184 protein-coding genes, 1 tRNA gene, 1 pseudogene and 1 riboswitch are annotated in these 188,171 nt (G+C 70.6%); of the genes and pseudogenes, 72 read left to right on the top strand and 114 right to left on the bottom strand.

Translation table 11 applies throughout. From position 1 onward, the window contains the following. From FG385_RS15500 to FG385_RS15490, 3 genes are all read left to right on the top strand, one after another. Positions 1-400: LuxR C-terminal-related transcriptional regulator (locus FG385_RS15500; RefSeq protein ID WP_139097421.1), on the top strand; the 400-nt coding region annotated here is incomplete at its 5' end. Between the two features lie 87 nt (positions 401-487). After that, positions 488-766, top strand: a complete 279-nt coding sequence (locus FG385_RS15495) for a dsRBD fold-containing protein (RefSeq protein WP_139097420.1) — start codon at positions 488-490, stop codon at positions 764-766. 15 nt (positions 767-781) lie between these two features. Further along, a complete protein-coding gene (locus FG385_RS15490) occupies positions 782-1,201 on the top strand; it encodes a PPOX class F420-dependent oxidoreductase (RefSeq protein ID WP_139097419.1) in 420 nt (139 codons plus the stop codon). 3 nt (positions 1,202-1,204) lie between these two features. On the opposite strand, the gene FG385_RS15485 is transcribed toward FG385_RS15490, so the two are convergent. Beyond that, on the bottom strand, positions 1,205-3,598 hold the full coding sequence (locus FG385_RS15485; RefSeq protein WP_139097418.1) for a tetratricopeptide repeat protein: 2,394 nt from the start codon (positions 3,596-3,598) through the stop codon (positions 1,205-1,207). Between the two features lie 93 nt (positions 3,599-3,691). On the opposite strand from FG385_RS15485, the gene FG385_RS15480 reads away from it, so the two are divergent. Together FG385_RS15480 and FG385_RS15475 are read left to right on the top strand one after the other, a co-directional pair. Then, a complete protein-coding gene (locus FG385_RS15480) occupies positions 3,692-4,369 on the top strand; it encodes a helix-turn-helix transcriptional regulator (protein ID WP_139097417.1) in 678 nt (225 codons plus the stop codon). A gap of 148 nt (positions 4,370-4,517) precedes the next feature. Then, on the top strand, positions 4,518-5,213 hold the full coding sequence (locus FG385_RS15475; RefSeq protein WP_139097416.1) for a haloacid dehalogenase type II: 696 nt from the start codon (positions 4,518-4,520) through the stop codon (positions 5,211-5,213). Positions 5,214-5,217: 4 nt separating this feature from the next. Here the strand turns inward: FG385_RS15475 and FG385_RS15470 are convergent, their stop codons facing one another. The 3 genes from FG385_RS15470 to FG385_RS15460 are packed head-to-tail and all read right to left on the bottom strand — an operon-like array spanning position 5,218 to position 10,210. Further along, positions 5,218-6,396, bottom strand: a complete 1,179-nt coding sequence (locus tag FG385_RS15470) for a metal-dependent hydrolase family protein (RefSeq protein WP_139097415.1) — start codon at positions 6,394-6,396, stop codon at positions 5,218-5,220. Beyond that, entirely contained in the window at positions 6,393-8,105 is a 1,713-nt protein-coding gene (locus FG385_RS15465; RefSeq protein ID WP_139097414.1) for a hydantoinase B/oxoprolinase family protein, read from the bottom strand. Before FG385_RS15465 ends, FG385_RS15470 begins: the two co-directional genes overlap by 4 nt. Further along, positions 8,102-10,210, bottom strand: coding sequence for a hydantoinase/oxoprolinase family protein (locus FG385_RS15460; RefSeq protein WP_200834473.1), 2,109 nt, complete (start codon positions 10,208-10,210; stop codon positions 8,102-8,104). Before FG385_RS15460 ends, FG385_RS15465 begins: the two co-directional genes overlap by 4 nt. 41 nt (positions 10,211-10,251) lie before the next feature. Between FG385_RS15460 and FG385_RS15455 the strand changes: the two genes are divergently transcribed. The 10 genes from FG385_RS15455 to FG385_RS15410 all read left to right on the top strand — a co-directional run bounded on the left by FG385_RS15455 (position 10,252) and on the right by FG385_RS15410 (position 21,698). After that, positions 10,252-11,265, top strand: a complete 1,014-nt coding sequence (locus tag FG385_RS15455) for a sugar ABC transporter substrate-binding protein (RefSeq protein ID WP_139097413.1) — start codon at positions 10,252-10,254, stop codon at positions 11,263-11,265. Continuing rightward, positions 11,265-12,764, top strand: coding sequence for a sugar ABC transporter ATP-binding protein (locus FG385_RS15450; RefSeq protein ID WP_139097412.1), 1,500 nt, complete (start codon positions 11,265-11,267; stop codon positions 12,762-12,764). The genes FG385_RS15455 and FG385_RS15450 overlap by 1 nt, the downstream gene beginning before the upstream one ends. After that, positions 12,761-13,756 (top strand): ABC transporter permease, encoded by a 996-nt coding sequence (locus FG385_RS15445; protein ID WP_139097411.1) that lies wholly within the window; start codon positions 12,761-12,763, stop codon positions 13,754-13,756. Before FG385_RS15450 ends, FG385_RS15445 begins: the two co-directional genes overlap by 4 nt. Before the next feature lie 63 nt (positions 13,757-13,819). Then, complete coding sequence (locus tag FG385_RS15440; RefSeq protein WP_139097410.1) at positions 13,820-15,019, top strand: hydantoinase/oxoprolinase N-terminal domain-containing protein; 1,200 nt, start codon at positions 13,820-13,822, stop codon at positions 15,017-15,019. Next, complete coding sequence (locus FG385_RS15435) at positions 15,016-16,116, top strand: S-methyl thiohydantoin desulfurase domain-containing protein (RefSeq protein WP_139097409.1); 1,101 nt, start codon at positions 15,016-15,018, stop codon at positions 16,114-16,116. Before FG385_RS15440 ends, FG385_RS15435 begins: the two co-directional genes overlap by 4 nt. Next, positions 16,113-17,633 carry a PucR family transcriptional regulator gene (locus FG385_RS15430; RefSeq protein ID WP_139097408.1) on the top strand — a complete coding sequence of 507 codons (1,521 nt, stop codon included), beginning with the start codon at positions 16,113-16,115 and terminating at the stop codon, positions 17,631-17,633. The genes FG385_RS15435 and FG385_RS15430 overlap by 4 nt, the downstream gene beginning before the upstream one ends. Positions 17,634-17,884: 251 nt before the next feature. Then, positions 17,885-20,248 (top strand): sensor histidine kinase, encoded by a 2,364-nt coding sequence (locus tag FG385_RS15425; protein WP_139097407.1) that lies wholly within the window; start codon positions 17,885-17,887, stop codon positions 20,246-20,248. Next, the gene (locus FG385_RS15420; RefSeq protein WP_139097406.1) at positions 20,245-20,658 is read left to right on the top strand and encodes a roadblock/LC7 domain-containing protein; all 414 of its coding nucleotides are present in this window, start codon (positions 20,245-20,247) and stop codon (positions 20,656-20,658) included. The genes FG385_RS15425 and FG385_RS15420 overlap by 4 nt, the downstream gene beginning before the upstream one ends. Positions 20,659-20,677: 19 nt before the next feature. Then, a complete protein-coding gene (locus FG385_RS15415) occupies positions 20,678-21,049 on the top strand; it encodes a DUF742 domain-containing protein (RefSeq protein ID WP_139097405.1) in 372 nt (123 codons plus the stop codon). Positions 21,050-21,140: 91 nt separating this feature from the next. After that, positions 21,141-21,698, top strand: coding sequence for a GTP-binding protein (locus FG385_RS15410; protein WP_200834472.1), 558 nt, complete (start codon positions 21,141-21,143; stop codon positions 21,696-21,698). A gap of 106 nt (positions 21,699-21,804) precedes the next feature. On the opposite strand, the gene FG385_RS15405 is transcribed toward FG385_RS15410, so the two are convergent. The 10 genes from FG385_RS15405 to FG385_RS15360 all read right to left on the bottom strand — a co-directional run bounded on the left by FG385_RS15405 (position 21,805) and on the right by FG385_RS15360 (position 32,443). After that, on the bottom strand, positions 21,805-23,475 hold the full coding sequence (locus FG385_RS15405; RefSeq protein ID WP_139097404.1) for a hydantoinase B/oxoprolinase family protein: 1,671 nt from the start codon (positions 23,473-23,475) through the stop codon (positions 21,805-21,807). Beyond that, entirely contained in the window at positions 23,472-25,511 is a 2,040-nt protein-coding gene (locus FG385_RS15400) for a hydantoinase/oxoprolinase family protein (RefSeq protein WP_200834471.1), read from the bottom strand. The genes FG385_RS15405 and FG385_RS15400 overlap by 4 nt, the downstream gene beginning before the upstream one ends. Before the next feature lie 111 nt (positions 25,512-25,622). After that, the gene (locus FG385_RS15395) at positions 25,623-26,291 is read right to left on the bottom strand and encodes a GntR family transcriptional regulator (protein WP_139097403.1); all 669 of its coding nucleotides are present in this window, start codon (positions 26,289-26,291) and stop codon (positions 25,623-25,625) included. After that, positions 26,288-27,151 carry an ornithine cyclodeaminase family protein gene (locus FG385_RS15390; protein ID WP_139097402.1) on the bottom strand — a complete coding sequence of 288 codons (864 nt, stop codon included), beginning with the start codon at positions 27,149-27,151 and terminating at the stop codon, positions 26,288-26,290. Before FG385_RS15390 ends, FG385_RS15395 begins: the two co-directional genes overlap by 4 nt. A gap of 5 nt (positions 27,152-27,156) precedes the next feature. Beyond that, on the bottom strand, positions 27,157-28,158 hold the full coding sequence (locus FG385_RS15385; protein ID WP_139097401.1) for a proline racemase family protein: 1,002 nt from the start codon (positions 28,156-28,158) through the stop codon (positions 27,157-27,159). After that, a complete protein-coding gene (locus tag FG385_RS15380; protein WP_139097400.1) occupies positions 28,158-29,042 on the bottom strand; it encodes a dihydrodipicolinate synthase family protein in 885 nt (294 codons plus the stop codon). The genes FG385_RS15385 and FG385_RS15380 overlap by 1 nt, the downstream gene beginning before the upstream one ends. A gap of 11 nt (positions 29,043-29,053) precedes the next feature. After that, positions 29,054-30,415, bottom strand: coding sequence for an NAD(P)/FAD-dependent oxidoreductase (locus FG385_RS15375; protein ID WP_139097399.1), 1,362 nt, complete (start codon positions 30,413-30,415; stop codon positions 29,054-29,056). Next, entirely contained in the window at positions 30,396-30,662 is a 267-nt protein-coding gene (locus FG385_RS15370; RefSeq protein WP_139097398.1) for a (2Fe-2S)-binding protein, read from the bottom strand. Before FG385_RS15370 ends, FG385_RS15375 begins: the two co-directional genes overlap by 20 nt. Then, a complete protein-coding gene (locus FG385_RS15365) occupies positions 30,659-31,789 on the bottom strand; it encodes an FAD-dependent oxidoreductase (RefSeq protein ID WP_235022590.1) in 1,131 nt (376 codons plus the stop codon). Before FG385_RS15365 ends, FG385_RS15370 begins: the two co-directional genes overlap by 4 nt. 21 nt (positions 31,790-31,810) lie before the next feature. Continuing rightward, positions 31,811-32,443: a class I SAM-dependent methyltransferase gene (locus FG385_RS15360; RefSeq protein ID WP_139097397.1), complete on the bottom strand. Its 633-nt coding sequence runs from the start codon at positions 32,441-32,443 to the stop codon at positions 31,811-31,813. Positions 32,444-32,471: 28 nt separating this feature from the next. On the opposite strand from FG385_RS15360, the gene FG385_RS15355 reads away from it, so the two are divergent. After that, entirely contained in the window at positions 32,472-33,410 is a 939-nt protein-coding gene (locus FG385_RS15355) for a 5'-3' exonuclease (RefSeq protein ID WP_139097440.1), read from the top strand. Here the strand turns inward: FG385_RS15355 and FG385_RS15350 are convergent. The 3 genes from FG385_RS15350 to FG385_RS15340 are packed head-to-tail and all read right to left on the bottom strand — an operon-like array spanning position 33,399 to position 35,141. Further along, positions 33,399-34,037, bottom strand: a complete 639-nt coding sequence (locus tag FG385_RS15350) for a GOLPH3/VPS74 family protein (RefSeq protein WP_139097396.1) — start codon at positions 34,035-34,037, stop codon at positions 33,399-33,401. The genes FG385_RS15355 and FG385_RS15350 overlap by 12 nt on opposite strands. Next, entirely contained in the window at positions 34,024-34,248 is a 225-nt protein-coding gene (locus tag FG385_RS15345; protein WP_139097395.1) for a hypothetical protein, read from the bottom strand. Before FG385_RS15345 ends, FG385_RS15350 begins: the two co-directional genes overlap by 14 nt. 2 nt (positions 34,249-34,250) lie before the next feature. Continuing rightward, positions 34,251-35,141 carry an SPFH domain-containing protein gene (locus FG385_RS15340; RefSeq protein WP_139097394.1) on the bottom strand — a complete coding sequence of 297 codons (891 nt, stop codon included), beginning with the start codon at positions 35,139-35,141 and terminating at the stop codon, positions 34,251-34,253. An 82-nt stretch (positions 35,142-35,223) separates the two neighbouring features. On the opposite strand from FG385_RS15340, the gene FG385_RS15335 reads away from it, so the two are divergent. After that, the gene (locus tag FG385_RS15335) at positions 35,224-36,216 is read left to right on the top strand and encodes an ABC transporter ATP-binding protein (RefSeq protein ID WP_139097393.1); all 993 of its coding nucleotides are present in this window, start codon (positions 35,224-35,226) and stop codon (positions 36,214-36,216) included. Further along, complete coding sequence (locus FG385_RS15330) at positions 36,213-37,394, top strand: ABC transporter permease (RefSeq protein WP_139097392.1); 1,182 nt, start codon at positions 36,213-36,215, stop codon at positions 37,392-37,394. The genes FG385_RS15335 and FG385_RS15330 overlap by 4 nt, the downstream gene beginning before the upstream one ends. Before the next feature lie 16 nt (positions 37,395-37,410). Here the strand turns inward: FG385_RS15330 and FG385_RS15325 are convergent, their stop codons facing one another. The 12 genes from FG385_RS15325 to FG385_RS15270 form a co-directional block, all read right to left on the bottom strand. Then, entirely contained in the window at positions 37,411-38,616 is a 1,206-nt protein-coding gene (locus FG385_RS15325) for a GNAT family N-acetyltransferase (RefSeq protein WP_139097391.1), read from the bottom strand. 43 nt (positions 38,617-38,659) lie between these two features. Next, a complete protein-coding gene (locus tag FG385_RS15320) occupies positions 38,660-39,040 on the bottom strand; it encodes a DUF4333 domain-containing protein (RefSeq protein WP_160148809.1) in 381 nt (126 codons plus the stop codon). A 31-nt stretch (positions 39,041-39,071) separates the two neighbouring features. Continuing rightward, positions 39,072-40,271: a GNAT family N-acetyltransferase gene (locus FG385_RS15315; protein WP_139097389.1), complete on the bottom strand. Its 1,200-nt coding sequence runs from the start codon at positions 40,269-40,271 to the stop codon at positions 39,072-39,074. A gap of 41 nt (positions 40,272-40,312) precedes the next feature. Further along, positions 40,313-40,867 (bottom strand): DUF4333 domain-containing protein, encoded by a 555-nt coding sequence (locus tag FG385_RS15310; RefSeq protein WP_139097388.1) that lies wholly within the window; start codon positions 40,865-40,867, stop codon positions 40,313-40,315. 68 nt (positions 40,868-40,935) lie between these two features. Next, complete coding sequence (locus FG385_RS15305) at positions 40,936-43,686, bottom strand: DEAD/DEAH box helicase (RefSeq protein WP_139097387.1); 2,751 nt, start codon at positions 43,684-43,686, stop codon at positions 40,936-40,938. A gap of 43 nt (positions 43,687-43,729) precedes the next feature. Next, positions 43,730-44,572 (bottom strand): diacylglycerol/lipid kinase family protein, encoded by an 843-nt coding sequence (locus FG385_RS15300; protein WP_139097386.1) that lies wholly within the window; start codon positions 44,570-44,572, stop codon positions 43,730-43,732. Positions 44,573-44,575: 3 nt separating this feature from the next. Further along, positions 44,576-45,541, bottom strand: a complete 966-nt coding sequence (gene tatC / locus FG385_RS15295) for a twin-arginine translocase subunit TatC (protein ID WP_139097385.1) — start codon at positions 45,539-45,541, stop codon at positions 44,576-44,578. Positions 45,542-45,563: 22 nt separating this feature from the next. Continuing rightward, positions 45,564-45,857 (bottom strand): Sec-independent protein translocase subunit TatA, encoded by a 294-nt coding sequence (tatA, locus tag FG385_RS15290; protein WP_139097384.1) that lies wholly within the window; start codon positions 45,855-45,857, stop codon positions 45,564-45,566. A 34-nt stretch (positions 45,858-45,891) separates the two neighbouring features. Next, positions 45,892-46,104, bottom strand: coding sequence for a bacteriophage holin (locus FG385_RS15285; protein WP_139097383.1), 213 nt, complete (start codon positions 46,102-46,104; stop codon positions 45,892-45,894). Between the two features lie 9 nt (positions 46,105-46,113). Then, positions 46,114-47,094, bottom strand: a complete 981-nt coding sequence (locus FG385_RS15280) for a helix-turn-helix transcriptional regulator (protein WP_139097382.1) — start codon at positions 47,092-47,094, stop codon at positions 46,114-46,116. Beyond that, positions 47,091-48,068, bottom strand: coding sequence for a helix-turn-helix transcriptional regulator (locus FG385_RS15275; protein ID WP_139097381.1), 978 nt, complete (start codon positions 48,066-48,068; stop codon positions 47,091-47,093). The genes FG385_RS15280 and FG385_RS15275 overlap by 4 nt, the downstream gene beginning before the upstream one ends. Positions 48,069-48,159: 91 nt before the next feature. Further along, on the bottom strand, positions 48,160-48,825 hold the full coding sequence (locus FG385_RS15270) for a TetR/AcrR family transcriptional regulator (protein WP_139097380.1): 666 nt from the start codon (positions 48,823-48,825) through the stop codon (positions 48,160-48,162). An 81-nt stretch (positions 48,826-48,906) separates the two neighbouring features. On the opposite strand from FG385_RS15270, the gene FG385_RS15265 reads away from it, so the two are divergent. Next, entirely contained in the window at positions 48,907-51,078 is a 2,172-nt protein-coding gene (locus FG385_RS15265) for an MMPL family transporter (RefSeq protein ID WP_139097379.1), read from the top strand. A 69-nt stretch (positions 51,079-51,147) separates the two neighbouring features. Here FG385_RS15265 and pafA read toward each other — a convergent pair whose 3' ends face one another. The 5 genes from pafA to dop form a co-directional block, all read right to left on the bottom strand. Next, positions 51,148-52,506: a Pup--protein ligase gene (gene pafA / locus FG385_RS15260; protein WP_139097378.1), complete on the bottom strand. Its 1,359-nt coding sequence runs from the start codon at positions 52,504-52,506 to the stop codon at positions 51,148-51,150. A 154-nt stretch (positions 52,507-52,660) separates the two neighbouring features. Then, complete coding sequence (gene prcA, locus FG385_RS15255; RefSeq protein ID WP_139097377.1) at positions 52,661-53,428, bottom strand: proteasome subunit alpha; 768 nt, start codon at positions 53,426-53,428, stop codon at positions 52,661-52,663. Positions 53,429-53,470: 42 nt separating this feature from the next. Next, complete coding sequence (gene prcB / locus FG385_RS15250) at positions 53,471-54,331, bottom strand: proteasome subunit beta (RefSeq protein ID WP_139097376.1); 861 nt, start codon at positions 54,329-54,331, stop codon at positions 53,471-53,473. A 71-nt stretch (positions 54,332-54,402) separates the two neighbouring features. After that, positions 54,403-54,597 carry a ubiquitin-like protein Pup gene (locus FG385_RS15245; RefSeq protein WP_139097375.1) on the bottom strand — a complete coding sequence of 65 codons (195 nt, stop codon included), beginning with the start codon at positions 54,595-54,597 and terminating at the stop codon, positions 54,403-54,405. 83 nt (positions 54,598-54,680) lie between these two features. Beyond that, on the bottom strand, positions 54,681-56,183 hold the full coding sequence (gene dop / locus FG385_RS15240; RefSeq protein ID WP_139097374.1) for a depupylase/deamidase Dop: 1,503 nt from the start codon (positions 56,181-56,183) through the stop codon (positions 54,681-54,683). 77 nt (positions 56,184-56,260) lie between these two features. Between dop and FG385_RS15235 the strand changes: the two genes are divergently transcribed. After that, positions 56,261-56,764, top strand: coding sequence for an NUDIX domain-containing protein (locus tag FG385_RS15235; RefSeq protein WP_139097373.1), 504 nt, complete (start codon positions 56,261-56,263; stop codon positions 56,762-56,764). Positions 56,765-56,779: 15 nt separating this feature from the next. Here the strand turns inward: FG385_RS15235 and FG385_RS15230 are convergent, their stop codons facing one another. The 4 genes from FG385_RS15230 to arc all read right to left on the bottom strand — a co-directional run bounded on the left by FG385_RS15230 (position 56,780) and on the right by arc (position 60,719). Then, complete coding sequence (locus FG385_RS15230) at positions 56,780-57,379, bottom strand: hypothetical protein (protein ID WP_235022586.1); 600 nt, start codon at positions 57,377-57,379, stop codon at positions 56,780-56,782. Positions 57,380-57,450: 71 nt separating this feature from the next. Then, positions 57,451-58,281: an aldo/keto reductase gene (locus tag FG385_RS15225; RefSeq protein WP_235022589.1), complete on the bottom strand. Its 831-nt coding sequence runs from the start codon at positions 58,279-58,281 to the stop codon at positions 57,451-57,453. Between the two features lie 192 nt (positions 58,282-58,473). Then, entirely contained in the window at positions 58,474-58,812 is a 339-nt protein-coding gene (locus tag FG385_RS15220) for a hypothetical protein (RefSeq protein WP_139097370.1), read from the bottom strand. A gap of 95 nt (positions 58,813-58,907) precedes the next feature. Next, complete coding sequence (arc, locus tag FG385_RS15215; RefSeq protein WP_139097369.1) at positions 58,908-60,719, bottom strand: proteasome ATPase; 1,812 nt, start codon at positions 60,717-60,719, stop codon at positions 58,908-58,910. Between the two features lie 560 nt (positions 60,720-61,279). On the opposite strand from arc, the gene FG385_RS15210 reads away from it, so the two are divergent. Together FG385_RS15210 and FG385_RS15205 are read left to right on the top strand one after the other, a co-directional pair. Next, entirely contained in the window at positions 61,280-61,885 is a 606-nt protein-coding gene (locus FG385_RS15210; protein ID WP_139097368.1) for an Rv0361 family membrane protein, read from the top strand. 52 nt (positions 61,886-61,937) lie between these two features. Beyond that, positions 61,938-62,735 carry a hypothetical protein gene (locus tag FG385_RS15205; RefSeq protein ID WP_139097367.1) on the top strand — a complete coding sequence of 266 codons (798 nt, stop codon included), beginning with the start codon at positions 61,938-61,940 and terminating at the stop codon, positions 62,733-62,735. A 42-nt stretch (positions 62,736-62,777) separates the two neighbouring features. Here the strand turns inward: FG385_RS15205 and FG385_RS15200 are convergent, their stop codons facing one another. Together FG385_RS15200 and FG385_RS15195 are read right to left on the bottom strand one after the other, a co-directional pair. Then, positions 62,778-63,599 carry a tRNA (adenine-N1)-methyltransferase gene (locus FG385_RS15200; RefSeq protein WP_139097366.1) on the bottom strand — a complete coding sequence of 274 codons (822 nt, stop codon included), beginning with the start codon at positions 63,597-63,599 and terminating at the stop codon, positions 62,778-62,780. 53 nt (positions 63,600-63,652) lie between these two features. After that, positions 63,653-64,807, bottom strand: coding sequence for a M50 family metallopeptidase (locus tag FG385_RS15195; RefSeq protein WP_139097365.1), 1,155 nt, complete (start codon positions 64,805-64,807; stop codon positions 63,653-63,655). Between the two features lie 111 nt (positions 64,808-64,918). Here FG385_RS15195 and FG385_RS15190 point away from each other — a divergent pair, with 111 nt between their 5' ends. The 5 genes from FG385_RS15190 (at position 64,919) to FG385_RS15170 (ending at position 69,356) form a co-directional block, all read left to right on the top strand. Continuing rightward, positions 64,919-65,800: a RecB family exonuclease gene (locus tag FG385_RS15190; protein ID WP_139097364.1), complete on the top strand. Its 882-nt coding sequence runs from the start codon at positions 64,919-64,921 to the stop codon at positions 65,798-65,800. 2 nt (positions 65,801-65,802) lie between these two features. After that, a complete protein-coding gene (locus tag FG385_RS15185) occupies positions 65,803-66,600 on the top strand; it encodes a thioesterase family protein (protein WP_139097363.1) in 798 nt (265 codons plus the stop codon). Positions 66,601-66,685: 85 nt separating this feature from the next. Continuing rightward, positions 66,686-67,615: a ParA family protein gene (locus tag FG385_RS15180; protein WP_139097362.1), complete on the top strand. Its 930-nt coding sequence runs from the start codon at positions 66,686-66,688 to the stop codon at positions 67,613-67,615. 62 nt (positions 67,616-67,677) lie between these two features. Beyond that, positions 67,678-68,535 (top strand): helix-turn-helix domain-containing protein, encoded by an 858-nt coding sequence (locus tag FG385_RS15175; protein WP_139097361.1) that lies wholly within the window; start codon positions 67,678-67,680, stop codon positions 68,533-68,535. Then, complete coding sequence (locus tag FG385_RS15170) at positions 68,532-69,356, top strand: SDR family oxidoreductase (protein WP_139097360.1); 825 nt, start codon at positions 68,532-68,534, stop codon at positions 69,354-69,356. Before FG385_RS15175 ends, FG385_RS15170 begins: the two co-directional genes overlap by 4 nt. Positions 69,357-69,413: 57 nt before the next feature. On the opposite strand, the gene hisG is transcribed toward FG385_RS15170, so the two are convergent. From hisG to metH, 4 genes are read right to left on the bottom strand one after another with little or no spacing between them, the layout of a single operon-like run. After that, positions 69,414-70,256: an ATP phosphoribosyltransferase gene (gene hisG, locus FG385_RS15165; protein ID WP_139097359.1), complete on the bottom strand. Its 843-nt coding sequence runs from the start codon at positions 70,254-70,256 to the stop codon at positions 69,414-69,416. Positions 70,257-70,268: 12 nt separating this feature from the next. Continuing rightward, on the bottom strand, positions 70,269-70,532 hold the full coding sequence (locus FG385_RS15160; RefSeq protein ID WP_139097358.1) for a phosphoribosyl-ATP diphosphatase: 264 nt from the start codon (positions 70,530-70,532) through the stop codon (positions 70,269-70,271). Positions 70,533-70,568: 36 nt separating this feature from the next. Next, positions 70,569-71,240: an HAD family hydrolase gene (locus FG385_RS15155; protein ID WP_139097357.1), complete on the bottom strand. Its 672-nt coding sequence runs from the start codon at positions 71,238-71,240 to the stop codon at positions 70,569-70,571. Continuing rightward, positions 71,237-74,737: a methionine synthase gene (gene metH, locus FG385_RS15150; protein ID WP_139097356.1), complete on the bottom strand. Its 3,501-nt coding sequence runs from the start codon at positions 74,735-74,737 to the stop codon at positions 71,237-71,239. Before metH ends, FG385_RS15155 begins: the two co-directional genes overlap by 4 nt. A 51-nt stretch (positions 74,738-74,788) precedes the next feature. On the opposite strand from metH, the gene FG385_RS15145 reads away from it, so the two are divergent. Both FG385_RS15145 and FG385_RS15140 read left to right on the top strand, forming a co-directional pair. Continuing rightward, on the top strand, positions 74,789-75,703 hold the full coding sequence (locus tag FG385_RS15145) for a PAC2 family protein (RefSeq protein ID WP_407645497.1): 915 nt from the start codon (positions 74,789-74,791) through the stop codon (positions 75,701-75,703). Beyond that, on the top strand, positions 75,700-76,842 hold the full coding sequence (locus FG385_RS15140; protein ID WP_139097355.1) for an MFS transporter: 1,143 nt from the start codon (positions 75,700-75,702) through the stop codon (positions 76,840-76,842). Before FG385_RS15145 ends, FG385_RS15140 begins: the two co-directional genes overlap by 4 nt. On the opposite strand, the gene FG385_RS15135 is transcribed toward FG385_RS15140, so the two are convergent. Genes FG385_RS15135 through FG385_RS15125 form a run of 3 tightly spaced genes read right to left on the bottom strand, consistent with a single transcriptional unit; the run spans position 76,782 to position 79,353 of the window. Continuing rightward, positions 76,782-77,606 (bottom strand): metallophosphoesterase family protein, encoded by an 825-nt coding sequence (locus FG385_RS15135; protein WP_139097354.1) that lies wholly within the window; start codon positions 77,604-77,606, stop codon positions 76,782-76,784. The genes FG385_RS15140 and FG385_RS15135 overlap by 61 nt on opposite strands. Further along, on the bottom strand, positions 77,570-78,781 hold the full coding sequence (locus FG385_RS15130; RefSeq protein WP_139097353.1) for an MFS transporter: 1,212 nt from the start codon (positions 78,779-78,781) through the stop codon (positions 77,570-77,572). The genes FG385_RS15135 and FG385_RS15130 overlap by 37 nt, the downstream gene beginning before the upstream one ends. Further along, a complete protein-coding gene (locus FG385_RS15125; protein WP_139097352.1) occupies positions 78,778-79,353 on the bottom strand; it encodes an ArsR/SmtB family transcription factor in 576 nt (191 codons plus the stop codon). Before FG385_RS15125 ends, FG385_RS15130 begins: the two co-directional genes overlap by 4 nt. A gap of 193 nt (positions 79,354-79,546) precedes the next feature. Between FG385_RS15125 and FG385_RS15120 the strand changes: the two genes are divergently transcribed. Beyond that, complete coding sequence (locus FG385_RS15120; RefSeq protein WP_139097351.1) at positions 79,547-81,121, top strand: ABC-F family ATP-binding cassette domain-containing protein; 1,575 nt, start codon at positions 79,547-79,549, stop codon at positions 81,119-81,121. 17 nt (positions 81,122-81,138) lie between these two features. Here FG385_RS15120 and mshC read toward each other — a convergent pair whose 3' ends face one another. From mshC to FG385_RS15105, 3 genes are read right to left on the bottom strand one after another with little or no spacing between them, the layout of a single operon-like run. Next, complete coding sequence (gene mshC, locus FG385_RS15115) at positions 81,139-82,377, bottom strand: cysteine--1-D-myo-inosityl 2-amino-2-deoxy-alpha-D-glucopyranoside ligase (RefSeq protein ID WP_139097350.1); 1,239 nt, start codon at positions 82,375-82,377, stop codon at positions 81,139-81,141. Positions 82,378-82,435: 58 nt separating this feature from the next. Beyond that, positions 82,436-83,152 carry a GH25 family lysozyme gene (locus FG385_RS15110; protein ID WP_235022585.1) on the bottom strand — a complete coding sequence of 239 codons (717 nt, stop codon included), beginning with the start codon at positions 83,150-83,152 and terminating at the stop codon, positions 82,436-82,438. A 49-nt stretch (positions 83,153-83,201) separates the two neighbouring features. After that, the gene (locus tag FG385_RS15105; protein ID WP_139097349.1) at positions 83,202-83,798 is read right to left on the bottom strand and encodes a TetR/AcrR family transcriptional regulator; all 597 of its coding nucleotides are present in this window, start codon (positions 83,796-83,798) and stop codon (positions 83,202-83,204) included. Positions 83,799-83,875: 77 nt separating this feature from the next. Here FG385_RS15105 and FG385_RS15100 point away from each other — a divergent pair, with 77 nt between their 5' ends. Continuing rightward, entirely contained in the window at positions 83,876-85,195 is a 1,320-nt protein-coding gene (locus FG385_RS15100; RefSeq protein ID WP_139097348.1) for a cytochrome P450, read from the top strand. Between the two features lie 101 nt (positions 85,196-85,296). On the opposite strand, the gene FG385_RS15095 is transcribed toward FG385_RS15100, so the two are convergent. Continuing rightward, a complete protein-coding gene (locus FG385_RS15095) occupies positions 85,297-87,255 on the bottom strand; it encodes a vWA domain-containing protein (RefSeq protein ID WP_139097347.1) in 1,959 nt (652 codons plus the stop codon). Beyond that, positions 87,252-88,649 carry a sigma 54-interacting transcriptional regulator gene (locus FG385_RS15090; RefSeq protein ID WP_139097346.1) on the bottom strand — a complete coding sequence of 466 codons (1,398 nt, stop codon included), beginning with the start codon at positions 88,647-88,649 and terminating at the stop codon, positions 87,252-87,254. The genes FG385_RS15095 and FG385_RS15090 overlap by 4 nt, the downstream gene beginning before the upstream one ends. A gap of 79 nt (positions 88,650-88,728) precedes the next feature. On the opposite strand from FG385_RS15090, the gene FG385_RS15085 reads away from it, so the two are divergent. Next, the gene (locus tag FG385_RS15085; protein WP_200834469.1) at positions 88,729-89,526 is read left to right on the top strand and encodes a hypothetical protein; all 798 of its coding nucleotides are present in this window, start codon (positions 88,729-88,731) and stop codon (positions 89,524-89,526) included. On the opposite strand, the gene FG385_RS15080 is transcribed toward FG385_RS15085, so the two are convergent. The 3 genes from FG385_RS15080 to fabG form a co-directional block, all read right to left on the bottom strand. Further along, positions 89,498-90,520, bottom strand: a complete 1,023-nt coding sequence (locus tag FG385_RS15080) for a ferrochelatase (protein ID WP_139097345.1) — start codon at positions 90,518-90,520, stop codon at positions 89,498-89,500. The two genes, FG385_RS15085 and FG385_RS15080, sit on opposite strands and share 29 nt — an antisense overlap. A gap of 86 nt (positions 90,521-90,606) precedes the next feature. After that, entirely contained in the window at positions 90,607-91,374 is a 768-nt protein-coding gene (gene fabI / locus FG385_RS15075) for an enoyl-ACP reductase FabI (RefSeq protein WP_139097344.1), read from the bottom strand. A 26-nt stretch (positions 91,375-91,400) separates the two neighbouring features. After that, positions 91,401-92,105: a beta-ketoacyl-ACP reductase gene (fabG, locus tag FG385_RS15070; RefSeq protein ID WP_139097343.1), complete on the bottom strand. Its 705-nt coding sequence runs from the start codon at positions 92,103-92,105 to the stop codon at positions 91,401-91,403. Between the two features lie 94 nt (positions 92,106-92,199). On the opposite strand from fabG, the gene FG385_RS15065 reads away from it, so the two are divergent. Continuing rightward, complete coding sequence (locus FG385_RS15065; protein ID WP_200834468.1) at positions 92,200-92,619, top strand: acyl-CoA thioesterase; 420 nt, start codon at positions 92,200-92,202, stop codon at positions 92,617-92,619. Positions 92,620-92,754: 135 nt separating this feature from the next. Continuing rightward, the gene (locus FG385_RS15060; RefSeq protein WP_139097342.1) at positions 92,755-93,213 is read left to right on the top strand and encodes a tRNA (cytidine(34)-2'-O)-methyltransferase; all 459 of its coding nucleotides are present in this window, start codon (positions 92,755-92,757) and stop codon (positions 93,211-93,213) included. Between the two features lie 251 nt (positions 93,214-93,464). Here the strand turns inward: FG385_RS15060 and FG385_RS15055 are convergent, their stop codons facing one another. The 5 genes from FG385_RS15055 to FG385_RS15035 form a co-directional block, all read right to left on the bottom strand. Continuing rightward, positions 93,465-94,445, bottom strand: coding sequence for a VWA domain-containing protein (locus tag FG385_RS15055; RefSeq protein WP_139097341.1), 981 nt, complete (start codon positions 94,443-94,445; stop codon positions 93,465-93,467). Beyond that, a complete protein-coding gene (locus tag FG385_RS15050; protein WP_139097340.1) occupies positions 94,442-95,380 on the bottom strand; it encodes a DUF58 domain-containing protein in 939 nt (312 codons plus the stop codon). Before FG385_RS15050 ends, FG385_RS15055 begins: the two co-directional genes overlap by 4 nt. Then, positions 95,380-96,435, bottom strand: coding sequence for an AAA family ATPase (locus FG385_RS15045; RefSeq protein WP_139097339.1), 1,056 nt, complete (start codon positions 96,433-96,435; stop codon positions 95,380-95,382). Before FG385_RS15045 ends, FG385_RS15050 begins: the two co-directional genes overlap by 1 nt. Before the next feature lie 50 nt (positions 96,436-96,485). Next, positions 96,486-96,998, bottom strand: a complete 513-nt coding sequence (gene mobA / locus FG385_RS15040; protein WP_327436851.1) for a molybdenum cofactor guanylyltransferase — start codon at positions 96,996-96,998, stop codon at positions 96,486-96,488. Positions 96,999-97,076: 78 nt separating this feature from the next. Beyond that, positions 97,077-98,399: a C40 family peptidase gene (locus FG385_RS15035; RefSeq protein ID WP_200834467.1), complete on the bottom strand. Its 1,323-nt coding sequence runs from the start codon at positions 98,397-98,399 to the stop codon at positions 97,077-97,079. Positions 98,400-98,785: 386 nt separating this feature from the next. On the opposite strand from FG385_RS15035, the gene acnA reads away from it, so the two are divergent. Further along, positions 98,786-101,596 (top strand): aconitate hydratase AcnA, encoded by a 2,811-nt coding sequence (gene acnA, locus FG385_RS15030; protein ID WP_139097337.1) that lies wholly within the window; start codon positions 98,786-98,788, stop codon positions 101,594-101,596. A 7-nt stretch (positions 101,597-101,603) separates the two neighbouring features. Here the strand turns inward: acnA and FG385_RS15025 are convergent, their stop codons facing one another. Beyond that, positions 101,604-102,443 (bottom strand): helix-turn-helix transcriptional regulator, encoded by an 840-nt coding sequence (locus tag FG385_RS15025; RefSeq protein WP_139097336.1) that lies wholly within the window; start codon positions 102,441-102,443, stop codon positions 101,604-101,606. A 103-nt stretch (positions 102,444-102,546) separates the two neighbouring features. On the opposite strand from FG385_RS15025, the gene FG385_RS15020 reads away from it, so the two are divergent. Genes FG385_RS15020 through FG385_RS15010 form a run of 3 tightly spaced genes read left to right on the top strand, consistent with a single transcriptional unit; the run spans position 102,547 to position 103,994 of the window. Further along, the gene (locus tag FG385_RS15020) at positions 102,547-103,311 is read left to right on the top strand and encodes an SDR family oxidoreductase (RefSeq protein ID WP_139097335.1); all 765 of its coding nucleotides are present in this window, start codon (positions 102,547-102,549) and stop codon (positions 103,309-103,311) included. 36 nt (positions 103,312-103,347) lie between these two features. After that, entirely contained in the window at positions 103,348-103,611 is a 264-nt protein-coding gene (locus tag FG385_RS15015) for a type II toxin-antitoxin system Phd/YefM family antitoxin (RefSeq protein ID WP_139097334.1), read from the top strand. Then, complete coding sequence (locus tag FG385_RS15010) at positions 103,596-103,994, top strand: type II toxin-antitoxin system VapC family toxin (RefSeq protein WP_139097333.1); 399 nt, start codon at positions 103,596-103,598, stop codon at positions 103,992-103,994. The genes FG385_RS15015 and FG385_RS15010 overlap by 16 nt, the downstream gene beginning before the upstream one ends. 68 nt (positions 103,995-104,062) lie before the next feature. Here the strand turns inward: FG385_RS15010 and FG385_RS15005 are convergent, their stop codons facing one another. The 4 genes from FG385_RS15005 to FG385_RS33930 form a co-directional block, all read right to left on the bottom strand. After that, complete coding sequence (locus FG385_RS15005; protein WP_139097332.1) at positions 104,063-105,703, bottom strand: phospholipase C; 1,641 nt, start codon at positions 105,701-105,703, stop codon at positions 104,063-104,065. A gap of 39 nt (positions 105,704-105,742) precedes the next feature. Further along, on the bottom strand, positions 105,743-106,927 hold the full coding sequence (locus FG385_RS15000; RefSeq protein ID WP_139097331.1) for a Dyp-type peroxidase: 1,185 nt from the start codon (positions 106,925-106,927) through the stop codon (positions 105,743-105,745). Then, complete coding sequence (locus FG385_RS14995) at positions 106,924-108,090, bottom strand: EfeM/EfeO family lipoprotein (RefSeq protein ID WP_235022584.1); 1,167 nt, start codon at positions 108,088-108,090, stop codon at positions 106,924-106,926. The genes FG385_RS15000 and FG385_RS14995 overlap by 4 nt, the downstream gene beginning before the upstream one ends. Before the next feature lie 132 nt (positions 108,091-108,222). Continuing rightward, on the bottom strand, positions 108,223-108,363 hold the full coding sequence (locus tag FG385_RS33930) for a hypothetical protein (RefSeq protein ID WP_160148808.1): 141 nt from the start codon (positions 108,361-108,363) through the stop codon (positions 108,223-108,225). 121 nt (positions 108,364-108,484) lie between these two features. Here FG385_RS33930 and FG385_RS14990 point away from each other — a divergent pair, with 121 nt between their 5' ends. Further along, positions 108,485-108,700, top strand: coding sequence for a hypothetical protein (locus FG385_RS14990; protein ID WP_139097330.1), 216 nt, complete (start codon positions 108,485-108,487; stop codon positions 108,698-108,700). A 4-nt stretch (positions 108,701-108,704) separates the two neighbouring features. Here FG385_RS14990 and FG385_RS14985 read toward each other — a convergent pair whose 3' ends face one another. From FG385_RS14985 to FG385_RS14965, 5 genes are read right to left on the bottom strand one after another with little or no spacing between them, the layout of a single operon-like run. After that, on the bottom strand, positions 108,705-109,121 hold the full coding sequence (locus FG385_RS14985; protein WP_139097433.1) for a nitroreductase/quinone reductase family protein: 417 nt from the start codon (positions 109,119-109,121) through the stop codon (positions 108,705-108,707). Between the two features lie 55 nt (positions 109,122-109,176). Further along, complete coding sequence (egtD, locus tag FG385_RS14980; protein WP_139097329.1) at positions 109,177-110,166, bottom strand: L-histidine N(alpha)-methyltransferase; 990 nt, start codon at positions 110,164-110,166, stop codon at positions 109,177-109,179. Beyond that, a complete protein-coding gene (egtC, locus tag FG385_RS14975; protein WP_139097328.1) occupies positions 110,163-110,921 on the bottom strand; it encodes an ergothioneine biosynthesis protein EgtC in 759 nt (252 codons plus the stop codon). Before egtC ends, egtD begins: the two co-directional genes overlap by 4 nt. Then, positions 110,914-112,260 carry an ergothioneine biosynthesis protein EgtB gene (gene egtB / locus FG385_RS14970; protein WP_139097327.1) on the bottom strand — a complete coding sequence of 449 codons (1,347 nt, stop codon included), beginning with the start codon at positions 112,258-112,260 and terminating at the stop codon, positions 110,914-110,916. Before egtB ends, egtC begins: the two co-directional genes overlap by 8 nt. Then, the gene (locus tag FG385_RS14965) at positions 112,257-113,519 is read right to left on the bottom strand and encodes a glutamate-cysteine ligase family protein (RefSeq protein WP_139097326.1); all 1,263 of its coding nucleotides are present in this window, start codon (positions 113,517-113,519) and stop codon (positions 112,257-112,259) included. The genes egtB and FG385_RS14965 overlap by 4 nt, the downstream gene beginning before the upstream one ends. A 136-nt stretch (positions 113,520-113,655) precedes the next feature. Between FG385_RS14965 and FG385_RS14960 the strand changes: the two genes are divergently transcribed. The 6 genes from FG385_RS14960 to FG385_RS34855 all read left to right on the top strand — a co-directional run bounded on the left by FG385_RS14960 (position 113,656) and on the right by FG385_RS34855 (position 119,775). Beyond that, a complete protein-coding gene (locus FG385_RS14960) occupies positions 113,656-114,246 on the top strand; it encodes a TetR/AcrR family transcriptional regulator (RefSeq protein WP_139097325.1) in 591 nt (196 codons plus the stop codon). Between the two features lie 9 nt (positions 114,247-114,255). Further along, positions 114,256-114,825, top strand: coding sequence for a TIGR03086 family metal-binding protein (locus FG385_RS14955; RefSeq protein ID WP_139097324.1), 570 nt, complete (start codon positions 114,256-114,258; stop codon positions 114,823-114,825). A 177-nt stretch (positions 114,826-115,002) separates the two neighbouring features. After that, positions 115,003-116,325, top strand: coding sequence for a hemolysin family protein (locus FG385_RS14950; protein WP_200834466.1), 1,323 nt, complete (start codon positions 115,003-115,005; stop codon positions 116,323-116,325). Next, on the top strand, positions 116,322-117,365 hold the full coding sequence (locus FG385_RS14945) for a hemolysin family protein (protein ID WP_139097322.1): 1,044 nt from the start codon (positions 116,322-116,324) through the stop codon (positions 117,363-117,365). The genes FG385_RS14950 and FG385_RS14945 overlap by 4 nt, the downstream gene beginning before the upstream one ends. An 8-nt stretch (positions 117,366-117,373) precedes the next feature. Next, positions 117,374-118,240 carry a 3-methyladenine DNA glycosylase gene (locus FG385_RS14940; protein WP_407645496.1) on the top strand — a complete coding sequence of 289 codons (867 nt, stop codon included), beginning with the start codon at positions 117,374-117,376 and terminating at the stop codon, positions 118,238-118,240. Between the two features lie 188 nt (positions 118,241-118,428). Further along, entirely contained in the window at positions 118,429-119,775 is a 1,347-nt protein-coding gene (locus FG385_RS34855) for a hypothetical protein (RefSeq protein ID WP_235022583.1), read from the top strand. On the opposite strand, the gene FG385_RS14930 is transcribed toward FG385_RS34855, so the two are convergent. Both FG385_RS14930 and FG385_RS14925 read right to left on the bottom strand, forming a co-directional pair. Beyond that, the gene (locus FG385_RS14930) at positions 119,772-120,611 is read right to left on the bottom strand and encodes an aldo/keto reductase (protein WP_235022582.1); all 840 of its coding nucleotides are present in this window, start codon (positions 120,609-120,611) and stop codon (positions 119,772-119,774) included. The genes FG385_RS34855 and FG385_RS14930 overlap by 4 nt on opposite strands. Then, positions 120,608-121,405: an MmyB family transcriptional regulator gene (locus tag FG385_RS14925; RefSeq protein ID WP_456061877.1), complete on the bottom strand. Its 798-nt coding sequence runs from the start codon at positions 121,403-121,405 to the stop codon at positions 120,608-120,610. The genes FG385_RS14930 and FG385_RS14925 overlap by 4 nt, the downstream gene beginning before the upstream one ends. Before the next feature lie 129 nt (positions 121,406-121,534). Here FG385_RS14925 and FG385_RS14920 point away from each other — a divergent pair, with 129 nt between their 5' ends. Next, positions 121,535-121,894 carry a nuclear transport factor 2 family protein gene (locus FG385_RS14920; RefSeq protein ID WP_139097320.1) on the top strand — a complete coding sequence of 120 codons (360 nt, stop codon included), beginning with the start codon at positions 121,535-121,537 and terminating at the stop codon, positions 121,892-121,894. 150 nt (positions 121,895-122,044) lie between these two features. Then, a riboswitch (glycine riboswitch) is annotated at positions 122,045-122,142 on the bottom strand. Positions 122,143-122,346: 204 nt separating this feature from the next. Here the strand turns inward: FG385_RS14920 and FG385_RS14915 are convergent. The 7 genes from FG385_RS14915 to FG385_RS14885 all read right to left on the bottom strand — a co-directional run bounded on the left by FG385_RS14915 (position 122,347) and on the right by FG385_RS14885 (position 126,596). Beyond that, positions 122,347-122,913, bottom strand: a complete 567-nt coding sequence (locus tag FG385_RS14915; RefSeq protein ID WP_139097319.1) for a MerR family transcriptional regulator — start codon at positions 122,911-122,913, stop codon at positions 122,347-122,349. A gap of 358 nt (positions 122,914-123,271) precedes the next feature. After that, complete coding sequence (locus FG385_RS14910; protein WP_139097318.1) at positions 123,272-123,745, bottom strand: bifunctional nuclease family protein; 474 nt, start codon at positions 123,743-123,745, stop codon at positions 123,272-123,274. Between the two features lie 228 nt (positions 123,746-123,973). Continuing rightward, positions 123,974-124,729, bottom strand: a complete 756-nt coding sequence (ftsR, locus tag FG385_RS14905) for a transcriptional regulator FtsR (RefSeq protein ID WP_200834464.1) — start codon at positions 124,727-124,729, stop codon at positions 123,974-123,976. Next, positions 124,726-125,190 (bottom strand): glycogen accumulation regulator GarA, encoded by a 465-nt coding sequence (gene garA, locus FG385_RS14900; protein WP_139097316.1) that lies wholly within the window; start codon positions 125,188-125,190, stop codon positions 124,726-124,728. The genes ftsR and garA overlap by 4 nt, the downstream gene beginning before the upstream one ends. A gap of 108 nt (positions 125,191-125,298) precedes the next feature. Further along, on the bottom strand, positions 125,299-125,682 hold the full coding sequence (gene gcvH, locus FG385_RS14895; protein WP_139097315.1) for a glycine cleavage system protein GcvH: 384 nt from the start codon (positions 125,680-125,682) through the stop codon (positions 125,299-125,301). Positions 125,683-125,739: 57 nt separating this feature from the next. Continuing rightward, complete coding sequence (locus FG385_RS14890; protein ID WP_139097314.1) at positions 125,740-126,378, bottom strand: CDP-alcohol phosphatidyltransferase family protein; 639 nt, start codon at positions 126,376-126,378, stop codon at positions 125,740-125,742. Positions 126,379-126,407: 29 nt separating this feature from the next. After that, complete coding sequence (locus FG385_RS14885) at positions 126,408-126,596, bottom strand: hypothetical protein (RefSeq protein WP_139097313.1); 189 nt, start codon at positions 126,594-126,596, stop codon at positions 126,408-126,410. Between the two features lie 221 nt (positions 126,597-126,817). Between FG385_RS14885 and FG385_RS34850 the strand changes: the two genes are divergently transcribed. Continuing rightward, a complete protein-coding gene (locus FG385_RS34850; protein ID WP_235022581.1) occupies positions 126,818-127,303 on the top strand; it encodes a hypothetical protein in 486 nt (161 codons plus the stop codon). A 34-nt stretch (positions 127,304-127,337) separates the two neighbouring features. Then, positions 127,338-127,742, top strand: coding sequence for a hypothetical protein (locus tag FG385_RS14875; protein WP_235022580.1), 405 nt, complete (start codon positions 127,338-127,340; stop codon positions 127,740-127,742). A 7-nt stretch (positions 127,743-127,749) separates the two neighbouring features. Here FG385_RS14875 and FG385_RS14870 read toward each other — a convergent pair whose 3' ends face one another. Both FG385_RS14870 and FG385_RS14865 read right to left on the bottom strand, forming a co-directional pair. Next, positions 127,750-129,441 carry an AMP-binding protein gene (locus tag FG385_RS14870; RefSeq protein ID WP_139097312.1) on the bottom strand — a complete coding sequence of 564 codons (1,692 nt, stop codon included), beginning with the start codon at positions 129,439-129,441 and terminating at the stop codon, positions 127,750-127,752. 1 nt (position 129,442) lies between these two features. Further along, a complete protein-coding gene (locus tag FG385_RS14865; RefSeq protein ID WP_139097311.1) occupies positions 129,443-130,264 on the bottom strand; it encodes a crotonase/enoyl-CoA hydratase family protein in 822 nt (273 codons plus the stop codon). Between the two features lie 122 nt (positions 130,265-130,386). Here FG385_RS14865 and FG385_RS14860 point away from each other — a divergent pair, with 122 nt between their 5' ends. Further along, positions 130,387-131,208, top strand: coding sequence for an alpha/beta fold hydrolase (locus FG385_RS14860; RefSeq protein ID WP_139097310.1), 822 nt, complete (start codon positions 130,387-130,389; stop codon positions 131,206-131,208). Here the strand turns inward: FG385_RS14860 and cobA are convergent. The 5 genes from cobA to FG385_RS14835 form a co-directional block, all read right to left on the bottom strand. Next, on the bottom strand, positions 131,193-132,422 hold the full coding sequence (gene cobA / locus FG385_RS14855; RefSeq protein WP_139097309.1) for a uroporphyrinogen-III C-methyltransferase: 1,230 nt from the start codon (positions 132,420-132,422) through the stop codon (positions 131,193-131,195). The two genes, FG385_RS14860 and cobA, sit on opposite strands and share 16 nt — an antisense overlap. A 151-nt stretch (positions 132,423-132,573) precedes the next feature. Further along, positions 132,574-133,974, bottom strand: coding sequence for a pyridoxal phosphate-dependent decarboxylase family protein (locus FG385_RS14850; RefSeq protein WP_139097308.1), 1,401 nt, complete (start codon positions 133,972-133,974; stop codon positions 132,574-132,576). Next, a complete protein-coding gene (locus FG385_RS14845) occupies positions 133,971-135,275 on the bottom strand; it encodes an MFS transporter (protein WP_139097307.1) in 1,305 nt (434 codons plus the stop codon). The genes FG385_RS14850 and FG385_RS14845 overlap by 4 nt, the downstream gene beginning before the upstream one ends. A gap of 74 nt (positions 135,276-135,349) precedes the next feature. Next, on the bottom strand, positions 135,350-137,353 hold the full coding sequence (locus FG385_RS14840) for a neutral/alkaline ceramidase (RefSeq protein WP_139097306.1): 2,004 nt from the start codon (positions 137,351-137,353) through the stop codon (positions 135,350-135,352). A gap of 61 nt (positions 137,354-137,414) precedes the next feature. After that, positions 137,415-138,440 (bottom strand): LLM class F420-dependent oxidoreductase, encoded by a 1,026-nt coding sequence (locus tag FG385_RS14835; RefSeq protein ID WP_139097305.1) that lies wholly within the window; start codon positions 138,438-138,440, stop codon positions 137,415-137,417. 74 nt (positions 138,441-138,514) lie between these two features. Here FG385_RS14835 and FG385_RS14830 point away from each other — a divergent pair, with 74 nt between their 5' ends. Then, positions 138,515-139,099, top strand: coding sequence for a TetR/AcrR family transcriptional regulator (locus FG385_RS14830; protein ID WP_139097304.1), 585 nt, complete (start codon positions 138,515-138,517; stop codon positions 139,097-139,099). A 35-nt stretch (positions 139,100-139,134) separates the two neighbouring features. Here FG385_RS14830 and dmpG read toward each other — a convergent pair whose 3' ends face one another. Then, entirely contained in the window at positions 139,135-140,175 is a 1,041-nt protein-coding gene (gene dmpG / locus FG385_RS14825; RefSeq protein WP_139097303.1) for a 4-hydroxy-2-oxovalerate aldolase, read from the bottom strand. After that, on the bottom strand, positions 140,172-141,071 hold the full coding sequence (locus tag FG385_RS14820; RefSeq protein WP_139097302.1) for an acetaldehyde dehydrogenase (acetylating): 900 nt from the start codon (positions 141,069-141,071) through the stop codon (positions 140,172-140,174). The genes dmpG and FG385_RS14820 overlap by 4 nt, the downstream gene beginning before the upstream one ends. 39 nt (positions 141,072-141,110) lie before the next feature. On the opposite strand from FG385_RS14820, the gene FG385_RS14815 reads away from it, so the two are divergent. Together FG385_RS14815 and FG385_RS14810 are read left to right on the top strand one after the other, a co-directional pair. Then, positions 141,111-141,860: an IclR family transcriptional regulator gene (locus FG385_RS14815; RefSeq protein ID WP_139097301.1), complete on the top strand. Its 750-nt coding sequence runs from the start codon at positions 141,111-141,113 to the stop codon at positions 141,858-141,860. 83 nt (positions 141,861-141,943) lie between these two features. Then, complete coding sequence (locus FG385_RS14810; protein WP_139097300.1) at positions 141,944-142,450, top strand: hypothetical protein; 507 nt, start codon at positions 141,944-141,946, stop codon at positions 142,448-142,450. A 21-nt stretch (positions 142,451-142,471) separates the two neighbouring features. Here the strand turns inward: FG385_RS14810 and folP are convergent, their stop codons facing one another. Beyond that, positions 142,472-143,284, bottom strand: a complete 813-nt coding sequence (gene folP, locus FG385_RS14805) for a dihydropteroate synthase (protein WP_139097427.1) — start codon at positions 143,282-143,284, stop codon at positions 142,472-142,474. Positions 143,285-143,433: 149 nt separating this feature from the next. Between folP and FG385_RS14800 the strand changes: the two genes are divergently transcribed. Further along, positions 143,434-144,072 carry a TetR/AcrR family transcriptional regulator gene (locus FG385_RS14800; RefSeq protein WP_139097299.1) on the top strand — a complete coding sequence of 213 codons (639 nt, stop codon included), beginning with the start codon at positions 143,434-143,436 and terminating at the stop codon, positions 144,070-144,072. A gap of 129 nt (positions 144,073-144,201) precedes the next feature. Here FG385_RS14800 and rpsA read toward each other — a convergent pair whose 3' ends face one another. Beyond that, positions 144,202-145,701, bottom strand: coding sequence for a 30S ribosomal protein S1 (rpsA, locus tag FG385_RS14795; RefSeq protein ID WP_139097298.1), 1,500 nt, complete (start codon positions 145,699-145,701; stop codon positions 144,202-144,204). Positions 145,702-145,972: 271 nt separating this feature from the next. Between rpsA and FG385_RS14790 the strand changes: the two genes are divergently transcribed. The 4 genes and pseudogenes from FG385_RS14790 (at position 145,973) to FG385_RS14775 (ending at position 149,563) form a co-directional block, all read left to right on the top strand. Further along, positions 145,973-146,815, top strand: coding sequence for a class I SAM-dependent methyltransferase (locus FG385_RS14790; RefSeq protein ID WP_407645495.1), 843 nt, complete (start codon positions 145,973-145,975; stop codon positions 146,813-146,815). Continuing rightward, a complete protein-coding gene (locus FG385_RS14785; RefSeq protein ID WP_235022579.1) occupies positions 146,812-147,732 on the top strand; it encodes a GNAT family N-acetyltransferase in 921 nt (306 codons plus the stop codon). The genes FG385_RS14790 and FG385_RS14785 overlap by 4 nt, the downstream gene beginning before the upstream one ends. A gap of 452 nt (positions 147,733-148,184) precedes the next feature. Further along, positions 148,185-148,988: pseudogene (locus FG385_RS14780) on the top strand (YhgE/Pip family protein); the annotation flags it as partial. Next, the gene (locus tag FG385_RS14775) at positions 148,985-149,563 is read left to right on the top strand and encodes a TetR/AcrR family transcriptional regulator (protein WP_139097296.1); all 579 of its coding nucleotides are present in this window, start codon (positions 148,985-148,987) and stop codon (positions 149,561-149,563) included. The pseudogene FG385_RS14780 and the gene FG385_RS14775, both read left to right, overlap by 4 nt. Before the next feature lie 62 nt (positions 149,564-149,625). Here FG385_RS14775 and FG385_RS14770 read toward each other — a convergent pair whose 3' ends face one another. From FG385_RS14770 to polA, 4 genes are all read right to left on the bottom strand, one after another. After that, on the bottom strand, positions 149,626-150,231 hold the full coding sequence (locus tag FG385_RS14770) for a Rossmann-fold NAD(P)-binding domain-containing protein (protein WP_235022578.1): 606 nt from the start codon (positions 150,229-150,231) through the stop codon (positions 149,626-149,628). 97 nt (positions 150,232-150,328) lie between these two features. Then, positions 150,329-150,763 carry a VOC family protein gene (locus FG385_RS14765; protein WP_139097295.1) on the bottom strand — a complete coding sequence of 145 codons (435 nt, stop codon included), beginning with the start codon at positions 150,761-150,763 and terminating at the stop codon, positions 150,329-150,331. Positions 150,764-150,797: 34 nt separating this feature from the next. After that, complete coding sequence (locus FG385_RS14760; protein WP_200834474.1) at positions 150,798-151,142, bottom strand: helix-turn-helix domain-containing protein; 345 nt, start codon at positions 151,140-151,142, stop codon at positions 150,798-150,800. A gap of 146 nt (positions 151,143-151,288) precedes the next feature. After that, entirely contained in the window at positions 151,289-154,024 is a 2,736-nt protein-coding gene (gene polA / locus FG385_RS14755; protein WP_139097293.1) for a DNA polymerase I, read from the bottom strand. Positions 154,025-154,074: 50 nt separating this feature from the next. Here polA and FG385_RS14750 point away from each other — a divergent pair, with 50 nt between their 5' ends. Then, positions 154,075-154,512, top strand: coding sequence for a hotdog fold thioesterase (locus FG385_RS14750; protein ID WP_139097292.1), 438 nt, complete (start codon positions 154,075-154,077; stop codon positions 154,510-154,512). A 41-nt stretch (positions 154,513-154,553) separates the two neighbouring features. Here FG385_RS14750 and FG385_RS14745 read toward each other — a convergent pair whose 3' ends face one another. The 6 genes from FG385_RS14745 to FG385_RS14720 form a co-directional block, all read right to left on the bottom strand. Beyond that, a complete protein-coding gene (locus FG385_RS14745; RefSeq protein WP_139097291.1) occupies positions 154,554-155,267 on the bottom strand; it encodes an ABC transporter ATP-binding protein in 714 nt (237 codons plus the stop codon). After that, positions 155,254-156,171, bottom strand: coding sequence for an ABC transporter ATP-binding protein (locus tag FG385_RS14740; RefSeq protein ID WP_139097290.1), 918 nt, complete (start codon positions 156,169-156,171; stop codon positions 155,254-155,256). The genes FG385_RS14745 and FG385_RS14740 overlap by 14 nt, the downstream gene beginning before the upstream one ends. Then, complete coding sequence (locus FG385_RS14735; RefSeq protein ID WP_139097289.1) at positions 156,168-157,244, bottom strand: branched-chain amino acid ABC transporter permease; 1,077 nt, start codon at positions 157,242-157,244, stop codon at positions 156,168-156,170. The genes FG385_RS14740 and FG385_RS14735 overlap by 4 nt, the downstream gene beginning before the upstream one ends. Further along, complete coding sequence (locus FG385_RS14730) at positions 157,241-158,248, bottom strand: branched-chain amino acid ABC transporter permease (RefSeq protein ID WP_235022577.1); 1,008 nt, start codon at positions 158,246-158,248, stop codon at positions 157,241-157,243. The genes FG385_RS14735 and FG385_RS14730 overlap by 4 nt, the downstream gene beginning before the upstream one ends. 81 nt (positions 158,249-158,329) lie before the next feature. Further along, positions 158,330-159,502 (bottom strand): branched-chain amino acid ABC transporter substrate-binding protein, encoded by a 1,173-nt coding sequence (locus FG385_RS14725; protein WP_139097423.1) that lies wholly within the window; start codon positions 159,500-159,502, stop codon positions 158,330-158,332. Between the two features lie 274 nt (positions 159,503-159,776). Continuing rightward, a complete protein-coding gene (locus FG385_RS14720) occupies positions 159,777-160,394 on the bottom strand; it encodes an ANTAR domain-containing response regulator (protein WP_139097288.1) in 618 nt (205 codons plus the stop codon). 194 nt (positions 160,395-160,588) lie between these two features. Between FG385_RS14720 and FG385_RS14715 the strand changes: the two genes are divergently transcribed. Beyond that, a tRNA-Leu gene (locus tag FG385_RS14715) sits at positions 160,589-160,662 on the top strand. Between the two features lie 64 nt (positions 160,663-160,726). Here the strand turns inward: FG385_RS14715 and FG385_RS14710 are convergent. From FG385_RS14710 to FG385_RS14695, 4 genes are all read right to left on the bottom strand, one after another. Then, positions 160,727-160,951: a hypothetical protein gene (locus FG385_RS14710; protein WP_407645494.1), complete on the bottom strand. Its 225-nt coding sequence runs from the start codon at positions 160,949-160,951 to the stop codon at positions 160,727-160,729. A 92-nt stretch (positions 160,952-161,043) separates the two neighbouring features. Then, a complete protein-coding gene (locus tag FG385_RS14705) occupies positions 161,044-161,307 on the bottom strand; it encodes a type II toxin-antitoxin system RelE family toxin (RefSeq protein WP_139097287.1) in 264 nt (87 codons plus the stop codon). Next, positions 161,304-161,597 carry a type II toxin-antitoxin system Phd/YefM family antitoxin gene (locus tag FG385_RS14700; protein WP_139097286.1) on the bottom strand — a complete coding sequence of 98 codons (294 nt, stop codon included), beginning with the start codon at positions 161,595-161,597 and terminating at the stop codon, positions 161,304-161,306. The genes FG385_RS14705 and FG385_RS14700 overlap by 4 nt, the downstream gene beginning before the upstream one ends. Positions 161,598-162,156: 559 nt before the next feature. Next, positions 162,157-162,717, bottom strand: a complete 561-nt coding sequence (locus FG385_RS14695; protein ID WP_160148807.1) for a TetR/AcrR family transcriptional regulator — start codon at positions 162,715-162,717, stop codon at positions 162,157-162,159. Between the two features lie 293 nt (positions 162,718-163,010). Between FG385_RS14695 and FG385_RS14690 the strand changes: the two genes are divergently transcribed. Genes FG385_RS14690 through FG385_RS14650 form a run of 10 tightly spaced genes read left to right on the top strand, consistent with a single transcriptional unit; the run spans position 163,011 to position 170,691 of the window. After that, positions 163,011-163,967, top strand: coding sequence for a 1,2-phenylacetyl-CoA epoxidase subunit PaaC (locus FG385_RS14690; protein ID WP_139097284.1), 957 nt, complete (start codon positions 163,011-163,013; stop codon positions 163,965-163,967). Positions 163,968-163,994: 27 nt separating this feature from the next. Beyond that, a complete protein-coding gene (locus FG385_RS14685; RefSeq protein WP_139097283.1) occupies positions 163,995-164,312 on the top strand; it encodes a metal-sulfur cluster assembly factor in 318 nt (105 codons plus the stop codon). A 13-nt stretch (positions 164,313-164,325) separates the two neighbouring features. Then, positions 164,326-164,598, top strand: coding sequence for a hypothetical protein (locus FG385_RS14680; protein WP_200834463.1), 273 nt, complete (start codon positions 164,326-164,328; stop codon positions 164,596-164,598). 26 nt (positions 164,599-164,624) lie between these two features. Next, entirely contained in the window at positions 164,625-165,398 is a 774-nt protein-coding gene (locus tag FG385_RS14675) for a Phenylacetic acid catabolic protein (RefSeq protein ID WP_160148806.1), read from the top strand. Positions 165,399-165,440: 42 nt separating this feature from the next. Next, on the top strand, positions 165,441-165,665 hold the full coding sequence (locus FG385_RS35800; RefSeq protein WP_456061875.1) for a PaaD-like zinc ribbon domain-containing protein: 225 nt from the start codon (positions 165,441-165,443) through the stop codon (positions 165,663-165,665). Beyond that, the gene (locus FG385_RS14670; protein ID WP_200834462.1) at positions 165,662-166,456 is read left to right on the top strand and encodes an enoyl-CoA hydratase/isomerase family protein; all 795 of its coding nucleotides are present in this window, start codon (positions 165,662-165,664) and stop codon (positions 166,454-166,456) included. Before FG385_RS35800 ends, FG385_RS14670 begins: the two co-directional genes overlap by 4 nt. Before the next feature lie 17 nt (positions 166,457-166,473). Next, entirely contained in the window at positions 166,474-168,048 is a 1,575-nt protein-coding gene (locus FG385_RS14665; RefSeq protein WP_160148805.1) for a class I adenylate-forming enzyme family protein, read from the top strand. Continuing rightward, positions 168,041-169,585, top strand: a complete 1,545-nt coding sequence (locus tag FG385_RS14660) for a UbiD family decarboxylase (RefSeq protein WP_139097279.1) — start codon at positions 168,041-168,043, stop codon at positions 169,583-169,585. Before FG385_RS14665 ends, FG385_RS14660 begins: the two co-directional genes overlap by 8 nt. Next, a complete protein-coding gene (locus FG385_RS14655; protein WP_139097278.1) occupies positions 169,582-170,220 on the top strand; it encodes a UbiX family flavin prenyltransferase in 639 nt (212 codons plus the stop codon). Before FG385_RS14660 ends, FG385_RS14655 begins: the two co-directional genes overlap by 4 nt. A gap of 15 nt (positions 170,221-170,235) precedes the next feature. Continuing rightward, positions 170,236-170,691, top strand: coding sequence for a MaoC family dehydratase (locus FG385_RS14650; RefSeq protein ID WP_160148804.1), 456 nt, complete (start codon positions 170,236-170,238; stop codon positions 170,689-170,691). On the opposite strand, the gene FG385_RS14645 is transcribed toward FG385_RS14650, so the two are convergent. The 5 genes from FG385_RS14645 to FG385_RS14625 form a co-directional block, all read right to left on the bottom strand. Continuing rightward, positions 170,684-172,441 carry an adenine deaminase C-terminal domain-containing protein gene (locus tag FG385_RS14645; RefSeq protein WP_139097276.1) on the bottom strand — a complete coding sequence of 586 codons (1,758 nt, stop codon included), beginning with the start codon at positions 172,439-172,441 and terminating at the stop codon, positions 170,684-170,686. The two genes, FG385_RS14650 and FG385_RS14645, sit on opposite strands and share 8 nt — an antisense overlap. After that, on the bottom strand, positions 172,423-173,247 hold the full coding sequence (locus tag FG385_RS14640; RefSeq protein ID WP_139097275.1) for an alpha/beta fold hydrolase: 825 nt from the start codon (positions 173,245-173,247) through the stop codon (positions 172,423-172,425). Before FG385_RS14640 ends, FG385_RS14645 begins: the two co-directional genes overlap by 19 nt. Before the next feature lie 25 nt (positions 173,248-173,272). Next, a complete protein-coding gene (locus tag FG385_RS14635) occupies positions 173,273-174,877 on the bottom strand; it encodes a UbiD family decarboxylase (protein WP_139097274.1) in 1,605 nt (534 codons plus the stop codon). A gap of 37 nt (positions 174,878-174,914) precedes the next feature. Beyond that, positions 174,915-176,348 carry an SLC13 family permease gene (locus FG385_RS14630; RefSeq protein ID WP_160148803.1) on the bottom strand — a complete coding sequence of 478 codons (1,434 nt, stop codon included), beginning with the start codon at positions 176,346-176,348 and terminating at the stop codon, positions 174,915-174,917. 157 nt (positions 176,349-176,505) lie between these two features. After that, positions 176,506-177,954 (bottom strand): UbiD family decarboxylase, encoded by a 1,449-nt coding sequence (locus FG385_RS14625; protein ID WP_139097272.1) that lies wholly within the window; start codon positions 177,952-177,954, stop codon positions 176,506-176,508. A gap of 583 nt (positions 177,955-178,537) precedes the next feature. On the opposite strand from FG385_RS14625, the gene FG385_RS14620 reads away from it, so the two are divergent. Beyond that, on the top strand, positions 178,538-179,752 hold the full coding sequence (locus FG385_RS14620) for a PucR family transcriptional regulator (protein ID WP_160148802.1): 1,215 nt from the start codon (positions 178,538-178,540) through the stop codon (positions 179,750-179,752). On the opposite strand, the gene FG385_RS14615 is transcribed toward FG385_RS14620, so the two are convergent. The 5 genes from FG385_RS14615 to FG385_RS33925 all read right to left on the bottom strand — a co-directional run bounded on the left by FG385_RS14615 (position 179,739) and on the right by FG385_RS33925 (position 186,893). Continuing rightward, a complete protein-coding gene (locus tag FG385_RS14615; protein WP_139097270.1) occupies positions 179,739-182,558 on the bottom strand; it encodes an aminotransferase class III-fold pyridoxal phosphate-dependent enzyme in 2,820 nt (939 codons plus the stop codon). The two genes, FG385_RS14620 and FG385_RS14615, sit on opposite strands and share 14 nt — an antisense overlap. A gap of 79 nt (positions 182,559-182,637) precedes the next feature. Continuing rightward, positions 182,638-183,405 carry a LamB/YcsF family protein gene (locus FG385_RS14610; protein WP_139097269.1) on the bottom strand — a complete coding sequence of 256 codons (768 nt, stop codon included), beginning with the start codon at positions 183,403-183,405 and terminating at the stop codon, positions 182,638-182,640. Then, positions 183,402-184,427 carry a 5-oxoprolinase subunit C family protein gene (locus FG385_RS14605; RefSeq protein ID WP_139097268.1) on the bottom strand — a complete coding sequence of 342 codons (1,026 nt, stop codon included), beginning with the start codon at positions 184,425-184,427 and terminating at the stop codon, positions 183,402-183,404. The genes FG385_RS14610 and FG385_RS14605 overlap by 4 nt, the downstream gene beginning before the upstream one ends. Continuing rightward, positions 184,420-185,220, bottom strand: coding sequence for a 5-oxoprolinase subunit B family protein (locus FG385_RS14600; protein WP_160148801.1), 801 nt, complete (start codon positions 185,218-185,220; stop codon positions 184,420-184,422). The genes FG385_RS14605 and FG385_RS14600 overlap by 8 nt, the downstream gene beginning before the upstream one ends. Beyond that, positions 185,217-186,893, bottom strand: a complete 1,677-nt coding sequence (locus FG385_RS33925; protein WP_160148800.1) for a purine-cytosine permease family protein — start codon at positions 186,891-186,893, stop codon at positions 185,217-185,219. Before FG385_RS33925 ends, FG385_RS14600 begins: the two co-directional genes overlap by 4 nt. 241 nt (positions 186,894-187,134) lie before the next feature. Between FG385_RS33925 and FG385_RS14595 the strand changes: the two genes are divergently transcribed. Both FG385_RS14595 and FG385_RS14590 read left to right on the top strand, forming a co-directional pair. Next, positions 187,135-187,728, top strand: coding sequence for a helix-turn-helix domain-containing protein (locus FG385_RS14595; protein ID WP_139097266.1), 594 nt, complete (start codon positions 187,135-187,137; stop codon positions 187,726-187,728). Positions 187,729-187,797: 69 nt separating this feature from the next. Next, entirely contained in the window at positions 187,798-188,091 is a 294-nt protein-coding gene (locus FG385_RS14590) for a hypothetical protein (protein ID WP_139097265.1), read from the top strand. Positions 188,092-188,171: the final 80 nt, after the last annotated feature.

Genomic DNA, 188,171 nt, shown 5'->3' with positions numbered 1-188,171 from the left:
CTACACCGACGAGGAGGCCATGCTCAACGCCATCCTCGCCGGCGCCGGCGGCTACGTCATCAAGGACATCCAGGGCCTCCAGCTCGTTTCCGCTGTCCGCGAGGTGGGCTCCGGGCGCTCCCTGCTCGACAATCGGGCCGCCGCCACGCTGATGGCGAAACTCCGGGCCGACGCGACCGACGCGGGCCCGCTGGCCGGGCTGAGCGAACGCGAGCAGACCCTGCTGGACCTGATCGGCGAGGGCCTGACGAACCGGCAGATCGCCCAGCGGATGTTCCTCGCCGAGAAGACCGTCAAGAACTACGTCTCCCGCCTGCTGACCAAACTCGGCCTCGAACGCCGCACCCAGGCGGCCGTCCTCGCCGCGAAGCTCCACGAGAAGAAGCAGGACAGCGGCTGATCCGCTCTGGACTACCCAACTAGGGCCCTTCGACTCTACGCCGGGCAACGGCGGGTGTTCAGGCTGGGAGTGACGGATAGGAGTGTTATGTCACGACCGGCGAAATGGACCATGGAAGTCGCGCTCGACGAGCACACCGGCACCACCCGAGCCCAGGTCCGGCTGGTGGCGGGCAACGGCGCGGTCTTCCACGGCATCGGGCTTGTCCGGGGCGGGGCCCGCGGGGTGCACCTGCCCGATATCGCGGCGGAGCTGGCGATCGCCCGCGCGTGCAGCGATCTGACCGAGGAACTGCTGGAAGCGGTCGCCTCCGATATCGAATCGGCCGCGCCGGGGGCGGTGATCACGCTGCCGGTCCGCGCGTGACGTTAGCGTGACGGCATGTCCTTCACCGAGGAGGAGATCGCCTATCTCCGATCGCAGCCCCTGGCGCGTGTCGCGACCGTCGGCCCCGACGGGCAGCCGGACGTGGTCCCGCTCGCGTTCGAGTTCGACGGCACGTTCATCTGGGTCGGCGGCACGGGTGCGGCCGTGCTGGGCACCCGGAAGTTCCGCAACGTCGCCGCGGGCAACCACAGGGTCTCCCTGACCGTCGACGACCTCGTGTCGCTCGACCCGTTCATCTCCCGCAGCATCCGGGTCTACGGCGTGGCGGACGGCCCCGTCGAACGGACCGGGCTCGTCGGACCCGGCTTCTACCTCCGGATCACCCCGACGATCTCGTGGACCTGGAACCTCGAGGGCAAGCCCGCCGGCACCACGTGGTACGAGGCGCGGCGGACCGTACACGACGTGGCCTGACCGTCAACCGTCCACTGTGGACCGGTCGCGGGCGAGCCCGGCGGCCAGTGCCCTCGCCTCCCCGGTGCCCAGCTCGTCGCACAGCGCGAGCGCCTGCCGCCGGTAGTCGCCGGCGGCCTCGAGGTCACCAGTGGCCAGCCGCAGTGTGCTCAGCTCCGCGAGGGTGCGGGCCCGGGGCCAACGCAGCGGCACCCCGGTGAACGCCGTGAGCGCGAGCTGGAGGCACACCCCGGCGAACGCGTGCTGGCCGACTTCGCGCCGGGCACGGCCCTCGTTGAGGGCGGCGTGCGCCTCCTCGAGCCGGAACCCGCCCTGCCGGAACAGCGCACGCGCCTCGCGGAAGGTGTTCGCCGCGCGCGGCCAGCGATCGGCGTCGTTGAGGTCCAGCCCGATGTCGAGCAGCGTCGATGCCCGGAACAACCGGCGCGCCTCGGGATTCGCCTCGCCGTAGCGGGCCTCGACGTCGGAGAGCACGGCCCAGTGCACCGCGAGCGCCTCGTCGACGCGCCCGAGCGTCCGCAGGATCGCGCCCAGCGTGTTGCGGATGGTGCCCTGGCCGAGCCAGAACTCCAGCTCTCGCGCGAGTTCCACCGCGCCGCGCGCGTGGCCGAGCGCGTCGTCGAGCCGGCCGAGCCGCATCAGCACCGAGGCGAGATACGCCTGCGCCCAGGCCTGTTCGCGCCGGTCCCCCGTCTCCGTCGCGATCCGCAACGCCTCGGAGTGCGCGGCGAGCCCCCCTTCGTTGTCGGCAAGGCAGAAGTAGCGCGCCCAGCCGGCGAAGTCGAGCATCGCGGCCTCGTCCCGCCGGCTGCCCAGTGCCCGCGCGGCGGTGACGCCGAGGCTGAAGATCTCGAACCACGGCCGGTGCTGCGTGCGCCCGCCGGAGTACCAGTGCATCGCCCGCGCCAGTTCGAGCACCTCGCGGTGGTGGCCGGCCGCCGCGGCGGCCCGGTGCGCGGCCAGCCAGTTCGTCGCCTCGGCGTCGAGCCAGGCCGCGGCGTCGCGGCGGGAGGCGAACGGCCGGGGATCGCGCACGTCCGGGGCGAACGCGCGCGCGGCGGCCGAGGCGGTACCGAGCAGGTGCCGCCGGGTCGCGTCCGCCAGCCTGCCCGAATCCCGCGGCTGCTCCTCCGCGTCCAGCCGCTCCGCCGCGAAGATCCGGATCAGGTCGTGGAACCGGTACCGGCCGGGTGAGGTCGCGACCTGCACGAGGTTCGCGTCGGCGAGCTCCTCCAGGTAAGGCTGGACTTCCGCCTCGCTCACCGCGGTGGCGACGGCGGCGAGCCCGGCGGCGAAATCGGCACCGGGAATCGCGGCGAGGCGGCGGAACACGCGGCGCGCGGACGGGGAGAGCCGGCGGTAGGACAGCTCGAACGCCGAGCGCACCTGCAGGTCGCCCGCGGCCAGCGAGCCCAGGCGTGTGCTGACGTCGCGCAGCTGACTCACCAGGTACGCGATGGACCAGCCCGGGCGCGTGGCGAGACGGTTACCGGCGATGCGGACCGCCAGCGGCAGGTACCCGCACAGCGCCACCAGTTCGGCCGCGGCCTCGGGCTCGGCCCCGACCCGGCCGGCGCCGGCGATCGTGGCCAGCAGCCCGGTCGCGCCCGCGGAATCGAGCGGTTCCAGCCACACCCACTGGCCGGTTTCCAGTCCCGCGAGCGCGCGACGGCACGTGATGAGCGTGAGGCAGCCGGGGCTCGCCGCGAGCAGCGGCCGGACCTGGGCCTCGTCGGCCGCGTTGTCCAGCAGCAGGAGCACCCGCCGCCCGACGAGCAGCGAGCGGAACAGGTGCTGCTGTTCGACGCCCGCGGGCGGGATCTGCTGCGCCGGAACCCCGAGTGCGCGCAGGAGCTGTTCGAGTGCGGCGCGCGAGCCGACCGGCTGCTCGTCCATCCCGCGCAGGTCGAGGGCGAAACACCCGTCGGGGTACCGATCGGCGAGCGCGTGCGCCGCCGCGACGGCGAGCGCCGTCTTGCCGACCCCGGGATGGCCGATGATCGACAGCACCACCCCGCTCGGCGATTCGGCGGCCGCGGCCTTGCACAGCCGTTCCAGTTCCGTGTCGCGGCCCAGCAGGTCCGGCACCGCCGGGGGCAGCCGGCACGACAGGTCGTCGTCGGCCTTCGGCACGCGGCGGCGGCCGTCGCGGGCCGCGGCGAGGAACTCCGCCCGGTCTTCCCGGGCCAGGCCCATCGCGTCGGCGAGCGCGGCGGCGGACCGCTGCTGCGCGGCCTGCGCACGTCCGCGCTCGAGGTCGCGCACGGCGCGCACGCTCACCCCGGAGGCCGCCGCCAGCTGCGCCTGGGTCAGCCGCGCGGCCCGCCGGTGCCGCAGCAGCAGGCGGCCGAACGCCGAGGCTTCCTGATCCGTTTGATCACCATTCGCTCGATTCACCGCCCCCCATTCAACCGGCAGGATTGACCGGCCGGTAAAGCTGCCGGTGGTTCCGCCTACTCAGCGCGCGGGACATCGGGTTTGCTGGGCCCTATGTCATCGCGTATCGCGTGGGCCGGGGAAGGCGGCAGGCCCCAGCTGCACGCCGTCTCGGCACCGCGGCCCGCCGTCAAGGTCGCGGTGCTCGCGACCGACCGGTTCGTCCGCACGGGCATCCTGGCCGAGCTGCGGGACAAGCCCGGGGTGCAGGTGATCGACCCGCGCGGGGAGGTCCGGCCCGAGGTCGTGGTCGCCGTCGCGGACCCGGCACGGGACCTGCGGGAGCAGCTGTCGATCGCCGCGGGCGCGAAGCTCGTGCTGGTGGCCGACCAGGCGGGCACCGCCGAGCTGTGGAGCGCCGTCGAGCACGGGCTGGCCGTCCTCGTGCCCCGCGCCGAGGCGACCACCGCGCGGCTGCTGCAGGCGATCGCCGACGCGCACGCCGGCCGCGGTGACCTGCCCCCCGAACAGCTCGGGCCGTTGCTGCGCGGGCTGTCGCGGCTGCACCAGGACGTGCTGGCCCCGCGGGAGCTGACGTTGAGCGGGCTTTCCCGGCGCGAGGCGGAGGTGCTGCGGCTGCTCGCCGACGGGATGGACACCGCCGAGATCGCCGCGGAGATGACCTACTCCGAGCGCACGGTGAAAAACATCCTGCACAACCTGCTCTCCCGGCTGGGCCTGCGCAACCGCACCCACGCCGTCGCCTACGCCCTGCGCGAAGGCATGATCTAGAAATGGTCCAGATAACCTACGATGGTCGGTTGTCTGGACCACAGCGGAGGCGATCATCCCCGGCCAGGACTTCAGCGGCTCGGTGTTCGCGGGCGATCCGGAAGTCCTGACGGTGACGGTCAACGCGATGTGATCCACACTGGCACGCATGAGCCAGCTACGCGTACTGACTTTCGACATCTTCGGCACCACCGTCGACTGGTACACCGGGGTCGCCCGGCAGGTCGCCGAGATCCTCGGCGACCTGCTCGACGCGGGCACCTTCGCGAACGAATGGCGCGACCGGTACCTGCCTTCCATGGCGCGGGTCACCGGCGGCGAGCGGGACTGGGTGTACCTCGACACGCTGCACCGCGAATCGCTCGACGATCTGCTGCGACAGCACGGGATCGACGCCAACGAGGCGACCCGGCAGCGGCTCGTCCAGGCGTGGCATCGGTTGCCCGCCTGGGAAGACACCGTCGAAGGCCTTCGCCGCCTGCGCGAGCGCCACACCGTCGCCGCCCTGTCGAACGGCGGGTTCGCGCTGATGACCAACCTGGTCAAGGCCGCGAACCTGCCGTTCGATTGCATCCTGTCGGCGGAACTGGCCCGCACGTACAAACCCGACGCGCGCGTCTACCGCACGGCGGCGAGCCTGCTCGATGTCGAGCCGGACGAGGTGCTGATGGTCGCCGCGCACGGCTGGGACCTCGCCGGCGCCGCCGCCGCGGGCCTGCGGACGGCGTTCGTGGCACGCCCGAGGGAGAAGGGCCCGGACCGCGCCGGAGACCGGGCCGCCGACGTCGATGCCGAGTTCTACGCCACCGATTTCCTCGACCTCGCCGAACAACTCGCCGTATAGGTCGTTATACAACCTGCCCGGCTCGCACGACCGTGCGCTCGCCGGACCACAGCACCGCCGGATCCGCGAACGGATCGCCGTCGACGAGCAGCAGGTCCCCGGCACAGCCGGCGGCGACCCGGCCGAGGTCCGGGCGCCGCAGCAGCTCGGCGTTGACCGAGGTGGCCGCTCGCAGGACCCGCAGCGGCCCCTCCACCTCGACCTGCAGGCGCAGGCCGGTCAACTGCTCGTCCTCCAGCACGCCCATCAGATCGGTGCCGAACCCGATCCGCACCCCGGCCGCGCGCGCCACCTCGACGGCCTTCTGCCCGGACGCCAGCACCTCGCGGTTCTTCTCCTGCGACACCGCCGCCATGCCCAGCTCCGCGCCGCGCCGGTCCATCGCGTCGTAGGCGGCCAGCGTCGGCACGAGGAAGGCGTCGTGCTCGGCCATCAGCTTCGCCGTCTCGGCGTCGAGCAGGTTGCCGTGTTCCACCGAGCGCACGCCGTTCTCGACCGCATGCCGGATCGCCTCCGGCGAGTAAGCGTGCGCCGCCACGTAGCTGCCGCGCCGCTTCGCTTCTTCCGTCACCGCACGGACTTCTTCGGGTGAGTACTGCGGGACGCGGATCGGGTCGGTCAGCGAGACGACCCCACCCGAAGCCATGATCTTGATAGCGTGCGCGCCGCGGCGGAACCGGTCACGCACCGCCTGCCGCAGCGCGTCGGCACCGTCGACGACCTCGTTCAGGAACTCGTGGCAGCCGCAGAAATCGCTGTCGGTGCCCCGCGGGTCGCCGTGCCCGCCGGTCTGGCTGAGCGCGGGCCCGGTGTAGAGGTAGCGGGGCCCGGCGATGAGCCCCTCGGCGAGCGCGCGCGTGATACCGGGGTCGCCGCCGGCCACGTCCCGCACGGTGGTGAAACCCCGCTCCAGAGCCCTTTTCAGCCGGCGCGCGCCCGAGTAGGCGAGGTAGCTCGGCGACCGTGACTCGATCTCCACCAGGTCGAGGGCGATGCCGTAGGCGTGGAAATGCGCGTCGATGAGTCCGGGCAGGACGGTCTTGCCGCGCGCGTCGAGCACCCGGTCCGCCTCGAAGGGGCCGCCGATCCGCGCGATCCGGCCGTCCTCGATGTGCACGGATTCCTCGATCAGCTCCTCGGACACGCCGTCGAACACGGTGCCGTTGATGATCGAAAGGCTCACGCCACGCTCCTCAGCCTCGCCGTTTCCTCGATATCCACCTCGAAGGTAGCCGGGTCGACGAGCACGCCGTACTCGCGGGCGGCCGCCTCGGGCGAGACGAACCCGTTACGCACGTCGCGGGCGACCCGCGCGGGTTCCCGCTCGAAGGGATCGCCGTACCCGCCACCTCCCCCGGTGTCGTTGACCAGCACCTCACCGGCTTCGAGGCGGTTGTAGCTGCCGCCCTGCACGATCTCGCGCGCGGTACCCGGGTTGAGCACGATGCGGTTGTTCTCCCCCGGGCGCCCGCCGCCGATCGGCCACGGCTTCGTTTTCGTCTTGTACACCAGGCAGATCCCGGTCGAGGGCGCGGTGAACCGGTACACCCGGCTGACCCCGACGCCGCCGCGGTGCCGCCCCGCGCCCCCGGTGTCGAGCCGGTAGCCGTAGGACTCGATGAACATCGGCGACTTGGTCTCCAGCACCTCGACCGGATTGTTGCGGCAGCCCGGTTCCGACAGGTGCATGATCCCGTCCGCGCCGTCGCCGCCCGCGTGCCCGCCGAAGCCGACGGCCTCGTTCGTCGCCTCGAGCCAGGCCTCGCCCGTGCGCGGGTTGACGCCCAGGCCCATCATCGAGCAGACGTCCCCGCCCGAACACGCCGGTACCCGGTCGGGCATGCCCTGCGAAAGCGCTTTCAGCACCACCTCGCCAGCGAGCAGCCCGGTCCACAGCGTGAACGTCGGCATCGGCGGCACCGCGTGCATCACCGAACCCGGTTCGGTCACCACCCGCAGCGGCCGGAAGTTCCCAGCCACCACCGAGGTGCCTGGGGTGGTGAGCGCCTTGAACACCAGGCTGCACAACGCTTCGGTCTGACCGAGCGGCAGGTTGACCGGGCCGCGGACACCGTGCTCGCTGCCGGTCCAGTCGATCAGCAGCTCGTCCTGGGTGACGGTGACGGTGGCGCGCAGCTTGATCATCCGGTCCAGGTCCACCCCGTCGGAGTCGACGAAGTCTTCGGCGGTCCAGGTGCCGTTGGGCAGCTTCGCGAGCGCGAGCCGGGCCAGCCGCTCGCCGTGGTCGTTGATCGCGTCCATCGCTGCGACGAGCGTGCCCGCGCCGTACTTCGCGGCGATCTCCCGCGTACGCCGGACGCCCGTGACGCAGGCCGAGACCTGGGCCTGCAGATCACCGATCGTGCGTTCGGGCAGGCGGCTGTTGAAACGGATGATGTTGAAGATGTCGTCGTTCTGCACGCCTTCGCGATACAGCCGGGTCGCCGGGAAGAACAGGCCCTCCTGGTACATGTCGGTGGAATCGAGGACGTAACCCGGATCCTTCTGCTTGAGGTCGAGCACGTGGATGCGGCATGAGGCGAACCCGATGAGCCCGCCGCCGTCGTGGACCGGCGCGAACACGAGCGGGTCGAGGGTGTGCGCGGACGACCAGTACGGGTAGTTCAGCACGAACACGTCCCCGGGCCGCATCGCGTCCGCGCCGAGGAACTTCACCGCCTCCTTGATGCCGGCGTCGTTGCCACGCGTGAAGATCGCGATCCCCGGCGCGTCGGCGACCACGTCCCCGCGCGCGTCGTGGATGCCGATGCCGTAGTCGTGGATCTCGTAGACGACCGTGTTGTAAGCGGTGCGGCACAGGTTCCGCGCCATCTCTTCGGCGGCGGCGAGCAGCCCGTGCCGGATGATTTCGGTGGTGATGGAGTCGTTCATGACACTCCGATGACGAGTTCGCCGTACGGGCCCACCCGCAGGTGGTGGCCGGCGTGGATGACGGTGGTGGCGGTGTGCTCAGCGATAACGGCGGGTCCGTCGATCTCGTCCCCGGCGAGCAGGTTTTCCCTGGTGTGGAGCGAATACGGGCGCCCGGCACCGAACACCTCGCGGGTGCCGTCCGGTTCCGGCGCGCCCGAAGCCCGCGCGTCCAGCAGCGGCAGCCGGGGCTTGTCCACCGCGCCGGTGGCGCGCAGCCGGAGGGTGGTGACCTCGACGGGGTCGCTCATGGTGTGCCCGTACTGCCGCTCGTGCAAGCGTGCGAACTGCTCCCGCACGCCGGCCAGATCCGCGAACGGGACGGTCACCGAATGCTCCTGCCCGGCGTACCGGACGTCCAGGCTGCGGCTCATCGTCGCCGCGAAGCCTTCCGCGGCAAGGGTTTTCGCCGCCTCCCGCGCCATCTCCCGGTAGGCAGCCTCGACCTCAGCCGCGTCGAGGTCCGCCAGCGGCGAGACGAGCGTGCGGGAGTAGTCGTGCTGCACGTCGGCCATGAGCATGCCGAACGCGGAGAACGCGCCCTGTCCGGGCGGCACGATCACGGTCGGGATACCCAGCTCGGCGGCCACGTCCACGGCCACCAGCCCGCCCCCGCCGCCGAAGGACAGCAGCGCGAAGTCCTTCGGGTCACGGCCGACCTCGACCGTGATCGCCCGGACCGCGCCCATGATCTTCGTGCTGGAGATGCGCACGATGCCGCGGGCGAGCGCGGGCACGCTCATCCCGAGCCGCCGCGCGATCGGTGAAAGCGCTTTCTCCGCGAGCACGCGATCCAGTACCAGCTTCCCGCCGAGCGGCGTGTCGGTGCCGAGATAGCCGATCGCGAGCGCGGCGTCGGTGAACGTGGGCGCGGTGCCGCCGCGGCCGTAGGACGCCGGGCCCGGGGCGGCGCCCGCGCTCTGCGGCCCGACCTGCAGCGCACCGGCCTCGTCGAGATACGCGACGGACCCTCCGCCCGCGCCGATCGTGTGGATGTAGAGCGAGGGCGTGTTGATCGGCAGCCCCTCGAACTCGGCACCCTGGTACAGCACCGGTTCGCCGTCGAGGATCAGCGAGGCGTCGAGGCTCGTGCCGCCCATGTCGATCGTGATCAGATTCGGCTCGCCGACCATCTCCGCGAACGCCGCCGCGCCGATCACCCCGCCCGCCGGTCCCGACAGGATGAGGCTCACCGGCTGCTCCCGCGCGGTGCCGACGGTCATCGCGCCGCCGCCCGAGCGGGTCATCAGGAACCGCCCGCCGAACCCGCGAGCGATCAGCTCGCCGTCGAGATCCTCCAGGTAGCGGCGCACGATCGGCTTCACGTACGCGTCGAGCACCGCCGTGCTGGTGCGCTCGTACTCGCGATACTCGCGGGACAGCTCGTGCGAGCACGTCACCGCCACCCCGGGCGCGACCTGGCCGAGTACCTCGCGCATCGCCCGCTCGTGCGCCGGGTTGGCATAGGCGTGCAGGAACGCGACCGCGACCGACTCGTAGCCCCGCGAAGCGACGACGCGAGCCACCCGCCGCGCGTCCTCGACGTCGAACGGCGTGTGCACGCTGCCGTCGAACAGGCTGCGCTCGGTCACCTCGAAGGTGTCGTAGCGTTCGAGCAGCGGCTCCGGCGGGCGGTAGGTGATGTCGTAGTTCGTGCGGCGGTCGGTGCGGCCGAGCAGGTACACGTCGCGGAACCCGCGGGTGCCGATCACCGCGGTGCGGGCGCCGGTGCGGGTCAGCAGCGCGTTGAGACCCAGCGTCGTGCCGTGCGTGAACATCGCGATCTCGCCGAATCCGGTACCGGTCACGGCGAACGCGTCGAGCACCCCGGCGGTGGGCGAATCGGGCGTCGTCGCGACCTTGTCGAAGCGCAGCTCGCCGGTGGCGGGCCGCAGCTGGACGACGTCGGTGAACGTCCCGCCGACGTCGATCGCCAGCCTGCTGGTCTGTGTCATGCGGCGCAGTATCAGGGTTTCGCCGAGGACACGGCCGTGTGACGGTGCACAGCCGCCGGCGCCCGCGCTGTGCTGCGAGCACATCCGCGCGATCTGCCGCACAGTCAGCATTCCCCCACCTCGACCACTGGAGAAAGGCGGAGGAGGGCTCGATGAAAACCTCGCTTCGACTCGCGGCACTCGCGGGCGCGGCGGCACTGACGGTGTCGCTGGCCGCGTGCAGCCGCCCCAGCACCCAGGCCGCGGCACCCACTTCGGCGGCGCCCGCGGACAAGACCCTGTCGATCGGCTTCCTCGGCTTCGCGAAGGCCAACTCCTTCGCGCAGGCGACGTGGGCCGGGATCCAGGAGTACGCGAAGGCGCACAACGCGACCGCGACCTTCCTGGATTCGAACTTCGACGGCCCCACCCAGGTCAACCAGCTGCAGGACGCCGTCACGTCCAAGCGCTACGACGTGGTGATCGTGCAGGCCAATGACGGGACCGCGATCGTGAACGCGGTCAAGCAGGCCGTCGCGGCCGGGATCACCGTGGTCATCGAGTTCACCCCGGTCGGCGGTGACTACTCGACGACCGGCCCGCAGGTGCCCGGCACGGTCAGCATCGTGGACGCGCCCACGCTCAACGGCCAGGGCCTGGCCACCCTGGGCCTCGGCGCGTGCAAGGAGGCCGCGGCGACCCCGTGCAAGGTGGCCTACCTGCAGGGCTTCGCGAACTACCCGCTCGACACCGCCCGCACCAACGCCACCGTGGACGCGCTCAAGGCCGGTGGCGCCGACGTCGTGGCGAGCGTGGTCGGCGGCTACACGCCGGACTCCGGGCGGGCGGCGTTCCAGAACGTGCTGCAGGCCCACCCCGACGTCAACGTCGTGATCGGCTCGTCGCAGGCGATCGAGGGCGCGGCGCCGCTGGCGGCGGGCAAGAACATCAAGTTCGTCGGCAACGGCGGTTCGACCCAGGCCTTCGACGGCGTCAAGACCGGTTCCTGGTACGGCGTGTACGTCATCCCCGAGAAGACGGAGGGCGCGAAGGCGGCCGAACTGGGGCTGGCCAAGGCGCGCGGCCAGCAGGTGCCGGTCGCGACCGACGCGCGCACGCTGACCCCGTACAAGGCGCTCGGCACGAAGGAGACCCTCGCCGGGCAGACCGCGGACTACTCCGACTGATGCGGGCGCCCGCGATCTCCGTGCGCGGAGCCGGAAAGAGCTACAGCGGGGTTTCGGTCCTCCGCGACATCGACCTGGACATCGCCCCCGGTGAGATCCACAGCCTCGTCGGGGAAAACGGCGCCGGCAAGAGCACGCTGCTGAAGATCCTCGGCGGCGCCGTCCGGGCCGACGCGGGCACGGTCAGCTTCGACGGCGTCCCGGCCACGATCCACAACCCGCGGGACGCGATCCGGCACGGCATCAGCCTCATCTCGCAGGAGGGCGCGCTGGTGCCGGCCAGGACCGTGCTGGAGAACGTGTTCCTCGGCCGGTGGTCGAACCGGGCGGGGTTCGCGCGCCGCCGCGGCGACCGCCGGGCGTTCGGCGGACTCCTTGCCACCACGGGGTTCGTGGTCGATCCGCAGGCCCGCGTGGCCGAACTGCCGATCGGGGTCCAGCAGCAGGTCGAGATCCTTCGCTCACTGGCGCGCGGCGCGCGGGTGCTGGCCATGGACGAGCCGACGGCGGTGCTGACCGAGCGCGAGAAGGAGAACCTGCTGGAGCTGATCCGGCGGCTCGCGGCCGGTGGCACCACCGTCATCCTCGTTTCGCACTTCCTCGACGAGGTGCTCGGCGTCGCCGACCGGGTCACCGTGCTGCGCGACGGGGACCTGGTGATCAGCGAGGAAGCGGCGAAGCACACCCCCGGCACGCTCGTCCGGCACATGGTCGGGCGGCAGCTCGACGTACCGCACCCCGATCCCCCGCCGCTGCCCGCCGGCGCGCCCGTGCGCCTGGCCGCGAAGGGCCTGGGCCGCGGCATGGTCGAGGGCATCGACCTGACCGTGCGGGCCGGGGAGATCCTCGGCATCGCCGGGCTCGTCGGCAGCGGCCGCACCGAAACCCTGCGGCTGCTGTTCGGCGCCGACCGGGCCACCGCGGGCGTCGTCGAGGTCGACGGGAAGGCGCTGACGAGACCGACCCCGCGGCGCGCGATGGGTGCGGGGATCGCGATGGTGCCAGAGTCCCGCAAGGACCAGGGCCTGGTCATGGCCCGCTCGGTGCGCGAGAACGTGGCGCTCGCTTCCCTGGGCGTTCGGCGGTTCGGGCCGTTCGTCCGGCGCCGCGGCGAGCGCTCGGCGGTCGGGCGGGTTTCGGCGTCGGTGGACATCCGCGCCGCGAAGCCCGACGCCGCGATCGAAACCCTCTCCGGCGGCAACCAGCAGAAAGCGTTGTTCGCCAAGTGGTTGCTGCGCGGACCGCGCGTGCTGCTGATCGATGAACCCACGCGCGGCGTCGACGTCGCCGCCAAGACCCAGATCCACCAGCTGATCGTCGAACTGGCCGCACAGGGCATCGCGGTGGTCGTGGTGTCCTCGGAGATCGAAGAGGTGCTCGGGCTCGCCCACCGGGTGCTGGTACTGCGGCACGGCCGGATCGCCGGCCAGTTCACCCGGGGCGCACCACGCGAGGACGTCATCGCGGTGGCCTTCGGGCAGGAAGGGGAATCGGCATGACCGTCGACACCGCAACCGACACGGCGAGCACCACCGCCGCGACCAAGGCCGCGCGCCGGGGCGGGCGGGTGCGCGACTACGGGATCGTGGTCGCGCTGCTCGCGATCGTGCTGGCGCTTTCGCTGTCCACCAGCACGTTCCTGAGCACCTCGAACATGATCAACCTGCTCGACCAGTGCTCGGTCGTGGGGCTGCTGGCCGCGGGCGCGACCATCTGCATCATGAGCGGGGTCTTCGACCTGACCGCGAGCGCTTCGCTGGCCGTGTCGGCGATCATCGGGGTGCAGGCCGGGCGCCAGTTCGGGGTGCTCGCCGGGTTCGCCGCGGCGGTCGTCGCGGGCGCGCTGCTCGGGCTGGTCACCGGCACGGTCGTGGTCCGCAGCGGGGTGCATTCGTTCATCGCGACGCTCGCCACCAGCATCGTCTACCGCGGGCTCGCCGTGATCGTCACCGCCGGATCCATCGTCTACCCGCTGGCCGGTAGCCAAGAGGATTTCGCCATGCTCACCTGGCCTTCCATCGGCGGGCTGACCTCGGCGACGATCGTGTTCCTCGTCGTGGTCGGCGCGATCTGGGTACTCGTCTCGGCCACCACGTTCGGCCGCCGCGTCTACGCCGTGGGCGGCAACGCCGAAGCGGCGCGGCTGTCCGGCATCCGCGTCGGCCAGGTCCGGATCGCGGCCTACGTGGTGAGCGGGATCTGCTCCGCGCTCGCCGGGCTGATCCTCGCCTCGCGCGCGGGTTCGGCGCAGTCGAGCATGGCTACCGGGATGGAGCTGTCCGCGATCGCGGCCGCGGTCATCGGGGGCACCAGCATCCTCGGCGGCGAGGGCGCGATCTGGCGCGGGGTGGTCGGCGCGCTGCTGCTCACCCTCATCGGCAACGGCTTCAACCTGCTCGGCTGGGACACCACCTACCAGCAGGTCGTGCAGGGCTGCCTGATCCTGCTCGCCGTCACCGTCGACCGGTACCTGCGGAAAAAGTCCAGGTAGCGCCAGCCCCTCGCCCGACCACCACCCCCCCATGGAGACGCTTCGCGACGCTAGATTGTGCAGATGCGGGTGGGCGTCAGCCTCGGTCCGGGACGGTCGTGCGCGGTGGCCGTCTCCGGCCGCGCCGTGCGCGCCACGGTGACCGGGACCGATCCGGCGAAGCTCATCACCGAGATCGTGCGCGCCTGCCCGGAACCCCCGAGCGGCATCGTGGTCGATCTGAGCGAACTGCTGGCCGATCACGTGCTGCGTCACCACGAACGGCTCTCGCCCGTGGTGATGATCCGCGTCGTGCCGCGCGCCGCCACCGACCCGGCGCTGGCGCGGCATCCGGACGAGGTCGTCGAACGGCTCATCGCGCACCGCCACACCGTGCCGGGCGGGCATGACCTGTTCGGCCGCGAACTGCGCCCGATCGACCGCGGCGCACTGCGCGCGGTCTGCCGGGAGATCCAGCAGGGCCCGGCCCGCGACATCGCCGTCGTCGCTTCGGGTTCGCCCGCCCAGCCGCGGCACGAACGCGAGGTCGCGGACAGCCTGCAGGCGGCGATGCCGGACGCGCGGATCTCCGCCGCCTACGAGTTCGGCGGGCACGGGCTCGCCGCGCGCGAGGCGACCGTCGTGCTCAACGCGGCGCTCACCGGTGCCGCCGGCCGGATCCTCGACGCGTGCCGGCGCGGCGCGCGGGGCATCCCGTTCCGCCTCGCGCGCGGCGACGGCGGCTGGGTCAGCCCCGAGCGGCTCCGCGCGCTGCCGGTGCTCGGGATCGGCGCGGCCGAGGCACTCCGGCTGCAGGGCGCGGCCCATCTCGCTGGCACGCCCGACTGCCGCGTGCTGCTGGACGGCCCGCGGCCGGTGGTCGGCGACGTTCGCCGCGGCCTCGCCGCCGTCCGGCCGCAGATGGTGAGCGAGCTCGGCAGCGCGCTGGTCACCCCGACCGCCGTGCTGACCCGCGCCGACGCCTCCCGCGCGAGCGACATCGCGTTCGTGAAGGCCGACCAGGACGCGGGTGAGCTGACCTGCGTCGGCGCCGCTGTGAGCCGCCCGACCGCGTGGCTCGACGAGATCGCGTTCATCGAATCGACCGACGAGCTCGACCGGATCCGCCGCGACGCGCAAGCGCGGGCGACCGCGATCGCGACGGCCAACGGCGCCACCCCGGGCCGGGCCGACGCCGTCGAGGTGTCGACCGTGGCGGTGCCGTACAGCCCGTCCGGCACCGTGCGGGTGCGGGTGCGCGTGGCGGGAGCGCCAGAGCCATGAGCACCCGGTACGTCGGCGCCGCCACCACGATCAGCGCGGAGGACGTGCCCGCGCTGTACGAGGGCGCCAAGTTCTACTCACCCGCCGTCGCGCCGGACAAGACCACGCTGCTGTCGTGGACCGCGAGCCTCCTCGACCGCAACGGCCCGGTCACCCTCGTGCGCCCGGACTCGGTCGCGCCGGAGACCCGCTGCGCCGCGATCTGCGTGATCGGTTCCGGGGCCGCGCTGGCCGATCTGCCGCCCTCGGGCGACGAGTTCGCGCTAGCCGTGCGCGAGCTGGAACGCCTGACCCGGCGCCGGTTCGACGCCGTGTACCCGATCGCCGCGGCGACGGTCAGCGCGCTCGCGCCGCTGGCCGCCGCCGCGCAGCTCGACGTGCCACTGCTGGACGCCGACGGGATGGGCCGGACGTTCGCGCTCATCCACCACACCGCGATGCATCTGGGCGGCGTCTCGCCCACCCCGCTGGTGATCCGCGGCGTCACCGGGGAGAACGTCGCGATCACCGCGCCGAGGCCCGCCCGCGCGGACGCGCTGCTACGGTCCAATGTGGACGTCGTCGGCGGGTGGGCCGCGCTGGCCGCCTACCCGGCGACCGCGGGGCAGCTGCGCCGCGCCGCGCTCACCGGCACCGTGTCCCGGCTGATCAACGTCGGCCGCCTCCTGCTGGCCTGCAGCGACCCCGACGTACTGGTGGCCCGGCTCGCCGCGGTGACCGGCTGCCGCCGGATCGGCCGCGGCCGCATCGTCGAACTGGAGCATCTGAGCCGCCCCGCCGACGTCACGATCCCGGCGCACCCCTCCAGTGTGGTGATCGACGAGCTCGGCGGGCAGGGCCGGCTGCTGCGGCTCGAGCTGCGCAGCGAGATCGTCGCGGCGTTCGCCGACGGCGCGCTCGCCGCGGCGGCGCCCGATCTGATCTGCCTCGTGGACGTCCTGCGCGGCGAACTGTCCACACTGGACAGCCTGGAGCCGGGCGACCTGGTGGACGTCCTGGTCATGCCCGCGGACGCGGTCTGGTACTCGGCCGAAGGGCTGGCTATGGTCGGCCCCGCCTCCCACGGCATCCCGCTGGACCACCCGAGGCGCCGATGACCAGAGCGCCACTGGCCCCGCTGGATCTCGCCGAACTGCTGCGCGTCGAACCGCTGTCCCGCGCGGAAGCCGTGCACCTGCCCGATCCGGCGCGGCACGTGCATCAGGTCGTGCTCGCCGAAACCTTCGACCGGCTGCACCGGGCCGCCCCGCATTCCCTGGTGGTCCTGCACGACGAGGCCGCGACCGGCGGCTGGGCGCTCGCCGCGGCACTGCACGCCGGGTGGGAACGCAACGTGTCGGCCGTCGCGGTGCCCGCCCACGCGATGAACCCGTCGAGTGCCGTGCTCGCCGAACGGCTGGGGATCGCTCTGCTGGTCATCGAAGACGAACCGGTCGACGTCGCGCTCACCCTCGCCGGGCAGGTCAGCGCGCCGCAAGCGGCCCGCGCGCTGCGGGTCGCGCTGTGCGCGGAGCGGCTCGCCGAGCAGTCGAGCATCCGCGGCGTGCTGGGTGTGCTGAACAGCGAACTCTCCCCGATCCCGGTCGCGCTCACGACCGGCGGCGCCGTCACGGCCGGGCGCGCGGCCGGCGCCGCGGGCAAACCGGTCGGCACCACCGTGCGCGTCGACATCACCGCCGCCGGGCGCCCGTGGGCCGAACTGGTCGCCGCGATCCCCGCGAAGAGCGCCGCCGCGGCCGGGCATGTCGAATCGGTGCTGCGGCTTGCGCGCCTGCCGTTGCTGGCGGTGTGGGCGCAGACCCGGATGAACAGCTCCGCACAGGCGGCACAGGAACAAGCGGCCTTCGGATTGCTGCGCCGCCTCGTCACCGAGCCCGCCGACACCCGGCAGGCGACCGAAATCGAGGTCCCGGCGTGGACGGGTGAACTGGGCTGGCGGGTGGAGGGCCGCAACCGCGCGGTGTGGATCTCGCCGCTGCGGGGCGCGCCGGCCGAGGAGCTCACGCAATTGATCCGCGCCGCCTGGCAGCAGCACCGGCCGGACTGGCCGCTGGTCGCCGACTCCGACGGCTGGATCTCGTGGCAGAACCTCGCGGACGGCGAGGACAGCGCCGACGACACCGCGTCCGGGATGCGCCGGGCGATCGGCTCGGTCGCCGGCGCGGCCGAAAGCCACGCGCTCGTCCTCGGCGTCGGCGGCTTGCACGATGGTGTCCCCGGTCTCATGCGCTCGGTCACCGAAGCCCGGCTGGCCGCGCACGTGGCCCGCGACGGCGGCCCCGGTTCGGTGCAGTGGTTCGACCAGGTCGGGGCCCGCGCGGTGCTGGCCTGGCTGCCGCGCGCGCAGATCGCCGAGGTCGCCGACCTGTGCCTGGCCGATCTGATGGAGGCACGTGACCGCACGGCCCTGGTCGATACCGTGCTCGCGGTCCTCGACTGTGGTGGATCCCTCAGCCAGGCGTCCGCGCGGCTCGGCGTGCACCGCAACACCGTGCTCTCGCGAGTCGCGCGGGCGAAGGAACTGGGCCTGGTGCTCGACGACCCGGCGCGGCGGCTCGCGCTGCACGTTCTGTGCTATTCGCTGGCCTCGCTCTGGGTGCGCGGACGGTCGTGAGCCGATTCCCCTTGGGGCAGCAGAAATTCTCTACCGTGAGTGGTTGGAAAATGTTCGCCATCGCGTGTCAAGACCCACCTTGGAGTTAACAAAAACATGAAGTTGACTCACAGTTGCCAGCACGATTAACCTGCGCCATGTACCTGGGCGCGGGGGCCCTGGCCAGCTACTGACGAGTGTGGGAAGGCCCTGCAGGAGCCTTGAAGAAGAATCCCGGGACACATAACCGACGTGCGTCGATCCGGACGAGGGTGCTCTCGATCGCCTTCGTGCCCAGTATCGCGCTGCTGCTGGCGGGTGTGGCGCTGGCAGGCTATCTGCTGTACACGGCGATCGCGGCGCGCGAGTTCATCACGAAGGTGCACGACTCCGCCCCCATCGCCGTGCAGTTCTTCGCCTCGGTGCAGCAGGAGCGCCAGCTCACGCTCACCGATCTGGCGACACACGGATCCGTAACGGCGCAACTCGACCAGACACGCGCGAAGACCGACGCCACCGGCGCGGGCCAGGCCCAGAACCTGGCGGGACTCTACAGCCAGGCGCCGGCCCGCGTGCAGGCGAGTATCGACCGCACCGCCGCGAACTTCGCGCAGCTGCCGGACTTCCGCGCCAAGGTCGATGCCGGCCAGGTCTCGTTGCTGGACGCATACACGTTCTACAACCGCATCCTCGACGAGTACACCGAAGGCCTGCTGGGCGTCGCCGAAGGAACGCCGGACGCGCAGACCGCGTACCTGCGCGTGACCGCGATGCCGCTGTTCGTCGCGGCGGACCAGATGGCGCGCAGCGTCGCCCTCGCCTCGGGCGGGTTCAGCCAGGGCGGGCTGAACGACGACGAGTACTCCGCGTTCACCGGCGTGGTCGGCGCCTATCACGCCGGGTTCGACAACGCGGTGCCCGAGATGATCCCCGCCGTCGCGCAGCAGTACAACGCGCTCAAGGCGAGCCCGGCCTGGACGACCGTCACGAGCGTGGAACGGTCGGTGCTGAACGGGAACCACCGCGCGCTCCCGCCGGGCGTCACCCCGCAGCAGTGGCAGGCGAGCGCGACGCAGGTCGCCGGCGCGCTGATGAACCTCTACATCCAGCAGAGCACCAACGCGACCAATATCGAGATCGACACCGGCAACCGGAACCTGATGACCGCGATCGCGGCCGGGGCGGCGGCGATCGTGCTGGCCGTCCTCGTGACGGTCTTCGCGTGGCGTATGTCGAGCAGGCTCGTGCGCCGGCTCGGCCGCCTGCGCGAGGAGACCCTGGAGATGGCCGACAAGCGGTTGCCCGATCTGGTCGGCCGGGTGCGCAGCGGCCAGGACGTCGACCTCGACCGCGAGATGTCCTTGCTGGACCACGGAAGCGACGAGATCGGGCAGGTCGCCGACGCGTTCAACAAGGCGCAGCAGACCGCCGTCGCGGCCGCGGTGGACGAGGCGAAGACCCGCGAGGGCACGTCCAAGGTGTTCCTCAACATCGCCCACCGCAGCCAGGTCCTGGTGCACCGCCAGCTCCAGGCGCTCGACGAGGCCGAGCGCAAACAGGAGGACCCCGACCAGCTCGACCTGCTGTTCAAACTCGACCACCTGTCCACCCGGGCCCGCCGCAACGCGGAGAACCTGATCATCCTCGGCGGCGAGCGGCCCGGTCGGCAGTGGCGCAACCCGGTGGCGCTGGCCGATCTCATCCGCGGCGCGACCGCCGAGACCGAGGACTACACGCGGGTCAACGTCGGCCGGATGCCGGGGCTCGCGGTGAACGGCCCCGTGGTCGCCGACCTGATCCACCTGCTCGCCGAACTGATCGACAACGCGACGTCGTTCTCGCCGCCGCAGTCACGGGTCGAGGTCTGGGGCGACGTGGTCGGCCGCGGCGTCGTGCTGGAGATCGAGGACCAGGGCGTCGGGATGGAGCCGGAGCAGGTCGAAGAGCTCAACGCGATGCTCGCCGACCCGCCGGACTTCAGCGTGATGGCGCTCTCCCACGAGCCGCGACTGGGCCTGTTCGTGGTCGCGCGGCTGGCTTCACGGCACGGTATCTCGGTCACCCTGCGGCATTCGGCCTACGGCGGCACGCGCGCGATCGTGCTCGTCCGCTCGGATCTGCTGACCCCGGTGCCGGTGGCCGAGGAGCCGGCGCCCGCCGCCCAGCCGGTCGGAGTTCCGGCGCAGCAGGCCGCGGCGAACCACCCGAGCCTCCCGGCCCGGCAACCGCAGCCGGTGCCGCCGCCGGAGGACATCCCGGGGCACAACGGCACGCTCGCCCCCGCCGAGGCCGGCACGCGCGTCGACCTGTTCCGCCCCGCGCGCGAGCAGCCACCGGCACCGGCCCCGAGCCGCCCGCAGCAGCCACCACGCCAGAACCGCCCGCCGGCCGACACCCGGTCCCCGCAGCCGCAGGGCCCGCTGTCGCCCGACCGGCCCCAGCTGCCACGGCGGCGGCGCCAGCAGAACCTGGCGCCCCAGCTGCGGACGGACGAAACACCTTTCCCCGAAACGACGATGGAGCCCAGGGACGACCCGGACCAAGCCCGTACCCGCCTCGCCGCGTTCCAGCAGGGAACCCGGCGTGCCCGCAGCCAGGATCCCGCCGCCACCGACTTCTTTGGAGAGCACCGATGACCAATCCGGGGATGAACGAGCTGGACTGGTTGCTCGACGATCTGCTGCAGCAGGTGGCCGGCGCGGACCGCGCGGTCGTGCTGTCGGCCGACGGGCTGCTCATCGGCCGGTCCACCAACCTGACCGAGGAGGACGGCGAACACCTCTCGGCCGTCGCCTCGGCGTTCCAGAGCCTGGCGAAGGGCACCGGCCGCCATTTCGGCGGCGGGCAGGTGCGCCAGACGGTGGTGGAGATGGACCACGCGTTCCTCTTCGTCACCGCCGCCGGGTACGGTGCCTGCCTCGCGCTGCTCACCAGCGACGATGCCGACATGGGGCTGGTCGCGTACGCGATGAACATGATGATCAAGCGGGTCGGCACGATGCTCAGCACGGCGCCGCGCGTCGAGCACGCCGGCGGCTACGCATGATGGCCGGGTGCGCGGTGCCATGACGGCCGAGGAAGAGGCCTGGTTCGACGACGACGCCGGCCCGCTGGCCCGGCCCTACACCGTCACCGGCGGGCGCACCCGCACGGGCACGGTCGGCCTCGATCTGCTCACCCTCGTGGTCGCGGTGACCACGATCATGGAGGCGGCCATGCTGCCGCAGGAGTACGCCCGCGTCGTGCGCCTGCTGCAGCAGCCGCTGTCGGTGGCCGAGGTCGCCGCGTACCTCGAGCTGCCGCTGCCGGTGGTGAAGGTGCTACTGGCCGACCTGATCGAGCAGAACCACGTCATCTTCCGCAGCGCGAACCCGATGACCGCGGCCCCCGACGAACGCATCCTCCAGGCGGTGCTCGATGGCATCCGCAGACTCTGATAGGGCGGCAACGAAAGTGGACTCCCCCGTTCGAGGACAGCTCTCGAACCCTGGCGGCGGCGTGCCGCGGTACCGGCGCAACCTCAACGCGATGACGCTGAAGCTGCTCATCGCGGGCGGGTTCGGGGTCGGGAAGACGACGATGGTCGGCTCGGTCAGCGAGGTTCCCCCGCTGCACACCGAGGAAGCGCTCACCGCCGTGTCCGCGGGCGTGGACGACCTGACCGGCGTGGAGCGCAAGACCACCACGACCGTCGCGCTCGACTTCGGGCGCATCACGGTCAACCCCGAGCTGATCCTGTACCTGTTCGGCACGCCGGGGCAGGACCGGTTCTGGTTCATGTGGGACGAACTCGCGCTCGGCGCGCTCGGCGCGGTGGTCCTCGCCGACACGCGACGGCTGGAAAGCTGCTTCCCCGCCATCGACTTCTTCGAGCGGCGCGGCCTGCCGTTCGTGGTCGGCGTGAACTGCTTCGACCGCGCCTACCGCTACGGCACGGAAGAGATCCGGGACGCGCTGGAACTCGACCCGGCGATCCCGGTCCTGCTGTGCGACGCGCGCGAGAAGGAGTCGACCAAGCAGGTCCTGGTCACCCTCATCGAACACGTCATGGCCACCAAACGCGGTCTCCCCGCCCCCCTCCCTTAGCCCCGCGAGTCCGGCTTTCCCCGCGCGCGAGTCGGAATCCACCGCACCCGAGTCCGGCCTTCCCCGCACCCGAGTCGGGCCACCACCGCGCGAGTCCGGCTTTCGGCTACGAGTCGCCGATGCCGTACCGGCTCAGCGCGCGCTCCGCGGTGATGTTGCGGTCCGCGACGTCGGCCCGCACGTCCTCGGCGTCGCGCTCGACCGGATCGCCGTAGCCGCCGCCACCGCCGGTCGCGCAGCGGATCACGTCACCCCGGCGGATCGCGGTCCCGTTGACCTTGAGCATCCGCCGCTCGTCGGACCGCCCGGGGTTGATCACGACCTCGGGGCCGACCGCGTCCTCGCCGCCGAACAGGCCCCACGCCGGCTGCCGGGACCGTTCGAACCACAGCGACAGCGAGCAGTCGGTCTGCGCCTCGTACTCGCGGATCACGCCGTTGCCGCCACGCCACCTCCCCGCGCCACCCGAATCGGGACGGATGCGGTATTCGGTGATCCGGAAGGGATAGCGGGTCTCCAGCACTTCGATCGGGATGTCCTTCAGCGATCCGTTCACGTTGTTGATGAGAGCGCTTTCCCCGTCCGAACCCGACCACGCGCCCCAGCCGCCGACGGTGGCCTCGAGGCTGACGAACTCGCGGCCGAACCGCGGATCCAGCCCGGAGGTCAGCACGATCATCGAGTCCCCGTGGCTCGCGCCCGCGACCCGGTCCGGCATCGCGGGGGCGAGCGCGCGGGCGACCATGTCGATCAGCAGGCCCAGATGCGAGAAGTACCACTGGCACGCCGCCGGTGCCGTCGCGCCGAGCACCGAGCCCTCGCGGACCTGCGTGGTCATCGTGCGGAACGAGCCGCCGTTACCGGCCAGATCCGGGCTCACCAGCAGCTTGTAGCCCACGCGCAGCGCGGAAACCGCTTGTGCCACACCGCAGTTGACCGGTCCCGCGGTCTGGCCGGCGGACTCGGTGACGTCGAAGTCGATCGTCTCCCCGTCGACGGTGATCTTGAGCCGGATGGGGACCGGGGCGTCGAGCGCGACCCCGTCGTTGTCCAGCACGCCTTCCGCGGCGTACACCCCGTCCGGGATCGCGGCGATCGTTTCGCGCTCGAGCAGTTCGGTCTGGCGGAAGATCTCGTCGCGCGCCAGCTCCAGGGTTTCCAGGCCGAACCGGTCCACGATCTCGCGCAGCCGCTTCTCCCCCATCGTGATGCAGGCGATCATCGCATGCATGTCACCCGTTGTGGGATAAGGGAAACGTACGTTGCGGGCGATCGTGTCCATCAGCGCGGCCTCGTTCTCGCCACCGGAGACGAGCTTCTGCGGGCCGAGCCGCAGGCCCTCCTGGAAGATCGACACCGAGTCCATCGAACCGCCGGGGTCCTTGGAGCCGACGTCGATCCAGTGCGCGCGCGACGCGGTGAACCCGATCAGCGTGTCCCCGGCGAAGACCGGGCCGAAGATCGTCACGTCGTTGAGGTGCGTGCCGCCGAGGTAGCTGTCGTTGAGGATCCACACATCGCCCGGCTGCCACACTTCGCGGCCGAACTGCTCCTCGGTCGCCTTCGTGCACGTCTCGAGGTTCCCCAGGAAGATCGGCAGGCCCGCGGACTGGCCGAGCACCTGGTGCTCGGCATCCAGCAGCGCGACCACGCAGTCGCCGCATTCGTAGATGATGGGGGTGTAGGCCGAACGGATCAGCGTCGCGTTCATGTCGTCCGCCGCCGAGTTGAGCGCGTTGCGGATGATCTCGACGGTCACCGGGTCGACGGTGGTCATGGCAGCTCCTTGATGATCAGCGAACCGATCTCATCGACGGTCACCGAGTAACCGGGGGGAACGACGGTGGTGGCGGTGTCCTCGAGGATCACTGCCGGCCCTTCGAGGGCGTGTCCGGCGAGCAGGTCGTCGCGGCGCGCGAAGATCGAATCCTGTGGTACGCCGCCGAAAACGACCTGACTGGTCTCGTGCGGGAACGCCGGCCCCTGAGCCTGCGGCCATTTCTGCGGCTCCGGCCGGCCCAGATCGCCGAAAGCGGCACTGCGCACCGTGACGAACTCGATGGGCGCGCCGCGGTTCGCATGCCCGTAGCGGCTGTGGTGCATCTCGGCGAACCGTTCGGCGATCGTCTTGAGGAAGTCCGGTGTGGACGGTTCGGCGGCGTCATCCAGAGGAACGGTCAAAGTGTATTCCTGTGCGGCGTAACGGATATCGACCGAGTGCTGCACGGAACGGTGCTCCTCCGCTACGCCTTCTTCACCCAAAGTGGACAGTCCGTGCTCCTCGAGCCGGGTCAGCACGGTGGTCAGACCGGCGCCGTCAAGGTCCTCGTCGAGGCAGAAGTACGGTTCGGTGAAGTCCTTGCGAATCTTCGTCTGCAGCATGCCCCACGCCGAGAACGCGCCGGGGAAACGCGGCACGATGGTTTCGGTGATGCCCAGCTCGCGGGCGAGGAACACCGCGTGCATCGGGCCCGCGCCGCCGAACGCGACGAGGCTCGAATCGCGCGGTTCGATCCCCCGGGACACGGTGATCGTCCGGATCGCCTGTGCCATCTTGGAATTCGCCACGTCGCAGATACCCTCGGCCATCGCGATCGCGTCCAGGCCGAAAGCCTCGCCGAGCTCGCGGACCGCGCCGGAAGCGCTTTCCGTGTCGAGCGTCAGCTGGCCGCCCGCGAAGCCGTTGGGGTCGATCCGCCCGAGCACGAGGTTCGCGTCGGTCACGGTCGGCTCGGTGCCGCCGCGCCCGTAGCACGCCGGCCCGGGCCTGGCACCGGCCGAACGCGGGCCGACCCGCAGGCCGCCGGCCTCCACCCAGGCCACCGAGCCACCGCCCGCGCCGACGGTGTGGATGTTGACCACGCTCATCAGCATCGGCAGCCCTTCGAGGTGGGCCTCCGCCGACACGTCGGGTTCGCCGCCGACGATGAGCGAGACGTCGAACGAGGTCCCGCCCATGTCGATGCCGATCAGGTTGTCCCGGCCGCTGACCCGGGACAGCTCGGCGCACGCGATCGCCCCGCCCACCGGACCGGACAGCAGGGTTTGCAGCGGGCGGGCGCGGGCGGAGTCGGCGGTGAGGATACCGCCGGAGGATTGCATGACGTGCAACGGAACGCCGAGGCCGCGGTCGCGCAGCCGGACTTCGAGATGGCTGAGGTAGCGGCGGACGATCGGGCCGGTATAGCTCTCGATGACCGCCGAGGACGTGCGCTCGTACTCGCGCCACTCCTTCGCGGCCTCATGGGAAAGCGAGACGGTGAAATCCTCCCCCAGCTCTTCGAGGACGATCTCACGAGCGCGAAGCTCGTGGGCGGGGTTGGCGTAGCTGAACAGGAAGGCGATCGCGATCGCGCCGTGGCCACGTTCTTCGGCGGTGTTCGCGGCCGCTCGTACGGCTTGTTCGTCCAGCGGCGTCAGCTCGCTCCCGTCGGGCGCGATCCGGCCGCCGATGCCGAGCACGTCGCGTCGCGGCACGAGTGGCTCGGGCTTGCGGTAGTGCAGATCGTAGAGGCGGGTCCGGGGGCCGCGGGCGATGTGGTAGCTGTCCTCTGCGCCCGCCGTGCCGAGCAGAAGCACCGGCACACCGCGGCGTTCGAGGAAGGCGTTGAGGCCCTGGGTGGTGCCGTGCACGAGGAAGCCGATGTCGCCGGGCGAGCCGACGACCGAGCCGAGCCCGGCCATGACACCCTCGCTCAGGTCGTCGGGCGTAGTCGAGGCCTTACTCGCCGCGAACGCCCCGGCCTCGTCGTCGTAGGTGACCACATCGGTGAACGTGCCCCCGATGTCCATCGACACGCGGTACCGCGCCATGACGAACTCCAATCCAGCAGACGTGCCTGGAAACTAGAAGTTCGCCGTGGCCGCCCGATGTGCTCGCCGCACCCACTCGCGCCCGTCCACTATGCGCCGCGCACTCCAGAGTTAGTGGGCCCAGATGCCGCGGACGTGGCGGATGTGGCGGTCCATCAGGGCCTCCGCGCCGGAGGCGTCGCCCGCGGCGACGAGATCGAGGAGTTCGGCGTGCTCGTGGGAGGAGGGCACGAGCTCACCGCGGTCGGCGAGGGAACGCAGGCCGTAGATCCGCGACCGAGCGCGCAGCGAGCGCACCGTCTCCACCAGGTGCGGGTTGCCGGACTCGGCGAGCAGCCCCAGATGGAACTCCATGTCCACCTTCACGTGGGTGATCAGGTCACCGGCCGCCGCGGCGTCCTCGATCGCCACCGCCAGGGGCCGCAGCCGCTCGATGACCGCCGGGTCCACCCCGGCCTCGGTGATCCGCCGTACCGTCGGCACCTCGATCAGCGCGCGCAGCTCGGACAGCTCGTCCAGGTCCTTTTCGGACAGCTCGGTGACGCGGAAACCCTTGTTCCGCACCGTATCGATAAGCCCTTCCTTGGCCAGGTCGAGCATCGCCTCGCGGACCGGCGTCGCCGACACGCCGAACTGCGCGGCCAGACTCGGCGCGGAATACACCACCCCGGGCCGCAGCTCACCGGAGATCACCGCCGCGCGCAGGGTCTGGATGATCTCGTCGCGGAGATTCGCTCGCGTGCCGAACGAGGGCAGCGCCGGCTGGTCGGATACGGTCACGCGCTCTCCCTGGCCTCATAGCTCCTCGCGGCGATCACCAGATCCTCCCACGCCATCCCCACGCTCTTGAAAAGCCGCGGCGCGTCCGGCGCGGCTTTCACCTCACCGCGCACGGCGGCGGCCAGACCGACCAGGTCCCCGGGCGAACATGCCCCCGCCCGAACGGCCTGGATCACATCGCCCGACTCACGCAGCGCCGTCGCGCGCGACTCGACCGCGACCGTCGAGCGGCGGACCGTCTCGTCGTCGACCTCGCGGGCCTCCGGCTCGTGCGAGCCCACCGCCACGACCGTCGCGTGCGGCGCCAGCAGCGCACCGTCGAACAGCGGCTCGCAGGCGGTCGTGCAGCACGCGACGAGATCCGCGCCCGCTACGTCCGAAGGCGAGCCCACGCGGCCACCTACTGCAGCCGCGAAGGCGCGCGCCCGCCCGGGATCCCGCCCAACCACGACGATCTCCGACACCGGCCGCACCAGGCGCAGGGCCTCGACATGGCTGCGCGCCTGCGGCCCCGCGCCGAACACGACGAGCCGCGCCGCATCCGGTTCGGCCAGAGCGTCCACGGCGACCGCCGAAACCGCCGCCGTCCGCACAGCCGTCAGGGCCACCGCGTCCAGCACCTCCAGCGGGGTCAGGGTTTCGCCGTCCAGCAGCAGGTACTGGCCTTGAATCCGGGACAGCCCGCGTGACGGGTTCCCCGGCGCGACGGTCGCGATCTTGACCCCGGCGTAGCGGCCCCATTCGGCGGGCATGAGCAGGAGCTGCCCGTGCCGCACCGGCACGACCGACCGCGGCGGATCGGCCTCGGGGTCGAGCCCGGCGCGCAGGGCGGCGGCCAGCGCGTCGATGGCCGCGCGCATCCCGATCACAGCTCGAACCCCGCCGGGAACGGGTCGTCGGGATCCAGGAAGTACTGCGCGGTACCGGTCAGCCAGGCCCGGCCGGTGATCGTCGGAACGACCGCCGGGAGGCCGCCGACCTCCGTCTCCTCGACGAGCCGCCCGATGAACTCGGTGCCGATGAACGACTCGTTCCGGAAGTCGGTGTGCAGCGGCAACTGCCCGCGCGCGTGCAGCTGGGCCATCCGCGCGCTCGTCCCGGTGCCGCACGGCGAACGGTCGAACCAGCCGGGGTGGATGGCCATCGCGTGCCGCGAGTGCCGCGCGTCGGAACCTGGCGCGGCGAGGTACACGTGATGGCAGCCGGTGATCTCCGGATTCGCCGGGTGGGCGGGCCGGTCGTGGGCGTTGATCGCGGCCATGATCGCGAGCCCGGCGTCCAGGAGCTTCTGCTTCTCGGCGCGGTCGAACGGCAGGCCCAGCTCGGCAAGCTCGACGATCGCGTAGAAGTTTCCGCCGAACGCGAGGTCGTAACGAACCTGACCGAGGCCGGGCACCGTGACCTTGCGGTCCGGCCCGACCGCGAAGGACGGCACGTTCCGGATGGTGACCGCGCGGGCCACCCCGTCGGACACGGCCACCTCCGCCACGACGAGCCCGGCGGGCGTGTCGAGCCGGACCGTGGTGACCGGCTCGGTCACCTCCACCATCCCGGTCTCGACCAGCACCGTCGCGACGCCGATCGTGCCGTGCCCGCACATCGGCAGGCAGCCGGAGACCTCGATGAACAGCACGCCCCAGTCGGCATCGGGGCGGGCCGGCGGCTGCAGGATCGCGCCGCTCATCGCCGAATGCCCGCGCGGCTCGTTCATCAGCAGCTGCCGCACGTGGTCGAGATGCTCGATGAAGTACCGCCGCCGGTCGAACATCGTCTCGCCCGGAACGAGGCCGACGCCGCCGGTGATGACCCGCGTCGGCATGCCCTCGGTATGCGAGTCCACCGCGTGGAAAACCCGCTTGGCACGCATCAGCGCAGCCCCTCCGCGAGCGCTTTCCCGGTCGCCTCGCGCACCTGCTTCTCCTGCTCGTCGGTCAGCGGCACGCGCGGCTGCCGGCACGCGCCGCCGTACCGGCCGGCCAGATCCATGCTCAGCTTGATCGCCTGGACGAACTCCGTGCGCGAATCCCAGCGCAGCAGCGGATGCAGCTGCCGGTAGAGCGGAAGCGCTTTCTCCAGGTCTCCCGCGCTCGCGGCGCGCCACAGCTCGACGCACGCCCTCGGCAGGGCGTTGGGATACCCGGCCACCCAGCCCGGCGAGCCCGAGATCGCCAGCTCGAGCGACACGTCGTCCGCTCCACAAAGGACATCCAGGCCGGGGGCCAGTTCGGCGATCCGGTACGGGCGGCGCACATCACCGGAGAACTCCTTGACCCCGACGATCAGCCCCTCCGCGTGCAGCTCCGCGAGCAGTTCCGGCACGAGATCGACCTTGGTGTCGAACGGGTTGTTGTAGGCCACGATCGGCAGGCCCGCCTTCGCGACCTCGCGGTAGTGCGCGAGCACCGCGCGGTCGTCGGCCCGGTAGGCGTTGGGGGGCAACAACATCACCGCCGGGCAACCCAGTTCGGCGGCGTGCTCGGCCCAGCGCCGCGACTCCGCGGCACCGTAGGCGGCGACTCCCGGCATGACGGTGAAGCCCTCGGGCGCGGCCTCGACCGCGGTGGCGACGACTCGCGCGCGCTCCTCCGGCGTGAGCGTCTGGTACTCCCCCAGCGAGCCGTTCGGGGTCACCCCGTCGCAGCCTTCCGCGGCGAGCCAGGCGACGTGCTCGCCGTACTTCTCGAAGTCGACGGTGAGGGTCTCGGTGAGCGGCAACGCGGTCGCCACCAGGACTCCGTGCCATGCGGTCATGAGCATTCCTTTCAGTCGTGGGCCAGTGCGCCCAGCGTGATGGGCTGCGCGATGGGCCGTGTGGCGACGGCGAGCAGATCCTGTTCCGCCGGCTGCCTGCCGCACGCGTCGGCGACGAAGCACGAGGTCGCGTACCCGCACACCCGTCCCTGACACAGCCCCATTCCCGGCCTCGCCATGAGTTTCACCGAACGGGCATCCGTCGCGCCGAGCTCTACAATGGACTCGCGGACGCGGTCCACGGTCACCTCTTCGCACCGGCACAGCTGCGTCCGGCCGTCGAGCCAGTCCAGCCAGCCACGCCGTACCGGATGCACCTCGTGCAGCGCGGCCGCGAACGCCCGGTTCGCTCGGCGCCGCCGCAGCAACCGGCCGACACGTGCACCGTCCGGCTCCGCCCCGATGGTCGTCAAGGCCGCGTGTAGCCCCGCCAGCTCACCCTCCACAAGGGACAGTGGCGCGCCGCCGACCCCGCACACCTCCCCCGCCAGGTATACGCCGGGCACGCTCGCCCGCTGCTGTTCGTCCGCGCACGCGACAAGGCTGCCGTCGCGGTCGGCACGCGTCGAGCACCCCAGTTGCAGCGGGATTTCCAGCTGCGGCGTGAACCCGTAGCCGACCGCGATCGCGTCACAGTCCACCTCGCGTTCACGCACCACTCGCCAGCCCTCGTCGAGGACGGCGACGGTCGCCGAGGAAACGCTTTCCGTGCCGTGCGCGGCGGTCACCGTCGTCCGGGTCCGGTACGGGATCCGGTGGCGCGCCAGGGTTCGCAGGTACCCGGCGCCCTCCGCGAGCTTCCCCGGATTGGCCGCCAGCGCGCCGGGATGCCGGGCGAAACCGGTGGGAGCGCCCGCCTCGAACACGCCGACGACGCGCGCGCCCGCCTCGGCGAGCCCGGCGGCGACCGGCAGCAGGAACGGACCCGTCCCGGCGACCACGATCCGCCGCCCGGCGGTCACCCCGTGCCCCTTGAGCAGGGCCTGCGCCCCGCCCGCCGTGAAGACCCCCGGCAACGTCCAGCCGGGGAACGGGAGCTGCCGGTCGTAGGCCCCCGTGGCGATGATCAGCGTCCGGCACGCGATCTCACCGCCACAGGTGTGCACGGTGAACCCGTCACCGGTGCGTTCGACATGCCAGACCTGGTGTCCACCAAGGAATTCCGGCGCGCCCGCGCGGAGTCGCGTGAGGACGGACCAGTGGTGATGCCCGCGCCCGGTGTCGCCTTCGCGATGCCGCCAGTACTGCCCGCCCACCCGGGCGTTGCCGTCGATCAGCGCGACCTTCGCACCGGCGCGGGAGGCGGCGACCGCGGCGGCGAGCCCGGCCGGGCCCGCGCCGATCACCGCGATGTCAGCAGGCGAACTCGCCATGCCCGGCTCCTTCCTGCGGCTCGATCCGGTCCCCCGCCCGCGCGTCGGTCAGGCAGGCCCGCTGATTCGGCCTCCCGTTGACCACGACGAGGCAGTCGAAACACACGCCGATCCCGCAGAACACCCCGCGCAGCGCGCCTTCGTGCCGGGTGGTGCGCCAGGACCGGTACCCGGCGGCGATCAGCGCGGCCCCGATGCTCTGCCCCGGTTCGGCCTCGATCTCCTTGCCGTCGAAGGAAAACGTCACGCGACCTCCTCGAACCGGTCCGGCCGGAACGGGCTCAGGTCGAGATCCGGCCGCGCGCCCGACACGACCTGCGCGACGAGGCGCCCGGTCCCGGCGGACAGCCCGATCCCCGCGCCCTCGTGCCCGCACGCGTGCACGAGCCCGGGCACGCGCGGGTCCTCCCCGAGCACCGGCAGATGGTCGGCGCAGTAGGGGCGGAATCCGAGGTAGGCGCGCAGCAGCGCGACTTCGGCCAGGAACGGGAAGAGGCCGATCGCCTGCGCGGCGAGCTTCCGGACCACCGGCAGCGAGAAGGTCCGGTCGAACCCGACGCGCTCGCGGCTCGCGCCGACCAGCACGGTGCCCGCCCGCGTGCCCTCGACGACCACCGAGGTCTCGAGCCCTTCGTCACCGCTGGCCACGTTCGCCACGTAGTCCGCCGTGTATACCTTGTGCCGCACGACGACCGGCAGCGGTTCGGTGACCAGCACGAATCCGCGGCGCGGCAGCACCGGCACGGGCGCACCGGCGAGCGCGGCGATCTCGCCGCCCCAGGTACCGCCGGCGTTGACCACCCACTGCGCCGTCAGCGGCCCCGCGCTCGTCTCGACCCCGGCGACACGCCCGCCTGAGTGCCGGAAGGCCAGTACTTCCGTTCCCGTGTGGACGGTCGCACCCCGGCGCCGGGCCTGGCGCAGCAGTTCAGCCGCCGCGAGCATCGGCTGGACCTGCATGTCCTGCGGGTAGTACGCGCCGCCGCAGACCTCGCGCGTGAGGTTCGGCTCCAGCCCGGCCAGTTCGGCGGGGGACACGTCGATCGCGTCGACACCGCTGTCCCGCTGCTCGGCGGCGAGCTTCGCCAGCCCGGCCGCGGCCTCCGGTGCCCGCGCCACCACGACGCCGCCCTTGTGCTCCAGTTCGAACCCGCCCGGGCCGAACCGTTCGCCCAGCTCCGCCCACCGCCGCACCGAGTACAGCGCCAGGTCCAGTTCGGCGCCGGGCTCCTTGTCGGAGACGAGGATGTTGCCCTCACCGCCGCTGGTGGTGCGGCCCGCGATGGCGCCACGGTCCACCACCGCGACATCCAGCCCGGCCTCCGCGCAGAAGTAGGCGCACGCCGCGCCGACCATTCCCGCGCCCACGACCACGACATCCACGGCAGTAGTATGTCACATTGCACTGGGCTTCCGGGCGAGCCCGTGAATCCGCGGCGCGACGACGGACACCTTCGCGCCCGGCGGGAAGATCAGATCGCGCACGTGCTCGATCTCGAACCCGGTCGCGCGGATCGTCTCCAGCGTCCGGCGGTTGGGATGGCACCCGCCCATCAGCCGGGGCCAGACGTGATCCGAGAGGTCCTGGAACCGGGCCCGCACCGGCTGCCGCGCCCGCACATGCTCGTAGAACCGCAGCTCGCCGCCAGGTCTGAGGACACGCCGGAACTCGACCAGCGCGGCCACCGGATCGGGCACCGAGCACAGCAGGCCGGACACGACGACGGCATCCTGGGAGGAGTCCTCGACGGGCAGCGCGTCGGCGAAGGCGTCCACGAGCCGGACCGGCACGGGCGCCCTGGCCGCCGCCCCGGCCGCCTTCTCGCGCATGGTGGGTTCCGGCTCGGCGGCGGTGAGCTGCTCGACCCCGGCCGGGTAGTGCGGCAGGTTCAGCCCGGTGCCGACCCCGACCTCGAGCACCCGCCCGGACACCCCGGCCAGCAGCTCCGCGCGCAGCCGGGCGTTGCCGCGGGCCTCGTTGCGGCCGCCGTAGCGGGCGAACCACCAGGCGAACAGGCGATTCTCCATGCCGTCCCCTCTCCCGTTCTGGCAGGCTGTGCCCGTGACGTTAGCCCTGCTGGACTCCGCGAGCCTGTACTTCCGCTCGTTCTATGCGCTGCCGGACTCGATGACTGCGCCCGACGGCACCCCGGTCAACGCCGTGCGCGGGTTCGCCGACACCGTCGCGCGCATCCTCACCGACCGCCGGCCGACCCGGCTCGTCGCGTGCCTGGACGCCGACTGGCGCCCGCGATTCCGCGTCGATCTGCTGCCGAGCTACAAGGCGCACCGGGTAGCCGATGCCGAGGCCAATGTCGAGGAGGTGCCCGACACGCTGACCCCGCAGGTGCCGGTCATCCTGGAGCTGCTCGACGCGGTCGGCCTGGCCACGGCGGAGGCCGAGGGCTACGAAGCCGACGACGTCATCGGCGCGCTCACCGCACGCGAGAAGTCGGACCCGGTCGAGGTGATCACCGGGGACCGCGACCTGTTCCAGCTCGTCCGCACCGAGCCGTCACCCGCGTCGGTGATCTACGTCGGCAAGGGCTGGGCGAAGGCGGAGGTGCTCGGCCCGGCGGAGGTCGCGGAACGCTACGGGGTGCCGGTGGCCGGCGCGGGCCCCGGTTACGCCGCGATGGCCGCCCTGCGCGGCGACCCGTCCGACGGGCTGCCCGGGGTCGCGGGTATCGGCGAGAAGACCGCGGCGAAGCTGATCACCCAGTTCGGCTCGGTCGAAGCGCTGCTGGACGCGGCGAAGTCGGGCAGCAAGGAGCTGCCGCTCAAGATGCGGCTCAAGATCACCGCCGCCGAGGACTACCTGAGCGTGGCCCCGACCGTGGTGCGGGTGGCCGTGGATGCGCCGGTCTCCCTCTCCGGCCCGGACGCCGTGCCGTCCGCGCCGAAGGACCCGGACCGGGTGGCCGAACTCGCCGAACGCTGGAACCTCGGCGGCTCGGTGAAGCGGCTGCTGGCCGCCCTCGAATCAGCCTCCTGACGCGGCGGCGGCACGCTTCGAGGTGATCGCCCGGCGCAGTGCCTTCGCCACCGGCTCGACCGGCTCCCCCAACCGGTCGAGCCGGGTCTTGAACTGCCGCCGCTCGCGGCCGCCGAGCACCACCCGCAACTGCCCCGCGGCCGCGAGCGCGGCCAGCACCCCCGCGTCCCGGTCCACCCGCCCGGCCGCCTGCCCGCCGCGAACGGCACGCGAGACCTGCTCCGCGACGCGGCGCGCGGCGCGCGTGTCACGCAAAGTGACCCTGGTGTACGGGAACAGGCCGAGGATCCTCACCTGTTCCGTCTTGATCACATGGGCCTCCGCGAGCTGATCCCGCACCGCCGCGAAGATCTGGCGGCGGTCGTGACCCACCCAGCGGCGCCACGACCGCGGGCCGGCCGCTTCGATCCGCGACCACTGTTCGTCCAGCACCGGATCGCCGGCCAGCGCCGGTCCCGCCGCGACCGCCTTGCCGTCCTCGTCGCGCAACCGTCCATTGAGGACCAGTTCGGCGAGCGCGGCCGCGCGTAGCAGGTAGCCGAGATCGTCACGAGCGGTCAGGCGCTGCTTGCGCGGATCGAAGGCCAGCAGGAACATCTTCGCCGCCAAGGATTCAGGCGGATTCATCGGCTTCCCCCTCTTCGGTGTTCTTGCGCGGCCGTCCCCGCGGCCGCATCCTCCCGACGTCGCGCGGTAACCGCCCGGCGTCGGACAAAGCCTTGCGCAGCAGGAACTCTATCTGCGCATTGGTGCTGCGCAGCTCGTCGGCCGCCCAGCGCGCGAGCGCGTCGTGCACGGCCGGGTCGAGCCGCAGCAGCAGCTTCTTCCGTTCGGCCACGGTTACGAGTACAGGGTCCCGGCGTTCACCACCGGCTGCGTGTCCCGGTCACCGACCAGCACCACCATCAGGTTGCTGACCATGGCGGCCTTCCGTTCCTCGTCCAGGTCCACCACATCCTGCGACGCGAGCCGGTCCAGCGCGGTCTGGACCATGCCAACGGCCCCCTCGACGATCCGCTCACGCGCCGCGACGATCGCGCCCGCCTGCTGGCGGCGCAGCATCGCCTGGGCGATCTCCGGGGCGTAGGCCAGGTGCGTGATCCTCGACTCGATCACCTTCACCCCGGCCGACGCGACCCGCGCGCCGATCTCCCCGCGCAGCTTCTCGGTGATCTCGTCGGCGTTGTCCCGCAGGGACAGCACGCCCGGTTCGGTCGTGTCGTACGGGTAGGCGTTGGCGATATGCCGCACCGCGGTCTCGCTCTGGATCGCGACGAACTCCACGAAATCGTCCACTTCGAACAGTGCCTGCGCGGTGTCGCGCACCTGCCACACCACGACGGCCGCGATCTCGATCGGGTTGCCGTCCAGGTCGTTCACCTTCGCCACGCCGGTCTCGTGGTTGCGGATCCGGGTGGACACGCGCCGCCGCGCGGCGATCGGGTTCACCCACTGCAGGCCGTCGGTGCGGACGGTCCCCGCGTACCGGCCCAGCACCTGCACGACCCGCGCCTCACCGGGCGCGACCGGGGTCAGCCCCCGCAGCAGCGCCAGCCCGGCGAGCGCGAGCACGATCCCGAGCGCCTTCAGCCCCGCGTTGCCGGTCACCAGCAGCGCGACACCACCCGCGAGCAGCACCAGGCCCACCGCGAACATCAGGAACCCCGGCACGCTCCCGGCCCGGCGCTCCTCGATCCGCGGCACCGGCATCTCCACAGCGGTCTCGGTCATCTCTTCCCCTCGATTCGGCTTGCGTCCTCCGCCGAGGACTAGCATAGTGATATCACATTTTCCGTCACTGAGGGGAGCAGCCATGAGCGACCGTCGTCTGGAGATCGACCGGCTGTCCAAGCGATACGGGGGGACCGTCGCCCTGCGCGAGATGACGTTCGACGTGCGCGCGGGCGAGCTGTTCGGGTTCGTCGGGAGCAACGGGGCAGGGAAGACCACGACCATGCGGATCGTGCTGGGGGTGCTGGCCGCGGACGGGGGCAGCGTCCGCTGGGACGGTAAGCCGATCACGCTGGAAACCCGCCGGGTCATCGGCTACATGCCCGAGGAGCGCGGCCTGTACCCGAAGATGGAGGTCGGCGAGCAGCTGACCTACCTCGCCCGGCTGCACGGCCTGCGCGCGCCCGCGGCCCGCCGCGCCGCCGACGAGTGGGCCGAGCGGCTGGGCGTGGCCGGCCGCCGCGACGACGAGGTCCAGAAGCTCAGCCTCGGCAACCAGCAGCGCGTGCAACTCGCCGCCGCACTCGTGCACGATCCGCGGATTCTCGTGCTCGACGAACCGTTCTCCGGGCTCGACCCGGTCGCGGTGGACATCATGAGCGAGGTCCTGCGGGACAAGGCCCGCCAGGGGGTGCCCGTCGTGTTCTCCAGCCACCAGCTGGATCTCGTGCAGCGGCTGTGCGACCGGGTCGGCATCGTCCGCAGTGGACAGATGGTGGCCTGCGGCACGGTGGACGAACTGCGCACGGGCGGCGCGGAGCGGCTCGTCGTCGACGCCCCGCTGGCGCCGCCGCGCTGGACCGAGTCGCTGCCCGGTGTGCAGCTGCTCACCCGCCAGGGCACCCGCAGCGAACTCGAACTGGCCGAAGGCGGCGACGATCAGGCCGTGCTCAAGGCCGCGCTCGCGACCGGGCCGGTGCACGAGTTCGCGCGGCGGCGGCCGTCGCTGACGGAACTGTTCCGCAGCGTGGTGACCGAGGCCCCGCACGAAGCGGGTGTGACGGAGGAACGCCCGCGCTGGAGGACCGATGGGGTGCGGGAACTCCCGCATAGCGCCGAAGGAGTGACCCGATGAACAGCTGGAACTCGATCAGCCTCGTCGCCGGCCGCGAGATCACCACGCGGCTGCGGTCGAAAGCGTACCTCGTCAGCACGCTGGTGATGATGATCGTGCTCATCGCGTTCGCCGTGGTCATGAAGCTGATCAGCGGCAGCGTCTCCGAGACGACGGTGGGGTTCACCGCGCCGAACGCCGTCCTGTCCGCGCCGCTGCAGGTGAGCGCGAAAGCCGTGGGCGAGAACGTGACCACGCGGCAGGTCACCGAAGCGCAGGGCCAGGACGAGGTGCGCAGTGGCTCGCTCGACGCGCTGCTCGTCGGCGACGGCACGCACGTACGGGTCGTGGTGAAGAAGCAACTGGACTCCGGGCTGCGCAACGCGCTCAACGTGCTCGCGAACCGGCTCGCGCTCGACCAGCAGATCACCGCGCTCGGCGGTGACCCGGCGCGTGTCAACGCCGCGGTCGCGAGCGCTTCGGTCGACGTGCAGCCGCTGGAGCAGCCGCGCCAGTACAACTCCCAGCAACTCGCGCTCGGCATCATCGCCGGGGTGCTGATCTACCTGTCGCTGATGATCAACGGCCAGTCGGTGGCGCAGGGCGTGGTCGAGGAGAAGACCAGCCGGGTGGTCGAGTTGCTGCTCGCCACGATCCGGCCGTGGCAGCTGATGGCGGGCAAGGTGCTCGGCATCGGCGCGGTGGGGCTCCTGCAGATCCTGGCCATCGCGATCGCCGGCGTGATCGCCGGGATCGCGACCGGGGTGCTGACGATTTCGGTGTCGGCGGCCGCGGGCACGGTGGTGTGGCTCATCGTGTGGTACCTGCTGGGCTTCCTGATGTACTCGATCGTGTTCGCGGGCCTGGGCGCGCTGGTGTCCCGGCAGGAGGACGTCGCCGGCGCGGTGACCCCGGCGCTGATGTTCGTCGTCGCCGGGTACGTCGTCGGCATCTCGATCCTGCCCTCGAACCCGGGCAGCGGGCTCGTCGAGATCCTCTCGGTGATCCCGGTGTTCGCGCCGACGCTGATGTCGATGCGCCTGGCGATGGGCGGGGTACCGGCGTGGGAGGCGGGCGTTTCCGTCGCGCTCGTGGTGGTGCTGATCCCGGCGCTGATCTGGCTCGCCGGCCGCATCTACCGCAACGCGGTGCTGCGCACCGGCGCCAAGGTCAAGCTCCGCGACGCCCTGGCCGCCTGACCCACCCCCGCGGGGGTTAGAAGCGGGTGCCGCAGTGTGGGGTTAGTGGCGTCTCGAAGAGGCGGTCCGCGGCGGGGAGCGCCGCCGGGTTCAGCACCTCGACCCGGCCCAGCGCGGCGAGCAGGCTGGGCGCGCGGTCGCCCAGGTACAGCATCCCGAACGCCTCGGGGCCGAGCCGGAGGCCGGCGGGCGCGCCGGTCCGCTCGGCTCCGTCGGGCGAGATGCGGTACCGGCCGGAGTTGGCCGCCAGCAACGGATCCACGAACTCGATGACCACCGGCGCGGCCTGGCCGTAGGCCCGCGCGGCGAGCGCCGCCGGTACGTCCAGCACGCGCAGCCACGTGTTGTCCTCCAGCCTGGTGACCTCGCAGGCCCGCGGATCGGTGAGCAGCAGGCCGATCGGCTCGTCCAGCGGCCGGTACGCGACGACCTGCCCGACCAGGTCCACGCCGAGCAGGAACCGCCACAGACCCACGAGCGCGCCGAGGTTCGCGGCGTGCAGATCGGCCGCCAGTAGTGCCACGCCCGCCTCCGGCCGGTCCAGCGTCCGGCGATCATGCGGTTTGTACAGAACGAAACCGTCGTCACCGTCAGGTCCACTGTGGACGGCGGTGACATGCTCGTCGATCATCCGCGGATGGCCCCAGGACCACCAGCGCTCCGTGCGCGCGATCATGCCGGGGCGGTGCAGGCCGATCCGGTCGTACAGCGCGGGCAGCAGCTCGTGCGCCTCGTCGGGTTCCAGCAGCCGCACGGTGCCCCCGGCCGGAGCGTCGTCGCGGAACCGGGCGTGCGAGGTGTCGATCCGCAGGGACTTCCAGCGTGCCGAGACGCCGTAACCGAAACGGCCGTAGATCGTCGCCTCGCTCGCGCGCAGGTACGCCACAACCTCACCCCGATCGGCACAGTCACGCAGCTGCGCGTGCATCAGCGCCGTCGCCACCCCGCGCCGGGTGCGGTCGGGACGGACGCCGACCCCGTCCACCGCGGCGGCGGGCACGGCCTTGCCGCCCGGCACCGCCAGTTCCGTGCCGAACGAGCTGGCGGCGCCGATCACCGCGTCCCCGTCGAATGCGCCGAACTTGCGGTCGGCCGGGAACGCGGAGGCCAGCCTTTCCCATTCCTCGTCGGTCAGTCGCGGATCGTGGAAGGCACGGCCGAGCATCTCGTGGGTCGCACGCTGCTCGCCCTCGCTCAGCAAACGGATCTCGAAGTCGGTCACTCCCGTGATACTGCCCGCTCCCCCGCCGCGAAGCATGCGAATTTCACTTCGGCGCGGACACCTGGTAGGTACCGTCGGCGGTCTGCACCGTCAGCGTGACGGACTTGGGTTCGCCCGCAACCGTCACCGCGCAGTCGAAGGACACGCCGACCTGCACGGCCTGCCCGGACGGGCAGCGCACCCCCGTCACGTCGGTGAGCCCGTAGGACTGGGTGAGGACCTGGCGCACGCCGTTCTGCAGCGCCCCGGTGTCGAACACGCGCGGCGCCGGGGGCAGGGTCGTGCCGGCCGAAGGCGCGCCACCGCCCGACGTGCCGCCCAGCGAGGTCGGCGGCGGCTGATCGCCGCCGGAGGAATCGCAGCCGGCGAGTAGCATGACGCCCGCGCCGGCCAGGCCGGCCCAGAATCGGGCACCCCGAGACACGGTTCCCCCCGAGCTCCGAAGTCCAGTGTGGTCAGAAGTGTGTACCACACCAGGCCGGCGGGCGGGTGGCGAACAGCCGGTCCGCGCGCTCGGCGTCATCCGGCCCGGCTACCTGGATCCGGCCCGCCGTGACCAGCGCGGAGGCCGCCCAGGCGCCGAAGTACAGCATCGCCAGCGCGTCCACGCCGAGCCCCAGCTGGGCGGGCGCCTCGGCCCGAGTCACCCCTTCTGGGCCGACGCGGTAACGGCCCGAGTTCGCCGTCAGCACCGGATCGGTGACCTCCAGTACCACCGGCTCACCCTCGTACTCCCGCGCGGCCAGTGCCGCCGGGACGTCGACCAGGCGGAGCCACAGATCGTCACCGCCGCCGGTGACCTTCGCGGCACGCGGGTCGGCGAACAGCAGCGGGATCGGCTCGTCGAGCGGACGGCCCGGGGCCTCGATGGTGTCGACGAGATCGACGGCCAGCAGGTACCGCCACAGCCCGGCGAAGGCCTCCGCCGTCGCCGCACGCAGGTCCGCGACCTCCAAAATGGACGGATCCTGCCAGCTCTTCCGGTTGACACGGTAGATCGCGTAGCCTTCGGGCCCGTTCGGTCCATGGTGGACGATCGTCACCGGCGGGGTGTCCGACTGGCGCGCGGTCCGCTCCATCCCGGGCCACCAGTAGGCCGGGCGCGTCATGCTGCCAGACCGGGTCCGCGGCAGCCCGGCATACAGCGCCGGGAGCCGCTCGACCGCCGCGTCCAGGCGCAGCAGCTCGATCTCGCCGCCCGCCGGGACCTCGGGCCGCAGCACCGCGCGGCGCCGCTCGACCTGGTAGTCGTGCACGACGGTCGCCACCCCGTACCCGAACCGGCCGTAGATCGGCCCTTCGCTCGCGTACAGCGCCGCGAGCGGGACGCCACGCCCGGCCAGCTCGGTCAGCTGCGCGCGCATCAGCCGGCCCAGCACCCCGCGGCGGGTACGGTCGGCGCGCACGCCGACGCCGGTGACCGCGGCGAACGGCACGGGTTCACCGCCGGGCACGGTCAGCTCGGCGTCGAAGGAACGGGCGGTGCCGATCAGCTCCGTGTCGAACGCGCCGAGGGCCCGCCCCGGCTGGTACATCCGCTCGGCGTAGGGCACCTCCTCGTCCTTCAGCGGCGGGACGAGCAGGGCGGTGCGGAACAGGTCGGCGGCCTCACGGGTCTCGTCGGGCCGCAGGACGCGGACGGTGTAGTCGCTCACGTACCCGATCCTCGCGAAGGCCGGCACCCGCGGCCACCGGTTTACCCCTGGGGCCGGCCGACCTGGTAGTTGCCGGCGGTGTCCAGCACGGTGACGGTGACCTGCTGCTGCTTGCCGTTGACCGTCGCGGTGCAGGTGAACGTCGTGCCCGCCTTGACCTCCTGCTTCGCCGGGCAGGAGACGCTGTCCGCGGTGACCCCGTAGGTCGAGAGCGTCTGCTTGACCCCGTCCTGCACCGCGGTCTGGTCGAGCACCTTCGTGACGAAGAACCCGGGCGTCACGAACCCGGTGATGCCCAGCGCCACGAGCACGACGACCACCACGCCGCCGACGATCCACAGCAGCGTCCCCCGCCCCTTACGCTGCGGCGCCGGCGCACCGAACCCGGGCGGCTGCTGGCCGTAGTAGGGCTGCTGATACTGCTGTTGCGGCGGGTACCCCGGCTGTTGCGGGTACTGCCCGTACTGCGGCGGCGGCTGCTGCGGATAGCCTTGCGCGGGAAACCCGCCGGAGGGCGGGTACCCCTGCGGGGGCTGCTGGGGGTACGGCTGCTGGCCCCACTGCTGAGGGTCGTTGCCGCCGTATGGCGTGCTCATCGCGACTCCAATCCGCGCCCGTCTCGCTCTGCGCGATCCAACCACACGCCCAGGTGCACCCGGAAGCGCTACTCGGCCCCGGCCGCGACGACACCCCGCCGCAATGCCTTGACCGCCTTCGCGGCCGCCGCGCCGACCTGGTCGTGGCGGCCCAGCACGGTCCGGATCTGGTCGAGCAGGTCGATCACCTGGCGTGCCCAGCGCACGAAGTCACCCGCGGACAGCTCCTGCCCGTTGGCCGCGGCCGCGGTGAGCACCTGCTCCAGCGATTCCCCGCGGGCCCAGCGGTAGACGGGCCAGGCGAACCCGGGATCGGGTTCACGCGTGCGGTCGAGCCGGTAACGGCGCTCGTCCTCGGCCAGCTCCGACCACAGCCGCGCGGTGTCCTGCCAGGCCCGCGGCACCGCGCCCGAAGGCAGCCTCGCCTGGCCGGGCGAGTCCCGGCGCGCCTCGAACACCAGCGTCGACACGACGGCGGCGAGCTCGGCCGGGTTCAGGCCGTTCCACACGTCGTGGCGGATGCATTCCGCGGCGAGCAGATCCGATTCGCTGTAGAGCCGGGCCAGCCGCTGGCCGTGCTCGGTGATCCGGTTCTCGCCCTTGCCGAGGTAGCCCCGCTCGTCGAGCAGGTCGCGGATGCGGTCGAAGGCGCGCGCGAGCGAATGCGTTGTCGCGGCGACCCGGCGCTCCAGCTGCGCGGTCTCGTCCTGCAGGCGCTGGTACCGCTCGACCCAGCGCAGGTTCGCCTCGCGCTCGGCGAGCCCGTGGCACGGGTGCGCGCGCAGTTCACGGCGGAGCATCGCCAGCTCGGCGTCGTCGTTCGCACTCGACCGGCGACGCTGGCGCGAGGGAACCGAGATACCCGTGTTCCGCAGGCTGGACGCGATGTCCCGCCGGGTCTTGGGCGAGCGGAGCTCGACGTGCTTGGGCAGTTTCAGGCGCCCCAACGGTTCCACGGGTGCCGGAAAGTCCGAAAGGGACAGTGGCCCGGCCCAGCGGTCCTCGGTGACCACCACGGGGCGCGGTTCGCGGACCGGGTCGAGCCCCGGGTCGATCACGACCGCGAGCCCCGCGCGGCGCCCGGCGGGCACGGCGATCACGTCGCCCTTGCGCAGTTTCTCCAGCGAGTCCGCGGTGCTGGCCCGGCGGGCGGCGCCGTTCTGCCTGGAAAGCGCCTTCTCCCGGTCCGAGATCTTCTTGCGGAGCGCGACATACTCGAGCATCTCGTCGAAGTCGCCGGTGATCGCTTCGGCGTAGCCGTCCAGCGCGTCGCGGTTCTTCTCGATGCGCCGGGCCAGCCCCACCACCGACCGGTCGGCCTGGAACTGCGCGAAGGACTGCTCCAGCAGTTCCCGCGCCTTCTCCGGGCCGAGCTGGGCGACGAGATTGATCGCCATGTTGTAGCCGGGCCGGAAGGACGACCGCAGCGGGTACGTCCGCGTCGAGGCGAGCCCCGCGACCTGTTTCGGATCGACCCCGGGCTGCCAGACGACGACGGCGTGCCCCTCGACGTCGATCCCGCGACGCCCGGCGCGGCCGGTCAGCTGCGTGTACTCCCCCGGCGTCAGATCGACATGCGCCTCGCCGTTGTACTTGACCAGGCGTTCGAGCACGACCGTGCGGGCCGGCATGTTGATGCCGAGCGCGAGCGTTTCGGTCGCGAACACGACCTTCACCAGCCCGCGGACGAACAGCTCCTCGACGGTCTCCTTGAACGCCGGCAGCAGCCCGGCGTGATGGCTCGCGACCCCGGCTTCCAGCGCCTCGCGCCATTCCCAGTAGCCCAGCACGCCCAGGTCGCCCTCGGGCAGGTCACCGGTGTGCTCGGCGATGATCTTCCGGACCTGGCCGCTCTCCTCGGGCGTGTTGAGCCGCAGGCCCGCCCGGGTGCACTGGGCGACGGCCGCGTCGCAGCCGGCCCGCGAGAAGATGAACACGATCGCGGGCAGCAGCCCGGCGGCGTCGAGCCGGGTCAGGATGTCCACACGGGACGGTGGCCGGAAGCGCGGGCCGCGAAACTGCTGGCGCCCCCGGTTGCGCGGGCCCCGCGACCCGGCGGGAGCGTGCAGCCGCCCGACCTCCTCGACGCGCCGCAGCAGGCCCGGGTTCATGGCCTCCCCGGCGCCGCTGTCGACGGCGAACAGGTCCATCATCCGGTTGCCGACCATCATGTGCTGCCACAACGGAACCGGCCGGTGCTCGTCAACGACGACCGTGGTGTCCCCGCGTACCTCGACGAGCCACTCGCCGAACTCCTCGGCGTTGCTCACCGTCGCGGACAGGCCCACCACCCGCACGTACTCGGGCAGGTGGAGGATGACCTCCTCCCACACCGCGCCGCGGAACCGGTCGGCCAGGTAGTGGATCTCGTCCATCACCACGTAGCCGAGGTCGGTCAGCGCCGAGGAGCCCGCGTAGAGCATGTTGCGCAGCACCTCGGTGGTCATCACGACGATCTGCGCACTGCCGTTGATCGCGGTGTCGCCGGTGAGCAGGCCGACCGCTTCCGTGCCGTACCGGTCGACGAGATCGTTGTACTTCTGGTTCGACAGGGCCTTGATCGGCGTGGTGTAGAAGCATTTGCGGCCTTCGGCGAGCGCGAGGTGCACGGCGAACTCGCCGACGACGGTCTTGCCGGCGCCGGTGGGCGCGCACACCAGCACGCCGTGCCCGCCTTCGAGGGCTTCGCAGCCGCGGATCTGGAACTCGTCGAACTCGAACGCCGCCTCCGCCGCGAAACGGGTCAGCTGGGGATACCTGCCCCGGCGCCGCGAAGCCTGATAAGCCTCGGCCGGAGAGGGAGAAGGGCTAGCGGCCACCTCGCCAGGCTACCGGGGCGTCACGTCCACGGCTGAGGGCACGTCACGCGACCATGGTGAGCGCGCCGGGCACGCAGCGGGCGAGGACCGGCGAGGGGCCGAGGATCTCGCCGTCCGCGGCGACCGGGAGCTCCGCCCCGCCGAGCCGGATCTCCCGCGCGCGCAGCGTCCGGACCGCGCGGTGGGCCAGGTGGGCGCCGGTGCGCAGCTTCGGCAGCATCCGGACCAGGTCGAGGCGGCTCGCGGCGCCGACGATCGTGACGTCGAACAGGCCGTCGTCGGGCCGGGCCGCCGGGCAGATCGGCATCCCGCCGCCGTAGTAGGGCGTGTTCCCGATCGCCACCAGCGTCGCGTCGAGCTCGAACCGCTCGTGTTCGGTCTGGACCGTCACCGGCCGTGGCCGGAAACGGGCGAGTTCCGCGACGACCGCCACGTCGTAGCGGTGGGGCCCGCGAGGCCGGCGCAGGGTGGCCGCGCGGCGGGCGACCCCGGCGTCGAACCCCGCGCACAGCACGGTCGCGAACCAGCGCGAACCGGCCTTGCCGAGATCGAGGTGCCGCCGCCGGCCCTCACGCAGCCCGGTCAGCAGCGTTTCGAGGGAGCCGAGCGGGTCGAGCGGGATCCCGAGCGCGCGGGCGAAGTCGTTGCCGTTGCCCGCGGTCACCAGTCCCAGCGCCACGCCGGTGCCCGCGCAGTGCTGGACGGCCTGGTGCACGGCTCCGTCCCCGCCGAGCGCGACGAGCACGTCGAACCCGTGCTCCGGCAGCGCACCCGTGCACAGTTCGAGGTGCTCGACGTGCTCACGCAACCGCTCGGCGACCACGCCGGCGATGCTCAGAGCCGCCCCGCGCCCGGAGTCGCGGTGCACGGCCAGCGCCGCCCGCACGGCCTAGGTGATGTCGTCGGTGCTGGTCTTGCCCGCCGCCTCCGGGGCCGGTTCGTCGATCGTGCTCGGGGTGTAGTCGAACGGGGCGGCCTCGTCGTCGGGGACCTCGTCCCAGCCCTCTTCCTGGCGCCGGCGCTCCCTGCGCTTGTCGTTGATCCGCGCGATCTGGATCGCGACCTCGAACAGGACCGTCAGCGCACCGGCCAGCCCCAGCATCGAGAACGGGTCCGAACCCGGGGTCGCGAATGCGGCGAAGACGAACAGCAGGAAGACGATGCCGCGGCGCCACTTCTTCAGCTGGGCGTACTTGACCACCCCGACGAGGTTGAGCATGACCACCAGCAGCGGCAGCTCGAAGCTCACCCCGAAGATCACCAGCAGCGACAGTACGAACGAGATGTACTTGTCCGCGGTGAGCGCGGTGGTGAAGAAGTCGCCGCCGAAGCTCATCAGCGCCTTGAACGCGTGCGGCACCAGCAGGTACGCCAGGACCGCGCCGGCCGCGAACAGGACGCTCGCGAAGCCGACGAAGATCAGCGCGTACTTGCGCTCCTTCGAGTACAGGCCCGGGGCGATGAACGCCCACAGCTGGTACAGCCAGAACGGCGAGGTGAGCACCGCGCCGGCCGCCAGACCGACCTTCAGCTGGATCATGATGCCTTCGAACGGCGCCGTCTGCAGCAGCCGGCAGGTGCCGTCGGGCCCGATCGTCCCTGGCAGCAGGCGGTTCGCCGGGATCCCGCAGTACGGGCCGTTCATCAGCTGACCGAGCGACTCGACGGGACCGAGCCTCGTCTGGAACCAGACGAAGCCGAAGATGCCGCCGATGACGAGCGCGAGCAGGGCCCAGCCGAGCCGCCTGCGGAACTCGTAGATGTGCTCGACGAGCGTCATGGTGCCGTCGGGATTGTGCCGACGGCTGCGCTTGCGCCGCCGCGACCGGCGGCTTTCGGGGGCGGAGTCCGCCACTGGAACTAACCCCGTTCCCGCGTCAGCTGGCGTGCTTCTGCGCCTGGTCCTGCTGCTTCTTCAGCTCGTCGAGCTGGCGCTGCAGGTCGGCCACCTGCTGGTCGGTACCGGCAGGCTGGGCCGTCGCGGAGGGGAGCTCCTTCTTCTCGGGCTCGGTCGCGGTTTCCTCTTCGCGCATGTCCTTCGTCTCGGCCCGGAAGATCTTCATGGACTTGCCGATCGACCTGGCGGCGTCGGGAAGCCGCTTGGCACCGAACAGCAGAACCACCAACAGCACCAAGATGATCACGTGCCACGGCTGCAACCCGTTCAGCATAGCCTGGCCTCCTTCGTTCGTTTCTTGCCCAATGCTACTGGTTTTCCCCGGCGCGCCGAAGCTGCCGGAATGCGACCCGCAGACCGGCCGAGCGCGCCCTGAGCAGCCCGGCGCGATCGTTCGTGCTCGTCACGACCATGGTCAACGCCGAGCGGAACCGGCGCAAGCCCCTGACCACGACAAACAGCAGAACGCCCAGCAGCACGAGGCCGGCGGCGGCGAGCAGGATGCTCGGCAGGTACGACACCCGGTCACCCTACTGGCTCAAGGTGGACGGAAGGTGACGTGCCCGCGCCAGTGCGTCGGCGGCCCGCCGACGAACGGCCGCCGCGAGCTGTGGCGGGCTTTCGACGCGCGCGTCGCCGCCGAGGCTGAGCATCAGCCGGGACATCCAGGACTCGTCGCCGTAACGCATCCGCACCCGCAGCCGCCCGCCCTCGAGTTCGGCGAGCTCCTCACACGGGTAGTACTCGGCGACCCAGCGGGCGTCGGGTTCGAGCACCACCTCGGCGACCTCCTGGCCGGGCCGGGCCGCGAACACGCCGTCGGAGATGTCGGTGGGCCGCGCGGCCGGTGGCGGCGCGGCGGGCTCGTCGAGGACCCGCACGTCGTCGATGCGGTCGAGCCGGAACAGCCGGACGCCCTCGGCGCGGCGGCACCAGGCCTCCAGGTAGCCGACGGCCTGCACGATCAGCAGCCGCATCGGGTCGACCGTCCGCTCGGTGATCTCGTCCCGTGACGCGGTGTAGTAGCGGATGCGCAGCGCGCGACGGGCCTGCAGCGCCCGCTGCACCACGCCACGCGTGTGCGCGGTCCTCTCGCCCTCCCGGACACCGAGGCCGACGACCACCCCGGAGGGCTGGGCCTGCCCGGCGGCGGCCTCGATCTTGGCGATCGCGCGGCGGACGGCGTCGGTGTCGAGCAGGCCCGGGGTCTCGGCCAGGGCCCGCAGCGCGACCAGCAACGCGGTCGCCTCCCCGCCGGTCAGCCGCAGCGGCCGGTTCATCCCGGCGTCGAAGGTGACCGTGACGGTGTCTCCGGCGAAGGACAGATCGATCAGGTCCCCGGGCCCGTACCCGGGCAGCCCGCACATCCACAGCAGTTCCAGGTCGCGGCGGAGCTGTTTCGGGGACACGCCGAAATCACGGGCCGCGTCGTCGATCCTGATCCCCGGCCGCGCGAGCAGGTACGGGACCAGGGCGAGCAGCCGCGGCATGCGATCGGTCGAACTGCTCACGATCTTTCCCCCGCCACCGCCCGCAGCCGCTCGTGCACCGACTTGGCCAGCACGTCCGGTTCGAGCACGAGCACGTCCGGGCCGTGCCCGGCGATCCAGTCGGCGGCGCTCTCCGGGTAGTACAGCTCCAGCTCCGCGAGATCGCCCTCGATCCCGTCGACCGTCAGCCGTCCGGTGAGCTTCGCGCGGCGGCGCACCCCGGCCGCGCGCCGGTCGGCGATCCACAGCTTCGCGGTGGCGACCGGTGAATGCTCGCGGCTCCCGTCGCTGCCCGCGACGAACTCGAGCAGGTTCACGTCCTGGGGCCGCTCCACCGCACCGGGTTCGCCGATCGCGCGCACCTCGCCGACGATCCGGGACAGCCGGAAGCACCGGGGCGCGGCGCGATCCCGGTCGTGGCCGACGACGTACCAGCGGGCGCGCCACGACACGACGCCCCACGGTTCGACGGTGCGCGTCATCCGCTCCGCGGACCCGGACCGGCGATAGCCGAACCGGACGGCCTGGCGTTGCTGAACCGCCGCGAGCAGCGGGGAAAACGCCGGTTCGGTGCGAACCCGCGACTCCACGACGGGCGGCGCGGTGTGGTCGACCTCGACCCCCGCCGCGCGCAGCTTCACCAGCGCGCCCTGGGCCTGCCCGGTCAGCTCCGGGGAATCCCACAGCCGCACGGCGAGCCCGACCGCCGCCGCCTCGTCGGGCGCGAGCTCGATCTCACCGAGCTCGTAGTCACGCCGCGCGATCCGGTAGCCGTCCTGCGAGTCGAACACCGAGTTCCGCCCGACTTCCAGCGGGATACCCAGCTCGCGAAGTTCGGTCTTGTCCCGCTCGAACATCCGCGAGAACGCCTCGTCGCTGGACGCGTCCGCGTACCCGGGCACGATCCCGCGAATCCGGTCAGCGGTGAGGTACTGCCGGGTGGACAGCAGGGCGAGCACCAGATTGACCAGGCGCTCGGCGCGGGCGGTGGACACCCGAACACAGTAGCTCGCATCCGCAAGCCGCGATCGGAGGTCCGGCATTACACGCCGCAGATTCGAACCCATGACCGAACGTGTGGTTTAGTCAGCGCGCGAATTCCAGGATGTCGGCGCGCAGCCCGGGTGAGAGCGCGCGGCCGCCAAGCCCCTCCATGACCACCTCGACCACGCGCCCCATCGCCTGCCGCCGCTGGTCGGAACCCACCGAACGCAACGGGCCGTCGAGGCACAGCATCGCGAGCCCGTGCACCGACGACCACGCCGCGATCTCCGCCATCGGCCGCCGTTCGGCGGGCAGGTACCCGGCCGCGGCCAGTTCGTCGAGCGCCTCGACCAGCCGGAGGAACGGTCTGGTGGTGGCGAAGGCGGGCACGTCGGCCGCCGCCGCGAACGCGGTGCGGAACAGGCCTGGTTCGGCCTGTGCGAAGTTGAGATAGCCCCGGCCGATCGCGGCGACGGCGCAGACGGCCCGCCGCACCCGGTCCTCCGTCTCGGGCACCCGGGTCAGCACCTCGCTCATCGCCGCGCTGAGCCGCTCCATCGCCTCTTCCTTGGCCGCGTGCAACAGTTCCTCGTGGCCCGCGAAATGCCGGTACGCGGCCGTCGGGGTGACGCCGACGGCCCGTGCCGCCGCGCGGATCGTCACCGAGGCGGGACCGCCGGACTGCGCGAGGTCGGCCGCCGCCCGGATGAGGGCGTTGCGCAGGTCGCCGTGGTGGTAGCCGGTTCGAACAGGGGCTGAGGAACTCACAGATCAATGTTGACACCCGCACACATCGATGGCAAGTTAACAGTCGCCAAGTTAACACCTGCCAACTTCCGTGGGGATACCATGTTCGCTCGCCTCGGGCGGTTCGCCGCCGACCACGCACGAGCCGTCCTCGCCGTCGCCGTCCTGCTCATGATCGGCGCCGGGGCACTCGGTATGACGGCCTTCGGCAAGCTCCACTCGCAGGGGTTCACCGACCCGGCGGCCGAGTCCAGCCAGGCCCAGGACCTCGTCCAGCGCGACTTCGGCGGCGGCACCAACTTCGTCCTGCTGGTGCAGGCGAAGGCCGGCACCGTCGACGACGCCGCCGTCCGTGCCGCCGGCACCGAACTGGGCCGGCGCGTCGCCGCCGACCGTGCTCTCTCCGGTACCGCGTCGTACTGGCAGACGGGCGCGCCCGCGCTGAAATCGGCCGACGGCCGCTCGGCGCTGATCGTCGCGCACGCGGAAAACCAGAAGGACGTCGAAAACATCGTCGACCGTTACCAGGGCGACGACGGCCCGGTCACCGTCACCGCGGGAGGGGCCGCGGTCGCCAACACCGACGTGACCGACCAGGTCGCGAAGGACCTGATGCGCGCGGAGATGATCGCCGTGCCGATCATCGCGATCCTGCTCGTGATCGTGTTCGGCAGCCTCGTCGCCGCGCTGCTCCCCCTCGTCGTCGGCGGGATCGCCGTACTCGGCACCTTCGCGGAACTGTCGGTCATCGGATCCCTCACCGACGTGTCCGTGTTCGCGATCAACCTGACCACCGCGCTGGGCCTCGGTCTCGGAATCGACTACGCGCTGCTGACCGTGAACCGGTTCCGTGAGGAGATCGCGGCCGGCGGGGACGTGCGCGACGCCGTGGCCCGGACGGTGGGCAGCGCCGGGCGCACGATCGCGTTCAGCGCCGCCACCGTCGCCGTCGCGCTCGCCGCGCTGCTGCTGTTCCCGCTGTACTTCCTGCGCTCCTTCGCCTACGCCGGGATCGGGGTGATCGTGATCGCGATGCTCGGCGCGCTCTTCGTACTGCCCGCGCTGCTGAAGGTCCTCGGGCCGCGCGTGAACGCCGGGCGCCTGCCGTGGGCACGCCCGACGAGCACCGTCTCGCCGTGGTGGGCGCGGATCGCGGGCGCCACGCTGCGCCGTCCCGCCCGCGCCGCCCTGCCCGTGCTCATCCTGCTGGTGCTGGCCGCGGTACCGCTGTTCGGCGTGCGATTCGGTACGCCCGACGAGCGCGTCCTGCAGCCGCCCGCGTCGAGCCGCGTGGTCGGCGACGTGCTGCGCGCCGACTATCCGCAGAACGACAGCCGGGCCATCCAGGTGGTGACGGTCGGCTCCCCCGGCGCGGCGCTCGGCGGCTACGCGCAGCGCCTGTCCGAACTGCCGGGCGTCTCACATGTCTCGTCCAGTGCCGGCGACTACAGCCACGGCCGGTCGCTGGGCGTTTCCCCGGCCGACTCGACGCTCGCCGCCCGCGACGCCCAGCGCCTCACCGTCCTGCCGGACACCACGGACTCGCGGTCGGCCGAAGCGCAGGACGTGGTCGGCCAGATCCGCCGGACAGCGGCGCCGACCGAGGTCAAGGTCGGCGGTGACGCGGCGGTGCTGGTGGACTCGAAGCACGCGATCGCCAGCCGCCTGCCACTGGCCGGCGGGCTGATCGCGGTGACCACCTTCGTGCTGCTGTTCCTGTTCACCGGCAGCATCCTGCAACCGCTGCGCGCGCTGCTGTTCAACCTGCTGAGCCTGTCGGCGACGCTCGGGCTGATGGTGCTGGTGTTCCAGCACGGGTTCGCGTCCTCGGTGCTCGGCTTCACCCCGCTGCCGCTCGACACGAGCATGCTGATGCTGCTGTTCTGCATCGCGTTCGGGCTGTCGATGGACTACGAGGTGTTCGTGATCAGCCGGATCAAGGAGGCACACGACGCCGGCGCCGGGCCGCGTGAAGCCGTCATCCAGGGGCTCTCCCGCTCCGGGCGGATCGTGTCGGCGGCCGCGGCTCTGCTCGCGGTCAGCCTGTTCGCGTTCGGCACGAGCGGGGTCAGCTTCATCCAGATGTTCGGCATCGGCACCGGGCTCGCCGTGCTCCTCGACGCGACGCTCGTGCGCGGCGTGCTGCTGCCCGCCGGGATGCGGCTGCTCGGCCGGCACGCCTGGTGGGCACCCGCGCCGTTGCGCCGCCTGCATTCGCGGGTAGGCCTCAGCGAAGCCGAGACGCCGCGGGTGCCGGTCAGTTCAGCGACGTGATGCGAGTCGTCAACGAAGGCCGGACGCCACCGTCCGGCCTTCCGCGCTCGCACTGCGGGCGCTCGCCGGTCACAGCGAGCTGATCAGGCGGTCGACGCGTTCGTCCACGGCGCGGAACGGGTCCTTGCACAGCACGGTCCGCTGGGCCTGGTCGTTCAGCTTCAGGTGCACCCAGTCCACGGTGAAATCGCGGCCCGCGGCCTGGGCGGCGGCGATGAAGTCACCGCGCAGCTTCGCCCGCGTCGTCTGCGGCGGGGTGTCCTTGGCCAGTTCGATCTCGCCGTCGTCGGTGATGCGGCGCACCAGGCCCTTGCGCTGCAGCAGATCGAACAGGCCGCGGCCACGCCGGATGTCGTGGTAGGCCAGGTCGAGCTGCGCGACCCGCGGGCTGGACAGGTCCAGATTGTGCTTCGCGCGGTAACGCTCCACGAGCCGGTGCTTGATCGCCCAGTCGATCTCGGTGTCGATCTTGGTGAAATCCTGCTGCTCGACGGCGTCCAGCGCGCGGCCCCACAGTTCGATCACCCGCCGCGCGGTCGGGCCCGAGTCGTTGGCCTTCACGTGCTGCACGGCGCGGCCGTAGTACTCGCGCTGGATGTCCAGCGCCGAAGCCTCCCGGCCGCCGGCGAGACGCACCGGGCGCCGGCCGCTCAGATCGTGGCTGATCTCCCGGATCGCGCGGATCGGGTTGTCCAGGGTGAAGTCCCGGAACTGCACGCCCTGCTCGATCATCTCCAGCACGAGGTGCGCGCTGCCGATCTTGAGCAGCGTGGTGGGCTCCGCCATGTTCGAGTCACCCACGATGACGTGCAGGCGGCGGTAGCGCTCGGCGTCGGCATGCGGCTCGTCGCGGGTGTTGATGATCGGCCGCGACCGCGTGGTGGCGCTGGACACGCCTTCCCAGATGTGTTCCGCCCGCTGGGAAAGGCAGTACACCGCGCCGCGCGGGGTCTGCAGGACCTTGCCCGCGCCGCAGATCAGCTGGCGGGTGACGAGAAAGGGCAGCAGCACGTCCGCGATCCGCGAGAACTCGCCGGCACGCGTGACCAGGTAGTTCTCGTGGCAGCCGTAGGAGTTGCCCGCCGAGTCGGTGTTGTTCTTGAACAGGAAGATGTCACCGCCGATGCCCTCGTCGGCCAGCCGCCGCTCGGCGTCCACCAGCAGGTCCTCGAGGATCCGCTCACCGGCTTTGTCATGCGTGACCAGCTGGACGAGGTCGTCACATTCGGCCGTCGCGTACTCCGGGTGCGAGCCCACGTCGAGGTAGAGCCGTGAGCCGTTGGACAGGAACACGTTGGAGGAGCGCCCCCACGAGACCACCCGCCGGAACAGGTACCGGGCGACCTCGTCCGGCGAAAGGCGGCGCTGGCCATGAAAAGTGCACGTGACCCCGAACTCGGTCTCGATGCCAAAAATCCTCCGCTGCATTACTCAATGCTAGGCGCTTTCGGGCCAGTAGCGGTGCGCCGTTCGGGCGGCGACACGCCGTGGCCCGGCCCACGGGTGTTCACCAGCGGTTTCGCCGGGCACCACAAAGGGAGCCCCAGGCGTCCCGGGGCTCCCTCCGACGTGGTCGCGCAGGTCAGCCGGCGGAGTCCCCGTTCTGCGGCTTCTCGCCGTCCTCGCCGGGCTTCTCCGCACCCTCGGGCGCGGCGGGCTCGGGCGCCGGCAGCAGCGCGTCGAGCGCCGCCCCGGTGATGCGCCGGAAGGCACGGCGCGGGCGGTTGCGGTCCAGCACCGCGACCTCGAGCTTGACCGGCTCGGCGCTGCCGTTGTTCGGCGAGGTCGAGCGCAGCGTGCGCACCGCCATCGGCAGCGCCTGCTCCAGCTCGGCTTCCTCCTCGAACTCCTCCTTGAGCTTGTTGATGATCGGCTCGGTCTGCCCGCCCATCACCACGAACTGCGGCTCGTCGAAGATCGACCCGTCGTAGGTCAGCCGGAACAGCTGGTCCTCGGCCGAGGTGGCACCGACCTCGGCGACGCAGATCTCCACCTCATACGGCTTGAGCTGCTCGGTGAAGATGCTGCCCAGCGTGGCCGCATACGCGTTCGCCAGCGCCCGCGCGCTCACGTCGCGGCGGTCGTACTGGTAGCCCTTGAGATCCGCGTGCCGGATACCGGCGACCCGCAGGTTCTCGAACTCGCTGTAGCGGCCGACCGCCGCGAACCCGATCCGGTCGTAGATCTCGGAGAACTTGTGCAGCGTCGTCGACGGGTTCTCGGCGACGAACAGCACCCCGCCCGCGTACTTCAGCACGACCACACTGCGCCCGCGCGCGATGCCCTTGCGAGCGAGCTCCGAGCGCTCGCGCATCAACTGCTCGGGTGAGGCGTACAGCGGCATCGTCACGGTGGCGGCTCCAGAGTGCTCGGTGGAACGGGAAGGTACTTCTCAGCTGCGGCCGGCGGCGGCCTGCTCGCGGCGGTCCTCGACGACGGCCTCGGCCACCGCCGCGGTCTGGTCGGCCGGCAGCAGCTCGGCCCCGCGCTCGGCGGTGATCGTGACGACCGTCGGGAAGATCCGGCGCACCATGTCCGGCCCGCCGGTCGCCGTGTCGTCGTCCGCGGCGTCGTAGAGCGACTCGACGGCGGCGCGGACCGCGGCCTCCTCCGAGGCCTCGGGGTCGTAGAGCTTCTTCAGCGCGGACTTCGCGAACAGCGAACCGGAGCCGATCGCGTGGTAGCCGGCGCTCTCCTCGTACCGGCCGCCGGTCACGTCGTAGGACACGATGCGGCCCGCGCGCTTCGGGTCGTCCGCCTCGATGTCGTAGCCGACGAACAGGGGCAGCACCGCCAGCCCCGCCATCGCCACCTCGAGATTGCCCTTGACCATGGTCGAGAGCTTGTTCGTCTTGCCGTCCAGCGACAGCGGAACGCCCTCGATCTTCTCGTAGTGCGCGAGTTCGACCGCGTACAGCCGGATGAGCTCGACCGCCAGCCCCGCCGTGCCCGCGATCCCGACCGCCGAGTACTCGTCGGTCACGGAGACCTTGTCCATGTCCCGCGAGGCGATCAGGTTGCCCGAGGTCGCCCGCCGGTCACCGGCGATCAGCACGCCGCCGGAGAAGGTCACCGCGACGATCGTGGTGCCGTGCGGCGCGTCCAGCTCCTTCGCGGACGTGCCCGGCGCCTGCCGGTGCCCCGGAAGCAGGTCAGGCGCCTGCATCTTGAGGAACTCGGCGAACGACGAGGTCGTGGTCGAGAAATAGGCCGCGGGCAGCGAAGAACCCGAGGAGCCCGGCGTGTTGTCCATGCGTGCTCGTGATTCCCATCAGGTCGGTGGGGCTGGCGATGCGGTGAGCCTAGTGGCCGGAGCGGACGGCGTTACTGCCCGCCCTTCTGCACGTAGGCACGCACGAAGTCCTCCGCGTTCTCCTCCAGCACGTCGTCGATCTCGTCGAGGATCGTGTCGACGTCCTCGCCGAGCTTCTCGCGGCGTTCCTGGCCTGCCGGGGCGCCCCCCTCGAGTTCCTCGTCCGAGTCGCCGCCGCCGTGCTTTTCGATCTTTTCCTGAGCCATCTCGCCTCCCGGTGAGCTGTTGCTTCCAGACTACCCAGTGGGAACGACAATCGGGGCATGGTCACGGCACGGCTTGCCGTGGGTCAGTCGCTGCCGGTGAGCGCCTCCACCAGCTCCTCGGCTGTCGCGGAGTCCTCCAGCAGCTTGCCGACGTGCGCTTTCGTGCCGCGCAGCGGTTCCAGGGTCGGGATCCGCACGAGCGATTCCTTGCCCACGTCGAAGATGACCGAATCCCAGGACGCGGCCGCGATCGAGGCCGCGTACTTCTCCAGCGTCCGGCCGCGGAAGTAGGCCCGCGTGTCCTCCGGCGGGTTCGTGATCGCGTGCTGCACCTCGTCCTCGCTGACCAGGCGTTTCATCGAGCCGCGGGTGACCAGGCGGTTGTAGAGGCCCTTGTCGAGGCGCACGTCGGAGTACTGCAGGTCGACCAGGTGCAGCCGCGGCGCGCCCCAGCCCAGCTGGTCACGCTGGCGGTAACCCTCCAGCAGGCGCAGCTTGGCGACCCAGTCCAGCCGGTCGGCGCACTCGGCCGGATCGCGCGCGAGCGCGTCGAGGACCTCGCCCCAGACCCGCAGCACCTCCTTGGACTGCTCGTCGCCGCCCTCGCGCTCCAGGTGCGCGGCCGCCAGCTCGTGGTAGGCGAACTGGATCTCCAGCCCGGTGTACTTCCGGCCGCCGGCGATCGGCACCTTCGTCCTGAGGGTGGGATCGTGGCTGATCTGGTGCACCGAGCGGACCGGCTCGTCGAGCTTGAGGTCGTCGAACCGCTGGCCGGTCTCGATCATGTCCAGCACCAGCGCGGTGGTGCCGACCTTGAGGAACGTCGAGTACTCGGCGAGGTTCGCGTCCCCGATGATGACGTGCAGCCTGCGGTACTTGTCGGCGTCGGCGTGCGGTTCGTCGCGGGTGTTGATGATGCCGCGCTTGAGCGTGGTCTCCAGGCCGACCTCGACCTCGATGTAGTCCGAGCGCTGCGACAGCTGGAAGCCGGCCTCCTCGCCCTGCGGGCCGACGCCGACCCGGCCGGAGCCGGTGACGACCTGGCGCGAGACGAAGAACGGGGTGAGCCCCCCGATGACCGAGGTGAACGGCGTCGCGCGGGACATCAGGTAGTTCTCGTGGGTGCCGTAGCTGGCGCCCTTGCCGTCGACGTTGTTCTTGTACAGCTGCAGGGGTGGCTGGCCGGGCACGGTGGCGGCCTTGATCGCGGCCTCCTCCATCACCCGCTCCCCCGCCTTGTCCCAGATCACCGCGTCGCGCGCGTTGGTGACCTCGGGCGCGGAGTACTCGGGATGGGCGTGGTCGACGTAGAGCCGGGCGCCGTTGGTGAGGATGACGTTGGCCGCGCCGAGGTCCTCGACGTCGGGGTCGTGGCCGGGCCCGCCAGGGCCCGCCAGGTCGAACCCGCGCGCGTCCCGCAGCGGGGACTCGACCTCGTAGTCCCATCTCGCCCGCCGTGCCCGGGGGATCTCGGCCGCGGCCGCGTAGGCCAGCACCACCTGTGTCGAGGTCAGCACCGGGTTCGCGGTCGCGTCACCCGGCACCGCGATGCCGTATTCGACCTCGGTTCCCATGATCCGCCGCATGTCCCAAGCCTACGGGTCGCCGCGGCGGCCGGCGCGTGGCGTCCACGTTGCGAGCCGGTAACCGCTACCGTCGGTGCATGCCCGACGAGCAGGTGGCCGTCTACGACGCCCTCGGTACCGTCACCGGCAGCACGACGAGGGCGGAGATGCGGGCACGCGGGCTGTGGCATGCCGCCGGTGAGGTCCTGCTCCGGTCGGGCGACGGAGAAAGCGCTTACATCCACCGCCGCTCGCCGGACAAGGACGTGTTCGGCGGGCTGTGGGACTGCTGGGCGGGCGGGGTGGTCGCCGCCGGGGAAACGCCCGCCGAATGCGCTTCCCGTGAGCTGGCCGAGGAGCTGGGCGTGCGCACGGCACTGACACCGCTGTTCACCCATGTCTTCGAGCAGCCGCCGTACCGGTGCCACAACTTTGCCTTCGAGGCCCGCTGGGACGGCCCGATCACGCACCAGCCCGAGGAGATCGTCGAAGGGCGCTGGATGCCACTGGGCGAACTGCGGGCGTGGGCGCAGGACCCGTCGAGCCCGCTGATTCCCGACGGCCGCGCCGGCATTCTCGAGTGGTTCCGCCGCTACGGCTGAACTCGTGAGCCGGGATCAGGTGGCGGGCAGCTTCCGCGCGGCCAGCGGGGCGAGGCTCTTCACGGCGTCCTCGGCGCGGGTGCTGGTGGTCGCGGAGACCTCCAGGCCCGACAGCACATGCCCGGCCGCCAGCAACACCGTGCAGGTCCCGCCGGAACACCAGCCGCGAACCGACTCCGCCCCGGAGGGCAGGGGGAGGTCCAGCGCACGCCCGTCGCACCGCACCCGGTCGAGCACACCGGTCGCGGTCTCGTCGAGATAGCCGGTGACCTGCTGGATCAGCGAGGAACCGCTGGAATAGGTCCAGCTCGCGCCGCGCGGATCGCCCGCGGGCACCCCGTTGAAGCACGCACTGCTCTCGGGGCGTTCGGTCGCCGGGCGCACGCCCTCGCCGGCGAGATCGCTCTTGGTCAGCACCGCCGCGGTCACCTCGTCCGCGATCTCCCGCTGAGCGCTGCTCGCCGCGGCGGCCGCCGCGTCCGGCTTCCCGGGCGCGGCCGGCGGCGGGGTGCTCGTGGTGGCCGCGCCGGCCGGCCGGTCGTAGTACGTCTCGAGATTGTTGGGCCGGTCGGCGCAACCCGCGAGTCCGGCCAGCAGGACCGTGCTCAGGACCACTAACCGTCCGTAACGCACCGAATCGCCCCCGTTCTGCTCGGTAGCTGGGGCGCCGAGACTAGCGGAAGCCTTCACCGCCAATGCAAAGAGGATCGGCGTGCCCAGTAGTCGCGCGGTTGCTCGGCGAGCGTCGCAAGCGCCCGCAGTTCACCGTCGGCGAGATTCACCCTGGTCGCGGCGAGATTGGCGGTCAGTTGCGCGGTACTGGACGGCCCGACGAGCACCGTGCCCGCCCACGGCCGCGCCAGCACGGCCGCGACCGCGACGGCGTCGGGCCCGACCCCGTGGCGGGCCGCGATCCGGGACACCACCGGCGGCGGGGAGACCACGAGCCTGCCGTTGGCGAGCGTTTCCTTGACCAGCACCAGGTTCCCGGCCGCATGCGCCTCGGCGAGCGCGCGCCCGGCCGAGGGTTCCAGCAGGTTCCAGGTGGACTGGACCGCGGTGAAGATCGGCCGCCCGGCGACCTCGAGTTCGAAGGCACGCCGGATGACCTCAGCCTGACGCGGCCCCGACGTCGAAAACCCGACGCGCACCCCGTCGTCACCGAGGGCCGACAGCGCGCGCAGCAGCGGCTCGTCGGTGAACAGCGGGCTGTCCGTGGTCAGCGAATGCACCTGGTACAGGTTGATCGCCGAGCCCAGCAGGGCCCGGCTTTCCGACCACTGGCGGGAAAAGCTGCTCGCCGAGTGCTCCTTGACCTCGTGCATCGCCGCGTCCATCCGCCACGCGCCGACGTAGGTGTACCCCCATTTGCTGGACACGGTGAGGTCGCCGTGGTTCCGCCTGGCCAGCCACCCGGCCAGGAACTCCTCGGCCCTGCCGTAGGACCGCGCGACGTCGATCCAGCGGACGCCGGCCTGGTAGGCCCCGTCGAGCATGGCGTAGGTGACCCGCCGCATCGTCTCGACGTCCCGCTCCGCGGGAAGTTCCTCCGCCCTGCCCAAGTTGATGTACGCGGGCCGGCCCACCGCGGCCAAGCCGAGTCCGATACGCAGGGCCCTGCCCCTTCCTCATGGTCCGTGCCACCCGCGGCAACGGTCCGTGCCACCCGCGACAACACATGGCGAGTGTCGATGTCTGCCCCCAGGTGGTTATACACCGTCCGCGCGCTGGCGGAGGATTTCCAGCCACTGCCCGGAGTTCAGCGCCTGCCGGTGCAGCTTCTCCAGGCGCGCCGCGGGCGCGCGCACGTAACCCTTGCCGAACACGGGCGCGATCTGCCGCAGGCTCGCGCCCGCCTCGCGCGCGGCCAGCAGTGCCCAGTCCGACGCGTCGGCACAGGCCGCCGAGGCGCGCCGCAGCTCGCCGAGCACGGCGATCAGCTCGTCCGCGCCGACCTCCCCGGCCCGCACGGCGATCGCGGTCTCTTCCAGCCAGGTCAGCACATCCGCGGCGGTCACCGGAGCGTGGGGACGGGCAGGCTCGCTCATAGCGCCGAAGTATAGATCGTTATACAGACAACGCGTCGGCGCGACATGCGAAAGCGGGGCGGCCGAACTGGTCGGCGGCCCCGCTTTCCCAACCCCTACAGGTACTGGCCGGTGTTGGTCGCAGTGTCGATGACGCGCCCGGAATCCTGGTTCTTGCCGGTGACGAGCGTGCGGATGTACACGATCCGCTCGCCCTTCTTACCGGAGATCCGGGCCCAGTCGTCCGGGTTGGTCGTGTTCGGCAGGTCCTCGTTCTCCGCGAACTCGTCCACGATCGCGTCCAGCAGGTGCTGGACCCGCAGGCCCGGCTGCTTGGTCTCGAGCACGGACTTGATCGCCGACTTCTTCGCCCGGTCCACGATGTTCTGGATCATCGCGCCCGAGTTGAAGTCGCGGAAGTACAGGATCTCCTTGTCCCCGTTGGCGTAGGTGACCTCGAGGAACCTGTTCTCGTCGGTTTCGGAGTACATCCTCTCGACGGTGTGCTGGATCATCGCGTCGATCGTGGCCGGGATGTCGCCACCGAACTCGGCGAGGTCGTCGGCGTGGATCGGCAGCCCCGAGGTGAGGTACTTGGAGAAGATGTCCTTCGCGCCCTCGGCGTCGGGCCGTTCGATCTTGATCTTCACGTCGAGCCGGCCCGGCCGCAGGATCGCCGGGTCGATCATGTCCTCACGGTTCGAGGCGCCGATCACGATGACGTTCTCGAGCCCTTCGACACCGTCGATCTCCGCCAGCAGCTGCGGCACGATCGTGGTCTCCACGTCCGAGGAGACACCGCTGCCACGGGTGCGGAAGATCGACTCCATCTCGTCGAAAAAGACGATGACGGGGGTGCCGCCCGAGGCCTTTTCCCGCGCCCGCTGGAAGATCAGGCGGATGCTCCGCTCGGTCTCCCCGACGAACTTGTTCAGCAGCTCCGGGCCCTTGATGTTGAGGAAGTACGACTTGGCTTCCACCGTGCCGTCGCCTTCACCCCTGGCCTCGGCGACCTTCTTCGCCAGCGAGTTGGCCACCGCCTTGGCGATCAGGGTCTTACCGCAGCCGGGGGGGCCGTAGAGCAGGACACCCTTGGGCGGCCGCAGCTCGTACTCGCGGTAGAGGTCCGCGTGCAGGAACGGGAGCTCGACCGCGTCGCGGATCTGCTCGATCTGCCGGCCGAGACCGCCGATGTCCTCATACCGGACATCCGGGACCTCTTCCAGCACGAGATCCTCGACCTCGGCCTTCGGCACTCGCTCGTAGGCGTAGCCCGCCTTCGAGTCGACCAGGAGCGAATCGCCCGGTTTGAGCGCTTGCGCCGCCAGCGGATCCGAAAGCCAGACCACCCGCTCCTCGTCGGCGTGCCCGACGACGAGCGCACGGTGCGCGCCGTCCTCGATCTCGGGGGCGAGCACCTCGCGCAGCGCGCACACCTCACCGGTGCGCTCGAAGTCGCCGCCCTCGACCACGGTCAGGGCCTCGTTGAGCCGCAGCGCCTGACCACGCTGCAGCGAGTCGATCTCCACCGCCGGAGATACGGACACCCGCATCTTCCGTCCCGCCGTGAAGACGTCGACCGTACTGTCCTCATAGGCCTCGACGAACACGCCGTAACCGCTGGGCGGCTGGGCAAGCCTGTCGACCTCCTCACGCAGGGCGAGCAGTTGCCCACGCGCCTCGCGCAAGGTCTCGACCAGCTTGCTGTTCCGCTCAGTGAGCTGGGCCACACGTTCCGATGCTTCGGCGAGGCGTTGCTCCAGCACCCGGTTCTGGCGGGGGGAATCGGTCAGCTTCCTCCGCAGCAGTGCGACTTCCTCCTCGAGGAAACGCATCTGCCGCGCGTACTCGTCCGGCGTCTTTCCTGCTCCAGTCGTCTCTGAAGGGTCGGCTTCTTCATGCCGACCTCCGGGAAGGTCGTGTTGCATGTCGGCACCTCCTCGGAGTGCTTTTCGTCCACGGTACCGGCGATCACCGACAAGAAAAGGTCTATCCGCATCACAGGATCGGCGCGTCGCACCGGATACACGTTCCAACGCGTTACGCAAGCGCCCGTCACGGTGTTCCGTAACGGGAACCTGGAACTACTCTCCGTAGAGCCAAGGCAACGCTGAGCGGCCGACCGGGCTGTGCGCGCGTCACCCATGTCACGACCACCCAACCAAGGCTTTACAGGACGTTCATCTGGACGAGTGCCCGCGGGAAAGCCGTTCAAACCAAGGAAAAACGCCTCCTCGTTCGCCAGGGTGGGCGGGCCGGGGCCGCCGCGCGGCGCCGGGAGAGCGCTTTCCCACACCGGCCGTCCGGTGAACTTCCCACGAAGTGAACTCCTGCCAGGTCCGGTTCGATGTTCGCCGGGAAGCCACCGGCGGCCACGCTAAGATCACGCGGTCGCCGGCACGGCGAATTCCGCCGCCGGGCGAACCAGACCGGCCTCCGGTGCGTCGAAGGCAGCGTTGACGGCCACCTGACAGGGAGCGAGGAGCGCATGACCTACCCGCCGAGCGGGCCGGCCGGCCAGCCCGGACCCCCCGGCATGCCCAGCGGGGCCGGGCCGTTCGCCCCCCAGGGCGGGTTCCCGCCGGGCACACGGCAGCTGCCCCCGCCCCCGCAGCAGTTCGACCCGTGGGGCCAGCCACCCGGCGCGTTCGAGGCCTACGGCAGCCTCGAAGGCCCGGTCGCCCCGCGGCCGAAGAAGCGCACGGGCCTGATCGCCGGCATCGCCGTCGGCGCGGTCGTGGTGGTCGGCGGCGGGGTCGCCGCGCTGGTGCTGCTGACCCGATCCGGCGGGAGCGAAGCCCCGGCGCCCGGCAGCCCGGCGAGCGTGGCCCAGCAGGCGGTCGCGGCGTTCAACAGCCGCGACGCGCAGCGCTACGCGTCCCTGCTGTGCACCACGCCGAGCCTGACCGACGTGACGAAGCTGCAGCGGCAGTGGACGGCGGCGAGCGACCTGCATGGCAGCATGTCCGGTTCGCCTCGGATCAGCGGCTCCACCGCGACGGCGCAGGTGAGCGTGTCCTATAACGGGAGCACACAGAGCACGACCATCCCGATGCGGCAGCAAGGGCAGAAATGGTGCATCGACGGGTCCTGACCCGGGCACCCGCCCCGCGAGGGCGCATCCGAACCGAGGGGACTGGAGCCCGATGACCTATCCACCACAGCAGCCGGGGCAGTGGGGGCCGCAGGACCCGTACGGCCAGCAGGGCCAGGGCGGCCGCGGCCAGTGGGGACAGCAGCCGCCACCGGGCGGCGGGTTCCCGCCCAGCGGCCCGCAGCCCCAGCCCGGCTACCCGCAGCAGCCCGGGTACCCGCAGCAGCCCGGGTACCCGCAGAGCGGCCCGCAGCCGCAGCCCGGGTATCCCGGCGGCCCGCAGCAGCCCGGCTACCCGGACGGGCCCACGCAGCAGTTCGGCGGCTACGGGCAGTTCCCCGGCGGCGAGCCGCCGAAGAAGAAGACCGGGATGATCATCGGCATCGTCGCGGCCGTGGTCGTGCTGGTCGGCGGCGGGGTGACCGCGCTGATCCTGCTGACCGGCAACGACAACAAGTCCGGCGCCACCGCGGCCCCGCCGCCCGTGAGCCAGAAGGCACCCGCGACGGGCAAGTCCAGTTCCAGCCGGCCGCCCAGCGCTTCGGGGTCGAGTGGCACCCCGGCGGTCGGCGGCAAGTCGACCCCGGAGGCCACGGCCAACGCGGTGGCACAGGCCTACGACAACGCCGACCGGCAGGCCCTGCAGGACACGGTGTGCCTGAGCACGGGCCAGAAGGCGCCGGACATCCCGCAGGGCATCACGGTGACCATCAACGGCACGGCCGACAAGACCGGCGACATCGCGTTCGTCCCGGCCACCGCGAAGGGCCCCGCCGGCACCAAGGACTTCCAGATCGGGCTCAAGTTCGAAGGCGGGGTCTGGTGCTACGCGGGCGACAAGACCAGCTGACCGGCTGAGTATGAAGGCCCCGGGCAGCCGGGGCCTTCATGGTCACAGGCCCTTGGCGGGCCGGCGCCGCGGCCGTGGCGGGGTGACGCCGTCGGCGAGGCGGCGCGTGGTCAGCAGGAACGCGGTGTGCGCGACCATCCGGTGTTCGGGCCGCACGGCGAGACCGACGACGTGCCACGGGCGCAGGAGCGTCTCCCACGACTCGGGTTCGGTCCAGCCCTGCTGTTCCCGCAGGGCTTCGGTGACCGTCGACAGCTGGGTCACGGTCGCGACGTAGACCACCAGCACCCCGCCCGGCACGAGGTTCGCGTGCACGGCCGGCAGCATGTCCCACGGCCGGAGCATGTCCAGCACCACCCGGTCGGCCTCGCCGGTGTGCTCCGCGAGGTCGGCCACCCGAAGATCCCAGTTCTCGGGGCGGCGGCCGAAGAACCGCTCGACGTTCCGCACCGCGTGCCCGGCGTGGTCCTCGCGCACCTCGTAGGAGACGACGCGGCCTTCCGGCCCCACCGCCCGCAGCAGGGAGCAGGTCAGCGCCCCCGACCCGGCACCGGCCTCCAGGACGCGCGCGCCCGGGAAGATGTCGCCCCACATCACGATCTGCGCCGCGTCCTTCGGGTAGATCACCTGCGCGCCGCGCGGCATGGACAGGACGTAGTCCGCGAGCAGCGGGCGCATCGCGAGATACGAGGTGCCGCCCGCGGAGGTGACCACCGAACCTTCCGGGCGGCCGATGAGATCGTCGTGCCGCAGCGCGCCGCGGTGGGTGTGGTATTCCTCGCCTTCGGCCAGCACCAGCGTGTAGTGCCGCCCCTTCGGATCGGTCAACCGCACCCGGTCTCCGGGGCTGAACGGCCCGCTCACTGCACCTCCACGATCGTCGGACCGCGATCTTCGCAGATCACGCGTGGCGCGGTTCAGCGGGGACGGCGCGCGAGCGCCAGCCGGAGGTCCTCCCGCCGCAGCACGCCGGCCGGGCGGCCCTCGTCGTCGACGACGAGGAACTGCCAAGCGGCCGTCTCGCGCACCCGCTCGGCGATTTCCTCCCCCGGCTCGGAGGCCAGGAGCACGGTCTCGGCACGGATCGGTTCCGCGGCGAGTTCGGCCGGCGCCTGCGGCGACGTTTCGGCCAGGCGCTGCGCCTCGGTTTCGTCGAGCAGGCCCGCGGCCACCCCATCGGCCCGCACGAGCACCACCCCGCGCCCCGCCGAGGCGGACAGCGCGTCCGAAACCGGACTCTCGGCGGGCAATTGGAGCACGGGGCGGACGAGGTCGGACAGCGTGAGGCCGTCGGGCCAGCTGCGGTTGTTCTCCGCCGCCAGTTCGCCGCCCGCGCCCATCACCACGAACCACGCCGTCACGACGGACACGCCCAGCCGCAGCCAGCGGTCCTCGCTGCCGGCGGCCATCCCGAAGATCGCCCACAGCAACAGCGCCGCGGCGACCAGTCCACCGCCGAAGACCGCCGCCTTGGTCCCGCGGGCCCTGGTCCCGGTCAGCGCCCACACCCCGGCGCGCAGCATCCGGCCGCCGTCGAGCGGCAGGCCGGGCAGCAGGTTGAACACGCCGACCGCGAGGTTCGCGACCGCGCATTCGGCGACCAGCAGCCACGCCGCGGTGTCCGAGGGCACCGCGAGCAGCAGCAGGCCGCAGAACACCGCCAGCAGCACCGACACGACGGGGCCGGCGGCCGCGACGAGCCCCTCCTGCCGGGGTTCGCGCGGGGTTCTGGCCACTTCGGACAGTCCACCGAGGAGGAACAGCCGCAGCCGCCGTACCGGGATGCCCAGCCGCAGCGCGACGACGACATGCCCGAGCTCGTGGGCCAGCACGGAAAGCCCGAGCAGCATCGCGAACGCGGCCGAGAGCAGCCACGAGGTGGCCGGCCCCGCGCCGGGCAGCAGGCGGTCGACCATGGGCGCGTAGAGCACGATCACCACGAGCGAGCCGATCCACCACGACGGCGCCAGCAGCACCGGCACGTCCTGGACGCGGAACAGCAGCAGGCCGCCGTCGGCGACGGTGAACGATCGCCTCGGCCGGCTGCGCGGCTGCTCGCTGGTGGCGGACACACGCCCAGCGTAGAGCCCCGGGTGTGGGACCACCGTCATGGCGGCCGTGACACGCGGTGACCAGGTTGCCGGGCGGCGGGATTGTCGTACCCCTGCCATAGAGTGCGGGGCATGACACAGACGGCAACAGACGAGACCGCGCCGGCGCCAGCCGCGCGGCGGCCGGCCCTGTCGCCGTCGCGCGCGAGCGACTTCAAGCAGTGCCCCCTGCTCTACCGCTTCCGCGCGGTGGACCGGCTGCCCGAGGTGCCGACCAGGGCCCAGCTGCGCGGCACGCTCGTGCACTCGGTGCTGGAGCGGCTGTTCGCGCTGCCCCAGCCCGATCGCCTGCCCGAGCGGGCCAAGGAGCTGCTCGAACCCGCGTGGACGGAGCTGTCCTCGGCCAGGCCGGAGTGGACGGAGCTGTTCGCCGAGGACGACGAGAGCCAGGTGGCGGACTGGCTGACCGACGCGGGCCGGCTGCTCGACAGCTACTTCGCGCTGGAGGACCCGCGGCGCCTGGAGCCCGAAGCCTGCGAGCTGCACGTGGAGATCGAGCTGGACTCGGGCGTCCGCCTGCGCGGGTACGTGGACCGGCTCGACGTCGCGCCCACCGGGGACATCCGCGTCGTGGACTACAAGACCGGCACGGCCCCGCGTGAGATCGGCGAGGCCAAGGCGATGTTCCAGATGAAGTTCTACGCCGTGGTGCTGTGGCGGCAGCGCGGGATCGTGCCGCGCCAGCTCAAGCTCATGTACCTGACCGACGGGCAGTCCCTGGCCTACGCGCCCGACGAGCCCGAGCTGCGCCGGTTCGAGCGCACGCTGGAAGCCATCTGGCAGGCGATCCTCAAGGCCGGCAAGACCGGGGACTTCCGGCCCAGCCCGGGCCGGCTGTGCGACTGGTGCGCGCACCAGTCGCGGTGCCCGTCCTTCGGCGGCACCCCACCGGAGTACCCGGGCTGGCCCGAGCCGGACCCGGGTGAGGAAACCCCGCTGGACCGGGCGGACTGACCATGTCTGAAAGCGCTTTCTACCTTCCGCTGGGCGAAAACAGGTTCCAGCCCACCGTGCATACGGCCGGGCCCTGGACGCCCGGCGCCCAGCATTTCGGCCCGCCGTCGTCGCTGCTCGCCCGGGCGCTGGAAGAGCTCCCGGCCGAACGTGAGAGCGAGCTGGCCCGGGTCACGGTCGAGATCCTCGGCCCGGCCCCGCTGACCGAGTTGCGCGTGGCGGCGCGGATCGACCGGCCGGGCCGCTCGGTCGAGCTGCTCGTCGCCGAGCTCAGCGCGGGCGCGAGGACCGTCGCCCGTGCCTCGGCCTGGCGGCTGATCCGCACCGAAAGTCCCGGCGTCGCGAACCTGCCCAGCGGCGGCTGGCCCAAGCCCGAGGACTGCCCGCCGTCGAACTGGCCGGAGAGCTGGCTGAGCGACGAGGGTGGCCGGGCGGGCTATCTCGACGCGGTCGAATGGCGTTCGGTCTCGGGTGGTTTGGAGGTGCCGGGCCCGGCCGCATTGTGGGGGCGGCAGCGGGTGGCGCTTGTGGACGGCGAGGAGGCCACCCCGATGCAGCGGCTGTTCGCGGTGGCTGACTCGGGCAACGGCGCATCGAGCTTCCTCGACCCACGCCGGTGGTGGTTCATCAACAGCGAGCTGACGGTGCATGTGCAACGCCCGCCGCAGGGCGAGTGGATCGGCCTCGACGCGGCCACCACGGTCGGCCCCGGCGGCGTCGGCACGGCGGCGAGTACGCTTCGCGATCTCGAGGGGCCGGTCGGTTTCGGCGCGCAGGCGCTGATGGTCCGCCCGCGCTGACCGGACACACGGCCGCGGCAGGTCCCCCGACGGATTGGCGAGATCGACTAACCTGGCCGCAACGACGATCCTCAGGAGCGCTCGAGTGCAGATCACCTCGGTGGTCAACCAGAAAGGCGGCGTCGGCAAGACCGCGCTGACCGTCGGCGCCGCGGCGGCGCTCGCCGAACGTGGCCGGCGGGTGCTGCTGATCGACCTCGACCCGCAGGGCCACGCGACCACCGAGATGCTCGGCCTGCCCGAGGCGCCCGCCGAGGCGCCGAGCCTGGCCAAGGCGCTGACCAAGACGTGGAAGGGCTCGGTCGAGGAGCTGGTGGTCTCCCATCCGCGCAGCACCATCGGCCCGGGCGGCGCGTTCGACGTAATCCCCACCTCGCCGGGGATGTTCGACCTCATCCGCCGGCTCGACGGCTTCCGCGTGCCCGGCTGGCAGCTCGCCCGCGTCATCCAGTTCGCCAACTACGACCACGTGCTCATCGACTGCCCGCCCGCGCTCGACGTGCTGACCAACAACGCGCTCGCCGCGACGCACGGGATCCTGGTGCCGGTCCAGCCGGACAGGACGAGCATCCGCGCGCTGCGCCTGCTCAACGACCAGCTCGCGTACGTGCAGCAGGCCGTCGACCGCGAGGCGATCCCGTACTTCGGCGTGGTGCCGGGGCTCTACCGGCGTCCCATGTCGACGTACGCGACGGAGGCACTGCGGGAACTGGAGAACTTCGGGTACCCGCTGCTTCCGCACGTACCGCTCGGGGTCGTGATGAACGAGGCCGCCGCGCACGGCATGCCGGTCACGACCTTCGCCCCGGAGACCACCCAGGCGGCGGCCTTCCGGGAGATCGCCGGGATCCTCGACGGGTACCTCACGAGCAGCCCCGCCCCGGTCCCGGTCCCGGTAGCGGACGAGTTCGTGTTCGAGGACTTCATCACCTCGGTCGCCCAGACCCGCAACGAGAACGACACCGGCGCCCGCAAGAAGCTCTACGACCTGCTCCCCAAGCGCCCGCGCGGCTGAGCGGGCCGGGTGGGTGCGGCGCACCCAGGCGGCGCGGGCCGCGGGCGGTTACGTTCGAAGGTATGGACAACGAGCTCGGTGAATTCCTCCGCGCCCGCCGCGATCTGGTCTCGCCCCGGCAGGCGGGGCTGCCCGGGGACGGCGAGCGCCGGGTGCCGGGGCTGCGCCGCGAGGAGGTCGCGCTGCTGGCCGGGGTGAGCACCGACTACTACATCCGGCTCGAACAGGGCCGGGAGCGGCATCCCTCGGATCAGGTGCTCGACGCGATCGCCCGCGCGCTGCGCCTCGACGAGGACGGCGCGACCCACCTGTTCCGGCTCGCGATGCCCGCCCCGCAGGTGGCGACCCGCGTGTCGCCGCCCACAGTGGACCCCGAGTTGCGGACGCTCATGGAGCATTTCATCCACGCGCCCGCGACGGTACTCGGGCCCGCGCTCGACGTCCTGGCCGCCAACTCGCTGTCGACCGCGCTGTACGCCGGGTTCGCCCGGTTCGACAACCTTGCCCGGATGGTGTTCCTCGACCCGGCCGCGGTCGAGTTCTACCTGGACTGGGATTCGGTGGCCCGCAGCACGGTCGCGAGCCTGCGTGCCGCGTCCGCGCCGTTCCACGACGATCCGCGAGTGTCCGAAGTGGTCGGTGAGCTGACGGTGCGCAGCCCGGCGTTCGCGTCGTACTGGGCGCGGCACGAGGTGCGGCCGCGCCGGGCCGAGCGCAAGCGGTTCCGGCATCCGCTGGTCGGCGAGCTGGAGGTGCATGCACAGGCGCTGAGCGTGACGAACGCCCCCGGGCAGCAGCTGTTCGTCTACAGCGCCGAACCGGGTAGCCCGAGCGCGGACGGGCTCACCCTCCTGGGCAGGCTCAGCGCCGAGCCGGCCGAATGGCATACGGAAACCCGTACTGGGAAAGGGAATTCATGAAGGTCTGGTTCATCACCGGCGCATCCAAGGGATTCGGTCGCGAGTGGACGATCGCCGCGCTGGAGCGCGGCGACAAGGTCGCCGCGACCGCCCGGAACCTTTCGGCGCTGGATGATCTGCGCGAGCGTTTCGGCGATGCCCTGCTGCCCCTGCGGCTCGACGTGAACGACCGCGCGGCCGACTTCGCCGCGGTCGAGCAGGCGGCGAAGCACTTCGGCCGTCTCGATGTAGTCGTCAACAACGCGGGCTACGGCCAGTTCGGCATGATCGAGGAACTGTCCGAAGAGGAGGTTCGCGCGCAGTTCGAGACGAACGTGTTCGGCGCGCTGTGGATCACACAGGCGGCGCTGCCGATCCTGCGTGCCCAGCGCTCGGGGCACCTCCTGCAGGTCTCCTCGATCGGCGGGATCTCGGCGTTCTCGAACATCGGGATCTACAACGCCTCGAAGTGGGCGCTGGAGGCGTTCAGCCAGTCGCTCGCGCAGGAGGTCGGGTACTTCGGGATCAAGGTCACGCTCATCGAGCCGGCCGGTTACTCCACCGACTGGGGCGGCCCGTCGGCGAAGCACGCCACGCCCCTGCCGGACTACGAGCCGGTGCGCGAGCGCGCGGCCGAGCAGCGCCGGGCCCGTGTCGCGACGCCGGGCGACCCGCTCGCCACGGGGGCGGCCGTGCTCGAGATCGTCGACGCCGAGAACCCGCCGCTGCGGGTGTTCTTCGGTGACGGCCCGCTGAGCATCGCCACCGCCGACTACGAGTCCCGGCTCGCGGAATGGCGTGCCTGGGAAGAACTCTCCGTCGCCGCGCACGGCAAGCGCTGAACCGTGAGGGGGTCCCTCACGGCCGTATGCGCCATGAGGGACCCCCTCACGGCACCGTCACAGGCGGCAGGAGCGGATGTCGGAGGCCAGCACCGCCTTGGCGCCGGCCTCGGCCAGTTCGTCCATGACGCGGTTGACCTCCTTGCGCGGCACCATCGCCCGGACCGCGACCCAGCCGTCGTCGGCGAGCGGCGCGACCGTCGGCGACTCCACGCCCGGCGTGATGGCGACCGCCTTCTCCAGCAGCGTCCGCGGGCAGTCGTAGTCGAGCATCATGTACTGCTGCGCGAACACCACGCCCTGCAGCCGCGCGGTGAGCTGCGACTTCGCCTTCGACGCCGGCGCCCCGGCGCGCTGCACGAGTACCGCCTCGGACACGCAGATCGGGTCGCCGAACGCCACCAGGCTGTGCTGGCGGAGCGAGCGCCCGGTCTCCACGACGTCGGCGATCGCGTCGGCCACCCCGAGCTGCACGGAGATCTCCACGGCGCCGTCGAGCCGGATCACCTCGGCCTCGACCCCGTGCCCCGCCAGGTCCGCACGCACCAGGTTCGGGAAGGACGTGGCCACGCGCTTGCCGGCGAGGTCGGCCGGCTTCCAGTCCTGACCGGCGGGGGCGGCGTACCGGAACGTGGACGCGCCGAAGCCGAGCGCGAGGGTTTCCTCGACCTGCGCGCCCGAGTCGATCGCGAGATCGCGGCCGGTGATGCCGAGATCCAGTTCGCCGCTGCCGACGTAGATCGGGATGTCCTTGGGGCGCAGGAAGAAGAACTCGACCTCGTTGGCATGGTCGAGCACGGTCAGGTCGCGGTCATGGCGGCGGCGGTAGCCCGCCTCGCCGAGCATCTCCGACGCCGGCTCCGCCAGCGCGCCCTTGTTCGGTACCGCGACCCGCAGCATGACCTTCACTCCTCACAAATAGCGGTAGACGTCCTCGGTACTCAGCCCGCGGCCGAGCATCAGTACCTGCACGCGGTAGAGCAGCTGGGAGATCTCCTCCGCGAGCCGATCGTCCGATTCGTGCTCCGCCGCGATCCAGACCTCACCGGCCTCTTCGAGCACCTTCTTGCCCTGTGCGTGCACGCCGGCGTCGAGTGCGGTGACGGTGCCGGACCCGGCGGGCCGGGTCCGCGCGCGCTCGGTCAGCTCGGCGAACAGCTCATCGAAGGTCTTCACGGTCTGTAGATCCTTCCATCCGGTCGCGCGCGGGGGTCACGCGGTGTGGAAGATCGCGGCAAGCGCCTCGGCGTCGATCCCCACGAGGGAGTCGCGGAACACCCGCCGCTCCCCCGGCGCGACCGGCACGTCGTTCGGGACGACGAGCACGACGCAGCCGGCGGCCTCGGCGGACTCGGCGCCGGGCACGGAGTCCTCGACGGCGACGCAGCACGCCGGGTCCAGCCCCAGCAGCCGGGCGGCCCGCCGGTACGGCTCGGGATGGGGTTTGTTCAGCCCGTCCACCTCGTCGCCGCACACCGTGACGTCGAAGAACTCGCGGCCGATCGTGTTGAGCGCGAGTTCGGTGAGCGAACGTTCGGTGGAGGTGACCAGCGCCGAGGGCAGCCCTTCGGCACGGACGGCGGCCAGCGCCTCGCGGGCGCCGGGCCGCCACGGCAGGGCGTCGTCGAACAGCCGCGCCGTGCGCTCGCGGATCCACACGCCGGTGGATTCGGTCTTCGCCGCGGTGACCTCGTGCCCGGTGACCTCGAGCAGGTAAGCGGCGGTGGCGTCCATGTTCGAGCCGACCAGGGTCATCCGCTGCCGCTCGCTGAGTCGGCCGCCGAGCCACTCCGCCGCCTCGTAGAGCGCGACGTCCCACAGCTTCTCCGAGTCGACCAGGGTGCCGTCCATATCCCACAGCACGCCGTCCACGGTGCTCCTCATGCGTTGAAGTACTTGGCTTCGGGGTGGTGGCAGACGATGGCGTCGGTCGACTGCTCGGGATGGAGCTGGAACTCTTCGGACAGTTTGACGCCGATGCGCCCGGGCTCGAGGAGTTCGATGATCTTGGTGCGATCCTCGAGGTCCGGGCAGGCGCCGTAGCCGAGGGAGAAGCGGGCACCGCGATAGGCGAGCTTGAAGTAGTCCTCGATCCGCTCGGGGTCGGCGTCGCTGATCACGAGTTCTTCGCGGATCCGCCGGTGCCAGTACTCGGCCAGCGCCTCCGTCAGCTGCACGGACAGCCCGTGCACTTCGAGGTAGTCCCGGTAGGCGTTCGCCGCGAACAGATCGTTCGCGTAGTCCGCGATCGGCTGGCCCATCGTCACCAGGGTGAGCGGCAGCACATCGGTCTCGCCGGACTCGCGGGGCCGGAAGAAGTCGGCGAGGCACAGGTGGCGGTCGCGTTTCTGGCGGGGGAAGGTGAACCGGCACCGCTCGGCACCGTCCTCGGTGAGCACCACCAGGTCATCGCCCTCGGCGACGGCGGGAAAGTAGCCGTAGACGAGCGCGGCGTGGGCGAGGATCCCGTCGGTGGCGAGCCGATCGAGCCAGTACCGCAGCCGCGGGCGGCCCTCGGTCTCGACCAGTTCCTCGTAGCTGGGGCCGGTGCCGCCCTTGGCGCCGCGCAGCCCCCACTGGCCGAGGAAGGTGGCGCGTTCGTCGAGGTAGGTGGCGTAGTCCGCGACCGGGATGCCCTTGACGACCCGGGTGCCCCAGAACGGAGGCGACGGCACCGGCACGTCCGTGGCCACATCCGACCGGGCGGGCATCTCGACGGGTTCGGCGGCGGCCTTACGGGCTTCGGCGATCCGCAGGGAACGCTCCCGCCGGGCCTTGCGCTCGGCGCGCTTCGCCTCCGCCTCCGGGTCGGCGGCGGGGGCTTCACCGCGGCGGATCGCCATCAGCCGGTCCATCAGGTGCAGGCCCTCGAACGCGTCCCGGGCGTAGTGCACGTCGCCGTGATACAACTCGGCGAGGTCGTTCTCCACGTACGAGCGGGTCAGCGCGGCGCCGCCGAGCAGCACGGGCCAGCGGTCCGCCACGCCGCGCGAGTTCATCTCCTCCAGGTTCTCCTTCATGATCACCGTGGATTTGACCAGCAGCCCGGACATCCCGATCGCGTCCGCCCGCTTCTCCGCCGCGGCGTCGAGGATCGTGGTGACCGGCTGCTTGATGCCCAGGTTGACGACCTCGTAGCCGTTGTTCGACAGGATGATGTCGACCAGGTTCTTGCCGATGTCGTGCACGTCGCCCTTGACCGTGGCCAGCACGATCCGGCCCTTGCCGCCGGAATCGTCCTTTTCCATCTGCGGTTCCAGGTACGCCACGGCCGCCTTCATGACCTCGGCGGACTGCAGCACGAAGGGCAACTGCATCTGCCCCGACCCGAACAGCTCACCGACGGTCTTCATCCCCGACAGCAGTGTGTCGTTGATGATGTCCAGCGGAGGCTTCTCGGTCGTCGCCGCGTCCAGATCCGCCTCGAGCCCGGTGCGTTCCCCGTCCACGATCCGGCGCTCCAGCCGCTCGAACAGCGGCAGCCTCGCCAGTTCCTCCGCGCGGGACGCCTTCGACGAAGCGGCCGAGACGCCCTCGAACAGGGCCATCAACCGCTGCAGCGGGTCGTAGCCCTCGCGGCGCCGGTCATAGACCAGATCCAGCGCGACTTCCCGCTGCTCCTCGGGAATCCGCGCCATCGGCAGGATCTTCGACGCGTGCACGATCGCCGTGGTCAGCCCGGCCTGCACCGCCTCGTGCAGGAACACCGAGTTCAGCACCTGGCGGGCGGCGGCGTTGAGTCCGAAGGAGACGTTCGATACCCCGAGAGTGGTCTGGACCTCCGGATAGCGTCGCTTGAGCTCCCGGATCGCGTCGATCGTTTCCAGCGCGTCGCGGCGGGTCTCCTCCTGACCGGTGGAGACCGGGAAGGTCAGGCAGTCCACGATGATGTCGGAGACCCGCATCCCCCAGTTCGCGGTGAGGTCCTCGATCAGGCGCGTGGCGACCCGCACCTTCCACTCCGCGGTGCGGGCCTGCCCGTCCTCGTCGATGCACAGCGCGACCACCGACGCGCCGTGCTCGCGCGCCAGGCTCATCACGCGCTGGAAGCGCGAGTCCGGCCCGTCGCCGTCCTCGTAGTTGACCGAGTTGATCGCGCACCGGCCGCCGAGGCGTTCCAGACCGGCCTTGAGCACCGCGGGCTCGGTCGAGTCCAGCATGATCGGCAACGTCGACGCGGTCGCCAGCCGGCCGGCGAGTTCGCCCATGTCCACCGTGCCGTCCCGGCCGACGTAGTCCACGCACAGGTCGAGCAGGTGGGCGCCGTCGCGAGTCTGCTCCCGGGCGATCTCCACGCAGTCTTCGTAGCGGCCCTCGAGCATCGCTTCGCGGAACTTCTTCGACCCGTTCGCGTTGGTGCGCTCCCCCACCATCAGCACGGACGCGTCCTGCGCGAACGGCACCGCCTGGTACAGCGAGGACACCCCGGGCTCCGGATGCGGCTCCCGTTCCCGCCGTTCGGCGCCGCGCACGGCCTCCGCGAGTTGCCGGATGTGCTCCCCGGTGGTGCCGCAGCACCCGCCGACCAGACCGACGCCGAACTCCCGCACGAAGCCGCTCAGCGCCTCGGCGAGCCCTTCCGGGGACAGCGGGTACACCGCGCCGTCCGGGCCCAGTTCGGGCAGTCCCGCGTTCGGCATCACCGACAGCGGCACCCGGGCCGACTTCGACAACGTGCGCAGATGCTCGCTCATCTGCTCGGGGCCGGTCGCGCAGTTCAGCCCGATCAGGTCGATCCCCAGCGGTTCCAGCGCGGCGAGCGCGGCACCGACCTCGGTGCCCAGCAGCATCGTCCCGGTCGTCTCCACCGTGATGGACGCGATCACCGGCACCCGGCGGCCCTCGGCCGCCATCGCGCGGTGCGCGGCCACGATCGACGCCTTCGTCTGCAGGATGTCCTGGGTGGTCTCGACGAGCACCGCGTCCACCCCGCCCGCCAGCAGCCCCCGCACCTGCTCGACGTACGCGTCCCTCAACGTCTCGTACGGAGCGTGCCCGAGCGTCGGCAGCTTCGTGCCCGGGCCCACCGAGCCCAGGACGAACCGCTCCCCGAACTCGTCGGCCGTCTCCCGCGCCAGCCGGGCACCCGCCTCGGCCAGTTCGGTGATCCGGTCCGCGATCCCGTACTCGCCGAGATTCGCCCAGTTCGCCCCGAACGTGTTCGTCTCGATCGCGTCCGCGCCCGCCTCCAGGTAGCCGCGGTGGATGCCGCGAACCACGTCCGGCCGGGTCACGTTCAGGATCTCGTTGCAGCCCTCCAGGCCGGCGAAGTCGTCCAGCGACAGATCGTGCGCCTGCAGGGCGGTGCCCATCGCGCCGTCGGCGACCACGACACGGCGGGCGAGGATGTCCAGCAGTGGCGACGTCAGGCGATCCGGCATGTCGTCCAGGCTACGGTCTCACGCAGGGAGCACGGGTCGTAGGCTGGTCGGGTGAGTGACCCAGCCGACGCCCAGCAGCACCCAGCCGCCAGCCCCGAAGCCTCCGGCGACGCGACCCGCCCGGTCATGGTCGTCGCCTTCGAGGGCTGGAACGACGCAGGTGACGCAGCCAGTATGGCGGTCGAGCACCTGCAACTGAGCTGGGACGCGAAACCCCTCGCCGAAGTCAGCCCGGACGACTACTACGACTTCCAGGTGAGCCGCCCGACCGTCCGCATGGTGGACGGGGTGACCCGGCGGGTCGAGTGGCCGACCACCCGCCTGTCCATCTGCCGGCCGCCGGGCTACGACCACGACGTCGTGCTCGTACAGGGCCCGGAGCCGAACATGCGCTGGCGCAAGTTCTGCGAAGAGCTCCTCGAACACATCATGCAACTCGACGTGTCGACCGTGGTGACTCTCGGCGCGCTGCTGGCCGACACCCCGCACACCCGCCCGGTCCCGGTGACCGGCACGGCCTACGACGCCGAGGCCGCCCAGCGGTTCGGCCTCGAGCGCAGCCGCTACCAGGGACCCACCGGCATCACGGGCGTCCTGCAGGACTTCTGCGTGCAGGCCGGGATCCCGGCGGTCTCGATCTGGGCGGCGGTCCCGCATTACGTCTCCCAACCACCGTCGCCGAAGGCGAGCCTGGCGTTGCTGCACAAGCTCGAGGACGTCCTCGACGTCGAGGTGCCACTCGGCGCCCTGCCCGAGCAGGCCGAGGAGTGGCAGCGCACGGTGACGGAGATGGCCGAGGAGGACGAGGAGATCTCCGACTACGTCCGCACGCTGGAGGAGCGCGGGGACGCCGAGGTCGAGATGTCGGTCGACGAGTCCAGCGGGGACAAGATCGCGGCCGAGTTCGAGCGCTACCTGCGGCGCCGCCGGCCGGGTCAGGAGGGTCCGGGGCCGGGTCCCCGGTGAGATCCGCCGCCGCACTGTACGTCGGCGGTCTGCTCGGCCCGTTCGGCGCTGGTGTGGTGGCCTCGATGCTGCCGGAGCTCGGCACGACGTTCGGCATTTCGCAGAGCACCGCCGCGACTTCGCTGACCGCGTACCTGGTGCCGTTCGCACTGTTCATGCTCGTGTCCGGCACGCTCGGCGAACGCTGGGGCCCGATGCGCACGCTCCGTGCCGCGTACGCGGGGTACGCCGTGGTCGCGGTGCTCGCCGTGATCGCGCCGTGGTTCTGGCTGTTCCAGGCCAGCCGCGGGCTGCAGGGGGTGGCGAACGCGTTCACCACGCCGCTGCTGCTCACGAAGCTCGCGTCGGTCACGCCGAACGAGCGGCTCGGCCGCACGCTCGGGCTCTACGGCGCGGTGCAGTCCATCGGCCAGACCTCCGCCCCGCTGATCGGCGGCCTGGCCGCGGAAGGCTCGTGGCGCTGGGCGTTCGCCGGGCTGGCGGCGGTCGCCACCGCACTGACGGCGAGCCCGCTGCCGCCCGACGAGCACGTCCCGGACCGGCCGCCACGGCTGCGCGACGCGTGGCGGCCGGTCGTGATGTGGTCCGGGTTCGTGATGTTCCTCGCCTGGGCGTGCCTCGCCGGGCTGCCGTTCCTCGTCGCGTTCCGGGTGGACGACGCGTTCTCCCTCGGGCCGGGCGAGCGCGGCCTGGTGCTGACCGCGTTCGGGATCGCCGGATTCGTCGCGGCGCGACTGGCCGGTACGGTCTCCGACCGGTACGGACCACGCCTCGCGATCACCCTGGGGTTGCTGCTCGGCGCGGTCGCCGTGGGCGCGATCGGCGTCGTGGGCACACTCCCGCTGGTCGTCGTGGCGTGGGCAGCCGGGGGTGTCTGCGGGCAACTGATCCTGGTCGGCATCAACGCGCTCGTGCTCGGCAACGGCGGCGGTGGCGGCGCGATCTCGGTCGTGACGGCGCTCCGGTTCCTCGGGATGTCCGTGTCACCGGCGGCGTTCACCGCGCTGTACCACCACAGCGCGGCGCTGGGCTTCCTGGTGCCCGGCGCCCTGCTCGCGGTGACCACTTCCCTGCTGGCTCACAGGATCTTCCGCAGCGGCACCGGCCCGCGGGCGCGCTTGCGCCATTCACGCGGGTAGCCGAGCGAGACCTCCTCGAACCGCACGCCGTCCGCGTGGGTCGTGCGCGGGATGTGCAGGTGCCCGAACACCGCGACCTCCGCGCGGTACCGCAGATGCCAGTCGGCGGTCCGCGTGGTGCCGCACCACATCGCGAACTCAGGCCAGTACAGGGGCGCGGTCGGGTGGCGGTGCAGCGGCCAGTGCGAAAGCAGGACGGTGCCGTGTTCCCCGGGGATCGCGGCGAGGCGCGCCTCGGTGATCTTGAGCCGCTCGGCGCACCAGTCCTGACGCGACGGGTACGGGTCGGGGTGCAGGAAGAACTCGTCGGTGCACACGACCCCGGCCTCGCGCGCCTGCTCCAGCGCGTGCTCGAGGGGGATGTCCTCGGCCTCGCGGGTGCGCCAGCTGTAGTCGTAGAGCAGGAACATCGGCGCGATCGTCAGCGGGCGCCCGGCGTGCTCCCACACCGGGTACTCGTCCTCCGGGGTCAGGACGCCGATCTCGCGGCAGCGCCCGACCAGATGCCGGTAGCGCTCCTCACCACGCAGCGCCAGGTCGTCGCGCCCGGTGGTCCACAGGTCGTGGTTACCCGGCACCCACACCACCTCGGCGAACCGTTCTCGCAGCGTGCTCAGGGTCTCGACGATCGACTCGATCCGTTCGGCGACGTCGCCCGCCACCAGGAGCCAGTCCTCACCGGACTCAGGGCGGACGTGGTCGAGCAGCGGCTCGTTGCCGCGGTGGGTCACGTGGAGGTCGCTGGTGGCGTAGAGGCTGGGCACGGTTCAACCGTAGCCAGGCGCCGCCGCAGCCCGGCCAGCGTGACCAGACCGGCGGCCACATACAGGGCCGATTGGGCGTCCAGCAGGCTCGTCAGCCCGATGCGCCCCACGAGCGCACCGGCCGCGAGCATGCCGAGCGCCTGGAAGGCGGCCATGCCCGCGAAGAACGTGCTCGACACGCGGCCCAGCCGGTCCGGCCCGGTTTCCTGCTGCACCACCGAGAACAGGCCTGCCCCGGTCACCGCACCGGGCGCGCCGACGGCGCTGAACAGTCCGATGTAGACGCCGAGCGCGCCCGTGACGACCGGCCCGTTCCAGATGACCAGCGACACGAGACCCAGCACGACCGCGCCCCAGCCGAGCAGGTGCGCGGGCAGGACCCGGCGCGCGACGGTGGCCACCGCGAACCCGGCGGCGAACCCGCCGATCGCCTGCACCCCGCGCAGCAGCCCAACCTCGGCCTCACCGCCGCCGAGCGGACCGGTCACGAACACCACGAACAGCACCAGGAACATGCCCTGCGCCACGGACATCAACGCCGCCGTCAACGCGGTCACCCGCAGCACCGGGCTGTGGCCGAAACCGCCGAACCACCCGTGGTTCGCCCGCTCCCCGCGCGTCACCGCGGTGAAGCGCGGCGCCAGCAGGAGGCCCGCGAGTGTGAGCATCGCCAGGTAGCAGCCGACGACCCAGCCAAGTCCCGCGAAGCCGAGCACCACGCCGCCGAGTGAGCTGCCGGCGAACCGGGCGACGCTGCTGTTCATGCCCATCAGGCCGTTCGCCGCGGTGACCAGGTCGGTGCCGACGAGTGCGGGCACGAGCGCGTTGCGTGCCGGTTCGAACAGTGACGCCAGCGCGGACTGGGCGATCATCACCAGGTAGATCAGCGGCCCGCGGGCGGCCAGCAGCGGGAGCGCGACGGCGGCCTGCGCGAAGCACACCGCGCACAGCAGCAGGCGGCGGTCGCAGCGGTCGGCCACGTGCCCGGCGACCGGGCTGAGCAGCACGATCGGCAGGACACCGGCGATCATGGTGAGCGCGGTCGAGCCGGCCGAGCCGGTGGCCTGGTAGATGAACACCGGTACCGCGACCTGCAGCATCCACTCGGCTGTCTCGGCGAACAGGCCCGCGACCCACAGGCGCGCGAAGGCCCTGTCCCGCAGCGGGCTTGTCACGCGCTCGGTCTCCCGTCGGCCTCGATACGCAGGAAGGCGCGCCAGCTCGCGTGCACCGGTTCGGCCTCCGGCGGCGCGTCTGCCCGGATGGGCGCGACATACGGCCGGACCAGGGCGTCGATGGCGGCGTTCAGCTCTTCCAGCTCTTCCGGTGTGATCCGCAGGGCGTAGGTGTTCACGGCGGCTGCCTGCCGCCACTCCGGTTCGATGTCGTCGGCGGTGTCGAGGTAGCGCTGCGCGAGGACCTCGTCTTCCCGCAGCCAGGTTCCGGCCAGTGCCTTGCGTTCATGGGACTCGCCGGGCTCGCCGAAGTCGAGGCCCACGGGCATCGCGCGCCACGGGTGCTCCCGCCCGTCGGTCGCCTCGACGCGTTCGACCAGGCCCCACTGCGCGAGCTGGCGCAGATGCCAGCTGCAGTTGGACGCCGAGGAATCCACCGCCGTCGCGCACTCACTCGCGGTGCGCGGGCCGGCGGCCATCAGGTAACTCAGCAGCGACGCGCGCAATGGGTGCGCGAGCGCTCGCATCAGCTCCGCGTCCTTGATCCGCCTCCGTGGCGGCAGCTGGGCCATGGTCTCCCCAATCTGAAAGAACTCTTTCGAAAGAATTCTTTCAGAGTTGCAGACGCGGCCGGTCCGGTCAAGCCGCCGAAAAACCGGTTGCGTGCCGCGATAGCCTGGCCAGGCGATGAAGAACTGACGTCCTGCCCTCCCCGCGCCCGAGGCACCGCCCGGCGGGGTTCCTGCGTTCTCCCGGGATGTCTTCATGCGCGCACTTGATCTCGTCTTCTCCTACCGCGACCGCGTCGTCTTCGACGGGCTGTCGTTCACCGCGAGCCCCGGCCGCCGGATAGGGCTCGTCGGCGAGAACGGCGCCGGGAAAACCACCTTGCTGCGCCTGCTCGCCGGGCTCGAAGAACCCCTGGCCGGCACCGTCGAGCCCGGCCAGGACGTCGGGTTCCTCCTCCAGGAGCTGCCGTTCCCCGGCGACGCGACCGTTTCCGACGTGCTGGACGACGCGCTGGCCGAGATCCGGGCCGCCGCCGCGCGGCTCGACGACCTCGCCGCCCGCATGGCCGAGGACCCGGCGGCGATGACCGAGTACGGGCAGGTGCTGGAGTGGGCCCAGGCGCATGACCTGTGGGACGCCGACCGCCGTGCGGAGCTCGTCCGCGCCGGTCTCGGCCTCGGGAAGATCGGGCTGGACCGGCGCCTGGACACCCTGTCCGGCGGCGAGCGCTCGCGGCTCGGGCTCGCCGCGCTGCTCGTCCGGCAACCGGAAACGCTCCTGCTCGACGAACCCACCAACCATCTCGACGACGCCGGCATGGAGTTCCTGGAGCGGCACCTGTCGTCGCTGAGCGGGATCGTGGTGCTGTCCTCACACGATCGCGTGTTCCTCGACGCGGTGTGCACCGACATCGTCGACCTCGACCCGGCGCTGGGCGGACCCACCCGCTACGGCGGCGCGTACTCGGCGTACCTGGTGCAGAAGCGCGCGGAGCGGGCGCGGTGGGAACAGCGCTACGCCGAGGAGCAGGAGGAACTCCAGCAGCTTCGCGAAGTGGTCACGGCGACCGCGCGGAATGTCGCGCACAACCGTGGCCCCAGGGACAACGACAAGTTCATCTACAGCTTCAAAGGCGCCCGCGTGCAGAAGCAGGTTGCCCGGCGCGTGCGCAACGCCCAGCAGCGCCTCGACGAGCTGAGCCGCACCCAGGTCCGCAAACCGCCCGCTCCGCTGCGTTTCGCCGCCACACTGACCCGGCGGCCGGGCGCCGGTGAGCTCGCCCTGTCACTGCGGGACGTGCACGTGCCCGGCAGGCTCCACATCGGACACCTCGACGTCCCGGAAACCGCGCGGTTGCTGGTCACCGGCGGGAACGGCGCCGGGAAGTCCACTTTGCTCACCGTGCTCGCGGGCGGGCTGGCCCCGGCGGCCGGCGCCGTGCACCGGCGGCGCGGGATTCGCGTCGGGCTGCTCGAACAGGACGTCGTCCTGCCCGACCCGGCACGCACACCCCGGCAGCTCTACGCGGCCGCGGATCCCGCCGTGCCGCTGGATCAGCTGGGCCTGCTCCAGCCTCGCGACCTCGACCGCCCGGCGGGGGCATTGTCGGTCGGGCAACGGCGCCGGCTGGCGCTGGCGATCCTCGTCGCCCGCCCGCCGGACGTGCTGCTGCTCGACGAACCGACGAACCACATCTCGCTCACCCTGGCCGAAGAACTGTTCGCCGCCCTCGACACCGCCCCCGGCGCGGTCGTCGTCGCCTCCCACGACCGCTGGCTCCGCCGCTCCTGGCAAGGCTCGCGCCTCCACCTCACCCCCGCCCCCGCCTGACCATCTCGGGGGCGGTGTTAGAGGGCCACGCCTAGAAGGGCGTCGACGGCGGTGCGGACGGCGGCGGGGGCTTCGGACTCCGTTCCCTTGTGCTGGAAGGCTTCCGCGACCCACGCGTCCACGGCCGCGAGCGCACCCGGGGTGTCGAGGTCGTCCGCGAGGTGGTCCCGCAGCCGCGCCACCGTGCCGTCCGCCGCCGGACCCGCGGGCAGCGCGAACGCCGCCCGCCAGCGCAGCAGCCGGTCTTGGGCCTCGGTCAGCAGCGCGTCGGTCCACGCGCGGTCGCTCCGGTAGTGCGCGGCGAACAGGGCGAGCCGGATCGCGCCGGTGTCGACCCCGTCGGCGCGCAGTCGCGAGACGAACACCAGGTTCCCGCGCGATTTCGACATCTTCTCGCCGTGCAGGCCGATCATGCCCGCGTGCACGTAATGCCGCGCGAACGGATGCGTGCCCGCGAGCGCTTCGGCATGCGCGGCGCTGTACTCGTGGTGCGGGAAGATCAGGTCCGAACCACCGCCCTGCACGTCGAAGGCCATACCGAGCCGGTTCACCGCGATCGCGCTGCACTCGATATGCCACCCGGGGCGCCCGGCCCCCAGTTCCGAATCCCACGACGGCTCGCCCGGCCGCGCGCAGCGCCACAGCAACGCGTCGAGCGGGTGCCGCTTACCGGGCCGGTCCGGGTCGCCGCCGCGTTCGGCGAAGAAGCGCGACATGGTCGGCCCGTCGTAGTTCGACTCGTAGCCGAAACGCCCGGTCGCGGCATGATCGAAGTAGATGTCCGGATATTCCGGATCTTCGGCCCGGTAGGCGGCGCCGTCGGCGAGCAGCTTGGCGATCACCTCGACGATCTCGGGAATGCTCTCGACCGCGCCGACGAACTCGCGCGGCGGCAGCACGCGCAGCGCCTCCATGTCCTCGCGGAACAGCGCCGTTTCGCGCAGGCCCAGCACGACCCAGTCGTCGTGGTCGCGCTCGGCGCGCTCCAGCAGCGGCTCGTCGATGTCGGTCACGTTCTGCACGTAGTGGATCTCGTGCCCGTTGTCCTGCCACACCCGGTTGACCAGGTCGAACGCCAGGTACGTCGCGGCATGCCCGAGGTGTGTGGCGTCGTACGGGGTGATGCCGCACACGTACATCCGCGCGGTGGTGCCCGGTGCGGTCGGGCGAACCTGCCCGGTCGAGGTGTCGAACAGCCGCAGCGGGCGCGGCGTGCCCGGAACACGGGGCAGGGAAACCGAAGACCAAGTGCGCATACCCTCCACCCTAAGCCGCGTCTGGACGTGACCTCCCGGTTGGTGGGACGCGCGATACTCAGCCGCCAGTCGTGAGCCCCCGCAACTGGCCGAGATCACCGAAGTACGAGTCCTGGTTGCCCGGCAGCGGACCGTTCACCGCGGACTGCCAGAACCCGGCACGCCAGCCGCCCGGCAGTTCGCCCATCTCGCTGTTGTAGCGCGCCAGCCAGAGCACATGGTCGCCCGCGAACGCGGTGCTGTTGCCCGTGCACGCCTTCCACCAGCGCGTCGAGGTGTAGATGATCGGATTGTGCCCGGTCAGCCGCGCGAGGGTGGTGCTGAAGTCCTGGATCCACGCCACCATCGCCTGCGGCGGCATGTCGTAGCACGGCGGCGCGCCCGGAGTGTCCTCCATGTCCAGCGCGGGCGGCAGGCTCATCCCGTCGGAGAACCACTTGCCGTCGTGGTCGTGCAGGTAGACCGCTTGCTCCGCGCCGCTCGACTTGTCCGGCCGGGCGTAGTGGTACGAACCACGGATGAGCCCGGCGGCCTTCACCGCGCGGAACTGGTTCAGGTAGTCCGGGTTGACGTAGGCGACGCCGGCGGTGTCCTTGACGAACGCGAACACGGCGCCGTGCGCCTTCGCCGCCGCGAGGTCCGGCACGCCCTGGGAAGCGCTGATGTCGAAGCCCGCGAGCGGCGCGGGGTCCGCCTGTGCCGCCCACGGCACCGCCAGCGTCGCGCCGATCGCGACCGCGACCAGCGCCGCAACCCGCTTCAAGATCAAGGCCACGGCCCGAACGCTAGATCACGATCGCCCGAACGGCCGCTTGACGGACCGATCATCGACCGATCGGGTGAGGAAACGACGCCGACCACATCGCGGCCAAACCCTCGGTGAGCTCCTCCGACGTCGGTGCTCCGTCCGGGTCGAGCAGCCATTGGACCGAAAGCCCGTCGCAGATCGCGATCACGAAGCTGGCCACCGCCTGGCAGCGGCGGTCGGCCGGATCGACCCCGTCGCCGAGCGACTCCGCCACGAGCCCCGCCACCTTCCCCCGGCAGCGCCGGTACTGCTCGGCGAACTGCTCCCGCAGCGACACCGTGCGCTCAGCCTGCGCGAGAGCCTCTACATAGGACAGCAGGAGGTCGCGCGTCGAGGGCAGGCTGTCCAGCATCGCCGCCCACGCCCGCCGACCGCGTTCGACGGGGGTCGCGGCCGGGTCGGCCATCGCGATCGCGGCCAGCTGGTCGGTCCACTGCTCGAAGACCTCCCCGATCGCCGCGTTGAGCAGCCCGGCTTTCGAACCGAAGTGGTAGCCGATCGAGTGCAGGTTCGTGCCCGAGGCGGCGACCAGGTCGCGCGTGGTGATGTGCGCGTAGCCCTTCTCCTCCAGCAGCCGCCTCGCCGCCGTGAGCAGTTGTTCGCGATGACCCACAACAGCAGGTTATCTCTGGACATGGTCACTTACACGCGCGTATAACTGGGCCGTAGACCGCACGAGGGAGGTCCGGCATGACGAGCACGCTGTCCCGCGTCCCCACGACTTCGCTGCCGCCGGGCCCGAAACTGCCGCCACTGGTGCAGACCCTGCTGTTCGCGAACTTCCGCCACCGCCTGCTGCCGGTGTTACGCCGCCGCTACGGCGATGTGTTCACGCTGCGGCTCTACCCCAACCGTCAGGCGATCCAGCTCGCCGATCTCGAGCACATCAAGACCGTGTTCAGCGGTCCGGTCACGACCTTCCACGCCGGCGAGGGCAACGTCATCCTCAAGCCCATCATGGGCGAGCATTCGGTGCTGCTCACCGACAAGGACGTCCACCGTCGGGCGCGGAAGCTGCTGATGCCCGCCTTCCACGGGGCCGCGCTGCGCGGCTACCGCGACATGATCACCGAGCTGGCCGAGCGGGAGGTCTCCCGCTGGCCGTCCGGGCAGGTCTTCCGCTCGCACGGACGGATGCAGGAGCTCGCGCTGGAGATCATCCTGCGCGTCGTGTTCGGCGTCGCCGAGGGGCCGCGGCTCGACCAGCTGCGCCGGCTGCTGACCAACGCGGTCGACATCGGTGTGCTCGATCTCTTCGGCTTCCACAACGAGAAGCTGCGGCGCTTCGGCCCGTGGAAGCGGTCGAAAGAGCGGCAGGACCGGGTGGACGACCTGGTGTACGCCGAGATCGCCGAGCGGCGGGCGGCGCCGGATCTGGCCGAGCGCACCGACGTGCTGTCCCGGCTGCTGACCGTGCCCGCCGACGACGACCGGCTCTCCGACGCCGAGCTGCGCGACCAGCTGATCACGCTGCTGCTGGCCGGTCACGAGACCACCGCGACGTCGCTGGCCTGGGCGTTCCATGAGCTCTCCCGCGATCCGGTCCGGCTCGAGGCCGCGCTGACGGCGGCGGACGAGGGCGACGAGAAGTACCTCGAAGCCGTGGCGAAGGAAGCGATGCGGCTGCACCCGGTGATCTCCGAGGTGGCGCGCAGGCTCACCGAGGACGTCGAGATCGGCGGCTACCGGCTCCCGGCCGGGGTCACCGTGATGCCGTCGATCGCGATGGTGCACGCCGACGCCGGGCACCATCCGGAGCCGGACGCGTTCCGGCCCGAGCGGTTCCTCACCGACGGTGGCCCGGCGGCGGGCAGCTGGTTCCCGTTCGGCGGCGGGGTGCGGCGCTGCCTCGGCGCGGGATTCTCCTTGCTGGAGGCGACTATCGTGCTGCAGGCGGTGCTGTCGCGCTATCGCCTGTCCCCCGACCGGACCCGCCCCGAGGGCTCGCGCCCGCGGCACATCACCATGGTTCCCGCCCGCGGCGCCCGGATCTCGGTGACGGCGCGTTAGCGCGCGTGTTTGCTCTCGGCGACGGTGATTTTGCCGCGCGGGCGGCCAACACGCCGACGTGGGCGGCCAACACGCCCGCGCAGGCGGCAAACACGCCGGACTCAGCGGCGGCGGGTGCGGAGGTAGTCGCCGACCACTGCCGCGCCTAGGCCGTCCAGGTCCGGGGCGACGACTCGGCCGCCGGAGCGGCGGGCCAGCAGATCGACGAACTCCTCCAGCCGCGGGTCGTCGCCGAGGCGGAACACCGTGACCGACGCGCCCAGCTTCGCCAGTCTGTCCACTTCGGACACCGTCTTGTACAGCGTCTGCGGCTGGGGCGGGTAGTCGAACACCGCCTCGCCGTCCGGTTCCAGGTGCGCGGTCGGCTCGCCGTCGGTGACCATCAGCACCACCGGCTGCGCGTCGGGATGCCGCCGCAGGTGCCGGCCCGCGAGCAGCAGCGCGTGATGCGCGTTCGTGCCCTGCTCCCACGCGCCTTCGAGGCCTACCAGCTCCGCCAGCTCCACCGGGGCGGCGTAGCGGCCGAACGTGATCAGCTGTAGCGCGTCGTTGCGGAACCGCGTCGAGATCAGCTGGTGCAGCGCGAGCGCCGTGCGCTTCATCGGCAGCCACCGGCCTTCGGTGATCATCGACCACGACGTGTCCACCAGCAGCGCCACCGCGGCGCGCGACCGGTGCTCGGTCTCCACGACCTCCACATCGGACACGTCAAGCCTTACTGCGCCGCGCCCACCCACGGAAGCCGTGCGCAGCACCGCGTTGCGCACCGTCCGCGAGGTGTCCCACGGCTGCATGTCGCCGAACTGCCACGGCCTGCTCGCCCCCGTCGGCTCACCCGCCGCGCCTGCCGACTCCTGCTCGCGCTGCCCGGTCTTACCGCGCAGCCCGTTCACCACGTCCGCGAGCACCGTCTCGCCGAGCCGTCGCAAAGCCTTGGGAGACAACCGAAGCGACCCGTCCGGCGCCCGTTCGAACAGCCCCTGGCGGCGCAGTTCCCGTTCCAGCTCCGACAACCGGCGCGCGTCCACACCCGCGTCCTTGCCCAGCTGCTGTTCCAGCGCCTCCATGTCGATGTCTTCCAGGCGCGCGCCCGGATAGGACTGCCCGAGCTGCTCGGCGAGGGCGTCGAGCTCCGCGAGCTCCTGCATCGCCTGCGCGCCTTCGCCCATGCCCAGCGGGTTGCGGCCGCGCATCCGCGCCGAGGACGTCCAGTCCTCCCCCGGCCGCAGCGACCGCAACTGAGCATCCAAATTGGACAGCTGTTGGGCGATACGCGGGCCACCGAAGGCTTGCTGCGCGAGGCTCATCAGCTCATCCCGCTGCTCCTCGCTCATCGAGTTCATCATCCGCTGCGCGGCGGCCGCGCGGGCGGCGAGCGCGTCGATCAGCTCCTCGACGGTCTGCGGGTTCTCCGGGAAGAACTCGCCGTGGCGCCGCATGAACTCCTCGAACCGGTCCTGGATGTCGTCGGTGCCGCGCGCGTAGGCGTCCAGCAGCGCGTTGAGGTCCGACAGCATCTGGTTGACCCGCTCGACGTCCTCGGGGCTGGTGTTCTGCAACGCCTCCTTCATGCCCTCGAACCGCGATTCGAGCATCTCGCGGCCCAGCAGATCCTGGATCTTCTCGTAGTTCTCCCGCGCCTGCTCCGACCGCCACTGGTAGTCCGCCAGCTCGCGCACGGCGGCGGCGGTGCCGGGCGGCAGCGCGTCCAGCTCGGCCTCCTGCAGGCGCGCGTCGTCGGACGGGTCGGGGAACAGCGCGCTGCGCTCCTCCTGCAGTGCCTCGTCCAGCAGCCGCCGGATCTCCCGCAGCGTGCCGTCGAGGTTGTTGCGGCGCTGGATTTCCGAACGCCGCTGCCAGACCCGCCGCGTGAGCTCGTCCAGCCCGGTGGTGTCCCGGGTGCCGCGCCGCAGCAGCTCTTCGAGCGCCGAGCGCGGCGACGAGCCGCCCATCACGTCCTGCCCGATCTCGTCCAGCGCGTCACGCAGGTCGATCGGCGGCGCGAGCGGGTCCGGCCCCTCGTGCCATGGGCCGTACGAGTAGCTCTCGGGGGTGGTCACGGCCCGTACACCGACGTCGCGTCGTCGGAGTCCTTCGCCAGCTGACGCGCCAGGTACAGCGACTCCAGCGCGAGCTCGACCGCCGCCGCGATCCGGCCCGGGGAATCGCTGGCGGACACGCCCGCCCGCGCGGCGACCTCGTGCAGGACCGGCAGTTCCGGCAGCGCGGCGAGCACGTCGGCACCCGGGACCTTCTCGCCGGTGGCGACGAGATGCCCGTCCGCGACGGCCTCCACGAGCGGCCGCAGGTTCAGCCCGCCGAACCGGTCCCGCGCGGTCTCCGCGATCGCGCGGCGCAGCAGGTGCACGAGCTGCTCGTGCTCGCGGCCCTCCTCGCCGGGCTCGAACTCGACCTTGCCGCGCAGCACCGCCGGCACCGCATCGAGGTCGACCGGGCGCGCCACCGCGGGCTGCTCGCCCGTCAGTGCCGAACGCCGCAACGCGGCGGCCGCGACGGTTTCGGCTGCCGCCACGGCGAACCGGGCCGACACGCCCGAGCGTTGGTCGATCACGCTCGACTCGCGCAGGTTCCGGACAAAGCGGGCGAGCACCTCCAAAAGCGGCTCACCGACCTCGGCCACCAGATGCGACTCCTGGCGCACCACGTCGACCTCGGCGGCCACGTCCAGCGGGTAGTGCGTGCGGATCTCCGCGCCGAAGCGGTCCTTGAGCGGGGTGATGATCCGGCCGCGGTTGGTGTAGTCCTCGGGGTTCGCGGTGGCGACCATGAGCACGTCCAGCGGCAGGCGCAGCGTGTAACCGCGGACCTGGATGTCGCGCTCCTCCATCACGTTCAGCAGCGCGACCTGGATGCGCTCCGCGAGGTCGGGCAGCTCGTTGATCGCCACGATCCCGCGGTGCGCCCTCGGCACGAGTCCGAAGTGGATGGTCTCGGGATCGCCGAGGCTGCGGCCCTCGGCGACCTTCACCGGGTCCACGTCGCCGATCAGGTCGCCGACGCTCGTATCCGGGGTGGCCAGCTTCTCGGTGTAGCGCTCGCCTCGGTGCAGCCAGGTGACCGGCAGTTCGTCACCGAGCTCGGCGGCGCGCCGGATCGACGCCGGGGTGATCGGGTCCAGCGGATGTTCGGCCAGCTCGCTGCCCTCGATCACCGGCGTCCACTCGTCGAGCAGGCCGGCGAGCGTGCGCAGCAACCGGGTCTTGCCCTGGCCGCGCTCGCCGAGCAGCACGACGTCGTGACCGGCCAGCAGCGCGCGCTCGAACTGCGGCAGGACCGTCCGGTCGAACCCGACGATGCCCGGCCACGGGTTCCGGCCGGCACGCAGGGCGGCGAGCAGGTTGTCGTGGATTTCGGTCTTGATCCCGCGCGGGAGGTAACCGGCCGCGCGCAGGTGTCCCGCGGTGCGGGGCAGGTGTTCGGGTACGGGGTTCACCCCTACGAAGCTAACCCCGCGCGGCCGGATCGTCGATGTGGAGCAGCTCCAGCACGGGACGCGGGTATTCTGGATAGCCGTGTGCTGTCCCAGTGCGACCCTGACCGTGTGGACCTCGGCGTGGCTTTCCGGTGCCGCCGCGCCGGACGACGTGCTCGACGCCCTGCTCGCCTGGGGCGAGGCGCATGAGGTCGTCGCCGGTGACGCGGAAGCCGCGGTCGGGCTGGACCTTCCCCTCGCCGGTGACTTCCCCGCGACGCCCGTGCAACTGCTGGCGGCACTGCGTGCGCGCGGCGCCGCCGAGACGAGGCTCGTGCTGCCGGTGCCCGGGGACGTGCGCGGGCTCGGTGGCGGTGGCTCGTTCACCGATGCGGCGCTGCGCGCGGGCGAGGCGATGTTGTTGCCGGCGCTGCGTTTCGGCCTGGTTCCGCAGACCATCGCCGAGGGGCTGGTGCGCTGGTCGGCGTACAAAGTGGACACTTCGGTCACGCCCGAGTACGTGGGGCTGGCCGAGGCCGAGCACGGCCTGACCGACACGATCCGCGACTCGGCGGGTGCATTGCAGGCGCTGGACGTCGCGAAGGACCGCCCTGGTGTGCGGGCGGAGCTGTCCGCGTGGCTGCGGGCCCGGCCGCGCCCGGATTGGCCGGCGGGGACGCCGGGCCGGGCCTTGCGGGTGCTGCAACGCGCCGAGGAGGTCGGCGCGATCCTGGCCGTCGCGGAAATCGACGAGCCGGGCGGCGCGCTGTCCGCCTCGGCCGCCGTCCTGCGCGCGGACGCCTTGCGCCCGCTGGGAAACGCGGTCCGGATGGCCCGCTACGCCGCGGTGAACGAGGCTGTGCGCCAGTTCAGCGAGCAGGCTGACAACATCCAGTAGCGCAGGGCGCGCCGTTGACGGTGCAGCCCGCCGCCGGGAAATCCGAGAGCTTGCGCGCTCGGGCGCCCGCGATGTGCTCGCGCACCAGTTCCACGACCAGTTCCGCGAACCGCGGGTCCGCGTTCGGCGTCGCCGCGCGGGCGAAGCCCATGCCGTGTTCCGCGGCACGCCCGGCGGCCTCGTTGTCCAGGTCCCAGATCACCTCGAGGTGGTCGGAGACGAACCCGACCGGGCACGCCACGACCGCCTTGACGCCCTGGGCGTGCAACGCGTCGATATGGTCCACGATGTCCGGCTCCAGCCAGGGAATCCGCGCGGGGCCGGAGCGGGACTGCCACACCACGTCGTACTCGGTGACCCCCGCGTCGGCCGCGACCAGGCGTGCCGCCTCGGCGATCTGCCGCGAATAGCGCCGGCCGCCTTCGCCGGGTGGGCCCGATGCCTGGTCGGCGCTTTCGGGTACCGAGTGCGCGGTGAAGACCGTGCGGGCGTTTGCGAGGCCGTCGTGGGCGGTGCGCAACGCGTCGGCGAAGGCGGAGACGAACAGCGGGTGGTCGAAGAACTGGCGCAGTTTCGTCAGCTCCGGCGCGTTCTCTCCGACTGCGGCGCGGACGCGCTCGATGTCCTCGTCGTACTGGCGGCAGGCGGAGTAGCCGCCGTACGCGCTCGTCGGGAACACCAGCGCGCGGCGGACCCCGTCGGCGGCCATCCGCGCGACGGCGTCCTCGGCCAGGGGCTGCCAGTTGCGGTTGCCGAAGTAGACGGGCAGGTCGATGCCCTGCGCGGCGAGTTCCTTCTCGACCGCGGCGATGGCCTCGCGGTTGAGCCGGTTGATCGGCGAGACCCCGCCGAAATGCTGGTAGTGCACGGCGACCTCGGCGAGCCGCTCCGGCGGCACGCCCCGCCCGCGCGTCACGTTCTCCAGGAACGGCATGACCTCGTCCGGCCCCTCAGGCCCGCCGAAGGACAGCCACAACAACGCTTGATAGCCCACTGCCCCATCCTCGCCCACCCTCATTGGAATGCCGTGAGGGACCCCCTCACGGCACATATAGGCATGAGGGGGTCCCTCACGGCATGTCACATGCCGAGGGCGTGTACGCCGCCGTCGACCCAGATCATCGAGCCCGTGGTGGCGGGCAGCCAGTCCGAGAGGACCGCGCAGATCGACTTCGCCACCGCCGTCGGATCCTCGGCCTGCCAGCCCAGCGGCGCGCGGTCGCCCCAGCCGCCTTCGAGCTCGCCGAACCCGGGGATCGACTTCGCGGCCATCGTCTTGAGCGGGCCCGCCGACACGAGGTTCACCCGGATCCCGTGCGGCCCCAGCTCGCGCGCGAGGTACCGGTTCACCGACTCGAGCGCCGCCTTCGCCACGCCCATCCAGTTGTAGGCGGGCCACGCGACGCGCGCGTCGAAGTCGAGGCCCACCACCGAGGCGCCCGGCGCCAGCAGCGGCAGCACCGCGGTCGCGAGGGATTTGAACGAGAACGCCGAAACCTGCACCGCGACCGACACGTCCTCCTTCGGCGCGTCGAGGAACGGCGCGCCGAGGCAGGTCTGCGGCGCGAACGCGATCGCGTGCAGCACCCCGTCGAGGCCGTCGACGTGCTCGCGCACGCGGTCCGCGAGCGTGTCCAGGTGCCCGGGGTTCTGCACGTCCAGTTCGACCACCGGGGCCGGCTCGGGCAGCCGCTTGGCGATGCGCTCGACGAGCGACATCCGGCCGAAACCGGTCAGCACCACCTTCGCGCCCTGCTCCTGGGCGACCTTGGCGGCGTGGAACGCGATGGAGGCGTCGGTGATCACCCCGGTGATCAGCAGCCGCTTACCTTCGAGCAGTCCGGGCAAGACGAGTCCTTTCTACCGTGGGAAAACTAGTGGCCCATGCCGAGGCCGCCGTCGACGGGCAGCACGGCCCCGTTGACGTACGCGGCTTCGTCGGAGGCCAGGTACCGCACCGCCGCGGCGATCTCCGCCGCCTCGCCGTAGCGGCCGGCGGGGATCTGGGCGAGCGCGGCCGCGCGCTGGTCCTCGGTCAGCACGTCGGTCAGATCGGTGACGACGAAGCCGGGCGCGACCACGTTCGCGGTGATGTTGCGCGAGCCCAGTTCCCGCGTGAGCGACCGCGCGACGCCGACGAGCCCCGCCTTGCTGGCCGCGTAGTTGACCTGGCCCGCACCGCCGGAAAGGCCGACGACGGACGAGATGAAGATGAACCGGCCCCACTTCGCGCGCAGCATGCCGCGCGAGGCACGCTTCGCGACCCGGTAAGCGCCGGTGAGGTTCGCGTCGATGACGCTGGTGAACTGCTCCTCGCTCATCCGCATGAGCAGCGTGTCGTCGGTGATGCCGGCGTTGGAGACGAGCACCTCGACCGGGCCCTGGTGCTCCTCGACCTCTTTGAACGCGGCGTCGATCTGCCCGGAGTCGGTGACGTCGGCCCGCACGCCGAACAGCCCGTCCGGCGCGCCGGACCCCCGGTGCGTCACGGCCACCTTGTGCCCCTGCGCGGCCAGGTCCCGCGCGATCGCCAGACCGATGCCCCGGTTACCGCCCGTGACCAGTACCGACCGTCCCACCTGTACTCCTCGCTCATTCGCGCCTGTGCCGGGCCTGAGGTTATCCGCCGTGGTGCGCGCCCTCCGCACCCGCCACCACTACCCTCCGGTAGGCATGATGAGGACACCGATCGTGCGGATGCCGCTGCGCGTGCGCTATCACGAATGCGATCCGCAGGGCATCGTGTTCAACGCCAACTACCTGGCCTACTTCGACATGGCATCGTTCGAGTTCTTCGACGAGATCTTCGGCTCCTACGACTACCTGCTCGCGCGCAAGGTGGACGCCGTGGTCGCCGAGGCGAACCTGCGCTACCACGCGCCAGGCCACCCCGGCGACCGGCTGGTCGTCGAGGTCACCCTGGACCATCTGGGCACGACGTCGTTCATCCTCGGGTTCACGGTGGTGCGCGGCGATCAGACGCTGACCACCGGCACGAACCGCTACGTCTTCGTCGGCACCGAGACCCTCACGAAGGCGGCTCCGCCGGACGACGTCCGCGAGAAACTCGCGGCCCGCCTTCCGCCCGCCTGAACGCCTGTTCGAGGGGCGCGGCCGCGGGAGGTCCTCCAGCGGTGGGATGATGGGCCTCTCGGGAGGCGCAAAGGTGAAAATGCCCGGCTTGCCACCGATGGCCGAACTTCCGGCGAAGGGAATACGATCTTCAGGATGTTCCGGATAGTCTTCTACCGGCCGGAGATTCCGCCCAACACGGGCAACGCGATCCGGCTGTCCGCGAACACCGGGGTCGAGCTGCATCTGGTGGAGCCGCTGGGATTCGCCTTCGAGGACAAGCATCTGCGGCGCGCCGGGCTCGATTATCACGATCTCGCGCACGTGCGGGTGCATCCCGACCTGGCCGCCGCGTGGGTCGCGCTGCTGCCGGCGAACGTATACGCGTTCAGCGCCCGCGGTGAGCACCGCTACACCGATGTCGCCTACCAGCCCGGAGACGTGCTGCTGTTCGGCCCGGAGTCGGTGGGCCTGCCCGAGGACGTGCTGGACGCACCGCAGATCACCAAACGCGTGCGGCTGCCCATGCGACCGGGTTCACGGTCACTGAACCTCGCGAACACGGCCTCGATCGCGATCTACGAGGCCTGGCGCCAGCACGATTTCCGGTTGTGACAGCCGCGCGAAGCGCGCTGATCAGGGGCCGGTGGTCGGGCGCGAGGCCGGCGGCCTAGAGATTTGCTGTCATCGGGTCGTCCCGCAGGGGTTTCGCGGACCCCACCGTCCGGACGGTTCGACCCCGTCGAGGCGCAGCCCGTGCGCCCACCTCGACTCCGTCCAGCGCCGCGGCCAGGGTGACGAGCTTGTCGTACACCGGGCGCAACTCCGGGTGGGTGGCGTACTGGCCGTCCCACCATCGGCCCAGGTTAGGGCAGGCGCTGGCCGAGGAACAGCGCACCGCCGGCGGCGGCGATGAGGGACAAGGTGCCGAGGACGACCCACGGGCGGCTCGCGTCGGCCTTCTTGATCTCGTAGCCGATCTGCTCGCCGAGGTCCGAATAGACCTCCTTGAGCTGTTCGGCCGAACCCGCCCGGTAGAAGTCCCCACCGGAAAGTCTCGCGACCTCCTGCAGCGAACCGTCGTCGACGTCCACCGGGACCTCACGGCCGGCGATCACGACGGTGCCATGGCTGGTGCCGAACGAGATCGTCGAGATCGGGACGTGCTCCTTCTTCGCCTCCCCGGCGGCGGTGAACGCGCCGCGCGGGGCGTAGAGGTCCTCCGGCACGGTCTGCTTGCCGTCACTCATCAGCACGATCCGGGCCGGCGGTGGCCCCTGCGCGCCGCCGACGACCGCCGAGAAGCCGGAAATCGCTTGCAGCGCCGCGTAGATCCCCTCGCCGGTCGCCGTGGACTGCGCCAGCTTGAGGTTGCCGATCGCGTTGACCACGCTCTGCCGCTCGGTGGTGGGCGCGACGAGCACGGTCGCCGTCCCGGCGAAGGAGACTAGCCCCAGGTTGATGCCGGGGGTGAGTCCCTGCGCGAACTGCGTCGCCGCGTCCTGGGCCGCCTTCAGGCGCGACGGTTTGACGTCGGTGGCCTCCATCGACAGCGAAACGTCGATCACGAGCATCACGGTCGCCCGGTTCCGCGGCACCTTCTGCTCGGCTGTCGGGCCCGCCAGTGCGACGGTGAGCAGGAGGAGCGACACGATCAGCAGAGCCGCCGGCACATGCCGCGGCCAGCCCTGCGCCCGCGGCGCCACCTTCTCCAGCAGCGCCAGGTTCGAAAACCGCATGGTGCGCTTGCGGCGGGCGCGCTGCGCGAGCACGTAGCCGACGACGACCGCCGCGACCACGAGCAGCAGCAGGAACCACCACGGGGCGCTGAACCCGGCGAGACTCACGCGGCGCCTCCTGACCAGCGGCGCTTGCGGGCCACGACGAAGCGGACGGTGTCCGCGATCCAGTCGGAATCGGTGCGCAGCACCAGGTGCGCCGCCCCCGCCTGCCGCAGCGCGCGCGCCACCTGCTCGCGGTGGGCCTGCGCCGCGGCCGCGAACTCGCGGCGCAGCAGGGCCGACGCGTGCACCTCGCGCTGCCTGCCGGTCTCCGGGTCGGCCAGCACGATCGTGCCCACCTCCGGCAGATCGACGTCGCGCGGGTCGAGCACCTCGATCGCGATCAGCTCGTGCCGCGCGGAAAGGCCGCGCAGCGGCCGCTCCCAGTCCATCCCGCCCAGGAAGTCCGACACCACCACGGCGAGCCCGCGCCGCCTCGGCGGGCGCCGCAGCTGTTCCAGCAGCGCGGCCAGATCCCCACGAGTGCCCTCGGCGGCGCGCGGCATTTCGGCGAGCTTCCGCAGCAGGCCACGCGCGTGCGCGCGGCCACCGCGGGCCGGCACCCGGACGGTCTCGGCGCCGTTGGCGAGGATCGCGCCGAGCCGGTTCCCGCCACCGCCGGTGAGGTAAGCGATCGCGGCGACGGCGCACACCGCGAGATCCCGCTTCTCACACAGCGCGGTGCCGAAGTCGAGGCTCGCGGACAGATCCGCGGCCACCCACGTCTCCAGTTCGCGGTCGGCCACGGTTTCGCGGATATGCGGCACGGTGGTGCGGGCCGTGACGGCCCAGTCCATCCGGCGGACGTCGTCGCCCGGCTGGTACGGCCGCGCCTCCCCCGGTTCGGACCCCGGCCCCGGCACGAGGCCGAGGTGGTTGCCCTGCAGGAGCCCGTCGAGCCGGCGCCGCACCTCCAGCTCCAGCGTGCGCAGGCCCGCCTCCAGCCGGTCGCCGCGCAGGATCGGCGGCGCCCACCCGGGCCGCTTGTCCTTGTCAGCCACTAGTAACCCGCGGCTCCCACGGGCTGCCCCGGCGCGGGACGGGCCGAGACCTGGGGCAGCGGCACGGTCTGCAGCACCCGGTTGATGATGTGGTCGAGCGGGACCGCGTCGGCGAGCGCGTCGTAGGACAGCACCAGCCTGTGCCGCAGCACGTCGGGCACGACGTCGACGACGTCCTGCGGCAGCACGTAGTCGCGCCCGCGCACGAGGGCGAGCGCCCGCGCGGCGGCGATGATGCCGAGGCTCGCGCGGGGCGAGGCCCCGTAGGACACCCAGCCCGCGACGTCGGTCAGGCCGTGCTCGCCCGGGGTACGCGTGGTGAGCACGAGCCGCACCACGTAGTCGACGAGCGCGTGATGCACGAACACCGTCGAGGCCACGCCCTGCAGCCGCACCAGCTCGCCCGGGCTGAGCACCTCGTTCGGTTCGGGCGGGGTGACGCCCATCCGGTAGATGATCTCGCGCTCTTCCTCGGCCGTGGGGTAGTCGACCACGATCTTGAACAGGAACCGGTCGCGCTGCGCCTCCGGCAGCGGGTACACACCCTCGTTCTCGATCGGGTTCTGGGTGGCGAGCACGAGGAACGGGTCGGGCATCGGGAAGGTCTTGCCGCCGATCGACAGGTGCCGCTCGGCCATCACCTCGAGCATCGCCGACTGCACCTTGGCCGGGGCGCGGTTGATCTCGTCGGCGAGCACGAAGTTCGCCACCACCGGGCCGAGTTCGACGTCGAACCGCTCGCTGCCCTGCCGGTAGATCCGGGTGCCGAGGATGTCCGCGGGGACCAGATCCGGGGTGAACTGCACGCGCGAGAACGTGCCGCCGACCACGCGCGCGAACGTCTCCACCGCGAGGGTCTTCGCGACCCCGGGCACGCCCTCCAGCAGCAGGTGTCCCTTGGCCAGCAAGCCCACGAGCAGCCGCTCGACGAGCCTGTCCTGCCCGACGATCACCCGCTTGACCTCGAACACGGTGCGTTCGAGCAACTGACCATCACTGGCCGGGGTCGCGCCCTGCTGGCCGTTCGCGCCCTCGCCGTAGGCGGGCTCGGTCACGGTTCCCTCCTCGATACGTTCGCTCATCCCGTCTGCGACCGTATCGCGAGTCAACCCCACGGCCGGTATGAGGGCTGTGAGCTTGCCGAATACCGGAGTCGATCTTCGGGCGTGTCGACGTCCGCGCTCTCCCCCGCCACCTCCGGCACGCGCACCACCTCGAGCGCGCCGAGCACCTTGCGCAGCGAGGCGTTCGCGGGTTCGGCGGGCAGCACGGCGCGCAATCGTCCGGTCCGCCAGACGCCGATCAGCCACTGCGGTCTGCCTTCGCCGTCGACGAGGGTGGCGCCGTCGGCACTGCCCACCGCGGCACGCAGTCTGTCCACCGTGGACTTGCGGATCGCCGCGAGGTCACCGGCCAGCACGGCCACCCACGCGGCCGCGTCCACGACCGCGAGCCCGGCCGCGAGCGCCGCGACCGGTCCCCCGCCGGGCGGGTCCTCGCGCGCCCAACGGACCCCGGTCACCCCGGCGCGCTCGGGACCAACCACGACGAGCGGATCGGCGCCTTCGAGCGCGTCGATTGCCCTGCGCAGCAAGGGTTTCCCGCCGATCTGGAGCATCGGCTTGTCCACACCGGACAGCCGCCGCGCGGCACCCCCGGCGAGCACGATGCCGGCGAGTTCGGTCACAACCCCAGGCTAACCCACGAGGCGTGTGGCGTAGGGCAGGATGTCGCCGTAGCGCACCGGGGTCACGCGCACGACCATGCCGGACTCCGGCGCCTCGATCATCATGCCGTTGCCGAGGTACAGCGCGACGTGGTGGATGTCGCTGCTACCCCAGAACAGCAGGTCACCCCGGCGCATCTGCGACAGCGGGACATGGCGGCCGGCGGTGTACTGGTAGCCGCTGTAGTGCGGCAGCGAGACCACACCCCCGTAGGCGTAGATCATCAGCCCGGAGCAGTCGAAACCGATCTTGCGGTAGTCGCCGTACGCGTCGGCCACCCCGCCGTCGTGGATCCCGCGGGTGGGGCCGTAGGCATTGCCGCCGCCCCACGCGTAGGTCACCCCGAGCTGCGACATGGCGCGGGCGATGACCCGGTCGATGAGCGACGACGTGGATCCGCTGGGCGGCGGCGCGGCCCCTCCACCGCCCCCGCCCTTGCTCGCGGTGAGTGCCGCCTGCTGCGCGCGCTGCTCGTCCTCACGCTGCTTCTGCGCGAGCCAGTCCTGGTAGCGCTGACGCTGCCCCTGCAGACCCGCGACACGTTGCTGGGCCGCGTAGAGCTGCTGCTCGACGCTGTTCTTGTCCGCTTCCAGCGTCGCGTTCTGCGCAGCCTGGCTCTGCTGTGCCTGCACGGCGGCCGCCCGCGCGGCGTCGGCCGTGCGCTTCGCCGCCTCGGCCGCGGCCTGCTTCTGCTGTGCGACCTCGAGCGCGGCACGCGCGGCGGCGTCCTTGTTGGACTTGTCGGTCTGGGCCTGCTCCATCAGCTGGAGCGCGTTGAGCTGGCTGCCGCTGACCGAGGACAGCAGCTGCGCCCGGGCGAGCAGATCCTGCGGGCTGCGGGAGGTGAGGTAGGCCGAGATCGAACCCATCGTGCTGCCCTGCTGGAAGCTGCCGGCGATGAAGTCGTCGAGCTGCTTGCGGGCGACCTCTATCTGCTGCGCGGCGGCATCGGACTCGCGGCGCGCGGCGTCGGCGTCCGCCTGCGCCTGGCTCGCCGCGTCCTCGGCGGTCTGCTGGTCGACCAGGGCCTTGTTGGCCTGTTCCTCCTTCAGCTCGACCTGGTCGGCCAGGTCGCTGAGCCGGGTTTCGGCCTGGGCGAGCTGGTTGGTGAGCTGGCCGACCTCGTTCGCCTTCGCGTTGGCCTGTGTCTGGCTCGAGCTGATCTCGGAGTCGCTGGGATTGGGCGGCGGGGGCGGTACCGCGGCGGCCGTGCCCGCGACCCCGAAGGTGGCGGCCAGCGCCCACGCGCCGACGACCGCCCAGCGGGACACCCGCTCACGCTTCGTCTTCACGCGCCACCTCCGGACCAGGCACAACTCCCCACACTTCCGTCACAGCAGTATCACGAACACCATCGAAAACTTGATTCTCGTTCGCAACAATTCCCCGTCTGGGGGACCCCTTTCACCTGATGCGGCGTCCTGTCGCCGGGCGATTTCGGGGAAGGGGGATCGATTCTCACGGCCGCGGTCACCGCGGGGCTGGCCAGGCAGGTCATGCAGGTCACGCTTGCCCGCAAAAAAGGACAAGCGTACTGTTTAGCTGGTAGGCAGCCTGCACCGTCCCCGCGTCTGCCGACGCCGCACGGGTGCGCCAGACTCGCCTCGAAGACCCGACTGACGACCGGGACGTCGCCACGGCAGCACGGCGCGGCGGCGTCCAAGCCCTGGAGACAGACGTGACCGCACCTGCCAGCAAGGACAGCTTCGGCGCCCGCGACACCCTGAAGGTCGGCGACGCCTCGTACGAGGTGTTCCGCCTGAACAAGGTCGAGGGCTCCCAGCGGCTGCCTTACAGCCTGAAGATCCTGCTCGAGAACCTGCTGCGCACCGAGGACGGCGCGAACATCACCGCCGAGCACATCCGCGCGCTGGCCGGGTGGGACGCCACCGCCGATCCTTCGATCGAGATCCAGTTCACCCCGGCCCGCGTCGTGATGCAGGACTTCACCGGCGTGCCGTGCGTGGTGGACCTGGCCACGATGCGCGAGGCCGTCACCGACCTGGGCGGCGACCCGGACAAGGTCAACCCGCTCGCCCCGGCGGAACTGGTCATCGACCATTCGGTGATCATCGACGTGTTCGGCCGCGCGGACGCGTTCGAGCGCAACGTCGAGATCGAGTACGAGCGCAACCGCGAGCGCTACCAGTTCCTGCGCTGGGGCCAGAACGCCTTCGAGGAGTTTAAGGTCGTCCCGCCCGGCACCGGCATCGTGCACCAGGTCAACATCGAGTACCTGGCCCGCACCGTGATGTCCCGCAACGGCCAGGCGTACCCCGACACCGTCGTCGGTACCGACTCGCACACCACGATGGTCAACGGCCTCGGCGTGCTCGGCTGGGGCGTCGGCGGTATCGAGGCCGAGGCGGCGATGCTCGGCCAGCCGGTGTCGATGCTCATCCCGCGCGTCGTGGGCTTCAAGCTCACCGGTGAGATCCCGGCCGGCGTGACCGCCACCGACGTCGTGCTCACGATCACCGAGATGCTCCGCCGCCACGGTGTGGTCGGCAAGTTCGTCGAATTCTACGGCGAGAGCGTCGGCGCGGTGCCGCTCGCCAACCGCGCGACGATCGGCAACATGAGCCCCGAGTTCGGCTCCACCGCGGCGATCTTCCCGATCGACGCCGAGACCCTGCGCTACCTGAAGCTGACCGGCCGCTCGCCCGAGCAACTCGCGCTCGTCGAGGCCTACGCCAAGGAGCAGGGCCTGTGGCACGACCCCGCGCACGAGCCGGTCTACTCTGAGTACCTCGAGCTGGATCTGTCCACTGTGGTCCCCTCCATCGCCGGGCCGAAGCGCCCGCACGACCGCATCGAACTGTCCGACGCGAAATCCTCGTTCCGCAAGTCGATCCACGACTACGTCGAGGAGCAGTACCCGGTCCCGCACACCAAGGTGGACGAGAAGGTCGAGGAGACCTTCCCGGCCAGCGACTCGCCCGCGCTGTCCTTCGCCGACGAAGACGCCGTCCCGGTGCACTCGGCCGCGAACGGCGCCTCGGGCCGCCCGACGAAGCCGGTGCGGGTGAACTCGACCGAACGCGGCGAGTTCGTGCTCGACCACGGCGCCGTCGTGATCGCCTCGATCACCTCGTGCACCAACACCTCGAACCCGTCGGTGATGCTGGGCGCGGCGCTGCTCGCCCGCAACGCCGTCGACAAGGGCCTGACGGTCAAGCCGTGGGTCAAGACCTCGATGGCGCCGGGCTCGCAGGTCGTCACCGACTACTACGAGAAGGCCGGGCTCTGGCCGTACCTGGAGAAGCTGGGCTACCACCTGGTCGGCTACGGCTGCACCACCTGCATCGGCAACTCGGGCCCGCTGCCGGAGGAGATCTCCACCGCGGTACAGGAGAACGACCTCACCGTCGTGTCGGTGCTGTCGGGCAACCGGAACTTCGAGGGCCGGATCAACCCCGACGTGAAGATGAACTACCTGGCCTCGCCGCCGCTGGTGATCGCCTACGCGCTGGCCGGCACGATGGACTTCGACTTCGAAGAGCAGCCGCTCGGGCAGGACCCGGACGGCAACGAGGTGTTCCTGCGCGACATCTGGCCCTCGGCGCAGGAGATCCAGGAGACCATCGACTACGCGATCACGCAGGAGATGTTCTCCAAGGACTACGCGGACGTGTTCGACGGCGGCGAGCGCTGGAAGTCGCTGCCGACGCCGGAGGGCAAGACGTTCGCGTGGGCGGCCGAGTCCACCTACGTGCGCAAGCCCCCGTACTTCGAGGGCATGCAGGCCGAGCCGTCGCCGGTCGAGGACATCGCCGACGCGCGGGTGCTGGCCAAGCTGGGTGACTCGGTGACGACCGACCACATCTCCCCTGCCGGTGCCATCAAGGCCGACAGCCCGGCCGGGAAGTACCTGACCGAGCACGGCATCGAGCGCAAGGACTTCAACTCTTACGGCTCCCGCCGCGGCAACCACGAGGTGATGATCCGCGGGACGTTCGCGAACATCCGGCTGCGCAACCAGCTCCTGGAAGACGTGCAGGGCGGCTACACCCGCGACTTCACGGCCGAGAGCGGCCCGCAGGCGTTCATCTACGACGCGGCGCAGAACTACGCGCGCGCGGGGATCCCGCTGGTGGTGCTGGGCGGTAAGGAGTACGGCTCCGGCTCGTCCCGTGACTGGGCCGCCAAGGGCACCCGGCTGCTGGGCGTGCGGGCGGTGATCGCCGAGTCGTTCGAGCGCATCCACCGGTCGAACCTGATCGGCATGGGTGTCATCCCGCTGCAGTTCCCCGAGGGCGAGTCGGCCTCGTCGCTGGGCCTGGACGGCACCGAGACGTTCGACATCGCGGGCATCACGGCGCTCAACAAGGGCGAGACCCCGCGCACGGTGCACGTCACCGCCACCAAGGAGGACGGGCAGAAGGTCGAGTTCGACGCCGTCGTCCGCATCGACACCCCCGGTGAGGCGGACTACTACCGCAACGGCGGCATCCTGCAGTACGTGCTGCGCAAGATGACGCGCGCCTGAGCCGCGGTCATCCGGCGACGCGCTCGTTCGCGAGGGCTTCGAGCAGCTGGAGCTTCTCGAAGCCCTCGGTGCGCGGCGGCGCGGTGAGCACGAGCAGGGCCTGCGAGCCGTCCTCGGTGAACAGCACCTGGCAGTCGACCTCGATCGCGCCGAGTTCGGGATGCAGCAGGACCTTGTGGTCTTCGAAGCGGCGCGCGACCTCCTGCCGTTCCCACAGTCCGGCGAACTCCGGGCTGGCCTTCCACAGCGCCTTGACCAGCTCGCCGGCCTTCGACCGGGCACCCATGGCGCCGTACGCCGCGCGCAGGTTCGCGACCTGGGCGCGGCTATGCCGGGCGTGGTCGGCTTCGGGATAGCACCGCCGTGCCGCCGGATCGGTGAACCACCGGTAGATCCCGCTGCGCGCGAGACCGGTGCGGTGCGCCTGGTCGCCGAACAGCGCCTCGGCCATCCTGTTCTGCGCCAGCGTCTCGTCCAATGTGGAGATGATCAGCGCCGGCGTGCTGGTGAAACAGTCGAGGACGCGCCGCAAGGCGGGGGCGACGTGCGTCGCGGCGGACAGGTGCGACGGGATCTCGTGCCCCGCGGCACGGAACAGGTAGTCGCGCTCGTCACGGGTCAGCCGCAGCGCCCGCGCGAGCGACGCGAGCATCTGCTCACTCGGGCGCGGGGAGCGCTGCTGCTCGAGCCGCGTGTAGTAGTCGGTGGACATCCCGGCCAGCGCCGCGACCTCCTCGCGCCGCAGGCCGGTGGCCCGGCGCCGCGCGCCCTCGGGAAGGCCGAGGTCCTCCGGCCGGAGCGTCTCCCGGCGGTGGCGCAGGAAGTCCGCCAATGCGACACGATCCATACCCGCGATTATCCGCGAAACCGCGCCGGCCGAACCAGGGATCGCCGATCCCCCGACAAGCCGACTCTGCACTCCCCCCGGTGCGAAGCGGCATCGTGAAGGCATGAACATTTCCGGCAACACCATCTTCATCCCCGGATCGACGAGCGGTATCGGGCTGGCGCTGGCACTCGCGCTGAAGGACAAGGGCAACACCGTCATCGTCGGCGGGCGGCGCACCGAACTGCTCGAGCGGATCGCGGCCGAGCATCCGGGCATCGACACGGTGCGGATCGACACCGCGGACCCGGTGAGCATCGAGGCGGCCGCGAAGGAGGTGCTGGCCCGGCACCCGGACCTCAACGTGCTCGTCGCGATGGCGGGGATCATGAAGGTCGAGGACTGGCATACGCCCGAGTCGTTCCTCACCTCGGCGGAGTCGGTCGTGACGACCAACCTGCTCGGCCCGATCCGCCTCATCGCGGCGTTCATCGAGCACCTGCGCGCGCGGCCGGACGCCACGATCGTCACCGTGTCGTCGGGGCTCGCGTTCACCCCGCTCAAGGTCACCCCGAGCTACAACGCGACGAAGGCCGGGATCCACCTGCTGAGCGAATCGCTGCGGCTGCAACTGGCGGACACCTCGGTGCGCGTCACCGAACTGGTGCCGCCGGCCGTGCGCACCGCGCTGCTGCCCGGGCAGGAGGAGAGCGAGTTCGCGATGCCGCTGGAGGATTTCACGGCCGAGGTCATCGCCCTGCTCGAAACCCAGCCGGACGCGAAGGAGATCCAGGTCGAGCGGGTCAAGTTCCTCCGCTACAGCGAAGTCCGCGGCGACTACGACCAGGCGGTCGCGACCCTCAACGCCGCCGATCCGCACGGGAACTGACCGGCACCGCCCTCGCGATTCAGATATTCTGAATCCATGACGACGATGACGGCCGCCGAGGCCTCTCGGAACTTCTCCGCCGTACTCGACCGCGCCGAGCACGGGGAAACCATCACCATCGTGCGGCACGGTCGCACGGTGGCGACGGTCGCGCCGGCACCGCGACGAACGGGCCGTGACGTGCGGCTCGCTCTGGAGAACGGCGATGTACCGCCGTTCGACGACGACTACGAGTCCGACATCGCCGGCGCGCTGGCGCTCGTTTCCGATGAGACGGGGGATCCGTGGGCCGAAGCCTGATCCTCGACACGGGAGTCCTGATCGCCTACGAGCGCGGAACGATCGACAGGACGATCTTCGACGACGACGAACTCGCCGTCGCGGCGGTGACCGTGGCCGAGTTCCGGGTGGGGATCGAACTCGCCGACACCCAGCAACGGGCTGCCGCACGGGCACGCAGACTGGACTTGCTCCTGGCGGACGTCGCAATCCTGGACTACGGCCGGCGGACAGCCGCTTGCCACGCCCAGCTCATCGCCCACGTGCGCCGCGCGGGCACGCCGCGCGGCGCCCACGACCTGATCATCGCCGCGCACGCGGCCGAGACCGGCCGAACCGTCGTTTCGCTCGACGCCAAAGCACGATTCGGGCAGCTCCCCGGGGTCACCGGAATCACGCCCTGAACGCCCGGCAAGAGAAAGCGCTCCCCCACGCAGAAAGGTGAGGGAGCGCTTTCCGGTCTAGCAACCGGTCAGTGCTCGTGACCGCCGTTCATGACGGCGCCGGTCTTCGGGTCGAGCTGGACGGCGGGCGCGGGACGCCCGCGGAAGTCCAGCATGTTCCACAGCCCACCGGCGATCGCGTCGTACGACCCGCCGCCGATGCCCCCGGTGAACCAGTTGTCCTCGATCAGCTTCAGCGGCGAGGTCTGGTCGGTCAGGGTGTGGTCGACGAAGTTCGTCTTGGCGAACGGCGAGATCACCATCAGCGGCTGCCGCGGACCGTAGCCGCAGCGGTCGTTGTAGCCGCCCAGGGTCTTCTTGACCGAGCTGCACACCGCGGAGTCCTGCGTCGGGTCGTGAGAGCCGTTGACGATCTTCGAGTCGACGTGGTCGTACCAGCCGTCGGAGTCGTCATAGGCCACCACGATCGCGGTCGAGGCCCAGTCCTTGGAGTGCTGGATCGCGTTGATCTCCTTCACCACGAACTGCTGCTCGTCCAGCGGGTCGGAGTAACCCGCGTGCCCGTCCTGGTAGGCCGGGGCCTTCAGGAAGCTGACCGCGGGCATGTTCCCCGCCTTCAGCGCGGCGTCGAAGTCGCTGGTGTCGTACTGGTGATTGGCCTGGTCGGTCTGCCCGATCGCGGCCACCGAGCTCGGCGGCAGGTGCTTCGGGTTGGCCGTCGACTTGTAGTACTGGAACGGCTCGTGGTGCGGGATGTAGTCCACCGACTTGTTGCCGCCGACGTTGGTGTGGCTCTGCCCGCACACCGCGTACCCGTTGGCGTTGCCGGTCGGCCGGAAGCCGCCCTCGAACCAGCCCCACGTCACGTCCTTGGCGTTGAGCAGGTCACCGATGTTGGTGCCGTGCATGGCCAGGAGGTTGTCGGTGGAGGTGTGGTTGTTGTCCGAGCAGTCGTCCCACGCCGGGTCGGAGTCGGTGGCGTCGGTCCCGATGCCGTTCGCGTCGGGCGACTTCACCACGTACGAGTCCGAGGTCGGCTGGTTGGTCACCGAGGTGACGGCCTGCGCGCCGTGGGTCTGACCGGAGATCAGGTTGAGCGCGCCCGGGGTGGACGGGCCGAACTGGGTGTCGAAGGAGTTGTCGCTCATCGCGTAGTGCTGAGCGTAGTTCCACAGCCCGGTGACGGTGTTGCCGTCGTAGTAGTCCATGACCAGGCCCGGCTCGCCGAACAGGACGGGCTGCCCGGTGCACTTGTCCGTCTCGGTGTTCTCGACGAACTTGTCCATCTTGCCGCCGTCGAACGCCAGCTGTTCCTTGTTGTAGTTGTGGTTCTGGTCGCAGGTGAGCGCCTGGCTGGGGGACAGCCGCTTCGGGTTGTAGGCGTTCGGGTTGTTGTTGAGCAGCTTCGGCGTCAGCCCATCGACGTGCGGCGTACCCTTCGCCGCGGTGAACGGCGTGCCGTCGGTGTTGGCCGCGTTCGGGTACGTGCCGAAGTAGTGGTCGAACGAGACGTTCTCGCCGAAGATCACCACGACGTGCTTGATCGGTGTCGCCGTGTTCAGCCCGTCGGCGTGCTTCGGCTGCAGCGGTTGCGCATCGGCGCCGCCGACCGTCGTGGTGACGGCGATGGCCACCCCTGCCACGACGGCGGCCGCGCCGCCGCCGAGCAGCATTCGCTTACGGCGCTTGACGCCGGAAGCTCTGTCCACAGTGTCCTCCTACTGATGGTGGGAGCGGATCCCCTCCGGTCAGGCGACCAGCGCCCGGCCGAAGTGGTCATCGGGCCCGGACACGCCGGGCAGTGCGAAGAAGTACCCGCCGCCGAACGGCGAGATGTAGTCGACGAGCGGCTCGCCGATCAGCCGCGTCTGCACGGCTTCGAACTGGCGCGCCACGTCCTGCTGGTAACACATGAAGATCAGCCCCATGTCGAGGTTCCCGTTGGTGTCGACGCCGCGGTCGTAGTTGCACGCGCGGCGCAGGATCCGGCTCGAATCGGTCGCCCGCGTGCGCGGGTTGGCCAGCCGGATATGGCTGGTGAGCGGGATGACGGTGCCGATGGGATCTTGCGCGTACTGCGGGATGTCGTTCTCGTGCATACCGTCGAGCGGAGCTCCGCTGTCGCGGCGGCGGCCGAAGATGTTCTCCTGTTCGTTCACCGACACGCGGTCCCAGAACTCGACAAGCATCCGGATCAGCCGGATCACCTGGTAGCTGCCGCCCGCTGTCCACGCGGGCTCGCCACCGCCTCCGGCCCAGACGAGCCGGTCGAGGTCGGCACCGGAGGGGTTGGCGATGCCGTCCTTGAAGCCCATCAGGTTGCGCGGAGTGCCCTGTGGCCGCGGCGGCGAGCCGAACCCGTTGATACGCCAGCGAAGTTGCATACCGCCGCGGGTCGCGCGGGTGATGTCACGCAGGGCGTGCACGACGGTGTCCGGGTGACCCCCGGCCACGACCAGGCTCAGGTCGCCGTGGCACTGCGCGGGATCGAGGGCGTCGTTGGGGAACGTGCGCATCGCGGTCAGCTTGGCCGGTTTGCGGCCGGCGAGGCCGTAGCGGTCGTCGAACAACGATGCCCCGACGCCGAGGGTGACGGTGAGGCCGTCGGCCGGGACCGTGGGCCCGAGCACCCCGGAGTCCGCGGGCGGCGCGGTGATCCCGACCGCGGGCGGCGAGCCGCCGGTGGTCAGGAACCGGGCGCGATCGGTGATGGCGCGCAACAGATCCGTGAGCTCGGCCCGGTTCTCGGCGATGGCGTCGAACGAGGCCACAATGGACTGCGGGGGCGGGGTGCGCACGATGCCGGCCTGGTGCATGCCGTGGAACGGCAGGTTCTCCGTGTCCGCGGCGGCCGCGCCGGTGCCCGCGACGGCCGCGGTCGCGCCGGCGCCGAGCACCGCGCCACGCAGGAAGGAGCGACGGCGGACGGTCACGAAACCCGCCTCGGCTCGGTGATCGCGGCGATCGGGGCCAGGCGCTCGACGAGTTCGCTGACCGCACCGTCGATCTGCTCGTGCTGCGTCCTGCTCAGCTGCGTGACCGGGGTCCAGCTTCCGCCGGGCTTCTGCGCCGAGCGCAGCGCCTTGTCCGTGCGGTCGAGCCATTTGTCCACATCGGACATCGGCAGCCGGGTCGCCAGCAAGGGGCGCAGGACGTTGAGCACCTCGCGGGTGCCGTCGAGGTTCGCCTCGGCGGTCGCGAGGTTCGTGCCGCTGCCGTAGTCGGTGTGCCCGGTGAGTTCGAACTGCAGGGTGTTCTCCAGGATCTCGTGGGCCCGCAGGCCCAACTCGTTCGGGTCGATCTGCAGCTGGCCGAAGCCGTCGCGCAGCGTGTGCACGTCGGTGTCGAGCCGGTCGGCGACGGCGCCCAGCGCGGGCATGCCTTCGCCGCGCCACAGGCCGTACTCGAGGCGGTGGAAACCGGTGAACCCGGGATCGGCGGTACCGCCGGGCAGGCCGTCGGCCGTGCCGTTGATGGCGCGGTCGGAGTCACCGAAGGCGGCGTAGGCGGCGCCGAGCCGCTCGTAGGTCAGGTGCGCGGTGAGCCAAGCCGCTTCGGCGGCGGCGCGGTCCTGCGAGTGCACGGCGCCGGCGAGCGCGTCCGTTTCTCCTGCCAGCGTGCCGAGTCCGGCCGACACGTAGTTCTGGTAGTCGCGCGAAGGCCCGAGCAGATCATTGCGGGTGACCGGGACGACGGCCGGGCCGGAGCGGTCGGTGCCGCCGGTGATCGTGACGCTGGGGCCGGTGATCGGCTCGGTTTCCTCCGGTGTGCAGCGGAAGGCGTAGGTCCCGTTGCCGAGGGTGACCTCCATCGTCCGGGTCGTGCCGGGCCCGATGCCCTCGACCTCGCCGAAGACGGTGCCGGTCGCCGGATCGACGAGATCGGCCTCCGCGGTCACCGCACCGGTGTTGCGGACCTGGAAGGTCTGCGGGCCCGGTTTCGGATCGGTCCACCCCTGCCCGCACGACGACCGCGAGATCGTGATGACCGGATCACCGGCCGCCGTCGTCGTCGAAGTGGTGCGCCAGACCGCCACGCCGGTGCCCGCACCGATCACCACCACAGCGAGCACCACGCCCCAAACCCAGCGCGACACTGTGCCCCTTATCCCTCGAATGGCTGAAGACTGCCAGCGGAGCGTAAGCGGCGGAGGTGAACTTCAGACCGCACTGAAGAGACCGGCGGAGAGGTTCAGCGAGTGTTCACGCGAAGTTACTCGCATCTCGGTCTAAACCGGATATACCGGACTTCCGGCGGCCTGTAGCGCCGTGTCGATCAGGATGTCCAGCAGCGCGGGATAGCCCAGCCCCGCGGCCCGCCCGAGCTGTTCGGTGACCGCCGCGTCCACTTCGGCCGGTACCTGGAGCACCGTCTTGGTATCGCCGCATTTGGCCTCATAGCCGAAAAAGTGTGCTCCTGGGCGGCGAAGATCTCCGGCGGCGGGCTCACCTCGAGCTCGCCCCCCGGCCGCTCGAGCACGCCGATGTCGCGTGACCTACCCTTCGCGGGCGCAGGTGCTCGAACTCACCGTCTCGCTGGCCCGGCCCGTACCCGGGCACATCGTCGAATTCGGCACCTGGAAAGGCGCGTCGGCCCGGGTCATCCGGGACGAGTTGTGGCGCAGCCGGATCTGCGACCGGGAGATCCGGAAGGCACGGCCGCTGTGGCCGGTCTGGGTCCGGCGCCGCCTCGCCGCGACCTGGTGACGTGTCACCGCCTGGCGAGGACGAACAGCGGCAGCTCCCGGCCGGCCTCCGCTCGCTCCATGGCATAGCCCGGCCAGAACGCGAGCACCTCACGCCACAGGGCCGGGTACCGCTCCCCGGTCATCTCCGTCGCCACCACCGGGATCTCCCGCCGCCGGATCTCGACGACCGCCTTGGGCTGGGCGCGCAGATTGTGCGCCCAGCCCGGGTCACGCGTCCGCCCCCAGTTGGAGCCGACCAGCACGAACTCGTCCCCACGCGGGAAGTACAGCAGGTTCACCGTGCGCCGCAGCCCGCTCCTGCGGCCGACGGTGGTGAGTCGCATCGAGGGCAACGTGGCGATCCCGAGCAGCGACACGCGGCCGCCGGAGTACCGGTACAGGCGCTTGTCGATCCAGGGCACCGCCCTCGCCGCGCGCATGAACCAGCGCCGGGAGCCCAGCCAGCGGGCAGCCCGCCTCAGAGGATTCACTGTCCTATTCGATCATTTCGTCCCCGGCGGCCTTGGCGAGGGACACCCCGAACCGGTTCTGCCCGTCGGTCCACCAGCGCTCCAGCGTGAACCCGCTCTCCGCGAGCTCCGCGGCGACCCCGGCGGGACGGAACTTCGCGGAGATCTCCGTGCGGATGTACTCGCCTTCGTCGAAGCGCACGTCGATAGCGGCGCCCGGGATGTGCACGGTCATGTCCTCGCGGGCCCGCAGCCGCATCTCGATCCACTCGTGCTCGGCGTCCCAATAGGACTCATGCGCGAACCGGCCCGGTTCGAAGTCCGCGCCCAGCACCCGGTTGACCACGCGGAGCATGTTCAGGTTGAACTGGGCCGTGACCCCGGCCGCGTCGTCATAGGCGCGCATGAGCGTGCCCGCGTCCTTGACCAGGTCCGTGCCGAGCAGCAGCCACTCCCCCGCGGTGAGCACGTCCCGGACCGAGCGCAGGAACTTGAGCCGGTCCGCGGGCAGGAAGTTGCCGATCGTGCCGCCGAGGAAGGCCACGATCCGTGGCGGCTGGCCCGGCAGCAGGCCGAGGTGCTCGGTGAAGTCGCCGACGACCCCGCGCACGTCCAGACCCGGATACTCCGCCTGGATCGCCTTGACCGCTTCAGTGAGCGCCGCCGGGGACACGTCGAGCGGCACGAACGTCTTCAGCGTGCCGTACGCGCGCAGCCCGTCGAGCAGCAGGCGCGTCTTCTCGCTCGACCCCGAGCCCAGTTCGACCAGGGTCCGCGCGCCGGTCACGCGGGCGATCTCGGCGGCCTCGCGGTCGAGCGTCTCGCGCTCGGCCCTGGTCGGGTAGTACTCGGGCAGCCTGGTGATCTCCTCGAACAGCTCGCTGCCGCGGGCGTCGTAGAACCACTTGGCGGGCAACCATTTCTGCGCCGCCGAGAAACCGGACCGGACGTCCGTGCGCAGCGCTTCGGTCAGGTCGCCGGGTTCACTGTGGACATCGAGCTCGGGCTCGGTCATGAGCGGGCACTCCGATCAGCTTCGAGGGGAATGATCTCGGCCGGGCCGCCTCGCGCGACGACGGCATGCCGGTCCGGCACCGGCACCCAGCCCGGCGCCGTGTCGGTGGGTTCGGACGCGACCACGACGGCTCCGCCGCTTTCGCGCAGCGACAGCGCATGCGTCCACGCGGTGGCCACCAGGGTTTCGCCGTCGGTCAGCAGGAGGTTGAGCCGCGAGCCGGGGGCGGCGGACTCGACCTTCGTGATCAGCTCGGCACTGGCGCGCACCGGATCCTCCCCGGCGCGCAGCCGCTCGCGCAGCAGGGCCCACAGCACGGCGGAATCCGTGGGCGCCTCGAGCGTGAGCAGGTCGGCGGCCGGCAGCTTCCCGGCGAGCTCGGCCAGCGAGCCGGGCCAGCCGGTCACCATCCCGTTGTGGCTGAACGACCAGCGTCCGTCCACGAACGGCGCGACCGCGGCCTCGGTGGCCGGCATACCGGGGGTGCCGTTGCGCACCGCCGCCACGAACGCGCCCGTGCGCACCGATCGGGCAAGCACCGGCGCGTCCTGATCCGTCCAGATCGGACCGGCGCGCCGGTACCGGACCGGGGAATCACCGGTGTACCAGGCCATCCCGAAGCCGTCGGCGTTCACCGAGCCGCCGCCGCGCATGTCCGCGGGCGCGTAGGACTGGTGCAGCAGGGAATGCGGTGCGCCGAACACCAGCCCGGCCGGGGACGCCGGCGGGCCCAGATATCCCAGATGCCTACACACCGTCGCCGTCCCTCGCGCAGCGGAAGCCTGAGAAGATCTGGCGCCTGACCGGGAAGTCCCAGTTGCGGAACGTGCCGCGGATCGCGGCCGCGTCGGTGCCGAACGAACCGCCGCGCAGCACCTTGTACTCCGGGCCGAAGAACACCTCCGAGTACTCGCGGTACGGGAAGGCGGCGAACCCCGGGTACCCGTGGAAGTCCGTGCTCGTCCACTCCCACACGTCCCCGATCAACTGGTGCACGCCCAGCGCCGAAGCGCCGGCCGGATACGCCCCGGCCGCCGCCGGGCTCAGGTGCGCCTGCCCGAGATTCGCGTGCTCGGGCGCGGGCTCCTCGTCGCCCCACGGGTAACGGCGCGACCGGCCGGTGGCCGGGTCGAACCGGGCGGCCTTCTCCCATTCGGCCTCGGTGGGCAGCCGCTTGCCCGCCCACGCCGCATAGGCTTCGGCCTCGTAGAACGACACGTGCACCACCGGCTGATCGGCCGGCACGCGTTCGTCGGCCCCGAACCGGGTACGCCACCAGCCGCGGGACTCGCGCCGCCAGAACCGGGGCGCGGTGATGTCGTGCGCCATCCGGTACTCCCAGCCGCGTTCGCTCCACCACTGCCGCTGGTCGTAGCCGCCGGACTCGAGGAACTCGATGAACTCGCCGTTGGTGACCGGGGTGGTGTCGATGAAGAACGCGTCCACGTGCTTCTCGTGCGCCGGGCGCTCGTTGTCCAGCGCCCACGGCTCGACGCTCGTGCCCATCAGGAACGGCCCGCCCGGCACCAGCACCTCGGCGGGCAGCGGCCCGCCGCGCGCGCCCGGCGCGGCCGGCGCGTGCAGCACCGGCTCACCCCGGCGCAACTGGTGCGTGGCCAGCATCGTCTCGTCGTGCTGCTGCTCGTGCTGGGTGATCATGCCGAAGGCGAACGCCGACTCGGTGAGCCGCCGGCCTTCCAGCGGCGCGTGTTCGAGCACCTCGAAGGCCTTCGCGCGCACCTCGCCGACGTACCTGCGGGCCTCGGCGGGCCCGAGCAACGGCAGCGACGGCCGGTCGGCGCGCGGATGCTGGAACGCGTCGTACAAGTCGTCGATGTCGGGACGCAGCGGCTCCCGCCCGCCGACGTCCCGCACCAGCCACAGCTCCTCCTGGCTGCCGATATGGGCGAGATCCCATACCAGCGGGGACATGAGCTTGGAATGCTGGCGCACCAGATCCTCATCGCCGACCGCGTCGGTGAGCGTGGTGCTGCGCCGCCGCGCTCTGGTCAGCGCGGCCGCCGCGTGCTCGCGCAGCTGCGCTGGCGCCTTCTCCTGGAAGACGCTGGGGGTCTCGGTCAGAAAGCCGGTCACGTCGATCTTCCCCTCCCGGCGTGCACCAGCCGCTGCACGCCTTCGCCGATCTCGTCGATCCTTTCGCCCGGCAGGCCCGTGGCCGGCAGCGCGCCGCAGCCCAGGTCCGCCACTTTCCTTGCCACCGCGGCGATCCGCTCGTCGGCGAGCCCGGCGCGGGCGGCGCGCTCCCACGCGCCGAGCACGGGCTCGCACACCGCCAGCACCTCGTCCACAGTGGACGGATCGGCGAGCAGTGCGCTCAGCAGTGCCACGGGATACAGCCAGCGGCCCCTCGGCTGCGCGTCGAGATAACGCACCTCGAGGTAGCCGTGCGGCCGCACCGGGGTGAACATCGTGGTGAGGTGATAGGCCAGATCCGCCTCCGTGGGCGGGTCGAGCAGCCCGGCGGCGCCCCGCCCGGCCACCCAGTCCGCGAACGTGAGCCCGTCGGGCGCGTCCCACGGCGCGTCCTCGCGGCGGACCAGCATCAGCGGGGTGTCCATGATCCGGCTCGCCCAGCCGGCCGGCGGATCGGCCGTGGGCCCCGCGGCGAACGTACGGGCGCGCTCGGTGCCGAGCACCGCGTGCCAGCGCGCCGACGCGAAGCCGGTGTCCCTGCCCGCGTGATACCGCGAATTGGCGAAGATCGCGAGCAACGGCGGGCCGAGCGCGTGCACCGCCGCCCATCGCTGCGCCAGCCCGCCCTCCTCGCCGCTGTCCACACAGACCTGCAACCCCGCGGTGCTGCACATCATCGTGACCCCGCCGGGGCCCATCGGCGCGAACCGGCGCTCCATGGTCGCGTAACGCTCCGTGGTCAGCAGCCGGGTCGGTGGGCGATGAGGATCGATGCCCGTTTCGCCGAGGGCGAACCCGGCGCGGGCGAGCAGATCGGTCAGATAAGTGAGATCGGCGGAGACCACGCGCTCGAGCTCACGCAGGGATTCCTGCGGCAGCGCGGAGATCTCCACCTGTCCCCCCGGTTCGAGAGTGAGCGGGGAACCGGCGGGAAGTGCTTGCGCGGGACTGTCGGGAACGAGGGTGCGCGGGGCGTGGGGGCCCAGCGCACGGGCCAGATGTCGGGGGTTCAGTGGTCTTCGGGGGTCTTCGGCGTAGTGCACGGTGTACTCGACTTCCACACCCAGCAACCGTGGTGGGCCGTGTTTGAAGCACACCGACGCGACGTAAGCCTCACCGGCGGCACGATCCGAGACGACCTTCGCGGCCACCCGGCTCGCACCCCCGGCTTGGCCCGCGACGTGGCGAACCGCAGTCATGTCACACCTGTTCCAGTCGGTGGAGCACCTGGCTTCGGACGCTACACGGGCGGTACGACATTTTCAGGATCCCGGGAGCGCCACAGTACGTACGTACGGATTGCGTAAGAACTACCCCGGGTGACAGGATCTGGGAATGCCCAGGGTCAGCCAGGATCATCTCGACGCACGAAGGCGCCAGATCCTCGACGGCTCACGCGTCTGCTTCGCCCGGTACGGATACGAGGGTGCCACGGTCCGGCGCCTGGAGGAAGCGACCGGCCTGTCCCGTGGCGCGATCTTCCACCATTTCCGCGACAAGGAGTCGCTGTTCCTCGCCCTCGCGGAGGAGGACGCGGCGCGGATGGCCGACGTCGTGGCCGCGCAGGGTCTCGTGCAGGTCATGCGCGACCTGCTGGCCGGCGGCAGTGAGCACCCGGCCGACTGGCTGGGCACCCGGCTCGAGGTCTCGCGCCGGCTGCGCACCGACCCGGAGTTCCGCGCCCGCTGGGCCGAGCGCTCGCAGCAGCTCACCCTCGCGACGCGCCAGCGCCTGCTGCGCCAGCGCGAGGCGGGCAACCTGCGCGACGACGTCGACGTGGACGTCCTGACCTCGTATCTGGAACTGGTGCTCGAAGGGCTCGTGTCGCACCTGGCGATGGGGCTGCCGGCGGAGAACCTCGGCCCGGTCCTCGATCTCGTCGAAGAAAGCGTGCGCAGGCACAGGATTCGTGCTGCCGTGGAGTAGAAAGGAGTCATGAATCTCCTCGACGCCCATGGGGAAGCGCTGCGAGAGTTCGACGACACCATCCATCAGATCAAGGACGACCAGTGGGACGCGGCCACGCCCTGCTCCGAGTGGACCGTACGGGACCTGGTCAACCATCTCGTGTCCGAGCAACTGTGGGTGCCGCACCTGCTCGCCGGGCAGACCCTGGCCGAGGTCGGTGACCGCTACGACGGCGACGTGCTCGGCTCCGCTCCCGTCGCCGTCTGGGAAACCGCGTCGGCCGCAGCCCGGCGGGCGTGGACCGAGCCCGGCGCGACGGACCGGCAAGTGCACCTGTCCTACGGTGACGACGACGCGACCGACTACGGCTGGCAAATGACGCTCGACCTCGCCGTGCACGCGTGGGATCTGGCACGGGGCATCGGCGCCGCGCAACCGATCGCACCCGAGGTCGCCGAGACGCTGCTGACGGTGCTGGGCCCGCAGATCGAGGCCTGGCAGGGCATCGGCATCTTCGCCCCGCCGGTCGCGGTTCCGGGATCCGCCTCCGCCGCCGGGCGCCTGCTCGGGCTCACCGGACGGAATCCCGGCGAATAGCCCCGCCGCAGGTCACCGCTTCGGCCGGTATCATGGTCGCCACCGCATCCGTTTTGCCGAGGAGTGACCCTTTTCCGTGCGCGACGCGCAATCACCGAGTGACAGTACCGAGCCGGGTGACGAGCCCGGCTCATCCGACGATCACCATCCCGGTCCGGGCCTGGCGGGGGTGCGGTGATGGATGTTCTGTGGTCGGTCCTCGGCGTGCTGGGCTTCCTGCTGCTGACCGCCGGCACCGGCCTGGCCGTCGCGGCGGAGTTCTCGCTGACCGCGCTCGACCGCAGCACGGTCGAGGCGAACGTCCGCCAGGTCGGTGACCGCCGGTCGAAGATCGTCCGCAAGGCCCACCAGCACCTGTCCTACCAGCTCTCCGGCGCCCAGGTCGCGATCACGCTGACCACGCTGGTCACCGGGTATCTGGCCGAACCGCTCATCGGGCGGCTCGTGCGCCCGGTGCTCACCGCGATCGGGTTTTCCCTGCCGGTGGCCGAAGGCGCCTCGGTGGTCATCGCGCTGCTGCTGGCCACGATGCTGTCGATGATCCTCGGCGAGATGGTGCCGAAGAACCTCGCGGTCGCCCGCCCGCTGAAGACCGCGCGCGCGGTCATGGGGTACCACTCGCGGTTCTCGGCGCTGTTCCGCTGGCTCGTGGCACTGATGAACAACAGCGCGAACTGGGTCGTCCGCAAGTTCGGGGTGCAGCCGCAGGAGGAGCTGCGCTCGGCGCGCTCCCCGCAGGAACTCGGCTCGATCGTGCGCTCCAGCGCGGAAAGCGGCACGCTCGACACCTCGACCGCGGAACTGCTGGACAAGTCGCTGCGCTTCGGCGGCCGCACCGCGGACGAGCTGATGACCCCGCGCGTGCAGATCGAGTCGCTGACCGCCGACGAGACCATCACCGACCTCATCGCGCTCGCCCGGCGGACCGGGTTCTCGCGATTCCCGGTCTACCGCGAGGATCTCGACGACGTGCAGGGCGCGGTGCACGTCAAGCAGGCGTTCGTGGTCCCGGCCGCCGAACGCGACGCGGTCCGGCTCGGCTCGGTGATGCGGCCGGTGCCCACGGTGCCGGAATCCCTGCCCGGCGACACGCTCCTCTCCCGCCTGCGCGACTCCCGGTTCCAGATGGCGATGGTCGTCGACGAGTACGGCGGCACGGCGGGGCTGGTGACGCTCGAGGACGTCGTCGAGGAGATCATCGGTGACGTCCGCGACGAGCACGACGTGGGTGAAGCGCCCGCCTCGCAGCGGCTCGACACCGACACCTGGCTGGTGTCCGGCCAGCTGCGGCCCGACGAGGTCCGCGAGCTGACCGGTTTCCGGATGCCGGAAGGCGACTACGAGACGATCGCCGGGCTCATGCTCGAACAGCTGGGCAGGATCCCGGAGCCCGGCGACGGTATCCAGATCGACGGCTGGCACCTGGCCGTGGTGACGATGGACCGCCGCCGTATCGCCGAGCTGAGCGTGCACCGGCTCGGCGCGGAGGGGGCCCGATGAACGACTGGCTCGCCGTGTTCCTCGTCGTGCTCCTGTTGCTGGCGAACGCGTTCTTCGTCGGTGCGGAGTTCACGCTCATCTCGTCCCGGCGAGACCGGCTCGAAGCGCTGCTCGAGCGGGGCAAGGCCAGGGCGAGGATCGTGATCAACGCGAGCAGGCACGTCTCGCTCATGCTCGCCGGCGCCCAGCTGGGCATCACGATCTGCTCGCTGCTGCTGGGCCGTCTCGGCGAACCGGCGGTGGCGCACCGGCTCGGCGCGTTCTTCGACCTGCTGCGCATCCCGGACGTGCTGGTGCGCCCGATCTCGTTCGCGATCGCGCTCGCGTTCATCACGATCCTGCACGTGCTGATCGGCGAGATGGTGCCGAAGAACCTCGCGATCGCCGATCCGGAACGGCTCGCGCTGTGGCTCGTGCCGGTGCACGTCGCGTGGGTGAAGGTCGCGAACCCGTTCATCTGGCTGCTGAACGTCCTCGCGAACTCCCTGCTGCGCCTGGTGAAGGTCGAGCCGAAGGACGAGCTGGAAACGGCCTACACCTCCGCCGAGCTCGCCGAACTGCTGAGCGAGTCCCGGCGCGAGGGCCTGCTCGAACAGTCCGAGCACGAGCGGCTGAGCCAGACGCTGTCTTCGGTGGCGAAGACCGTCGGGGACGTGCTGGTGCCGCTGGCGAATCTCACCACGCTCTCCCCCGCGCCGACCGTCGGCGAGATCGAGAAGGCGGTGTCGGAGACCGGCTTTTCGCGTTACCCGCTGTGCTCCCCGGCCGGGGAGCTGATCGGCTACCTGCACGTGAAAGACGTACTCGACCAGATCGGCGAGGCGCCGGGGGCGACCATCCCGGCGAGCAAGGTCCGCGCGCTCACCGATCTGCCGGTGGCCGCCCGGCTCGATGCCGCGCTGTCGGCGATGCGCAAGGAGGGCACGCATCTGGCTCGCGTGCTCAATCCGGACGGGCGCGCGGTCGGCGTCGTCGCGTTGGAGGATCTCGTCGAGGAGTACGTGGGCACGGTGCGGGACGGCACGCACGTCGCGGCATGATGGAAACCATGCTGGGGCCTGGGGAATGGACCGCGCGCGAGCGAGCGCACCAGCGGCGCGTGCGCCCCTGGACCGGGCCGTACGCCGACCGCCGCTCGCGTGGCGAGAAGCATCCGGTGCTCGACTTCCTGTTCCAGTACTACTCGTTCCGCCCGGCCCATCTCGAACGCTGGCAGCCCGGTCCCGGCGTCGTACTCGGCGGCGACGAGGCGCGGCGGTTCCTGGCGCGCCCCGGTTACGTCGAGGCCGGCGGCGGGGTGCTGCTCGACCCTGCGGCGTTCACCGGGAAGAAGGCGCAAACCGCCCGGTATTTCCTTGCCCTGCTGGAGAAGACGGCAAGCCGCGCGCCGCGGCTGAGCTGCTTCGGACTGCACGAGTGGGCCATGGTCTACCGGCAGGATCCGGGCCAGGTCCGGCACAACCAGCTGCCGTTGCGCCTCGGTAGCGCCGGGACCGACGAGGTCGTCGAGTCGCTCGAGGTCCGCTGCGGGCACTACGACGCGTTCCGGTTCTTCACCGCCCCGGCGCGCCCGCGCAACGCGCTGCAGCCCACCCGCGCGACGCAGCCCGAACTGGAGCAGCCGGGCTGCCTGCATGCGAACATGGATCTGTACAAGGCTTGTTACAAGCTCGACCCGTTCGTCCCGGCCGAGCTGATCGCGGACTGTTTCGAACTGGCCGTCCGGATTCGCGAGCTGGACATGTGCGCGAGCCCGTACGATCTTTCGGCGTTCGGGCACCGGCCGGTACGCATCGAAACGCCCGCGGGGCGCGCGGAGTACGCTCGCCGCCAAGCGGAGTTCGCCCGCCAGGCGGCCCCGCTGCGCGACCGGCTGATTGCACAGTGCGATTATTTGCTGTCCCTTCGCCTGTGACCCTGTGTTTTAGAAATTGGCCGCACGATCACATTTTCCTAACGCTCTACCCCTGTTAGGGTGAACGCGTTTGCCGACGATGTACGTACAGTTGAAGGGAACACCCGATGGGGCGTCACAGCCGGGACGACGATCCCGCTCCTCGCCTCTCTGAGCGATCGCACGAAGCCCGGCGCCCGGTGAACCGCGTGGGGCCCCCGACCCCGCTGCGCTACGGTCCGCGGCGCTCCGCGCCGGCCGAAGACCACACGAAGGTGATCCCTCTTCCCGACAACCGGACCACGGCCGGCCTGCCCCGCCCCGCGAATGTCCTGCCGGGCGAAGACCCCACGAACGCCCACCGCACGACCGCCGGTCTCCGCCGCCCCGACCCGATCACCAGCAGCGGTGCCCATCCCGTGGTCCACGATGGACTGGGGTTCCGCGCCTTCGCCGAAGACGACCCCGAGCCCCCCGCGAACTCGACCGGCGGCTTCAGACCCGTGCCCGAGGCACGCGCGGCCGCGAGCGGCGGCTTCCGCGCGAGCTCGACGGGCAGCCACGAGCCGGTGACGGGTGACGGCCGCGCAAGCGCCACCGGCGGCTTCAGACCGGTGCCCGGCACCACCGGAAGCGGCGCTTACCCGGCTGGCGAAGATCGCGCGGGTTCGACAGGCAGCCAGCGCGCGGTCACCGAAGGCCCCTCGACCACCAGCGGCGCCTACCGCACCACCTCCACCGGCAACCAACCCGCCGTCCCCGACGGCCGCGCCACCTCCACCGGCAGCCATCGTCCCGTCGGCAGGGCCAGATCCACGGGCGGCTTCCGGATCAGCGAGGAGCGCGCATCCGCCACCGGCGGTCACCGGCCCGTGAGCAAACCCGCTCCGGCCGCCTCCACGGCCGCCAAGTCGGACGCCAGGCCCGCCACGGAGGGCCGGTCGACCGGCACCGGCACGCACCGCGCCATGGGGAAGGTCGCCGGCCGGCGGCGGGTCGCGAAATGGCCCATCTTCGCCGGGGTGTTCGCCATACTCCTGGTGGTCGGCGTGCTCGCGTGGGGCTGGGCCAACAACGTGCTCAACAGCCGCGCCGAAGCCCAGGCCAACGCCTGCACCGACGGCAACTCCACGCTCTCGGTCGTGGTCACCCCGACCGCGCAGAAACCGGTCAGCGCGGCCGCGACCCGCTGGAACAACGCCAATACGGTCGTCCACGCGCACTGCGTGCACGTCGAAGTCCGCGCGATCCCCTCGCAGCAGGTGCTCGACGCGCTCACCGGGAAATCCGATCTGAGCACGATCGGCGGTCTCCCCGCGGCCTGGGTGCCGGAGAACTCGTACTGGGTCAGCCGGCTCGTGACCACGCAGCCCGGCATGGTCGGCTCCCCCGCGGAGTCGGTCGCGTCCGCGCCGTCCGCCGACTACCCGTTCCTCGGCCTCGCCGGTAACACGGTGGACGAGGTGCAGGCCCGCGCCGCACAGGTGTTCCGCGACTACCTCCGCGAACCGCAGCAGCAGGCGGACTTCAAAGCCGCCGGCCTGACCTCGAACTAGGCCTCCAACGTATCCGGATCGGGGCCGGTCCGCCTGCCGTTGTCCAGTTCGCCGATCGTGAGCAGGTCGTCGGGCGCGAGTTCGAAGTCGAACACGTCGAAGTTCTCCCGGATACGCGCGGGCGTGACCGACTTCGGGATCACCACGTTTCCCAGCTGCAGATGCCACCGCAGCACGATCTGCGCCGGCGTCTTGCCGTACTTGGCCGACAGCCCGGTGATCAGCGGCTCCCGCAGCACCCCACCCCGCGCGAGCGGGCTCCACGCCTCGGTCACGATCCCATGCCCGGCATGAAAGGTCCGCAGCCCGGCCTGCGGCAGGTTCGGGTGCAGTTCGATCTGGTTGACCGCCGGCACGATCTCCGTCTCGTCGAACAGCCGCCGCAGGTGCGGCACATGGAAGTTCGACACGCCGATCGCACGCACGCGGCCATCGGCATACAGCTTCTCCAGCGCGCGCCACGAGTCGACATATGCGTCGCGCCCCGGGGCCGGCCAGTGGATCAGGTAGAGGTCCAGCTGGTCCAGCCCGAGCTTGGCCATGCTCTTGTCGAACGCGCGCAGGGCCCGGTCGTAGCCCTGGTCGCGGTTCCACAGTTTCGTCGTGATGAACAGCTCCTCGCGCAAGAGCCCGGCCGCCCGGATCGCCTCGCCGACCCCCGCCTCGTTGCCGTAGAGCGCGGCGGTGTCGATGGCGCGGTAACCGGTCTCCAGCGCGGTCTGGACCACATTCGCGGTGTCGGCAGGCGGGACCTGGTACACGCCGAAGCCCAGCTGCGGGATCGAGACACCGTTGTTGAGCTGTGTCATGCGGGACGCCCGCACCCGGTCGGTCATGCGCCGATCGTGCCACGTGCCGCCGCGAGCCGCCGCACGTACTCGCCGGTCGCGTCGTCCGCCGGGTAGAAGGACTCGATCGCCAGCTCCGACAACGTGATCTCGACGGGCGTGCCGAACGTGGCGATCGTGGAGAAGAACGACAGCTCGGTCCCCTCGTGGCAGAGCCGAAGCGGCACGAAAATGTCGCCACGGCGGGGAAATCCGGCCTCCGGCTCGTCGCCCGGATACTCGCGGACCTCGTCGAGGAGCCGGTCCAGCTCGGGGTCACCGGTCATCTCGACCTGCCGCCGCAACCGGCCGAGCAGATCCGCGCGCCACTCCCCCAGGTTGCGGATCCGCGGCGCCATCCCGTCGGGGTGCAACGCGAGCCGCAGGACGTTCGCGGGCGGCGCGAGCAGGTCCGGCGCCACCCCCTCGGTCAGCAGCCCGACACTCGTGTTGCCGTCCACCAGATTCCAGTACCGGTCGACGACGACGGCCGGGTACGGCTCGTGCCCCGCCAACACCCGGCGCACCGCGTCGCGGGCGATGGCGAGCTCGGGATCGTCAAGCCTGCTCTCCGAGTACGCCGGCGCGTACCCGGCGGCGAGCAGCAGCTGGTTGCGTTCCCGCAGCGGCACGTCGAGATGTTCGCCGAGCCGCAGCACCATCTCGCGGCTGGGATTGGCGCGCCCGGTCTCGACGAAGCTCAGGTGACGGGTGGAGATCTCGGCCGAGATCGCGAGGTCGAGCTGGCTGATGCGCCGCCGCTCGCGCCACCGCCGGATCAGCTCGCCCACCGGGCGCTGGATGGTCGTCACGGTCCAGACGCTACGGGCGCCGGTGCGGCGGCGCCATTACCTCTCGCGTAATCGACAGCGTGCGCGGTGGCCCGCGAGAGTTGCTCCCGTCAGCTTCCGTTACGGCTCAAGGAGAACACGATGACCGAGTTCACCGCCCTGGCGCACCGCTACCTCGACGCGTGGAACGAGACCGACCCGGCGAAGCGCCGGGGTCTGGTCGAGGAGGTGTTTGCCGAGGACGCCAGCTATACGGATCCGCTCGCCGCGGTCGCCGGCCACGACGGGATCGACGGGTTCATCGCCGGGGCGCAGCAGCAGTTCGCGGGCCTGCGGTTCACCCTCGGCGGTGCCGTCGACGGGCATCACGATATCGCGCGGTTCACCTGGCATCTCGGTCCTGAGGGCGCCGAGCCGGTGGCTATCGGGTTCGACGCGGTCCGAGCCGAGGGCGGGAAGATCAAGCAGGTGCTGGGCTTTCTCGACAAGATGCCCGGCTGAGCAAAGGGCCCGGGCACCGTTCGGCGTCCGGGCCCTCCCCACTCTGTCCATGCCCTTGGGGCGCCTGAGAGGTTCACCCGGGTGTTGATCCGGGTTTGCACCGTCGGCGGGGTCACCGGGTTGTGGCCTGGACCCGCTTTCCAGAGGCGTCTCGTCCGCGCGGTCCGGGTGCCTGAGAGGTTCCGGGGAGGACTTGCTCCTTCGGCGCCGGGCCCGGGTTGGGGCTCGGTCTCTCCCGCACGGCTTCGGCGACTGCGAAGCCAGCCTACCTGACGGTAACCGCGGCACAATCGGGGGCTCACCACCTAACGAAGCGAGATGACCTCGCCTACGCAACCACTGGAAGGGGGTCCAGGGGGCTTGCCCCCTGGCGGGGGTCTGGGGGTTCGACCCCCAGAAGACACGAGGGGTGAGCCCAGGTGAGCGCTTTCCGCGAACAGACTTCGCCCGGCTCAGCCCGTACGGCGGGCGTTGCGCCGCTGGCTGAGCTCGTCGGGGATGACGGCCTCGATCTCGCCGCCGTCGGCGCGTTCGGCCGGGAACTCGTGGATCGTGCCGCTGATCTCCTGCATCGGGACCTTGACCGCGATGCCGAACACGCCCTGCCCGCCCTGGAGCAGGTCGACGATCTCCTCGGGCGAGGTGCACTCGTAGACCGTGGTACCGTCCGATACGAGCGTCACCTTCGCCAGGTCCGCGACGCCGCGGGCCCGCAGGTGGTCGACCGCGACGCGGATGTTCTGCAGCGACACCCCGGTGTCGAGCAAGCGCTTCACGATCTTCAGCGCGAGGATGTCCTTGAACGAGTACAGCCGCTGCGAACCGGAGCCGTGCGCGGTGCGGATGCTGGGGGCGACGAGCTTCGTGCGGGCCCAGTAGTCGAGCTGCCGGTAGGTGATGCCGGCGATCTGGCAGGCCGCGGGCCCCCGGTAACCGACCAGCTCATCAGGCAGTGACGAGTCAGGGAACAGTTCACCCTGCTCACCGTCGACTGCCTTGACCGGCCTATCGTCGACCACGCAAGCCTCCCCTCGCCCGGCCGGGGCCGGTCGAACCACGCACCGGGGCTCCGGGACCGGAACCCCTGCCAGCGCCATCGCCCGCGACGTGACCCGACAGGGAGAATCACATCTTGGCGATTTACCGCCTTTGACGGTAAGCGTGCGGGCCCCGGTGGTCAACGCGACGCGCGGGCAGCCTCGACCCGTTATCGAGGCTTGATGCAACGCCCATAAGCCCTGTCATCAACGCAACCACGGCGGGGGGTCCAGGGGGCTCGCCCCCTGGCGGGGGTTTGGGGGTTCGACCCCCAAGGAACACGCTGAGGCGAGCCAGGTCCGCGCTTTCCGCGGACACACCTCACCCCAACCGCTCGCCTCAGGTGTCCGCGCCGCGGAAGTCTTCGGGCGAGACCGAGTCGAGGAACTCGCGGAACTTCTCGACCTCGTCCTCCTGCTCGTCCGGGATGATCAGCCCGGCCTCTTCGAGCACCGAGTCGACCGCGTGGATCGGCACCCCGACGCGCAGTGCGAGCGCGACCGAATCGCTCGGCCGCGCCGACACGCGGATGTCGCCGTCGAAAACGAGCTCGGCGAAGAACGTGCCCTCGCGCAGATCCGTGATCACGACCTGTTCCAGCTCGCGGCCCAGCGCCCCGATGACCTCTTTGAGCAGATCGTGCGTCAGCGGCCGGGCCGGCCGCACGCCCTGTTGCTCCAGCGCGATGGCGGTGGCCTCCACGGACCCGATCCAGATCGGGAGGTACCGCTCGCCCTCGGTCTCCCGCAGCAGCAAGATCGGCTGATTCGCGGGCAGCTCGACCCGCACGCCGACGACGCGCATCTCGCTCATCGGACTTCGCCTCCCTCTCCTGTGCGCGGGCTGCAACGCCGCCTCGACGATCCCGCGTCGATGTCATCGACGCTACTCGCCGTCCGGGCGCTGTGCTCGCTTGTTCGGCGTGTTGACTGGCGCACGTCCGCTGTCCGGCAACTCATAACCAACCGTACGGCATCCGAGGCGATAGGCAGAGTCATGAAACTGTGTCATTACCGACCGGCAACGAGGCGCGGGGCAGCCTCAGCCGCCGGTCACGCCCCGGATACCGGCCTTGACCAGCAACGTATGCAAGGTGACCGACAGCGCCGCCAGCTCCCGCACCATTTCGTCGGCGCGCGCCTTCGCGTCGGTGTCACGATGCCGGGACACCGGGGTCACGATCTGTTCTAGCAGACCGACCTCACGGTCGGCCGAGGCCCGGAACGCCCGCAGGTGCCGCGGTTCGATGCCGAACTCGGTCATCGCCCGCACCGTGCGGGCCACCAGCACCGCGTCCGGGTCGTAGAACCCGGCGGCCCCCGGCCGGACGAGCCCGTACTGCTCCAGCTCGCCCAGGGTGCGCTCGTCGATGCCGGCTTCGGCCAGCAGTTCCTCCTGGGTGAGCCGGACCTCGCGGCCCGGCGCGAAATCCCCGGCCAAGGGCAGCCCGTCGAACCCATCGCCGGAACGGGACGAAAGCGACACGAGCTTGCGAGGCAGCCGGGGCCCGGTGGCCTCGTGCTCGCCCGCGCCGCGGTCCGCGGCATCGAGCTGCTCCTTGATCACCTTCAGCGGCAGGTAGTGATCCCGCTGGGCGGACAGCACGAACCGCAGGCGCTCGACGTCCGCCGGGGCGAACTGGCGGTAGCCCGACCGCGTGCGGCCGGGCTGCACCAGTCCCTCCGACTCGAGGAACCTGATCTTGGAGATGGTCACGTCGGGGAAGTCGCCGCGCAGCTGCGCCAGCACGGCCCCGATGCTCAACCCATCGCGCTGTGGCCGCCCGGCAGCCGTCACTGTGCCCCCTGGCTCCCCTGCCCCGGGCCGGTCAGGAAGACCAGGCGGAACTTGCCGATCTGCACCTCGTCACCGCCGGCGAGGACGGCCTGGTCCACCGGCTCGCGGTTGACGTAGGTGCCGTTGAGGCTGCCGACGTCGATCACCACGAACTCGCCGCCCTCGCGCCGGAACTCCGCGTGGCGCCGCGAAACCGTGACGTCGTCGAGGAAGATGTCACTGTCGGGGTGCCGCCCCGCGCTGGTGGTGTCGCGGTCCAGCAGGAACCGGGAGCCCGCGTTGGGGCCCCGCTTGACGACCAGCAGTGCCGAACCGGCCGGCAGCGCGTCGACACCGGCGACCGAGGGCTCGGGAGCTGCGGGCTCCTGACCTTCGGCGTCCGCCAGGAAATCGGCCCGGAAGACCGAGGTCCGCTCCGGAGACTGCTCCGGGGGAACGCCGGGCCCGTCGTTCGTGCTCACCTGAGCTCTCCTCACCACTGAAGTGTTCGCCTGCCTGAGAACATGTGCTGCCAACGTACCGTGCCTGATCGGTCGCAGCCCCCGGGGCTCCCCTGTCGGCACCGGCCCTCAACCCGCGGTGAGCGCCTGGTAGGCCCCGGAATCGAGCAGGGCGTCGACGGCGCTCGCGTCCGCGATCCTGATCTCGATGAGCCAGCCCTCGCCGTACGGGTCGCTGTTGATCAGCTCCGGGGCGTCGACGACCGCGCTGTTGACCGCGGCGACCTCGCCGTCGAGGGGGGCGAACAGCTCCGAAACACTCTTGGTCGACTCGACCTCGCCGAAGGTCTCGCCCGCGCTGACCCGCTTGCCCACCTCGGGCAGGTCCACGAACACCACGTCGCCCAGCTGGTCCTGCGCGTAGTCGGTGATCCCCACCCGGACCGCGCCGCCGGAGCCGGTGGCCACCCACTCGTGCTCTTCGGTGTAGCGCAACTCTTCTGGAGTGGACAACGTCGGTCCCCTTTCTTGCCTGGTTCGCGGGTCTCGCGAGAATCGCTCGCGGCAGTCTTACATCCCGCGCGGGCGCTCGGCACCCCGGATGGCCGAGATCGTCTGGATGAGGTAGAGCGCGCCCGACCACACGTAGAGGACGCAGCCCCAGGCGAGGAACGCGTAGGCGATGGGTCGGGCGACCGCGGCCACCGCGGAGCCGCCCTGGGTGAGCAGCAGGAAGGGGAAGGCGTACATCAGCACGAACGTCGCGGCCTTGCCGACGTAGGTCACGTCGGGCGGGGCGAACCCGTTGCGGCGCAAGGCGAGGATGCACACCCCGACCACCAGCTCGCGCAGCACCAGCGGGGCGAAGATCCACCACGGGATGATGCCGCGGACGAGGAAGGCGATCAGGGTCGCGCCGATGTAGAGCCGGTCGGCGGCGGGGTCGAGCAGCTGGCCCAGCCGGCTCATCTGGTCGAGCCAGCGGGCGAGCTTGCCGTCGAGCCAGTCGGTGAGCGCGCTGAACACGAGCAGGGCCAGTGCCCAGCCGTCCTGCCGTGGCCCCAGCAGCAGCCACAGGAAGACCGGGACGCCCGCGAGCCGCAGCAGGGACAGGATGTTCGGCACGGTGAACGCCTGCTTGAGCAGGCTCGGCTCGCCCCGGCGTTCCGGGGGGCGCTCGGTGACTCTCTCCGGGCTGGGCTCGCTCACCCGCTCACCCTATCCGGGTGCGGCGCAGGTCAGGCGGTGCGGCGGTAGCTCCAGCCGCGGCGGCAGAGGTCGGCGGTGGTGAGGAACTGGGGACGGCCCCGGTCGTCGGTCCCGATCCAGCGCGAGGTGCCGGGCTCGAGGACGTACGGGCGGCCCTCGCTCCAGACGACGGTGCAGGGGACGGTGGACGGGGGTTCGTGCTCGATCTCGGTGCTCATCGCTCTCAGCGCTCGGGAAGGTGGGCGCGCCCGCGGCGGCGGGCACACTCCGGATTTCGGTCGTGGCGGGCGAAGTGTTAGCCGTTCGCGGCGAATTCACCCGCACCGGTGGGGCCGGCACACGGTACGTGACCGTCCATAGTGGACCTTCTAGTGGCCCGGCGAGCGGAACCGGGACCGGGCGGGTAGCCTTCCGCTGCCGGACGCAGAGGGGAGATGGGATGGGGGCGCTCGCACGGAGCACGGGCTCGCTCGCCGCGGGTGGCGCCCTCCTGCTGGCCGCCGGTTGCGCCGGCGGCGGGGACACCGCCGCCCGAGCGCAGAGTGTCGCACCCACCACGGTCGCCCCCACGTCGAGCACGCCCGCGCCGGCCACCACGACCGCCGCCACCACGACCGCGCCGCCGTCCACCTCGCCAGCGACCACCGAGTCACCGCCCGCGCCGGGCACCTGTGGCACGGTCACCGCCGCGAGCGGGCTGACCCTGCAGGTCCTCGAATCGCCTGGGATCGCTTGTGCCGACGCGAAAGCGCTGGTCAGCCGGTTCCAGGCGCAGCTGGCCGGTAAGCAGCCCGCCGGCTCGTCCCAGCCCGCGAGCGCGACCGTGGACGGCTGGCTGTGCGTCTCCGGCCCGCCCGCGTCCCAGGGCGGCACGAGCTGCAGCCGCCAGGACCAGACCGTGTTCGCCGGCGTCGCCGGCGAATGACCCGAATCCCCTCCCCGCAGCAAGGAAAACCGAAGTGTCGCGACAGTTCCTCATCGGTTCGACCGGATCCGTGGCCGCCTGCGTGCTCGCCCTCAGCGCGTGCGGTGGCGGGCAGCCCGCCCCGCCGGCCGCGCCGCCGGACACGGGTGTCGCCCAGGGCGTCGCCGCCACACGGGACGTCCAATGCGGCACGGTGCCCGCGCCCGGCGGGCAGCGGGCGAAGGTGGTGGTCCAGCAGGGCGGCGTCGAATGCGCCGAAGCGCTCACGGTGCTGACGCAGTACTTCGGGCGGGTCACGCCGGCCGAAGCGGCGAGCCCCGACGGCGCCGGGCCGGTCGCGGTGGATCCGTGGACCTGCGCCAGCGAGCCGGCCTCGGTGCCGGCCGCGACCTGCTCGACCGAGGACGGCCGCCAGATCGCGGCCGAGCCCGCCCGCTGAACCGGCCTCAGGACTTCAGGTCCGGGAAGTCCTCCTCGCGGAACTCACCGGCCGGGCGCCCGTCGGCGGTCTCTTCCCTGCCGCGCAGTTCGACGCGGCGGATCTTGCCGGAGATGGTCTTGGGTAGTTCGGTGAACTGCAGGCGCCGGATCCGCTTGTACGGAGCCAGGTGCTCGCGGCAGAACTCAAGGATGCCGCGCGCGGTCGCCGCGTCCGGTTCGTGCCCGGCGGCGAGCACGACGTAGGCCTTCGGCACGTTCAGCCGGATCGGGTCCGGCGCGGGCACCACCGCCGCTTCGGCGACGGCGTCGTGTTCCAGCAGCACGCTTTCCAGTTCGAACGGCGAGATCCGGTAGTCCGAGGCCTTGAACACGTCGTCGGTGCGCCCGACGTAGGTGATGTAGCCGTCGTCGTCGACCGAGCCGACGTCGCCGGTGTGGTAGAAACCGCCCTCGAACGCGCGCGCCGTGCGCTCGTCGTCGTCCGCGTAGCCGGCCATGAGGCCGACCGGCCGGTGCGCGAGGTCGAGGCAGATCTCGCCCTCGGTCGCGCGCTCGCCGGTCACGGGGTCGAGCAGCGCGACGGTGAAGCCCGGCAGGGGGCGGCCCATCGACCCGGACTTGACCGGCTGGCCGGGGGTGTTCGCGATCTGCACGCTGCTCTCGGTCTGCCCGAACCCGTCGCGGATGGTGACGCCCCACGCCTTCGCGACCTGGTCGATGACCTCGGGGTTGAGCGGTTCGCCCGCGCCGACGACCTTGCGCGGCGGGGTCTTCAGCGCGGTGAGGTCGGCCTGGATGAGCATCCGCCATACCGTCGGCGGAGCGCAGAAGCTCGTGACGCCGCAGCGATCCATCTGAGCCATCAGCGCGGCGGCGTCGAACCTCGCGTAGTTGTAGAGGAACACCGTCGCCTCGGCGTTCCAGGGCGCGAAGACGTTGCTCCACGCGTGCTTCGCCCAGCCGGGCGAAGAGATGTTGAGGTGCACGTCGCCCGGTTCGAGCCCGATCCAGTACATTGTGGACAGATGGCCGGCCGGGTACGAGACATGCGTGTGCTGGACCAGTTTCGGCTTCGCCGTGGTCCCGGAGGTGAAGTAGAGCAGCAGCGGGTCGGTCGCCGCGGTCACGCCGTCGGGCGCGAACTCGCCGCCGGCCGAGTACGCGCCGGCGAACGACTGCCAGCCCTGCGCGGCTTCGCCGACCGCGATGCGCGTGTAGTCGCCGCCGACGTCGGCGAACGTCGCCACGTCCGCCGAGCGCACCACGACATGCCTCGCCGCGCCGCGGTCCACGCGGTCGCGCAGGTCCTCCGGGCCGAGCAGCGTCGAGGCGGGGATGATCACCGCGCCGAGCTTGATCGAGGCCAGGATCGTCTCCCACAGCTCGACCTGGTTGCCGAGCATGAGGATCAGCCGGTCCCCGCGGCGCACCCCGAGCCCGCGCAGCCAGTTCGCGACCCGGTTCGAGCGCTCCGACAACTCCGGGAAGGTCCAGCGGCCCTGCGACCCGTCCTCCTCGACGATCCACAGCGCGTACCGCTGGGCGTTCGCCGGATCGCGGGCGATGACGTCGAACCAGTCGAGGGCCCAGTTGAACTCCCCGAGCTCCGGCCAGGCGAACTCGCGATAGGCGGTGTCGTAGTCCTCGCGCTGTGCCAGCAGATAGTCCCGTGCCTGGCGGAAGGCGTCGCTGCTCACCCTATTCTCCTTTGAAGTCCGGCTGCCGTCGCTCCAGGAACGCCTGCACCGCCTCGCCGAGGTCCTTGCTCGGCAAGAAGGCGGCGTTCCAGCTCGAGACGTACCGTAACCCGTCGGTGATCCGCTGGCTGGTGTTGAGGGCGAGGACGTCCTTGACGCCCTGCACGACCAGCGGCGGGTTGGCGGCGATCTCCCCGGCGAGCGCTCGCGCGGCGGCCAGCACCGCCTCCTGATCCGGGTACACGTCGTTGACCAGGCCGATTTTCTCGGCGCGGGCGGCGTCGATGTCCTTGCCGGTCAGGGCGAGCTCCCGCAGGTGGCCCTCGCCGATGATGCCGGCGAGCCGCTGGAGGCTGCCCAGGTCCGCGACGATCGCGACTTTCGCCTCGCGCACGCTGAACTTCGCGTCCGCGCTCGCGAGCCGCACGTCCACGGCGGCGATGACGTCGACCCCGCCGCCGATGCACCAGCCCGAGACCGCGGCGATCACCGGCGTGCGGCAGTCGGCCACGGCGCTGACCGAAGCCTGCAGCTTGCGGATCTCCTTGAGGAACTCGGTACGCGGGCCGGCGAGGGCGTCACCGGAGAGCATCGGCGCCCAGCCGCCCATCATCGCCGGCAGGTCGAGACCGTAGGAGAAGTTCGCCCCGCCGCCGGTCAGCACGATCGCGCGCACCTGCGGATCGGCGTCCAGCTCCGAGAACACCAGCGGGAGCTCGCGCCAGAAGTCCGGGCCCATCGCGTTGCCTTTGGACGGGCCCAGCAGGGTCACCTCGGCCACCGCGCCGGCGCGGTCGACCTTGAGCGAAACGAGGTCTGTCATGACTGGAGACTACTGCGCTGATCGTTACTGATCCGACCACAGTCACGGCGATCCGCTTGGCGTAGGTGGCTTCCGGTTGATCGCGATCGGCCTGCTTTTGGTCGGATCAGTAATCTGGACCCATGGCCACGCAGGTTCTCGAGCTGGCCGGTTCCTTCACCTTCGAGGGGCACCGGCTGGCCTACACCGAGTACGGCGCGGGCGAGCGCGTGGTCGTGCTGACGCACGGGCTGATGTTCACCCGCCGCATGCACGCGCCGCTCGCCCGGCGACTCGCCGACGACGGCTGCCGCGTCATCACGCTCGACCTGCTCGGGCACGGCGAGTCCGACCGGCCCACCGAGTCGTGGCGGTACTCGATGCCCGCGTTCGGGGTGCAGGTCATGGCGCTGCTCGACCATCTGGAGATCAACAGGGCGGTCATCGGCGGCACGTCATTGGGCGCGAACGTCGCGCTCGAGGTGGCCATCGCGGCGCCCGAGCGGACGCGCGGCCTGATCGTCGAGATGCCGGTGCTGGACAACGCGATCGTGGCCGGCCTGCTCACGTTCGCGCCGCTGCTGTTCGCGGCGCGGTTCGTGCCGTTCAGCGTCGCCGGGGTCGCTTCGGTGGCGGGGCTGGTGCCGCACGGCAGCCAGTGGGTCGACGTGATCACCGACACGCTCGAGCAGCAGCCGGCTCCGATGGCCGCGCTCATCCACGGGGTCCTGTTCGGACGGATCGCGCCCTCGAAGGCGGCGCGGCAGCAGATCACGGTGCCCACGCTGGTGATCGGGCACCAGCGCGACCCGATCCATCCCTTCGGCGACGCCGACACGCTGGCCGCGGACCTGCCGGACGCGGAGTTCGTGCAGGCCCGCAGCCCGGTCGAGCTCCGCATGGACCCGCAGCGGCTCACCGAAGTGATCGCCGACTTCATCCACCGCCGCTACGAAGACGACTGATCCGGCGCGAGCGCCGCCACCGGTCCGATCACGGTCACCGCGGGCGGGCGGACGCCGACGGCCTTCGCGTCCGCGGCTACGGAGTCCAAAGTGGACCGGGTGATGCGCTGCGCCGGCATGGTGCCGTCCTGCACGATCGCGACCGGGGTGTCGCCGGGACGGCCGGCGGCGAGCAGCGCGCCGGCGAATTCCGCCAGCCGCTCGACGCCCATCATCAGCACGATCGTGCCGCGCAGGCGGCCGAGCGCGTCCCAGTCGACGAGCGAGGTCTCGTGCCCCGGCGGCACGTGCCCGGACACGACGACGACTTCGTGCGCGACGCCGCGGTGCGTGACCGGCACGTCGGCCACCGCCGGGACGGCGAACGCGCTGGTGACGCCGGGGACGACGGTGACCGGCACCCCGGCCTCCGCGCAGGCGAGGACCTCCTCGAACCCGCGGCCGAACACGTACGGATCGCCGCCCTTGAGCCGGACGACGAACTTGCCCGCCTTGGCGTGCTCGATCAGTGTCGCGTTGATGACGTCCTGGCTCGCGGCGCGGCCGTACGGGATCTTGGCGGCGTCCACGATCTCCACGTCCGGCCGCAGCTCGTCGAGCAGGTCACGCGGCCCCAGCCGGTCGGTGATCACGACGTCGGCGCGCGCGAGCAGGCGGCGGCCCTTGACGGTGATGAGCTCCGGATCGCCGGGCCCGCCGCCGACGAGCGCGACCCCGGGCAGTTCGCCGATCCCGGCCTTGGCCGCCCCGTCGGGAATCGCGCCCGTGTGCAGGGCTTCGACGATGTGGTCGCGGACCGCCGCCGAGCGCTGCGGCTCGCCCCCGGACAGCACCCCGACCAGGAGGCCCTCGTGCCGCCCGGTGGCGGCGGTGACGGCGGTGCCCTCGACCCCGGCGTCGGCCCGGACGCAGAAGATGTGGCGGCGCTCCGCCTCGGCGCAGATCGCGGCGTTGACCTGCGGGTCGTTGGTGCAGGCGAGCGCGTACCAGGCGCCTTCGAGATCGCCTCCCGCGTAGCGGCGGCGGTGCCAGACCAGCTCGCCGGCGTCGGCCATCGCGCTCACCGCGGCTGTCGTGTGCGGTGAGATCAGCTCGACGGCGGCGCCGGTACCGATCAGCCGCGGCAGCCGGCGCTGGGCCACGCTGCCGCCGCCGACCAGCACGACACGCCGGCCGCGCAGGTCCAGGCCGGCGAGGTAGTGGTCTTCGGACATAGGCACATCATGACTGCCCGGACCCCGCGGCACCGCCCCAGCCCCGCACGATGTGGCGAACTCGACCCCCGAGCGCCGAACTCACCGCCCCGCTCATCCACTGCCCTTGATCGGTATCCCGTGGGACGAACGAACCTTCCCGGCTCGGCCGTCACGAAGGCCGGTAGAGCCCGCCGAGAAACTCCAGCAGCAGGCGCTCCCGCAGGGCCGGGGCCGCTTCGGCGAGCAGGGCGTTGATCCCGGCCATGCGGGTCGGCAGGGCACCGCCGCCGGTCAGCCCGGCGGCGGTCAGCAGCCCCGAAAACTCGTCAGCCGTCAGGGTTTCCGGGTCGAGCGCCGCGATGAACGCCGCCACGTCCGGATCGACGGTCACCGGTCCGGCGGTGCGCGCCGCGGCGACGGATGCGGCGAGATCGGCAAGGAACTCCGCCTCGCTCCCCCGGTTCGCGGCCGTGATCGTCAGGTGCAGGTTCACCGGCGACGACTCGAACGCGAACTGTGGCTGCACGTACCAGCCGCGTTCGCGCATCTCGTCGGCGACGGTGAACATGTCGAAGCCCTCGCCGCCGGTGAACGCGATCAGCGTCGAGCCGGGGTCACCGAGCACGCGCAGCCCGCCGATCGCCTCGATCCCTTCGCGAATCTCCCCGACCGCGGCGAGGGTGTGCTCGGCCAGGCGCAGGTAGCCTTCGTCGCCGATCGTGCGCAGCACCGCCCAGGCCGCCGCGAGCGGACCGCCCGACCGCGTCGACTGGATCGTCGTGTTGAGCATCGTGTAGCCGGGCCAGCGCGCGCTCGCGAAGTAGTGTCCGCGGCGCAGATCCGGATCCCGGTGCAGCAGCACCGAAACGCCTTTCGGGCAGTACGCGTACTTGTGCAGGTCCACCGAAACGCTTGTCACGCCCTCGACGCCGAACCCGAACTCCGGCACCGTCCGGCCAAGGCGCCGGAAATACGGCAGCACCCAGCCGCCGATGCAGGCGTCGACGTGCATCCGGACCCCGCGCGCGGCGGCCGCGGCGGCGATGGCCTCGACCGGATCGAGCACGCCGTGCGCATACGACGGCGCGCTCGCGACCACCAGCACCGTCGAGTCGTCGATCGCGGCGGCCATCGCTTCGGGATCGGCGCGGAAGGTCTCCGGGTCGACCGGGACGACCTTCGCGCGGACCCGGAACAGGTGCGCGGCCTTGTGGAACGCCGCGTGTGCCGTCGAGGGCAGCACCAGGTTCGGCTCGGCGATGTCCGGCCGCCCTTCGCGCGCGGCGAGGACGGACAGCAGGCACGACTCGGTGCCGCCGGAGGTCACCGCGCCGACCCCGCCACCGAGGAGCCGGCCCGCCGCGGCGACGAGGTCGTTCTCGATCCGCAGGAGGCTCGGGAACGCCGTCGGGTCCAGACCGTTCGCCGACGACGCGAGCGCGTGCGCGGAGGCCGCCAGTTCGTCGAGACCGTCGATCCCGCTGTCGTAGACGTAGGCCAGCGTGCGGCCGCCGTGTGTCGGCAGATCGCCCGCGCGCAGTGCCCGCAACTGCGCCAGCACGTCGGTCACGACACGCCTTCCAGCACCGGGCGCCGCAGGAACAGAATGCCCGCCGCCACCAGGATTCCCGGCAGCAGGGAGAAGCCGAGCAGGATGGCCGTCACCGCGCTCGAGGGCTGCGCGGCCGACGCGTCCACTGTGGACACGTAACCGCCGATCGTCAACAGCAGCCCGAACAGCCCGGGCCCCAGGGCGAGGCCGAGGGTCTCCGAGGCCGTCCACACCCCGGCGGCCACGCCCGCGCGGGTCGCGCCGGTGCGCTCCTCTTCCATGGTGATCAGATCGGGCAGGATCGCGAGCGGGAACACCTGGATGCCCGCGTAGCCCACGCCCGCGAGCGCGACGAACACGAGCGACACGCCCAGCGGCAGCACGAGAGCCGCGCACAGGAACGCGGTGCCGACGCCGAACGCGACACAGGCGAAGCGGAAGCCCCACAGCTTGCCCCAGCGGGCGCCGATCCTCGGCCACAGCGGCATCGTGATCAGTGCCGGGCCGACGAAGCACACGAACAGCACCGTCTGCAGGTCGGCGTTCCCGAACACGTACCGCGCCGCGTAGTTCACGCCCGCGAGCAGCGTGCCGAGGCCGAGCGCCTGGATGAAATACACGCCCAACAGCCACCGGAACGCCCGCCATTCGCGCATCGTGGCGAGCAGGTCGCGCCAGCCCGGCGTGGTCGGCCGGAGCGCACCGACCGGCGCGCGGCGGATCCCGAGCGTGACCCCGATCGTGCCGATCAGGATGACCAGCCCGATCACGACGCCCATCGCGCGGTAGCCGGCGACCCCGCCGATGCCTTCGGTGATCGCCGGGGCGCCGCCGCCAGAGATGAGGATCGCGATGGCCAGCAGGCCGATCCGCCAGCTCGTGAGCCGCGTGCGCTCGTGCGCGTCCTGGGTCAGTTCGGCCGGCAGCGCGTTGTAGGGCACCTGGAAGATGCCGTATGCCGTGGCGCACAGCAGGAACATGACCACGACGTAGGACGCGTCGGCCGCAGTGCCGCCGAACCCGGGATGCGCGAAGATCGCCGCGAACAGCACCGCGATCGCGATCCCGCCGAAGAGCAGGAACCGGCGCCTGCTGCCGTGGCGGGCCAGGCTCGCGTCAGACAGCCGTCCGGCGAACGGGTTGAACACGACGTCCCAGGCCTTCGGCACCAGCACGATCACCCCGGCCACCGCGCCGGGCACCGCCATCGTGTCGGTCAGGTACGGCAACAGGAGCAGCCCGGGCACCGTGCCGAAAGCGCCCGTGGTGAAGGACCCGAGCGAGTAGCCGAACCTCGTCGAAGCCGGTAGCGCGGCCATGCTCCTCCTTCGCCAGCCTGATCGCGGACGAATCGTGTCATCGCCGCCCGGTCCGGCGGTGACCGGGGCCACCTTCAGGACACGGCGAACGCGCGGGAGGTCCCGCTGAACGCCGTGATCGCGCCGCCGAGGCTCTTCCAGTCGCCGTGATGAACGACCCGGTACCGGCCGACCGGCGTGTCCGGCGGGATGTCCCAGGTGATGGTGGCTATGGAAGACGCAGTTTCGGCGCCGGACAGCAGAGTGCGGGTCCAGTGGTACTTGGTGGACCAGTCCCCGTCGTCGGCGTGGCGGGTCCACGCGCCGTTGACGAGCCGCTGGATCTCCAGGAAGGTGCCGCCGCGGTGCAGGTCGTTCTTCGGATGCCCGGTCACGAACTCGACGAGCACCTGCTCGCCACGCCGGTAACCGCTCTTGGCCTCGGTCAGCACGTCGCCGAACTTCTTCAGCAACGGCGCGGTATCGAGGACGACACCGGGCTGGAAGTTCAGCTGATCATCGGACAGGTCTCGCGGCACGGGCCCGTGCGCGACGGGCGCACCCGTTCGCATGGCCGCCGCGAGCTTCGCGAACTCCTGCTGGTAGGCGGGCAGCGTGTAACGGCCGAACAGCGTCGAGGCGCCCTCGTACTGCTGCGAGTCGTACTCCTCGGGCGTTGTCACGTACTGGCTGTAAGCGTTCGCGTAGCCCTGCACCAGCACGTTTTCCAGCGGCACGCCGAGTTCCGCCGCGACCGTGCGCCGGATGCGCAGGCCCGCCACGATCGTGTACTCGGCGGGCCCGGCGGCCAGGTACAACTGCCCGAGCCGGACGATCTGCAGCGGCAGCACCTCCGGCGCCCACGGGTACGGTTTCATCGCACCGAACGGCACCGCGACGGCCTTCGGCGCCTGCGCGCCGGCGAGTTCGCGCGGGATCGGGGCATCGACCCCGCCGAGCGCGTCGATGAACGGGTTGCTCACGCCTTCGGGCAGCGGCAGACCCGGCCCGTCCTCGGTGCTGCCGGCGAGCATGGACACGCCGATCGCGGCCGGCGCCGTCGTGTGCTCGCGCCCGTCCGGCGTGTAGCGGCCGTCGACGGTCACCTTCGACATGTCGACGTAGCAGAACCGGGTGTCGAGTGACTGCTCGATCGGCTCGGTGGCGTTGTCGTACGCGCGCTTGGCCGCGTCGAACTGGCGCTGCCCGATGATCCGGGTGTTCTCGAATTCGTCCTCGGTCGGCCCGGAACCGGGTTTGAGGTTGAGGTTGGGCGACATGTCGCCGGAGTTGGTCTGCGGGAAGCAGGCCACGAAACCCGGGCCGCCACCGTGCTCCCACGCGTAGGCGGCGTAACCCTTGTTGTCGCCGCTGATCAGATGGTTGCCGTTGGTCATGGACGTGCCGTGGGTGGCGAACCACGCGATCGCGCCGACGTCCCGGCCGCCCTGGCGGAACCGCAGCACGGTCACGGCGGGGTCGATCGCGAGCGGGAAATGGTCCTTGTCGGGCTGGGGGTTGAGCTCGAACGCGACGCGCGACCGGTTCACGCTCGCATCGGTCAGTTCGGCGCGGCCGAGACTGATCGTGCCGGGCGCGAGGTTCTCGTGCGCGCGCTGGATCGCCTCGACGATGCCGTCCACATTGGCGTCGTAGGTCTGCTGCTGGAAACCGAGGATCGACAGGTTGTAGGCGGCATACCAGGAAGATCCGCCGCAACCCGCATGCGTGTGCGTCGCGTTGAGGAGCACGTTGCGCTCGGTGTACAGATCGCCGTACGAGGCGGCCAGCTTGGCGAGCACACCCTGGTGCACGGACTGGAAGAGCGCCCCGAGATCCGCGTTCACGTAACAGATCCGCGTCCCGCCGGCGACGACGACGTACGCGCGGGCGCGGGTGCGCAGGTGAATGCCGGCGGTCTGCTGCTGCGGCATCGAGTAGCCCATCATGCCGCATTCGGCGGCGGGCCCGGTCACGTCGGAGAGCCCGGCGCCGACCAGATACCCACCGGGCGCGGCGGTCGCCTGCCGTCCGGGCAGTCCCGCCGCGAGCGGCGCGGCCGCCACCCCGGCCAGCACGCTTCTCCTGGTCACCGCCATGCCATCACCCCCAACATGAACGTCATTCACATTGAGACGTGAGGTTACCCGCTGGTATCCGTCAGGACAAGACGGGCGCGACCTGCCGCAGGGTGTCGGCGTTCCCGCGCAGCAGGAGCGTGGTGACCACGGTCCCCTCCCAGCGCGCCAGTTCGTCGCGGATCTTCCCGGGCGGCCCGATCAGCGCGGTGTCCTCGACGAGCGAGGTCGGGATGGCCGCGGCGGCCTCCTGCTTGCGGCCGGACAGGTACAGCTCCTGAACCTTGTCCGCGACATCGCCGTAGCCAAGACGCGCGTACACGTCGTGGTGGAAGTTGACCTCTTTCGCCCCCATCCCTCCGATGTAGAGCGCGAGCGACGGCTTGATGAAGCTCGCGGCCGTCTCGACGTCCTCGTGGACGATCACCGGAACCGACGCGGCCACCTCGAAATCCTCAGCCGTCCTTCGCGCGCCCGCACGCGCGAAGCCCTCCTCGAGCGCGGCGCGGTAGAAGGCGTCGCTCTTGGGCGAGAAGAACAGCGGCAGCCAGCCGTCGCAGATCTCCGCCGCGAGCGAGACGTTCTTCGGCCCTTCGGCGGCGAGGTAGATCGGGATCTCCTCGCGCAATGGGTGCACCGTGGACTTCAACGGCTTGCCGAGGCCGGTCCCGCCGTCGAGCGGAAGCGGGTAGAACGGCCCGTCGCTGGTCACGGGTTCGGAGCGGGCCACCACTTTCCGCACGATGTCGACGTACTGGCGGGTGCGCGCCAGCGGCTTCGGGTACGGCTGGCCGTACCAGCCCTCCACGACCTGCGGCCCGGAGACGCCGAGCCCGAGCACGAACCGCCCGCCGGAGAGGTGGTCGAGCGTCAGCGCGCTCATCCCGACGGCGGTGGGTGTGCGCGCGGACATCTGGACGATGTTGGTGCCCAGCTTCACCCGGCTCGTCGAGGCACCCCACCAGGCGAGCGGCGTCAGCGCGTCGGAGCCGTAGCCCTCGGCGGTCCATACCGAGTCGAAGCCGAGATCCTCCGCGGCCAGGATCGCTTCGAGCGCGCCCTCGGGCGGCCCGGACTGCCAGTATCCGAGGTGGTAGCCCAGCTTCACTTCGCCTCCAGCGATGGGTACATGCGTGCCGAGCACGCTACGATTGACAACACCCGTAGTCAATTGGGGGCGCGATGACCCGCACCTGGGCAGGCACCACGCTGGACGACCGCAAGGCGGCGCGCCGCGCGCTGCTGCTCGCCGCCGGTCTCGACCTGCTGGGCACGGGCGGCGGCGCCACGGTCAGCGTCCGAGCGGTGTGCCGTCGCGCGAAGCTGACCGAGCGGTACTTCTACGAGAGCTTCCGTGATCGCGAGCAACTCGTCGTCGCCGTCTACGAGCAGGTCGCCGAACAGTTGCGGCAGGCCCTGATCGACGCGGTGCCCGACACGCGTGCCGATCCCGAGGTGCGCGCGAAGGCGGCCGTGACCGCGTTCGTCGCATTGATGGTCGACGACCCGCGGAAGGGGCGGGTCCTGCTGCTCGCCCCGGTCACCGAGCCGGCGCTGTCCGCACGCGGTGTGGCGCTGCTGCCCGCCTTCACCGCGCTGATCCGCGAACAACTGCCGGACCGGATGGCCCCCGACGAGCGCGAGATGACCGCGCTCGGCCTCGTCGGCGCCCTCGCGAACCTGTTCACCGCCTACCTCGCCGGCACCCTCGCCGTCTCGCGGCCCCGCCTGATCAGCCACTGCGTCCATCTCCTGGCCCACCCCTAACGCCGAGCTCTACGTTCGATGGGTGAGTTCGACGTTCAGGCGGGCTGCCCGCCGCGCTCGGCGACGATCCGCAGCGCGATGTCGATGATCATGTCCTCCTGCCCGCCGACGTACTTGTTCGCGCCCACGCGGTAGAGGATCTCGTGCGCCGGCACCCCGTACCGCTCCGCCGCACGCTCGGCGTGCAGCAGGAAGCTCGAGTACACCCCGGCGAAGCCCTGCACGATCGAGGACCGGTCCATCACCGGCAGCCGCGTGATGTACGGCTTGACGACGTTCTCCGCGGCATCCATCAGAACGTCCTTGTCCACACCCGTCTTGACCCCGAGCCGCTCGAACACGGCGGCCAGTACCTCGGTCGGCGAGTTGCCCGCGCCCGCGCCGAGCGCGACCACGGAACCGTCGATCTGCCGCGCGCCCGCCCGGTAGGCCAGCACCGAGTTGGCGACGCCGAAGCTCAGGTTCTGGTGCCCGTGGTAGCCGACCTGCGCCTGGTCGCCGAACTCGGCGACGAGCGCCGCGACGCGTGCCGAGGCGTCCTCCAGGATCAGCGCGCCCGCGGAGTCCACAATGTACACACACTGGCAGCCGGCGTCGACCATGATCCGGCCCTGCTTCGCCAGCGCGTCCGGAGTGGACATATGCGACAGCATGAGGAACCCGACCGTTTCCAGCCCGAGCTTGCGCGCCTCGGTGAAATGCTGGATCGACACGTCCGCCTCGGTGCAGTGCGTCGCGATCCGCACCGCGCCCGCGCCGAGGTCGGCCGCGGCCTTCAGATCGGTGACCGTGCCAAGGCCCGGCAGCAGCAGCACCGCGATCTTCGCCTGCTTGGCCTCGTCGACGGCCGCCGCGATCAGCTTCCGCTCGTCGACGAGCGAGAACCCGTAGTTGAACGTCGAGCCGCCGAGCCCGTCGCCGTGGGTCACCTCGATCAGCGAGATCCCGGCGGTGTCCAGCGCCCGCACGGTGTCACGCACGTTCTCCTCGGTGAACTGGTGTGCCATCGCGTGGCTGCCGTCGCGCAAGCTCGTGTCGACGATCCGGACCTCGCGCTCGGCTCCATCCCAGGTCATGCCGCCACCGCCTGCCGCTGTGCCAGCAGTTCGCCGACGCGGGCGGCGGCCGCCGTCATGATGTCCAGGTTCCCGGCGTAGGGCGGCAGGTAGTCGCCGTTGCCCGCCACTTCGAGGAACACCGCGACCCGGGCCTGCCCGTTCCAGTCGGGACGCGGCTCGTCGTACTGCGGCGCGGCCTTGAGCACGTAACCCGGCACGTACTGCTGCACCGTCTTGACCATGCGCTCGATCGACTCGGTGATCGCGTCCCGGTCGGCGCCGGGGTCGATCGCGCAGAACACGGTGTCCCGCATGATCATCGGCGGCTCGACCGGGTTGATGATGATGATCGCCTTGCCACGCGCGGCGCCGCCGACGGACTCGATCGCGTGCGCGGTGGTCTCGGTGAACTCGTCGATGTTCGCGCGCGTACCGGGACCGGCCGAGCGCGAGGACACCGAGGCGACGATCTCGGCGTAGGGCACCGGCGTCACCCGCGAGACCGCGTGCACGATGGGGATGGTGGCCTGCCCGCCGCAGGTGATCATGTTCAGGTTGGGCGCGTCGAGCTGTTCTGGCTGCGCGACCGCCGGGCAGGTGAACGGCCCGACCGCCGCCGGCGTCAGGTCGACCGCCTGGATGCCGGCCTCGGCGTAGCGCGGCGCGTTGGCCAGGTGCGCCTTCGCCGAGGTGGCTTCGAAGACCAGATCGGGCTTCTCCGCCTGGGCGAGCAGCCAGCCGACCCCTTCGGCGGAGGTCTGCAGGCCGAGCTGCGCCGCGCGCGCGAGCCCGTCGGAGGCCGGATCCACGCCGACCATGTAGCGCACGTCCACGAACTCGCTGCGGCGGAGCTTGGCGAGCAGATCGGTACCGATGTTGCCCGGACCGACGATCGCCGCGATGGCTTTCCTCATGCCCTTACCGTCCGCCGCCGGATAGGGCACACTCAACTCATGTGTGCCGCTGAGCGGGACGCGGCGGGACTGACCGCCGCCCGCCTGACCGCGTTGCTGAGCGCGTTCCGCCCCGGCGACGAGTTCCTCGGCGTCTCGGAACTCGCCCGCCGTACCGGAATGCCGAAGTCCTCGGCGCACCGGCTGACCGGCCATCTCGTGCACGAGGGGCTGCTCGAAAGGGAGGCCGGCACGGTCCGGCTGGGCATCCGGCTGTTCGAGATCGGGCAGCTCGCCGCGGCCAGGCGCGGGCTCGTCGACGCCGCCCGCCCGTACCTCGCCGACCTGCGCGAAGCCACCCGCAACACGGTTCACCTGGCGGTACTCGAAGGCACCGAGGTCGTCTATCTCGATATCGTGCGCGGGCCGGACGCGCCCGAACTGCCGTCGCGCATCGGTGGGCGATTTCCCGCCCACGCCACCGCCGTTGGAAAAGCGATACTCGCGCACTCTCCCGGTCCGGTGCTCCAGGCGGTAATCTCTGCGGGCCTGCCCCGCATCGGCCCGCGGACGCTCACCGCGCCGGGTCTGCTGCGCAGGCAACTGTCCAAGGTGTGCGAGGAGGGCATCGCGTACGAAAGGGAAGAATCGGGCACCGGCGTCATCTGCGTCGCGAGCCCAATGCTCGACCGGTCGGGGCGCGCGCGAGCGGCCGTCTCGATCTCCGGCTGGAGCAACCGGGTCCGTGCCGGACGGGTGGCTCCCGCTGTCCGGACCACTGCCCTTACGCTGTCCCGCACGCTCCCTTAACAGCCAGTGCACGCATCGTCGGCCACCATACGTCGCGATACGGACACTGATCAGGTTCGCGCCAGGCGAAACGGAGGACGCTCGTGATCGGCCAGACCACCCAGGTCGACGACCTGCGGCTTGTCGCGCTGCCCAGTGCCGTCAACTGCGCCGAGATGTTCGTGCGCTTCGCGCTCGCCGAATGGCGGCTGCGCGAGCTCATCGGCGAGGCCACGCGGATCGCCCGCCACCTGGTGTCCTCGTCGGTCAACGCCACGAAGAGCGCGGTGCCGAGGTTTCTCACCGTGCGGCTGCGCCTGCACGGCGACGCGCTGGTGATCGAACTCGACGACGACCTGACCGGCGAGCCGCCCGAACTGGCCGGCGCACAGATCAACGCGGTGACCCTGCCCGGTTCACGGCGCAACGTCTGGTCCGAACTGCCGCTGCCGACGGGGATGTCCGCCGCGGCGGTGCCGCTGCCGCAGCGCGCCCCCAACCGCGCGCCGGCCCCGGCCATCGAGCACACCGCCGAGCAGCCGCGGGTGGACGCCGACTCCCAGATCCTCCAGCGCGTCCTCTACGGTCTCAATCGCGGCAACCACGGCTGAGCACTGTCCGGTTAGGACACCTCAGGCCAGCCCGCGAACGGCACGGGCCGGCGGGCGGTCGCCGTCGATCGCGGCCACCATCTCCAGCACGCGCCGCGTCTGGCGCACCTCGTGCACACGGAACACCCGCGCCCCGTCACGGGCGGCCAGCGCCGTCGCGGCCAGGGTCCCGTCGAGCCGCTCGTGCAGCGGGACGCCGAGTGCCTCACCGACGAAGTCCTTATTGGACAGTGCCATCAGGACGGGCCATCCGGTGCCGGCGAGGGTGGCCGCGTGCCGCAGCAGGGCCAGGCTGTGCCAGGTGTTCTTGCCGAAGTCGTGCGTCGGGTCGATGAGTACGCCCGCCCGGGGCACGCCGAGCGCGACGACCTCCTCCGCGCGGCGCGTGGTCTCTTCGACGACATCGCGCACGACGTCGTCGTAGCGCACCCGGAACGGGCGCGTGCGCGGCACCGCTCCCCCGGTGTGCGAGCACACGTAGCCCGCGCCGAACTCCGCGGCGACCTCGGCGAGCCGCGGATCCGCACCGGCCCAGGTGTCGTTGAGCAGGTCGGCACCCGCCTCGCACGCGAGCCTGCCCACCTCGTGGCGCCAGGTGTCCACACTGATCACGAGATCCGGGTGGCGTCGCCGGATCTCCGCCACGAACGGCACCACGCGCCGGATCTCCTCGGCCACACCCACCTCGCTGCCAGGGCCGGCCTTCACCCCGCCGACGTCGACGATGTCCGCGCCTTCGGACACGACCCGGTCCACAGTGGCGATGGCCTCGTCGTCGGCGAACGTGGCGCCGTGGTCGTAGAAGGAATCGGGCGTGCGGTTCACGATCGCCATGACCAGGGCACGGTCACGGTGCAGCGGGCGGCCGCGGAACTCGAGTTCGACGAGGGACACGGTTCCATCATGCCTGGGCCCGCCCAGGACGCGAGAACGGCCGTTATAGCCTACGTTGCAGGGGACAGACCCGAAGGGGGTGCGCGCGGATGGCCACTCGCCACAGCGACGCGGGTCCAGCCGAGACCCACAGCAGGGAACGCTTCCTGCAGGCCGCGCTGAATGTCCTCGTCGAGCAGGGCGTCGCGGGGCTGACCGTACGAGGGCTCGCCGGGGCCGCCGGCAGCACGACCATCGGGGTCTACACCCGCTTCGGCGGCCGGACGGGCGTGCTGGACGCGTTGTACGAGCGCACCTTCGAACTCCTGCACGAGCAGATCGGGCGGCTCGGCCCCGGCTCCGGTCACGCGCTGCCGGATGTGCTGGCGTTCGGGCGGGCGTACCGGGAGTTCGCATTGGAGAGTCCGGCGCGGTACGCGTTCATGTTCGAGCGGGCGGTGCCGGGCTACGTCCCGGACCCGGATCTGCGGATGCTCGCGCAACGCGACACCTATGACGAGCTGGTGGCACGGGCGCGCCCCGCGGCGCGGTCGGCCGAAGCGGCGGAGCGTGCGGGCTATCTCGTCTGGACGACGATGCACGGCCTGGTGAGCCTCGAGCTGACGCATCGGGCGCGGACGTCCCCGCCGGGCTGGTTCCTCGGCCAGAGCGACGATTCCTACGCCCGGATCTTCCGGGAAGGCCTCACGGCCATCGTCGCGGGCCTCGACACGCGCCCCACCCGCTGACCCGTCCCGCGCGCCACCCGGACCGCCCGGACACCGAACTCGGCGGTTTGAGGGTAGATCTCGGCGGAGCTGGGAAACCCCCGGCTCCCGTTGGGAGCCGGGGGTTTCCGGTCAGCTGGCTAGGGCTGCTTACGCACCACCGGAGAGCTTCTCGCGCAGAGCGGCGAGCTGCTCGTCGGAGGCGAGGGTGCCGCCGCTGGGCTTGGCGCCCGGGTCGGCCTGCGCGGAGCTGTAGCTCTGCTCGCCACCCTCGACGCCGGTCGCGGCGTCGGCGGCAGCGGCCGCGTCCGCCTCGGCGGCCTTGGCGACCTGGCGCATGTGCGCCTCGTAGCGGGCCTGCGCCTCGGCGTACTGGCGCTCCCACTCCTCACGCTGCTTCTCGAACCCGTCCTGCCACTCGTTGGTGTCCGGGTCGAAGCCTTCGGGGTAGATGTAGTTGCCCTGGTCGTCGTACTCGGCGGCCATGCCGTACTGGGTCGGGTCGAACTCGGTCTCCGACGTGACGCCCTCGTTCGCCTGCTTCAGCGACAGCGAGATGCGGCGCCGCTCGAGGTCAATGTCGATGACCTTGACCATGACGTCGCCGCCGACCTGCACGACCTGCTCCGGGATCTCCACGTGGCGCTCGGCCAGCTCGGAGATGTGCACCAGGCCCTCGATGCCCTCCTCGACCCGGACGAACGCGCCGAACGGGACGAGCTTGGTGACCTTGCCCGGCACGATCTGGCCGATCGCGTGGGTGCGGGCGAACTGGCGCCACGGGTCTTCCTGGGTGGCCTTCAGCGACAGGGACACGCGCTCGCGGTCCATGTCCACGTCGAGCACCTCGACGGTGACCTCCTGGCCGACCTCGACGACCTCGCTCGGGTGGTCGATGTGCTTCCAGGACAGCTCCGAGACGTGCACCAGGCCGTCGACGCCGCCGAGGTCCACGAACGCGCCGAAGTTGACGATCGAGGAGACGACACCCTTGCGGACCTGGCCCTTGGCGAGCGCGTTGAGGAACTCGCTGCGCACCTCGGACTGGGTCTGCTCCAGGTACGCCCGGCGCGAGAGCACCACGTTGTTGCGGTTCTTGTCCAGCTCGATGATCTTGGCCTCGAGCTCGCGGCCGACATACGGCTGCAGATCGCGCACGCGGCGCATCTCCACCAGGGAGGCGGGCAGGAAGCCACGGAGACCGATGTCGAGGATCAGGCCACCCTTGACGACCTCGATGACGGTGCCCTTGACGGGCTCGTCCTTCTCCTTGAGCTCCTCGATCGTGCCCCACGCGCGCTCGTACTGGGCGCGCTTCTTGGACAGGATCAGGCGGCCTTCCTTGTCCTCCTTCTGGAGAACGAGAGCCTCGACCTCGTCACCGACGCTGACCACCTCGCCGGGATCGACATCGTGTTTGATCGACAGCTCGCGCGAGGGGATGACGCCCTCGGTCTTGTACCCGATGTCGAGCAGCACCTCGTCGCGATCGACCTTGACGATGGTGCCCTCAACGATATCGCCGTCGTTGAAGTACTTGATCGTCTTGTCGATCGCCGCGAGGAAGTCTTCCTCCGACCCGATGTCGTTGACCGCGACCTGCTGGGTCTGCGGGCCGGTCGTCGGGACGGTGGTGGTGTCGGTGGTCATTAGGTGGGTTGCTCCGGTAACGGCTTGGGAATAGTGGGTGTGCAGTTTGCTGGCGCGGCGAGCGGCACGACGGCAGACCGGCTGGCAAACGTCCATACGAACGGCCGCGAGCAGTTCCGCCGACGACGCGCGACCCGGACCCCGGCTCGAGCTGTGCCGGGAGGAAGGTAGCGCGAACCCACTGCGCTGGAGATATCGTACGCGGCGGGCAGTAAGCGGCACAAACAGGGGCTCCCGTGCCCGCCCGGGTATCGGCGGCGAGAATGCGATCGTGACCGCACAGGACTCCCACGACTCGGCGGAACGCCGGCTGGGCACAGTCGGCATCGCCCACCGGCAGGTGGGCCGGCGGGAAGCCGTCGCGGCCAATCTGGCCTGGTGGGACGCCGATGCCGACGACTACCAGGCCACTCACGGCGAGTTCCTCGGGGACGCCGACTTCGTCTGGTGCCCGGAAGGAGTCCGCGAAGCCGACGCCGCCCTCCTGGGCGACGTCCGTGACAAAGATGTTGTGGAGATCGGCTGCGGCCAGGCCGCGTGCGCGCGCTGGCTCGCCAAGGCGGGCGCGCACCCGGTGGCCCTGGACCTGTCCGGCGGAATGCTTCGTCATGCAAAGCAAGCCAACGCACGGACGGGAATCGATATTCCTTTGATACAGGCGAGCGCCGAGGAGCTGCCGCTGGCGGCCGCGAGCATGGACCTCGCCTGCTCCGCGTTCGGCGCCCTGCCGTTCGTCTCCTCGCCGGAAACCGTGTTCGCCGGACTGCACCGGGTGCTGCGGCCGGGCGGGCGCTGGGTGTTTGCGGTGACCCACCCGATGCGCTGGATCTTCCCCGACGATCCGGGCCCGAACGGGCTGACCGCGACCCAGCCGTACTTCGACCGCACGCCCTACGTGGAGATCGACGAGGAAGGTCGCGCGACCTACGTCGAGTACCACCGGACGCTGGGCGACTGGGTGCGGGCGCTGACCGCGGGCGGGTTCGTGCTGGAGGACCTCATCGAGCCCGAGTGGCCGGAGGGGCATCTGCGCGAATGGGGCCAGTGGAGCCCCCTGCGGGGAAAGCTCTTCCCGGGCACGGCGATCTTCCGCACGCGGCGGGCCGACCGGTGATCGGCCAGCGGCTGCGCACGGCCCAGCGCGACCGGTTCGCCGCCGCGGACCCGCTCGTGCCCACGCCGCCCCCGCCGCCGGACGGCGAGGTGGTGACCGCGGCGACCGCGTCCGGCGAGCAGGTCGCGGGCGTCCTGCAGACCAAGACCCACGCGCCCGGCACGCTCGACCTGCTGTGGTCGGCGCAGCGGGTGTGGCAGCTGTTCCCGTACCCGGGCGAAACCGGCACCGAGGGGATGGACGCGCTGCTGCGCGCGTGGCGGCGGCGGATGGACGCCGAGTCGCCCGGCCCGGACTCGGCCTGCACCGTGACCTGGCCGAGCCGCGACGCGCCCGCGATCCACGCGTTCCTGCGGCACGGCATGGTCCCCGTCTCCGTGCTCGCGCTCCGCACCGGTCCGCCACCGGCCGAGATCCCGCCCGAGGAGGTCACCGTGCGGCTCGCCCGGCCCGAGGACTTCGAAGAGGTACTCGCGCTGACCAAGGCGACCTTCGACTACACCGCGCTGGTCACCTCGCACCACCGGCCCGACGCGGCCGAGCTGATGGCCCCGCAGTTGCGGCGCAATCTCGCCGCCGGCGCCCCGATCTGGCTCGCCGAGACGGGCGGGGTCGCGACGGCCGTCGCGGACTGCGGCTGGGTCGACTCCGCCCCCGGCACCTGGGCGGCCGAACTGCTGCCGAAGGGGCACTGGGGCTACGTGAACAACGTGGCGACCCGGCCGGGCTCGCGCGGCAACGGGATCGGCCGCGCGCTGATGTCCACGGTGCACCGCGACTTCGCCCGTCGCGGCGCCACGGGCACCTACCTCTACTACAACCCGACCAACCCGCTGTCTTCGGTGTTCTGGCCCCGCCAGGGCTATCGTCCACTGTGGACCTTCTGGGAGGTCCGGCCCGCGTCGGCGTTGCGCTGACCACATCCGGGGCGCCCCGGGTTGCGGGCCACTGCCACACGCCGTAATTTGAACTGACCAGTCAGTTCAAATAGGGGGCACTTGTGCGGGTGGAGGTAGACCAGGTGACCGTCGCGGGGCCGCACGGGCCCGTGCTGGCGCCGACTTCGCTGACCGTCGGCGATGGTGAGCTGGGGATCGTCCACGGCGAGCCGGGGCCCGGCGTGACCGCGCTCGCGCTCGTGCTGACCGGGCGCATGAAGCCGGCCACCGGCGTGGTCGCGGTGAACGGCAAGGCCGACGACGCCGCGCTCCGCAGGCTGACCGCGGTCGTCGACGCGCCCGGGGTCAGCGAGCCCGACGAAGCGCTGCCGGTGCGTGTGGTCGTCGGGGAGGAACTGGCGCTGGGCGGGCGAGCGGCCGGAAAGCAGGACGTCGCCCGCTGGCTGGCCGGGCACGACGCCGCGGGGCTGGCGGCACGGCTCGCCAACGGTGAGAAGTCCGCGCTGGAGGGCACCGACCAGCTCTCGGCAGGTGCGAACCAGCTGCGGGACGGGTTGAACGAAGGCCTCAAGCAGATCCCGAACCCCGGCGACCCGGCGCGCACCGCGACGGCGGACACGATCGCCGACCCGGTGGCCGTCGACTCGGCCGGCATCGCCTCGGCCGGCACCTACGGCGCCGGGCTCGCGCCGTTCTTCATCTCGCTGGCCACCTGGATCGGTGCGTTCGTGCTGTTCCTGTTGCTGCGCCCGCTCTCGGCCCGCGCGCTCGCCGCCGGGGTCGCGCCGCTGCGGGTCGCGGTCGGCGGCTGGCTCGCCGCGGCGGTGCTGGGCATCGCGCAGGTGCTGGTGCTGTTCGGCGCGGTGACCTGGCTCGTCGGCATCCACGTCGCGCATCCGCTCGGCGCCATCGGGTTCGCGATCCTCGCGTCAGGTGCGTTCACCGCGATCGTGCACGCGCTCAACGCCATGTTCGGCGCGGTCGGCAAGTTCCTGGGCTTGGTGCTGCTGGTGCTCCAGCTGGTCAGCGCGGGCGGTACCTTCCCCTGGCAGACCCTGCCGGACGCGCTGTACCCGCTGCACCTGGTCCTGCCCATGGGGTACGTCGTCGACGGCCTGCGGCACCTGCTCTACACGGGCGCGTCGCTGCAGAGCCTGCTCGACGTCGGGGTGCTGTGCGGCTGGCTGGCCGCGGCGATCGTGGTGTCCGTGCTCGCCGCGCGCAAGCAACGCGTGTGGACCGTGTCGAAGCTACAACCGGAGCTGAGCCTGTGACCTCCCGAGCCGACCGCACGAAGCAACGGCTGTTCGAAGCAACGCTGAAGCTGGCGTCGAGCCGTGGGCTGGTGGGGCTCACGGTCGACGAGATCGCCGCCGAAGCCGGGGTCGCGAAAGGCACGGTGTACTACAACTTCGGCAGTAAGGACGGGCTCATCGAGGCGCTGCTGCGGTACGGCGTCGGGCAGCTCGCCGGCCGGTTGCGGGCGCACACCGGCAAGCCGGACCCCGTCGCCGGGCTCGAGTCCCTTGTCGACGAAGGGCTCGCGTTCGTCGCCGAGTACCGGGGTTTCTCGCAGATCCTGGTCAGCGAGATGTGGCGGACGCCGGGTCAGTGGCACGAGACCCTGACGCCGCTGCGGGAAGAGATCGTCTCGATCGTGAAGGACCAGTTGCAGCGGGTCTCGGACGCGGGACGGCTACCCGAGGGCGTGCTGATCCCGACTGCCGCGGCGGGGCTGTTCGGCACCCTGCTGGTGGTGGCGCTGGACTGGCAGGTGTTCCAGCCGCAGCGCGCACGAGCCGAGGTGCGTGACGGGGTTCTCCTTCTCTTGCGCGGGTTCACCCGCTGACTGACCGAGCGATTCGCCGGTGGCTTCGACCTCAACGAGAGGTACTACTTCGGCTGAGCTGCTCAGCGCACCAGCGGGCGAGACTGGCCGACCTGGTGCACCGACGCGGCCCGCCCTTCGATGGCCCGTGCCATCGCGTGGAGGACCGCCTCGGTCAGCTCCGCATGCGACAGCGGGCGGCCGTCGCCGATCTCGGACAGCGAACCGACCATGACCAGCTGCGTGGGATGCGCGGCGAGCACCGGTTCCGCCTCCGCGGGCGGCCCGCCCGCGCTACGTACCTCGACGACCGGCGCGCGCGGGGCGAGCAGCCGCTCGCACGCGCCCAGCACCGAGCGCCGGTACTGCTCGTGCACCCAGGCGACCAGCAGGTCCGCCGGGGCGCCGAGCGCCGCTTCGGCCTTCGTGGCCAGTTCGCGCGGGCGGTCGCAGTGCGCTTCGACCCACAGCGCGCGCCCCGGTTCGCGGCCGCCGTTGCCGTTCGCCGGCCGGTGGCCACGGGGGCGTAGCGCCTTGAGCGCCGCGACGCCCTGTTTCGTCTCCGGGACGGCGATCGGCCTGTAGCGCCGCGAGGGCAACACGACGTGCCAGCCGTCGCGGACCAGTGCCTCCGCCGCCGGAGACAGCATGCCGGTTCCCGCCAGAATCAACGCTCGCCTGCCCGCCATAAACACGACGTTACCGCCGTGTTCGGGCATTCGCAGCACGCCATCCGTGGCTTTTTGTGTTGGAAACACAGCGTTCATACGGCGATCTCGTGATCGCCTAACCCCAGTCCTTCGACCCGTCGAATGCGTGGGGCTGGGTGAGGCTGAACCAGTTACCGGAATCGTCGCGGAACACCGCTTCCACGCCGTAGGGCCGGTCGGCGGGTTCCTGCAGGAAGGTCACTCCGCGCGCCGAGAGCTCCTCGTAGGTCTTGCGGCAGTCGTCGGTCGACCAGACGCCGGAGCTCATCGCACCCTTCGCGACCAGCTCACGCACGGCCTTCTCCGTCTCCGGATCGTGCTGCGGCGGGCCGGGCTGCATCAGGATGACGTCGAAATGGGGCTGGTCCGGCGGGCCCACCGTCAACCACCGGAAACCGTTCCCGATCCGCAGGTCCTGCCGCACTTCGAAACCGAGCTTTTCGGTGTAGAACGTTTTGGCGGAATCCTGGTCGAGCACGTAGATGCTCGCGTGCGAAAGTCGTTTGATCATGTGCCAACCGTAATGCGCGCCCGGCCGCGGTGTCTTATCCGAAAGTGCTGGGCCTGGTCCACATCATGAGGTAGCAGCCGGGAATCGCGTGCGCCCCGTGCTCGGCACGGTACTGCGAGGGCGTCTGCCCGGTGAGCTCGGTGAAACGGCGGCTGAACGTGCCCAGGCTGGTGAAGCCGACCGCGAGGCAGACCTCGGTGACGGTGAGGTTCACCGAGCGCAGCAGATCCTGGGCGCGCTCGATGCGCCGCCGGGTGAGGTAGGCCTTCGGCGTCTCGCCGTAGGCCGCGGCGAAGTTCCGGATGAAATGCGAGCGCGACCAGCCCGCGACGGCGGCGAGCCGCTCGACGTCGAGCGGCTCGCCGTAGTGCGCGTCCATCCAGTCCTTGGCTCGCCGCAGGTGCGCGACGGCGGGCTGCCCGGCGGACCGGCGGCGCCCGGATGCCGGACTCGCCGTGCCCGGACGCGCGGCTCGCGGGTCCTTAACGCCTGACTCGCGGCCGCCGATGGCCGGGCTCGCGGGCATCAGTGCGCCGCGTCGTTCCAGGAGCGGCCGAAGCCGACCGACACCTCCAGCGGCACCGCCAGTTCGCAGGCGGCGCCCATCTGCTTGCGCACCAGGGCCTCCACCTCGCCGTGCTCGCCTTCGGCGACCTCGAGCACGAGTTCGTCGTGCACCTGGAGCAGCAGCCGGCTGCGCAGCCGCGACTCCTTCAGCGCGCGCTGCACGCCCAGCATCGCGACCTTGATGATGTCGGCGGCGCTGCCCTGGATCGGCGCGTTGAGCGCCATCCGCTCGGCCATCTCGCGGCGCTGCCGGTTGTCGCTGTTGAGATCGGGCAGGTAGCGGCGGCGGCCGAAGATCGTCTCGGTGTAGCCGGTCTTGCCGGCCTCGGCGACGACGTTCTGCAGGTAGTCGCGCACCCCGCCGAACCGTTCGAAGTAGTCGTCCATCAGGGCGCGTGCCTCTTCGGTGGTGATGCGCAGCTGATTCGACAGGCCGTAGGCGGACAGCCCGTACGCGAGCCCGTAGTTCATCGCCTTGATCTTCGCCCGCTGGGCGCCGGTGACCTCGCCCGGATCGCACGAGAACACCGTCGCCGCGGTCGCGGCGTGGAAGTCGAAGCCCGACTGGAACGCCTCGATCAGCGCGGCGTCCTCGGACAGGTGGGCCATGATCCGCATCTCGATCTGGCTGTAGTCCGCGGTCATCAGCTCCGCGTAGCCCGCGCCCACCACGAACGCGTCGCGGATGCGGCGCCCTTCGTCGGTGCGGATCGGGATGTTCTGCAGGTTCGGGTCCACAGAGGACAGCCGCCCGGTCGCGGCGATGGTCTGGTGCAGCGTGGTGTGGATCCGCCCGTCGTCGGCGACGGACTTGATCAGCCCTTCGACCGTGACCCGCAGCCGCGTCGCGTCCCGATGCTCGAGCAGATGCTGCAGGAACGGATGCTCGGTCTTCTCGAACAGCGTCTGCAGCGCGTCGGCGTCGGTGGTGTAACCGGTCTTGGTGCGCTTGGTCTTCGGCATCTGCAGCTCGTCGAACAGCACCACCTGCAACTGCTTGGGCGAGCCCAGGTTGATCTGCTTGCCGATGACCGCGAACGCGTCCGCCTCGGCCTGGCGCACCCGGCTCGCGTAGTGCGCCTCGAGCCCGGTCAGCTGCTCGAGATCCACCGCGACTCCGGCGGCCTCCAGTTCGGTGATGACCTCCAGCAGCGGCAGCTCGATCTCGTCCAGGAGCTTCGTGCCACCGATCTTGTCCAGCTCGCTCGTGAGCGCCCCGGCCAGTTCGGCCACCGCCCGCGCGCGGACCAGCTCGGCCTGCACCAGCTTCTGGTCGCCGTCGGCACCGTCGAGCAGCGACAGCTGCCCGTCACCCTCGTCGGCCTCCGAGCGCAGCTCGCGCTGCAGGTACCGGAGCACAAGGTCGTCGAGCTCGAAGGAGCGCTGGCCGGGGCGCACGAGGTACGCGGCCAGCGCGGTGTCCAGCTTCAGGCCGGCGAACGTCCAGCCGCGGGCGAGCACGGCGTGCAGGGCGACCTTGAGCGAGTGCCCCACCTTGAGCATCGCGGGATCGGCGAGCCAGGCCGCGAGCGCCCGCTCGTCCTGCTCGTCCATAGTGGACAGATCGACATACGCACCCTGCCCGTCCGCGGCGGCGAACGTGATCGACTGGGCGTCCGCGGTGACCGAGGCGCCGGTGGTGCGGAGGGACAGCCCGACCGCCTTGCCGGGTTCGACGTGCTCACCGAGCCAGGCGGCGAGCCCGCCGGTGGGCAGTGCGGCGCCGGAGACGTCGAAGCCCTGATCGGCCTCGGGCTCGGCGCTCTGCAGCGTCGCGAACAGGCGTTCCCGCAGCACCCGGAACTCCAGGTCGTCGAACAGCCTGTGCACCGCGTCACGATCCCACGCGCGCAGCCCCAGATCTTCCGGCACGGCCTCGAGCGGCACGTCGCGGACCAGTTCGGTGAGCTGGCGGTTGAGCATCACCGCGTCGAGGTGGGCGCGCAGCGCGTCACCGACCTTGCCCTTCACCTCGTCGACCCGGTCGATGAGGGTGGCCAGGGAGCCGAACTGCTGGATCCACTTGGTGGCCGTCTTCTCCCCCACGCCCGGGATACCGGGCAGGTTGTCCGACGGGTCCCCGCGCAGCGCCGCGAAGTCCGGGTACTGCTCCGGCGAGAGGCCGTACTTGTCGCTGACCGCGGCCGGGTCGTACCGGACCAGGTCGGACACGCCCTTGCGCGGGTAGAGCACCGTCACGGACTCGTTCACCAGCTGCAACGCGTCCCGGTCACCGGTACAGATCAGGACGTCGAAGTTCTCGCCGACGGCCTGCGAAGTGAGCGTGGCGATGATGTCGTCGGCCTCGAAACCCTCCTTGGCCAGCACCGGGATGCCGAGCACCCCGAGCACGTCTTTGACGAGGTCGACCTGGCCCCGGAACTCGTCGGGCGTGGCGGAGCGGCCGGCCTTGTACTCGGCGTACGTCTCCGACCGGAACGTCTGCCGCGACACGTCGAACGCCACGGCCAGATGCGTGGGCTGCTCGTCGCGCAGCAGGTTGATGAGCATGGAGGTGAACCCGAAGACGGCGTTGGTGGTCTGCCCGGTCTTCGTCTTGAAGTTCTCCGCGGGCAGCGCGAAGAACGCGCGGTAGGCCATCGAATGGCCGTCGATCAGCAACAGGCGAGGCCGGTCTCCCGGGGCGGCTGTCGCTGTGGCGTTCACTACGGTTTGGTTCTGGCTGGGGCTCACGGGAGCGAGTCTAGGGTGAAGGTCCGACAGAATCGCCTGAGGAGCCGTGTGTGACCGAGTACGTGTCCGAAGACAGCCTCGCCCAGTACGCGGGCGTGGACCCGACCGCCACCGAACAGCAGCTCAACGACAAGATCGGGCTGCGGTTCGTCGAAGTCGGCGCGGAGCGGGTGGTCGGCACGATGCCGGTCGAGGGCAACCGCCAGCCGTACGGGCTGCTGCACGGCGGCGCCAACGCGGTGCTCGCCGAGGCGCTCGGTTCGACCGTCGCCGCGCTCAACGCCGGACCGGACAAGATGACGCTCGGCTTCGAGCTGTCGTGCACGCACCACCGCGGCGTCCGCGACGGCCTGGTCACCGGGACGGCGGTGCCGGTGCACGTGGGCCGCGGCACGATCACCACGGAGATCGTGCTGACCGACGAATCCGGGCGGCGCACCTGCACCGCCCGGCTCAGCTGCATCGTCCGGGACCGGCCCGCCGCCTAGGTTGCACCGCCTCCGGCTTTCGCGATTCGACCGCGCGCCGCTCAGCCGACGCCGAGGTACGCCTCCTTGATGGAGTCGTCGGCGAGTAGTTCCCGGCCCGCGCCGTACCGCGTGATGCGCCCGGTCTCCAGCACATACGCGCGGTGCGCGCGGGACAGCGCCTGCTGCGCGTTCTGCTCGACGAGCAGCACCGTCGTACCCTGCTGGTTGATCTCGGTGACGATGCGGAAGATCTGCGCGATGAACTGGGGCGCGAGCCCCATCGAAGGCTCGTCGAGCAGCAGCAGCTTCGGCTTCGCCATCAGCGCCCGCCCGATCGCGAGCATCTGCTGCTCACCACCCGAAAGCGTGCCGCCCTGCTGCGACTGCCGCTCCTTCAGCCGCGGGAACAGCTCGAACACCCGCTCCAGGTCTGCCGCCAGGTTCTTGCGGTCCTTGCGGGCGTAGGCGCCCATGTCCAGGTTCTCCGCGACGGTCATCCCGGGGAACACCCCGCGCCCTTCGGGCACCTGCGAGATCCCCCGCACGACACGCAGATCCGCACGCAGTTTGGTGATGTCCTCGCCGGCGAACGTGATCTTTCCGGCCGAGAGCGGCCGGATCCCGGAGATGGCCCGCATCGTGGTCGACTTGCCGGCGCCGTTCGCGCCGATCAGCGCGACGACCTCGCCCTCGTCGACGGTGATGGACAGGTCCGACACGGCCTGGATCCGGCCGTAGTGCACGGAAACCCCGGACAGCTCAAGCAGCGTCATCGTCAGGCACTCCCAAATACGCGGCGATGACCGCGGGGTTCTCCCGGATCTCCGCCGGCAGTCCGTCGGCGATCTTCTTCCCGAACTCCAGCACGACGATGCGGTCGGTGACACCCATGACGAGTTTCATGTCGTGCTCGATGAGCAGGACGGTGTAGCCGTCGGAGCGGATCCTGCGGATCAGCTCCATCAGGTCCTCCTTCTCGGCCGGGTTAAACCCGGCCGCCGGCTCGTCCAGGCACAGCAGCTTCGGCTCGGTCGCCAGCGCGCGGGCGATCTCGAGGCGGCGCTGGTAGCCGTACGGGAGGTTCTTCGCCTTGTCCGCGGCGCGATCGGCGATCCCGACGAACTCCAGCAGTGCCATCGCCCGATCGACCGCGTGCTGTTCCTCGTGGTGGTGCCTCGGCAACCGCAGCAGCGCCCCTAGCACGCTGGTCTTCGCGCGCGCGTCCGCCCCGACCACGACGTTCTCCAGCGCCGTCATCTCGCCGAAGAGCCGGATGTTCTGGAACGTGCGCGCGATGCCCCTCTGGGTGATCTTGTGCCGCGTGGCCTTGCCAAGCGGCTTGTCCTCCAGCAGCACCCGGCCCGAGGTGGGCCGGTAAACGCCGGTCATCGCGTTGAAGCAGGTGGTCTTGCCCGCGCCGTTCGGGCCGATCAGGCCGAGGATCTCCCCGCGGCGGATGCCGAAGGAGACCGAGTCGAGCGCGGTCAAGCCCCCGAACCGCAGGGTGACATCTCGCAGTTCGAGCAGCGTCGCACCGACCTCGACACCGATCTCACGGTCGGGCGCGACCGCTTCGGCGACCTCCGCCTCGTGGTCGGCCCGCTGCTGCGCCGTCATGTGGGCCACCTCGGCGACGAGGCCGCCCACTTCCCCGGTCTGGTCGTTCGGGTCGGTCATCGGTTCCCTCCGTGCTCACCGGCCAGCGCGCTTTCCCCGGACAGCTGCTCGCCCCGGCCGATCAGGCGTCGGTAGGCCTGGCGGCCCTTCGCGAGCAGGCGCTGGCGGGCGCCGAGCAGGCCCTGCGGCCGGAAGATCATCAGGACGATCAAGGCGATGCCGAAGATGAGGTAGTTATACTCGGCGATCTGCACGAACCGCAGCGGCAGGTACGCCACGACGACCGCGCCCAGCAGAACGCCCACCTTGTTGCCGGCGCCGCCGAGCACGACCGCGGCGAGGAAGAGCATCGAGGTGACCACGTCGAACGACTGGTTGTTCACGAACCCGAGCTTCCCGGCGTAGAGGGAGCCCGACAGCCCTCCGATCGCCGCGCCGATCACGAACGCCCAGATCTTGAACTTGTAGGTGGCCACGCCCATGATCTCCGCGACGTCCTCGTCCTCGCGGATCGCGACCCACGCCCGGCCGACACGCGACCGTTCCAGGTTCCCGACCAGCAACAGCACGGCGACGATGATCGTGACGGTGAGCCAGTACCACTGGGTCGCGTTCCCGAAGAACGGGACGCCGGCGTTGTTCGTGCCGACCCGTTCGAAGCCGGACTGTCCGCGCAGCGGGGTCACGTTGTCCGCGAGCAGGCGGATGATCTCGCCGAACCCGAGGGTCACGATCGCGAGATAGTCGCCGCGCAGCCGCAGCGTCGGGGTGCCGAGGATGATCCCGAAGATCATCGTGATCGCCATCGCCAGCGGCAGCGTCCACAGGTAGGGCAGCTTGTGCAGGGACGAGTTCGGCGACGTGAACAACGCCGCCACATACGCGCCGACGGCGAAGAACCCCACGTACCCGAGGTCCAGCAGGCCTGCCTGACCGACCACGACGTTGAGGCCGACGGCGACCAGCGCGTAGCGGGCCACGTCGAACATCGCGGTCGGGAAGTCCGTCCCGGTGGTGGCCAGGATCGGCGGGTCGAGCACCGGCAGGAAGTAGATGAGCGCCAGCACGGGGATCAGAATCCCCCACTGGGCCGGGCGGGACAGGCTGTTCCAACGCTCCCTGATGCCGGTCATACCCGCGCCTTCCCCAGCGACTCACCGAGAATCCCGGTCGGCCGGAACATCAGCACGATGACCAGCACCACGAACGCGACGATGTCCTTCCACTCGCCGCCGAACAGCGACTGGCCGTAGTTCTCGACCAGGCCGAGCACGAACCCGCCGAGCAGCGCGCCCCGCAGGTTGCCGATGCCGCCGAGCACGGCCGCCGTGAACGCCTTGATGCCCAGCAGGAAGCCGCCGTTGTAGATCGCGCCCTGCGGGATCTTCATCATGTAGAACAGTGCCGCCGCGCCCGCGAGCAGGCCGCCGACGAGGAACGTCACGATGATGACGCGTTCCTTGTTCACGCCCATCAGCGTCGCGGTGTCGGGATCCTGTGCCACGGCGCGGATCCCGCGGCCGAGCCGGGTCTTGTTCACGAAGTAGTCCGCCACGAACCACAGCAGCACCGCGGCCACGAACAGGATGATGTCGCGGTTGGTCACCACGGCGCCGAAGATCCGGAACAGCGGCGCCGGCTGCAGGAGCCGGATCTGCGGCTGCTGGTTCAGCCCGAAGATCAGCTTCAGCGTCTGCTGGATCGCGAACGAAGCGCCGATCGCGGTGATCAGGAAGACCAGGCGGGGCGCGTTCCGGTTCCGCAGTGGCCGGTACGCCACGCGTTCCAGTGCGACGGCGACCGCGCCCGACACCGCCATCGCGGCCAGCCCGGCCACCGCCAGGAAGCCGATGACCTGGATCGTCGGGAGCTCCGGATCGGCGCCGGGCCGGAAGCCCAGCAGCCAGAAGGTGATCCAGGCGGCGAACGTGCCGACGATGAACACCTCGGAGTGGGCGAAGTTGATGAGTTTCAGCACGCCGTAGACGAGGGTGTAGCCCAGCGCGATGAGGGCGTAGATGCCGCCCTGCGCCAGGCCGTCGACGGTGTTGTTCCAGAACTGGTCTGCCAGGCCGTGGACGTCGAACTGGATCCAGCTGTCGGTCTGGGTCAGGGCAGCGGTGATCGCGGGGTGCAAGGATTCACTCTATTCCCGGGTACGGATCGGGCATGCACGCGGCGTTCGGCCGCGCGCATGCCCGTCGTCGGTCTGACGTGTCTAGCTGATCTGGCCGTTGTTGACGATCTTGCCGTTCTGCACGCGGTAGCTCCACACCGGCGTGTCGGACAGCTCGCCCTTGTCATTCCACTTGAAGTGCTTGGTCAGCCCCTGCCCGTCGTAGTTCTTGACGAAGTTCAGCAGCCCGGCCCGGTCCTTGATGCCCGAGTCGATGCCCTTCAGGAGGATAGTGGTGACGTCGTAGCCTTCGGGCGAATAGGTGCCCGGGTCTGCCCCTTCGGTCGCCTTGAAGGCGGCGGTGAAGTCCTTGAAGTTGTCCTCCGGGACACACGGGCAGGTGAAGTAGGCGTTGTTCGCCGCCGCACCGGCCGCCTTGAGGAACTCGGGGTCCTTCACGCCGTCCGGTCCGACGAACTTCGCGGTGACGCCCTTGTCGTTGAGCTGCTGCGCGAACGGGCCGGCCTCGGGGTAGTAGCCCGAGTAGAAGATCGCGTCCGGGCTCTCGGTGGCGATCTTGTTGACCACCGCGGAGAAGTCGGTCTGACCGGTCTTCACCTTGTCCGAGCAGGTCGCCTTCGATCCCAGCGCCTGCTTGAGCTGGGTGGCGAGGCCGATGCCGTACTCCGAGTCGTCCTCGATGACGCAGACCTTGTTGGCCTTGAGGGTGTCGGTGAGCAGCTTCGCCGCGGCCGGACCCTGCGCCGCGTCGTTGCCCATCCCGCGGAAGAAGGTCTTCCAGCCGTTGTCGGCGAGTGCCGGGTTGGTCGCCGACGGGCTGATCGTGACGAGGCCGGCCTGGTTGAACAGGTTGCCCGCGGCCTTCGACTCACCCGAGAACGGCAGGCCGACGACGCCGATGATGTCGGCCTCGTTGATCACCTGGGTGACGATGCCGGGCGCCTTGTCGGGCTTGCCCTCGGTGTCGAACTGCTTGAGGGTCACCTGGCAGTTCGGGTTGGCCTTGTTGTGCTGCTTCACCGCGAGATCCGCGCCGCGCAGGATGTTCTGCCCCAGTGCCGCGCTCGCGCCGTTGATCGTGCCCGCGTACGCGAGGGAGACACCCGAACAGACGGCCTTGCCGTCGCCTGCCGGGTTGGCGGCGTTGGCGGCCTGCGAAGGAGCCGCGGCGGAGCTGTTGGTGTTCCCCGACGAGCCGCCGTTGTCCCGCGCCGCGCAGGCGCCCAGCGTGAGCGACGCTGCGGCCGCCAGCACGATGAGCCCCTTGAGTCGTGCTCTTGACACTCGTTTCCTCCCAATGCCGGTCTGCCGCATCGAGCACGCGGCTGCTTCCCATTTCGTGGGAACCTTGACTGGGCGCAAAACGTAGCGTTTCGGGCGCTGCTTGCACAGCGGTACGCCGTGTCTTGTATCCACATCGTGACGGTCGCCGCAAGGGTTTATGCACGATTTACACCCAGTTGTCGCAAAGGCGACAACCGGGTGTTGACAAACAGTAATGTGTCGCTCATCCGAGCGGGTTAACGACCTAGCGCTGGCCGATGCTTTCGACCACGGCCTGTGCGACCGCCTTCATCGTGGTGCGCCGGTCCATCGCGGTGCGCTGGATCCAGCGGAACGCGTCCGGCTCGGTCAGGCCCTGCTGGCTCATCAGCAGGCCCTTGGCCCGGTCGATGATCTTGCGGGTCTCCAGCCGGTCGCTGAGCCCCGCGACCTCGGCCTCGAGCGCCTGCAGCTCGGAGAACCGGCTGATGGCGAGCTCGATGGCCGGCACCAGGTCACGCTTGGCGAAGGGCTTGACCAGGTAGGCCATGGTGCCCGCGTCACGGGCGCGCTCGACCAGCTCGCGCTGGCTGAAGGCGGTCAGAATGACAACGGGGGCCACCCGGTCGCCGGTGATCTTCGCCGCGGCTTCGATGCCGTCCAGCTTGGGCATCTTGACGTCCAGGATCACCAGGTCGGGCTTGAGCTCGGTGGCGAGCTTGATCGCCTCTTCGCCGTCGCCTGCCTCACCCACCACCTGGTAGCCCTCTTCGCGCAACATCTCGACGAGGTCAAGCCGGATCAGTGCTTCGTCTTCGGCGACGAGCACCCGACGCTGCGGCTCGGTGGCGATACCGGTTGCCTCGGCAGCCTGTTCGGTCACCGGGGTCCTCCTGCGTGCTCGACGGATTGGGAAACGCGGCGTACCGCGAACCACGAGCCTACCCGGAACGATCCAGAACGTGAGATGGTGTTCACCACGTGGTGCGCCGAGCCGGACCGGTGTAGGTCTCAGTTACACAGGGCTACCCCCGCTGCTCCAGCTCACACTCGGGACGCGTAAAGTTTGGCGTCGCCGCCCCCGTAGCCCAACTGGCAGAGGCAACGGATTCAAAACCCGTCCAGTGTGAGTTCGAATCTCACCGGGGGCACTCCCCTAGACCAGCCAGAATCGGCCCCTCACCTGCGGAAACGAGGTGAGGGGCCGATCTTGTGCTATCCGGCCGTGTCCGGCTCTGCCCGGCCGTCATCGGGCGTCTGCGGTCTATTCGCGGTCTCGGGATCGGGCGGCAACTCCAGCGCAGCCTCGATGCGCTGACGCGCGCTGGCCGCCTGCCCGGCCAGGACCTTCGCGTAGATCCGGTGCAGCACCGCGACCGAATGCCCGGCCCACTCGGCGACCTGTGTGGAGGGCACGCCCGCACCGAGCCACGCGGACACGCACGCATGCCGGCGTCCGATAGAGCGCCAGGAATCCGGCGGAATCGCCTTGAAATGGCCGTAGCGGCGCGCAGTTGCGATATTACGGCTATTCAGAGGTTGCGGTAGATCTCGCGTCGGTGTCCGAGGTCGACGATGACCACGATCAGGCGACCGTCGTCGATCGTGTAGACGACGCGGTAGTCGCCAACGCGCACCCGATACGCACCCTTGAGCCCTTGCAGGGCTCGCGCCCCGTGGGGTCGTGGCTCGCTACCGAGTTTGTCGATCGCTGCTTGCAGGCGACGGCGGATCGGCTTGTCGAGCTTCGCAAGTGCCCGCAATGCCTCGCGGGTAATCTCGATCGAATAGCTCACTCGTCGACAGCCCCGGTCTCCAGCCGCCGCAGGGCTTCATCCCACGGCACGGTGGGTTCGCCGGACTCCATTACGCGCGCAGCGCGCGCACCCCAGTACGCATCTTCTTCGGCCTCGGAACGCTCGGCGTCGGCGACCGGTACCAGTGCGCCGACACGGCGGCCTCGCTTGGTCACGTACACGCGGCGACCGGTGCGATCCACGAGGTCGAGCAGGTCTGCCAGATGTTCGCGTACGTCGCTGACCGGGACCTCGGTCGCGTCGTCCCCTAGCTCATATGCAGCGGTCATGTCTCAATAGTACGGCTTGTACGAGACGTACAGAAGCCTCTCGAACGGTCACCCTGGTCAGCGCACCGCATGGTCGCCAGGTCAGTCAGGAATTCCTCCAGTTCACCGTCGTCGAACACCCCGTCCTGCGCCAAGTCATCGGCCGATTCGACCAGCACAGCACCCCGGAACAACTCATCCACCGAGGGCTCAGGGCGCCCAGCGGAATGCGGATAGTGAGCAGTGTTCGTGGTCATGGTGCACCTCCCGAGGTTTGACTGGTCAACTTTCGGTGTTCCCGACAGTCCAGCGCCGCGTGGCACCAGAACCCCCGCGGTCAGTCGGCTCGCAAGACCGTACCGGGCACGTCTGACCATCTGCTGGCCAGCCATTACCGCTCCCCTGCGGTCCCGACGCGGTCCGCGAATGGCGCCCGGCCCTATCTGAGCAGGTCAGTGGGCGGTCGTCCGTGGGGACAAACATGCCGGCCGTCGGGACGTGCAGGTCGCCACCGCGGGCAACCCGAAGAAACCGACGTCGCGCACACCCCGGCCACGCCGAACGGGCCAGAAGTCACCGGCTAGGCGAGAACACCTCGCAGGACGGTGGTGCGCAGGGCGCGCACCAGGGCGTGCCCGTCCAGGTCGGCGCCGTAGCGGTACCACTCGAGGAAGCAGCCTTGGTTCACCGCGAAGATCACCGTGACCAGCTCTCTGACGGACACGTCGCTCGTGAAGGTGCCTTCCCGCATCCCGGCCTCGACGATGTCCGAGATCGTTGCCTTGACGCGGTCGTTGATAGCCACCAAGCGCTGCTCGGCGGCGCCGCCCTTTCCGTGCAGCTCGACCGACATCAGGATGATCAGCATCATCCACTCGGCGTGCTGCTGACCGGCTCTCGACTGGGCATGCAGGAAGGCGACGAGCTGGTCCCGAGCCGAACCCTTCTTCTCCGCCACAGCCGCAACGGCCGGATCGACGATGAGGCGCTCAGCCTCGTCGATCAAGGCCAGCAGCAGGTTCGCCTTGCTCTTGAAGTAGAAGTAGACGGCACCCTTGCTCAGGCCGGCGCCGGCGGCGATCTCCTCGACGCTGGTCGACAGGTACCCCTTGGAGATGACCTGCTGCCGGGCGATGGCCATCAGCCGATCCATGCTCGCCTTGCGTTGCTCGGCTTTGCGATTCTGACGAGCGTCGGGTCCGTCCGTCACCACTTGGGCCGCCTGACCTCGATCTTTTCTTCGCGCATACTGATCAGTCAGTATACCGAAGTGCCCCGGCGCCCCGTGTAGTCAGGTCGCTCTACGCGGACCTTGTCTTCAGCTCTCCACAAAGATACTATCCAGTCAGTATGCGAATGGGAGCCGGTCGAAGGCCGCGCTGCCTCGCAGAGGAACCCCTGTCGAGCCGCAACCTACGGAAAGGGCGAGATCGAATGGTCAGCCAGCCAGTCCAGCCCGTGGTCGACGATCCACGCGAGGCCGCGCTGCGCGAGCGCGTCAAAGCGGGTTACCAGCTCGAAGACCCCACCGAGATGACACCTCGGTACCACGACGTCCTGGTCAACACGATGCATATCGCGGCCGACCTGGAAGTGGTCACCTTGCCCACCTACTCGCCGGCGATCAGGACCGCGCCCACGCTGGAGGACAAGATCGCCATCGCCTCCGCGTGCCAGGACGAACTGGGCCACGCCCAGGTCATCTACCGGCTCCTGGAGGAGTTCGGGTACGACACCCAGTACTTCCTGTTCGAGCGTGATCCGCACGAGTGGCGCACGTTCCAGATGCTGGAGTTCCCGCACGAGGACTACATCGAGTCCGTGGTGTCCATGTGCTACGGCGACCGCGCCGGGTACATCACCACCGTCGACCTGGAGGAGAACTGCTCCTTCGCGCCGTTCGCCCGGTCCTTGCGCAAGGTCAACTTCGAGGAGACCTTTCACGTCGCCCACGGCGAGCGGTGGGTCAAGTTCTTCTGGAACCTGAACGAGAGATCGCGGGAGCGGGTGCAGGAGTCGGTGGACTTCTATTTCCCCCTGTGTGCCGCGTGGTTCGGTGTCCCGGACGAGATGAAGAAGCGCACCGACCAGCTGGCCTACAAGATTCGTGGTGCTTCGAACGACCAGATGCGCCAGAAGTGGCTTTCCCAGGTCGTGCCGTTCAGCGAATCGGTCGGCATCCGGGTTCCGGCTCATTTCGACGAGGACAGCGGCCACTTCGTGCTCGACTACGAGCCGCCCATTCACCTCGACGAGCAGACGCGCACCTGGGACTACGACCGGCGGATCAGCTGGGCCGAGCAGTTCCGGATCTGGAAGACCGGCAGCAGGCACAAGGTGCCCTCGATCAGCCGGCTGCATCACGAGGCCTGGGGCGCCGACCTGTGGTGACCGGCGAGGCGAACGGGAGTGCCGCCGATGAGCGCGGTTACGAAGGATGAGGTGATCGCCGCCCTCGAGTCGGTCCACGACGCACATGTCCCCGCCAGCCTGCGTGGCATGGGGATGCTCTCCGGCGTGCGGGTCGACGGCGGCGACGTGTATGTCGAACTGTGCATACCGTGCATGGCCTGCCCGGCGACCTCCTACCTCGGCGAGCAGATTCGTGAGCGGCTGCTCGCCCTCGCCGGCGTGGTCTCGGTCGAGGTGGGCACCGGGTTTCACCTGCGCTGGGATCGGGGCGCGGTCGACGACGAGACGCGCGCCCTGATGCGCGAACACGGAATCCAACTCTGAAAGTGGTGGCCGGATGGACGAGCGGATGGCACGCAAGAAGACGTTCGACCCGCAACGAGAACGCGGCGGTACGACGCCCCGCTACTACGAGGTGTTCGCCAGAAAGACCTCGGATGACGAACTCGCGCACGTGGGGTCCGTCGAGGCGCCGAACGACGACCTCGCGCAGGTACGAGCCTGGTACATCTACGATCAGCACAAATGGCGCGAGATGTGCGTCGTGCCGACCGACATGATTATCCCAGTTCGGCTCGGAAATCACTCCACCAGAATCAAGATGGCCTGACGGACAATCGTGGAAGGTGGACACGCGTGACGTCTGACAAAATCGACGCCGAAGTTCGCGAGCCGGTGCAGGACGAGTTGCTGTGCCTGGCGGACACGAAGCTGGTTCTCGGTAACTGGTTCGCCGAATGCGTGATGAACGGCAAGTCACTCCCCGACTTTGCCGCGATGCTCGGCATGTGCACGGCTTCCTACGGCCAAACTCGGGCCATCTACCGGTACCTCGACCTCCTCGACCACTCGTACGGTCACCTGGAAAAGGGCCGGGCGGCGGGCGAGATCCGCTCGATGGACCTCCTCGACGAACCGCCCCGAGACTGGCCGGACTTCATCATCTCGATCTGGCTCGCCGAGCAGGCGTCGTGGTCCATGGCGTCCGGCTTCCTGCGCAGCCCGGACCGGACCATCGCGGGAATCGCCCGGAAGATAGGGGAAGAAGCATACTTCCACCTGAAGTACGCCTCGGGCTGGTTGCGCATCCTGAACGGGGCGGACGACGACCGGGGACGTGCGCGTGAGGCGTTGTCGCTCCGCTGGCCGTTGGCATTGCGGTGGTTCGGCCCCGCCGAGCCGGTCGACCGGCTGGCCGCCGCCGGCTGGCGGGATCCGGGAATCGGCGACATACGCGCCGGACTTGCCGACGAGGTGCAGCGGTCGGTGACTCCGCTCGGCATCGACCTGGCGACCTTGCCCGGCCCGGACTTTCCGCCGGAATGGCGGCCGCGGGCTCGCCGAACCGGTTCCCTGCCGGCTCGGTTGTTCGAGGTGATCCGTTTCAAGGACGCCGAACTGGCGCGTTGACCACGGCCGCCCGGCAGCGCGGGCGAGAACGGAAAGAAGCTGATGAGCGGCGAACGACCACCTGACCGATTACTGTTCCCAGCGGATTCGGAATTCGCGGGGGTCACCTGCCCCGACTGTGACACGGCGGAAATCGAAGTCGTCTCTCTCTTCGGGAGCAGTGCCTCCGAGGTGTTGTTCCAGTGCCTGCGGTGCCGCTCCTTGTTCAACTGGGTCAAATGGTCGCACCGGCTACCGCCGATTCCGATAATGACGGAGGAAACGTGAACTACCAGGATTACGAATCGTTGCAGATCAGCCGTCGCGATCGGGTGCTGACCATCGCGCTCAACCGGCCCGAAAAGCTGAACGCCATCGACGGCGTGCTGCACGAGGAACTGTCGCGCGTCTTCGACGAGTTGAACCGCGACCGCGAGATCGACGTGGCCGTGCTGACCGGCACCGGGCGGGCATTCTGCGCCGGTGGCGACGCGGATTGGCTCGACACGCTGATTCAGGACCCGCTCGGCTGGGAGAAGCTGAGCGAGGAGAACCGCCGGACGATGAACGGGATCCTCGAATGCCGCCAGCCCGTCATCGCCAAGCTGAACGGGGTGGCGGCCGGCCTCGGCGCCACGCTGGCGCTGTTCTGTGACGTCATCTTCGCCTCGGACAAGGCCCGGATCGGCGACCCGCACGTCAAGATCGGGCTGGTCGCCGGTGACGGTGGAAGCGCCATCTGGCCCTACCTCATCGGTTTCGCCCGCGCCCGCGAGTACCTCTACACCGGTGAGTTCATTCCGGCGACCCGGGCCGCCGACATGGGGCTGATCAATCGCTGTGTGCCGCACGACGAGCTGGACGCCACCGTCGACGCCTTCGCCGATCAGCTCGCCGCCGGCGCCATCCGGGCGATCCAGTGGACCAAGCAGGCGGTCAACGCGCCGCTGCGAGCACTGGTCGCCTCGAACATGGAGCTGTCGCTCTCGCTCGAAGCCAAGTCCAACCTGACGCACGACCATCAGGAGGGGATCAACGCCTTGCGGGAGAAGCGCCCCGCGAAGTTCATCGGCCGCTGACTCGAGGAGATCCGACGGTGTCCAACTGGATCTATGAGTTCGAGAACCAGGTGCATCATCGCGGTCGTGAGATCGCGATCATCCACAACGACCAGGCCCGGACCTACGACGAGCTGAACCGGTCCGCCGCTGCTTTCGCGCATTGGGTGCGCGAGCGTTCGGCCACCCGCGTGGCCACCTACCTGACCAACTGTTACGAGTTCTACATCGCCGAGTTCGGCACGCTGAAAGCGGGCGCGGAGAGCGTCGCGGCGAACTACATGTTCGGCGAGCAGACGCTCCGCTACGTACTGCGGGACTCCTCGGCCGACGTGCTCGTGGTGGCGGACAAGGACCTGCCGGCCGCCCGGGCCGCGATCCAGGGCACCGAGGTGCGTCACCTCGTCACCCTGGACGGACCGTCCGGCGACGGGGTGACCGCGCTCGCCGACATCGTGGCCGGCTATCCCCACTACATCGAGTCCGCCCCCAAGGACGACCACGACCTGTTCAACATCACCTACACCAGCGGCACGACCGGCACCCCGAAGGGGGTGATGAAGACGCACCGCAACATCGGCGCCCACGTGTCCAACCTGGTCCATGCCTGGAAGCTGAGCCCCGCCAGCCGGTGGCTGTGCGCGGGGCCCGTCTACCACACGTCCGGACTCGAGTCGTCGTCGTTGCCGGTGCTCGCCGCCGGGGGCAGCGTGATCTCGTTGCGGTGGCAGAAGGACGCCTTCTTCCGGCTCGTCGACCGCTACCGGCCCGACTCCGCCTACATCGCCGGTTCGATGGTGGTCGACATCGCCGACTATCCGCACCCGGAGCGGTTCGACCTCGGCAGCCTGCGGCAGGTGATCGCGGGCGGAGCTCCCATGCCGGCCCGGGCCTACCAGAAGGTGCTCGACCGCTACTCGTTCGTCCTTTGTGAGCGGTTGGGGATGACCGAAGCGGGCATCATCTTCGTCGACAAGGTCGGGCGGCCCGGCGCCTACGAACCGCGTGAGGAACTGCCCGCCCACATCGCGGGCTCGTGCGGGTCGCCGCTGTACAACCAGACCCAGTTCCGGCTGATCGATGTCGTCACCGGCGAGGTCAGGCAGGAAGGCGAAGGCGAGCTTCAGGTCAGGGGGGACTCGGTGTTCGCGGGCTACCTCAACATGCCCGAGCGCACGGCCCAGTCGTTCACCGAGGACGGCTGGTACATCAGCGGTGACATCGTCCAGATCGAGAACGGGCACGCCCGCCACCTCCGGCGCCGCGACGAGATCATCATCAGCGGCGGCGAGAACGTCAGCCCGCGGACCGTCGAGAACGTCGTTTCCGCGCACCCGGACGTGGTGGAAGCGGCGGCGTTCCCCCTGCCACACGAACGGTGGGGACAGCAGGTGTGTGTCGCGGTGGTGGTCAGGGTGGCCAGCTCGGTCACCCCCACCGAGCTGCTGGAGTTCTGCAGCTCGGGCGGCAAGCTGGCGCGCTACGAGATCCCCAAGCAGATCTTTTTCACCGACGAGCTGCCGAAGACGCCGACCCAGTCGGTTCCGAGAGCCAAATTGACCGAACGCTACGCCGCGGTGCGGAAGCCCGAGCCGGAGACAGCGCATGACTGACCGCCCGATCGACATCTCCAGCCTGCGCTCGACGCTCGAGGGCCTGGCCGGCCACGAGCTGCTGGTGACCACGTCCGAGCCGATCGACCCGGACGTGGAGTTCGCGGCGGTGCAGAAACGGATGGACGGCGGCCCACCGGTCCTCTTCGAGCAGATCAAAGGCTACGACCATGCCCGGTTCGTGATGAACCTGTTCGCCCAGACCGACATCGTCAACCGGCTCTTCGGTTTCGAAAACGCGACCGAGAAGACGCGGCGCATCGCCGACGCGCTCCGGAAGCCGATCCCGCCCCGCATCCTCACCCGCGACCAGGCACCGGCCCAGGAAGTCGTGCAGACCGGCAACCTCAACCCGATCCGGTACGTGACGCCGATCCGGCACACCCTGGAGGAGGAAGAGGCCACCCTCGGCAGCGGTGTCACGCTGCTGGCCGGGCGGTTCTTCGGGGGCGGCAGCCACATCGGCTACAACCGGCAGAACTTCCGCTGGGGTGAGACCGGCACCTTCCAGATCGCGCCGGGCAGCCACATGTGGATGGCCTCGGCGGAGAACTACGGCCGGGAGCGGATCCCGCTGACCATCAACTTCGGCCTGCCACCGGCGGTCACCCTGGCGGCCGGGGCCGGCTTCGACTACCTGGTGCTGCCCTACGGCTGCGACGAGCTCGGGATCGCGGGGGCGCTGCAGGGATCGGCCGTCGACCTGGTCCCCGCGGTGTCGGTGCCCGACGCGTGGGCGGTCGCCAACGCCGAGTACGTCATCGAGGGCTACCTCGACCCGACCGACCGGCGCTTCGAGACCGGCAAGGCGGAAGAGACCGGTCAACAGGGCGAGCACCCGTTCCACCCGGAGTGGGCAGGCTATATGGGCAAGGCCTACCGCGCGCCGACCTTCCAGGTCACCGCCGTCACCCACCGCGCGCTCGACAGCCGGCCGCTCATCCAGCCGATGATCGTGCACGGTGCCGAGGAGAACAACATCCAGACCAGCGTCCGGACCGCCGCCCTGTACGAGCTGGGCAACCGGATCATGCCGGGCCTGGTCCGCGACGTGCACATCCCGTTCGCGATGACCGACTGGGGCGGCGCCGTTTTCCAGATCGACAAGCGCAGCAAGGTCGACGAGGGCTACCAGCGCAACGTACTCGTGGCCGCGCTGGCCAGTTCCCGGGGAATGCGGATCGCCATCGCGGTCGACGAGGACATCGACATCTACAGCAGCGACGACGTGCTGTGGGCGTTGACCACCCGGGTGGACCCCAACAACGACATCATCGTCCCGGTGCCGGGCGGCGCCGGCCAGGCGTTCCAGCCGAGCGAGCGAGCCTCGGGGGGACGACTGGGCTCGGCGACCGGGTTCGAAGGCGGGATGGCCATCGACGCGACCATCCCGTACGGCACGGCCAGCCAGTTCGCCCGGCCCCGCTACGCCGTCGAACAGGTCGATCTGCGCCAGTGGTTCGACCAGGACGTCGTCGACCGGCTCACCCGGGAACAGCGGGGCTGGATCCGGCTGCTGGCGCAGTCCGGCCAGTGACCGCGCCCTGCCCGGCCTCTCCGCGCCGCATCATCGTCGCCATCACCGGCGCCTCCGGTGCGGTGTACGGCGCCCGCCTCGTCGAGATGCTCGGCGACCTGCCGGAGGTCGAGACCCATCTGGTCATCACGGCCGGGGCCCGCCGGACGCTGGCCTACGAGACCGCGATCGACCCCGACAGCATCGCGTCGAGTGCCGCGGTGACCTATCGCGAGGACGACCTGGCGGCGGCGATCTCGAGCGGTTCCTTCCGGACCGAGGGCATGATCATCGCTCCGTGCAGCATCAAGACCCTGTCCGGGATCGCCAACTGCTACGACGACAACCTGGTGGTGCGGGCGGCCGACGTCGTGCTGAAAGAGCGCCGGCGGCTGGCGCTGCTGGTGCGCGAAACCCCGCTGCACGCGTTGCACCTGCGGCTGATGAGCGAGGTCACCTCCGCGGGCGCGATCGTGGTGCCCCCGGTCCCGGCCTTCTACCACCACCCGAAGACGGTCGACGACATCGTCAACCAGACGGTGGGGCGGACGCTCGACCTGTTCGGGTTCGATACCGGGGTGGTGGAACGGTGGGGAGGGAGCAAGCGCGCCGCGCGCCGGGCCCAGGACTTCCGCCGGTTCCGGGAAGGCAGCTGACGGGACGGGGTGACCGTGACGCGCTATTGGGAGGACTTCCGGGAGGGTCAGGTATTCGATCTCGGTTCCGCGACCGTGAGTAAGGACGACATCGTCGACTTCGGCCGGCGCTGGATTCCCCAGCCGTTCCACGTCGACGAGGCCTCGGCCCGCGACTCACCGTTCGGGGGCCTGATCGCCAGCGGCTGGCACACCGCGTGCCTGTTCATGCGGCTGTACTACGAGCACCTGCTGGCCGGCTCGGCCAGCTTGGGCAGCCCGGGGGTACGCGACATGCGCTGGCTGGAGCCGGTGCGGCCGGGGCAGGTGCTGTGTGCTTCGGCCACCGTGCTGCGGACTTCGGTGTCCTCGACCACGCGGGGGCGGGGCACGGTGGAGATGCGCTGGGAATGTGCCCGGCCGGACGGGGTGGTCGTGCTGCGCATGATCGGAACGGCCTTCTTCGCCCGCCGCCCCTGCCCCGTCAGCTGAGCGGCTCGGCCGGTACGAGAATGCGGCCGGTCTTGACCTCGAGCAGGCCGTCGGCAGTGAGCCGGAGGTCGGGCAGGAAGTCGCAGGTGATGAAGCACAGGCAGTACAGCAGTTCGGCGAACGGGTAACCCGCCCGCTTCACGTGTTCCTCCACCGCCGCCCACTGCTCGGCCAGCTCGTCCATCGGACGCGACGACATGGCGCCGACGATGTCCAGCTCCAGGCGGGCGGTGACGGTGGTGCCGGTGGCGACCGCGATGCCACCGCCGCCGGCGAACGCCGCCCGGGCCGCCACCGCCATGGAGCGGGGGTTGCGGCCGATGACCAGGAAGTGCCCCGAAGTCGTGTAGCTGGTCGCCAGGCCGTCCAGCCGGGGGGCGAAGTGGTCGAGCCAGGCCCAGGCGCGCCGCCGCCCGTCCCGGGTGAACAGCACGGCGAGTACGGCGTCTCCCGGCCGGCCGTCGGCGCCGGTGGTCTCGGTGGCGTGCCGGGCGATACCGGCGGAGACGAACCTCATGAGCGGGACCCGCTCGCCGGGCCGGCACGGCGAGTCGTACGTGGCCGGGTCACCAAGCCGGTCGAGGTCGACCTGGTGGTCGCGCTCAAGATGATCCGCCCATCGCCACGCGGGCCACTGCCCGGTCAGGCGCCCGGCCGAGGCCACCACCCGGCCACCGACCACGACGGTCTCGGGCGGCGGCCCGTCGAACCCGCTCAGCACCTGGATGTCGGCGCACCGACCGGGGGCGATCCCGCCAAGGTGCTCGTCGATCCGCAGGTAGGTCGCCGGATTCAGGGTCGCCATCGCCACCGCGCGCGGGACCGGCACGCCGGCCCGCACCAGCGTCCGGACCAAGCTGTCCACCATGCCGTGCTCACGTAACCACAGCGGGCCGGAGCCGTCCGAGGTCAGGGAGATCCGGGCGGTGCCTCGCCCTTCGCGCGCCAGCTCGACCAGCGCGTCCAGATCGGGCCGTAGCGAACTGTTGCGCAGGATGACGTGGTACCCGAGCCGCAGCCGGGTGAGCGCCTCGTCGTAGGTGATCGACTCGTGGTCGGCGCTGAACCCGGCGGCCGCGATCGCCGCCACCTTGGACGCGGTCGCACCGGCGGTGTGCCCGTCCAGTCGCACCCCGTGCTCCTGTGCGAGCGCGGTCCGGCGGAGCAGATCGGCGTCGCCGGCCAGCACCCGGGGCCACGCGGTCACCTCCGCGATCTGCACGACACCGGGCGCGGCGAGCAGCTTCTCCACCGCCGCGAGCGGGAAGTGCCGGTCGAGCCCCTCGTTGCTCTGCCCGGCCACCCGCACCGCCCAGTACCAGCGCATCGGGCTGCGCTGGAGCTGTTCGTAGACGGCGAGGATCGCGTCGGGCTCGGCCGTGAGCTGCAGGTTGAGCAGCTCGCCCACCAGGGCGGTGTTGCCGAGGGGCAGGACGGCACGGGCGAGCGTGTCCGGGTTGTACAGGGCCCAGGGATGGCAGTGTGGCTCGAGGTAGCCCGGCAGCACGTACCTTCCTTCGGCCTCGATCACCTCGGTCCGGTCGCCCTGGACGTCGAGGTCCGTTCCGACGGCCGCGATCCGCCCGCCCTTCACCGCGACGTCCCCGACCGAGAGCTCCTCGGAGTAGACGTTCACGATCGTGCCCCGCCGGATCACCAGATCCGCCGGTGCGCGCCGGGTGGCGACGGCAACGAGATCGGCCGCCTCGGCGGCGCTGACCGGACCGGGGATCAACGGTGCTCCAGCCACGACATCACCGCGCGGGCCGATTCGCGCGGTGCTTCCCAGAACAGCCCGTGTTTCAGTCCCGGAAGCACCTTGAGCGTGGCGCGGGGCAGTGCGGTGGCCAGGTAGTGCGACTGCTCCAGGTGGGAATAGGTGCCCATGAGCGCGGTGTCCGCCTCGCCGACCAGGACCAGCGCCGGCTGCCTGATATCGGTCAGCCGGGCCACGGTGTCGTGTTGCTGGCGGGCGAGAACATGTTTGAGGTAGCAGCGAAGGGAAGGACGGTGCGACCACCAGGACGAGAACAGCCGGTCGACTTCCTCGGGCCGTTGCCCGGCGAAGGAATCCGTGAAGAAGTGGTTCCGCTGCGAGTCCCGGATGAACCGCTCGTATCCCGCCTCCACCATGCGCTCGACGGTGGCCGGAGGAAGCCCGGTTTCGTGCCGGGATGTCCCCGGCAACGGGCCGGCGCCGGTCGCGGCCAATACCAGGGACCGCACCGAGGCCGGGGCATCGAGTGCCATCCACTGGGCGACCCGGCCGCCCATGGAATGCCCGACCACGTCCGCCGACGTGCCGAACACCCGGTCCACAAGGCCCAGCGCGTCCTCGGCCAGCATCCGGGTCGAGTAAGGGCCGTCGCTGTCCTGGCTTGCTCCGGTACCCCGGTGGTCGAAGGTCAAGACCCGATGCGCCCGGCTGAGCGCGTCCAGGAAGCGGGCCGGCCAGGACGCCCCCGGGTATCCGGTGCCGGCGACGAGCACGACCGGTGGGCCGCTCCCCCGCACCTCGTAGGAAAGGTCCACGCCATTGACTCGTACTTTCGGCACGTTCTGCCTCCGGGATCGGCGCGGCTCAGTCGTCGGACGACCGAACCGGCGTGTTCATCGGAACGTCGCTCCGGCGGTGGGCGGCGTGCTTTTCGGCCGTGCTCCAGAACTCGCCCCGGACCGCGAGCTGTGCCTCCTGCTCGAACTCGTCGCTCCAGTCGCCCAGGGAGTAGCCGAACCAGGGCGCCCGCGGTTCCAGGGCCGGCAGCCCCAGCTCCTCCCAGATCGTGCGAGCGCGCTCCATGTACTCCCGCTTCGGCAGCGAGATCGGCGGGTACGGCTGCTTGAGGGTGGCGTCCAGCAGGATGGCCGCGTCCTGCCCGTCGTTCACCGGCCCGGCCGGGCCGTGCCCCCACGAACGGTGTTCCACCACCTGCATGTCCCGGCGCGGGTCCATGCGGTAGGCCAGCGCCCACAGAATGGCGTCCGTGTTCTCCGGGTCGATGTCCTCGTTCACCGCGATGGTGAACTTGCCCACCGCGTTCTGCAGCGAACTCGCGGCGTACATCGCCCGCCACACGTTGGTCTCTTCGGCGCCGTTCTCGAACACCAGCACGACGAACTTGCGGATGTTGGTCAGTGGCTCGTGCAGGAAGACACGTTTGAGGCCGTGGATGCCGATCTCGTGCAGCGTGGTGAGAAACCGTTCCTCGTAGGCGATGCGCTTGATCAGGCTCGACTCGCTCGGGGTCACCTGGCTCAGGATCGAGGTGAAGATGGCGTCCCGGCGGCGGGTGATGGCGGTGACGTCCATGAAGGCGTTGTATTCCTGCAGGTTCACATGACCGTGTGACTCGCCGAACGGCGCCTCCGGCTCGAGGAACTCGGTGTCGATGTAGCCCTCGATCACGATCTCGGCTTCGGCCGGCACCAGGACGTCGACCGTGCGGGCCTTGGCGACCCGCAGCGGGGATCCCACGAGACCGCCGGCCACCGCCAGTTCGTCCAATCCCATCGGGACCTTCTGCACCGCGGTGAGCGTCACGCACGGGGGCGCGCCGACGACGATCGCACATGGCAACTTCTGGCCGAGGGCGCGGGCCTTGTTCCAGTGCACCGTGATTCCCTGGTTGAGTTCGTGCGAAGCGTTCATGCCGACGCAGGTCGGACTCTTGATCTGCCCCCGGTAGTTGCCCGAGTTCTGTACCCCGGTCTCCGGATCGCGGGTGAGGTAGTGACCGCTGGTGAGGTAGGGCGCGTTGTCCCACCCTGGCGTCGAGATCGGCACCGGCAGCGCGTCCAGGCCGTTCGTGTTCAGTTCCCCGCCTTCGACCACGATCTCCTGGCACGGCGCGTCGGACACCACCTGGGGTTCGATGGGGTTGCCCATGGCGCGGGCCCAGGTCGGCGTCACCTCGTCCAGCGGGCAACCCATGGACAGCGCATAGATCTCCCGGTTGGAGGCGAGCGCGCCCACCAGGACGGGTATGTCGTACCGGCGCCCGTTTCCGTCGACCACGTTCTCGAACAAGAACGCCTTGCGCTGCTCCGGCGGAACGCCCCCGCAGAACTGCCACCGCACCAACGGGTGGAGTTCGGTGTTCTTGTCGATGGGGCGGTGTACCCGAATGAGCAACCCGGCTTCCTCCAGCCGGCGCACATGCTCATGGAGATCCGGATAGCTGGTCATCTGTTTCCTCTCGTCGCGATGAGAGCCGAAGGCGTTGTCAGTGCAGCATTCCCGTCACCTGCCAGTAGAAGACGCCGACGACGCCGAGCCCCAGCGAGGTGGTGATCACGGAAGCCAGCCCGAACTTGAAGATGTCTTTCTGGGTGAACAACCCGTAGCCATAGGCGAACAGGACACCGGCCGCCTGATAGAGGAAGAAGTACTGCGAGAAGATGCTCATGTAGGCGACGAACCCGTACACCAGCGGGTTCAGCCCGTACATGACCGCCGCATGATGGAACACCGGGACCGTCACCGCCATCGCCGACGCCGCGTCGCCGGTGAACAGGTGGATGAGCATCGACAGCAGGCTGGCCACGATGCCGAGCACGAACGGGTTGTTCGGCAGCTGGCTGGGAACCAGCCAATGCTCGACGATCGGGGCGAGGTGAAGCTCCTTGATCAGTGCGCCCAAGGCGAAGGCGCCGGTCAGGAAGAAAATGATGTTCCAGTTCATCCGGCGGGTGAAGTCCTGGAAGTTCATCACGCCGATGCCGGGCAGCAACATGAGCACGAACACGCTCAACGCGATCCACCCGGCGTCCAGCCCGGTCCAGGAACTCGTGAGCCACAACGCGATGGCGAGACCGATGAAGCCCATGGTGCGCCATTCCGCTGGGGTCAGCCGTCCCAGACTCTCGAGCTTGCTCCGGCTGATATCCGCCGGGATCTTGATATCCGCCGCGAACAGGATTCTGATCGCGATGAGGCCGAGTACCGAGACGGCCAGCGAAGGAACCATGAAATGGGTGAACCAGCCCACGTAGCTCAACTTTTCCTGGGCCAGGCCGAGGAACGTCTGGTTCAACCAGAAACCGTTGAACACATACATCAGGGTCGGCTGGCCGACCCCGAGGATCATCATGGCCATCGCCCTGGTGCTGGCTTCCCGGCGAAGCCCTTTCATGGTCGCCCCGGCGGCCGCGATGACCGGGTAGAGGATGCCGACCCTGGCGAAGTCCCCGGCCATTCCGATGACGGAGAAAACCGTGCCGGAGACGATCGCGAAGAGCCCGAACGACCAGAACGACCGGGAGAAATACCGGAGCAGCCTGCTCGTCAGGCGCTCGCCGAGGCTGGTGTCGGCGATCATGTAGCCGAAACCGAACGACGCGAAGACAAACCAGATCTGTGAGGAGGTCCAGGAGGGCCTCAGCAGCGTTTCGCCGTCGGAAACCCCCGAGAGGATGGCCGTGACGACGAAGAGCAACGCGACGACGCCCTGGGGTGCCGCCCTGAGCAGCCACAACACGATCGTCGCCAGGATCAGTGCCGCGCCGTGCTCCTGGCGCACATTCAGGTCGGGTATGTGGATGAACCATACGACGAGTCCCACCGTTATTCCGGCCGCCCAGCGCAGGCCGGTGTTCAGTGGCGTCCTGGAATCCGGTGAGGTGGTCGTCGCGGGGCGGGAAAGATCGACTGCGGTCATGGTGTTCTCCTGCCACTGCACAATCCGGCCGGAGCACGGTGTCGACATTGACGATCGTCGCCGCGCCCGGGTTGAGGTGGGGACTTTGCCGATAACGCGGGAACCAGGTCTGACAGGCCATCCCGCCGGTTCGCTTGGTCAGACTTTTCGCCGTTCCCTAACTCTTGCTAGGGAAAACCTGAGGGAACTGCCGCATGACCCGAGCGGCCACGTCCTGCCGGACCGTAACCGGAGCGGGGAACGTACCTTGTGCCCGGCGCCCGTACGGCTGGCAGGCGATGATGACGGCCCGGGACATCGACAGTGCGCCCAATGACTCGTCCGGCGCCCGCTCGACCATGGGATCCAGTGCCATACCCCAGGAATGGCGGATGAACTCGATGGCGTCCACCGGATCGGTCCGGGTGGTGAGCGCCCACATCACCTCGTCGAGGTTGCCCGGATCGATGTCGTCGTCGACGACGATCGTGTACTTGCCGCCGAAGGCGCCCTCCCGCACCTGGGAAGCCACCATGCCGGCTTGCTGGGCGTGACCGAGATAGGCCTGGTCGATGGAGACGACGTTGAGCGCCCGGGTATAGCCGGCCTCGTGGCACCACACACCGGTGACGTTCGGTACACCGGCTTCTTCCAGCGCGTCCCAGATCATCGCCGACCGCATGGGACAACGGAAATAGGAATAGTCATAGGGCGGAATCCCGGCGCAGGTGCCGAGAATGATCGGCTCGTCCCGGTAGTAGACCGCTTCCACGTCGAGCGTGGGTGTCGGCATCTTGCCGCCGGCGTAGTAGCCGAGGAATTCCCCGTAGGGCCCGTCGAAGACGACCTCCTCGGACAGATAGCCCTCGGCGACGATCTCGCTCGTCGCCGGGACCGGCAGCTTCGTGATGGGCAGCGTCACCAGATCCAGGTCGCCGCGCAACTGGTCGAAGACGTCGTATTCCGACGTGCCGGCGGGCAGTTCCATCCCGCCGAGCGCGGACAGTGCCGGATGATGACCGAGCGAGACGGCGACCGGAACGCGTTCGCCGCGACGCCGGTACTTCTCCATATGCAGCCGCGCGTGGTGGCTGGAATTGACGAACAGGCACAGGCGCCGGGAGTCGTAACGCATCATGCGGTAGGTGCCGACATTGACCCAGCCCGTCTCGGGGTCGCGGGTCACGACGGCGTCGAAGGTACCGAGGTAGTTCCCGCCGTCGTGCTCGTGCCACAGCGGCGCCGGGAACTTCGACAGGTCGACGTCGCTGCCGCGCATCTGGTTCTGGAACAGCGGAGCGCTCTGGTCATCGCGGGCGCGGCCCACGACATCGGTGGCGGCCGGGTGCCGCAGACGGGAGCGCAACTGCCGGACGAGGTGCTGGCTGCCGCCGCCCGGCTCGCAACCGAGGCTGTAGCCGACCCGCTCGGCGTCCAGCAGTGAGCCGGTCAGTATCCGGAACCCCGGCTCGTACCCCTTGATCCGGTCGAAGAGAAGCACCCATTTGTGGTTCTTCGCATTGAGATCCGTGATGGCACCGATCTCCAGGTGCGGATCGGCTTCCAGAACATCGCGGACGATATCGCGGGAGCTCATCTGGTCCACCCAGGTTCTCAAGTCCTCCATGACACTCCCTTTGGTGCTGGGCCGTTGAGGTGGAGCCGGCGGCGCCGGTCGGTCGCGGCGCGCGGCCACTGGATGGCCGGAGGAGACCACGCCATGAGCACCATCGCCCTTCCGTGGGACCGCGTACCGATTGAGCTGCTCGCCAGGACTCCCTCAGAGCCCTTCGAGAGACCGCCGGCCGCGGCGCGTCAGCTACATACTGACCGGATAGTATATTGACTGCGAGTCAGAGACAAGGCTGAGGTGCGACTGGTCCGAGGGCCACCGCCTGCTTACCCGTGGCTCACGACCACCGGGTCAACCAGGACCAGACATGCTCGGTTCGTGATCTTGTTGTCTTTACGCGCGGGTGTGTTTGCTTGCCAGGGCACTGAGTTGGCCCTTGGTGTCGCTGAGTTGGCTCGGGGCGTTATCGAGTTGGCCGGCCGCTGTCGCCTAGGGCAAGGTCAGCGACCGGACCAGCCAACTCGACACCGCAGCGGACAAACCCACCGACCTCACGGGCAAACACGGCAACGTAAACCGGACAGGATCACACGACACTAGTCATGGTCCCGGCCGGCCGTCTGCGATGCTGGTGACCATGGCCGAATTGGACGCGGTGACGGATCCGCAGGACGCGATCCGGCTCGTGGCCGGGCGGCTGCTCGACACCCGCCTTGACGAGCTGGTGCACCAGGCGGTGGACCGGCTTCGCGCCGACGAACCGGAGTACGCGACGTCGGAGGTCAGCCGGGCCGACCTGGTGAACATGATGCGCCGCACGCTGGCGCTGGCGCTCACCCGCGCCGCCGGGCGGCCCATCCCGGCCGCGATCGCGGACGCCGCCGCGGAAGCGGGCCGGGTGCGCGCCCGCCAGCGCCTGCCGCTGCCGGCGCTCCTGCACGCCTTCCGCATCGATCTGCGCATCCTGTGGGAGGCCGTGATCGACGAAGGGCGCAAGGTCGGGCTGACCGCCAACGAGTCGTTCGTGGAGAGTTCGGTCCTGTTGTGGGAGGCCGTGGAACGCAACACCGCCGAAATGGTCGACGCGTACCGGGGCACCGAGCACGATATGGCGCTGCACCTCGACGAGTTGCGGCACGCGGCGTTCGAGCGGCTCATCGGGTCCGGCGAAGGGGACCCGGCGGCCGCGCGGGAGGCCGCCAAGCGGCTGGACCTGCCATTGGCCGAGCCGACCCTGGTCGTCGTCGCGGAGGACGTTCCGCACCAGCACGACGCCGGCCGGATCACCGCGACCCGGCTGCGCTCCCTCGGGCTCGCGCATTACCAGGCGTGGCGCCCGGACGAGCTGTACATCCTCGCCGCGCTGGGCGGGCGGCGGATCGACGAGGTGCTTCCGGCGGTGGGTGCCCTGGACGCGTGGCGGTGCGGGGCGTTCGTGGCCGACGGGCTGGCCGGGGTGGCGCAGGCGGTCCGGCTCGCCCGCGCGGTCATCCGGGCGATGCCGGGGCCGGGGTTGCGGCTGCTCAACACCTCCTGGCTGGCGACGCTGGCCAATGTGGACAGTGAGCTCGGCGGCGTGCTGGCCCGTGACGTGCTGGGCAAGGTCCTCGCGCTGCCGGAGCACGAACGAGCCGCCATGCTCGAGACACTCGAGACCTACCTCGACGGCGACGGTTCCTTGCCGGAGGTGGCCGCCAAGCTGTACCGGCACCGCAACACGATCCGGAACCGGCTGCAGTCGCTGGAAAGGATCACCGGGCTGCAGCTGTCGCGCCCGCGGGACCTCGCGACCGTCGCACTCGCCGTGGCGTGGTTGCGAGGTTCCGCCGGGCGCGAGCTCACCGAAGACTGAGCAGCACGGCGTCGAGCGTCTCGGCGAACCGGGTCACATGCTCGCGGTCGAACACCATGGGCGGCTTGATCTTGAGCACATTGTCGTGGACGCCGGTCGGGTACACGATCACCCCACGGTCCTTCATCGCCTCGGCCACCGCCATGGCCTCGGCGGTGGCCGGCTCCCGCCCGTCGCGGACCAGTTCGATGCCGAGGTAGAGACCCTGCCCGCGGACGTCGCCGACCACCGCGTGCCGCTCCCGTAGCTCGTGAAGCGTCCGCAGGAAGTAGGCACCGACGTCGGCGGCGTGCTCCTGCAGCCCGTCGCCCTGCACGATGTCCAGCACCGTCTGGCCGATCGCGCACGACACCGGGTTGCCGCCGAAGGTGTTGAAGTACTTCATACCGGTGTCGAACGCGTCGGCGATCTCGCGCGTCGTCACCACGGCGGCGATGGGATGGCCGTTGCCGAGGGGTTTGCCCATGGTCACGATGTCCGGTACGACACCGTGGGTCTCGAAGCCCCAGAACGCGCTCCCCAGCCGGCCGACGCCGACCTGGACCTCGTCGGAGATGCACAGCCCGCCGGCCGCCCGCACGGCGGAGAACGCGGCGGGCAGGTACCCGTCGGGCAGCATGATCGTGCCCGCGGTGCCCATCAGCGACTCGGCGATGAACGCGGCCGGCGGGCTGTCCAGGCCCGCCACCACCGCCGCCACGTCGGCCGCGTAACGCGCGCCCGCGTCCGGATCGTCGTAGCCGTACGGACCCCGGTAACGGTCGGGGCGCACCACCTCGTGCGTGGTGGGCGGGGCGCCGGTGCCGCCAGGGCCCTTGTAGCGATTGGGGCTGATACCGGTCACGGCGGTGGTGTTGCCGTGGTACGCGCCGTCGAGCACGAGCACGTCGGTGCGGCCGGTGACCTGCCGCGCGATGCGCAGCGCGAGGTCGTTCGCCTCGCTGCCGGTACAGACCAGGAACGCGACCTCGAGCGGGTCCGGCAGTGTGGCGCACAGGCGTTCGGCGTACGCGGCGATGCCCTCGTAGACGAACCGGCTGTTCGTGTTGAGCTTGGCCAACTGCCGGGCGGCCGCCGCGGAAACCCGGGGTTCGGCATGGCCGACGTGCGTGACGTTGTTGATCGCGTCGAGGTAGCCGAACCCGTCCTCGTCGTAGAGCCACACCCCGCGCCCGCGCACCAGGTTCATCGGGCGCCGGTAGTAAGCGCGCTGGGAGCGGGCGAACCGGCTCCGGCGCACGGAAACGATGTCGTGCACGTCCCTCCGGGCGGATCCGGCGGGTGCGGCGCCCAGCAGTGCAGCGGGATCGGGCGACAGAATAGTCCACAATGGAACGTCGGCGGGGCGCACGTGGCGTGGCGGCGGTTCGGCCACGAACGCCGGCGCCGTCACCACCTGGACCTGCACATCCGCACCGGCCTTACCCAAGATCGCCCCGGGCTCGGCCCGCTCTCCGGTCCCGAGTGGACTGTCCACTCCCCACCAGATGCTCCAGAAATCCTGGTGGCGCAACACCAACTGTTCCCCGGTCCGTTCGACCTTGGCGGCCAGCGGCGCGCGCAGGGGCTCGCCCTCGGGCAGGAAAAGCCGGATGCCCAGCTGGACGGTCTCGGCCGCGCCGGATCGTGGCTCGGCCGCCAGCAAAGAGGCGCTCAGGTGCCGGGAGAAGCCCCGCGCGCCGGTCGCCCGCGCCACCGCGTGCGGCTCGGTCCAGTCGAGCCCGTCGTAGAGGTCACTGGCGGGGGTGAGGTCGATTTCGGTGAGCGGCCCGGAAACCACCGCAGAATCCGCGCGGGGCCGGGGCGATTCCGGCCGCGAAAACCCACACGCCGCACGGAACGCGGCCTCGGCCAGGGCAGGGTGGATGCGCACGATGCGCGCCACGGCGGGCCAGGTGTGCCGCATACGTGCCCGGCCGTAACCGTCTTCGGCCTCCGCGGTACGCCGTGTCCACGTCGTGGCGTTGACGCAGAGCCGGGCGGCGGCGAGCGGGAAGATCACCGCGAGTTCGGACTCCGTCAGCGGCACCACCGAATGGAACCCGGCCACGACGGCGACCGCGGCGGCGAGCGGGTCTTCCTTGCGCAGCATGGCGTAGGCCACCGCGATCGCGACCTCGGCGACCCGGATCGTGTGCAGGGCGTCGCCGACGTCGAGCACTCCGCTCAGGCGCCACTCTCCCCCGTCGCCCGGCTCGGCGAGCACGTTGAAATCGTTGATGTCGTGGTGGACGACGCCCGCTGGCAGCTCGCCGAACTCGCCCGCACACCGGTCGAACCAGCTCAGTACCCGTGCCACATTGCCACGGTCGTTCTCGTTCGTGACGAAGGGCAGCCCGGTTTCGATGGCGTCGCGTGCCCTGCGGACATCCCAGTGGTGCGACGTGATCCCGTCGCGGACCGGGAGATCGGCCAGCGCGAGAGTCAGCCGGCCCGCGACCTGTCCCAGTTCGGTGAGCAGTGCCGGAGGATGGTGCGGGACCTCGGCGAACAGTGTCCCGGGCAGCCAGGTCAGCAACCGGACGACGTAGGGGCCGTAGGCCACGAGTGAGTCGCCGGAGCGCGCGGGCACGAGGCGCGACACGGGAACCTGGGGCACCCGCTCGGCCAGATGGGCCAGCACGTCGGTCTGCCACCGGAGCACGACGTCCTCTGTGGACCCTTTCGTCGCCTTGAGCAGGAACTCCTCGCCGTCCGCGGTGACGATGCGCACGTTGTGATCGCTTTCGCCGCCGAGAACTTCTTGCCGCACCGCGTCAAGGCCGTAGTGCTCGCTCAGCACGGTCTGGATCTGGGAAGGCTTCACGTCTGCGAGTCAATCGGTCCGCCGTGGCCCGGGCAATGTGCGGGGATCACGGGACCGGTGGCCGGATTGTGCACGAGCACTATCCGGCCACCGCGGTCGCGAGATCCACCACTTCGATGTCGTGTTCGGCCAGGCGCTTTCGCAGCGTCACGGCGACGTCCACGACGCCAGGCATGTCGCCGTGCAGGCACAGCGTCGGCGTGTCCACCCGCAGCGACGATCCGTCGACCGCGGTCGCGGCGTGTTCGGTGACGAGCCGGATCGCCCGGCGCGCCACGTCTTCGGCGTCGCGCGGCTGCTTCATCGGTTCCACCACGGGAAAACCGTCGGGCTGGTAGTCGAGGTCCACGTAGCCCTCGTGCCGGACCGTGAGCCCGTACTCACCGGCGAGCCGTTCCGGCCAGCCCTGGCCGACGATCACGAGCAGGCTCCGGTCGTACCGCGACACGGCCTCCAGCAGCGCGCGGGCGTACTCCTCGCGGCGTCCGCACATGGCATACAGCGAACCGTGCGGTTTGACATGCCGCATCGTGCCGCCCTCGGCCCGCACGAACGCGTCCAGCGCGCCGATCTGGTACAGGATGTCGTCGAGCAGGTCTTCCGCGGCGATCTCCAGTGGGCGGCGGCCGAACCCGCGCAGATCCGGCAGCGCCACATGGGCGCCGACATCGGCACCGGCGGCGATCGCGGCCTTGGTGACCCGGTGCATGATGCGCGGATCCCCGGCGTGGAAACCGCACGCGATGTTGACCGTCGGCACGAGCGGGATCAGGTCCTCGTCCGGGCCGAGCTGCCAGCGGCCGAAGCCTTCGCCCATATCGGAATTGATGTTGACACGCCAGGTCATCGCGGCTCCAGGTACTCGGGAGAGCCCACCGCGCGGGCGGCGAGATGGGCGTCGTGGGCAACGTCTGGATCGATCGCGCGGAACGTCGTCACGTCATGCGGTTTGAGCTGCGCGAGAACCGCCAGATCCGGGCTGATCACCGTCGCTATCTTCGCGTACCCGCCGAGGCTCGGCCCGTCCACGCCCATCACGATGGGCTCCAGCCCGCTCGGCACCTGGATGGAACCGATGCAGATCGAGTCGTCGACGATGTTCGACGGATCGGAACCCGCTTGCGCGACAAGGTGTTCCGGGCGCGGCCGGAAATGCAGGGCGGGGCCGACGAAGCGGCAGCCCATCCGGTCGGACGTGGGAGACAGCCGCCACTCGGTGGTCAGGAAGGTTTCCACACTCTCTTCGGTGAACAGGTGGTCCTGCGGGCCGAGCACCACCCGCAGGCACGCCGGTGCCCGGTGGCCGGGCACGAGCGCGGGCCGGATCCGCCGCCGGGCAAGGTATTCGAGCCGGCGGCCCGGTTCGTAGGCGGCGAGCACATCGCGTGCCTGCAGGCCGCGCCCGCCGAGACCGCCGATGCCGGCCCGGACATTGGTGGACCGGCTTCCGAGCACCGGCTCCACGGCCAGGCCCCCGGCGACGGCCAGGTACGCCCGGGCTCCGGCGCGGGGCGCGCCGAACGCGATCTCGTCGGCCGCGTGCACCGCGACCGATGTCCACAGTGGAATCGGCTCGCCGTTGAGCGTCGGCTGGAGGTCGGCGCCGGTGACCGCGACGACCGTGCTGCCCAGCACGCGCAGCCTCGGCCCGGCGAGCAGGATCTCCAGCCCGGCCGCGCCGGTTTCCGCGCCGACCAGCACGTGGTCCCCGACCTCGTTGCCCACCAGCAGGTTCGCGAGCTTCAGCGCGGACGCGTCGAACGCGCCGGACGGCGGGATCCCGTCGGCCAGGTAGCCCGGCCTGCCCAGGTCCTGGATCGTCGTCTGCAGCCCGGGATCGAGTACTTCGAGCACATTGCGCTCACGCATCGGCGGCCGCCAACCGGTGCACCCCGGCCTCGATCTGGTACTCGTAGCGCCCGGACACGACCGCGGCCCGGATCTCCTCGTACTCCTCGCCGCTGATCGGCACGTACCGGTGCCGGTCCCCCACCCGGGGCAGCACCGGCCCGTCCGCGAACGCGGCGTTGCGGCGCGACGGATCGAAGAGGTCGATCGGCGTCCGGCCGAGCAGCTGGTAGCCGCCGGGGCTGCGCACCGGGTAGTAGGAGGTGATGGTGCCGGCCAGGCAGACGATGCCGGGGTCGGTCCACTTGCGCGGGCGTTCGTACTTCGGGCCGGTCAGCCCCATCTCGCCCAGCGGCACCGCCTGGTAGGTGCTGGGCTGGAAACCCACGGCCGACACCCAGTGCAGCACCCCGGCGTGCCGCGCGACGACCTCCTCGCGCGGCACGCCGTTGACCTCGGCCAGGTAGTCGATGTTGTTGCCCACACCGTGTGCCCGCGCGCATTCCCGCGACCACGGATCGTCGTACCAGACCGGGATCGTGACCAACCTCGACGGGAACTCCGTGAGCTCGACGAGATCTGTGACCAGATCGGTGAGCACGCGCTCGAGATCGCGGCGGCGGATCAGCACCGGGTCGTAGACCACCCCGAGCGACCGGTGCGTGGGCACCGTTTCGCGCATGCCGGGCACCTTCGCGTCCTTGAGTGCCCGGTCGAGCGCGAGCACCCGGAAGTTCAGCGCCAGATCGATCCGGTCGCCGAACTCGACGCACAGTTCGAGATCGCCCAGCGAGCGGAACACGATCTCCGTCATGTCGGTTCCACCGGTGTCGCCGGATGGCGGACGGCGATCACTTCGAGATGCCGCCGGATGTCGGCGTCGGAGGGGGTGAACGCCTCGGTCTTGCAGCGTTCGCCGCAGGTGCGGTGCGCGGCGCAGCACACCGAGCACAGCACGTGCGTGTCGGTCACCGGGCAGGTCACCATGTCCTGCCGCATGACCCGCTCCCCGCATTTGCCGCACGCGAGCATGTTCTCCGCGGCCTCCATCTGGTCGTCGTCACGCGAGAAGTCGTCCAGCCAGTCCGGATCCGGGTCGCGGGCCAGGCGCTTGAACCGCCCCTTCCCGGCGAGCTCGACGACGATCGGGCCGCCGAAGCCGATCGCCAGCGCGAGCGCGTCACCGAGGATCGAGCCCACGACGGCGTCCGGGATCGCGGCCATCGACAGGATGGCGCCCACGAGCGCCCCGAGCAACAGGCTGCCCAGCGCGGGGAGACCCCAGTTGGCCAGGTAGCCGCGGCGGTGCTCGATATGGGCCGGCGGTACCCGCAGTTTCGGCTTGATGACCAGGATGTCGGCGAGCAGCACACCCAGCCAGGCCAGGCAGAAGATGCCCATGAACGACACCACCGCGATCAGGTGCTCCTCGACGTGCAGCAGGGCGCCGGCGAAGGCCACCACCCCGACGAACATGACCCAGAACCGGCGCCCCGGCACCCAGTGCAGGATCCGGGAGGCGAAGTTGGCCAGCGCCAGCGAACCGCTGTAGAAGTTCATGTTGTTGATCCGCAACTGGGTGGCCGCGACCCAGAGCACGCCGAAGAGGCCGAGGACCCCGGTGATGTAGCTGCCCGGGTTGTCGCTGCCGGTGTAGAGCGCGAGCACGGCGCCGAGCGGGAACGACACCAGGTACACGGCGGCGATCACCACGAACGGGCCCACCACCATCGCGCGCTTGACCTCCGTCTTGCGGATGAACCGCGAGAAGTCACCGGTGCCGAGGATCTGGATGACGACGTTCGGCAGGAGCGCGCCGAGTGCGCCGAAGAACCCGGCTGCGGTGAAGCCCGGTTGCGAGAACGACGGCGACAGGTCCGAATGCCCCACCGCGGCGATCACCAGCCAGCCCAGGCCCACCAGGAACACCGGGCCGAGCCAGCGCTGCACGAAGTCGTTCTGGGTGAAGCCGTACCAGCAGATCGGCACGGACACGAACGCGGTGATGAGGAACCACACCGGGGCCGGCACCGCGGGCCATTCCGTGTGCAGCGCGGTCCCGAGGTAGGCCGCCTCGATCGCCGCGTACATCATCCAGTTCACGGCGTAGATGAGTGACGTGACGGCGGATCCGAGGAAGCCGAATCCGCTGCCGCGGGTGATCAGGTCGAGGTCGAGGCCGGTCATCGCGGTCACCCGCGCGATCACCGCGGAGCCGAGCCAGCCGAGCACGGTGCCCACGGCGAACGCCGTCATCGCCGCGGGGAAGCCGAAGGTCAGCGTCAACTGCCCGCCGAGTGCCAGGAAGAACACCGACGAGGTCAGCCCGCTCAGCGACATGGCGAAACTGAACGCCGGCCGCTTCCAGTGCGCGGGCACCTTGCGCAGGGCGTAGTCCTCGGCCGCCTCGCGCCGGGCCTGCGCCCCTCTGGGGATCAGGGCTGCCTTCACCGGCCTGGTTCCCGCACCGTCGGGTGTGCTGGTCATACCCACCTCCGCTGGGTCTCCAGACGTGCCCGCGTCGCCACGCCCGTCCGGCTGCTGTCATTGGTCGGAAAGTTCACCACCAGCGAATACGGCGAACAAGAGATGACCTGTCAGCCAACGGTCCGCGAAACTGTGCCCGTGCACAGTGCGGGTGCCCCCGCCGTTCGGCGAGACTGAATCGTTGGGCCCGGCGCGAGGAGCTGGCAAAGCGCTTTGCGGAAACCGCATGCACCATGGAGGCATGAGCGAAGAGTTCGACGCCGTGCTGGCCGCGGTCGGGCCCCGGCTCCGCGAGTTGCGCCGCCGCAGCGGAGCCACCCTCACCGCGCTGTCGGAGACCACCGGCATTCCGGTCAGCACGCTGTCCCGGCTGGAGTCCGGGCAGCGCAAGCCGGGCCTGGAGCTCCTGCTCCCCCTGGCCAGGGCCTACCGCGTGCCGCTCGACGAACTGGTCGACGCCCCGCCCAGCGGTGACCCGCGGGTGTATCCGCGCCCGGTCAACCACCACGGCATGACCGTCATCCCGCTGAGCCGCACCCCCGGCGGGCTGCAGGTGTTCAAGCAGATCCTCCCCGCCGGACGGACGGACTGTCTCGAGCCGGATCCCCGCTCGCACGAGGGATACCACTGGCTGTACATCCTCAATGGACGGCTACGGATGATCCTCGGCGACCAGGACTTCGTCCTCACCGCCGGGGAGGTCGCCGAGTTCGACACCCACCTCCCGCACTGGTTCGGCAACGCCGACGCCCACGCGGTGGAGTTCCTGAGTATCTTCGGGCCCCAGGGCGAGCGCTTCCACATCAAGGCCCGCTACCGGCCCGGCTCGCGCTGAGGCCGTCACCGCCCGGAGGGCCCCATGCGGTGGCCCTCGACACGGCTCCCGGACAGAAGCGGATCGATCATGACCCCACGGAGCGCGCAGGACACCGAACCCTTCTGCTGGTGCTGTGGCCGCGACAAGCCCGAGACCGAACTCGTCCGCCTCGGCTCACATCCCGAAGTCGGTGTCTGCCTCGAGTGCGCCCGCTGGCTCCAACGGCGCGCGCGGCAACGCCACGACAGCCGGCATCCCGGTCCGTCGGCCCGCCTCCGCGGGGGCATCGACGCGGGCCGCGACCTGGTGATCCGCAAAGGCTGGCATCGCCGTGGGCTGCTCGGTGCCCTGCTGCGGCGGATCGACCGCTACCTGCCCTAGGCCCAAAGCCGTTCAGTTAGGTCGGCGGCGGTGTTGTCAAGATCGGCTGGATGTCGATGGTGGTGGTGGCTGGGCGGTTG

Origin of the sequence: Amycolatopsis alkalitolerans (assembly GCF_006152065.1) — a bacterium.
Taxonomy (GTDB): Bacteria; Actinomycetota; Actinomycetes; order Mycobacteriales; family Pseudonocardiaceae; genus Amycolatopsis_E; species Amycolatopsis_E alkalitolerans.
The sequence above is the reverse complement of the archived record's forward strand: the minus strand, read 5'-3'. Positions and strand labels throughout refer to the sequence as shown.

What these genes read in the sequence shown, in the direction of transcription:
- FG385_RS14910 (WP_139097318.1), bottom strand. Translation starts at nt 123,745, where the DNA reads ATGAGCGAGATGCGCGTCGTCGGCGTGCGGGTCGAGCTGCCCGCGAAT.
- FG385_RS14610 (WP_139097269.1), bottom strand. Translation starts at nt 183,405, where the DNA reads ATGACCTGGCGTGTCAACATCAATTCCGATATGGGCGAAGGCTTCGGC.
- FG385_RS14635 (WP_139097274.1), bottom strand. Translation starts at nt 174,877, where the DNA reads ATGACCAGCTATCCGGATCTCCATGAGCATGTGCGCCGGCTGGAGGAA.
- FG385_RS15065 (WP_200834468.1), top strand. Translation starts at nt 92,200, where the DNA reads ATGATGAGGACACCGATCGTGCGGATGCCGCTGCGCGTGCGCTATCAC.
- FG385_RS14630 (WP_160148803.1), bottom strand. Translation starts at nt 176,348, where the DNA reads ATGACCGCAGTCGATCTTTCCCGCCCCGCGACGACCACCTCACCGGAT.
- FG385_RS14830 (WP_139097304.1), top strand. Translation starts at nt 138,515, where the DNA reads ATGACCCGCACCTGGGCAGGCACCACGCTGGACGACCGCAAGGCGGCG.
- FG385_RS15175 (WP_139097361.1), top strand. Translation starts at nt 67,678, where the DNA reads ATGGACAACGAGCTCGGTGAATTCCTCCGCGCCCGCCGCGATCTGGTC.
- FG385_RS14695 (WP_160148807.1), bottom strand. Translation starts at nt 162,717, where the DNA reads ATGGCCATCGCCCGGCAGCAGGTCATCTCCAAGGGGTACCTGTCGACC.
- FG385_RS15415 (WP_139097405.1), top strand. Translation starts at nt 20,678, where the DNA reads ATGACGGCCGAGGAAGAGGCCTGGTTCGACGACGACGCCGGCCCGCTG.
- FG385_RS14965 (WP_139097326.1), bottom strand. Translation starts at nt 113,519, where the DNA reads ATGACTGCGGTTCGCCACGTCGCGGGCCAAGCCGGGGGTGCGAGCCGG.
- FG385_RS14840 (WP_139097306.1), bottom strand. Translation starts at nt 137,353, where the DNA reads ATGGCGGTGACCAGGAGAAGCGTGCTGGCCGGGGTGGCGGCCGCGCCG.
- cobA (WP_139097309.1), bottom strand. Translation starts at nt 132,422, where the DNA reads ATGTCCGAAGACCACTACCTCGCCGGCCTGGACCTGCGCGGCCGGCGT.
- FG385_RS15480 (WP_139097417.1), top strand. Translation starts at nt 3,692, where the DNA reads ATGTCATCGCGTATCGCGTGGGCCGGGGAAGGCGGCAGGCCCCAGCTG.
- FG385_RS14940 (WP_407645496.1), top strand. Translation starts at nt 117,374, where the DNA reads ATGCTGGGGCCTGGGGAATGGACCGCGCGCGAGCGAGCGCACCAGCGG.
- dmpG (WP_139097303.1), bottom strand. Translation starts at nt 140,175, where the DNA reads ATGACCTGGGATGGAGCCGAGCGCGAGGTCCGGATCGTCGACACGAGC.
- FG385_RS14745 (WP_139097291.1), bottom strand. Translation starts at nt 155,267, where the DNA reads ATGACGCTGCTTGAGCTGTCCGGGGTTTCCGTGCACTACGGCCGGATC.
- FG385_RS15340 (WP_139097394.1), bottom strand. Translation starts at nt 35,141, where the DNA reads ATGACCGAGACCGCTGTGGAGATGCCGGTGCCGCGGATCGAGGAGCGC.
- FG385_RS14860 (WP_139097310.1), top strand. Translation starts at nt 130,387, where the DNA reads ATGGCCACGCAGGTTCTCGAGCTGGCCGGTTCCTTCACCTTCGAGGGG.
- FG385_RS14950 (WP_200834466.1), top strand. Translation starts at nt 115,003, where the DNA reads ATGGATGTTCTGTGGTCGGTCCTCGGCGTGCTGGGCTTCCTGCTGCTG.
- FG385_RS14620 (WP_160148802.1), top strand. Translation starts at nt 178,538, where the DNA reads ATGGCCGAATTGGACGCGGTGACGGATCCGCAGGACGCGATCCGGCTC.
- FG385_RS15125 (WP_139097352.1), bottom strand. Translation starts at nt 79,353, where the DNA reads ATGGCCCAGCTGCCGCCACGGAGGCGGATCAAGGACGCGGAGCTGATG.
- FG385_RS14765 (WP_139097295.1), bottom strand. Translation starts at nt 150,763, where the DNA reads ATGATCAAACGACTTTCGCACGCGAGCATCTACGTGCTCGACCAGGAT.
- FG385_RS14605 (WP_139097268.1), bottom strand. Translation starts at nt 184,427, where the DNA reads ATGCGTGAGCGCAATGTGCTCGAAGTACTCGATCCCGGGCTGCAGACG.
- FG385_RS14690 (WP_139097284.1), top strand. Translation starts at nt 163,011, where the DNA reads ATGGTCAGCCAGCCAGTCCAGCCCGTGGTCGACGATCCACGCGAGGCC.
- FG385_RS15190 (WP_139097364.1), top strand. Translation starts at nt 64,919, where the DNA reads ATGACACAGACGGCAACAGACGAGACCGCGCCGGCGCCAGCCGCGCGG.
- FG385_RS15440 (WP_139097410.1), top strand. Translation starts at nt 13,820, where the DNA reads ATGCGGGTGGGCGTCAGCCTCGGTCCGGGACGGTCGTGCGCGGTGGCC.
- FG385_RS15245 (WP_139097375.1), bottom strand. Translation starts at nt 54,597, where the DNA reads ATGGCTCAGGAAAAGATCGAAAAGCACGGCGGCGGCGACTCGGACGAG.
- FG385_RS14625 (WP_139097272.1), bottom strand. Translation starts at nt 177,954, where the DNA reads ATGGAGGACTTGAGAACCTGGGTGGACCAGATGAGCTCCCGCGATATC.
- FG385_RS15435 (WP_139097409.1), top strand. Translation starts at nt 15,016, where the DNA reads ATGAGCACCCGGTACGTCGGCGCCGCCACCACGATCAGCGCGGAGGAC.
- FG385_RS15390 (WP_139097402.1), bottom strand. Translation starts at nt 27,151, where the DNA reads ATGCGCGCGGCCATCGACGCGCTGGCCGCCGCCCTGCGCGCCGGGCTC.
- FG385_RS15475 (WP_139097416.1), top strand. Translation starts at nt 4,518, where the DNA reads ATGAGCCAGCTACGCGTACTGACTTTCGACATCTTCGGCACCACCGTC.
- FG385_RS15265 (WP_139097379.1), top strand. Translation starts at nt 48,907, where the DNA reads ATGTTCGCTCGCCTCGGGCGGTTCGCCGCCGACCACGCACGAGCCGTC.
- FG385_RS15100 (WP_139097348.1), top strand. Translation starts at nt 83,876, where the DNA reads ATGACGAGCACGCTGTCCCGCGTCCCCACGACTTCGCTGCCGCCGGGC.
- FG385_RS14590 (WP_139097265.1), top strand. Translation starts at nt 187,798, where the DNA reads ATGACCCCACGGAGCGCGCAGGACACCGAACCCTTCTGCTGGTGCTGT.
- egtD (WP_139097329.1), bottom strand. Translation starts at nt 110,166, where the DNA reads ATGACCGAGCCCGAGCTCGATGTCCACAGTGAACCCGGCGACCTGACC.
- FG385_RS15155 (WP_139097357.1), bottom strand. Translation starts at nt 71,240, where the DNA reads ATGAGGAGCACCGTGGACGGCGTGCTGTGGGATATGGACGGCACCCTG.
- FG385_RS14845 (WP_139097307.1), bottom strand. Translation starts at nt 135,275, where the DNA reads ATGGCCGCGCTACCGGCTTCGACGAGGTTCGGCTACTCGCTCGGGTCC.
- FG385_RS14930 (WP_235022582.1), bottom strand. Translation starts at nt 120,611, where the DNA reads ATGACCGACCGGGTGCGGGCGTCCCGCATGACACAGCTCAACAACGGT.
- FG385_RS15225 (WP_235022589.1), bottom strand. Translation starts at nt 58,281, where the DNA reads ATGCGGCGGGTCACCTACGCCATGCTCGACGGGGCCTACCAGGCCGGC.
- FG385_RS15310 (WP_139097388.1), bottom strand. Translation starts at nt 40,867, where the DNA reads ATGAGCACGCCATACGGCGGCAACGACCCTCAGCAGTGGGGCCAGCAG.
- FG385_RS15495 (WP_139097420.1), top strand. Translation starts at nt 488, where the DNA reads ATGTCACGACCGGCGAAATGGACCATGGAAGTCGCGCTCGACGAGCAC.
- FG385_RS15445 (WP_139097411.1), top strand. Translation starts at nt 12,761, where the DNA reads ATGACCGTCGACACCGCAACCGACACGGCGAGCACCACCGCCGCGACC.
- FG385_RS15220 (WP_139097370.1), bottom strand. Translation starts at nt 58,812, where the DNA reads ATGAGCGAGCCTGCCCGTCCCCACGCTCCGGTGACCGCCGCGGATGTG.
- FG385_RS15020 (WP_139097335.1), top strand. Translation starts at nt 102,547, where the DNA reads ATGAACATTTCCGGCAACACCATCTTCATCCCCGGATCGACGAGCGGT.
- tatA (WP_139097384.1), bottom strand. Translation starts at nt 45,857, where the DNA reads ATGCTGAACGGGTTGCAGCCGTGGCACGTGATCATCTTGGTGCTGTTG.
- FG385_RS15385 (WP_139097401.1), bottom strand. Translation starts at nt 28,158, where the DNA reads ATGCGTGCCAAGCGGGTTTTCCACGCGGTGGACTCGCATACCGAGGGC.
- arc (WP_139097369.1), bottom strand. Translation starts at nt 60,719, where the DNA reads ATGCAACACGACCTTCCCGGAGGTCGGCATGAAGAAGCCGACCCTTCA.
- FG385_RS15465 (WP_139097414.1), bottom strand. Translation starts at nt 8,105, where the DNA reads ATGAACGACTCCATCACCACCGAAATCATCCGGCACGGGCTGCTCGCC.
- FG385_RS14800 (WP_139097299.1), top strand. Translation starts at nt 143,434, where the DNA reads ATGGCCACTCGCCACAGCGACGCGGGTCCAGCCGAGACCCACAGCAGG.
- FG385_RS14985 (WP_139097433.1), bottom strand. Translation starts at nt 109,121, where the DNA reads ATGCGCGCGGCGAGGGCGGTGCCCTGGATCGACAAGCGCCTGTACCGG.
- FG385_RS15490 (WP_139097419.1), top strand. Translation starts at nt 782, where the DNA reads ATGTCCTTCACCGAGGAGGAGATCGCCTATCTCCGATCGCAGCCCCTG.
- FG385_RS14820 (WP_139097302.1), bottom strand. Translation starts at nt 141,071, where the DNA reads ATGAGGAAAGCCATCGCGGCGATCGTCGGTCCGGGCAACATCGGTACC.
- FG385_RS14920 (WP_139097320.1), top strand. Translation starts at nt 121,535, where the DNA reads ATGACCGAGTTCACCGCCCTGGCGCACCGCTACCTCGACGCGTGGAAC.
- dop (WP_139097374.1), bottom strand. Translation starts at nt 56,183, where the DNA reads ATGCGGCGGATCATGGGAACCGAGGTCGAATACGGCATCGCGGTGCCG.
- FG385_RS15460 (WP_200834473.1), bottom strand. Translation starts at nt 10,210, where the DNA reads ATGCTGACTGTGCGGCAGATCGCGCGGATGTGCTCGCAGCACAGCGCG.
- FG385_RS15430 (WP_139097408.1), top strand. Translation starts at nt 16,113, where the DNA reads ATGACCAGAGCGCCACTGGCCCCGCTGGATCTCGCCGAACTGCTGCGC.
- FG385_RS15380 (WP_139097400.1), bottom strand. Translation starts at nt 29,042, where the DNA reads ATGACCGCATGGCACGGAGTCCTGGTGGCGACCGCGTTGCCGCTCACC.
- FG385_RS15335 (WP_139097393.1), top strand. Translation starts at nt 35,224, where the DNA reads ATGAGCGACCGTCGTCTGGAGATCGACCGGCTGTCCAAGCGATACGGG.
- FG385_RS14700 (WP_139097286.1), bottom strand. Translation starts at nt 161,597, where the DNA reads ATGACCGCTGCATATGAGCTAGGGGACGACGCGACCGAGGTCCCGGTC.
- FG385_RS15375 (WP_139097399.1), bottom strand. Translation starts at nt 30,415, where the DNA reads ATGGCGAGTTCGCCTGCTGACATCGCGGTGATCGGCGCGGGCCCGGCC.
- FG385_RS14885 (WP_139097313.1), bottom strand. Translation starts at nt 126,596, where the DNA reads ATGAGCACCGAGATCGAGCACGAACCCCCGTCCACCGTCCCCTGCACC.
- folP (WP_139097427.1), bottom strand. Translation starts at nt 143,284, where the DNA reads ATGGCGATCGTGAACCGCACGCCCGATTCCTTCTACGACCACGGCGCC.
- FG385_RS14660 (WP_139097279.1), top strand. Translation starts at nt 168,041, where the DNA reads ATGACTGACCGCCCGATCGACATCTCCAGCCTGCGCTCGACGCTCGAG.
- FG385_RS15120 (WP_139097351.1), top strand. Translation starts at nt 79,547, where the DNA reads ATGCGCGCACTTGATCTCGTCTTCTCCTACCGCGACCGCGTCGTCTTC.
- mshC (WP_139097350.1), bottom strand. Translation starts at nt 82,377, where the DNA reads ATGCGCACTTGGTCTTCGGTTTCCCTGCCCCGTGTTCCGGGCACGCCG.
- FG385_RS15450 (WP_139097412.1), top strand. Translation starts at nt 11,265, where the DNA reads ATGCGGGCGCCCGCGATCTCCGTGCGCGGAGCCGGAAAGAGCTACAGC.
- FG385_RS14600 (WP_160148801.1), bottom strand. Translation starts at nt 185,220, where the DNA reads ATGACGGAGATCGTGTTCCGCTCGCTGGGCGATCTCGAACTGTGCGTC.
- FG385_RS15350 (WP_139097396.1), bottom strand. Translation starts at nt 34,037, where the DNA reads ATGAATCCGCCTGAATCCTTGGCGGCGAAGATGTTCCTGCTGGCCTTC.
- rpsA (WP_139097298.1), bottom strand. Translation starts at nt 145,701, where the DNA reads ATGACCACCGACACCACCACCGTCCCGACGACCGGCCCGCAGACCCAG.
- FG385_RS15185 (WP_139097363.1), top strand. Translation starts at nt 65,803, where the DNA reads ATGTCTGAAAGCGCTTTCTACCTTCCGCTGGGCGAAAACAGGTTCCAG.
- FG385_RS15360 (WP_139097397.1), bottom strand. Translation starts at nt 32,443, where the DNA reads ATGGAGAATCGCCTGTTCGCCTGGTGGTTCGCCCGCTACGGCGGCCGC.
- FG385_RS15235 (WP_139097373.1), top strand. Translation starts at nt 56,261, where the DNA reads ATGCCCGACGAGCAGGTGGCCGTCTACGACGCCCTCGGTACCGTCACC.
- prcB (WP_139097376.1), bottom strand. Translation starts at nt 54,331, where the DNA reads ATGGACAACACGCCGGGCTCCTCGGGTTCTTCGCTGCCCGCGGCCTAT.
- FG385_RS14945 (WP_139097322.1), top strand. Translation starts at nt 116,322, where the DNA reads ATGAACGACTGGCTCGCCGTGTTCCTCGTCGTGCTCCTGTTGCTGGCG.
- hisG (WP_139097359.1), bottom strand. Translation starts at nt 70,256, where the DNA reads ATGCTGCGGGTCGCGGTACCGAACAAGGGCGCGCTGGCGGAGCCGGCG.
- mobA (WP_327436851.1), bottom strand. Translation starts at nt 96,998, where the DNA reads ATGCTCCAGATCGGCGGGAAACCCTTGCTGCGCAGGGCAATCGACGCG.
- FG385_RS14685 (WP_139097283.1), top strand. Translation starts at nt 163,995, where the DNA reads ATGAGCGCGGTTACGAAGGATGAGGTGATCGCCGCCCTCGAGTCGGTC.
- FG385_RS14595 (WP_139097266.1), top strand. Translation starts at nt 187,135, where the DNA reads ATGAGCGAAGAGTTCGACGCCGTGCTGGCCGCGGTCGGGCCCCGGCTC.
- FG385_RS15170 (WP_139097360.1), top strand. Translation starts at nt 68,532, where the DNA reads ATGAAGGTCTGGTTCATCACCGGCGCATCCAAGGGATTCGGTCGCGAG.
- FG385_RS15400 (WP_200834471.1), bottom strand. Translation starts at nt 25,511, where the DNA reads ATGGCGCGGTACCGCGTGTCGATGGACATCGGGGGCACGTTCACCGAT.
- FG385_RS14955 (WP_139097324.1), top strand. Translation starts at nt 114,256, where the DNA reads ATGAATCTCCTCGACGCCCATGGGGAAGCGCTGCGAGAGTTCGACGAC.
- FG385_RS14760 (WP_200834474.1), bottom strand. Translation starts at nt 151,142, where the DNA reads ATGGACGCGCACTACGGCGAGCCGCTCGACGTCGAGCGGCTCGCCGCC.
- pafA (WP_139097378.1), bottom strand. Translation starts at nt 52,506, where the DNA reads ATGCAGCGGAGGATTTTTGGCATCGAGACCGAGTTCGGGGTCACGTGC.
- FG385_RS15410 (WP_200834472.1), top strand. Translation starts at nt 21,141, where the DNA reads ATGACGCTGAAGCTGCTCATCGCGGGCGGGTTCGGGGTCGGGAAGACG.
- FG385_RS14815 (WP_139097301.1), top strand. Translation starts at nt 141,111, where the DNA reads ATGTGTGCCGCTGAGCGGGACGCGGCGGGACTGACCGCCGCCCGCCTG.
- FG385_RS15405 (WP_139097404.1), bottom strand. Translation starts at nt 23,475, where the DNA reads ATGACCACCGTCGACCCGGTGACCGTCGAGATCATCCGCAACGCGCTC.
- FG385_RS15420 (WP_139097406.1), top strand. Translation starts at nt 20,245, where the DNA reads ATGACCAATCCGGGGATGAACGAGCTGGACTGGTTGCTCGACGATCTG.
- FG385_RS14740 (WP_139097290.1), bottom strand. Translation starts at nt 156,171, where the DNA reads ATGACCGACCCGAACGACCAGACCGGGGAAGTGGGCGGCCTCGTCGCC.
- FG385_RS33925 (WP_160148800.1), bottom strand. Translation starts at nt 186,893, where the DNA reads ATGACCAGCACACCCGACGGTGCGGGAACCAGGCCGGTGAAGGCAGCC.
- FG385_RS15205 (WP_139097367.1), top strand. Translation starts at nt 61,938, where the DNA reads ATGACCTATCCACCACAGCAGCCGGGGCAGTGGGGGCCGCAGGACCCG.
- FG385_RS14770 (WP_235022578.1), bottom strand. Translation starts at nt 150,231, where the DNA reads ATGGCGGGCAGGCGAGCGTTGATTCTGGCGGGAACCGGCATGCTGTCT.
- FG385_RS14735 (WP_139097289.1), bottom strand. Translation starts at nt 157,244, where the DNA reads ATGACCGGCATCAGGGAGCGTTGGAACAGCCTGTCCCGCCCGGCCCAG.
- FG385_RS14960 (WP_139097325.1), top strand. Translation starts at nt 113,656, where the DNA reads ATGCCCAGGGTCAGCCAGGATCATCTCGACGCACGAAGGCGCCAGATC.
- FG385_RS14680 (WP_200834463.1), top strand. Translation starts at nt 164,326, where the DNA reads ATGGACGAGCGGATGGCACGCAAGAAGACGTTCGACCCGCAACGAGAA.
- FG385_RS15330 (WP_139097392.1), top strand. Translation starts at nt 36,213, where the DNA reads ATGAACAGCTGGAACTCGATCAGCCTCGTCGCCGGCCGCGAGATCACC.
- FG385_RS15060 (WP_139097342.1), top strand. Translation starts at nt 92,755, where the DNA reads ATGTTCCGGATAGTCTTCTACCGGCCGGAGATTCCGCCCAACACGGGC.
- FG385_RS35800 (WP_456061875.1), top strand. Translation starts at nt 165,441, where the DNA reads ATGAGCGGCGAACGACCACCTGACCGATTACTGTTCCCAGCGGATTCG.
- FG385_RS15210 (WP_139097368.1), top strand. Translation starts at nt 61,280, where the DNA reads ATGACCTACCCGCCGAGCGGGCCGGCCGGCCAGCCCGGACCCCCCGGC.
- FG385_RS34850 (WP_235022581.1), top strand. Translation starts at nt 126,818, where the DNA reads ATGGGGGCGCTCGCACGGAGCACGGGCTCGCTCGCCGCGGGTGGCGCC.
- FG385_RS15025 (WP_139097336.1), bottom strand. Translation starts at nt 102,443, where the DNA reads ATGGATCGTGTCGCATTGGCGGACTTCCTGCGCCACCGCCGGGAGACG.
- metH (WP_139097356.1), bottom strand. Translation starts at nt 74,737, where the DNA reads ATGCCGGATCGCCTGACGTCGCCACTGCTGGACATCCTCGCCCGCCGT.
- FG385_RS15015 (WP_139097334.1), top strand. Translation starts at nt 103,348, where the DNA reads ATGACGACGATGACGGCCGCCGAGGCCTCTCGGAACTTCTCCGCCGTA.
- FG385_RS15455 (WP_139097413.1), top strand. Translation starts at nt 10,252, where the DNA reads ATGAAAACCTCGCTTCGACTCGCGGCACTCGCGGGCGCGGCGGCACTG.
- FG385_RS14865 (WP_139097311.1), bottom strand. Translation starts at nt 130,264, where the DNA reads ATGACAGACCTCGTTTCGCTCAAGGTCGACCGCGCCGGCGCGGTGGCC.